This is a genomic window from Nocardia sp. NPDC050697, from assembly GCF_040654395.1.
Lineage (GTDB): Bacteria > Actinomycetota > Actinomycetes > Mycobacteriales > Mycobacteriaceae > Nocardia.
In genome coordinates this window covers 676,988-896,583 of the sequence record NZ_JBFAHY010000002.1, presented here as the reverse complement: position 1 = coordinate 896,583, position 219,596 = coordinate 676,988, and the positions used below count along the sequence as shown (strand labels likewise).

Below are 219,596 nucleotides of genomic sequence, written 5' to 3'. Positions count from 1 at the left end.
CCGGCTGATCCGGAGTCGGACGAATGCAATCGACCGGGCACTCGGAGACGCAGCTCGCGTCATTGCAACAACGCTGCGTGATTACGTAGGCCATGTGTGCTGATCCTCGGGGTGTGCGTGCGGAGTGGCGCCACCGTGAAGGCGGACACGATCATTCGCGGCCCCCGGCACTGTGATGCCGCTTTCAGTGTGCCTCGAGCGCGATCCGGGGCTCGCACCGGAGAGCGTCTACGGTGAACCCATGGCGCGCACGCTCATCCTCCTGCGGCACGGGAAATCGGCCTACCCGGACGGCGTCGCCGACCACGAGCGCCCGCTCGCACCGCGCGGCGAACGCGAGGCGGCGCTGGCCGGGGCGTGGATTCGCGCCACCCTCCCCCCGGTCGACGAGGTGCGCTGCTCCACCGCCGAGCGCACCCGCGGCACCCTCGCGGCCACCGGCATCACCGCGCCGGCGCACTACGAATCCGGCATCTACGACGCGGACGCGGACGAGCTGGTCGAGCTCGTCCGGCTGACCGGCGACGCGGTGCGGACCCTGCTGCTGGTCGGCCACTTCCCCGGCATGCCGGAGACGGCGCTGGAGCTGGCCGCCGACCGGACGAGCGCGGCCGCCATCGCGCTGGCGCGCAAGTTCCCGACCTCGGCGCTGGCGGTGCTGGAGTTCGCGCTGCCGTGGTCCGAGATCGGGCCGGGCAGCGGCGAGCTCACGCACTTCCACGTGCCGCGCTGAGCCTCAGCGCAGTTTCACCACGGCGACCACGCCGAACACGGCGAGCAGCACGAACGCGGCGAAGCCGCCGAACAGCCACCACACCACGCCGAGCGCGGCGACGAACGGCGCGACCGCGATGGCGGTGATCACCGGGCTCTCCTTGACCGTGGCGAGGGCGGAGCGCGCCCTGACCCGGTCGATGTCCTTTCCAGGCATGGCTCCAGGGTAGGTCGCGGTGCGCGCCGCCGCCGCAACCCGGCGAGAATCGTCCTTGCTTGGAGTGTGCTCCAGGTGGCTAGCGTCGTAGATGTTCCTCGGAAAGGGCGGCAGCGATGACCGAAGCGACGATCGAACGTCCGCGGTACTCCATCGGCGAGGCGGCGGAGCGGTCCGGGCTGAGCCGGGACACCCTGCGCTGGTACGAGCGGATCGGGCTGCTCAGCTCGGTCGGGCGCGACCACACCGGCAAGCGCCGGTTCACCGAGCGGGATCTGGACTGGCTGCAGCTGATCGGCAGGCTGCGCACCACCGGCATGTCGGTGGCGGACATGGTGCGCTACGCCGAGCTGGTGCGCGCGGGCGAGTCGACCATCCCGGAGCGGCTCGCGCTCTTCCGCGCCACCCGCGCCGACGCGCTCGCCCGGATCGAGGAGCTCAGCCAGACCGTCGCCGTTCTGGACTACAAGATCGGGCTCTACGAGGGCGCGGTCGGGACGCACTGTGAAGGGACGACAGTATGACCACCAGCGGAACCCTGCCCACCACCGCGCTCGGCGGAATCGAGGTGGGCGTGCAGGGCCTCGGTTGCATGGGGATGAGCGAGTTCTACGGCAGCTCGGACCTCACCGAATCGCGCGCGACGCTGGAGCGCGCGCTCGAACTCGGCGTCACGCTCTTCGACACCGCCGACGTCTACGGCTCCGGGCACAACGAGGAGTTCTTCGCCGATTTCGTCCGGGCCAACCGGGAGCGGGTGGTGCTCGCCACCAAGTTCGGCATCCGCCGCGACCCGGCCGACCCGGCCTTCCGCGGCATCGACAACTCCCCCGAGTACATCCGCTCGTCCGTGCGGGGCAGCCTGCGCAGGCTCGGCATCGACACCATCGACCTGTACTACATGCACCGGCGCGACCCCGCCGTCCCGATCGAGGAGTCGGTGGGCGTGCTGGCCGAGCTGGTGGAGGCGGGGCTGGTGCGCGCCATCGGGCTCTCCGAGGTCACCGGCGACGAGCTGCGGGCCGCGCACGCGGTGCACCCGATCGCCGCGGTGCAGTCGGAGTGGTCGCTGTTCTCCCGCGATGTCGAGCGCACCGCGGTGCCCGCCGCGGCCGAGCTCGGCGTCACCTTCGTGCCCTACTCGCCGCTCGGCCGCGGCTTCCTGACCGGCTCCTTCGCCGATGCCGGCGCGCTGCCGGACGCCGAGGACTTCCGCCGCGCCATGCCGCGCTTCTCGGGGGAGAACGCGGCGCACAATGCCGCGCTGCTCGCCCCGATCCGGGAGCTCGCCGAGCAGCGCGGAATCACCCCGGCCCAGGTGGCGTTGGCCTGGGTGCACTCCCGTGCCGAGGCGCACGGCCTGCCGGTGGTCCCGATCCCCGGCACCCGCAGCCGCACCCGGCTGGCCGAGAACGTGGCGGCCGCGGTGCTGCCGCTGAGCGCGGCCGAACTGGCGGCGCTCGAGCCGGTGGCGGCGCAGGTCGCCGGAGCACGCTACGCGGACATGTCGTTCACCTCGGCCGGACGGGAGTGACCGGGCGGCGAACCGTACCGCCCGGCATGATGTGAGGGTCGGCGCGAAAAGGAGGAACGGCAATGTCGCAGGAGTCCGTCGAGGTCGTGCGCGAGGACGAGAACCGGCGCTACGTGGTCCGGTACGAGGGTGAGCAGGCCGGGTTCGCGAAGTACGAGGAGCGCGGGGACGAGACCGTCTTCACGCACACCGAGATCGACGACAAGTTCGGCGGCAAGGGGCTCGGCAAGGCGCTCGCGAAGTTCGCCGTCGAGGACACCATCGCCAGGGACCGGGTGATCCGCCCGGTCTGCCCCTTCATCAAGGCGTTCCTGGACAAGAACGCGGAGTACGACGCCCACGTGATCGGCAAGGGCGTTACGCGATGAGCGACCTGGACCCGAACCCCGCCGCCGAGGTCTGCACCCCGGCGGCGGGGCCGGGTCCGCTGGCCGAGCTGTACCCGGCGCGCGAGGTGCCGCTCGGCGGGGTCCGCGGCGTCTTCGTGGAGCGGGTGCTGCCGCAGCGCGATCTGCCCACCGTCGGGGCCTGGTGCTTCCTAGATCGCTTCGGCTCGCCGACGGTGACCACCACCGGCGCGCCGCCGGATATCGAGCCGCACCCGCACATCGGGTTGCAGACCGTCACCTGGCCGCTGGAGGGCAATATCCGGCACCGGGATTCGGTGGGCTCCGACGTCCGGATCGAGCCGGGGCAGCTGAACCTGATGACCTCCGGGCGGGGGATCGCACACTCCGAGTACGCGGTGCCCGGCGCGCCCGCGGGCAACGGGCTGCAGCTGTGGATCGCGCTGCCGGGCGAAAGCACCGGGATCGAGCCGCACTTCGAGCAGCACCGCGAGCTGCCCGAGTACGTCGCACCCGGCGTGCGGGCCACCGTGCTGATCGGCACGCTGGGCGGGGTCACCTCGCCCGCCAGGGCTTACACCCCGATCGTCGGCGCGTACCTCTCGATCGAGCCCGGCGCCGAGGTGCGGCTGCCGCTGGACCCCGCGTTCGAGCACGCCCTGCTCGGGGTCGAGGGTGAGCTCACCGTCGCCGGAGTCGAGCTCGCGCCCGGGCCGCTGCTCTACCTCGGCACCGGCCGGAGCGAGGTGGTGCTGCGCAGCGCGGCGGGGGCGCGGGTCGCGCTCATCGGCGGCGAGCCGTTCGCCGAGGAGCTGGTCATGTGGTGGAACTTTGTGGGGCGGAGCCACGAGGAGATCGAGACGGCGCGCTCGCAGTGGGAGGCGCGGGACGGGAGCCGCTTCGGCCCGGTGCCCGGGCACCCCGCCGACCAGCGCATTCCAGCGCCCCCGCTACCCGGCCTGCGACTCACCCCGCGCAAGCGCCGGGTCGGCACGCCGCACCACTAGCGAGCTGCACGCCGCGGAAGCGGTCGCCGGCCGGGTGCGTGGCGACGGCGCGGCCTTTTTCCTCACCCCCGGGCGAGCAGCGCGTCCAGCGCGCGGTACCCCTCGTTGAGCCCACCCTCCATGCCGGACTGCAGCATCCCGTCCCGCTCGTCCGGCGTGTGGAACTGGCTGTGCGTCCGCACCCGCGTGCGCCCGTCACCGAGGTCGGTGAAGCTGATCTCGTCGATGCACACGTGCGCGGGCATCCCGTCCCACTCGAAGGACCAGACGATCCGCCGCTCCGGCTCGATCTCCCGGAACCGCCCCTCGAACCCGTGCGCCTCCCCCTCGGCGTGCTCCACGAACCGCCAGTGCCCGCCGCGGCGGAACTCCCAGCGCTCGACATCCAGCGGATTCCCCCGCCCCCACCACTGCACCAGCTGCTCGATCCGGCTGTGCGCGGCCCAGACCCTGGCGATCGGGGCGTCGAAGACGCGCTCGATATCGATGCCGCGATCGGTGTCGGCGGCGACCAGGGTGTCGTTGGTGGTCGTTGTCATGATTCCTGCTCCTTCGTTCGTTCCAGAAACGCGTCCAGATGGTCCATGCGCTCCTCGACCACCTCGCGGTAGCGCTGCAACCACGCCACCTCGCGATCGAAGACATCCGTTCCGAGCCGGCACCAGCGCACCCGGCCCTGCTTCTCGGTCGTCACCATGCCCGCCTCCTCCAGCAGCCCGACGTGCTTCTTCACGCCGGTCAGCGTCATCCCGAAGCGCTCGGCCAGCTCGCTGACCGTGGCGGGCCCCGCGCGCAGCCGCTCCAGGATCCCGCGCCTGGTCGGATCGGCCAGCGCGCCGAAGGAGGCATCCAAGAAGTCATACTGAACCATCTAGTTCAGTATTGCGCGCCGCCGCGGCGCGGTCAAGGGCGCATTACCCTGGAAACATGAGCAGTGCCGTCGCCGATCACGACAGTTCCGCCGACGGCGGTCCCGCTCTCTTCCGCCTGATCCGGTTCTGGTCCCGCCGCTGGATCAACCGCAGCAGCGCGCAGCTCCCCGACGAGCTCAGGCACACCCAGCACATCCAGGTCGTCGAGGCGGTCGCCGCCGCCACCGAGCACGGCGCAGAGGCCACCATCAGCACCGTCGCCCACCTGCTCGGCCTCGACCACTCCGGCGCCAGCCGCATGGTCCGCGACGCCGGCGCCGCCGGCTACGTCTCCCGCACCGAGTCCACCCTCGACCGCCGCCGCACCGCCCTGCACCTCACCCCCCGCGGCACCCGCCTGCTCACCGGCGCCCGCCAGTGGCAGCGCCGCATCTTCGCCGAGCTCACCGCCGCCTGGTCGGACGAGGACCGCGACCGCTTCGCCGGCTACCTGCACCGCCTCAGCGCCGAGATGGAGCGCTGAACCCCCGCTTCACCCCGGTTGTCGAAATCCGGTCGACTTCCGCCACGAAAAACGTCAAGGCGAAGGCGAGACGTACTCACACCGCAGGTCGGATACCTTTGCGATGTGCTCGTAGTCGTGGTCGGCGGCAAGCACGGTCGCATCGTTGACTATGGCGTAGCCAGCGATGAGGACATCGAGCGATCCGGCTGCTCGAACGAGCCCCGAGTTCCACAGCGCCGCCTGGATATCGAGCACGAGCGACTCCTCAGGTGCACGCTCGAGCGGGAACCCGAGTGAGATCTGCTCTCGGTAGCGGGTGTGCTCCTCGGGCGTCCGCGCACTGTGGCAGAACTCGAGCACTTGCGGCGGGCAAGTGACCAACAGGTCGGACGGCGCCCGCTCGATGCGGCGCAGCCGGGCGGTGATACCTGGATCCCCAGTGGCCAGCCTTGCCCAGACGGAGTTGTCGACCAGGTAGTCGGTCACGCCGGCCGGGACTCGTCCGGGGAGACCACCGGCGCGCCGAGTTCGTTCTCGAGGTCGCTCAACTCCGCGATACCGTCGATCATCGCGCCCTTCTGCTTCGAGGCGATGAGTCGGCGCAACGCGAGGTCGAGGACGGCTCGGTTCGATCGCTCACCCGTAAGCGCCCTGGCACGCTCGATCAACCGCGGGTCCAGATCGACGCTGGTGAGTGTCATGGCACCCTTCCTCTCACAGTTATATGAGTAATTATATACCGTTGACGGCGCGGGGCCATCGTGCCTGGAGCAGCGCTCCCACCCGGGCCGGATGGGACGCCGAAGTTCCTGAAATTGCGCCAGTCCATACAAGCAGTTCGGCCCCCGATCCTGAAGGAACGGGGGCCGAACGCCTTGCTACAGAGCCGATTACCGATAGTCGCTGAACCCGTAATCGTCCAGCGGAACCGCGGCACCGGTGCTCTGACCGAACCCGTCCGGGCTGTAGTAGGTGTCGTCGTAGGACGGCACCGCGTACGCCGCGGCACGAGCCTCCTCGGTCGGCTGCACCTGGATGTTCCGGTACCGGTTGATGCCGGTACCCGCCGGGATCAGCTTGCCGATGATCACGTTCTCCTTGAGCCCGATGAGCTTGTCGGAGCGGCAGTTGATGGCCGCGTCCGTCAGCACCCGGGTGGTCTCCTGGAAGGAGGCCGCGGAGAGCCACGAGTCGGTGGCGAGCGACGCCTTGGTGATACCCATCAGCACGGGACGGCCGGCCGCGGGCTCGGCGCCCTCGGCGACGACGCGGCGGTTGGCCGCCTCGAACTCGGCGCGCTCGGTGAGCGAGCCGGGCAGGAACTCGGTCGCGCCCGAATCGATGATCGTGACGCGCCGCAGCATCTGCCGCACGATGACCTCGATGTGCTTGTCGTGGATGGACACACCCTGCGAGCGGTAGACCTCCTGGACCTCGTGCACCAGGTGCACCTGGACCTGACGGGGGCCCATGATCCGCAGCACCTCGTGCGGGTCCGCCGCGCCCTCCAGCAGCTGCTGGCCGACCTCGACGTGGTCACCGTCGGAGAGCAGCCGCTCGCTGCCGTCGTCGTGCTTGAAGACGCGCAGCCGCTGCCGCTTCGACAGCTTGTCGTACACGACCTCTTCGCTCCCGTCGTCCGGGATGATCGTGATCTTGTAGAAGCGGTCGTCGTCCTCCAGCCGCACCCGGCCGGAGGTCTCGGCGATCGGCGCCTTGCCCTTCGGCACGCGCGCCTCGAAGAGCTCCTGCACGCGGGGCAGACCACCGGTGATGTCGTCACCGGCGACGCCACCCTGGTGGAAGGTGCGCATGGTGAGCTGGGTACCGGGCTCACCGATGGACTGCGCGGCCACGATGCCGACGGCCTCGCCGATGTCGACCAGCTTGCCGGTCGCCATGGAGCGGCCGTAGCAGGTGGCGCAGACGCCGGTGCCGGTGGTGCAGGTCAGCACGGAGCGGACCTTCACCTCGGTGATGCCGGCGTCGAGCAGCGCCTCCAGGGCCGGGTCGCCGAGGTCGGCGCCCTTGGCCACGACCACGTTGCCCTGCGCGTCCAGCGCGTCCGAGGCGAGCGTGCGCGCGTAGGTCGAGGTCTCGACGTGCGCGTCCCGGATCAGCGAGCCGTCCAGCTGCTTCTCCGCGATCGGCACCACGATGCCGCGCTCGGTGCCGCAGTCGTGCTCGCGCACGATGACGTCCTGCGAGACGTCGACCAGACGACGGGTCAGGTAGCCCGAGTCGGCGGTGCGGAGCGCGGTGTCGGCCAGACCCTTGCGCGCGCCGTGGGTGTTGATGAAGTACTCCAGCACCGTCAGCCCCTCGCGGAACGAGGACTTGATCGGGCGCGGGATGAACTCACCCTTCGGGTTGGTCACCAGCCCCTTCATGCCCGCCAGGGTCCTGGTCTGGGTGAAGTTACCGGTGGCGCCCGAGTCGACGATCGTGATGATCGGGTTGTCGGCCGGGTAGTGCGCACGCAGCGCGCGGCCCACCTCCTCGGTGGCCTCCTGCCAGATCTTCACCAGGGCGTTGTTGCGCTCCTGGTGATCGAGCGCACCGCGCTGGTACTTCTTCTCGATCTGGTCGGACTGCGCCTCGTAGCGCTCCATGATCTCCGCCTTCTCCGGCGGAACGAGCACGTCCGACATGGAGACGGTGACCCCGGAGCGGGTGGCCCAGTAGAACCCGGCGTCCTTGAGCTTGTCGACGGTCTGCGCCACCACGATCATCGGGTAGCGCTCGGCGAGATCGTTGATGATCGTCGCCTGCCGCTTCTTCGGCATCTGCTCGTTGATGAACGCGTAGTCCGCCGGGAGCAGGTCGTTGAAGATGACCCGGCCCAGCGTGGTCTCCAGGTTCCAGGCGTCGCCGCGGTTCCAGCCCTCCGGGAACAGCTCCGCCTCGATCTCGCGCGGCGGGCGCTGGTCGGTGAGGCGCACCTTGATCAGCGAACGCACGGTCAGCTCACCGCGGTCCACCGCCATCTGCGCCTCGGCCGGCGAGGAGTACACGCCGTACTCCGGCCCGTCGGCGGTGGCGGCCCGGTACTCGCCCTTCGCGCCCTCCTCCAGGCGGGTCAGGTAGAAGAGACCGGTCACCATGTCCAGACGCGGCATGGCGAGCGGACGGCCCGAGGCCGGCGACAGGATGTTGTTCGAGGAGAGCATCAGGATGCGCGCCTCGGCCTGCGCCTCCGCGGAGAGCGGCAGGTGCACGGCCATCTGGTCACCGTCGAAGTCGGCGTTGAACGCCTCACAGACCAGCGGGTGCAGCTGGATGGCCTTGCCCTCCACCAGCTGCGGCTCGAAGGCCTGGATGCCGAGGCGGTGCAGCGTCGGCGCGCGGTTCAGCAGCACCGGGTGCTCGGCGATGACCTCTTCGAGGACATCCCACACCTGCGGCCGCTGCCGCTCCACCATCCGCTTCGCGGACTTGATGTTCTGCGCGTGGTTCAGGTCGACCAGCCGCTTCATCACGAAGGGCTTGAACAGCTCCAGCGCCATCAGCTTGGGCAGGCCGCACTGGTGCAGCTTGAGCTGCGGGCCGACCACGATCACGGAACGACCCGAGTAGTCGACGCGCTTGCCGAGCAGGTTCTGGCGGAACCGGCCCTGCTTGCCCTTGAGCAGGTCGGAGAGCGACTTGAGCGGGCGGTTGCCCGGGCCGGTGACCGGCCTGCCGCGGCGGCCGTTGTCGAACAGCGCGTCGACCGACTCCTGCAGCATCCGCTTCTCGTTGTTGACGATGATCTCGGGCGCGCCGAGATCGATCAGCCGCTTGAGGCGGTTGTTGCGGTTGATGACGCGGCGGTACAGGTCGTTCAGGTCGGAGGTGGCGAACCGGCCACCGTCGAGCTGGACCATCGGGCGCAGCTCCGGCGGGATCACCGGCACCGCGTCCAGCACCATGCCCATCGGCGAGTTGCCGTTGGTCTGGAAGGCCGCGACGACCTTGAGCCGCTTCAGCGCGCGCAGCTTCTTCTGGCCCTTGCCGCTGCGGATGGTCTCCCGCAGGTTCTCGGCCTCGGCCGCGATGTCGAAGTTCTCCATCAGCTTCTGGATGGACTCCGCGCCCATCGCGCCGGTGAAGTACTCGCCGTAGCGGTCGGTGATCTCGCGGTAGAGCAGCTCGTCGACGATGAGCTGCTTGACCGAGAGCTTGGTGAAGGTGGTCCAGATCTCGTCCAGCCGGTCCAGCTCGCGCTGGGCCCGGTCGCGGAGCTGGCGCATCTCGCGCTCGCCGCCGTCCTTGACCTTGCGCCGGACGTCGGACTTGGCGCCCTCGGCCTCCAGCTCGGCCAGGTCGGCCTCGAGCTTCTGCGCGCGGGCCTCGAGATCGGCGTCGCGCTGGTCGGCGACGGTCTTCTTCTCGACCTCCATCTCGGCCTCGAGCGTGGAGAGCTCGTTGTGCCGCAGCTCCTCGTCGACCGCGACGATCACGTAGGCGGCGAAGTAGATGATCTTCTCGAGATCCTTCGGCGCCAGGTCGAGCAGGTAGCCGAGGCGCGACGGAACGCCCTTGAAGTACCAGATGTGGGTGACCGGGGCGGCCAGCTCGATGTGGCCCATGCGCTCGCGGCGCACCTTGGCGCGGGTGACCTCGACGCCACAGCGCTCACAGATGATGCCCTTGAAGCGCACGCGCTTGTACTTGCCGCAGTAGCACTCCCAGTCCCGGGTGGGACCGAAGATCTTCTCGCAGAACAAGCCGTCCTTCTCCGGCTTGAGCGTGCGGTAGTTGATGGTCTCCGGCTTCTTCACCTCGCCGTACGACCACTGGCGAATGTCGTCGGCGGTAGCGAGACCGATCCGGAGTTCATCGAAGAAGTTGACGTCTAGCACGTAACTTCCTTTCCCCTGTTCGGGTCGAAATGGAGCAAAGAGTTCACTAGTGATGGAACGCGGGGCCGGGCACCGGAAATCGGCGCCCGGCCGGACCGCCTAGTTCGCCAGATCGTCGACCGTGGCCGCTTCGTTCCTGGACAGGTTGATGCCCAGGTTCGCCGCGGCGCGCTCCAGATCCTCGTCCTCGCCCTCGCGCAGCTCGATCGCCGCGCCGTCGGAGGAGAGCACCTCGACATTCAGGCAGAGCGACTGCAGCTCCTTGAGCAACACCTTGAAGGACTCCGGAATGCCCGGCTCCGGGATGTTCTCGCCCTTGACGATGGCCTCGTAGACCTTCACGCGGCCGACCACGTCGTCGGACTTGATGGTGAGCAGCTCCTGCAGCGTGTACGCCGCACCGTAGGCCTGCATGGCCCAGCACTCCATCTCACCGAAGCGCTGGCCACCGAACTGGGCCTTACCGCCGAGCGGCTGCTGGGTGATCATCGAGTACGGCCCGGTGGAGCGGGCGTGGATCTTGTCGTCCACCAGGTGGTGCAGCTTCAGGATGTACATGTAGCCGACGGCCACCGGGTACGGGAACGGCTCGCCGGAGCGGCCGTCGAAGAGCACCGACTTGCCGTTGTCGTCGACCATGCGATCGCCGTCGCGGTTCGGCAGCGTCGAGGCCAGCAGACCGGTCAGCTCCTCCTCGCGGGCGCCGTCGAACACCGGGGTGGCGATGTTGGAGTCGGCGGGCGCCTCCCACATCTCCTCCGGCAGCGCCTTGGCCCAGTCGGGGTTGCCCTCGACCTTCCAGCCCGCCTTGCCGACCCAGCCGAGGTGGGTCTCCAGGATCTGGCCGATGTTCATACGACGGGGAACGCCGTGCGTGTTCAGGATGATGTCCACCGGGGTGCCGTCCGGCATGAACGGCATGTCCTCGGTCGCCAGGATCTTGCCGATGACGCCCTTGTTGCCGTGCCGACCGGCCAGCTTGTCGCCGTCCTGGATCTTGCGCTTCTGCGCCACGTACACCCGGACCAGCTCGTTCACGCCGGGGGGCAGGTCGTCGTCGTCCTCGCGGGAGAAGACCCGGATGCCGATGACCTTGCCGGACTCGCCGTGCGGCACCTTCAGCGAGGTGTCGCGCACCTCGCGCGCCTTCTCGCCGAAGATCGCGCGGAGCAGCCGCTCCTCCGGGGTCAGCTCGGTCTCGCCCTTCGGCGTGACCTTGCCGACCAGGATGTCGCCGTCGCGCACCTCGGCGCCGATCCGCACGATGCCGCGCTCGTCCAGGTCCGCCAGGACCTCGTCGGAGACGTTCGGGATGTCCCGCGTGATCTCCTCGGCACCGAGCTTGGTGTCGCGGGCGTCGATCTCGTGCTCCTCGATGTGGATCGAGGTCAGGACGTCCTGCTCCACGAGGCGCTGCGACAGGATGATCGCGTCCTCGTAGTTGTGGCCCTCCCACGGCATGATCGCGACGAGCAGGTTCTTGCCCAGCGCCATCTCGCCGTTCTCGGTGCACGGGCCGTCGGCCAGCACCTGGCCGTGCTCCACCCGCTGGCCCTCGTCCACGATCGGCCGCTGGTTCGAGCAGGTGCCCTGGTTCGACCGGTTGAACTTGCGCATCCGGTAGCTCTTGCGGGTGCCGTCGTCGGCCATCACGGTGACGTAATCCGCGGAGACCTCCTCGACCACGCCGGGCTTCTCGTTGACCACGACGTCACCGGCGTCGACCGCGGCGCGCAGCTCCATCCCGGTGCCCACCAGCGGGGCCTCGGAGCGGATCAGCGGCACGGCCTGGCGCTGCATGTTCGCGCCCATCAGCGCGCGGTTGGCGTCGTCGTGCTCGAGGAACGGGATCATCGCGGTCGCGACCGACACCATCTGGCGCGGCGAGACGTCGAGGAAGGTCACCTCGGACGGGGCGACGTACTCCATCTCCTCGTTGCCGCGCCGGGCGAGCACGCGGTCCTCGAGGAAGTTGCCGTCGGCGTCGACCGGCGAGTTCGCCTGGCCGCGGACCTCGCGGTCCTCCTCGTCGGCGGTCAGGTACTTGACCTCGTCGGTGACCCGGCCGTCGACGACCCGGCGGTACGGGGTCTCGATGAAGCCGAACGGGTTCACCCGCGCGTAGACCGAGAGCGAGCCGATCAGGCCGATGTTCGGGCCTTCCGGGGTCTCGATCGGGCACATCCGGCCGTAGTGCGAGGGGTGCACGTCGCGCACCTCCAGGCCGGCGCGCTCACGGGACAGACCGCCGGGGCCGAGCGCCGAGAGGCGGCGCTTGTGGGTCAGCCCGGAGAGCGGGTTGTTCTGGTCCATGAACTGCGACAGCTGGGAGGTCCCGAAGAACTCCTTGATCGCGGCGACGACCGGGCGGATGTTGATCAGGGTCTGCGGCGTGATCGCCTCGACGTCCTGGGTGGTCATCCGCTCGCGGACCACGCGCTCCATGCGGGAGAGGCCGACCCGGATCTGGTTCTGGATCAGCTCGCCGACGGTGCGCAGGCGACGGTTGCCGAAGTGGTCGATGTCGTCGACCTCGACCGGAACCTCGGCGCCGCCCGGCGCCGTCATCACCCGGTCACCCGAGTGCAGCCGCACCAGGTACTCGATGGTGGTGACGATGTCTTCCTTGGTCAGCACCGACGCGGTGATCGGCTCGCCGACGTGGATGCCGAGCTTCTTGTTGATCTTGTAGCGACCGACCCGCGCGAGGTCGTAGCGCTTCTCCTTGAAGAACAGGTTCTCCAGCAGGGTCTGCGCCGACTCCTTGGTCGGCGGCTCGCCCGGGCGCAGCTTGCGGTAGATGTCCAGCAGCGCCTCGTCCTGACCGGCGGTGTTGTCCTTCTCCAGGGTCGACATCATGATCTCGGAGAAACCGAAGCGCTCGGTGATCTCCTCGGTGCTCCAGCCGAGCGCCTTGAGCAGCACGGTGACCGGCTGGCGGCGCTTGCGGTCGATGCGGACGCCGACGGTATCGCGCTTGTCCACGTCGAACTCGAGCCACGCCCCGCGGCTCGGGATCACGCGCACGCTGTGCAGATCCTTCTCGGTGCCCTTGTCGACCGAGTGGTCGAAGTACACGCCCGGCGAGCGGACCAGCTGGGACACCACGACACGCTCGGTGCCGTTGATGATGAAGGTGCCCTTGTCGGTCATCATCGGGAAATCACCCATGAAGACCGTCTGGCTCTTGATCTCACCGGTGTTGTTGTTGATGAACTCCGCGGTCACGAAGAGTGGCGCCGCGTAGGTCATGTCCTTGTCCTTGCACTCGTCGATCGAGGCCTTGACCTCTTCGAAACGAGGGTCGGAGAAGGAGAGCGACATGGACCCGGAGAAGTCCTCGATCGGGGAGAGCTCCTCGAGCACCTCCTCGAGTCCACCGGTCAGGCCCCCGTCGCCGCGAGCGGCGGCGCGTTCCCGCCACTCCGGGGTACCGACCAGCCAGGCGAACGAATCCGTCTGTAGATCGAGAAGACCGGGCACCTCCAGGGGCTCACGGATCTTCGCGAATGACACCCGCCTCGGGGCACCGGGAATGGACCCCGCCAAAGCCTGATTCGAACCGGCGCTTGTCTGGGTGGAGACTGCCAAGATGCGTCCTTCCAGCACCTAACGCGGGCCGCGTGGTGGTCCGCGACCGTCGCTATTGTCTGCTACGAATTCCGCTGGTAGCGCCCCGAACGCGACTCGAACAGGCACCAACGGGAGCAACACCGGAAAGGTGGAACCCACGTGTGCGAATCGAGGTATGGACAGGAGGCAGCCAGCGCAACCTCCAAAGTTACACCCACGAATACGGAGAAGTCAAAGTACCACCCCTGTGATCGTCGACCCATCCGGCGCGCCGAGGCGCCGGGGTTCGACCGCATACCTTCCGGGCCGGCCGCGCTGGCTGCGCGAATGCCGTGACACCCGGCGGGGGGTGGTCAGCTGCCGCTGCTCAATCACTAGGGTGACGGCTGTTTCCGGCCTCGTCAAGTGGCAGGATCGGCGGCCCGGATGCCGAGATCGGCTGTCTTCCCGGCGTTCCGGCGCCGGTTACCTGTCGACGATCTCCGCGGCGAGCCAGCGGCCGTCCACCTTGGTCATGCGCAGCACCACGGGGCCGGCGACGCTCTGCTGCGCCGCGCCGTCCTTGGTGGCGCTCACCACGAGGTTCACCAGCAACTCGGCGTGGTCGTCGGTGAGCAGGGTCACGCCGATCGGGTCGGCGGCGGCGGTCGCGCTGGTCTGCGACTGTTTGATGGCGTCGATGGTGGTCGGGGCGAACTGGTCGAGGTCCTTGAGCATGTCGCCGGTGACCACCTGGCGAACGGCGTCCGGGTAGCCGTCGATGGCGGTCGCGTCGTAGCCGTAGATGGTCTTGAGCGCATTGTCCGCGGCGGCGCGGACCTCCTCCGTGGCGCCGGTGTCGACGAAGGCTTCGTCGCCGTCCGGGACGCCGGGGCGCAGTGCCGCGATGGCGGCGAAACCGGCCAGTACCGCCGCGGCGAGAACGCATGCCGCCGGCACCGCCCACCCGCGCAGGCCGCGCTTCTCGGCGGGTCCCGCCTCGGGCGCCGCGCTAGCGGGCTCGTCGCCTGCGGCGCCTGCACCCGCCGACGCGACCTTGTCCGCGGCTTTGTCGAGACTGGTTCCGCTGCCCGCAGAGCGGGCCTCGCTCGCCGCAGAGCCTGCCTTGCTCGCCACGGGCGCGGCCGCGCCGGCCTTGCTCGCAGCGGGCGTGGCCGCACCGGCCTCGCTCGCGACAGGCTTGCCGGCGACGGTCTCGCTGACGGCGGACTCACCGGGAGCGGCCTCACCGGTGACGGCCTCGCCCGCGGCGGACTCGCCTGCGGCTTTGGCCGGGCGGCGCTTGGACGTGACCCGGTTGACCGGGCGATTCGGCGTGCTCATGCGCGTTCCTCCTACGAGCCCGGCTGCGGGGCGGGGGCGGGCGTCTCGGCGGGGGCACCGGGGGCGCCGGGCGCCGCGGGGGCACCGCCGCTGTCCAGCTGCACGGGCTGCCCGAGCGAGGCCACCTGCTCCACCTTCCACACGTCGTCCACCTGGGTCATGTCCAGCGTCCAGGTGTAGCGGAACTGCGCGGCGGTGTTGTCCTTGCGCTGCTCGGTCACCTGCAGCACGACCAGCGCGGTGGCCTTGTCCTCCTCGCTGTTCAGCGTGGTGAGCGCGGCCCCGAGAACCTTGGCGTCCATCCCGACCCCGGCCTGGGTGGCCAGCTGCTCCGCCTGCTGCTGGTTCTTGGTGGCCGAATCCAGGATCCCGCCGGTCATCGAGGAGCGCGCGGTGGCCAGCGAGCCGGGCACGTCGTCGATGTTCATGGTCGTCATATTGAGCGCGGCCTGCCGCGCCCCGTCCAGCGCGGAGTCCCTGGCCTCGGCGCGCGGCCCGTCGGTGAAGAACGCCGCGCGGGCCCAGCCGACCCCGAACCACAGCGCCGCGCCCAGCGACACCACCAGCAGCACCGCCGCCACCGCGGTGACGGCGGTGCGCAACCGGGAACCGGCGGGCTCGGCCTGCGCGGAAGCGACCTGCTCGGTCGAGACCTTCGGCTGCTCGGCAGGGTCGGGACTCACAGCGACAACACCTCTACCTCGTCGGATGTGGTCACCGCTTCGGAGTGACCCCCAGAAGGGTGGCCATCTGAATGGCGACCGGGCTCAGATCCAGCCGGGCCGGATCAACTTTCGGATTCGCGTCCCACGGCTGCGGGACGCTCGGGTCGGCATACGGGGAACGCGCGCCGCCGCGCACATTGGTCGGGTTGCCGAAGGGCACGGTGCACTTGGCGTCGGTATTGAACGGGAAATCGTCGCGGGTGTCGTCGAAATCCGGGTTCTGCGCCTTCATCTGCTCGAGAATGCGCTGCGTGCCCTCGTACCCGACGGTACAGGCAGGCGGGTTGTTGGTCTCCAGCACCAGGCCGAAGTGCGTGGTCCCGTCGCCGGGCGCGGTGGCCGAGCCGCCGATGGAGAGCCCGGGCAGCATGGCCAGGATGGGCTGCAGCACGTAGTTCTTCGGCGCGAGCGTCTGCAGCAACTGCCGCAGGTTGGTCAGGTCGGTGGTGAGGTCCGGCCCGCTCTCGGAGATCAGCGCGCCGACCTGCTCGCCCGCGTCGGTGCCGGTGCCGATCAGCCTGCGCACGTCCGGGTCGCTGGAGCGCAGCTGCGCGGTGAGCTGCTCCAGGCCGTCGCTGAAGGCCAGGATGCTGTCCGACTGCTCGGCCTGGGTGCCGAGCACGGTCCTGCTGTCCTGGATCAGCTGCAGCGTCTGCGGCATGGTCTCGTGGAAGGTGGTGGTGAACTTGTTCAGCGAGTCCACGAAGACCTTGAGGTCGTCGCCCTTGCCGTCGAAGGCCTTGCCGAGCTCGGTGACGGTGGTGTTCAGCGCCTGCAGGTCCACCGTGCGGGTGAACTCGTCCACGCTGGTCACCAGCTGCTCCACCGAGACCGGGGTGCTCGCCCCCGCGATCACCGAGCCCTCCTTCAGGAAGGGCCCGCTCGCGCTCTCCGGCTGCAGGTCGACGTACTGCTCGCCGATGGCCGAGCGGTTCGCGACGACGGCCTTGGCCGAGGCCGGGATGTCCGGCGCGGAGCTGTCGATGTCGAGCCGCATGGTGACGCCGGAGTCGGCGAGGTCGATGGCGCCGACCCGGCCGACCGGGACGCCGCGGTAGGTCACCTCGGAGCCGGGGTAGGCCCCGCCGGTCTGGTCGGCGGTGACCTTCACCTCGTACTTGCCGAAGCCGAACATCTGGTCGAGCCGGATGTAGGTGGCGCCGACGTAGATCACGCCGACCACCGCGATCACCGCGAAGGCGATCAGCTGGTAACGGACCAGGCGGGTCATCGCGGAACTCCCACTCCGAGTTGTTCGAGGAACGAGCCGAGCGGGTTCGGGGCGCCCGCCGCGGCCGGCGCGCCGGGCGCGGGCACCGCGGCCAGCGTCGGCGGCAGCGGGATCAGCGAGACCGTCGGCCAGCCCGGGCGCGGGCCGTTGCCGTTGTAGTACGGGTTGCTCGGGTCGACGTTGATCGCCGGGCCGCGCGGCGGGATGTAGGTCGGCGCCGGCTTGCCGACGCCGAGGTTGCTCAGCGTGGTGCCGATCTGCAGGTCCACCGAGAGCCAGGTGTTCGCCGAGCCGCCGAAGGTGCTCTTCATGGCCTCGTCCGGGAACGGGTAGGTCGGGATCAGCGGCAGCGCGGTTATCAGATCCGGCGCCGCCTTGGCGAGCTCCTGCAGCGTGGGGCGCAGCGAGTTCAGGTCGCGGATCAGGTCGTCCTTGGAGGTGTCGACCACGTCGAAGCCGGCCTGGCCGAGCCGGTCCAGCTGCTGCAGCAGCCCGATCAGCTGCGGCCGCTGCTCCTCCAGGATCCGGATACCCTCCGGAAGTTCGTCCAGGATGCCGGCGATCTGGTCGTTCTGCGCGGCCACCCGCGAGCTCAGGGTGTCCAGCCCGTCCAGCGCCCGCGTGATGTCGTCGACCTGCTGGTCCAGCCCGGCGATCAGGGTGTTCGCCTCCTGCAGCAGCGAGCGCACGGTGTCCTCGCGGCCCTCCAGGGTCTTGTTCAGCTCGGTGATCACCGGCTGCAGCTGGGCCACGCCGCCGCCGTTGAGCAGCAGCGACATCGCGCCGAGCACCTGCTCGACCTCGGTGGCGTGCCTGGTGTTGGTGGCCGGGATGACCGAGCCGTTCTGCAGCTTGGCCGCGTCGGCCTCCTGCGGCTTGGTCAGCTCGATGAACTTCTCGCCGAGCAGGCTGGACTGCCTGACCTCGGCGCGCGCGTTGGCGGGCAGGTCGACGCCGGCGTTCACCAGGGTCCGCACATTGGCGGTCCAGCCGTCCTCGGCCAGCCCGATCTCCTCGACCCGGCCGACCGGCACGCCGTCCACCTTGACCGCGGACTGCGGCACCAGGTCGAGCACGTCGTCGAAGCGGATGTCCACGTGGTACGGGTTGTCGCCGACATCGGCGCCGCCGGGCAGCGGGACGCTGTAGATGCCGTCCGCGGCGCACGAACTCACCAGCAGCGCGGTCAGTCCGGCGGCCGCCGCGGCGGCCACTCCGCGAAGGCGGGTACGCGGGCTCATCGCTCGCCCTCCTGCGTGTTGGGCGGCACGGTGCCGGGGACGGGGGCCTGCTGCTGGTTCTCGTTGCTGAGGATGCCGAACGGCAGGATCAGCGTCGGGGTCTGCACGCCCGCGGTGATCTGGCTGGTGATGGCGGCGCAGTTCTCCAGCACCGGCCGCAGCTGCCTGCCGAGCGCCTCGAACTTGGGGTCGCCCGGCATCAGCTTGGAGAGGTCGAGCAGCTTGCAGACGGCGCCGAAGGGGTCCTGCAGCTCGGGAATATTGGCCCGCATGTCCAGGGTCCCGGACTCGCCGTTGTGGATGTTGATCAGGTTGCTCAGCGCCACCGGCAGCACCTCGACCGCCGCGGCCAGCTGGTCGCGCTGGTCGGCGAGGGTCTGGGTGAGCGTGGTGAGCTCGGCCGCGTTGTCCTGGATCAGGCCGCGGTTGGCGTCCACGAACCGGGCGACGTCGCCGAGCGCGATGGAGAGCAGGTGCAGCGCCTCGCCGAGGTTCTGCTTCTCGCCGGCCAGGAAGGTGGTGAGGTCGGCCAGCTGGCCGTTGAACTCGCGCACCTGCTGGTCGTTGCGGTTCAGCATGGCGACGAACTGCTGCAGGTTCTTCACGGTGTCGAAGATGTCGCCGCGGGAGTCGGAGAGGTAGCGCGCGGCGTGCGAGAGCTGGGTCAGGCTGTTCGCCAGCGCCTCGCCGTTGCCCGCCAGGTTGGCGGCGCCGGTGCGCACCAGGTCGTTGACCGCGCCGTCGGCGTTGGCGCCGTCCGGGCCGAGCGCCTTGGAGAGGTCGGTGATGCTGGAGTACAGCTCGTCCACCTCGACCGGGGTGACGGTGCGCTCGCGCGGGATGGTGGCGTCGCCGTCCATCTTGGGCCCGCCCCGGTAGACCGGGGTGAGCTGGATGTAGCGGTCGGCGACCACCGACGGGGTGATCTGCGCGGCCTTGGCGTCGGCGGGCACGTCGTACCCGCTGTCCACGTGCATGACGACCTTGACCTGGTCGCCCAGCGGCTCCACCGAGTCGACCTCGCCCACCGCGACGCCGAGGATGCGCACCTCGGAGCCCTCGTAGATGCCGACCGAGCGATCGAAGTACGCCGTGATCTCGGTCCGGCCGACGCGGTCGAGGACCCACCAGAGCACGCCCGCCGCGATCAGCGCGGCGACCACGACCAGCGCGATGACCGACTTCGATGCCTTGCTCGCCGACCCGAGCCGGCCTTGCGGTTCGGACACGTCAGTTCCCTCCCAGGGTGCGCACCGGCGGCCGGTCGCCGGGGATCTCCGGCAGGGCGGGCGGCAGGATGTTGACGATGACCGCGTCGAACCAGCGACCGGTGCCGAGCACGTTCGCGTAGAGGTTGTAGAAGGGCGCGGCCAGCTCCAGCGTCTTGGAGATGTTCTGCTGGTTGTCGTTGAGCAGCCCGATCGCGTCCCGCAGGTTGGTCAGCGCGGGGCCGATCTGCTGCTCGTTGTCCGCGACCAGGGCGCTGAGCTCGGTGGAGAGCCGCCGCGCGCTGCTCAGCAGCTGGGAGATCGCCTGCTGGCGCAGGTTCAGCTCGGCCAGCAGCTGGCCGCCGTTGCTCAGCAGCCGCTCGAACTCGGTGTTCCGGTCGGCCAGCACCTGCGTGGTCTGCTTGGTCGCGGCGAAGAGCTTCTTCAGCTCCTCGTCCCGCTTGGCCAGCGTCTCGGAGAGCCGCGCGACGCCGTCGATCGAGCCGCGGATCTCCGGCGGCGTGGTCTCGAAGGCATCCGAGAGCACCCGGAAGCTGGTGGCCAGCTGCGCGGTGTCGATCTGGTCGATGGTGCTCGCCGCGTCCGAGAACGCGTCGATCACGTCGTACGGCGCCACCGTGCGGGCCAGCGGGATGCGCTGGCCCGGGTCGGCGGGCTCGGCGCCCTTGGGGTCGAGCGCCAGGTACTTCTGGCCGAGCACGGTCTTGATCTGGATGGAGGCGGTGGTCTCGTTGCCGATCCAGGCGTTCTGGGTGCGGAACTCGACGAGCACCCGGTCCTCGTCCAGCGAGACCCCGGTGACCGCGCCGACCTTGACGCCGGCGATGCGCACCTCGTTGCCGGGCTTGAGCCCGGCCGCCTCGGTGAACTCCGCGGTGTAGCGGCTCGCCGCGCCGACGATCGGCAGCCGGTCGATGAAGAACACCGAGACCGTCACCAGCAGCACCAGCAGCAGGCCGAGCACGCCCATGAATGCCGGGCTGCGTTTGCCGAGCAGAATCCGGTCGTCCATCAGCGGGCCTCCCCCCGGCACCGGGGCGCCGTGTTGGTGTAGATGGGCTGATTGACCGTCGGCAGCCCGACCGGCAGGTTCAGCTGCGGCGCGTCCGCGACGCCAGGACCGATCACCAGGTCGATGCCGCAGAGGTAGAACTGGAACCAGGAGCCGTAGCTGCCGACCCGGCCCAGCTTCTCCATCTTGACCGGCAGGTTCTCCAGCGCGGTGTTGACGTCCGCGCTGCGGTCGTTGATCACCCCGGTGAGCTGGCTCAGCCCGGCGATCGAGCCCTGCAGCGACGGCCGGGTCGGCTCCAGCAGGTCGGCGGTGGCGTCGGTCAGCCCGGCCAGCGAGCTCACCGCCGAGCCGACCGTCGCCCGCTCCTGCGAGAGCCCGGAGACCAGCGCCTCGGTGTTCACGATGAGCTGGTCGAACTGGTCGTTGCGCTCGTTCACGGTCTGCAGCACGACGTTCAGGTTGCGCACCAGGTCGCCGATGACGGCGTCCTTGTCCGCGATCTTGTTGGTCAGGCTCGCGGTGCTCGCCACCAGGTCACGAATGGTGCCCTGCTCGCCCTGGAAGACCTGGATGATCTCGTAGGAGAGCTTGTTCACGTCCTCCGCGGTGAGCGTGCGGAACAGCGGCCGGAAGCCGTTGAAGAGCGTGGTCAGGTTGAGCGCCGCCCTGGTGTTCTCCACCGCGATGGTGTCGCCCGCGTTGAGCTTGCGCCCCTGCTGGCCGGGGCCCTGGTCGAGCGCGATGTAGCGCTGGCCGACCAGGTTCCGGTAGCGGATGGTCGCGATGGTGGAGGCGGGCAGCCAGTCCCGGTCCTGCAGCTCGAACTCGACCTCGGCCATCCGCCGGTCCACGATCGAGACCTTGGTGACCTTGCCGACCCGGACGCCGGCGATGCGCACCTCGTCCCCCGGGTTCAGCGAGGTGACGTCGGTGAAGCGGGCCTTGAAGCCCTCCCCGCCGCCGGTGTAGTTGGCGATCGAGAGCGCCAGGATCGTGGTGGCCACCAGGGTGACCACGACGAAGACGACGAGTTTGGTCAGCGCGCCACCGACGCCGCGCAGTGCCTTCATCGGATGCTCACCTCGCTGCCGCGGAATGCGGGCGCGCCCACCCTGGTCAGCCAGCCGGGCACCTGCTCGGGCGCCACCGCGTTCGCGGCGCCGTAGATCGCGCCGAGTTGCTGCTGCTCCAGCGGCGAGCCCGCCGTGGTCGGAATGTCGGTCGCCGGGTACGCGCTGTACTGCGGCTCCGCGTAGTACCCGCTGTCCTGGTCACCCGGGTTCCGGCTCGGGATCGGGTAGGAGCCGTCGTTGACCGGGCCGCCCGGGTACTGCCCCGGGTCGACGCCGAGCGGGAACTCCGGCACGCAGAACGGGCCGCGGTCGTCGAAGAAGCGCGGTTCGTCCTGATTCGGGAGGTACCGGCCGCGCGGGTTGGTCAGCTCGATGCTGACCCGCGAGCCGGGCCTGCCGGTGCCGGGGCCGAAGAGCTCGTCGATGCGCGGCTTCAGCTGCGCGAAGTTCGCCATCGCGCAGGTGAAGGTGGGCGAGTACTTGGCCAGCGATTCCAGCGTGTGCCTGGAGTCGGCGGCCACATCGATGATGTTGTCCCGGTTGGCCAGCAGGAAGTCGGTCGTGGTCGCCGAGGCCGGGGTCAGCACCTGGTAGAGCACGTCGATGTCGGTGCGGCGCTGGACGATGGTCGCGTTGGTCGTGCGCAGGTTGTCCAGCGCGCTCACCAGCTGCGGCGCCGCGTCCGAGTAGGTCGCGGCCACCTGCGCGAAGCTGCGCAGGTCCTGCTGGATGTCGGGCAGCACGCCGTTCAGGTCGCGGAAGATCGAGTCCAGCTTGTCCACCGACTCGCCGAGCGCGGTGCCCTGCCCGGAGAGCGCCTGGGAGAGCGCGCCGAGCGTGGCCGCCAGGTCCTGCGGCGGGATCGCCTGCAGCAGCGGGAGCAGGTCGTCGAGCAGCTTGCTGATCTCGACGGCGTGGCCGCCGGTGTCCTGCTGCAGCGTCATCCCCGAGGTGAGGCGCTGCCCGCTCGGGGTCTCCGGGACGACCAGGTCCACGTACCGCTCACCGAACAGCGTCTTGGGCAGCAGCCGCGCGGTGACATTGGCCGGGATCTGCTCGGCCTTCGCCGGGTCGAGCGCGAGCGCGAGGGTGACCTCGCTGCCCGAGGCGCTGCTCGACCGGACCGTGCCCACCTGCACACCGCGCATCTTCACGTCCGCGTTGCGGGTGAGCGCGTTGCCGACGCTGTCGGTCTTGAGGTCGACGTCGACGGTGTCGACGAAGGTCTTGTTGTAGATCGCGATCGTGGACCAGACGAACACCGCGCACAGCACGAAGAACACGATCCCGAGCACCCGCACCCGGAGTTTCGCGGTCGCCCGCCAGGTCTGCGTCCCGCTCATCCGGCCACCCGCACCGTCGTAGTAGTGCCCCAGATCGCGAGGCTGAGGAAGAAGTCGAGCACCATGACCAGCACGATCGCGGCACGCACCGCGCGGCCGACGGCGACGCCGACGCCGGCCGGGCCGCCGGTGGCGTGGAAGCCGTAGTAGCAGTGCACCAGGATGATGACGAACGCGAATATCAGCACCTTGAGGAACGAATAGAGCACGTCCTCGGGTGGCAGGAACAACCCGAAATAGTGGTCGTAGGAGCCACTGGATTGCCCGTTGAACCAGACGTTGATCAACCGCGAGGCGACGAAGGTGCCGAGCAGCCCGACCACGTACAGCGGGATCACCGCGAGGAAGCCCGCGATCACCCGGCTGGTGACCAGGAACGGCACACCGGGCACCGCCATCACCTCGAGCGCGTCGATCTCCTCGGAGATCCGCATGGCGCCGAGCTGGGCGGTGAAACCACAGCCCACCGTTGCCGAGAGCGCGAGCGCCGCGACCAGCGGGGCGATCTCACGGGTGTTGATGTAGGCGGTCAGGAAGCCGGTGAGCACCGAGCTGCCGAGCGCGTCCAGCGCCTTGAAGCCCTGCAGGCCGACGACGACGCCGACCGAGCCGGACATGAAGACGATGACGCCGATGGTGCCGCCGATCACCGCGAGCGCACCGCTGCCGAAGGTGACCTCGGCCAGCAGCCGCATCACTTCCTTGCGGTAGTGCACCGCGGTTCGCGGAATCCACGCGATGGCGCGTGAATAGAACGACATCTGTTCGCCGGCGCGGTCGACCACGTTCAGCGGGACGCGCGCGATCTCTCCCGCCCGGCGGCTGGCCTTGGCGAGAACCGGGGGGCGATAGTGAGTGGCCATCGATCAGGTGCCTTTGGCGGGAATGATCTGGAGGTAAACCAGGGTGAGAATCAAATTCACGAAGAACAGAACCAAGAACGTGATGACCACGGATTGATTCACCGCCTCACCGACTCCTTTCGGACCGCCCTTGGGATGCAGGCCCTTGTACGCCGCGATGACTCCGGCGAGCAGGCCGAATATCGCCGCCTTGATCTCGCCGATCCAGAGATCGGGTAGCTGAGCGAGCGCCGAGAACGACGCCAGGTAGGCACCGGGGGTGCCGCCCTGCAGCAGGACGTTGAAGAAGTAGCCGCCGGCGATACCGACGACCGAGACCAGACCGTTCAGCAGCAGCGCCACCAGCGTCATCCCGAGTACCCGGGGAACCACGAGCTTCTGGATCGGATCGACGCCGAGCACCTCGAGCGCGTCGATCTCCTCGCGGATGGTGCGCGAGCCGAGGTCGGCCGCGACCGCCGAGCCGGCGGCGCCCGCGATGATCAGCGCGGTCACCACCGGAGCGGCCTGCTGCACCGTTGCCAGCACGCTGGTGGCACCGGTGAAGGACTCGGCCCCCAGCTGCTTGATGAGGGAGCCGGTCTGCAGTGCCACCACCGCACCGAACGGAATCGCGACGAGGGCACTCGGCAGGATCGAAACGCTGGCGATGAACCAGGACTGTTCGATGAAATCCCGCCACTGGAAAGGCCGCCGGAACGTCTTGCGAAACACGTCCAGCATCAGGGCGAAGATATTGCCGGCCTGTGCAAAGCCGGACTCGACCGGAGTCCGCAGTCGCGCCAGGGAGGAATTCACGATGGCGTATGTTACCCGTTGGTTAGGTTCTGGCGAGCAGGGGCGTCATATGACTGAGCACGGAACTCCTCGGTGTCCGCTGTGCTATATGCCATAACCTGCGTGTCGTCGCTCTGATCGAACGACTGCCGGATCGCGGATTGGGCGGCATGTGGCAAGGTGTGCATGATCTCGCGCACCCGCTCCTGACGCCGCAGCACGCCCTGTCGCACCGGCATGCCCGGGGTGGCCCGCATCTGCGGAATGATCCCCTCGACCTCCTCCGCGCCGCCGTGGTGGTGCCCGGCGTCCACGAGCGCCTGCTCGCGCGCCATCTGGGTCTCGTCCTTCTCCTCCGACATGCCGATCGGCCCGATCATGCGGCCGTTGAGGAACTGCTTCACCACCGGCTCGTCGGAGGTCAGCAGCACCTCGCGCGGGCCGAACATCACCAGCTGCCGCCGGAACAGCATGCCGATATTGTCCGGAACCGTCCGCGCCAGGTTGATGTTGTGCGTGACGATCAGAATCGTCGCGTCGATCTGGGCGTTGATATCGATCAGCAGCTGCGACAGGTACGACGTACGCACCGGGTCGAGGCCGGAGTCCGGCTCGTCGACCAGGATGATCTGCGGGTCGAGCACCAGTGCCCGGGCCAGCCCGGCGCGCTTGCGCATACCACCGGAGATCTCACCCGGCAGCTTGCCCTCGGCCCCGACCAGACCGGTCAGCTCCAGCTTCTCCATGACGATCTGCCGGATCTCGGACTCGGTCTTCTTGGTGTGCTCGCGCAGCGGGAACGCCACATTGTCGAACAGGTTCATCGACCCGAAGAGCGCGCCGTCCTGGAACAGCACCCCGAACAGCTTGCGGATCTCGTACAGCTGCTTGTTCGAACACGTGGTGATATCCACCCCGTCGATGAAGATCGAGCCACGCTCCGGGCGGAGCAGCCCGATCAGCGACTTCAGGAACACCGACTTACCCGTACCCGAGGGGCCGAGCAGCGCGCTGACCTCACCGGACGGCAGCGTCAGCGAAACGTCCTGCCAAATCCGCTGCGAGCCGAAGGACTTGGTAACTCCCTCGGTCCTGACCTCGACGCCCACGCGTACCTCCACACAGTTTTCGGCGATCGGTCCACTGTGGGAGCCGGCGAAGAGCGGCCGGTGCGTCACATCACAGTGGGTCGGGCCACTGTATCCCATGGCTCCGAGCGGGCACACCCCTACCTGACTCGTGAGTAACCCGTCCGGGCGTCGATATCCGTGCAGGTGGGCGCTGGACGGGCCGAAAAAGCCGAACGGGCGGTTCCCTCCAGGGGAACCGCCCGTCCGCGTGTCCTCCGCCGATTGGGGGCGGAAAAAGACCGTCCTACTTGACCGACACCTTGGCGCCGGCGCCTTCCAGCTTCTCCTTGGCGGCATCGGCGGCGGCCTTGTCGACCTTCTCCAGGATGGCCTTGGGGGCGCTCTCGACGAGGTCCTTGGCCTCCTTCAGCCCCAGGCCGGAGACGATCTCGCGGACCACCTTGATGACCTGGATCTTCTTGTCGCCGGCGCCATCGAGGATGACGTCGAACTCGTCCTGCTCGGCCTCGGCCTCGGCCGGGGCGGCAGCGCCACCCGCGGCGGCGACGGCGACCGGCGCGGCGGCGGTGACCTCGAACTTCTCCTCGAACTTCTTCACGAAGTCGGAGAGCTCGAGCAGGGTCATGTTGCCGAAGGTCTCGAGCAGCTCGTCAACGTTGGCCATTGTGGTTCCTTTCGAAGTGGGTGGTTCGGGGGTGGGTGGCGGCGGCCACCCGGCGGATCACTCCGCGGTCTCGGCCTCGGCGGGCGCGGCAGCCTCGGCAGGCGCGCCTTCCTCGGAGCGCTTCTTCTCCTCCAGCGCGGCGGCCAGGCGGGCCACCTGCGAGGCGGGAGCGGCGAAGAGCCCGGCGGCCTTGGCCAGGTTGCCCTTGAGCGCGCCGGCCAGCTTGGCCAGCAGCACCTCGCGGGACTCCAGGTCGGCGATCCGCTCGACCTCGGACACGGACAGCGGCGCGCCGTCCATGTACCCGCCCTTGATGACGAGGGCCTTGTTGTCCTTCGCGAACGCCTTCAGCGCCTTCGCCGCCTCCACCGGTTCGCCGGTGACGAAGGTGATGGCGGTCGGGCCGACGAACAGCTCATCCAGGCCTTCCACGCCCGCCTCGGCGGCGGCGCGCTTGACCAGGGTGTTCTTGGCGACGGAGTAGGTGGCCTCGGAACCGAGGGCCCGGCGCAGCTCGGTCAGCTTGCCGACCGAAAGACCACGGTATTCCGTGATCACGGTGGCGGTCGAGTTCCGGAACTGCTCGGTGATCTCCGCGACCGCGGTGATCTTCTCGGCATTCGCCATACTTCGCCTCCTCTCTCGATGGTCGGTACGTGACGTACCACCGAACGAAAGGGCCGGCGAAAGAACAAGCGCCCCGGACGCGGGGCGTTCCGGGGCGCACAGGAGAAACCACGCCGGACGTGTCCGGCAGCGGATCCCGGCCTCGACTCTCCCTGCGTGGGCCGCCGGCACTCTGGCCGGACCTTCGACCGATCCCGTGCGGGATCGACGACCAACGGTCTTCGGTAGAACGAATGGGGGTGGGTGCGAACGCGTCGCACACCGTTCTCCAGTTTACATAGCCCCTGGGTAAAACCCAAAACGGCCGGGGAAGCACAGCGGCGGGAACGCGAATCGCGTTCCCGCCGCGGCGGTTTCGTGCTGGGCGAGGACTACGCCTCGTCCTCCAGGAGGTTGCGGGTGCGGTTCGGGTCCACCGGGATGCCCGGGCCGGTGTTCGTCGACACCGTCACCTTCTTGACGTAGCGCCCCTTCGCGGTCGACGGCTTGGCGCGCAGGATCTCGTCCAGCGCGGCGCCGTAGTTCTCCACCAGCTTGGCGTCGTCGAAGGACGCCTTGCCGATGACGAAGTGCAGGTTGGCCTGCTTGTCGACGCGGAAGTTGATCTTGCCGCCCTTGATGTCGGCCACGGCCTTGGTCACGTCGTTGGTGACCGTGCCGGTCTTCGGGTTCGGCATCAGGCCGCGCGGGCCGAGGACGCGCGCGATCCGGCCGACCTTGGCCATCTGGTCCGGGGTGGCGATCGCGGCGTCGAAGTCGAGCCAGCCGCCCTGGATCCGCTCGATCAGCTCCTCGGCGCCGACCGCGTCCGCACCGGCGGCCTCGGCCTCGGCGGCCTTCTCGCCCGCCGCGAACACGATGACGCGCGCGGTCTTACCGGTGCCGTGCGGCAGGTTCACGGTGCCGCGGACCATCTGGTCGGCCTTGCGGGGATCCACACCCAGCCGCACGGCGACCTCGACGGTCGCGTCGGTCTTGGTGGTGGCGGTCTCCTTGGCCAGCTTCGCGGCGGCCAGCGGGGAGTAGAGCGTGTTGCGATCGACCTTCTCGGCCGCGGCGGTGTACGCCTTGCTGCGCTTTGCCATGTTTCTCTGTCCTCTTTCGAAAAGTCAGCAGTGGTTATCGGGCCTGGCCGGCCCTCCCACGGGGAGCGAGCGGGGTGCGCTCAGCCCTCGACGGTGATCCCCATCGACCGCGCGGTGCCTGCGATGATCTTCGTCGCCTGCTCCAGGTCGTTGGCGTTCAGGTCTTCCTGCTTGGTCTTGGCGATCTCGCGCACCTGGTCCAGGGTCACCGTGGCGACCTTGTTGCGGTGCGGCTCGGCCGAGCCCTTCTGCACACCGGCGGCCTTGAGCAGCAGCCGCGCGGCCGGCGGGGTCTTCAGCTTGAAGTCGAAGGACCGGTCCTCGTACACCGAGATCTCGACCGGGATGACGTTGCCACGCTGCGACTCGGTCGCGGCGTTGTACGCCTTGCAGAACTCCATGATGTTGACGCCGTGCTGGCCGAGCGCCGGACCCACCGGGGGGGCGGGGTTCGCCGCGCCGGCCTGGATCTGCAGCTTGATGATCCCGGCGAGCTTCTTCTTCTTGGGGGGCATCTTTCTTTCCTCGGGTTGTCAGTCGTGCTTTCCTACAGAGCGGCTCTGCAAGTACTAGATCTTCGCGACCTGCGTGAAGGCCAGCTCGACCGGGGTCTCCCGGCCGAAGATCGAGACGAGCACCTTGAGCTTCTGCTGCTCGGCGTTCACCTCGGAGATGCTGGCGGGCAGCGTCGCGAACGGGCCGTCCATGACGGTGACCGACTCGCCGACCTCGAAGTCGACCTCGATGACCGGCTTCGGCGCGAGGTCGGTGCCGGAATCCTGGTTCTGCGCGGCAGCGGCGGCGGCCGGCTTCTTCTGCTGCTGCGCCGCCGGGACCAGGAACTTCACCACGTCGTCGAGGGACAGCGGGGAGGGCCGCGAGGTCGCGCCGACGAAGCCGGTGACACCGGGGGTGTTGCGCACCGCGCCCCAGGACTCGTCGTTCAGCTCCATCCGGACCAGGATGTAGCCGGGCAGCACCTTGCGGCTGACGTTCTTGCGCTGGCCGTTCTTGATCTCGGTGACGTCCTCCGTCGGCACCTCGACCTGGAAGATGTACTCCTCCAGGTCCAGGTTCTGCACGCGGGTCTGGAGGTTGGTCTTCACCTTGTTCTCGTAGCCGGCGTAGGAGTGGATGACGTACCAGTCACCGGGGGCGCGGCGCAGCGCGGCCTTCATCTCGGCGACCGGGTCCGCGGGCTCCTCGTCGACGGCGGGGGCCGGCTCCGGCTCGGCGTCGGGGGTCTGCTCGAGCTCGGCCGCTTCGTCCGATGCGGCGGCGTCCTGCTCGTCCGCACCGGCGACGACGGAATCCTCGACGGACTCCGCGGGGTCGGCCGGGAACTCGTCGCTGGTGTCGTTCTCCGGGGTGGTCACCGGTGCGCTCGCTTCCTGTGTCGTCACAAACATCTTCTGCCTGCCGGAGTGGCACGGCGGATCACGCCGCCCGGCTTCCGTGGGATCGGCTCCCGGTGTCGGCGTCGTCCCGCCCGGCCGGACGGCCGGTCAGCCGAACAGCCAGTCGACACCCTTGATGAACGCCAGATCGATCCCGGCGATGAACGCGACCATGAAGACCACGAACACCAGAACAACGATCGTGTAGGTGATCATCTGCTTCCGGTTGGGCCAGATCACCTTGCGCAGTTCCGCGACGACCTCGCGCAGGAACTTGATCAGGCGCTTGAACGGATTGCCCGTTCCCTCGCGCCGGGCCTTGCCGGCGGGCTTGGCGGCCGGACGCTCGATCGTGGCCACCGAGCCGGTGTCGGACGACGAGGCGGCACGGCTCCGCCGCGCGGACCGTTTGCCGCTCGGCCGAGTCGATGCGGCGGTGTCCTCACCGTCGTCGGACGCATGCGCGCCGTGGCGAGTATCCCGCTCGTCGCTCACGTCGATCCTCTCTCGTCGCCGGCATTCAGGGCAGGGGCGACAGGACTTGAACCTGCAACCTGCGGTTTTGGAGACCGCTGCTCTGCCAGTTGAGCTACGCCCCTTCGGTCGGACCGCTACTGCCCGAGAGCTCGGGCCCGACCACAGTTCCCATATGAAGTTATCGCTTCGGTCTCACACAACACGCGCGCCACTCCTCAGAGCAGCGCGCTACGACCGGTGATCCCAGATTCCCGAGTGTACGTTACCGTCCACCCGATAAGCCAATCCGGTACCGAGCCGCAGGTCAGGACAGCTGCACCGTCGCGGTCGCGCGGCCGAAGATCTTGCGGCCCGCCGACTTCGCCACGATGGCGACGACCGCGGTCCTGGTCTCCGGATCCACCGACTTCACCTTACCGGTGTACTCGATCTCGGCGGGCTCGTCGGCCCCGACGAAGACCGGGCTGGTGAACCGGACGTTGTACTCCTTGACCGCGCCGGGATCGCCGAGCCAGGAGGTGACGAAGCCGCCGCCGAGCCCCATGGTGAGCATGCCGTGGCCGACCACGTCGTCCAGCCCGACCAGCTTCACGACCTCGTCGCTCCAGTGGATCGGGTTGGCGTCGCCGGAGACGCCGGCGTAGTTCACCAGGTCGCCGCGGGTGAGCCGGACGGTGCGCGGCGGCAGCTCGGCACCGACCTCGACATCGGCGAGCGAGAGCGCGTGCTTGCTCGCGGTGATGCCGTCGGCGGGCGGCACCGGCGCGGCGGCGACGGTGGGCGCGCGGTGCGCGGGCTCGTCGTCGCCCATGCCGTGCATGAGCACCTTGCGCACGGCCTCGTTCAGGTTCGGGTCGATATCGCCGCCGCTGCGGCCGACCAGCGTGGTGTAGGTGGTGAGCACCAGCTCGCCCGCCGCGTCCGAGACGATGTTCTTGGTGACGATGATGTCGCCGCCGAACGCCTGCCGGAAGGAGTGCAGGTAGACGTCGCAGATCAGCTTGTCACCGACCGCGATCGGGCGGTGGAACTCCAGCACCTGGTCGGTCTGCATGATCTGGCTCAGGTCGTACCCGGTGACCACGTTCTCGAACAGCTTGCGCTGGGCCAGGATGCCGACCAGCGAGATGAAGGTGAGCGGAGCGAGCAGCCCGGGGTAGCCGTACTCGCGGGCGACATCCTCCTCCCAGTGCACCGGGTGGTAGTCCTGCACGGCCCGCGCGTACTCGCGCACCTTCTCGCGGCCGACCTCGTAGTAGTCGTCGACGCGGTAGTGATGACCGACCATCGCCGCCGCGTGCGCGGCTGGATCGAGTTCGGAGGCCACTTCGGTGGTGCCGGTGTTCGATGTCACGAGGGGGACTGTACCTATCTGACCCCGGACGCCGGGATCTCGTCGGACGGTTGCCGCCACGGTCCGGAAACGCGAGCGGGGCCGGACAAGATGTCCGACCCCGGCGGGCAGTTCACGCGGCAGTGGTCACGCGTGCCAGATCAGCGCGATTCGCGGTGCGCCCGGTGCGTGCCGCAGTTCGGGCAGAACTTCTTCAGCTCCAGCCGATCCGGGTCGTTGCGCCGGTTCTTCTTGGTGATGTAGTTGCGATGCTTGCACTGCTCGCAGGCCAGGGTGATCTTCGGCCGGACATCAGTGGACTTCGCGGCCACGGCTTTGCCTTCTTTCCGGTGTTCGGTGCGTTCCTCTAATGGTAGCGATGGCCGGACTTGAACCGGCGACACAACGATTATGAGTCGTTTGCTCTACCGACTGAGCTACACCGCCATGTGCACGGGAATTGCGAGCCCCCTAACGGAATCGAACCGTTGACCTTTTCCTTACCATGGAAACGCTCTGCCGACTGAGCTAAGGGGGCATGACTGCGCTGGCACCGAACCGGTTGTGCGTCCGAGTCGGTGGCTCGAAGTCTTGAACGAGGTTACACACTCCCCCGTCACCGCACCAAATCGCCTGGTGAGAGGCGGTAAACGCCGAAGTCCCCGCCGATCGGATCGGCGGGGACTTCGGGGGTGGCAGATGTAGGATTCGAACCTACGTAGGCTTTCGCCGACGGATTTACAGTCCGCTCCCATTGGCCGCTCGGGCAATCTGCCGTGCGCACCTGAGTGCGTTGAGCAGAATACAACCTGGGGCCCCCCGGATTGCAAACCGCCAGGTCACACGCGCTAACGTGAGGGCGCATACATACCTCGGGGACAGGAGCACAGCGTGGCCGATTCGTCGTTCGATGTCGTGAGCAAGGTCGACCGGCAGGAGGTCGACAACGCGCTGCAGCAGGCCGCGAAGGAGCTGGGCACCCGGTACGACTTCCGTGGCACCGGCGCGGCCATCGAGTGGTCCGGTGACGACAAGGTCGTGCTCAGCGCCGACGCCGAGGAGCGGGTCAAGGCGGCGCTGGAGGTCTTCAAGGAGAAGCTGATCCGGCGGGACATCTCGCTCAAGGCGTTCGAGGCGGGCGAGCCCGCGGTCTCCGGCAAGACCTACAAGATCACCGGGACGCTGGTGCAGGGCATCGACACCGAGCACGCCAAGAAGATCACCAAGAAGATCAGGGACGAGGGGCCGAAGGGCGTCAAGGCCCAGGTGCAGGGCGAGGAGCTGCGGGTGAGCAGCAAGAAGCGGGACGACCTGCAGGCCGTCATCGCGCTGCTCAAGGGCGAGGACTTCGGGATCGCGCTGCAGTTCGTGAACTACCGCTAGCGGCGGCCGGCCAGCTCCTCCAGCCGGGCGATCCGGTCGGCGATCGGCGGATGCGTGGCGAAGAGCCGCGCGCCGCGCTCGCCGGCCCGGAACGGGTTCGCGATCATCAGGTGCGACTGCGCGGTGAGCTGCGGCTCCGGCGGCAGCGGCGCCGCCTGGGTGCCGCGCTCCAGCTTGCGCAGGGCGGAGGCGAGCGCCAGCGGGTCGCCGGTGAGCTCGGCGCCGGACTGGTCGGCCTGGTACTCCCGGGACCGGGAGACGGCGAGGCGCACCAGCGACGCGGCGATCGGGCCGAGCAGCGAGAGCAGCAGCACCCCGATCAGGTTCGGCCCGCCGTCCCGGTTGCCGCCGAAGAACGAGGTGAAGTAGGCCAGGTTCGCCAGGCCGGAGATCACCGCGGCGAGCGCGCCCGCGACCGACGAGATCAGGATGTCGCGGTTGTAGACGTGCGAGAGCTCGTGGCCGAGCACCGCGCGCAGCTCCCGCTCGTCGAGCAGCTGCAGGATGCCGCTGGTGCAGCAGACCGCGGCGTGCCGGGGGTTGCGGCCGGTGGCGAAGGCGTTCGGGGCGTTGGTGGGGCTGATGTAGAGCCGCGGCATGGGCTGGCGGGCGATGGTGGCCAGCTCACGGACGATCCGGTAGATGACCGGCGCCTCCAGCTCGGATACCGGCTGGGCGTGCATGGCCTTCAACGCCAGCCGGTCGCTGTTGAAGTACGCGTAGGCATTGGTGCCGACGGCGATGAGCACCGCGATGACCAGGATCGTCGGATTCCGGAACAGGGCGCCGGCCAGCACGATCAGGGCGGAGAGCCCGACCATGAGGCCGAAGGTCTTCAGTCCGTTGGCATAACCGTGCCCGTGCATTCCGCTCCTCGCCCCCGCGATCCCCCTTCACATCCACGCTGTCGTAGACCACAACGAGCCGGACCCCGCGCGGAGTTCCGCGCGGGGTCCGATGATCCGGGTGATTCAGCCGACGCGCTCGATGGTATAGCGGACCAGCTGCTCCAGCGCGTCGTTGGCCGGGCCCGCGGGCAGCGCGGCCAGCTCGGCGTAGGCCAGCTCGGCGTACTCGCGCAGCTTCTCCCCCGCCTGCACCAGGCCGCGGGAGCCGGCGAGCAGGGCGAGCGCCTCGCTCACCTCCTCGTCGCTGGTCAGCGGGCGGGCGAGCAGGGCGCGCAGCCGGTCGCCGACCGGCCCCTCCTCGCGCAGCGCGTAGAGCACCGGCAGGGTGTGCACGCCCTCGCGCAGGTCGGTGCCCGGCGTCTTGCCGGACTGCTCGGCGGCCGAGGAGATGTCGATGATGTCGTCGGAGATCTGGAAGGCGGTGCCGACCGCGTCGCCGAGCCGGGCCAGCCGCTCGACGTGTTCGGGATCACCGCCGGAGAAGGTGCCGCCGAAGCGCCCGGCCGCGGCGATCAGCGAGCCGGTCTTCTCCCAGACCACGCGCAGGTAGTGCTCGACCGGGTCCTGCCGCTCGGTGGCGCCGATGGTCTCCCGCATCTGGCCGGTGACCAGCTCGGCGAAGGTCTCGGCGATGATCCGCACCGCGTCCGGGCCGAGCGTGGAGGTGAGCCGGGAGGCGTGCGCGAAGAGGTAGTCGCCGGCCAGGATGGCGAAGCTGTTGCCCCAGCGGGCGTTGACGCTGGGCGCGCCGCGGCGCATCTGCGCCTCGTCCATCACATCGTCGTGGTAGAGCGTCGCGAGGTGGACCAGCTCGACCACGGTGCCCGCGGTGATCAGGTCCGGGTCGGTGGGGCGCGGGCCGAGCTGACCGGTGAGGACGGTGAAGAGCGGGCGGAACCGCTTGCCGCCGGCCCGAGCCAGGTGCAGCGCGGCCTCCTGCAGGAAGTCCGCACCGTCGGAGAGCTCCTCGACCAGCAGGTTCTCCACGGCGGCGAGGCCGGCGCGGACGGTCTCGGCGAGTTTCTCGTCGCCGAGTTCGATCCCTCCCACCACCGTGTTCCCCGCGCTCACAGCCGATGTGCTCATCTCTTCTCCCAGCGACGCGTCCGACCCCACGGTAGAGAACCTAGCGTGTCGGGTCACGGCCGCCCATGAACACCGTCACTTGCGCCGGGGCGCGGCCCTGCGAGGATGGAGCCATGGAAGCACCGGACGTCATCCCCGCCGCGGTCGAGGTGCTCGTGGTCGGCGCGGGCCCCGCGGGCTCCGCGGCGGCCGCCTGGGCGGCCAGGGACGGCCGTGACGTGCTACTGATCGACGGCGCGGTCTTCCCGCGGGACAAGACCTGCGGCGACGGCCTCACCCCGCGCGCCACCGCCGAGCTGGAGCACCTCGGGCTGGGGCCGTGGCTGCGCGCGCACACCGTCAACCACGGTTTGCGGATGACCGGGTTCGGCCGGGAGGAGCTGCTGCCCTGGCCGGGCGGGTCGTTCCCGACCTACGGCAGCGCGGTGCCGCGCACCGAGCTGGACGACACGCTGCGGCAGACGGCGGTGAAATCGGGCGCGCGCATGCTCGACGGCACCAAGGCCGTCGAGGTGCTGCGCGACGGCGAGCGGGTGCGCGGGGTCACGGTGCGGTCCGGCTCCGGCACGCACACCATCACCTGCAAGACCCTGGTGGTGGCGGACGGGGTGCGCTCGCCGATCGGCAAGCAGCTGGGCCGCAGCTGGCACCGCCGCTTCGCCTACGGCACCGCGGCGCGGGCCTACATCCGCTCCGCGCGCAGCGACGACCAGTGGATCACCTCGCACCTGGAGCTGCGCAATGCCGACGGCGCGCTGGTGCCCGGGTACGGCTGGATCTTCCCGCTCGGCAACGGCGAGGTGAATATCGGCGTCGGCTCGCTGGCCACCGAGCGCAGGCCGGCGCACATCGCGCTGAAGCCGCTGCTGGAGCACTACACCGCGCAGCGCAGGGACGAGTGGGAGTTCTCCGGCGAGCTGCGCGCGGTGGCCTCGGCGCTGCTGCCGATGGGCGGCGCGGTGTCGAATGTGGCCGGGCCGAACTGGGTGCTGGTCGGCGACGCCGCCGGCTGCGTGAACCCGCTGAACGGCGAGGGCATCGACTACGGCCTGGAGGGCGGCCACATGCTGGCCGCGCTGCTCGACGAGCCCGACCTGAGCACGCTCTGGCCGGAGCTGCTGCGCGCCCGCTACGGCCGCACCTTCTCGGTGGCGCGGCGGATCGCGGGGCTGGCGACGCACCCGCGCATGGTGCCGCTCGGCGGGCCGCCGCTCATGCGCTCGGCGCTGCTGCGCCGCACCGCGGTGCGGGTGATGGGCAACCTGGTGACCGACGAGGACGCCGACCTCACCGCCCGGCTGTGGCGCACGGCGGGGCGCGGCTCGATGCGCGCCGACGACCTCGTCCCCTTCGCCTGACATGGCCGCCCGGCCGCCGCTGGAGCTGCTTCCGCACCTGCGGCGCGCCCGCGACCTGGCCGATCGGCACTACGCCGAGCCGCTCGACCTGACCGCGCTCGCCGCGGCCGCCGGCGTCTCCAAGTTCCACTTCCTGCGCGCCTTCGCCGCGGTCTACGGCCGGACCCCGGCCGCGTACCTCACCGAGCGCCGGATCGAGCGGGCGCAGGACCTGCTGCGCGCGACCAACCTGACCGTGACCGAGGTGTGCATGCTGGTCGGCTACAGCAGCCTCGGCTCGTTCAGCAGCCGGTTCCGCGCGCTGGTCGGGGTCTCGCCCTCGGACTACCAGGCCAAGTTCGCCGACGGGGCGCCGCGCATCCCGGGCTGCTACGTGTTCATGCACGGGCTCTCGGACAGATCCGCAATTCCGGAGAAGCGGGAGCGCCCGCCCGGCTCCTAGCCTCGGCGGTATGACGATCACCAATGTTTCCCTGGTCACCGTGTACGTCACCGACCAGGACGCCGCCAAGCAGTGGTACCTGGAGAAGCTCGGCTTCGTGGAGGGCACCGACATCAGCATGGGTGAGAACGGCTTCCGCTGGCTCACCATCGTGCACCCGGACCACCCGGAGCTGGAGATCACGCTCATGGTGCCGGGCCCGCCGCTCGACGCGGAGCTCGCCGACGCCATTCGCCGGGCGCTCGCCAACGGCACGCACGGGGCGCTCGGCCTGCGGACCGACGACTGCCAGAAGACCTTCGAGGAGCTCACCGCGAAGGGCGTGGAGTTCGTGCAGCCGCCGGCCGAGCGGCCCTACGGCATCGAGGCCGTCATGCGGGACAACTCGGGGAACTGGCTGGTGCTGGTGGAGCGGAAGGAATTCACCCCCGCCGACTTCGCCTGAGCGTCACCCCTCGGGGTGCTCGGCGAGCCAGGTCGCGAAGAACTCGCGCTCGTTCTGCACCACGCGCTGGTGCAGCTGCTCGACCATGCGCTCCAGCGCACCGCCGACGACGGGGACGTCGAACTTGGCCTCGCCGCTGATCTCCAGCACGGCGCCGTCGGCGGTGTCGCGGAGCAGGTAGTCGCCGGAGAGCTCGCCGCGCACCCCGGTGGTGGCGGCGGTGAACGAGCCGGTCGCGCGCGCGCCGACCAGCGGATTCCAGATATCGGTGCGCTCCAGGGTGAACTCGCGGCCGAGCACCGAGCGGACCACCTTGGGCACGGCGTCGCCGCCGACCCGCTCGGACATGTGAATGCGGATACTGCCCTCGCCCTCCGGGTGCGCGAGGTCGTAGTTCGCCGACTCGGCCGCGGCGAACCGGGCTCGCCAGGCGTCGGGGTTGGTGTATGCCCGGTGGAGCGAGGTCACCGGGGCGGAATAGGGCACGGTGAAGCTATAGGTGCGGGACATGGGCGCACACGCTAGCGGACCCGTCCATTAACCTGGCCCGGTGTCGGAAACCAGCCTCCGCGTGGCGCGTTCGGGTTCGCCGGGGCGGGGCGGGCGAACGGTGCTCGTCGTCGCCGCCGCGATCAGCGTGCTCATGGTGCTTCTCGTGCTCGCCGCCTTCCGCAACGACTACCTGATCAGCTCGGATCGCGGCGTGACCACGGCCGAGGTGCTCTCCGCCGGGCGGCTGCGCTCGGCCGTCATGTACGTGACGCCGGATGGGGTCACGCACAACCCCAAGGTCGGGGTGCTGTACCCGACCAACCTGACCGCGGGGCAGAACATCAATGTCGAGTACAACCGGGCCGACCCGGACCTGGTGCGGGTGGCAGGCCGCGACGCCAGGGTGGCGATCATCCCGGCCGGGTCGGTGATCGTGGTGGTCTGGCTGATCGCCCTGCCGTTGCTGTGGTACCTCCGCAGGCGCGGCGAGAACTGAGCGTTCGCCCGAACTTTCCGCGCCCTTCACGAAGCCGTGGCGCCTCCGGCCACCGGAATTGCGACGCTGGAGCGGTGCGCGTAGCCATCGTCGCGGAGTCGTTCACGCCGAATATGAACGGTGTCACGAACTCCGTCCTCCGGGTGCTGGACCATCTGGACCGGCTCGGCCACGACGCCCTCGTGGTCGCGCCGGACACCGTGCGCGGCCTGCCGCCCGCACCGGATCACCAGGGCCGATTCCCGGTGCACCGGGTGCCTGCGGTGATGGTGCCGAAGATCAGCTCACTGCCGGTGGGGCTGCCGCAGCCGGGCATCACCGCCGCCATCGCCGCCTTCGACGCCGATGTGGTGCACCTGGCCTCGCCCTTCCTGCTCGGCGCGGGCGGCCTCGGTGCGGCGCTGCGGCTGGACCTGCCGAGCATCGCCGTCTACCAGACCGATGTCGCCGGGTTCGCCAAGAGTTACGGGCTGAGCCTGGCCACCAGGGCCGCCTGGGGCTGGACCCGGCGCATCCACGAGGGCGCCACCCGCACCCTGGCGCCGTCCAGCGCGGCCGCCGCCGATCTGGCCGCGCACGGCATCCCGCGGGTGCACCGCTGGGGCCGTGGCGTCGACATCGCCCGCTTCGCGCCCTCGCGGCGCAGCCGGGAGCTGCGCGAACGCTGGCTCGGCGGCACCGAGCGGATGCTGGTGGGCTTCGTCGGCAGGCTGGCGCCGGAGAAGCACGTGGACCGGCTTGCGGTGCTCGCCGGGAACCCGGAGGTGCAGCTGGTGATCGTCGGCGACGGCCCGGAGCGCGCGCGGCTGGCCGAGCTGCTGCCCGGCGCGATCTTCACCGGCGAGCTGGGCGGGCTGGAGCTGGCCGAGGCGTACGCGAGCCTGGACGTCATGGTGCACCCGGGCGAGCACGAGACCTTCTGCCAGGGCGTGCAGGAGGCGCTGGCCGCGGGGGTCCCGGTGATCGGGCCGGACGCCGGCGGCCCGCGCGACCTCGTCGCGCACTGCCGCAACGGCTACCTGCTGCCGGTGCAGCGCTTCGCCGAGCTGCTGCCGAGCGCGGTCGCCGCGCTCCGCGACCGGACGCTGCGCGCCAGGTACGCCACCGCGGCGCGCAGGTCGGTGCTGCACCGCACCTGGCCCGCCGTCTGCGACCAGCTCATGGCGCACTACACCGCGGTCACCGGCTTTTCCGAGCGCACGTCACACACGGCCTGAAGGGTGAAACACCGGTGACCGGATAGGGTCGCGGTGTGGCGAAAACAGGACAGCGCGAATCCATCCGGGCATCGCTGGACAAGCGGCCGGACGAGGTCGCGTCGATGTTCGACGGGGTCGCGAAGCGGTACGACCTCACCAATACCGTGATCTCGGCCGGGCAGGACCGGTACTGGCGCTGGGCGACCAGGCGCGCGCTCGACCCGCGCCCCGGCGAGCGGGTGCTCGACCTGGCCGCGGGCACCGGCGTCTCCACGGTGGAGCTGCGCCGCTCCGGCGCCTGGTGCGTCGCCACCGACTTCTCCCAGGGCATGCTGGCCGCCGGGCGCGGCAGGCGGGTGCCGATGGTGGCGGGCGACGCCATGGCGCTGCCCTTCGCCGATGCCTCCTTCGACGCCGTCACCATCTCCTTCGGGCTACGCAATGTCGCCGATATCGACCTGGCCCTGCGCGAGATGCTGCGCGTCACCAAGCCCGGGGGGCGGCTGGTGATCTGCGAGTTCTCCACGCCGGTGTTCGGCCCCTTCCGCACGGTGTACATGGAGTACCTGATGAAGGCGCTACCCCGGGTGGCGCGCGCGGTGAGCAGCAACCCGGACGCGTACGTCTACCTGGCCGAGTCCATCCGGGCCTGGCCCGCGCAGCGGCAGCTGGCGCGGCGGATCACCGAGGCGGGGTGGTCCACGGTGAAGTGGCGCAACCTCACCGGCGGCGTAGTCGCTCTGCACCGCGGTTTCAACCTCGGCTGACCTGCGCCTTCGTGATCCCCGACACAGCTCACCGGGAAAATTCGGGCCGGTGAGGCGGAATGTCACCTGACGATAACGTCGGGTAAAAACCGCGCAACCGCGCCGCAGCACCATGGACTCCATGCGGGAAGCGGACACGGTACGCACACAGTGCTCGTACTGCGGTGTCGGCTGCGGCATCACCGTGGCGACCGGAGTCGAGCGCGGGGTGCCGGTGATCGCGAAGGTCGCCGGGGACAAGCTGCACCCGGCCAACGCGGGCAGGCTCTGCACCAAGGGCGCGACGCACGCCGAGCTCATGCGCGCGGACGGGCGGATGAGCACCGCGCTGCGGCGTCCGGCGCGGGACCGCGAGCCGGAGCCGGTGCCGGTGGACGAGGCCGTCGCCGAGGCCGCCGCCCGGCTGCGCGCCATCCTGGACGAGCACGGCCCGGACGCCGTCGCGCTGTACGTCTCCGGGCAGATGTCGCTGGAGGCGCAGTACCTCGCCACCAAGCTGGCCAAGGGGTACCTGCGCACGGTGCACATCGAGGCCAACTCCCGGCTCTGCATGGCCAGCGCGGGCACCGGCTACAAGCAGTCGCTCGGCGCCGACGGCCCGCCCGGCTCCTACGACGACATCGACGCCGCCGACCTGTTCTTCGTGATCGGCGCCAATACCGCCGACTGCCACCCCATCGTGCACCTCCGGATGGCGGACCGGCTCAAGGCCGGGGCCAAGCTGATCGTGGTCGACCCGCGGCGCACCGAGACCGCCGACCGCGCCGACCTCTTCCTGCAGATCGCCCCCGGCACCGACTTGGCGCTGCTGAACGGGCTGCTGCACCTGCTGGTCGCGGACGGCGCCATCGATACCGAGTTCATCGCCGCGCACACCGAGGGCTGGGAGGCCATGCCGGAGTTCCTGGCGGACTACCCGCCGGAGCGGGTCGCCGAGCTCACCGGGCTCGCCGAGCCGGACCTCCGCACCGCGGCGCGCTGGATCGCCGAGGCGGGCGAGTGGATGTCGCTGTGGACCATGGGACTGAACCAGTCCACGCACGGCACCTGGAACACCAACGCGGTCGTCAACCTGCACCTCGCCACCGGGGCCATCTGCCGCCCGGGCAGCGGGCCGTTCTCGCTCACCGGCCAGCCGAACGCCATGGGCGGGCGGGAGATGGGGTACATGGGCCCCGGGCTGCCCGGCCAGCGCAGCCTGCTCTCCCCCGCCGACCGCGCCTTCGTGGAGACGGCCTGGGAGCTGCCGCCCGGCACCATCAGGGACGAGGCCGGGCCGGGCACCATCGAGATGTTCCGGGAGCTGAGCGCGGGGCGGATCAGGGCGGCCTGGATCATCTGCACCAACCCGGTGGCGACGGTGGCCAACCGGACCACCGTGATCGCCGGGCTGGAGGCCGCCGACCTGGTGATCACCCAGGACGCCTACGCCGCGACCGCGACCAACACCTACGCCGACATCATGCTGCCCGCCACGCTCTGGGCCGAGGCCGAGGGCACCATGGTGAACTCCGAGCGCACGGTGACGCTGCTCCGGCAGGCGGTGCCGCCGCGCGGCGACGCCAGGCCGGACTGGCTGCTGATCGCGCAGGTGGCGCGGGCCATGGGGTTCCCCGGGTTCGAGTTCGAGAGCGCCGCGGAGGTGTTCGCCGAGATCACCGGCTTCGCCAACCCGGCCACCGGCTACGACCTGCGCGGCATGAGCCACGAGGCGCTGATCGGCGGGCCGATGCAGTGGCCGTGCCCGGACCCGGAGCGGCCGCGCAACCCGATCCGCTACGTCAACGACGGGGTCAGCCAGACGCTCTTCACCGACGCCGACGGCACCACCCCGCGGCTGGCCTTCGCCACCCCGAGCAAGCGCGCGGTGTTCCTCGCGCGCCCGCACATGCCACCGAAGGAGATGCCGGACGACGACCACCCGTTCCTGCTGAACACCGGCCGGTTGCAGCACCAGTGGCACACCATGACCAAGACCGGGCGGATCGGCAAGCTGACCAAGCTCACCGGCGAGCCGTTCCTCGAGCTCTGCCCGGCCGACGCCGAGCGGCTCGGCGTCCGGCCCGGCGACGGCGTCGAGATCACCTCGCGGCGCGGCCGGGCGGTGCTGCCCGCGCGGATCTCGGACCGGGTGCGGCCCGGCGACTGCTTCGCGCCCTTCCACTGGAACGACGAGCACGGCGAGTACCTGACCATCAATGCCGTCACCAGCGACGCCGTCGACCCGGAGTCGCTGCAGCCGGAGTTCAAGGCGTGCGCGGTGGCGCTGCGCCGGATCCCCGCCGCGCCGCGGCCCGCGCCGCAGCCCGCCCCCGAGGCGCACCCGCTCGCCACCGTGCTCGGGCTGGAGGGCACCACGCCCACGCTGAGCGAGGCCGAGCGGATCTACCTCTCCGGCTACCTCGCCGCGCTGCAGGCGCTCCCGGTGACCGGTCAGCCGGTGCTCCCGGTGACCGCGCCGATCTCGCCCGGCAGCCGGATCTGGATCGACGGGCTGCTCGCCGGGATGTACTCGCGGGCGGGCGCGAGCGCCGAGGCCGCGCCGGGGCGCGCGGTGACGGTGCTCTGGGCCTCGCAGACCGGCACCGCCGAGGAGCTGGCGGCCGACGCCGCCGCCCGGCTCAGCGCGGCCGGGTTCACCCCGCGGCTGCGCGATATGGACGCCTGCGACCCGGCCGAGCTCGGCGGCGACGTGCTCGTGGTGAGCAGCACCTTCGGCGACGGCGGGCCGCCGGACAACGGCCGCGACTTCTGGGAGCGGCTGGCCGAGCATCCGGGGCGGTTCAGCGGCATGCGGTACGCGGTCTTCGCGCTCGGCGACTCCTCCTACGACGACTTCTGCGGGCACGGGCGCAAGCTCGACGAGACCTTCGCCGCGCGCGGTGCGCAGCGGTTGCTGACCAGGGTCGACAGTGAACCGGAGTACGCCGAGGCGGCGGATGCCTGGTTCGAGGCGGTACTGGTGGCGCTCGGGACCGGCGGGGCCGATGCCGGTCCCGCGGGCGGAGGCTCGGCCCGCGGCCCCGCGAACGGTGGCCTTTCGGGCGCGAGCGACGCGGCAAACGCGCACGCCGCGTCGAACGGCTTCGCGGTGGGCGCCGGCACCCTCCCCACCCACCCGGTCAGCGGCGTACCCGTGGGTGCGAGCGGGTACGGCCCGGCGCGCGGCGGCACCGCGACGGCGGTGCGCCCCGCACCCCAGCGCGCCACCCGCTTCACCAGGAACGCGCCGGTCCACGCCCCCCTGGTACGCAACGACCTCCTCTCCGCGGGCAGCGCGAAGGAGGTCCGCCGCTTCGGCTTCGACCTGCGCGACCTCGACGTCCGCTACGAGGCGGGCGACGCGCTCGGCATCTGGCCGCGCAATGGCGACGCCCTGGTCGCCGAGTGGCTCGCCACCACCGGCCTGGACGGCACCCGCCCGGTCGAGGTGGACGGCGCCGACCTCCCGCTGGCCGAGGCGCTCGCCACCCGCTACGACATCACCCGGGTGAGCAATGATTTCCTCACCTTCGTCGCCGAGCACCACCCCGGCAACAACCAGCTGGCCAAGCTGCTGCGCCGGGACAACCGCAATGAACTCGACGGCTACCTCTGGGACAAGCAGGCGGTGGACGTGCTGCGCGACTTCCCGGTCCGGGCCGACCTGGTGGAGTGGCTCGGCGCGCTGAAGAAGCTGCAGCCGCGGCAGTACTCGATCTCCTCCAGCCCGCGGGTGAGCCCGCACGAGGTGGAGCTCACCGTCGGCGTGGTCCGCTACGCCGAGCGCGGTGGCGTCTGCTCCACCTTCCTCGCCGACCGGGCGGGCACCGAGGTGCCGATCTTCCTGCAGCGCGCGCCGCACTTCCGCCCCCCGCTGGACCGCACCGCCCCGATGATCATGGTCGGCCCCGGCACCGGCATCGCCCCCTTCCGCGGCTTCCTGCAGGAGCGCCGCGCGCTCGGCGCCACCGGCCGCAACTGGCTCTTCTTCGGCGACCAGCACGCCGCGCAGCACTTCTACTACCGCGCCGAGCTGGAGGACATGTTCCGCTCCGGCTTCCTCACCCGGCTCGACCTGGCTTTCTCCCGGGACCAGCGGGAGCGGGTCTACGTGCAGCACCGGATGATCGAGCACGGCGCCGAGCTGTGGTCCTGGCTGCGCGACGGCGCGCACTTCTACGTCTGCGGGGACGCGGCCCGGATGGCCACCGACGTCGACGAGGCGCTGCTCACCATCGCGCGGGTGCACGGCAAGCTCGACGACGAGGGGGCCCGCGCCTTCCGCAAGCAGCTGGTGGCGGAGAAGCGCTACGTCCGGGACGTCTACTGAGCGCCGGCCAGCGGCGGGTCGAGCCGGGCGAAGTCCGGGAGCCGGTGGTAGGGGTAGCGCGGGTACGGCGGGGTGGTCGCGCTCGCCGCGTCCAGCCGGGCGAGCTGCTCCGGCGTGAGCGTCACCGCCAGCGCGCCGAGATTCTGCCGGAGCTGCGCCTCGTTCCTGGCGCCGACGATCACGCCGGTCACGGTGGGCCGGGTGAGCAGCCAGGCCAGGGCCAGCTGCGGGACGGCGTGGCCGGTCTCGGCGGCGAGCTCGTCCAGCGCGTCGACCACGCGGTACAGCCGCTCGTCAGCCACCGGCGGGCCCGCGGCGGCGGTGGCGTGCAGCCGGCTGCCCGCGGGCAGCGGGGCGCCGCGGCGGATGTGCCCGGTGAGCCGCCCCCACCCCAGCGGTGACCAGACCAGCGCGCCGACGCCCTGATCGCGGGCGAGCGGCATGAGCTCCCACTCGTAGTCCCGGCCGACCAGCGAGTAGTACACCTGGTGCGCGACGTACCGGGTGCGCCCGTTGCGATCGGCGGCGGCGAGCGACTTCATGAGCTGCCAGCCCGCGAAGTTGGAGGCGCCGAGGTAGCGGATCTTGCCCGCGCGCACCAGGTCGTCCAGCGCGGCGAGCGTCTCCTCCACCGGGGTCTGCGCGTCGAAGGCGTGCAGCTGGAAGAGGTCGATGTGCTCGGTGCCGAGCCGGCGCAGCGCCGCCTCCACCGCGCGCACCAGCCGGGCCCGGCCGGTACCGGCCTCGTCCGGGCCGGGGCCGGTGGGCAGCCCGGCCTTGGTGCTGATGAGCACCCGGTCGCGGCGGCCGCGCAGCGCCGCGCCGAGCACCTCCTCGGAGGCGCCGTCGGAGTAGACGTCGGCGGTGTCGAAGAGCGTGACGCCCGCCTCCAGGCAGATATCGACCAGCCTGCGCGCGGCCGCCACATCGGTGTCGCCCCAGGCCGCGAAGAGCTCGCCGCGGCCGCCGAAGGTGCCCGCGCCGAAGCCGAGCGCGGGCAGGACGAGGCCGGAGGCGCCGGATCGCCGATACTCCATGACCACTCCTAAAGGGTCTATAGTTCCGTTAACTCGCTCGACAGTACGCCCTCGTGGCTACAAATGGAACTGGAGACCCGTTATGACCTCGGATCCGGGATCGGTCCGGCCCGGCGGACGCACCGCCCGGGTGCGCGCGGCGGTGCTGCGCGCCGCCGGCGACCTACTCGCGGAGCGCGGTTTCGGTGCGCTCGACCTCACCGAGGTGGCGGCGCTGGCCGGGGCCGGGAAGACCACGGTGTACCGGCGCTGGGGCACGCCCGCCGGGCTGGCGACCGATCTCCTCGTCGCCATGGCGGAGGAGTCGGTGCCACGGGCCGACACCGGCAGCCTGCGCGGCGACCTGCTGGCCAATGCCAGGCTGGTGCTCGGCACGCTCACCGATGCCAGGCAGGGGCGGCTCTTCCGCGCCGTGATCGCGGCCGGGACCGCCGATCCGGCGACCGAGGCCGCGCTGCGCCGCTTCTACGACGTCCGGCTCGCCGAGTGGGCGCCCTGCGTCACCGACGGGATCGCGCGCGCCGAGGCGCCGGTCGGCACCGACCCGCGCGCGGTGCTCTCCGCGGTCGCGGCGCCGCTCTACTACCGGCTCCTGATCAGCGGCGATCCGCTGGACGATGCCGCCGCCGCCCGAGCCGCCGAGGCAGCGATGGACGCGGTGACCGCGGGCCGCTTCGTCCCGTCGTGAATCGAACGGCTGCGCACTACGCGGACCACACCGCCCGGCGGCCCGTGTGGGCGAGCACCCGTCGCTACGCCGACCAATCCGCCCGGCGGCCCGTGCGGGCCAGCACCCGGTCGAAGCGGGATGCGTCGGCGGCGACCGGCTGGACCGGGCCGAAGAGCCCCGGTGTCCCCTCGGCGGGCATCTCGGCGAGGAAACCCTCCAGCACCTCGAGCTCGCCGGGCGTCACGTCGTAGGGCAGCCCGGTGGCCCTGGCCAGATCCCAGCCGTGGATGACGAGCTCGTCCAGCGCCACCGCCGCCATGGCCGGCGCGGGGGCGGTGACCCCGCCCGCCTCGGTCTCCCCGGCCCACGCGGCCTGCTCGCGCCAGGCGGCGACCAGGGCGTCCAGCCGGGCCGGGATGAGCGTGCGCCAGTCGGCGGGCAGCTCGCTCGCGGCCACCTCGGGCGGCTGCGAGCCGCTGACCTCCTTGGTCGCCGCCTGCCGGAAGGCCTCGGTGAGCCCGGCGACGTGGCCGAGCAGCGCGCCGACCGGCACGCCGGGGCACGGGGTCGGGCCGGTGAGCTGGTCGTCGCCGATTCCGGCGACCACGGTGGCCATCCGGTCGGCGGCGACGGCGAAATCGAAGGCGGGGGCGGCAGTGGTCACGGCGGATCTCCTGTCCTGGGAACGGCTCTCACCGATACCGACGGAGCGGGCGCGCTGGATTCATCGGCGCGGCGCGGGTATACCGGTGCCGAACGGAAACCCCCGCGGAGAGGAGCGCACGATGGTCGATCGCAGCACACCCGCCACGTTCGAGGTGTCCGAGGCCGATCTGGCCGAGCAGTCCCGCCCGGTCGATCCGGACGATGTCGCGCCGAGCCCCGAGATACCCGGCGACCTGTGGAGCGCCGACCCGGCCGACGTGGTGGAGCAGCGCATCGAGGTCCCGCTCGACGACGAGCGGGAGTAGCCCTCAGCTGATGGCGGCGCGCACCGACCCGTGCAGCTCGCGCAGCCCGGAGCGCTCGGTCGCGACCTCGAGCACCCGCACCCCGTGCGCGTGGCCGGTGAGCGCCGCCGCCAGCTCGGCGGTGTCCACCTGCCGGTGCGGGATGCGGTAGGCGGCGCAGAGCGCGGCCAGGTCCATGCCGTGCGGGGTGCCGAAGACCCGCTCGAAGACCCCGGCGTACTGCGGGTCGCCCTGTTCGAGCAGCTCGAAGATGCCGCCGCCGTCGTCGTTGGCGACCACGATGGTGAGATCCTCCGGGCGCGGCTCGCCGCGGCCGATCAGCAGCCCGGAGGCGTCGTGCAGGAAGGTCAGGTCGCCGATCAGGGCGAAGGTGCGGCCGGGGTGCCGCATGGCGGCGCCGAGCGCGGTGGAGACGGTGCCGTCGATCCCGGCGACGCCGCGGTTGGAGACCACGGTGACGCCCGGCCGCGGCGCCGAGACGAGCGCGGTGTCGCGCACCGGGTTGGAGGCGCCGAGCAGCAGCTGGTCGCCCTCGCGCAGCGCGTCCGCGACCACCGCGGCGACGTGCAGCCCGGTCGGCTTCGGGTGCCGGGCGAGCTCGCCCCGGACGGCGTGGTGCGCGCGCTCGTTCAGGTCGTGGCAGCGGGCCAGCCAGGCCGGGTCCGGTGCGCCGGAGACGACGGCCCTGGTGCCGGTCCCGACCACATTGCCGGAGACATCCGGCCAGCGCGGCCCGGTGGTCAGCGCGTAGACGGTGACCTCGGGGTCGGCGAGCAGCTTGGCGACCGGGCGGTGCAGGGTCGGGCGGCCGGTGATGATGGCCTGCGCGGGCTTCAGCAGCGGCAGCGCCAACGGGTGCAGGGCGGGGCCGTGCAGCGGCGCGGTCGGCTCGGCGACGGTGGGCAGCGCGGCCAGCTCGGGCCGCAGCCCGGCGCCGTGGCCGGAGATCACCACGGTGTCGGCGGTGAGGTCGATGGCGAGCGGGACGTCGAGGGTGGCGTGCTCGGTCCTGGTCCAGGGGGCATCGCCGGCCCTGCCGGGCGGGATCTCGGCGGCGTTCGGGTCCGGGACCAGCGGCTCGCGCAGCGGGATGTCGAAGTGCACCGGTCCGGCATTGCCGGAGCGGGTGCCGCGGGCGGCGGCGAGCACCCGGCAGACCGCCGAGCGCCACACGCTGTTCTGCCTGGTGTAGCCCGGGTCCCGCTCCAGCTCGGCCAGCCCGAGGCTGATGGTGGCGCGCACCTGGCTGCCGAAGAGCCCGAGCTGCTCGACCGTCTGGTTGGCGCCGGTGCCGAGCATCTCGTAGGGCCGGTTGGCGCTGAGCACCACCAGCGGCACCCTGGCGTAGTTGGCCTCCAGCACGGCGGGGCCGAGATTGGCGACGGCGGTGCCCGAGGTCATCACCACCGGCACCGGGGCGCGGCCGGAGAGGGTGAGCCCCACCGCGAGGAACCCCGCGGTGCGCTCATCGATGCGCATGTGCAGCCGGAGCCGCCCCGCGGCATCCGCGGCCTGCAGGGCGAAGGCCAGCGGGGCATTGCGGGAACCGGGGCACAGGACCACATCCAGCACCCCGCCGCGCACCAGTTCGTCGACGACGACCTGCGCCTGCGCTGTTGACGGATTCACGTCTCCAGACTTCCAGACGCGGGCCGCCGCCGCCGCGTCACCCTGCTCACAGCGGGGGAAACGGCTCGCGCCGCCGGCGACAGCGGCGGCGGCGCGACTGTGGAATCGGTCAGACCGCGTGCCGCTGGACCAGCGCACCCACCCGCGGCAGCGCCTCGACCACGTTCTTCTTGGCCGAGGAGCGCAGCGAGGAGTACACCTTCTGCAGCGCGGGGCGGGTCGAGGACTGCGCCCGCTCGTCGGTCACCGCGAGCAGCGCCTCGGCGACCTCGTCGGACTTGGCGACCAGCAGATCGGCGAAGCTGCCGGTGCTGCCGGACGCGGTGTATTCCTGCCAGTAGGGCTCCAGCTGGGCCACCAGGCGCGGGGCCAGGGACTCCAGGGCGTCGGGGACGATGGAGGGGCCGATCTTCTTGACCGCCGCGTAGCCACCCTTCACAGCCAGGCCGGACGCACCACCCTTGTCCGAGACCTCGGCATCCAGGACCTCGACAGCGTCGGCAAGGAAGGCCGGCCGCTTGGCATCGTCGAGCAGGGATTCAGACAGTGCTGCAACCACTTTCAGGTTCCTCCGGAATCGGTTCGTTGTACGAGCACGCGCCACTATACGCACCGCCGCCCGCATCCACCCGGCTACGGCTGCCCGGGCAGCAGTTGAATCATCAATCCTTTGGCATCCGCGAGCAATTCGCCCTGCTCGTCACGGAGTTCCGCGGTGACGAACGTCTTCCGTCCCGCGACCCGATCGACCTGTCCGCGAACGGCCAGCGTCCGCTCCAGCGGGGTTACCTTCCGGTAGTTGACGTGCAGGTAGGCGGTCCGGCTGAGCGGTCTGCCCGCGTAGTGCAGCACCGAGCCGAAGAGCTCGTCGAAGAGCAGCGGGAGCACCCCGCCGTGCGCGGCGCCGTTGCCGCCGAGGTGGAACCGGCGGAAAACGCCGGTCATGGCGACCCCGTCCGGCCCGGCCTCGGCCGTGCGCCACGGCGGCAGCAGCAGGCTGCCGCGGCCGGGCAGCTCCACCGCGCGCCCGGCCGGGCCCTGTAGCTCCGGCGCCCGGTGCGGCTCCAGCAGCGCGGCCAGCCGCTCGGCGAGCGCCGCCGCCTCGGCGTAGACCGCGTCCGGCGCGTCGACGCTCACCGCGAGATCCTGCACCCGGCGCAGCGCCTCGACGACCGGCCCGAAGGCAGCCCCGATCGGCGCCCGCGACACCCTCGGGAAGAACCGCGCGTGCTGCTCGTACCGCTCCGGATCGATCGCGCTCCGGTCGATAACAGGTTCTATTTTCTCGCTCATCCCTGCACGGTATACACCGTCCAACCGGGGGCGCCCCCGGCCGGTTCGCCGGTGCGCCGATAATCGCAGGGGTGACCTTCGACCCCGCACTGTGGCGCCCGGTACCCGGCTTCGAGAACCTGACCGACATCACCTACCACCGGCACCTGTCGCAGGGCACGGTGCGGGTGGCGTTCGACCGGCCGGAGGTGCGCAATGCCTTCCGGCCGCACACCGTGGACGAGCTGTACCGCGTGCTCGACCACGCCAGGATGACCTCCGACGTCGGCGCGGTGCTGCTCACCGGCAACGGCCCGAGCCCCAAGGACGGCGGCTGGGCCTTCTGCTCCGGCGGCGACCAGCGCATCCGCGGCCGCAGCGGCTACCAGTACGCGGCGGGCGAGACCGCGGAGACCGTCGACCCGGCGCGCGCGGGGCGGCTGCACATCCTGGAGGTGCAGCGGCTCATCCGGTTCATGCCGAAGGTGGTGATCGCGCTGGTGAACGGCTGGGCCGCGGGTGGAGGGCACAGCCTGCACGTGGTCTGCGACCTCACCCTCGCCAGCCGGGAGCACGGGAAGTTCAAGCAGACCGACGCCGACGTGGGCAGCTTCGACGGCGGCTACGGCAGCGCCTACCTGGCGAAGCTGGTCGGGCAGAAGTTCGCCAGGGAGATCTTCTTCCGCGGCCGCCCGTACAGCGCCGAGGAGATGCACCGGATGGGCGCGGTCAACGAGGTGGTGGACCACGCCGAGCTGGAGAACGTCGCACTGGAGTGGACCGCCGACATCCTCGGCAAGTCGCCGCAGGCGCAGCGCATGCTCAAGTACGCCTTCAACCTGGCGGACGACGGCCTGGTCGGCCAGCAGCTCTTCGCGGGCGAGGCGACCCGGCTCGCGTACATGACCGACGAGGCGGTCGAGGGGCGCGACTCCTTCCTGGAGAAGCGCGCGCCGGACTGGACCCCGTACCCCTGGTACTTCTGATGGAGATCCTGAGCAGCCGGGTCATCCTGCGCCCCGCCGACTACGACGCCACGCTCGCCTTCTACCGGGACGCGCTCGGGCTCGCGATCGCCAGGGAGTACCCCGGCGGGACGGTCTTCTACGCCGGGCAGTCCTTGATCGAAGTCGCCGCGCACGGCGGCTCCGGCGAGCCGTCGGCGTTCAGCGGCGCGCTCTGGCTCCAGGTGCGCGACCTGCCGGATGCCGCCGCCGAGCTCGCGCTCGCCGGCGTGCGCATCGACCGGGAAGCGAGGCGGGAGCCGTGGGGGTTGCTGGAGATGTGGATCGCCGACCCGGACGGGGTGCCGATCGTGCTGGTCGAGGTGCCCGCCGAGCACCCGCTGCGCCGGGATTCGCGCTGAGGCCGTCGCCTTCGAGTTGCCAGCAGGCAAACCGAAAGGGACGATAACGACTCGGGCGAGACCCGACCGCCGACGTCCGGGACCCGCTCGAGTCGTTCCCGTCGGACGAGAGAATCGCGGTTTCGATGCCTGTCGTACCTGAGCCGTTGTCGGCCCCCGCCCGCGCCCGCCACGCGGGTTCCCGGACCACCCGTTCCGTGTGCGCGCACGCGGCCATGACACGATCGCTGTCGTGAGCAAGCCCCTGCGGATCCTGCCGATGCCGACCGGGTCCGGCGTCGGCGATGTGCTCCCGCACCTGCGCGAGGCGCTGGAGGGCACCGGTCCGGCGTGGCTCCCGGTGCCGAACAGCGACCGCCGCGAGGCGCGCAGGCTCGGCGACGCGCTCGCCCCCGGCGAGCCGATCGACGAGGACGTGGCGCTGGTCGTCACCACCTCCGGGACCACCGGGGTGCCGAAGGGCGCCATGCTGAGCTCCGCCGCGCTGCGGGCGAGCGCGAGCGCGACGCACGAGCGGCTCGGCGGCCGGGGGCAGTGGTTGCTGGCGCTGCCGACGCACCACATCGCCGGCATCCAGGTGTTGCTGCGCAGTATCCAGGCCGGGACCGAGCCGGTGGTGCTCGACGTCGGCGGCGGCTTCCTGCCGGAGGCGCTGGCCGGCGCGATCCGGGCCATGCGCGGGGAGCGGCGGTACACCTCGCTGGTGCCGACGCAGCTGATCAAGGCGCTCGAATCGCCCGTGGCCGCGGCCGCGCTGGCCGGGCTGGACGCGGTGCTCGTCGGCGGGGCGGCGACGCCGGCCCGAGTGCTGGAGCGGGCGCGCGCCGCCGGCATCCGCGTGGTGCGCACCTACGGCATGAGCGAGACCTGCGGCGGGTGCGTCTACGACGGGGTCCCGCTGGACGGCGTGCGGCTGCGAATCGAGGACGGGCGGGTGCTGCTCGGCGGCGCGACCATCGCCGCCGGCTACCGCAACCACCCCGGCCACCCCGCCTTCGCCGAACCCGGCTGGTTCCGCACCGACGACGCGGGCGTGCTCGAGGACGGGGTGCTCCGGGTGACCGGGCGGCTGGACGAGGGGATCAGCACCGGCGGGCTGCTGGTCCTGCCGCAGGTCGTGGAGGCCGTGCTCGGCACGCACCCGGCCATCGCCGAGTGCGTGGTGCTCGGCCTGCCGGACGAGCGGCTCGGCCAGCGGGTCGCCGCCGTCATCGTCCCGGCGCCCGGCGCCGAGCCGCCGACCCTGGACGAGCTCCGCACGCACGTCACCGCCGAGCTCGACGCCATCGCCGCCCCCCGCGAACTCGCCGTCCTGGACGAGCTCCCGCTCCGCGGCCCCGGCAAACCGGACCGCACCGCCCTGCGCGACTACCTGCTGGCCGACAGCCCGCACTGACCCGCCGACAGCCGCACGCAAGAGCCGTGCAAGAGGTGTGCGGGCGGTGCAAGCCGGGGGGTGCAACCTCGGAGCCATGACAGATTCCGCACCCCTCGCGGTGGAAGCCATCGATCTGGTCAAGGTGTTCGGCACGCAGCGCGCCGTCGACGGCGTGAGCCTCGCCGTCCCGGAGGGCTCCGTGTACGCGGTGCTCGGCCCGAACGGCGCGGGCAAGACCACCACGATCCGCATGCTCGCCACCCTGCTGCGCCCGGACGGCGGCACCGGCCTGGTCTTCGGCCACGACGTGGTGGCCGAGCCGACCGCGGTCCGCTCGCTGATCGGCGTGACCGGGCAGTACGCCTCGGTGGACGAGGATCTCTCGGCCACCGAGAACCTGATCGTCTTCTCCCGCCTGCTCGGGCTGAGCCGCCAGGACGCCAGGCGCAGGGCCACCGACCTGCTCGAGGAGTTCGGCCTCACCGATGCCGCCACCAAGCCGCTGAAGAACTTCTCCGGCGGCATGCGCCGCCGCCTCGACCTGGCCGCGAGCCTCATCGCGACCCCGCCGCTGCTCTTCCTGGACGAGCCGACCACCGGCCTCGACCCGCGCACCCGCGCGCAGATGTGGGACACCATCCGCCGCCTGGTCCGGGAGGGCGCGACGGTCCTGCTCACCACCCAGTACCTGGACGAGGCGGACCAGCTCGCCGACCGGATCGCGGTGATCGACCACGGCAGGGTGATCGCCGACGGCACCGCCGACGAGCTCAAGGAGTCGGTCGGCGGCTCCTCGCTGCACCTGGTCCCGGCGGACCGGTCGCGGCTGGCGGAGGCGCGGCAGCTGGTCGCCACCTTCCTCGACGCCGAGGCCACCGTCACCCCGGAGGCGGGGCGGATCACCGCGCCGCTGCGCGACGCCGACGTCACCACCGACCTGCTGGTCCGGCTGCGCGAGGAGCGGATCGCCATCGCGGAGATCAACGTCAGCAAGCCGAGCCTGGACGAGGTCTTCCTCACCCTCACCGGCCGTCCCTCCGAGGACGGGACCGACACCGAAAAGGACGCAGCATGACCGACACCCTCGCCCGTCCGGCGCAGCGCGTCTCCGCGGTGCGGCCGGCGAGCAACAGCGTGAGCCTGGCCGCCACCGTCTCGGGCTCGCTCACCATGGCCTACCGCGGCCTGCTCAAGATCCGGCACAAGCCGGAGCAGCTCTTCGACGTCACCATCCAGCCGATCCTGTTCACCGCGCTCTTCGCCTACATCTTCGGCGGCGCCATCGGCGGCAGCGTGCAGAACTACCTGCCGGTCCTGATTCCCGGGATTCTGGTGCAGACCGTGGTGCTCACCTCGGTGGTCACCGGCACCCAGCTCCGCGAGGACATGGACAAGGGGGTCTTCGACCGCTTCAAGTCGCTGCCCATCGCCCGGATCGCGGCGCTGGCGGGCGCGCTCATCGCGGATATGTTCCGCTACACCCTGGCCACTGTGCTCACCGTCGTGGTCGGGCTCGCCATCGGCTACCGGCCCGCGGGCGGGGTCGTCGGCGTGGTCGCGGCCGGGGTCGTCATCGTGCTCTGCTCGTTCGCGGTGAGCTGGATCTGGGCGCTGGTCGGCGTCACCGGGCGCAGCGCGGCCGGGGTGCAGGGCATCTCGATGATGGTCATGTTCCCGCTCACCTTCATGTCCGGCGCCTTCGCGCTGACCAGCACCATGCCGGGCTGGATGCAGGCGATCAACCACGCCAACCCGGTGTACTACATGGTCAATGCCTGCCGTGACCTGATGAACGGCAACGGCTTCGGCAGCAGCACGGTGTATTCGCTGCTCGGCGCGGTCGTGGTGATCGTGATCTTCGCGCCGCTCGCGGTGCGGGCCTACATGCGCCGCGCGTGAGCCGCGCCGCCGTCGGGGGTGTCCGGTTCGCCGGGCGCCCCCGACGTCGTCTCGGCGATCAGCCCGAGCACCCGGCCGAGCAGCCGCATCCGGCGCGCGGGGCCGAGCGCCGCCTCGGCCTCGGCGATCGCCGCCGCGCCCAGCCTGGCCTCGGCCAGCGCCAGGTGCCTGCGCACCAGCATCGACGGGAAATCCTGCCGAGCCGGTAGCCGCGGCGCGGCGAGCAGCAGCCGCAGCCCGGTCTCCGGGTCGTCGCCGGATGCGATGAGCCTGCTGCCGAGCGCACAGGCGATGGCGCCGACCTGCGGGACGTCCTGGAAGGTGTGGAAGATCCGGCCCGCGGCCTCGGCCAGCTCGCGGGCGATCTTCCCGGCCGCGACCGGGTCGCCGTACAGCACCTCGGCGTCGAGCGTGGCCGCCACCAGCATGAGCACCCAGGCGCCGGGTCCGTGCGAGGCGCCCGGCCAGCCGGAGACGGCGAGCGCGCGCCGGTACCGGCGCACCCCCTCCTCGACCCGGCCGCGCGCGATGAGCAGCTCCGCCTGCGCCTGAAAGAGAATGCCGAGCAGCCCGCTGACGGTGCCGTCCGGCGCCTCCGGGTCGAGGTCGGCGAGCTGCATGGTGCGCTCCAGCTCGACGGCGGCGCGGTCCAGCTCGCCGCAGCCGACCAGCACGCCGACCAGCGCGGTCCGCGCCTCGATCAGCTCGTCGTAGGCGCCGATCCGCTCCAGCAGGCCGATGCCGCGGACGTAGTGCTCCACCGCCTCTCGGTACCGGCCCGCCTGGGCGTGCAGCTGGGCGATGTGCCGGTGCGCCGAGGCCAGGGTCCAGCCGTCGCCGGGGCGGAGCAGGGTGAGCGTGGTGACCCCGTCCCGCAGCGAGCCGTGCAGGTCGCCCAGGTTCTCCCGGATGTTCGCGCGCAGGATCAGCGCGTTCACCCTGGCATCCCGGTCCGGCGAGCGCACCGCCTCGGCGACCAGCCGCGGGATGCCGGTGCCGCGCGGCGGGCTCACCAGCATCCGGGCCACCAGCACCACCGACTCCGAGAGGTCGGTGCGCACGGCCAGCAGCCGCCGGGTGCGGATCCGGACCCGGGCCAGCGTGCGCAGCTCGGTCGGGTCGCGCATACCGGCGTGCAGGATCTGCAGCGCGGTGCCGATCACCTGCAGGTCGCCGGAGGGGTGCGCGGCCTCCGGCGCGGGCGGCGGGACGTGCAGCAGCCGCTCGGTCCAGGCGATCACCTCGCCGTGCGCGCCGCGCATCATCCAGAGCACGCCGAGCGTGGGGAACACGGTGTAGACGGTGCGGCCGTCGGCGCGCTCGGTGGCCCAGCGCAGCGCGGCCAGCAGGTTGTCCTGCTCGGCGTCGAGCTCGCCGCCGAGCATCAGCTGGTCCTCCCGGTAGGCCCTGGCGCCGAGATCCTCGCAGCAGCCGCGGGCCCAGGCCAGGGTGCGGGTGATGATCTCCTCGCCCTCACCGCTCGCGGCCAGCCGCTCCTCGCCGTACTCGCGCACCGTCTCCAGCATCCGGTAGCGCAGCCCGGCCGGGGTGTCCTGCACGGTGAGCAGCGACTGGTTCACCAGCCCGTCCACCGCGGCGGCGACCTCGCCCACCTCGGCGCCTGCCGCCACCACCTCGGCCGCGGCCAGGGTGAAGCCGGCCGGGAAGCGGCACAGCCTGCGCAGCGCCACCCGCTGCCCCGGCTCCAGCAGGTTCCAGCTCCAGTCGATCACCGCGTGCAGGGTGCGGTGCCGGGCCGGGGAGCTGCGGTCGCCGGTGCGGAGCAGCGCGAAGCGGTCGCGCAGCCGCTCGGCGATCTCCTCCACGCTCATGGTCCGCACCCGGGCGGCGGCGAGCTCGATGGCGAGCGGGAGGCCGTCCAGGGTGTGGCAGAGCCGGGCGACCACGGCCGGGTCGATCCGCACCGAGGGCCGGACCGCGCGGGCCCGCGCCGCGAAGAGCTCGGTGGCCGGGGAGCCGGCCGGGTCGATGCGCAGCGGGGGCAGCGGGTACACCGCCTCGGCGGTGATCATGAGCGGGGCGCGGCTGGTGGTGAGCACCCGGAGCCGGGGGACCTGCGCGATGAACTCGGCGACGAGCGTGGCGACGGCGTCGATCAGGTGCTCACAGTTGTCGAGGACCAGCAGCGTGGGCCGGGCCGAGACGGCGTCGAAGAGCCGCTGCCGCAGCTCCACCGGGCCGGTGCGCAGGGTGGAGCTGTCGAACGGCGCCTCGGAGACGCCGAGCACCGCCGCGATCGCGCTCTCGATCTCGCCGCGCGCCACCTCGGGCTCGGCGGCGCGGATGGAGGCCAGCTCGACCAGGGCCACCGCACCGGCTTCGCGGGCGCCGAGTTCGTGCGCGACGCGGGTCTTGCCGGTGCCGCCGGGGCCGAGCACGGTCGTCACCCGGGAGCGGCGCAGGAGTTCTTCGAGCGCGGCCAGGTCGGCATCGCGGCCGAGTAGCGGGTTGGGTGCGGCGCGGACGCCGAGCCCGAGGAAGTGGGCGCGACCGGCGGCCGCGAATCCGGCGGTTTCGGTGCCGGGAGGGCCGGAACGCGCTGCCGTCCGGGAAGCACCGGCGTCGTATTCGAGCCCGGAATCCCCGGCGCGCGGCACCCGGCGGGCAGCGCCGGCGATGGGGCCGTGCCCGGGCTCCTCGTCACGCGGCGACGGAGTAGCACCGGCGGTGGACCCGTGCGCACCGGCGCGCGGCACCGGGTGGCCGCCGGGAAGCGGGGCAATCCGCTCGCCGCGCAGGATGGCGGTGTTGAGCTCGGTGAGTTCTGGGCCGGGGTCGGCGCCGAGGCGGTCGGCGAGCCGATCGCGGAACGCGGCGACGGCCTCCAGCGCGGCAGCGGAGCGGCCGGTGACGGCGAGCAGCCGGACCAGCTCGAGGTGCGCCGGTTCGTCCAGCGGCAGCGCGGCGGCCCGGTGCCCGGCCAGCCGGAGCGCCCCGTCCGGGTCGCCGGTGCCCGCCCGGCCGGTGATCTCCAGCGCGTCGAGCTCGGCCGCGTGCCCGGCGGCCCGCTCGCGCAGCTCGTCGGCGAGCGGCCCCGGCGGCAGGTCGGCGCCGGGCTCCCCGCGCCAGAGCGCGCGGGCGGCGAGCACGGTGGCCAGGCAGGCGGCGTAGGCGCCGGAATCGCGCTGTGCGCGTGCCTGTTCCAGCAGCAGCGCGCAGCGGGATAGGTCGACCTGCTCGGCGCCGAGCTCCAGCCGGTACCCGGCCGGGCCCGCGCTCACCGCGCCGCCGGGCAGCACCGAGCGCAGCCGCGACACCTGGGTGTGCAGCGCGTTCATCGGCGCCCGCGGCGCCGCCGCACCCCAGACGTCCTCGATCAGCCCCGCCGCGCTCCGGCTCCGCCCCGGCCGCAGCGCCAGCGCCGCGAGCAGCGCCCGCGCCCGCGCGCCGGGCAGCGGGCACAGCGCGCCCTCCCGGCGCACCGCGACCGGTCCGAGCAGCCCGACCTCGAGCACCGCGACCCCGCCCGCGCCCGGCAGCGGCCCGCTCGGCGTCGGCAGCTCACCCGGCGCCCCGGCCGACCCCGGCGCCACCACCGGCTCCGCGGCGAGATCCACGGGCTCCACCCCCAGCGGCAGGACGACTCCCCGCGCGACCGCCCGCGGCGGCTCCCCGTCGCGCGGAGCCACCGTCCGGTCACGCCCGATCGGGCCACTGCTCTCCGGCACCATTCCGGAATCGATCCTAGGGTTCACGCGACCGATGCGGCGCGCGTCCCGCGCGGCCCCGGCGCTCGGCTTACAGTCGGCCCATGGCCGACTTCGAGGTTGCCCGGCGCACCGTGATCGCCGCCGAGCCCGCCCGCGTCCACGGGCTGATCGACGATTTCCACCAGTGGGTGCACTGGTCGCCGTGGGAGGACGTCGACCCCGAGCTGAACCGGCGGTACGCGGGCCCTGAGTCCGGTGTCGGCGCCTCCTACACCTGGAACGGTAACCGCAAGGCGGGCCACGGCACCATGACTATTACCTCCAGCACCGAGCACGAGATCGGCGTCCGGGTGGAGTTCCGCAAGCCGATCGCCGCCACCAACGACGTCCGCTTCGAGCTGGCAACGGTGGCGAGCGGCACCGAGGTGACCTGGCGGATGACCGGGAAGCGCTCCGGCTTCCTCGGGGTGGTCGGCCGGGTGATCCCGATGGACAGGTTCATCGGCAAGGACTTCGAGAAGGGGCTGGCCAGGCTCAAGGCCGCCGCCGAACAGCCCGCCTGAACTCCGGGCCGCACCGCGCCGGATTAGGCTGCGCGCATGGCAACTGCAGCGCAATGGCTCGAAGGCGCCCGGCCGCGGACCCTGCCCAACGCGATCGCCCCGGTGCTGGCCGGCACCGGCGCCGCCGCCGCGCTGGACGCCGCGGTGTGGTGGAAAGCACTGCTGGCGCTTGTGGTCTCGCTGGCCCTGATCGTCGGGGTGAACTACGCCAACGACTACTCCGACGGCATCCGCGGCACCGACGACGTGCGGGTCGGCCCGGTGCGGCTGGTCGGCCAGGGGCTGGCCGCGCCGAAGGCGGTGCGCACCGCCGCCATCGCGAGCCTGCTGGTCGCCGCGGTCGCGGGGCTGGTGCTCGCACTGCTCACCGCGTGGTGGCTGCTGCTCTTCGGCGCCGCCTGCCTGGCCGGCGCCTGGTTCTACACCGGTGGCCGGAACCCCTACGGCTACAGCGGCTTCGGCGAGATCGCGGTCTTCGTCTTCTTCGGGCTGGTCGCGGTGCTCGGCACCCAGTACGTGCAGGCCGAGCGGGTGGACTGGGCCGGGCTGGCCGCCGCGGTCGCGGTCGGCGCCTTCTCCAGCGCGGTGCTGGTCGCGAACAACCTGCGCGACATCCCCACCGACACCGAGTCCGGCAAGACCACGCTCGCGGTCAAGCTCGGCGACCCGCGGACGAGGACGCTGCACGCGGTGCTGCTGGTGCTGCCCTTCGTGATGACGCTGGCGCTCGCGCTGCGCACGCCCTTCGCGCTGCTGGCGCTGGTCGCGGTGCCGCTCGCGCTGCGCGCCAACGCGCCGGTGCGCGGCGGCCGCGGCGGCCGGGAACTGATTCCGGCGCTGCGTGATTCCGGCCTCGCCCTGCTGGCGTGGTCGGCGGTGACGGCCGCCGCGCTCGCGCTCGGCTGAGCTCAGATCTCGTCGCCGAGCAGCAGCCCGAGCCCCCAGTTCACGAGCGAGATGATGAGCCCGCCGACCAGCGCGGCCCAGAAGCCGTCCACCCGGAGGCCGTAGTCGGTGATCTCGGTGATGGCGGCGGTCAGCATGAGCATGAGTGCATTCACCACCAGCAGGAAGAGCCCGAGCGTGAGGATCACCAGGGGCAGCGACAGCAGCTTGACGATCGGCTTGACGAGGGCGTTCACCAGCGTGAAGACCCCGGCGACGGCGAGCAGGACGATGATCTTCCACCCCACCTCGTCCTCCGGGCTCACGAGCTCGATGGCGCCGACCAGGTAGGCCGCCAGCCAGAGGGCGAACGCGTTGATGATCAACCGGAGCACTAGCTGCATGCAGCCATGCTAAGCGGGCGGGGTGTCGCGCAGGGGGCACAACGCGGCGCTCAGGCCGCCCGGTCGAGCAGCGCCTGGATCCGGGGGCGCAGCGCGTCCCGCGCGGCGGCGCCGCCGAGCAGCTCGGTGCTGACCTCCTCGGCCCCGCGCACGATGCCGAGCAGCAGGTGCCCGGACTCGATCGACCGGTCCCGGCGCGCCACCGCCTCGCGCAGCGCGAGCTCCAGCGTCTTCTTGGCCTCCCGGGTGAACGGGATGTGCCCGCCGCTCCACCGGGCGAACCGCCCGCGCGGCTCCGGCGCCGCCTGCTCCAGCGCGTCCGCCCCGAACCCCGCCGCCAGGCTCGCCCGCACCGCATCCAGGTCGATGCCGATCGAGCGCAGCGCCGCCGCGTCCTCCGCCCCCAGCGGCTCGCCGCGCCCGCGCTCGGCCAGCGCCGCCGCCACCCCCGCCCTGGTCACCCCGGACTCCGCGAGCAGCGTCGTCAGCGCGGGCTCGGCGCTGCCGAGCAACCCGAGCAGCACGTGCGGCACCTCGATCACCGGGGACCGCAGCTCGCGGGCGTCCTCCTGAGCCAGCACGATCGCGACCCGTGCTTCCCTGCTGAACCGTTCGAACATCAGCGCCTCCTGGTGTGTTTCTGGTGGACCGCCTGCTTGCTGACCTCGAGCGCGTCGGCGATCGCCTGCCAGGACCAGCCCTGCGCCCTGGCATTCGCGACCTGGATGGCCTCCAGCCGCTCGAGCAGCCTGCGCAGCGCGAGCACCGCGCGCAGCCCGACCGTGGGGTCGGGGCTGCCCGCGGCTGCCGCCAGCGTGGTTGCCTCACTCATGACGTCAATTTTGATTGACATCCCGGGCGCTTGTCAACAAAAATTGACGAAGCGGATTCTCAGCCGGTCCAGACCCCGGTGGCCGCGAACTTCTCCAGCACCGCCTGCGCGGGCTCCAGGTCGAAGCCCTGCGCCGCGACCCAGGGGTCGTCGTAGTAGGTGGTGGCGTAGCGGTCGCCGCCGTCGCAGAGCAGCGTCACCACGCTGCCGGAGCGCCCGGCCGCCAGCAGCTCCGCGATCAGCGCGAAGGCGCCCCAGAGGTTGGTGCCGGTGGAGCCGCCGACCCGGCGGCCGAGCACCGCGCTCGCGTACCGCATGGCGGCGATGGAGGCGGCGTCCGGCACCTCCAGCATCCGGTCCACCACCTGCCCGACGAAGGAGGGCTCGACCCGGGGGCGCCCGATCCCTTCGATCCGGGACGACATGCCGGTGCCGTACCCGGCATCCCCGGTCTCGTAGCCGCCGAAGAAGGCGGAGTTCTCCGGGTCGACCACGGCGAGCCGGGTGTGGTGCCTGCGGTAGCGGATGTAGCGGCCGATGGTCGCGCTGGTGCCGCCGGTGCCCGCGCCGACCACGATCCACTCCGGAACCGGGTGCGCCTCCAGCCGCATCTGCTGGTAGATGCTCTCGGCGATATTGTTGTTGCCGCGCCAGTCGGTGGCCCGCTCGGCGTGCGTGAACTGGTCCATGTAGTGCCCGCCGCAGTCGGCGGCCAGCCGCGCGGCCTCGGTGTACATCTCCGGCGGCCGCTGCACGAAGTGGCAGCGCCCGCCCTGCGCCTCGATCAGCGCGATCTTGCGCGGCGAGGTGCTCGCCGGCATGACGGCCACGAAATCCAGCCCGAGCAGCTTGGCGAAGTACGCCTCGCTCACCGCGGTCGACCCGGACGACGCCTCGACCACGGTCGTCCCCTCGCCGACCCAGCCGTTGCAGATGGCGTACAGGAAGAGCGAGCGGGCCAGCCGGTGCTTCAGGCTGCCGGTGATGTGCGTCGACTCGTCCTTGAGGTACAGCTGCACCCGCCAGGCGGCGGGCAGCGGGTAGCGCAGCAGGTGGGTGTCGGCGCTGCGCTGGGCGTCGGCGTCGATCAGCCGCACCGCGTTGTCCACCCAGCCGCGGGGGGCGCTGCGATCGCAGATCTTCACGGCGTCACGCCGGATCGTCGTCCTCGCCGCGCAGCCGGGCGCGCAGCCTGGCCTTGTCCTGCCGACGTTTCTGGTCGACTGTCGCGATGTCCTCGTTCACCTTCGACCGCAGCGATTTGAACAGCGTCAGCGAGAGCGGCATCGCGACGATGATCGCGAACAGCGCCGCCACCACCACCGGGATCTGCACCCCCACCAGCCGCGCGACCCCGACGATCAGGGCCGTGATCAGCACGACGAGGGCGAGCCGGGCGAGCGTGTAGAGGCCGAGGTTCAGCGCGAGCCGCCTGCCCGGGGCGGGCTCGCCCGCGGCTGCCGCGTCGCGCGATGGGGTTGCGTCACTCACGTCCCCAAGCCTATGCCACGGGGTTGCGCGGTCCGTGTTGACCGCTTCGCACCAGGTGGGAGGTGTATCCGTTTTGTCTATTACCTCCCCTTTACCAACCGTAGATCAATCGAGTACCTAGGGGTCTTCGTGCCACCATGGCGCTGTCCGATGAGGGACTGTCGAAGACGGAGAGGTTTGCCATGACTGCTGCGACGACCGCCCAGGACACGCTGCTGACCCCGGGCCAGGTGGCCGCGCTCTTCCACGTCGATCCGAAGACCGTCACCCGGTGGGCGCACGCGGGTCGGCTCGGGTCGCTGCGCACCCCCGGGGGGCATCGGCGGTTCCGCGAGTCGGAGGTCATGCGGCTGCTCGCTTCGCTGACCACCGAGGCCACCACGCGCTGAGCTGTGCCGCTCCGCCCCGCCCGCCACCGCGCGGGCGGGGCGGAGCGGTGACGCAGCGGTGAACGCGGTCCGACACTGGGATTACCCGCTGACCGCCGCTACCCTCGTAGCCAGGAGGTGAGCGACGTGATGTACCTGTTGGCACTCATCGCGGTGGTGGCCGTCGCGGTGCTGTGCTGGAAGGCCTTCGGCCCGGCCGGGAGCAGTGCTCCCCAGCGCAAGCGGACCGTCGGCCCCGACGACGACCCGGAGTTCCTCTGGCGGCTCTCCCGCCAGCAGCAGCACCGGGACGGCGAATCCGGTACCGGAAGCGCCGCCGACCGCTAGGTGAGCCCCGCGTAGCTGTGCAGCCCGCTGATCACCAGGTTGATGATGAACAGGTTGAACAGCATGGCGACGAAGCCCGCGATGTTGATCCAGGCCGCCCTGGTGTCGCGCCAGCCCGAGGTCGCGCGGGCGTGCAGGTAGGCGGCGTAGAGCACCCAGGCGATGAAGGAGCAGGTCTCCTTGGGGTCCCAGCCCCAGAACCGGCCCCAGGCCGCCTCGGCCCAGATGGCGCCGAGGATGACGCCGGCGCCGAAGAGCGGGAAGCCGATAATCGTGGTGCGGTAGGCGACGCGGTCCAGGGTGCGGGCATCCGGCAGCCTGCGCGCGATGGCGCCGAGCACGCCGCCCGATTCACTGCCCTCCGGCTGCCGCAGCCGGAACAGGAAGAGCAGGCTGGCGATGCCGGAGACCAGGAAGACGCCGCTGCCGATGCTCACAATGGTCACGTGGATGGGCAGCCAGAACGAGCGCAGCGCGGGCACCACCGGCGCCGCGTCGGCGTAGAGCACGGTGCCGCCGAGGAACATCAGCACCAGCACCGGCACCAGCAGGAAGACCCACATCGAGCGGTACCGCTGCTCGCGCAGCAGCACCATGCCGACCAGCACCGCGGCCGCCGTGGCCATGGTGACGAACTCGTACATGTTGCCGAGCGGGAAGCGGTTCGTCGCGAAGCCGCGCAGCACGATCGAACCCAGGTGCAGCGCGAGGGCGACCACCAGCACCGAGAAGGCCATATTGCCGAACCGGTCGGCCAGCGGCCGGGCCGGCGGCGCCACGATCTTGCCCGGCAGCGCGGGGTCGGTGCCCGCACCGACCAGCGCGGGCTCGCGGGCCGCGATCTGCCTGGTGCGCGCCGCGGCGTACTGCACCAGGAGCAGCACCAGCACCAGCGTGTACACCACGATGGCGGACTTGAAGGCGAGGTCGCTGTACCCGGCGAGGGTCGCGTCGATCTCCATCACTGTTCTCCCGTGCTCGGGTCGATCAAGCGGCTGCGCAACCGGTCGAACTCGGAGCCCCAGCCCGCCTGGTCGGTACGGGCGAGCCCGCCCATCTCTACTACGGTGCGTCGTTGGTCCACGGTACCGGGCGCGCCCGGCTCCGGGTAGACCCGCACCCACACCCGCCGCCGCTTCACCAGCAGCGAGACCAGCAACCCGGCCATCATGGTCACCGCGCTGATCAGCACCCACTGCTGTGCGGGGTCGTGCGAGACCTGGATGTTCACGAACTCCTTCGCGCCGTCGAAGGTGACCGTGGTGCCGTTGGCGAGCTGGGTGGACTCGCCGGGGCGCAGGTTGACCCGCGCCTCCTTCGTCAACCGGCCCTGCCGGACCAGCTCCTGGTCCAGCGCGAAGAGGTTCTGCGGGCGGCCGGTGTCGAGCCCGGTGTCGCCGCGGTAGATGTCGACGGCGACCGCCGGGTCGTCCATCCGGGGGAAGGACGAGGTCAGCAGGGCGCCGTGCAGCAGCGCGGTGGGCGCGAAGAGCCCCTCGATGGCGATCTGGTTGCGCCTGCGCTCCTCCTCGTCCGCGAAGAGCCCGCCGGGCGGGTCGATCCGGAGCACGCCGCTGGAGAGGAAGGTGGTGGCGTCGTCCGGGCGCCACTGGATGGTCTCGGTGCGGGTCTCGCCGTTCGGGAAGCGCACCGTGAAGGTCGGGGCGTAGCCGTGGCCCTGCAGGTACACCCGGTCGCCCGCGACCCGGAGCGGGTGGTTCACCCGCAGCGTGGTGTCCCGCCAGGTGCCCGCGGCGAGGTCGGCGCCTGCCTGGTAGGCGATGTTCGAGGTGAACATCTCGGCCTGGCCGGTGTCCAGGTAGTCGGCCTTGAAGTCCTTCACCCGGACGCAGAGCGGGGTCATGCCGGTGCCGTCGTTCACATTGCCGGCCCGGAACGAGTCGAAGGCCGCCGGTGAGGTGCTGCAGAAGCCGGGGCCGTCGTCGGCGATCACGATGACGCTGCCCTCGTAGCCGAAGAGCTTGCCCACCGCGATCGCCACCAGCAGCCCGACCAGGGCGAGGTGGAAGACCAGGTTGCCGAGCTCCCGCGCGTAGCCCTTCTCGGCCGAGAGCGTGAGCTCGCCGGGGCGCTCGCCCGCCCGGCGCCGCACCCGCCAGCCCTTCAGCCCCGCCTCGGCGGTGGCGAGCACCTGCTCGGGAGTGCGCCCGTCGGTGCCGGACCAGTGGTGCGGCAGCCGGCCGAGGTTGCGCGGGGCGCGCACCGGCGGGGTGCGCAGCGCCCTGGCGTGGTCGACCGTGCGCGGCAGGATGCAGCCCACCAGCGAGATGAAGAGCAGCACGTAGACGGCGGTGAACCAGAAGCTGGAGAAGACGTCGAACAGCTCGAAGCGGTCCATCCACGGGCCCAGCGTCGGCCGGTCCGCGATGTACTGCGCGACCTTCTGCTCGTTCAGGTTCCGCTGCGGCAGCAGCGCGCCGGGGATGGCGGCCAGCGCGAGCAGGAAGAGCAGCACCAGCGCGGTGCGCATGCTGGTGAGGCCGCGCCAGGTATTGCGCGCCGCGGCGAGCCCGCGGCCGAGCGGGGACTGGCGTGGCGGGGGTGCGGGGGTGGCGGCGGGCGGGCTGTCGGTCACGGTCATATCGGCAGGGTCACCTCGGAGACGAAGGCATCGCGCACCCACGCGACGAACTGGTCCCAGGCCCCGGTCACCAGGGCGACCCCCACCGCGACCAGCAGGATTCCCCCGATGAGCTGAATGGTGCGGGAGTTGCGGCGCAGCCAGCCGACCCCGCGCAGCGCCCCCGCCGAGCCGAAGGCGAGGACCACGAAGGGCAGCCCGAGCCCGAGGCAGTAGGCCACGATCAGGGTGACGCCGCGCGCGGCGGTCGCGCCCTCGGTGCCCGCGGCCACCGCCATCACGCCGGAGAGCGTCGGGCCGAGGCACGGGGTCCAGCCCAGCGCGAAGACGCCGCCGAGCAGCGGGGCGCCGAGCAGCCCGGTGATTCGGCGCGGCTCCATCCTGGTGTCCCGCTGCAGCGCGGGGACCAGGCCGATGAAGACCAGCCCCATCAGGATGGTGAGCACGCCGCCGATCCGCTGCAGCAGCTCCCGGTTCACGTTCAGGGTCTGGATCAGCCCGAAGACGGTCGCGGTGGCCAGCACGAACACCACGGTGAAGCCGAGCACGAAGAGCCCGGCGGCCCCCGCGATCCGCAACTTGCCCGTCCGCGCGGCACGCCGGGTGTCGGGTTCGGCGGCGACCGAGGTGGCAGCGGTGGCACGCCCCCGCGCCTCGCTGGGTGTCACCGGCGGCGCCTCGGCGCCGACCAGCCCGGCCAGGTACGACAGGTACCCCGGCACCAGCGGCACCACGCACGGCGAGGCGAACGAGACCAACCCGGCCAGCAGGCAGGCCCCGAGCGCGAGCACCAGCGGGCCGCTCGCCGCCGTCTGCTGGAACGAATCCCCCACCCCGGCCAGCACCGCCACGGTGCTCACGACAGCTCCTCGCGGGCGATCCGCTCCACCACCGGCTGCAGGTCCTCGGCGAGCAGGGCGCGCAGGAAAACCGCGGCCACCCGGTGCTGCCGGTCCAGGACAAGCGTGGTCGGGATTACGCTGGTCGGGAAGTTGCCGCCGAGCGCGAGCAGGGTGCGCATGGACGGGTCGTAGATCGAGGGGTACCCGACCTTGTTGTCGACCACGAAGTCCTCGGCCTTGTCCCGCTGCGGATCCCGCACATTGATCCCGACGAAGGCCACGCCCTGATCCTTCGTCCGCTCGTAGACCTGCTCCAGCGCGGGCACCTCGGCCCGGCACGGCCCGCACCACTGCCCCCACAGGTTCAGCACCACGACCTGACCGGGGAAGTCGGCGACCGAGACGGTCTTCCCCTCGTTCATCAGGTCGGGGCCGGCGAGCGTGCCGATGGTGCCGCGGCTCGCGGGCGGGTCGTAGGTGATGTCCGTCTTCCCGCCCGGCGAGACGAAGTCGAAGGTGCCACCGGACGCCACCGCGTCGGTACCGGTGGCGCAGCCCGCGAGCGCGGCAACCAGGGCCACGCACGCGAGCAGCACCGACCCGGTACGCCGGGAGCGCGCGGTGGAACCGATCATGCCCCGGTCTTCCTCGGATCCGAACTGCCCGCGGGCTCGGAGTAGACGATGTCGACCAGGGTGTCGCCCTCGTACACCAGCGAGGTGAGCGAGGCGAGCGAGCACTGCCTGCTGCGCGGGTCGTGCCAGAGCCGCTGCCCCTGCAGGAAGCGGCGCAGCGTCCAGACCGGCAGCTGGTGCGAGACCAGCACCACCTCGCGGCCGCTCGCCTCCACCCGCGCCTTGTTCACCGCGGCCAGCATGCGGTGCGCGATCTGCAGGTAGGGCTCGCCCCAGGACGGGGTGAAGGGGTCGCGCAGCTTCCACCAGTGCCTCGGCTTGCGCAGCGCGCCGTCGCCGACCGAGACGCGCAGCCCCTCGAAGGTATTGCCCGCCTCGATCAGGTTCTCGTCGGTGCGGATCGCGATGCCGTGCGCATCGGCGATCGGCTGCGCCGTCTCCTGCGCGCGCTGCAGCGGCGAGGCGATGACCAGCGCGAGGTCGTGGTCGGCGAGCGCGCGGGCGACCGCGCCCGCCTGCGCCCGGCCGGTCACCGAGAGGCCGAAGCCAGGCAGCCTGCCGTAGAGGATGCCGTTCGGGTTGTGCACCTCGCCGTGGCGCAGCACGTGCACGATGGTCTCCACCGGCTCGGCCACCGCGGGCGGCTCGTGCTGGGTGACCGGCACGACCGCCGGGCGGTCGGCGGTGACGTCGGAGGGGGTGGGCTGATCGGAGCTCACGCGCGGGTTCCTTCGGGGGTGGCTGCGGCCGCCGCGCGGGCGGCGGCGGGCAGAGCGGCGGCGATGCGGGCGAATGCGTCCTCGTCGAGCGCCGCCGACACGAACCAGGCCTCGAACGCACTCGGCGGCGGGTACACCCCGGCGCTCAGCATGGCGTGGAAGAAGGCCGGGTAACGCCAGGTCGCACTGGCCTTGGCGGAGGTGTAGTCGGTGACCGGGCGGTCGGCGAAGAACACGCTCACCATATTGCCCGCGAACTGGACGCGGTGCTCGACCCCGGCCGCGCTCAGCGCGTCGGTGAGCAGCCCGCCGAGCCGCTCGGCATTGCGGTCCAGCGCCGCGTACACGGCGTCGTCGGCGGCGCGCAGGGTGGCCAGCCCGGCCGCCACCGCGACCGGGTTACCGGAGAGCGTGCCCGCCTGGTAGACCGGCCCGAGCGGGGCCAGCCGCTCCATGATGTCGGCGCGGCCGCCGAACGCCGCGGCGGGCAGCCCGCCGCTCATGACCTTGCCGAAGGTGTAGAGATCGCCCGCGACCCCCTCGCGGCCGTACCACCCGGCCCGGCTGACCCGGAACCCGGTCATCACCTCGTCCATGATCAGCAGCGCGCCATCGGCCTTGGTCAGCTTCCTGAGCCCGGCGTTGAAGCCGTCGGCCGGGGCGACCGCGCCCATATTGCCCGCGGCGGCCTCGGTGATCACGCAGGCGATCGCGCCGGGGTTCGCGGCGAAGGCCGCGGCGACGGCGTCCAGGTCGTTGTAGGGCAGCACGATGGTGTCGCTCGCCTGCGCGCCGGTGACGCCGGGCGAGGTCGGCAGCCCGAGCGTCGCGACGCCGGAGCCCGCCTCGGCCAGCAGCGCGTCCACGTGGCCGTGGTAGCACCCGGCGAATTTGATGATCTTGGTGCGGCCGGTGAAGCCGCGGGCCAGCCGGACCGCGCTCATGGTGGCCTCGGTGCCCGAGTTCACCAGCCGCACCCGCCGCACCGGCTCGACCCGCTCGGCGATCGCCTCGGCCAGCTCGATCTCGGCCTCGGTCGGGGCGCCGAAGGAGAGCCCGCCGGAGGCCGCCGCGCGCACCGCCTCGACCACCGCGGGGTGCGCGTGGCCCAGGATCATCGGGCCCCAGGAGCAGACCAGGTCGACGTAGTCGTTGCCGTCCGCGTCGGTCAGCGTGCAACCCCGCGCCGAGGCGATGAACCGCGGCGTTCCGCCCACCGAGTGGAAGGCCCGGACCGGGGAGTTGACACCACCGGGGATGATCCCGGCGGCCCGGTCGAAGAGCTGGGCGGAAACCGGGACCGATCCCTCGGCCGCGCGCGGAGAAGAACTCACGAACTCCAGTGTGTCAGCCGCCGCGCGCGGCTTCGACGACAGGGTGTAGTGGAGTGATCCACACCGCAGGTCGTCAGCTGTACATGCAGGGGAACTGCGGGGAGACCGTGTGCAGGAGGCACATGGCGTGGTTGTACGGCCCCGCCGACCCCGACTCCGGCACGAACCCGGCCTGCACCGGCTCGGCCGGCCGCACGGTCGCGGGCTCCAGCGGCAGCCCCGGCGCGGCGACCGCCTGCCCCGCGCCGAACCCCACCGCGGCGACCGCCATCGTCGCCATCCCGAACCGCACCACGAACCGCTTCACAGAAAACCTCTCGCCGATCGAACTGGGAAAACAGCGATCCGGCAGCTGGACCGTAATCGCCACGGACACACTACTGTTCGTGGCGCGCCGGGCTCGCATTCCGGGCCCGCGCGAGCTGTACCACCGCGTCGACCAGCAGTAACCCGGCCACCGTGAGCAGGGTGGCGGCGAGGAAGATCCAGGGCGCCGCGTACCGGGTGGCCTCGAAGGCGGGGATGTCGCCCGCGGGGGCGAACTCGGTGGTCCGGATGCCGTTGCGCCAGGCGAGGACGCCGGCGACGACGGCGGCGAGCGCGAGCACCGTCGCCAGTGCCGCCCGTACGTTCCCGTACCTCACCGCCGTACCCCGTCCTCCCGGTCGTCGTCAGCGGGGACGGTACCCGGTGCGGTCGCGCCGCGCGCCGCGGACTCCCCCGGTTCGGCCGGAACCGCCGGCTTCCCGGTGCTGTCCGGCGGCGCGGATTCCGCCGCCGCGTCGGCCACGGCCGTTTCGAGCGCGGCGCGCAGCCCGCGGTGGTTCCGGGCCCAGGCCTGGACCAGCGCGCCGTCACGCAACTTCAGCCCGATGCCGGTGCGCCGGCGCGGCACCCCGTGCAGCTCGCCGAGCGCGCGGGCGGACTCCCAGTCCAGATCGTCCCAGTCGTCCTCGTCGCGCTCCGGCAGCACCGCGGCGATGGTGGGCAGCGGCACGATCTCGGTGCCCTGGCGCAGGTGCTCGGGGGTCAGCTCGACGCTCACGTGCCGCTGCCCGGCGACCACCTGGAGCGCGACGAAGCCGCCGATGGCGGAGCCGCAGAAGATCAGCGCGAACCAGTGCGGCTGCGCGCCGGTCGCGAGTTCGAGGACGAGGACGATCGCGCAGAGCACGGGCCCGTAGGCGACGCTGCGCCAGCGCGCGCCCGGTTCGGCGAAGAGCACAATCGGATCAGCGGGTCAGACCCGGAAGCAACAGCACGGCTACCGTCAGTACGCCGAACAGGATCAGCAGACTCAGCACGAGCAGGTCCCGACGAATGCTCTGCGGCTGTTGGATCACCACGCGCATCGTTGCCTCCGATCTCCCGGAGCCGGCCGGACGAATCTCACCGCGGCAGTATCTCCGCTGGTGAGCACCCCTCGTCCTGGCAACTCACGGTCTTCACGTCCACTGTGACAACCCTCACGATACATGCCAGCGTGTCCGAGACAAACTCAGCACCCGGTTCGCACCGCGTTCACCGGCGATTCACCAGGAAGTAGGCGGTGGAGTCCGGCCGGTACGCCAGAAATACGGCGCCGGCCGCCAGCACGCCCTGCACCAGGGTGGCCGCGCCGGCCGCGAGCGTCGCGGCGCCTGAGACGGCGTCCAGCGCGAAGAGCGTGCCCGCCGCCATGAGCACCAGCCAGACCCCCGCGACGGTGAGCACCGTGCGCGCCCACAGCCTGCCCCGGCCGAGCAGGTGCGCGAGGAGCAGCCCCAGCCCGGCCAGCACGATGCCGATCAGCACGGCGAGCGCGAGCCCGAGCGTCACCATCAACTCCGACATGGCCTCGGTGGCAGGCTGGCCGGCGCGCTCCAGGTCACCCCGCATCTGCTCGGCCAGCGCGCCGCGCTGCTGCACCCCGGCGACCACCGAGGCGATCACCTGGATCAGCCCGAAACCCACGATCGCCCACCACAATTGCTGCGCGGTGCCGATATCGGTCGGTTTCGGCGCCGGCTCGGGCCGCACCGGCGGCTGGCCGTACGGCGGCGGCTGGACCGGCTGAGACGGTGGCACTACCGGAGCCAGTGCGACGCCTCGGTCGCCCAGTAGGTGAGCACGATATCGGCGCCGGCCCGGCGGATCCCGGTCAGCGACTCCAGGATCGCGCCGCGGCGGTCGATCCAGCCGCGCTCGGCGGCGGCGGTGATCATGGCGTACTCGCCGGAGATCTGGTACGCCGCGACCGGAACGGTGGAGCGGTCCGCGACGTCGCGCAGGATGTCCAGGTAGGACATGGCGGGTTTGACCATCACGATGTCGGCGCCCTCGGCCAGGTCCAGCTCCAGCTCGCGCAGCGATTCCCGGCGGTTCGCCGGATCCTGCTGGTAGGTGCGGCGGTCGCCCTGCAGCGAGGAGGCGACCGCCTCGCGGAACGGCCCGTAGAAGGCCGAGGCGTACTTGGCGGCGTAGGCGAGGATGCCGGTGTCCAGGTGCCCGGCGGCGTCCAGCCCCTCCCGAATCGCCCCGACCTGGCCGTCCATCATGCCGCTGGTCCCGAGCAGATCGGCCCCGGCCTCGGCCTGGGCCAGCGCCATCTCGACGTAGCGGTCGACGGTGGCGTCGTTGTCCACGCTGCCGTCGGCCGCGACCACGCCGCAGTGGCCGTGGTCGGTGAACTCGTCCAGGCAGGTGTCGGCCATGATGACGGTGTCGGCGCCGACCTCGGCGGCGAGCGCGCGCAGCCCGCGGTTCAGGATGCCGTTTGGATCGCTGGCCCGGCTGCCGACCGCGTCCTTGTCCTCGGCCAGCGGGACGCCGAAGAGCATGAGCCCGCCGACCCCCGCCTCGACCGCCTCCGCCGCCGCCTTGCGCAGCGAGTCCAGCGTGTGCTGGTACACGCCGGGCATGGAGCTGATCTCCCGCGCCTCGGCGAGCCCGTCGGCGACGAACATGGGCAGCACCAGATGCCGTGGCTCCAGCGTGGTTTCGGCGACGAGGCGGCGCAGGGCCGTGGTACGGCGCAACCGCCGCGGGCGGTCGATTCCGGTCATGTTTCGCACCTTACGCCTGCCGGGGAAACGGCTACCGGCTGCGGCGGCTCTTCTTGCGCGGCGGCGGGAGCAGCCCCTCGGCGCGCAGCCGGGCGGCGTGCTCGGCCAGCGCCTCGACCAGCGGGCCCACCTGCGCCACCTCGGGCTGCACATCCACCCGCAGCCCGAACTCCACCGCCGTCTCGGCGGTCTTCGGGCCGATGCAGGCGACGATGGTGCGCGCGTGCGGCTTGCCCGCGATGCCGACCAGGTTCCGCACGGTGGAGGACGAGGTGAAGAGCACCGCGTCGAAGCCGCCGGTCTTGATCATCTCGCGGGTCTCGGCCGGCGGCGGGGAGGCCCGCACGGTGCGGTACGCGGTGACGTCGTCGATCTCCCAGCCGCGGTCGCGCAGCCCCTCGGCCAGCGTCTCGGTGGCGATGTCGGCGCGGGGCAGCAGCACCCGGTTCACCGGGTCGAAGACGTCGTCGTAGGGCGGGAAGTCGGCGAGCAGCCCCTCGGAGGACTGCTCCCCGCTCGGCACCAGCTCCGGGTTGATGCCGAAGGCGCGCACCCGGTCCGCGGTGGCCTCGCCGACGCAGGCGATCTTGACGCCGGAGAAGGCGCGGGCGTCCAGCCCGAACTCGGCGAACTTCTCCCACACCGCGCGCACCGCGTTGGTGGAGGTGAAGACCACCCACTGGTAGCGGCCGTCGACCAGCCCCTTGACCGCGCGCTCCATCTGCGCCGGGCTGCGCGGCGGCTCCACCGCGATGGTCGGCACCTCGGCCGGGATGGCGCCGTGCGTGACCAGCCGCTCGCTCATCTCGGCGGCCTGGTCCTTGGTGCGCGGGACGAGCACGGTCCAGCCGTACAGCGCGCGCGACTCCCACCAGGACATCTTGCCGCGGCTGGAGACCACCTTGCCGATGGTCAGCACCAGCGGCCCGACCAGCTCGGAGGCGGCGCTGTTCAGCGTGGCCAGCGTCGCCTCGATGGTGCGCTGCTGGCGGGTGGTGCCGCGCACGGTGACCGCGACCGGGGTCTGCGGGGCCATGCCGTGCTCGACCAGCGCGCTCGCCGTCTCGGCCAGGTGACCGGAGGTGGCGTGCAGCACAAGCGGGCCGGGGGCGGCGGCCAGCGCCGCCCAGTCGACCTCGCCGCGCACATCGGCCTCGGTGTGCCCGGAGCCGAGCGCGATGCCGGCGTAACTGGGCACCGCGGAGCCGTTCGGCAGCCCGGGCAGCACCTCGAAGGCGACGTGCGAGCGGGTGACGGCGGTGACCTCGGCGATCACCGAGTCGGTGGTCAGCGGATCGCCCGCGACCACGCGCACCACGTCGTTCCCGGCCTTGGCCTCGGCGACCAGCGTCTTGGCGACCTCGGCGGGCTCGCCGAGCGCGGGCCGCACGTCCACCGGGCGCTCGCCGTCCTCGCCCTCCGGCACCGCGCAGCCGATGAGCGCGAGCACGCCCCGGTCCACGTCGGGGTCGGTGAAGGCGAGCGTGGCCCGGCCGATGACCTCCCTGGCGCGCACGGTGAGCAGCGCCGGGTCACCGGGGCCGGAGCCGACGAACAGGATGCGCCCGGGTTGCTTCTTGGTGGATCGGCTCATCGGGTGTTCTCCATCGGACTGGGGTGGGTGGCGTCAGGGGCGGACGGCGTCGCCGTCCGCGGGGTGGGGTCGCCGTCCCCCGCGGCGATCTCCGGGCGCGCCGCTCCGGCGGCCCCGAGCAGTTCGCGTGCGCCCAGGTCGAGCAGTTCCCTGGCGAGCGCTCTGCCGAGCTCGTCCGCCCGCTCCGGCGCGCCGACGATCGAGGCGCGGACCACGTCCGACCCGTCGATCGCGGCGGCGCACCCGCGCAGCGAGAGCTCCTCGACGATGCGGCCGTCGTCGTCGAGCGACTCGACGACCTCGGCCAGTGCGCCGACCGGCGCGGTGCAGCCCGCCTCCAGCTCGGCGAGCAGGCCGCGCTCGGCGACGACCGCGGCGTGCGACGCGGCGTCGTCCAGCCCGCGCAGGATCTCGATCAGCTCGGTGTCCTCGACTCGGCACTCCACCGCGAGCGCGCCCTGCGCGGGCGCAGGCAGCATCTGCACCGGCTCCAGCGCCTCGGTGACGGCGTCGGTGCGCTCGATCCGGGCCAGCCCGGCCCTGGCGACCACGACCGCGTCCAGCTCACCGTCGGTGACCTTGCGCAGCCGGGTGTCCAGGTTGCCGCGCAGCGGCACGATCTCCAGCCCGAGCCCGAGCGCGAGCAGCTGGGCCGCCCGGCGCGGCGCCGAGGTCCCGATCCGGGATCCGGCGGGCAGCTCGCCGAGGACCAGGCCGTCCCGTGCGACCAGCGCGTCCCTCGGGTCGGCGCGCGGCGGCACCGCGGCGATCACGAAGCGCGGGTCCTGCGCGGTCGGCAGGTCCTTGTAGGAGTGCACCGCGATGTCGACGGCGCCCGAGGCGAGCTCGTCGCGGAGCGCCGTGGTGAAGACCCCGACGCCGATCTCCTGCACCGGCGCCTGGGAGAGATCGCCCGCGGTCTTGACCACCACCAGCTCGGCCGGCTGCCCGGCCGCGACCAGCGCGTCCCGCACCGTGCCCGCCTGGGTCAGCGCGAGCAGGCTGCCCCTGGTCCCGATGCGCCACGGCGCGCGGGCACCGACACCGCTCACGTCGCCCTCTTCGTGCACCATGGTCATCAGGAAAGCCCCTGTTCGTCGCCGCGGTGGCCCGCGGTGAAGTCGTCGGCCAGACCGGCGGGGAGCTCCCCGCCGAGCGCGGTCACCTCCATGGGCGCCGCGACGGCCTGTGCCGCTCCCGGTTTGAGTTCGAACAATTCGCGCAGCGCCTCGGCGTAGCTGTCGCCGCCCGGCGTCGAGGCCAGCTGCTTGACCCGCACCGTCGGCGCGTGCAGCAGCTTGTCCACCACCCGGCGCACCGTGCGCGCGACCTCGTCGCGCTCCGGGTTCGCCAAGCCGGGGAGCCGCGAGTCCAGCCGCAGCAGCTCCGCCTCGACCACCTCGGCGGCGCGCTGCCGCAGCGCCGCCACGGTCGGCGTCACCTCGGCCATCCGCTGCCCGGCCAGGTACTTGGCCAGCTCGTCGGCGACGATGCCGCGCGCGGCGGTGGTGTCGTCGGCGGCGGCGCCCGCGGCCGGGTCGTGCTGCAGCGTCTCGATGTCGATCACCGAGACGCCGGGCAGCCCGGCGACGGCGTGCTCGACGTCGCGCGGCAGCCCGAGGTCGCAGAAGACCAGCGGCCGCTCCGCGGATTCCCGCCCGGCCAGCGCGCGGTGCACGTCGGCCAGCGTCACCACCGCGCCGACGGCCCCGGTACAGGTGACCACGACATCCGCCGCGGCCATCGCCTCCGGCAGCCGGGAGAACTCCAGCCCGTCGGCCTCGATGCCGTAGCCGCGGGCGATCTCGGCCAGCCGCTCGGCCCGGCCGAGGGTCCGGTTCACCACCACGATCCGCTCGATCCCGGCGCGCGCCAGGTGCGCGACCGCGAGCCCGCCCATGGCGCCCGCGCCGACCACCACCGCGGTGCGGCCGCCCAGCGTGCCGACGATCTCCTGCGCGCGGTCGAGCGCGACCGAGACCACCGAGGCGCCCGCCCGGTCGATGCCGGTCTCCGAGTGCACCCGCTTGCCCACCCGCAGCGCGTGCTGGGCCAGCTCGTGCAGGGTCCGGCCGACGGCCTGCTGGGCATCGGCGGAGGCGTAGGCGCCGCGGATCTGGCCGAGCACCTGCTGCTCGCCGACGACCATCGAGTCCAGCCCGCTGGCCACCGCGAAGAGGTGCTCGGCTGCGGCCTCGCTGTAGCGCACGTAGGCGTGCTTGGTGAGCTCGGTCATCGGCAGCCCGGAGTGCCTGGTCAGCAGCTCGCCGACCTCGGCGAGGCCGCCGTGGAAGGCGTCGACGACGGCGTAGACCTCGACCCGGTTGCAGGTGGAGAGGATCATCGCCTCGGCGACGTGGCTGGAGGCGAGCATCCGGTCGACCAGCTTGGGGCGGTCGGCGTCGGTGACGGCCACCTTCTCCAGCACCGCCACCGGCGCACTGCGGTGCGAGATACCGACGAGAAGAACGCTCATGGTGTTACCACCGATCCCTTGCTGCTTGGCTCCGTTGCCGAATGGGATGAAGGAGTCGATCGGGTGCGCCCGCCGCGCGCACCGGGTGCCCGGCGCGCGATCCGTCCGGAGACGGCGTGCGCGACCTCGGGCAGCGGCGCGTTGCGCGCCGTCGTGAAGGAGAGCATCTGCAGCTCGACCGCGAGGTCGACCCGGCGGATCTCCACCGCCTCCGGGGCGTGCAGCTCGCAGGGGGCGAAGCTGAGGATGGAGTGCAGCCCGGCGGCGACCAGCCGGTCGCAGACCTCCTGGGCCGCGGCGTCCGGCACCGCGATCACCGCGATGGTCGGGGCCAGCGCGCCGACCCGGTCGGCGAGCTGCGCGACATCGGTGACGGCGAGCCCGGCCACCTCGGCGCCGACCAGCAGCGGGTCGCTGTCGAAGATCCCGACCACGCTGAAGCCCCGGCGGCGGAACCCGCCGTAGCCGACCAGGGCGCGGCCCAGGTTGCCCGCCCCGACCAGCACCACCCGGTGCCCCTCGGCGAGCCCGAGCACGTCCTCGATCCGGGCGCGCAGCTTGGCCACGTCGTAGCCGACGCCGCGGACGCCGTTCGGGCCGAGGAAGGAGAGATCCTTGCGCAGCTTCGCGGAATTGACACCCGCCGCGACAGCCAGTTCCTCACTCGATACGATGGCAACACCCTCGTCGGCGATCCCGGCGAGAACGCGGAGATAGGTCGCCAACCGGGCGACCGTCGCCTGCGGAATGTCTTTTCTGTCGTCACCCGGTCTGGAACCGTCGGGCCTGCGCAGAGCCCCGCCGGAGACGCCACCGGGCGTCTCGTGCTGCTCTGTCACGTTCGTCGGCTCCTCGTTCCGGCCCGGCGGTCCGGCTTGCGTCGCTCGACCGCTGGGGCTGCGGCTCCCGGTTACGCCCGGGTGTGCCGTCGGGAGGCGGGTCGATTCGAGATGGTGTCGGGGTGCGCCCGGGGCCTCGGCGCGCAGCAGCGCGGCTCGGCGTGCGGGGTGCTGCCACCACCGTAACTGCTTGTGAAGCCCTGCACAAAGTCGGTGAACCGGGCCTCATTTTGCCCCGGCAAACCGCCGGCGAGCGAAACACCGGCGAACCGGGCGGGGGTCAGCGGCTCAGATCGGCGCGCAGCCGGGGCTCGTCGACGTCGAAGTAGGAGTGCTCGCGGCCGTCCAACAGCACCACAGGCAGGCGATCTCCGTACTCCGCGCGCAATTCCGGCCGCGTCGCCGCCGCCTCGTCGACATCGACGGTTTCCGGGGTGAGCCCGAAGTCGGCACAGATTTCGCGCAGGTGTTCGAGTGCTGTAGCACACAGCCCGCAGCCGGTACGTGTCAGCAAAGTCACCGAACGAGAGGGTCCGCTCATGGTCATCATCAAAACACTGCGCGGCACGGCCGATCCGGCGGACCGGGTCGCGGGAATCCGTCGGCTCCGGCGGTTAGTGTGGGATGTGGTTCGCGCGAACGGGCGGAGGTAGTCGGTGCCGGAACGATCGAGGATGGCTAGGGGCGGCTTCATCGCGGGCCGGTTCGGCGAGTTCCCGGTGCGGTGGAACGTGGGTTCGATCGGCCAGGGGCTGCAAGATCAGATCGCCCGCATCTCCCGCAGCCCCTTCGGCCCCAGCGAGGAGGAGGTGCGGGCGAACCTGGCCGGCGAGGCCAGCGCCGATGCCGCCCTCACCCTGCACGAGTCCGAGCTCGCCGAGGGCGTGGACAGCGGCACCCCCGAGGCCCCCCGCGACCTGACCGCGGCCGCCTTCTTCGACGTGGACAACACCATGGTCCAGGGCGCCTCCATCGTGCACTTCGCCCGCGGCCTGGCCGCGCGCAAGTACTTCAAGACGTCGGACCTGATGGACGTCGCCTGGAAGCAGGTCAAGTTCCGGGTGACCGGCAAGGAGAACAGCACCGACATGGCCACCGGCCGCGAGAAGGCGCTCGCCTTCATCGCGGGCCGCCCCACCGCCGAACTCGCCATGCTCGGCGAGGAGATCTACGACGAGATCATCGCCGACAAGATCTGGCCCGGCACCCGGGCACTGGCCCAGATGCACCTGGACGCCGGCCAGCAGGTCTGGCTGGTGACCGCCACCCCGGTGGAGCTGGCCCAGGTGATCGCCAAGCGCCTCGGCCTCACCGGCGCCCTGGGCACCGTCGCCGAAAGCGTGGACGGAAAGTTCACCGGCCGCCTGGTCGGCGACGTCCTGCACGGCCTCGGCAAAGCCCACGCCGTCCGAGCCCTGGCCATCCGCGAGGGCCTCAACCTCAAGCGCTGCACGGCCTACTCCGACAGCCACAACGACGTCCCCATGCTCTCCCTGGTGGGCACGTCGGTGGCCATCAACCCCGACTCCGACCTCCGCGAGGTAGCCCGCAACCGAGGCTGGGAAATCCGCGACTTCCGCACCGGCCGCAAAGCGGCCAAGATCGGCGTCCCCACCGCCCTGGCACTGGGCGCAGCCGGCGGCGCAGTAGCCGCCGCAGTAACCCACCGCAAGAACCACTGACCTGGGGTAACCCCCAAGTCCCTCACGTCCCCACCTTCTCAGCCACCCCGGGGGCGAGTCTTACGAGCCCCGTTCGCGGCGGAGCCGCGCCATCAAACTCAGCCCAGCACCGGGTTCCGCCGCTTCGCCAACTGCTTGTAAAGCGTCTGCTGAATAGTCTCCCGAACCTGATCGGTCACCTCGAACATGAGCATCGGATCGTCAGCAGCCTCGGGCGAGTACTCCGCCGTGTCGATCGGCTCCCCGAACTCGATGTACCACTTGCTCGGCAGCGGCACCGCCCCCAGCAGCCCGAGGTGCGGGAACGTAGGCGTCACCGGGAAGTACGGCAGCCCGAGCAACCGAGCCAGCGGCTTGATGTCGGCGAGCTTGGGATAGATCTCCTCCGACCCGACGATCGAGCACGGAATGATCGGCACCCCGGTCCGCACGGCGGCGGCGACGAACCCACCCCGCCCGAACCGCTGCAACTTGTAACGGTCGGCGTAGTTCTTCCCGACCCCCTTGAACCCCTCCGGGAACACCCCGGTCAGCTCCCCGGACCGCAACAGCCGCTCGGCATCGGGCGGGCAGGCGAGGGTGTGCCCCGCCTTCCGGGCGAGCGTCCCCAGCACCGGCGTCTCGAAGACCAGATCGGCGGCGAGCAGCCGCAGCGCCCGCTGCTTGGCGTGGTGATCGTGCACCGCGAGCTGCAACATCAGCCCGTCGATCGGGATGGTCCCGGCGTGGTTGGCGACGAGCAGCGCCCCACCCACCTCCGGCACGTGCTGCATGCCGTTGACCTGCACCCGGAACCAGTGCTCGGCGAGCGGCCGCAGCGCGGGCAGCAGCACCGACTCCAGCAGGTGCTCGTCGAACCCGAACTCGTCGACCTGGTAGTCACCGGAGAGCCGCCGCTTGGCGAACTCGGCGGTGCCCCTGATCCCCTTCCCGAGCAATCCACGGACCAGCCCGGAGACCGACTGCGGCGCCCGCGGCCCGGCATCCGGTAGTCGATCCGTGAGCGACGTGACCGACCCGGCCGGGCTCCGCCCCGCACTGTCCCAGCGCCGGGCGGTCGGACGCTGGCGCGTCTCGACAGCCCCCTCCGGCAGCCGGATGACCTTTGCAACATCGTTCATCTGTGTGCTCCCGTACCGGCCCCGACAAGGCCGAGCAGTTTGTTTTCTGCGGCATCGATCCACGCCGGGTCGATGACGGGTCGCAACGCTGCGCCCCCGATGAAGTCGTCGAAAGCCTGCACCGTTGTCCAGCGCGGCTGGAAGCCGAGCTCGGTGCGCATGCGGGTGGTGTCCAGCCCGCAGCCGAAGTGGAAGTAGTCGAGCTGTTCGCCGCTGAATTCGCGCATGACCCGGCCCATGAGGGTGCGCCCGACGGTGCGGAAGACCGAGAACGGCACCGGCACCTGGATCCGGCCCGCCCGCCGCACGCCCTGGGAGAGCGTGAGCGCGCCGTCACCCGCCACATTGAAGGTGCCGCTGGCGACGGTGTGCGCGGCGTGCACGAGCGCGGCGACCGCGTCCTCCTCGTGCAGCAGCTGCATTCTGGCGTCCCGGCCGAAGACGGTCGGCGTCACCGGCGACCGGAGGTATTCGATGCCGCGGGCGGCGAGCCGGGGGCCGACGATCGGGGCGAGCCGCAGGGTGGCGATGGCGATATCCGGCCTGCGCCGGGCGAGCCCGCGGACGAAGCCCTCGACCTCGATCATGTCGCGGGCGAAGGCGCCGCTCGGCGGCCTGCGGGCCCCCATCTCCTCGGTGAATTTGGCCGGGTCCTTGGCGCTGCCGCCGTAGACCGCCGAGGAGGAGCGCACCGCGACGCGGCGCATGGTCGGCGCCTTCTGGCACACGGCGAACAGCTGCATGGCGCCGAGCACATTGAGATCTTTCATGACCGCGCGCCCGCCGCCCGCGGGCGGATGGGTGAGCACGGCGGTGTGGACGAGGGTGTCGACCGCATTTCCGTCGACCACCTTGCGAATCAGCGGATTCCGAATATCGGCGCGCACGAATTCGGCCCGGCCCATGCGGCGGCGGAGTTCCGCGCTCGGCATCACGGAATCGACCGCGAGCACCCGCTCGATCGCGGGGTCGCGGGCGAGCCTGGCGACGACATCACCGCCGAAGAACCGGCTCGCACCGGTCACCATCACCACCGTGGGCTGGTGCCCGTCCTTCGTGTCTGCACCCATTCGCACCGGATCCCGCCTGATAGGCCCCCCAGGCATCTGTTTCCGCGTTCCAGCGTAGCGGCTGTGAACTGCGGCGCCGACAGTATTAACCAGGTTCTAACGATGACTTCAGTCACCGGAAACGCGGCGCCAGGAGACCAGGGATAAATCCGACCGCTCGCTCGAAATAACGCGGTTACAGCGGAAATTCGCGCTGGTGTTGCGACCTCAACAATTCAAAGCGGAAAGAAAACGAAAAGCCCGCCACCGCGATCGGTGACGGGCTCCACGCACGACGCGAGGGACTACTTGCCGAGTTTGCGCCGCTGCACCCGCGTGCGGCGAAGCAGCTTCCGGTGCTTCTTCTTCGACATGCGCTTGCGACGCTTCTTGATCACTGAACCCATAGGGTCGTCCTCGCGTTTCCTCTACTCGGCGCTCTGGGCGCGGTTGACACTGTTTCGCTCGCCCCGCCGGGCTCCGGACACACCGAAGCGGTGCCACCGGCGGGCGAACGCGAACCGACTGTTCATCCTACCGGGACACCGGAGCCACTCCGAATCCGCCTATCCGGCGTCGAAGTAGGAGGTCTCCAGGTATTCGTGCACCGCCTTGGCGTGCACCCGGAACGACCGCCCCACCCGCACCGCGGGCAGCTCACCCGAGTGAACCAGGCGATACACCGTCATCTTGGAGACCCGCATCAACTCCGCGACCTCGGCCACCGTGAGGAATTGCGTGCCACCGGCGAATACCGATTGCCCCTGCGCGGGGCCGCCAGGTGGTCGCGGACCACCGCGGTTGGACGGCGAGCCCGGCCCGCCGGTTCCGTTGTTCGCAGACATCTTGTTCGCAGACATCATCGCACCATCGACCTCCGGCACGTCCGCGCCGCCGGCTTCCCCACCGGCGGAACAGACACGCACGTGCTCCTTGAAGCTTAGCGGGACCAGTGGTGTTGCTGCGACGGGAGTGAGAAATCGGGTTTGCCCAGCGTGAACCGGCCGGTCACTCCGTCGACGACCCCTGTTCCGCCGAGCGTCGCGCTGCGGCGTGCAGCGCTTCCAGAAAAGCCGAGCGTACGCCGGAACGCTCGAGTTCGCGAAGGGCGGCGGCGGTGGTCCCGGCCGGCGAGGTGACCGCGGCGCGCAGGTCGACGGCGCTCTGCTCGGCGCCCTCCAGCAGCGCGGCGGCACCGAGCATGGTCTGGACGACGAGCGTGGTCGCGACATCGCGGGTCAGCCCGAGCCCGACGCCGGCGTCCACCATGGCCTCGACGACCAGGAAGAAGTAGGCGGGGCCGGAGCCGGAGACCGCGGTGACGGCGTCCATCTGCGCCTCGGCCACCGTCACGACCTTGCCGACCGCGCCGAGCAGCGCGGTGACCAGCGCCAGGTCCTCGGCCTTGGCGTGCCTGCCCGGGGCCAGCGCGCTCATGCCCTGGCCGACCAGCATGGGGGTGTTCGGCATGACCCGGACCACCGGCGAGCCGGCGGGCAGCTTGGCCTCCAGCCGCCCGGTCGGGACGCCCGCGGCCAGGGATACCACCACCTGGTCACCGTCGCCGCCGAGCATGGCCTTGCCGAGCGCGGTGAGCACGCCGTCGACGTCGTTCGGCTTGACCGCGATCACCAGCACGTCGGCGCCGACCGCGGCGTCCTCGATCGAGCCGGTGACCCGGATCCCGAAGCGCTCGGCGAGCAGCTCGGCCCGATCCTGGTGCGTCTCGACCACCACCAGGTCCTTCGCCACCCGCCCGGCTTCGAGTAGCCCGGCGACCAGCGCCTCCCCGATCCGGCCGCCGCCGATCACCGCGATTCTCGTCATGGACCCCAAGGCTAGCCTTACCGCCGCGGGCTACCGCTGCGGGATCAGCGCGAGCTGCCTGCTCTGCGCCACCACCGCCCCGGTGCTGTCCAGGACCAGCTGGTCCTCGTCGAACATGCGGCCGCCGATCTCGTGCGTCGTCGCGATGATCCGGAGCCACCCCGGCACCGGACGGCGGCGCAGGTAGGTGGTCATCTGCACGGTCGGCGCCCAGCCGAAGTGGCCGCGGTTCATCGCCACCGGCGGGCTCATGTCGGCGGCCATCATGGCGAAGTACGCCGCCACCGCCGGGTCGCCCGCGTCGCCGGCGCGCGGCCGCATCCAGAGCCGCAGCCGGGGCTCGGCGGTGTGGTCGCCGTCCAGGAAGCGGGCCCAGCTGCGGTCCATGAAGACGTCGGCGCCCTTGGCCACGTTCACGATCTTGCCCATGGGCGAGCCGGGCTCGTAGCCGATGGCGTCGGCGGTCGGCTCGGCGGGCATGTCGCCGTGCTGCGGCGCGTAGATCGGCTCGGCGTCGTCCAGCGCGCCGAAGGTGAAGGCGGTGCGCACCATGGTCCGGTCGCCCTGCGTCAGCTCCGCGTCGACCAGGCAGATCTGCCTGCCCACCTTGCGGATGCGCACGGCGTACTCGACCTGGCCCGCGTCCGGCGCGCCGAGGAAGTCGGAGCTGGCGGCGATCGGGGCCATGGCGGTGAGCTCCGGTTCGACGGTGTGCAGCCAGCGGGTGGCGGCGGCGGCGCTGCCCGCGACCATGGTGCCGCCGTGCACCTTCGCGCCGATGGTCCAGATCGGCTCGATCTCGCCCAGGTAGCGCCCGGCGCCCGCCGCCTCGGCCGGGATCTCGGTGACCGCGCAGACCCGGCTGAACGGGGCGTCGGTGGCGGTGGACCGATCGAGATCGGCGGTCGACTGCGACATCGTCACTCCTGTCCCGCCGCGACCGGGGCGGCGCGACGTTCGTACAGCGTAAACCAGGCCCCCGGCGGGCCGCGCGGATGGTGGGCGGTCGCCCTCAGTTCTGGTTGGCGCCCGCCACCGGGCGGCCGCCGCAGTGCGCCCGCGCGAAGGCGAGCGTGCGGCGCAGCATGGCCGCCCGCTCCTGCGTGGTCCTGGCGTTCTGGGTATTGATCTCGGCCACCACGTGGCCGCGGAAACCGCTCCGCAGCAGCTGGTCGCAGACCGCGGCGCAGGGCTGGGTGCCGTCGCCGGGCACCAGGTGCTCGTCGCTCGCCGCGCCGCGGCCGTCGGCCAGGTGCAGGTGCGCGAGGCCGGAGCCCATCCGCTCGGCCAGCGCCAGCGCGTCGGTGCCCGCGGTGGCGGTGTGCGAGAGGTCGAGGGTGTAGTTGCGGAAGCCGACGTCGGTGGGGTCGTAGGAGGGGCTGAAGGCGGTCAGCCCGCGGCCGGGGCCGCCGCGCCGCTCCAGCCGCCGCACCGCGCGCTCGCCGCGGCCGAAGAGGGTGTCCGCGCGCATCGGGAACATGTTCTCCACCGCGACGATCACCCGGCTCTCCTCCTCCAGCCGGGCCACCTGCGCGGCGAAGCCCTCGGCGTAGCGGCGCTGCCAGCGGAACGGCGGGTGCACCACCACGGTGTCGGCGCCCAGTTCCTCGGCGGCGCGCACGCTGCGGTCCAGCTTGGCCACCGGGTCGGCGCCCCAGACGCGCTGCGAGATGAGCAGGCAGGGGGCGTGCACCGCGAGCACCGGCAGGTCGTAGCGCCGGACGTAGCTGCGCACGGTGGCCATGCTCTGGCTCGCCGGCTCGGCCCAGACCATGAGCTCGACCCCGTCGTAGCCGATCTCGGCGGCGTACCGGAACGCCGACTCGGTGTTCTCCGGATACACCGAGGCGGTGGAGAGCCCGATCTTGATGGAAGTCACGGCAGCGAACCCCTCAGCCGGTACTGAGCAGGAACGCCAGCGGGCCGAGCGTCACGAAGGTGCCGACCACGACGGCGATCACCGTGCTCAGGATGTCGTCGGTGCGGCGCAGCACGCGGACCAGGGCGACCAGGCCGAGGATGACGATCATGGCGAGCGCGAGCGCCACCCAGGGCAGCATCTCCCACATGCGCTCGAAGCCCTTGAACAGCAGCATGCCCGCGACCGCGGCGGCGGCGCTCTGGCCGCCGAGGATCATCCACTGGCGGCGGTTGAGATCCTGCTCGGAGAGGCGGGAGCGGCTGCTCGCGGCGGTCGCCGCCGGCTGCGCGTCGCCGGTGCGGCCGGGCAGCTTGTCCGTCAGGGAGCGGGTGAGGCCGCCGAGGCCGGCCAGCACGGCCGCCTTCGGCTTCTTGTCCTTGCCCTTGGCTTTGCCCTTGCCGCGCTTGCCGCGGCCCGGTGCCTCGAACTCGCCGGATTCGTACTCGTCGTCGTAGTCCGGGCGGTACTCGCCGGACTCGTACTCGTCGTACTCCCCCGTCTCGAAGCGGTCGTTCTCGAATTCGGGGTCGTAGTCGTCGTCGTACTCGTCGTCGAAGTCGCGCCGGTCCTGCTCGCCCTTGCGGAGCAGGTCGCCCGCGACGGTCTGGCCGGAGATCAGCGGCTGCTCCTGCGGCGGTGGCCAGGCGGGCTGCGGCGGGCCGTCGGCCTCGGGGGCGGGCGGTGCGGGCTGGCGCCTGCGGGCGGACCAGGCGGGGAGGCCGCCGGCCGGCGGCGGGGTGCGCGGGACCGGGCCGGACTCGGGCTCGTCGCGCAGGGACCAGGCGGCGGTCGACGGCGCCTCGTCGTCGGGGGGTTTGGGGCCGTAGGGGCCGTTGGCCTCCGGGCCGGGGGGGCCGTTGAAGGCGGGGGCGCCGTTGCGGCCGGGGGCCGCGCCGAGGTCGGGGCCGTTCGGGCCGGGGAAGGGGGCGCCGAAGCGGTCGGGGGCGCCGTTCGGGCCGGGGGGACCGCCGAAACCCTTGGCGCCATTGCGGCCGGGTTCGGGTGGCCCGCCGAAACCGTTGCGACCGGGTTCGGGTGGGCCGCCGAAACCCTCGCGGCCGGGATCCGGAGCGCCGGCGAAACCCTTGGCGCCATTGCGGCCGGAGTCAGGTGGACCGCCGAAAGCGTTGGGGCCGTCTCGACCAGGGTCGGGAGCGCCACCGAAGCCGTTCGCGCCACTGCGTCCGGGGTCGCCGCCGAAGCCATTGCGGCCCGGGTCGGGGGCGGCACCGAAACCGTTGCGGCCCGGCTCGGGTGCACCACCGAGACCGTTGGCACCATTGCGGCCGGGGTCGGGAGCGCCGAGGCGACCGGGGGCGCCGAAGGGGCGCTCGTTCGGGGGCGCGCCGTTGCGATTCTCGGCGCCGCCGAAATCCGTGCGGGGCCCGAAGGCGCCACCGTCGGAATCCGCCTGCCCACCGCCGAATTCGGGGCGCGGGGCATCGCGGCGCCCACCGGCGAACGGGGTGATCCGGGTGACCTCGGTCGGCCGCCCGGCATGCGGCGCCTGCTCGCCGCCGCGGGCACCGCCGCGCGCGTTCTCCCGCGCCGCGCGCACCGCCTCCTCGGCCGCCCGCGCGGTTTCGGCCCGCGCCGCCTCCGCGGCCAGCGCCTCCTCGACGCGCGCCGACTCCGACTCCTGTTCGGCCTGAACCGCTTCCGCCGCCTCGGCGGCGCGCCTGCGCTCCGCCCGGCTCAGCCGCGGGCTCTCCGAGGTGTCGATCCCGATCCCGCTCGGCGGGGGGGCACCGGTCTCCGCCGGCTCGTCCTCGTCCGCCCTGCGGCGCCTGCGCCGCCCGGATCCGGTCTCCGGCATGGGGAACGACGGCCGCTCGTCCTCGTCCCTGACCCGGCGCCGCCGCCCCGGCTCCGGCGCGGCGGGCGCGCCGGCGAGCGGGTCGTAGTAGGCGATGGGGCCGGAGACCGGCGAGTAGCTCGGCAGGTCCGAGGCCGGGCCGGGCGGCGGGTAGGCGGGCGCGGCGGATTCCGGCGGCCCGTAGGCGGAACGGGCGGGCGGGGACGGGGTTCCGGCGTCCTGGCCGTACGGGGTCAGCCCGTACGCCGCGAGATCGAAGCCACCGCCCGCGGGCGGCTCCGGCGGCTCCGGCTCCGCCTCCGGCGCCGCGTGCGACGAACCGCCCGGCGTCACCGCGGGCTGATCACCGGTCAGGTCGGCCACCGAGATCCCGCGGCCGGCGCGCCTGCGCCTGCCACCCGACGATCCCGACGAACCGCCCTGGCCGTTGCGGGCCAGCAGTTCGGCGACCGAAAGCTGTTTGGGGTCCTCACTCATGACGGCACCGTTTCGATCGGACCCGCCGACGCCGCGGAGCCGGAGCGCGCGGCCTCGACGACCTCGCCTCCGGACAGCAGTGCGTCGACCTGTCCGCCATTCATGTCAGTATCCAGTTTGCGCAGGATCAGACCTTCGCGCAGCGCCCAGGGGCAGATCTCGAGCGTATCCAGCGACAGTGCTCGCATACTCGCCTCCGCGACCAGCGCGCCGGCCACCAGTTGCTGGGACCGGTCCGAACTCACGCCTTCCAATTCCGCCCGGTCCGCCGCCGTCATCCGGGAGATGAACGCGATCAGCTGACGCAGGCCCGAACTCGTGAGTGTACGGCGCACCCGGGGCCCCGCGCCGGACGGTGCCGCTCCGGTCAATCGCGCGAGCGAGCGGAAGGTCTTCGAGGTGCCCACCGAGAGGTCCGGTTTGCCGGGTTCGAGCAGTTGCTTTGCGGGCGCGACGAGTTCGGCGTCCAGCCAGTCGCGGAGCACCGCGATCCGGCGCTTACCCGGCGGATCCTCGTGCAGCCAGTCCCTGGTCAGCCTGCCCGCGCCGAGCTGCAGCGAGAGCGCGGCGTCCGGCGCCTCGTCGCAGCCGGTTGACATCTCCAGCGAGCCGCCGCCGATGTCAAGGTTGATGATCCGGCCCGCGCTCCAGCCGTACCAGCGGCGCACCGCGAGGAAGGTCAGCCTGGCCTCGTCGACGCCGGTGAGCACCTGCAGGTTCACCCCGGTCTCGGCGCGCACCCGGCCGAGCACCTCCTCCGAGTTCCCCGCCTCGCGCAGCGCCGAGGTGGCGAAGGGCATGAGCATCACGCAGCGCGAGGTCTCCGCGATGCTGGCGAATTCGCCGACGGTGTCGATCAGCCTGCGGGCGCCCGCCTCGGTGATGCAGCCGTTGTCGTCCATGTTCTCGGAGAGCCGCAGCGCCGCCTTCGTGGAGCTCATCGGCATGGGGTGCCCACCACGATGCGCGTCCACCACGAGCAGGTGGACGGTGTTGCTTCCGACGTCGAGTACTCCGAGCCGCACTCCGAATAGGGTACCGGTACCGTCCGGCCTGCGAGCGCCCCGGCGAAGCTGTTAGCGTCTGGCATCGTGACGGCAGGCGCATCCGCGAGTGACCCGGCCCCGCTCCCACCAGGGCGGAAACTGGATCCCGCGCCCGAGGTCGAGCTGGACTTCCCGCGCGAATGGATCGAGTTCCCGGACCCCGCTAACGACGAGCATCTCATAGTGGCCGATCTCACCTGGCTGCTTTCCCGCTGGACCTGCGTCTTCGGCACGCCGGCCTGCCAGGGCATACTCGGCGACCGCCCGGACGACGGTTGCTGCTCGCACGGCGCCTTCCTCGCCGACGACGACGATCGCAAGCGGCTGCAGCGCGCCGTGAAGCTGCTCACCCCGCAGGACTGGCAGCTCATGCCGGAGGCTATGGACGAGAGCGGCAAGGTCAGCAGGAAGCGGTACCTGGAGCAGGACGAGCTGGACGACGAGCCAGCACTGCGCACCAGGCGCCACGAGGGCGCCTGCATCTTCCTGAATCGCCCCGGGTTCGCCGGCGGCGTCGGCTGCGCGCTGCACACCATGGCGCTGCGCCGCGGCATCGAGCCGCTCGAGGTCAAACCGGATGTGTGCTGGCAGTTGCCCATCCGGCGCACCCAGGAGTGGGTCGACCGCCCCGACGGCGAGCAGATCCTGCGCACGGTGGTCACCGAGTACGACCGCCGCGGCTGGGGCCCCGGCGGGCTCGACCTGGACTGGTACTGCACCGGCTCCCCCGACGCGCACACCGGCGCGCGCCCCGTCTGGCAGTCCTACGGCCCGGAGCTCACCGAGTTGCTCGGCGCCGAGGCCTACGCCGAACTCGCCCGCCACTGCCGCCGCCGCGAGGGCCTCGGGCTGATCGCCGTGCACCCGGCGACCACGCATGCCGAGCGTTTGCCGAAGCCCGTGGAGTAGGCGTCACCGCCAGGACATGCGAACTTCACCTGGATAGGGTTCACTAGTTCTCCATGTTCGGAAACACCCAGTTCACAAAGGCTCGCTTCAGCAAGGCCGTCGCGGCCGCGGCCATCGGAGCGGGTGCCTGCCTGGCGCTCGCCGCCCCCGCGTCCGCCGACGATGTCGACCCCGCCAAGTTCGGCGACTACACCCACACCTTCGTCAACGGCACCAACCCCGCCGCGGCGGCGCGCGCTGCCCAGGACGGCAAGAATATCGTCGTCAGCCCCTACGGGACCTCGCACACCATCGCCTGCAAGGGCAACGGAACCACCGTCCCCCTCTACGAATGCCTGCAGGAGGACGACCTCGGCTGGATCACCCTGCAGAAGCTCGACCTGCCGGGCCTCGGCCCGGCCTGGGTCTACATTCCGTAATGTTCGGCGCGCCTTCGGCGCGCGTGTTCGCGGCCCCGAAGGCTCGCGTTCGAGCACTCGAGACTTGCGCCTGCGGCGCGTGCGCTTCGAGTGCTCGAACGCGAGCCGGCCGCGAACGGGGCTCGTAGGACTCGCCCCTTCGCATGTGTCCCACCGGGCGTCCGCGGTTGTGCGGGCGCCCGGTTTCGTGGGGTCAGGCTTCGAGCTTGTAGCCCAGGCCGCGCACCGTGACGAGGTGCTCCGGCTTGGCCGGGTCGGACTCGATCTTCGACCGCAACCGCTTCACGTGCACATCCAGCGTCTTGGTGTCGCCGACGTAATCCGCACCCCAGACCCGGTCGATGAGCTGACCGCGGGTGAGCACCCGGCCCGAATTGCGGAGGAGGTACTCGAGGAGGTCGAACTCCTTGAGGGGGAGGGTCACGGGTTTGCCGTTCACGAGGACGGTGTGGCGGTCGACGTCCATGCGGACGGGCCCGGCCTCGAGGACGCCGCTCTCGGTGCCGCCGTCGAGATCGTCACCGGCGCCGCGGCGGAGGACCGCGCGGATGCGGGCGATGAGCTCGCGGGCGGAGTAGGGCTTGGTGACGTAGTCGTCGGCGCCGAGCTCGAGGCCGACGACCTTGTCGATCTCGCTGTCCCGCGCGGTCACCATGATGACCGGGACCCCGCTGCGGGTGCGCAGCTGCTTGCAGACGTCGGTGCCGCTCATGCCGGGGAGCATGAGGTCGAGGAGCACGATGTCGGCGCCCGCCCGGTCGAACTCGGCGAGCGCGGAGGGGCCGTCGCCGACGACGGTGACCTCGAAGCCCTCCTTGCGCAGCAGGAACGCGAGCGGGTCGGCCAGCGACTCCTCGTCCTCCACGATCAACACACTGGTCATCGACGTGCCTCCACACCATTGACTCGACCCGGCGCGGGGCGCGGGCTCGTTTCCTTCTTGCCCGTCCCGGGTGGTACCGGACGCTGGTCGGCCTCCGCCTCGAGGTGGGCGGGTATCCGCAGGGTGAACGTGGAACCGGTCCCCAGCTTGCTCCACAGGGTGATCTCGCCGTTGTGGTTGGCGGCGACGTGCTTGACGATGGCCAGCCCGAGCCCGGTGCCGCCGGTGGCCCGGGAGCGCGCCTTGTCCGAGCGGAAGAACCGCTCGAAGACGCGCTCCTGATCTTCCTTGGCGATGCCGATGCCGCGGTCGGTGACGGCCATGGCCACGTGGTCGCCGCGCAGCGAGCGGCTCACCGAGACGTGCGAGCCGGTCGGCGAGTAGGCGATGGCGTTCTCCACCAGGTTGGAGAGCGCGGTGACCAGCAGCGTCTCGTCGCCGAGGACCTCGAGCCCGCTGGGCCGGTCGGTGCTGACGGTGATCCCGGCCGCCTCGGCGGCGGTGCGTGAGCGGTCGACCGCGGCGCTCACCACGGTGTCCACATCGACCACCTCCAGCTCCGGCAGCTTCTCGGCCCCCTGCAGCCGGGAGAGCGCGATCAGCTCGGTGACCATCTTGCCCAGCCTGCTCGATTCGGCCAGCACCCGCCTGCCGAAGTGCCGGACGGCCTCGGGGTCGTCGACCGACTCCAGCAGCGCCTCGGCGAGCAGGCTCATGGCGCCGACCGGGGTCTTGAGCTCGTGGCTCACATTGGCGACGAAGTCGCGCCGGGTGGCCTCCATCCGGGCCTGCTCGGAGTCGTCGTCGGCGAAGAGGACGGTGAAGTTGTTCTCCCGGGAGAGCGGCCGGGCGACGCCGCGCACGGCGATCCGGCTGCGGCCGGGCAGCGGGTTCTTGGCGGTGAGGTCGAACTCGGCGGGCTCGGTGTTCTCCAGGACCTTCTCCACGGCGGCCCAGGCGCGTTCGTCCAGCAACCGATTGCGGACCAGCCCGAGTTCCTCGGCGCGGGGATTCACCAGGACGACATCGCGGTACTCGTCCACCACCGCGATTCCGCTCTCCGAGGCGAGCACGATGAGGTCGAGCACCTGGGAGGTGGTGAGCCCCGCCTCGGCCTGCCGCTTCTCGGCCTGCCTGGCGTTCACGTAGGGAATGACCAGCCCGCCGACCGCCAGCCCGACGACGGCCGCGAGGACAGCCAGCAGGACGGCCTGGGGAACGCTCACACCGAGAATCGTACGGTCGCCGACGGTTCAGCCAATGGCCGGTACACGAAGTTTCCCGCAGGTCACAGCCACTTCCAGCCGTGTTGGCCGGGTGTTAACGCAATGTTGGCTATCCCCAGCCGGGTTCACCCTGCAGCGGAACGTTCAGGAAGCTCGGGCGTGTCGGATCGAGCTGCACGTGCTGCGGCAGCAGCCCGGTGTCGACCAGCATGGGCAGGATCGGCAAACCCTTGGGGAAGTTGCCCGCGTAGACGTCGACCCGCAGCCGGTGCCCCGGCTGCAACACCGCCTCGGTGGCGGGCAGCGCGATATCCAGGGTGGTCGGCTCGCCGGGTACGGTCGGCAGCCGGTTCTCCAGCGAGGCCAGCGGGCGCGGGTCGGTGTAGTCGCCATTGGCCGAGCGGCTGCTGCGGCTCTCGTCGATCGCCCGCAGCGAGGCCATGAGCTGGCCGGAGGAGAGCACCGCGGAGCGGCCGTCCGGGGCGACGTCGTTCACGGTGACCACCCAGTTGCCGTCCACCGCGTCCTGCACGGTGTTCAGCCGGACCGCGACCGGGCCGGAGAGCCTGGTCACAGCGGTGACCGGCGGGCTGGTGAAGGTCAGCGCGTTGGTCTCCTGGATGCGCGAGTCGGCGGCGCAGCCGTTGATCACCGCGAGCACGCCCGCGGTGGCCTGCGCGGCATCGTTGGAGCAGAGCCCGGTGAGCCCGGGCGCGACGGTGAGCCGCTGCGTGCTGCCGTCCGCACCCGGGAGCAGCGAGCCGTCGTAGACGCTCTGCGCGGTGCCGCTCGGCGCGCCGGAGAGGTACATCCGGCGGTGCTCGGCGGCCTGCTCCGGCGGGGCGGAGTCACCGAAGCCGTCCTGGGTGATCCAGCCGCCGCCCTGCTGCCGCAGCGTGACCGGGCCGTACCGGTCGATGCCGTTGTCGATGTCCTTGAGCCAGCGGTCGAACCAGGCGCGCTGCAGCACGTCGAGCCGCGGCGGCAGCCCCGGCTTGCTGTACTCGTTGCCCGAGTTCAGGTGGTACGTGTCGCCCATGAGCAGCTGCTTCTGCCCCGGCGGGGCCGACATCTGGTTGTAGATCTGCGACTCCGAGTAGGTGAACAGGTCGTGCCAGCCGCCGGTGACGAAGGTCGGGATGGTGATCTTCGAGGGATCGCCGAGCCACGCCTTCCGGTCCGAGCTGTTGTCGGTGAGCAGGTTGCGCACCCGCGGGTCCAGATCCTCCACCCTGGTCTTGGCGTAGGCGTCGAGGAAGACGTCCAGGTAGGTGAAGGGCGAGGCGATCCGGTCGGCCAGCCACTGCTGGTCGAAGTTCCCGGTGACGATCGACTCGACGTTCGGGATCCACTTGGTCCCGTTGATCAGCACCAGCCACAGCGGGATGAAGGCGAAGCCGAAGCCGCCGCCGGGGGCGAGCACGTCGGCGAGCAGGTCGCTGCCGGGCACCACCGGGAAGAGCGCCTGCAGCGCGGGCGGCGCCTTCTCCGCGGCCTGCAGCTGGTTGATGCCGGAGTAGGAGAGCCCGGTCATCCCGATCCGGCCGTTGGACCACGGCTGCCCGGCCGCCCAGTCGATCACCTCGACGGTGTCCCGCTGCTCGCGGTCGCGCAGCATGTCCCACTCGCCCTGCGAGAAGCCGGTGCCGCGGACGTCGACGACGAGCTGCGAGTAGCCGCTGCGCACGAGGTTCCGGTCCACCGCGAAGTTGCGCAGCTCGCCGCCGCCGAACGCCTTGGTCAGATCGGTCAGCCCGGAGAGCGGGGTGCCGCTCATGTCGAAGTCGCGCAGCAGCTGGAGCACGGCGTCCGAGAGCCCGGGGATGCTGCCCGCGTGGTCGGCCAGGTTCGAGACCAGCTTGGTGTAGGGCGTCATATTGATGACGGTCGGTGTCGCCACCGGGGCCGGGATCCCCGCGGCGTCGGCCGGGCGGTAGAGGTTGGCCCTGAGCACGGTGCCGTCGCTCATGGTGATCGGCACGTCCCAGGTGATGTTCACATTCGGGTACTGCTGCGGCCCGTCCTGGGTGGCCTGCCAGGCCGCGCCGGCGGCGCCGCCGTCCGGGCCGGTCGGCAGCGGCGCCGCGGACGCCCCCGCGCCGAGGAACGGAAGGAAGAGCGCGGCGGCCAGCGCCGCCACCGGAACCCGGAACACGTTTCGCATCGGCTGTGATCCACCTCTCATCGAGGGCATCTTCGCACACTTACTCAGCGGTAAGAAGAGCGCGGGCGAGCTCGGCCGAAAAGGGCGAAGCCCGGCTCCCCCTTGGGGAACCGGGCCTCGAGTTATGTCAGGGCTACTTGCCGCCCTGGTTCGCGACCGCGGCGGCGCCGGCGGCGGCGGCCTCCGGGTCGAGGTACTCGGCGGGGCGCACCGGCTTCAGGTTCTCGTCCAGCTCGTAGCGGAGCGGGATGCCGGTGGGGATGTTCAGCCCGGCGATATCGTCGTCGGAGATCCCGTCCAGGTGCTTGACCAGCGCGCGCAGCGAGTTGCCGTGCGCGGCGACCAGCACGGTCTTCCCGGCGACCAGCTCCGGCGCGATGGTGGACTCCCAGTACGGCAGGAAGCGCTTCACCACGTCGAGCAGGCACTCGGTCTTCGGCACGTCGATGCCGGTGTAGCGCGGGTCGCCCTCCTGGCTGTACTCGTTGGCCGCGTCGATCGGCGGCGGCGGGGTGTCGTAGCTGCGCCGCCAGAGCATGAACTGGTCCTCGCCGTACTGGTCGCGGACCTGGGCCTTGTTCTTGCCCTGCAGGTCGCCGTAGTGCCGCTCGTTGAGCCGCCAGTCCCTGACCACCGGGATCCAGTGCCGGTCGGCGGCGTCCAGCGCGATGTTGGCGGTGCTGATCGCGCGGCGCAGCAGCGAGGTGTAGACGACGTCGGGCAGGATCCCGTGCTCGGCGAGCAGCCGGCCCGCCCGCTTGCCCTCGGCGACACCCTTGTCGGTGAGGTGCACGTCCACCCAGCCGGTGAACAGGTTCAGGGCGTTCCATTCGCTCTCGCCGTGGCGCAGCAGCACGAGGGTGTACGTCATGCGGGCCATTCTGGCACGTCACCGGCGTCCGCTCCCGGCCCGGCGGCGAGCACCGCCGCGCCCGCGAGGGTGGCGCCCGCGGTGATCTCCGAGCGCAGCACCCGCAGCGGCCGCAGGAAGCCGAGCCTGGCGTGCCTGGTGACGGCGGCGCGCAGCGGTTTCCAGAGCGGCTCGCCGGACTCCGCGAAGCCGCCGCCGATCACCACCAGGTCGATATCGAGGGTGGCGGCGGCCGAGGAGACGGCCCGGCCCAGCGCGGTGCCCGCGCGCTCCAGCGCGGCCTGCGCGGTGGAGTTGCCCGCCGCCGCGGCGGCCGCCAGCTCGGCGCCGCTGCTGCCGCGCCACCCCCGCGACCTGGCCCAGCGCACCGACGACAGCCCGCTCGCCACCGCCTCCACGCAGCCGAAGCCGCCGCAGGCGCACGGCACCTCCTCGCCGGGGACCACGATGTGCCCGACGTGCCCGGCGTTCCCGGTGCGGCCGACGAGGACCCGGCCCCCGGCCAGGATGCCGCCGCCGATCCCGGAGGAGACGGTCATGGCGAGCGCCTCCCCGACCCCGCGCAGCGCGCCCGCGCGCTGTTCGGCCAGGGCCAGGCAGGCGCCGTCGATGGCGAAGCGCACGGTGGCGCCGGGGAAGAGCTCGCGCACCCGCGCCACGATCGGGAAGCCCGCGCGCCACTCCGGGATATTGAGCGGGCCGGTGACGCCCGCGGTGACGTCGACCGGCCCCGCGGCGCCGATCCCCACCGTCTCGATCTCGGCGCCGCCGGCGACGTCGAGCAGGAGGTCGCGGCAGACCTCCCAGACCCCGCTCGCCGGGACGTCCGCGCGGTGCTCCGGCCCGAGCCCGAAGGGCGCGGCCTCGGTCGCCGGGCCGACGCGGGCGGCCGCGAACTTGGTGGCACCGATGTCGAGCGCGATCCGCGTCATCGCGGGCACCGCGGAAAAGACTGCCTCACCGGGCGATTGTCCCCGGAGCGCTCAGCCCCTGTCGGCGGAATCCACCAGGTGCTCGAAGGCGCGCAGGTTCTGCAGCGACTCGCCGCGCGAGACCCGCCACCGCCACTCCTTGCGGATGGACTCGGCGAAGCCCAGCTCGAGCAGGGTGTTGAAGTCCTGGTCCACCGCCTCCAGGATCTGGCCGAAGAGGCGATCCAGCTCGTCCGCGGTGACGGCGTGCGCGGAGATCCGGCCGACGAGGTAGATGTCGCCGACCTTGTCCAGCGTGTACGCCACGGCGTAGAGCCTGCGGTTGCGGCGCAGCAGGAACTTGTAGACGCCCTCGAAGTTCTCGTCCGGCTTGCGGCAGACGAAGCTCTCCACCCGCAGCCCGTGCGTGCCGACGGTGAGCATGACATTGGTCTTGAGCTTGCGCTCGCCGGGCAGCACCACCACGAAGGTGCCGTCGCCGGGGCGGGTGTACTCGATCTCCCGCTCGCGCAGGGTCTCCTCGATGAGCTGGGCCGTGCCGGTCATCGGCGTACTCCCATCCGGCGCCGCCAGAGCGCCCGCGTCCTCGCCTGCCCCGGCTCGCCGAAGACGGGCTCGGGCCTTGCTGCCTCCTCGGCGCTTACCCGCGCCGGGGCGACGGAATCAGCGGCCCTGAGCTCCGGCCGCAGCCGCGGGCCGGAGCGGCGCCGCCCGCCGAACTCGTCGAGCGCGGCGTCGTAGCAGGTCAGCAGCCCGTCGGCGGTGTGCTCCCAGGAGAATCCGGCGGCGTGCGTGACCGCGGCGGCGCCCATGGCGCGCAGCCCCGGCTCGTCGTCGAGCAGCGCGCCGAGTGCGTCGGCCCAGTCCGGGGTGCGGTGGCCGGGGACGAGCAGCCCGGTCTCGCCGTGCCGCACCGCGGTGCTCAGCCCGCCGACGTCGGCGGCGAGCACCGGGGTGCCGCTGGCCTGCGCCTCGATGGCGACCAGGCCGAAGGACTCGTTGTGGCTGGGCACGGCGACCAGGTCGGCGGCCCGGTACACCTGCACCAGCCGCTCCGGCGGCTGCGGCGGCAGGAAGATCACCCGGTCGCCGATGCCGAGCGCCGCGGCCAGCTCGATCAGCGCGTCCGGGCGCTGCAGCCCGGTGCCGGACGGCCCGCCCACGATAAGCACCCGGAGCTTGCGCGCCGGGTCGCGGCGGAGCAGCTCGGCGGCGGCGCGGACCAGCACGTCCGGCGCCTTGAGCGGCTGGATCCGGCCGATGAAGGCGACGATCCGCTGGTCCTGCGGCAGCCCGAGCTCGCGCCGGGCGGCGGCCCGGTCACCCGGGTGGTAGCGGGTGAGGTCGGCGCCGGGCGGCACCACGTCGACCCGGTCCGGCGAGGCGCCGTACAGCTCGATGAGCTGCCGCGCCTCCTCGACGGTATTGGCGATCATCCGGTCGGCCTCGGCGATGACCTGCTTCTCGCCGATCTCCCGGCTGGCCGGCTCGGGGGTGTCGCCCTCGGCGAGCGCGGCGTTCTTCACCGCGGCCAGGGTGTGCGCGGTGTGCACCAGCGGCACCCGCCAGCGGTCCCTGGCCAGCCAGCCGACCTGCCCGGAGAGCCAGTAGTGCGAGTGCACCAGGTCGTAGTAGCCGGGCGGCTGCCGCGCCTCCTGGCGCAGCACCTCGGCGGTGAACGGGCACAGCTGGGTGGGCAGATCGTGCTTGTCCAGCCCCTCGAACGGGCCGGCGACCACATTGCGGACCAGCACGCCGGGCGCGGCCTCCTCGACCGCGGGCAGATTCGACGACGTCGCGCGGGTGAAGATCTCCACCTCGACCCCGCGCCGGGCCAGCTCCCGCGCCGTCTGCAGTACGTAGACGTTCATCCCGCCCGCATCGCCGGTACCGGGCTGGGCCAGCGGCGACGTGTGGACCGACAGCACGGCGATGCGACGCGGACAATGACTCACATCTCCATAGTGCACCGGTGACCGATACCCGCCACCACCGTCACCGGCGTTGGTGAGAGCGGTCACAGGGAGTCGGCGAACTCCGTCACCTCGGCCACCCAGCGGGCGCGATCCTCCAGGAAGAGCCCGTGCTTGGCGCCCTCCCAGTACGACGCGCGCGCTCGCGGCGCGGTCTCCGCGATGTACCGGCCATTGGCCACCGGCACCACCGGATCGTCGGTGCCGTGCAGCACCAGCACCGGGATATCCAGCGCGCGCAGCACGGCGGTGTTGTCCACGGTCCGGTAGAAGAGCGCCTTGCGCACCGCGGGCGGGGTGGCCAGGCTGGCGCCGAAGAGCCGCTGCGCGTCCACCCCGCGCTCCCGGCTCGGCCCGGTGTTCGCGTCGCCGAAGGCGCCGAAGGCACGCAGCGCCCGGCCCGGGCTCTCCTCGAAGACGCCGGGCATGGCGGCGGCCAGCGCCGGGCCCGGCTCGGCGCCGGGCACATCCCGGCCGATATTCGCCATGGATCCGGTGTAGATCGCGCCCGCCACCGCGCCGGTGCCGTGCGCGGCCAGGTAGTCGGTGAGCACGATGCCGCCGTAGGACCAGCCGAGCAGCACCGCGCCGCGCTCGATTCCGGCGTCGGCGAGCACCGCGGCGATATCGGCGGCCCAGGTGGCCGGGTCGTCGTAGCCGGTCGCGGGCGCGCCGGAGTAGCCGTGGCCGCGCGAATCGACCGCGAGTACTCGGAAGCGCCGCGCCAGATCGTCGGCCGCCCCGCCCCAGCAGCGCAGATCCGCCGACCAGCCGTGCAGCAGCACCAGCGGCCGCGCGCCGTCGGGGCCGCTGGACCGGTACACGATGCCGGTGCCGTCGGCGCTGATCACTTCCCGTATGCCCATGACCCGAGGCTAGCCCGGACCGCGGTCCGCCTACGATCGAGATCATGAGCAGCCTGAACGCCGTCGTCACCGGAGCCAGCTCGGGGATCGGGGAGGCCACCGCGCGCCGGCTCGCCGCCCAGGGCTACCACGTCTACGTGGGCGCCCGGCGGCTGGACCGGCTGCGCGCGCTGGCCGAGGAGATCGGCGGCACCGCGCTGGAGCTCGACGTCACCTCGGACGAGTCGGTGGCCGCCTTCACCGACGCCATCCCCGCCGCCTCGGTCCTGGTGAACAACGCGGGCGGCGCCAAGGGGCTGGCCCCGGTCACCGAGGCCGACCTGGACGACTGGCGCTGGATGTGGGAGACGAACGTGCTCGGCACGCTGCGCGTCACCAAGGCGCTGCTCCCCAAGCTCATCGACTCCGGCGACGGGCTGATCGTCACCATCACCTCGGTCGCCGCCTTCCACGCCTACGACAACGGCTCCGGCTACACCTCGGCCAAGCACGCCCAGGCGGTGCTGCACCGCACCCTGCGCGGCGAGCTGCTGGGCAAGCCGGTGCGGCTCACCGAGATCGCGCCCGGCGCGGTGGAGACCGAGTTCTCGCTGGTCCGCTTCGACGGCGACGCCGAGAAGGCGGCCAAGGTCTACGAGGGGATCGACCCGCTGGTGGCGCAGGACATCGCGGAGATCGTCGGCTTCGTCGCCTCCCGGCCGCCGCACGTGAACCTGGACCAGATCACCGTGGCGCCGCGCGACCAGGCCCCGCCGAGCCGGTTCGCCCGCCGCTCCTGAGCCGCGCGGGCCGGGGTGCCACCCGTTAGCATCGGACCGGTTCCGCAGTCGAGTTGGTGGGAGTGATCCGGTCGTGTTCAAGGGTTTCCGCGATTTCCTGTTGCGGGGCAACGTCATCGATCTCGCGGTCGCGGTGGTCATGGGCACCGCCTTCACCGCGGTCGTCACCTCGGTCTCGAACGGGCTGATCAGCCCGCTGCTCGCGGTCTTCGGCGGCACCGACGAGCTCGGGCTCGGGTTCCGGCTGGTCTCCAGCAAGCCGGCCACCTTCGTGGAGATCGGCCCGATCATCAGCGCGATCCTGAACTTCGCGATCGTCGCGGCGGTGCTCTACTTCGTGCTGATCATGCCGATGCGGCACCTCACCAACCGGTTCGGCACCAAGAAGGCGGCCGAGCCGACCGAGACCGAGCTGCTCATCGAGATCCGCGACCTGCTCGCCGAGCGCGATGCCGAGGTGGCGCGGCACGAGGCCGACCACCGCCGGGTCGAGGCCGAGGTGGAGGCGGACGCCGCCGCCGACAAGGGCGGCGCCGACCCGGAGCCGCCGCGCCGCTAACCGCTCAGCGCGGACATCGAGGACCAGGTGGGCCAGTCGATGGCCCAGTCGTAGATGTCGCCGTCGGCCGCGGAGAGCGCGATCGAGGTGTTGGTGACCTCGACCGGGTCGCCGTAGCGGGCGGTCGGGAAGTAGGCGGCGGCGTCCGCCGGGGACAGGTTGATGCACCCGTTGGTGACATTGGCCGAGCCCTGTGCCGCCAGCGACTCCGGGTTGGCGTGGATGAACTCGCCGTTGTTCGAGATCCGGACCGCCCAGCGCTCGCGCACGTTCTCGTAGAACGGCGGGTTGGACATCATGAAGTCCTCGTACTTCTCGGTGACCACGTGGATGCCGGAGCGGGTGACATTGCGCGCCTCGTTGCCCTCGCCGTAGCTGGCGGCGAAGTCGAAGACGGTGCCGCCGTCGCGCACCACCCGGATCCGGTGCGTGGTGGCGTCGGCCTGCACGATCTGGCTGCGGCCGATGCTGAAATCGGTGGTCAGGTCGCTGTCGCCGTACGCGCCGCCGCCCAGCGCCACCCCGTAGAGCTTGGCGTCGACGTGCACCCGCGTGCCCGGCTGCCAGTAGCCCTTGGGCCGCCAGTGCGCGCGGGCGCCGCCGTCGTCCGGCAGCCAGGCCCATGAGCCCTCGGTGGGCGGGTCGGTGGTGACGGTGAGCGCCTTCTCCGCCGCCGCCTTGTCCGGTACCGGGCCGGTGAACTTGAGGATGATCGGCGCCGCGATCCCGACCTCCTGGCCGTCGCCGATATTCAGCGTGGCCGGGGTGGTCCCGGTCGGCGCCAGCGTGCTGAACCCGCCCGCGATCGGCACCGGCTTGCCGTCGGTGCCGATGGCGGTGCCGCTCCAGGTGTAGGTGGCGTCGTAGCCGAGCGGCTCGGTGACGGTGTACTCGCGCCGGTCCGCGCTGAGCTCCCCGGTGACCTGCTTGCCCGCGGCATTGCTCAGCGCCACCTGGTCGATGGTGCCGTTCCGCACCGCCACCGAGGCCCCGGCGGTCGGGCTGACGCCGGTGGCGCCGGCGCCGGGGTCGAGCGTGACCTCGGCGACCGGCTCGGCGGCCTCCGGCTCCGACCCGGAGCCGCCGGAGCCGCAGCCCGCGAGCAACAGCGCGAGCACGGAGAACAGGATGGCCGCGAACACGGCCGCTGACCTTCGGGAAGCCTGGCGTATGCGCACTTCCTCGAATCTACGCGTGGCCGCGCGCTACCGCCGGTGCGATCGACGTCACACGGTGAGCCCGACCGTCACCGGCTCGGGGTGCAGCCGGACGCCGAACCGCTCGGCGACCCCGTCGCGCACGGTCTGCGCCAGCGTCACCAGGTCGGCGGCGGTGGCGGCGCCGCGGTTGGTGAGCGCCAGCGTGTGCTTGGTGGAGAGCCGGGCGGGGGCGCCGGCGCCGGGGAAGCCCTTGCCGAACCCGGCCCGCTCGATGAGCCAGCCCGCGGAGAACTTGACCCCGTCCGGCGCCGGGTAGACCGGCACCGGCACCTCGCCGACCCGGGCCGCGATGGCCGCCCGCACCCGCTCCACCTCGGGCTCCGGCACCACCGGGTTGGTGAAGAAGGAGCCGGCGCTCCAGGTGTCGTGGTCGGCCGGGTTCAGCACCATGCCCTTGCTCGCGCGCAGCCGCAGCACCGCGTCGCGGACCTCGGCGGCGGGCCTGGTCTCGCCCTCCTCGGCGCCGAAGGTCGCGGCCAGCTCCCGGTAGCGCAGCGGCGCGCTGGCGCCGGTGGGGTCGAGCGCGAACTCCACGGCGAGCACCACGGCGGCATCCGAGTGCTTGAGCAGGCTGGTCCGGTAGCCGAAGCCGAGTTCGGCGGGCGCGGCCCAGCGCACCGCGCCGCTCGCCCGGTCGAGCAGCCGGACCCGGCGCAGCAGCCCGGCCACCTCGACGCCGTACGCGCCGACGTTCTGCACCGGGGTCGCGCCCGCCGAGCCGGGGATTCCGGAGAGGCACTCCAGCCCGCCGAACCCGGCCGCGACGGTGCGCGCCACCACGTCGTCCCAGACCGCGCCCGCCTCGGCGAGCACCGAGTCGGCGGTCAGCTCCACCCCGGCATTCGCGATCCGCACCACGACGCCGGGGAAGCCCGCGTCGGCGATGAGCAGATTCGAGCCGCCCGCCAGCAGCAGCACCGGGATGCCTGCCGCGTCGAGCGCGCCGACGGTACGGACCAGGGCCGCCTCATCGGCACATTCGGCCACGGTCGCGGGGCCACCGACGCGGAGCGTCGTCAGCCCGGCCAGCGGCACGTCGGGGCGCACTTCGGCACCGGAATCGGCCAGCAGTTCGCGCACCTCGTCCGAGGTGACCACCCGAGTAGATCGCACGCTGGAGACGGTAGCGTGTCCGACCATGGCGACCCCCCTGGCGTACACCGCCCGCTACTCCCATCCGGCCGCGGCCGTGCGCGCGGCGATCGCCGACGAGCAGTACTGGAAGGACCGGGTCGCCGAGGTCGGCGGGCCGAACGCCAGGCTGGATCGGGTCACCATCGAGGGCGACCGGGTGCACGCGGAGCTGGTGCAGGCGATCGCCGCGGAGCTGCTTCCCGCCGCCATCACCGCGGTGCGGCCCGGCGATCTGATCATCCCGCGGATCGAGGAGTGGACCGGCGACACCGGCACCTTCACCGCGAAGGTCGAGGGCGCGCCCGCCGAGGTGCGCGGCAGTATCGCGCTGGCCGCGGAGGGCTCCGGCTCGGTGGCGACCATCACCGGCACCATCGAGGTGAAGGTCCCGCTCTTCGGCGGGAAGATCGAGGCGGCCATCGCGGAGCGGCTCACCGAGCTGCTCGGCAACGAGGCGGAGTTCACCGATACCTGGATCACCCAGCACTGACCTCGCCGAAGGACGATGAATCCGCAGATCGCGCGGCGGTCACGCCGAGCACGGCGGCTGGGGCGCGGCACCACGCCGCGGGCGGGCGGATTGTGGGCGTTCCCCACATCGCCCGCCGTGTGCCGTGCGCCGGGCGGGCACCGGTAACGTGTCGGCTCATGGCTCGCCGACTCGACTACTCCGCTCGCTACCCGCTGCACACCACCAAGGAGCTGTACGCGGCGCTGTCGACCCGCGACTACTGGGAGGCCAGGGTCGAGGAGATGCGGAAGTACTCGCCGAACCACGTGGTCAGCGTGGACGCGGCGGAGACCGGCATCGAGGTCGTGCTGGAGCACATCATCCCGCGCGAGATGCTGCCCGAGATGGCGCAGACGGTGATCCGCAAGGACATGGTGATCACCCGCAAGGAGAGCTGGGGCCCGTTCCGCGAGGACGAGGTGCACGGCAAGTACACCGCCTCCATCCCGGCCGGGCCGGGCAGCCTGAACGGCACCATCCGGCTCTTCCCGACCGAGACCGGCAGCACCATCCGCTTCTCCTCCGAGGCCAAGGTCTTCATCCCCATGGTCGGGCCGCGGCTGGAGCAGCTGATCCTGGTGAACCTGGTCGACCTGTTCCGCGGTGAGGCCGAAGAGACGCTGAAGTGGCTGGAAGCGGGCACCCCGGCGCGCTGAACCGGCGGCCGGTCGGCACCGTCACCCGCGGCACCACCGGGGTGAACCGGCTGCGCCGCAGCGACCGGCAGCTGGTGGCCGACCCGCTGGTCCGCGCCCGGCTACTGGCGGCCGCCGACCCGCTGGTGGTCGATCTCGGCTACGGCGCGCAGCCCTGGACCACGCTGGAGCTCGCCGCCCGGTTGCGCGCGGTGCGCCCCGACGTCCGGGTGACCGGGCTGGAGATCGATCCGGAGCGGGTGGTGCCCGGCCGCGACGGGGTGGAATTCGCGCGCGGCGGATTCGAGCTGGCCGGGCTGCGGCCGGTCCTGGTGCGCGCCTTCAATGTGCTGCGGCAGTACCCGGAGTCCGAGGTGCCCGCGGCCTGGGGCACCGTGCTCGGGAAGCTGGCGCCGGACGGGCTGCTGGTCGACGGCACCTGCGACGAGCTGGGGAGGCGCTGCGCCTGGATCCTGCTCGACCGCGCCGGGCCGCGCACGCTCACCCTGGCCTGGGATCCGTTCACCGTCGAGCGGCCCTCCGATATCGCGGAGCGGCTGCCCAAGGCGCTCATCCACCGCAATGTGCCCGGCGAGTCGATCCACGCGCTGCTCACGGCCGCCGACCGGGCCTGGGCGCAGGCCGCGCCGGTCGCCCCCTTCGGGCCGCGGTTCCGCTGGCGGGTCGCGGCCGAAGCGCTTGCCGCGCAGGGTGTCCCGCTGCGGATCTTTCGCCGCCGCATGCGCGACTGCGTGCTGACCGTCCCGTGGGGATACGTCGCGCCGGCTGATGCCCCGCCGGCATCCTGAGCACGCGCTGCGACCGGCGACGCCCGCGCCCCCGGCACGACGCGCGAACAGGTCCACGCGCTCCCGGCGAGTGGACGTGGACCCGGCCGAGGCGGACCCCGCGAGCCGGCATCGACGGCCGAGGCGGAACCTAGACCGCGGCCAGCGCCCGGTGCAGGCGCGCGGCGGCGCGCGGGGCGAGCCCGGTGCCCGCGGCCCTGATCTCCACCGCCGCGCACCGGCCGATGGCGACGGCATCCGCCACCACCTCGTCCAGCGCCGCCTGCGCGATATCGCCCTCGGCGAGGTCGAGCACGGTGCGCACCGGCGTCGTCACCAGGAACGGCCCGGCCGACTCCACCTCGTCCCCGGCGAGCGCCCGGCGCAGCACGACGACCCGCGGCGTCACCGGCGGCCGCCCGGCCGGCACCGAGAGGTGCAGGAAGCGCGGCCGCAGCCGCCCGAGCCCGTGCAGGTCGGCGGCGCTCTGGTGGGAGACCGCCACCTCGTCGTCGAACCACGCCGCCCACATGGCGTACTCGTCGAGCGGCCCGACCGGCGACCCGGCGATCCGCAGCATCCCCATCGCGGCCCGCGCTATCGAGCCGTCCGCCAGCCCGGCGCGCACCCGCGCCTCGCAGCCGGCGCGCATCACCTGCCGCGCCGTGAAGAACCCGGCGTGCCGCGCCGCCAGTTCCCGCAGTTCCGCCCAGCCGTGCAAGCGGCGGCTCGCATCGTTGCCCGCCATGATCCGAGATTACGCCGTAAGGCTGTGCCTCATGTCACATTTCGCCCGCTTCCATCCACGCGGGCCAGGCTTGGCCGAGCCTTCACCATGCCCACAGAACCGGCTCAGAATCGTGCGGAAGAATCGAGCGGCATGAGCACAGCACCGTCCCTCGCCCGGCGCACCGACCGGCGGCGTCCGCTGGTGATCGCCCTCGTCGTGGTCGTTCTACTGCTCGGCACCGCCCTCGTCGGCACCGAGGCCTACGCCAGGCACCAGGTCTCGCAATGCATCAGCTCCCAGTTCGAGCGGGAGATGGGCTCCACCATCGACGTCTCCTTCGGCCCGAAACCCCTGCTGCTCACCTACCTCGACGGCAAGGTGCCGGAGGTGACGGTGGACAGCAACGACAACCGCTTCGGCCCGGCCGAGGGCATGGTCGTGCACGCCAGATTCTCCGACGTCGTGCTGAACGACGACGGCGGCGGCAGCGTCGGCGCCTCCTCCGCCGACGTCACCTGGAGCAACGAGGGCATCGCGCAGACCCTCACCGGCATGGTGAGCGGGGTGAAGTCCTCGGCGGGCAGCGGCACCGTCACCATGGAGGTGCTCGGCGGGCTGGCCCAGCTCGAGGTGCGCCCGCAGGTGCGGAGCGACCGGGTGGTGGTCGACACCACCGGCGCCCAGTTCCTCGGCATCGGGCTCCCCACCGACCTGGTGCAGGGCATCGTCGACCTGTTCACGCAGAGCCTGCAGGCGTTCCCGGTCGGCATGCGCGCGGATCGGATCGCCGTCACCGACAGCGGCATCGACGTGCACCTCACCGGCGGCCACTTCGACCTGACCACGAACAACCAGAACGGCAACCAGGAGGTCCGCTGCTGAGCTCAGGCCGGGAAGCCCTCCAGCACCGCGCGGGAGGCGGAGAGCCCGAGCCGGGTGGCGCCCGCGGCGAGCAACTCCGCCGCGGCCGTCGCCGTGCGGATACCCCCGCTCGCCTTGACCCCGAGCCGCCCGCCGACGGTCTCGGCCATCAGCCGCACCGCGGCCACGCTCACCCCGCCCGCCGGGTGGAAGCCGGTGGAGGTCTTGACGAAGTTCGCGCCGGCCCGCTCGGCGGCCAGGCAGACCTCGACGATGGCCGCGTCGGTGAGCGCGGCGGACTCGATGATGACCTTGAGCACCGTCCGCTCGCCGACCGCCTCGCGCACCGTGACGATATCGGCGAGCACCGCCGCGTAGTCGCCCGCGACGGCGGCGCCGACATCGATCACCATGTCCACCTCGTCCGCGCCCTGCTCCACCGCCAGCCGCGCCTCGGCCCCCTTGACCAGCGAGTGGTGCTTGCCGGAGGGGAACCCCGCGACCGTCGCCACCACCAGCCCGGGTGCCCGCACCGGCAGCATGGCCGGGGAGACGCAGATCGCCAGCACCCCGAGCTCGCGCGCCTCGGCGACCAGCGCGGCGACCCGGGCGGCCGTGGCCTCGGGGGCGAGCAGCGTGTGGTCGATGACGGCGGCGACTTCGGCCCGGCTCGGCCACGCGGGTTCTGCCATGAGGTGAAAGTCTGGCACACGGGCGGCGAATTGCATTGCGTGCCTCCACGGCTCGAGGGGAGACTCGAAGGGTGCTGATCCGCCGCGAACGCGCCGCCGATATCGGCGGCATCGCCGCCGTGCACCGGAGCGCGTTCGCCGAACGCGCCGCGGTGCCCGCCGGCCCGAACACCGCCCCCGGTGCCGCCCCCGACCCGGTCGAGGTCGGGCTGGTCGGCGCGCTGCGCGGCGGCGACGCCTGGATCCCGACGCTCTCGCTGGTGGCCGAGGAGTACGGCGCCGTCGTCGGCCACACCTGCCTCACCAGGGCGGCGGTCGGCCCGTTCCCGGTGCTCGCGCTCGGCCCGCTCGGGGTGCTGCGGGAGCGGCAGCGCGACGGCATCGGCGCGGCGCTGGTGCACGCGGCGCTCGGCGCGGCCGACGCCCTGGACGAGCCGCTGGTCGGGCTGCTCGGCAGCCTGGACTACTACCCGCGCTTCGGCTTCGCCCCGGCCGCGCGGTACGGCATCGCCCCGGACCGGCCGGAGTGGGCGATGCACCTGCAGGTGCGCCCGCTCACCGCCTTCGAGGACCGGATCGCCGGGGAGTTCCGCTACGCGGACGCCTTCTACGAGCTCTGACCCCGGTTTGCGAGGATGGGCGGATGACCTCCGCCCCGAACGACCGGCGCTTCGTGCTGACCCTCGGCTGCCCGGACCGCCCCGGCATCATCGCCAGGATCACCTCGTTCATCGCCGAGTTCGGCGGCTCCATCGTGGAGGCCGGCTACTACTCCGACCCGGACAATGCCTGGTTCTTCACCCGGCAGGCCATCGCCGCGACGACCGTCCCCTTCGAGCTCGGTGAGCTGCGCGACCGCTTCGCCGGGGTGGCGGCCGACTTCGGGCCCGGCACCGAGTGGCAGCTGCACGACACCGGCGAGCGCCGCCGCGCGGTGCTGCTGGTGAGCAAGGACGCGCACTGCCTGCACGACCTGCTCGGCCGGGCCACCACCGGCGAACTCCCCGCCACCATCGAGGCGGTGATCGGCAACCACCCCGACCTCGCCGGGATCACCGAGGCGCACGGGGTGCGCTTCCACCACGTGCCGTTCCCCAAGGACCCGGCCGAGCGCGGCCCCGCCTTCGCCCGGGTGCGCGAGCTGGTCGACGCCCACGACCCGCACGCCGTGGTGCTCGCCCGCTTCATGCAGGTGCTCCCCGCGCACCTGTGCCAGCACTGGGCCGGGCGGGCGATCAATATCCACCACAGCTTCCTGCCGTCCTTCGTCGGCGCGCGGCCGTACCACCAGGCCTTCGCCCGCGGGGTGAAGCTGATCGGCGCGACCTGCCACTACGTCACCGCGGAGCTGGACGCCGGGCCGATCATCGAGCAGGACGTCACCCGGATCGACCACGCCGACGAGGTGCGCGACATGGTGCGCCAGGGCCGCGATATCGAGCGCGTGGTGCTGGCCCGCGGGCTGCGCTGGCACCTGGAGGGCCGGGTGCTGGTGCACGGCCGCCGGACCGTGGTCTTCTCCTAGGAGCTACCCCGCGGCCCGGATCCGCTCGTCCTCCGCGGCGGCCAGCACCCGGGCCAGCTCCGCGTTGAACTCCGGGTACGCCTCCACATTGCCGAGGTGGCCGGTGGGAAGCACGACGTGGCGCCGCAGATTGCCGGACTCGCGGAGCAGCTCGGCGATCCGGTCGGCGTGCACCCGCGGGGTCAGGTGGTCGTACTCCCCCGCCAGCACCGTGGTCGGCACCGAGAGGTGCCGCGCCGCGTCGCCCAGATCCATCTCGGCGAGCAGCAGCCCGAACTTGGCCCGCACCAGCGACGGGCAGGAGCGCACCACGCCCATGCTGTAGTCGAGCAGCTCCCTGGTGGAGCTCGGGTGCATGATGCCGCGGGCGAAGAGCCAGCGGATCGGGGCGACCGGCGGGAAGAGGATCGGCAGCCCGAGCCCGAACCGGCCGACCACCAGCGGCAGCGCCAGCTTGCGGCGCAGGAAGCGCACGGTGCGGTTGAACCAGGGCAGCACCGTGGTCTCGGCGACCAGCTGCCCGGAGGCGGTATTGGTCAACAGCACGGCCCGCGCCCGCTCGCGCACCCGCTCCGGGTAGCGCGCGGCCCAGGCCTGCACCGTCATCCCGCCGAGGCTGTGCCCGACCAGCACCGCGCGCTCACCGGGCGCGAGCGCGGCGTCCAGCACCGCGACCAGGTCGTCGGCGAGCACGTCCATGGTGAGCTTGCCGCGCCCGAGCTCGCTGCCGCCGTGGCCGCGCTGGTCGTAGGCGATCACCCGGTACTCGCCGGCGAAGGTGTTGATCTGCGCGTTCCAGTACTCGATGGCGCAGGTCCAGCCGTGGATCAGCACCACGGGGGTCGCGTTCTCCGGGCCGTAGGCGTACACCCGCAGCCGGGTGCCGTCCGCCGCCCGCACCTCGAGCGTGCGGCGCGGCGCGGTGGGGCGGTTCAGCAGGGCGGTGGCGTAGGTGCGGGACCGCAGCCCCGCCCGGTACCCGGCCATCCTGCGCGGCGTCTTCGCACGCATCGGACACTCCTTTGTGTTACTGCTACTTACAGTAACTCCGAAGGAGCGGCGGAGCCAGCCCCCGCGGGTGCTACCAGCGCGGCCCGCGCTGCACCTCGTCCACCTTCGGGCGGACGTCGGCCAGGTAGATGCCGGTGGCGATGATCGAGATGAAGGCGAGCAGCCCGAGGCCGCCGAAGGAGAGCAGCAGGAGCAGCAGCGCGACCGCCAGGATCCCGGACCAGATCGGCTTGGTGAGCTTGTCGACCGCCGTGAAGGCATCGGAACGCTGGCGCAGGGCGTGGATCAACGCGAATGCCGTGGCCCCGAACGCGAGCGCCCAGAGCACGAGCATGATGATCCCGGTCAGTCCGTTCACCGTGTTCACGCCACCCATGATAGGGGTGCGCCCCCGCGTCCAGGCAGGACGCGGGGGCGCACGGAACGGCGGCGGATCACACCTCGTCGGGGGTGACCTTCTTGGCCGGGGCCTTCTTGGCCGGAGCCTTCTTGGGCTCCTGCCCCTCGGTCGGCGCGACATCGGTGGCCACCGAGACCACCTCGGCCTCGACCACCGGCGCGGCGTCGACGACCTCGGCCGCCTTCTCCTCGGCGGCCTTGGCCTGGCGGCCCAGCAGGTCGCCGACCCGGCCGACGACGCCCTCGGCGCTCTTCACGGTGTCGTTGTAGATGGTCTCGACGCGCTGGATGCGCTCGTCGACGACCTGGTTCGTGCGCAGCCGGTCGACGGTCTCCTCGCCGCGCGAGGCGAGATCGGCGTAGATGTCCAGCGCCTGCCGGTAGTACTGCTCGGCGATCCGGCGCAGCTCCTCCGGGGTGAACTTCTCGCGCAGCGCGGCCAGGTCCTCCGGCAGCTCGGACGGCAGCCCGGAGAGCCGCGTGCGCAGCGTCTCGAACTGCGCCTGCACCTCGGCCCTGGTGAGCCGCTCGCGGGCCTCGTCGACCCGGGTCTGCACGTCGGCGGCGACGGCGCGCTCGCGCACCTGGCCGACCGCGTCCAACACGGCGGTGTAGACGGCGTCACCGGCGCCGACGGTGGCGAAAAGGGGCTTGGTCACGGTGGCGTTCTTCTCGGTCATGGTGTTTCGCTCTCCTGGCTCCGCGGGGCCTGTTCGATCAGGCCGTCGGTATTCGTGCGTGGAACGTCGTCGTCCCGGCCAGTCCCCGAGCCGTTCGTGCCGTTTTCCCGGCGGAACGACTCGTAGATGTCCAGGAGCACCTGCTTCTGCCGCTCACCGATCGTGGTGTCGGCCAGCAGGGCGTCCCGGATCGGACTGTGTGGCCGTTGCTCGAGAAAGCCGGCCCGTACGTACAACACCTCCGAGGACACCCGGAGCGCCTTCGCGATCTGGGCGAGTACCTCGGCGGAGGGGTTGCGCAGCCCGCGCTCGATCTGGCTGAGGTACGGGTTGCTCACCCCCGCCAGAGCGGCGAGCTGTCGTAGCGAGACCTGCGCGGCCTCCCGCTGCGAACGGATGAAACCTCCGATGTCCTGCGCCGCATGCACGACGCGTGCCGCTTTCTCGCCGGCTCCGGACACCTCGGGATCTTCTGCCATCACTCACCTTCCGGTGGGTTGTACGGGAACGAGTCTAGGGGAAAGTGCTAGCTCTTGCAAGCACCCTGCTAGCGAAAGTGCTAGCTAGCCGCCGAACATCAGATGCGAGACGGTGTAGATGGCGAGCCCGGCCAGCGAGCCGACCACGGTGCCGTTGATCCGGATGAACTGCAGGTCCCGGCCGACCTGCACCTCGATCTTCTTGCTCGCCTCGTCCGCGTCCCAGCGCGCGACGGTATCGGTGACCAGGGTGGAGATCTCCGCCGCGTAGTTGCCGACCAGGTAGCGCGCGCCGCGATCGATCCAGCCGTCCACCCGGCCGCGCATCCCCTCGTCGTCGCGCAGCCGCTCGCCCAGCCTGCGCACGTTCTCGTCCACCTTGCGGCGCAGCGTGCTGTTCGGGTCGTCGGCCGACTCCAGGATCAGCCGCTTGGCCGCGCGCCAGGTGGCCTCGGCCATGCCGGTGATCTCGGCCCGCCCCATGACCTGGCTCTTGATCCGCTCGGCCTTGGCGATCATGGCCTCGTCGTGCTGCAGGTCGTGCGCGAACTCCTCCAGGAACTTGTTCGCCGCGAGCCGCACCTCGTGCTGCGGATCGGAGCGCACCTTCCAGGTGAACTCGACCAGCTCGCGGTAGATGCGCTCGGAGAGCATGACGTTGACGAACTTCGGCGCCCACTGCGGCGCGTCCCGGTTCACGATCCGGTCGATCGTCTCCTGGCTGCCGAGCGCCCACTGGTGCGCGCGCTCGGCGAGCAGGTCGAGCAGCGCCAGCTGGCGGTTGTCGGCGAGCAGCTCGGCGAGCACCCGGCCGATCGGCGGGCCCCACTGCGGCTCGGCGATCCGCTTGACGATGGTGTTGTCGATGATCTGCTCGACATCCTCGTCGCGCAGCGCCCCGACCACCGCGCGCAGCAGCGTCGAGCTCTCCTGCGCGACCCGCGCGGCATTCTCCGGCTGCGCCATCCAGCGCCCGGCCCGCAGCGAGACCTGCGCCGAGGCGAGCCGGGCCGACACCACCTCGGGCGCGAGGAAGTTGGTGCCGACGAAGTTGCCGAGGCTGGCGCCGAGCTGGTCCTTCTTCTTCCGGATGATGGCGGTGTGCGGGATCGGCAGGCCGAGCGGGTGCCGGAAGAGCGCGGTCACCGCGAACCAGTCGGCCAGCGCGCCGACCATGCCCGCCTCGGACGCGGCGCGCACGTAGCCGACCCACGGGTCACCCTGGCCGCGCGACTCCAGCCAGCGGCAGAACAGATAGATGACGGTGGCCAGCCCGAGCAGCCCGGTCGCGAAGACCTTCATCCGGCGCAGGTCGCGCTTCTTGCCTTCCTCGTCCATCAGGCTGCCGAGTCCCGGCGGCGCGGACTTCCCGCCAGCCGGTACGAGCACCGCCGTGGTGCCGGGATCTGTGTGCATGGGTCCATTCTGTCCATCTCGGGGCGGAAGTGCCCGGATATGTGTTACCGGCCGCATCGGCGAGGATTCGCCCCTATCCCGCGCGGCGCGAACTAGGCTGGAGGCCGCACCGGCACCACGAGCATCCGACAACACGACCGAGGAGTCACGCTGTCCACCGAAGACCTCGTCGAACTCGGCGAAGTGACCGATCGACCGTCGGCGGTGCGGACCGGCCGGATGGACGGCCGGAAACGCCGCTGGCGCCAGCACAAGATCGACCGCCGCGAAGAACTCGTCGACGGCACGCTCGCCGCCGTCCGGGTGCGCGGCAGCACCGCCGGAATGGACGAGATCGCCGCCGAGATCGGCGTCTCCAAGACGGTGCTCTACCGCTACTTCTCGGACAAGAACGACCTGGTCCGGGCCACCATGCAGCGCTTCATCGAGACCACCCTGATGCCGAAGGTCTACGGCGCGATCAGCCTGGACGCGGACGAGTACCAGCTGGTCCGCTCCGCGCTCGCGGAGTACGTCGGCACCGTCGACGAGGACCCCGAGGTCTACCGCTTCATCATGGGCAACGGCTCGGCGGACCAGTCCTCGCTCGCCGAGTTCGAGCGGCTCTTCGCCGAGGTGGTCGCCGCGGTGATCACCGACCGCGCCACCGAGAAGGGCATCGACACCGAGGGCGCCATGCTCTGGTCGTATGTGCTGGTCGGCGGCATCCAGCTGGCCACGCACTGGTGGACCACGCACAAGACCATGGACCGCGAGCAGGTCATCGACTACCTGACCATGATGACCTGGAGCGCCATCGAGGGCATGGCGCGGGCCGGCGGCTCGCGGGCGGCCTTCGCCGCGCAGCCGCACGTCCTGCCGGACCCGCCGCAGTCGTAGAACCGACCGGTAACTTCGTTGGAGTGGCCCGGGTCACAGACATTCTCGACACGTCGGCGGCTCCGGTTAGGCTGATTCCGAGCGGGTGGCCCATGTCACCGCGCGGGCACCAACGGAGGTACTCGATGGCGAAGCACGTGCCGACGTCCCGGCTCGCGCGCGGCACCAAGCTCGGCGCGGTCGCCGCCGGTTCCATGATCCGCTCGCGGCGCACCCGGCTCTCCATGCGCGGCCGCTCCGAGGCGGTGCGCGCCAAGATGGCCGAGGAGTCGATGATCCGCACCACCGAGCAGGTGGTCATGGTGCTCGGCACCATGAAGGGCGTCGCCATGAAGCTGGGCCAGATGATGTCGGTGCTCGACCTCGACCTGGTGCCGGAGGAGCACCGGGAGCGGTTCCAGCAGCGCCTCGCCGTGCTGCGCAATGCCGCGCCGACCGTCTCCTTCGCCGCCATGCGCGCGGTGATCGAGGAGGATCTGGGCAGGCCGCTCGGCGAGATCTTCGCCGAGTTCGGCACCGAGCCGGTGGCGGCGGCCTCGATCGGTCAGGTGTACCTCGGCGTGCTGCACGACGGCCGCCGGGTCGCGGTGAAGGTGCAGTACCCCGGGATCGACGCCGCGGTCCGCGCCGACCTCAAGAACCTGGCCATGTTCCGCAAGGTGCTGCAGTCGGCCATGCCCTGGGTGACGCCCGCGGTCCTGGACGAGCTGCGGCTCAATATGGAGGGCGAACTCGACTACCGGGCCGAGGCGCGCACCCAGCAGCAGATCGCCGCGCTCTACGCCGACCACCCGTTCATCGTGGTGCCGCACGCCGTCCCGGAGCTGAGCACCACCCGGGTGCTGGTCAGCGAGTACATCGACGGCCGCGGCTTCGACGAGGTGCGCGGGCTACCGGAGGCCGAGCGGAACCGGATCGGCGAGATCATCTACCGCTTCTACATGGGGTCGCTCTTCACCTTCGGCGAGTTCTGCGGCGATCCGCATCCCGGCAATGTGCTGCTCGCGGCGGACGGCCGGGTCGGCTTCCTCGACTTCGGGCTGTACAACCGGATGGACGCCGACCACGTGCGGTTCGAGATCACCTGCCTGCGCGCCGCCGCCGAGGAGCGCGCCGAGGATCTCCGCGAGCTCATGATCCAGCGCGGCGTGATCGACTCTCCGGAGGAGATCGGCGCCGAGGAGTGTCTGGAGTACGTGCTCTCCGCCTCCGAGTGGTGTCTGATCGACGAGGAGCTCACCATCACCCCCGAGCTGGCCAGCGGCGCCTTCCTGCTCGCGGTGGATCCGCGGGCCGGCGAGTTCACCGGCATGAAGCAGCAGAACCTGCCGCCGGAGCACCTGTTCTCCCGGCGCGCCGACTTCCTCACCTTCGGCATGCTCGGCCAGCTCGGCTGCACCGCGAACTGGCACCGGGTGGCCCGCGAGTGGCTCTACGACGAGCCGCCGGTGACCGAGCTCGGCAAGGCACACCACGCCTGGCTGGCCGAGCGCCCGGCCGGGCGCCCGACCACCCCGCCCCCGCCCGCCGCGCGCCGCCGGGCCAAGCGCTCCTGACCTGTCCGAACCATCGAAGGGGAATCCGCACCCATGCCCGAAACCCGTGAACTCGACCTGGTGCTCTTCGGCGCTACCGGCTTCGTCGGCAAGATCATCGCCGAGTACCTCACCAAAGCCGCCCCCGCGGGCGCCCGGATCGGGCTGGCCGGGCGCACCAGGAGCAAGCTGGAGCAGGTGCGGAGCGGGCTCGGGCCGGTCGCGGCGGAGTGGGAGCTGATCGAGGCGGATGTGAACGACCCGTCCTCGCTGAACGCCATGGTCGCCAGGACCACCGCGGTGCTCACCACCGTCGGGCCGTACCTGCGCTACGGCATGCCGCTGGTGGCGGCCTGCGCGCACGCGGGCACCCACTATGGCGACCTGACCGGCGAGGTGTCCTTCGTCCGCGAGGCCATCGACCGGTACCAGGAGGTCGCGGTGGCCAGCGGCGCCAAGATCGTGAACTCCTGCGGCTACGACTCGGTGCCCTCCGATCTCAGCGTGTACCAGCTGTACAAGCGGACGGTCGCGGACAATGCCGGCGAGCTCACCGACGTCACCCTGATCGCCGCGGTGAAGGGCGGGGTCAGCGGCGGCACCGTGGACTCGCTGCGCGCCATGGTCGAGGAGGCCGCTACCGACCCGGCCAAGGCCAAGCTCCTCACGCACCCGTACGCGCTGAGCCCCGACACCGAGCGCGAGCCGAAGGTCGGCAGGCAGACCGACCAGACGCTGCAGCGCGCCAGCGCCATCCACCCCGGGCTGCCCGGCTGGGTCGGCACCTTCGTCATGGCGGCGCACAACACCAAGATCGTGCGCCGCAGCAATGGCCTGCTCGGCTGGGTGTACGGCAAGAACTTCCGATACCGCGAGGTGATGAGCGCGGGCCGCTCCCCGCTGGCCCCCGTCGCCGCGGCAGCGCTCGCGGGCGGCACCGTCGCCGGCGTGGCGACCACCGCGCTGCTGAGCCGCTCTGCGGTGGGCCGCAAGGTGCTCGACACCGTACTGCCCGCGCCAGGCACCGGCCCCAGCGAGAAGACCAGGGTGAACGGCTGGTTCCGGATGAAGACCTACGCCGACACCACCTCCGGCACCACCTACCTGGCCACCTTCGAGGGCAAGGGCGACCCCGGCTACCAGGCCACCGCCGTGATGTTCGCCGAGACCGGGCTGGCGCTGGCCTTCGACCGGAAGAAGCAGAGCGAGCTGACCGGCATCCTCACCCCCGCCGCCGCCGTCGGCGATGCCCTCACCGACCGGCTGCGCAGGGCCGGGATGACCATCGAGGTCGAGCCCGTCCGGTGAACCTCGCCCGCCGCACCATGAACGCGCCCGCGCTCGCCGCCGTCTACGAGCGAGCGTGGCGCCCCGCGCTGTTCTACCTGGCCAGCGGCCGCAGCATGGATACGGACCGCCGCGACGCGGTCCGCACCCTGCGGCTCTCCGGCCCCAAGCGGGTACTCGACCTGGCCTGCGGCCCCGGCAATTTCACCAGGCACCTGAGCCGGGAGCTGACCGGCGAAGGGGTCGTGGTCGGCCTCGACTACTCCGAACCCATGCTCGCCCAGGCCATCCGCGACAACGCCGCTCCCCGCGCCGGCTACGTCCGCGGCGACGCCCGCACCCTCCCCTTCGCCGACGGCACCTTCGACGCCGTCTGCTGCTTCGGCGCGCTCTACCTGATCCCCGACCCGATCCGCGCCACCCGCGAGATGATCCGGGTGCTCGCCCCTGGCGGCCGGATCGCGATCAGCACCAGCCACCGCACCCCCGGCTGGTTCGGCACCGTGAGCACGGCCGTCGGAGGCGCGGGCGGCCTGCGCGTCTTCGACACGGCAACCTTCCCCACCCTCTTCGCCGAAGCAGGCCTAACCGACATAGACCAGCAGATCCACCGCCTCCTCCAATACGTCAGCGCGACCCGCCCCGCCTAGCTCCCGCTCAAATTCAGCATGCGGCGCAGGATGCCGGGCGCGAAGGTGATCTCGACTTCGCCTGCCCCACCCTCGAACACGAACGTCACATACCCCGGCCTGACCTCCCGCCCGAGCCGCACCACGCACCGCTCGTCGACGATCAACCACCCGCCGCCGGTCAATGGATCGAACATGGCACCCCTCCCCACTCCCCTTGGACGGGCTGCGCCAGAGCCCATGTGGATTGTTCCAGCGGTGCCCCGGGTGGTGTCAATGCGGTAACGGCGTGTCGTCGGCGCGTCAGACCGCGAACCAGCGGTCCGGTTGCTGGACAACGTCATCCACCCGCACCAGCGCGCCGTCGGCGGTGTACCGGGCGGAGCGGCGCACGAGCACCGCGGCCGGCTCGGGCAGCCCGAGATGCTGCCGTTCGAAGGCGCCCGCCAGCCGCGCGGTGACCCGGTCGTGGCCGAATGCCACCCGCACGCCCGCCACCTCGGCCAGGTACCGCCCGGAGCCACCCGGCAGCGCCTCGTCGCGCGCGAGCAGCGGCGCCCGCTCCGCGAGGCCGGGCGCGAACCACGAGGTCACCAGCGCCGCGACCCCGGAATCGCCGCGTACCAGCCGAACTCGCGCCACCGGCGAGCCGGGGCCGGGGAACTCCGCGCGCAGCGAGTCCGGCGCGGGTTCGACGCCCGCCCGCAGCAGCCGCACGGCGGGGTCGGTGACGGCGCCGCCGGCCAGCCCGGGCTCGGCATCGGCCACCACATCCGGGGTGGCCCCGAGCGCGGGCCAGCGATACCCCTCCCCCGGGTAACCCAGGTGTAGCCCCGGGTCGTCGCGGGCGATGGCCGCCACCGCCCGCTCGACCACGAAACTCCCCGACTGCGGCCGGGTTTCGATCAGCCCCAGCCGGCGCAGCTCGCGCAGCGCCTTATTGGCGGTGAGCCGCGCGACGCCCCACTGCGCCGCCAGCTCGCGCTCCGACGGCACCTCGGCGCCCGGCGGCAGCTCACCCTCCTCGATGCGGGCGGCGAAGTGCCCGGCGATCTGCAGGTACTTGGGCAGCGCCGGATTTTCGGCAGCCTCGCTCACGATTCCCCTCCCCCTCGGCGATCGGCGCCAGTCTAGGCGACAGGCCCGGTGCGCCAGATCACCCGGCACCCGCGTGCTCCGCCGGCCACGGCTGCGTACCCGCCGGTACAGTGCGGATGAGCAGGGGTAACGCCAGAGGGGTGGGGCACATGGGAATTCCGGATACCGGGCAGTCGGCGGCGCGCGCGCTCTACGCCGCGGCGAAGGAGGGCGACCCCGGGGTGGTCGCGCTGGACGAGGATGTCGCGAGCGGGCTCGCCGCGGCCTGCGACGACCTCGTCGCCGAGCTGGGGCGGATCGCCGAGCGCGGGCAGGGGCTGGACACCGTGCGCGGTTTCCCCGCCCTCCCCACCGGCACCGGGCTCGCCCGCGGTTTCGGCGCGAAGGGGCAGGAGTTCCTGGCCACCGTGACCGCGTTCCAGCAGACGGCGCTGTTCTACAAGGCCGCCTACCTCGCGGCGGGCCGCCGCTTCGCCGATGCCGAGGCGGCCGCGGGCGCGGCCTTCGCCCTGGCGGGGGGCAGATCGTGAACCGCCGCGGTCGAAACGCGCCGGGCAGAGGCAAGTTACGCGGGCCCGTCGCGCGGCCCGGCGGTTCCACCGCGGCGGGGAACTGAGGCGGGACCATGGCCGACCACGCGGCCAGGGCCGCCGCCGACGCCATCGGGGTGCGCAGCCGCGCACTGAGCGGCGCCGGCGCCACCGACCCGCCCTACGCCCCGGTCCGGGAGCGCTTCGCCGGCTACCCGCACCGCGAGATCTGGGAGCGGGTGCACGAGCAGCTCGACCCGGCGGCGCTCGGCCGCACCGCCACCGGCTGGCAGGACGCCGCGGACGCGCTCGGCGCGGCCTTCCAGTCCTTCACCGACGCCACCGCACCGCTCTTCGCCCGCTGGTCCGGCCACTCCGCCGCCACCGCCGCCGCCGCGACCAGGGAGTTCACCGCCGCGGGCAGCGCGGCGAGCGACGTCTGCCGCACCATCCAGCGGCTGCTGGAGCTGAATGCCGAGGCGGCACAGACGGTCCGCGCCGCCATCGTCCCGCCCCCGGAGTACCTGGCGCTGCCGGACCCGGTGGCCGAGGCGGTACACGGCGGCCGCAGGCGCATGGAGTACGAGATGCTCGCCGCGACGGCGCTCGCCGACGCGCAGGACACCATGACCCACGTCTACACCCCCACCATGCCCGCCACCGGCGACGCGGTCCCCCGCTTCACCGCCCCGCCCCCCGGCCCGGACGGCGCGCGGTGAAGTGGGTGCTCGCCCCGGACGAGTTCAGCTACGTCTGGGAGAACGAGACCGGGCTGGACCGGCGGCCGTACCCCATCAACATGGCGCCGGCAGGCACCGCGCGCAGCGAACGCGAGCACGCCGCACTGCGGCTCCCGCAGCGCTTCCCGCGCCAGGCCGACCCCGACCTGGCCGCCGCGCTCATGGTCTGCGCCCGCCCGGACGCCACCACGGTCACCGTCTCCGGCGAGCGCACCGTGCGCGGCAGGAACAACGGGAGCGCCCCGCACACCGAGCGGATCCTGCTCTACGCCGCCGTGGTGCACCACCACGCCAGCATCGTCGCCGCCGACCCGAAGCGGGTCACGGTGGTCATGTGCCATGCCCGCACGCTCGGCGAGCAGCTGGTGCAGCTGATCGGCTCGGCGCGGGCGGGCCGCAACCCGGCGCTGCGCGAACCGCAGGACGCGGTGCTGCACGGCCACGCCGAGACCTTCGGCTCCGGCGCCCGCCCCGGCGCCGCCCCCACCGCCGAACCGGACCAGGGCGCGGCCCGCTTCCGGAAGATGCTGCGCCGCCCGGTGGACGGCCGCGGCTTCGTCACCGTCACGGTCGCGCCGGACGACCCCATGTCGCCGCCGACCAGGCACCGCAGCTGGCTCGATCTCAGCGGCGACGGCCGGTACCTGCTCACCACCGCGCACGACCTCACCCTGACCCCGGTCGACGACGCGGAATTCGCCGCGCAGCTGACCAGGCTGGCCCAGATCCGCTGACCGGGGCCGCGCGCGTGGTAGGTGTGGGGGATGTCGCCGAAATGGACAACACCCGCCGCCGAAGCGCTGCGCGCCGACGGCCTGCGCGTCGCCGATCTGGACACCTCGGCGACGCCGGGCTTCACCGGCGACAAGGTGGCCGGGCAGCAGCTGCTCGCCGAGCGCACCGAGGTGCTCTCCGCGCTGCAGGAGAAGCTCTACGCCAACGGCCGCTCCGGCGACCACCGCAATGTGCTGCTGGTGCTGCAGGGCATGGACACCGCGGGCAAGGGCGGCATCGTCCGGCACGTGATCGGCTCGGTGGACCCGCAGGGCGTCGACCACGCCTCCTTCGGCGTACCGACCCCCGAGGAGCAGCGCCACCACTACCTCTGGCGGATTCGCAAGGCGCTGCCGCGCGGCGGCCAGCTCGGCGTCTTCGACCGCTCGCACTACGAGGACGTCCTCGTGGTCCGGGTGCACGACCTGGTGCCGCCCACCGAGTGGGAGCCGCGCTACGACGAGATCAACGAGTTCGAGCGCGGGCTGGTGGACGAGGGGACCACGGTGGTCAAGGTCGCCATGTTCGTCTCCCTGGACGAGCAGAAGAAGCGGCTCCGCGAGCGGCTGCAGCGCCCGGAGAAGTACTGGAAGTTCAACCCCAGCGATATCGACGAGCGCGCCTACTGGCCGCAGTACCAGGACGCCTACCAGGCCATGCTCGACCGCACCAGCACCGAGCACGCGCCGTGGCACGTCATCCCCTCGGATCGCAAGTGGTACTCCCGCCTCGCCGTCACCGAGCTCCTCATCGACGCCCTCACCGCCCTCGACCTGCACTGGCCCGCCGCTCAGTTCGACGTCGCCGAGCAGTTGGAGAGGTTGGAGAAGGCGTAGGGGGCGTACCGACCGGTTCGCGGGCGTCGCCCGCATCGCGGGGCGAACGGGGGTGCCGGGCTCGCCCGGAATGCCACGATCGGGCGATGGGGACTCTGCGCGGGATCGGGATCGGGCTGGCCGGGTTCGCGGTGTTGACCGCGGTGGGGTGCGGGGGTGAGGAGGCGTCGCAGCGGGCGGTGAGTGGCACGCAGTCGTCGAGCACGACGGCGGTGGCGAGCAGCACGACGTCGGTGGTGCCGACGACCACCTCGGTCGCGCCGACGACCACCACCCCGGCTCCGACGACCACGCCGCCGGTGCCGACCACAACGACGCGGGTACCGGCCCCGCCGCCGATCGTGATCGTGCCGACGACCACCGTCGCCATCCCCGCACCGCCGCGGATCGAGGCCCCGCAGGTCCCGCAGGCACCTGCACCGGCCCCGAGCGCGTACTACAGGAACTGCGCGGCGGCACGCGCGGCGGGCGCGGCACCGCTGCACCGCGGCGAGCCCGGCTACCGCAGCGAACTCGACCGGGACGGCGACGGGACGGCCTGTGACACCTGATCGGTGACCAAGGGCACCCCGCCCACCCCCGTTCGACTACGGAAACTCTCAGCTCCCTGCGCCAGGATGGGTCGCGATGCCCCCGGCCCGCGTTCCCGACGCGGCACTACGATCGGTGCGGCAGCGATCGGAAGCCGGACGAAAGGCGTGGTGAACGCACGGTGAGCAAGGGAAGCAACAATCCGCTGGCGGCCGCGGAGCGCGCCGACCGCAGGCGCAAGCTCCTCATCCAGGTCGCGGTCGCCGTCGTGCTGGTCGGGCTGGTGGCCGCCATCGGCATCGGCATCGCGCTGAAGAACGCCGCGAACAACGACGAGGGGCCGACCCCCACCATCGCCGCCACCGCCCCGCAGAACCCGGCGGGCATCACCGGCACCATCACCGACAGCGGCTACATCCGCATCGGCAAGCCGGAGGCGAAGACCACCGTGCGGCTCGTCGCCGACCTGCAGTGCCCCGCCTGCAAGGCCTTCGAGGCCCAGTACGGGCAGGTCCTCGAGGACGCGGTGAGCAACGGCACCGCCGCGGTCGAGTACAACATCATCGCCTTCCTGGACCGCGCCTCCAGCACCGAGTACTCCTCGCGCGCCGCCAACGCCGCCTACTGCGTCGCCGGCACCGACCCGGCCAAGTTCCAGAGCTGGCTGAAGACCATGTACGCCCAGCAGCCGGCCGAGGGCACCGCCGGGCTGCCGGACGCCTCGCTGCTGCAGATCGCGCAGGCCGTCGGGTACACCGACCCGTCGATCGAGCAGTGCATCGCCGACCGCACCTACGACAAGTACGTCGCGGCCCGCACCGACGACACCCTGAACGGCGGCGTGCAGTCCACCCCGTCGGTGTTCGTGAACGGCACCCAGGTCACCCCGGACCAGCTGGCCGGCGCGATCACCGCCGCGCAGTGACCGCGGCCCCGCCCCGGTCGGCCTGGATCCTGCTGCTCGGCGGCCTGCTCGGCTGGCTGGCGGCGGTCGCGCTGACCGTGGAGCGCTTCAAGCTCTTCACCGACCCCGGCTACACGCCGTCGTGCAGCTTCAACCCGGTGCTCTCCTGCGGCTCGGTGATGGTCACCGACCAGGCGGCGATCTTCGGCTTCCCCAACCCGCTGATCGGCGTGGTCGGCTTCTCCGTCGTGGTGACGCTCGGATTGCTCTCGGTGGCGGGCGTCGGCTTCCCGCGCTGGGTCTGGGGCGGGCTCTGGCTCGGCACCCTGCTCGGCTCGAGCTTCGTCGGCTGGCTGATCTTCCAGAGCCTGTACCGGATCAATGCGCTCTGCCCGTACTGCCTGGTGGTGTGGGCGATCATCACACCGCTCCTCGCGGTCGTCACCGACCAGCTGTGGGGCCGCTCCACCGGGCCGCTGCGGATCCTGGCCGAGTGGCGCTGGACCTTCGTCGCGGTCTTCTACGCGACCGTGCTGGTCCTGGTCTTCCTGCGCTTCCAGGACTACTGGCTCTCGCTGGCCTGACCGCTCAGCGCGGCGGGCTCTCGGCCAGCACCACCTCGACCAGCCGGCGCCCGGCGCTCTCCTGCACCTCCAGCCGGACCACGTCGGCCGGGCGCCTGGCGTCGATCTCGGCGCGCAGCGCGTTCGCGCCCGCGACCGGGCGGCCGTCCACCGCCACCACCACGCTGCCGTCGGCGAGCCCGGCGTTCCAGGCCGGGGTGCCGTAGAGCACCACGTCCAGCCGGGCGCCGCCGGGCGCGTCGGAGATCAGCACGCCGAGCGTGGCGGTCGGGCCGACGTGCACCGTTCCCGTGGAGACCCCCGCGCGGATCTGCCGCACCACCGCCATGGCCTTGTCGATCGGCACCGCGTACCCGTTCGGCACCTGCCCGGCGGGCGGCGGCTCCTCGGCCCGCCCGGAGGCCGCGGTGATCACCCCGATCACCTCGCCATTGCGATCGGCCAGCGCCCCGCCGGACTGCCCCGCGGTCACCGCCGCCGCGACCTCGACCATGCCGCGCAGCGCGAGCCGGGTGTAGTCGGCGGAGTTCTGCGCGACGATCGTGCTGTTCAAGTCGGTGATCCGCCCCGCGACCGCGGTCGGCGTGCCGCCGACGCCGCCCGCGTTGCCGAGCGCGAGCACCTCGTCGCGCAGCCGCAGCCGGGCCGAGGAGCCGAGCCGCGCGGTGGGCAGCCCGCCCGCGCCGGTGAGCGCGAGCAGCGCGATATCCGCGGTGGCGTCGTAGCCGAGCACCTCCGCCGAGTACTCCACACCCGTCCCCACATCGGTGACCAGCACCGTCTCCGCGCCCTTGACCACGTGGTGGCTGGTGAGCACCTCGCCGTCGGCGCCGAGCACGATGCCGGAGCCCGCCGCGGCGGCGCCGAACGGCCGCAGCGTGACCGCGATGTTCACCAGCGCGGGGCCGACCGTCGCCGCCACCGACGCCGGGTCGAGCGGCGGCGCGGGCGGCGCGACCTCGGCAGGCACCCGATCCGGGCCACCGAAACTGTCGAGCAGGTCGGCCCGGAAGCCGAGGAAACCGGCGATGGCCAGCGCCACCACCAGGAAGAGCGCGGCGCCACGCCCGCCGCGCTCGGGTTCGCGCTGCTGCCATCCGTCGTCCATGGTCGTCCCATCTCCGGCCGGCTCGAAACCTCCATTGTGGCCGCTGGCGGCGGTCCGCACCCGGCGAGCGGAGCGGCCGGTTGGCAAACCCCGGCATGCGACGGTAGGCATGTACGCATGAGCACCGCTGCCGCCTACGCCGTGTCCGGCCCCGAAGGCCCGTTCGAGAAGGTCACCATCGAGCGCCGGGACCTGGGTCCGCACGACGTCCTGATCGACGTCAAGTACGCGGGCATCTGCCACTCCGACATCCACACCGCGCGCAACGAGTGGGGCGGCGCCAAGTACCCCTGCGTGCCCGGTCACGAGATCGCGGGCATCGTTGCCGCGGTCGGCTCGGCGGTCACCAGGCACGGCGTCGGCGACCGGGTCGGCGTCGGCTGCATGGTCGACTCCTGCGGCCGCTGCGCCCCCTGCCTGGACGGCAACGAGCAGTACTGCGAGCGCGGCGCCGTGATGACCTACAACACCCCCGTGGCCGAGACGGTGCAGGCGGGCGGGGTCACGCTCGGCGGGTACTCGACGCAGATCGTGGTCACCGAGAACTTCGTGCTGTCCATTCCCGAGGGGATCGGGCTGGATGTCGCGGCCCCGCTGCTCTGCGCGGGCATCACCACCTACTCGCCGCTGCGGCACTGGAACGCCGGACCGGGCAAACAGGTGGCGATTATCGGCATGGGCGGGCTCGGGCACGTCGGGGTGAAGATCGCCGCCGCGCTCGGCGCCGAGGTGACGGTGCTCAGCCAGTCGCTGCGCAAGCGCGACGACGGGCTCCGGCTCGGCGCCACCGGCTACTACGCCACCGCCGAGAAGCAGACCTTCAAGGATCTGCGCAACCGCTTCGACCTGATCATCAACACCGTCTCCGCCGACCTCCCGCTCGACAACTACCTCAAGCTGCTGAAGGTGGACGGCACGCTCGTCGCGCTCGGCCTCCCGGAGAACCCCGCCAGCATCCGCCCCTACCTGCTCGCCAGCTACCGCCGCTCGCTCTCCGGCTCGATGATCGGCGGCATCGCCGAGACCCAGGAGATGCTGAACTTCTGCGCCAAGCACGGGATCGGCGCGGAGATCGAGCTCATCTCCGCCGACGAGATCGACGCCGCCTACGACCGGGTCGTCGCCAGCGACGTGCAGTACCGCTTCGTCATCGACGCGGGCACCATCTGAGCGGTACCTTCGGCGCTGTGGCCGCTGAGCAGACGCCGGAGAGCGGCGACACCACCAAGCCCGACCCCGGCGAACCACCACCCTGGCTGCTGCGCGCGTTCCTGCTCGGCGCCGCCACCATCGCCGGGCTGATCGCCGGGTTCTGGGCGCTGCAGAAGCTGCAGGGGTTGCTGACGCTGCTGCTGGTCTCGCTGTTCCTGGCCTTCGCCATCGAACCGGCGGTGAATTGGCTTGCCGCGCGCGGGTTCCGGCGCGGCCCGGCGACCGGGCTGGTGTTCCTGGCGCTGCTCGCCATCGTGATCGGCTTCGGCTGGACGCTGGGCGCGCTGCTGGTCGCGCAGGCGACGACGCTGGTGCAGAACGCGCCGGACTACGCCGACCAGGTGGTGGACTGGGTGAACCGCACCTTCCACCAGAATCTCTCCGGCACCGATATCCAGAAGTACGCCACCGAGTGGAGCTCGACCGCCGAGGGGTACCTGGTCGGGCTGGCGGGCAATGTCTGGGGCATCGGCGCCACCGCCGTCGGCGTGGTCTTCCAGGGGCTCGGAATCCTGCTCTTCACTTTCTACTTCGCCGCCGACGGCCCGCGCTTCCGGCACGCCGTCTGCTCCCTGCTTCCCCCGGCCAAGCAGGCACATGTGTTGCGCGCGTGGGATATCGCGGTGGAGAAGACCGGCGGCTACATCTACTCCCGCGGCCTGCTCGCCCTGGCTTCGACGCTCGCGCACTACGTCGCCATGCGCGCCCTCGACGTGCCGTCGGCCTTCGCGCTCGCGCTCTGGGTCGGCGTGGTCTCGCAGTTCGTGCCGACCGTCGGCACGTACCTGGCGGGGGCGCTCCCGGTCGTCGTCGCGCTGGTGGACGGCCCGGGCACCGCGCTCTGGCTGCTCGGCTTCATCGTGCTCTACCAGCAGTTCGAGAACTACGTCCTGCAGCCGCGGATCACCGCGACCACCCTCGACATGCACCCCGCCGTCGCCTTCGGCGCCGTGCTCGCCGGTGCGGCGCTGCTCGGCCCCACCGGCGCCCTGCTCGCCATCCCGGTCACGGCGACCGTGCAGGGCTTCGCGGGCGCCTACATCCGCCGCTACGCGGTGCGCCCCGAAGCCGCCGTCACCCCCGGCCCGCCCGGACCGGCCCGCAAGCTCAGCGCCCGCCTCGCCGAACTGATGCGAGCGCGCGATCCGAAGCCGTGACCGTCAGCCCGCGGTGACCGGCTCGGCGAGCACCCGCCGCCGCACCCGCCGCGCCGCGGCGACCATGTTCCGCAGCGAGGGGTCGAGCTGCCAGTAGTGCCTGGTCTTCAGCCCGCCGTCGGGGTTGGCCCACAGCCGCTCGGCGCCGACGGCCTTCGCGGCGGCGGTGAGCTGCTCGTCGAGTTCGTCGATATCCGGGATGCGGGCGGAGCGGCTCTCGTAGACGCCGGGGCCGACGCCGTGGCTGAGGCCGTTGCCGGTGGCGTAGTCCTCGGCGAGGGCGTCGATCACCCATTCGATGGAGCGGGTGGCGATGATGGCGGTGACGTCGGCGTCGAGCTCCTCGATGGCCTGCACCACCTCGGCGCGGCCGGAGTAGCCGATGTGCGTGTGGATCTGGGTCTCCGGGCGGATGCCCGACGTGGCCAGGCGGAAGGCGGCGACGGCCCAGCGCAGGTACTCGGGGCGGCCCTCGGGGCGGGCCGGGAGCAGCTCACGGATGGCCGGCTCGTCCACCTGGATAATCTTGATGCCCGCGCGCTCCAGGTCGGTGAGTTCGTCGCGGATGGCGAGCGCCACCTGGTCGGCGGTCTCGTAGAGCGGCTGGTCCTGGCGCACGAAGGAGCGGGCCAGCATGGTCACCGGGCCGGTGACCATGCCCTTGACCGGGCGGTCGGTGAGCGACTGCGCGTAGCTGATCCACTCCACCGACATCGGCCCCGGCCGGGAGACGTCGCCGTACACGATCGGCGGCCGCACGCAGCGCGAGCCGTACACCTGGACCCAGCCGAAGCGGGTGGTCGCGAAGCCGTCGAGCAGCTCGGCGAAGTACTGGATCATGTCGTTGCGCTCGTGCTCACCGTGCACGAGCACATCGAGGCCGATGTCCTCCTGCAGCCGGATGGTGGCCTCGATCTCGGCCTCGACCTGCTTGCGGTACTCCTCGTAGGAGATCTTGCCGGCGCCGAGGTCGTGCCTGGCCTGGCGCAGCCGCGCGGTCTGCGGGAAGGAGCCGAGCGTGGTGGCGGGCACCGGCGGCAGGTTCAGCGCCTCCTGCTGGGCCTCGCGGCGCACCGCGTACGGCTCGCGGGTGCGCATCTCCGGGGTGATGGCGTAGACCCGCTGGCGCACCGCGTGCTTCTGCTTGAAGTGCACCTCGGTGGGGCGCTTGCGCCACCGGTCCGACGGGCCCTCGGTGAGCGCCTTCGCCAGCGAGACGACCTCGCCCACCTTCTGCTTCGCGAAGGCGAGCCGGTCGGCCACATTGCCCTCGATGTCGTACTCGGCGAGCACGTCGTAGGGCACGTGCAGCAGCGTGGTTCCGGTGGAGACCACCAGGTCGGGGCAGACCTTGGCGAGCTCCTGCAGATACGTCAGGGTGACGTAGCGGTCCGCGCGCCAGACATTGAGCCCGCTGATGACGCCCGCGTAGAGCCGCTTGCGCCGGATGCCGGGAATGGCGGCCAGCTCCTCGGGGGTGATCCGGTAGGTGGCCAGGTCCAGCCCGATGGCCTCGACCCCGGATTGCGCCAGGATCCGCAGCGCCTCACCGAAGTTGCCGTACTGCCCGGTCACCAGGATGCGCGGACGCAGCGGCGCCTTGGCCAGCCGCTGGTAGGCGAGTTCGAAGGCGGCCAGCTCGGCGGGGGTGCGCTCGCCGGTGAAGCACGGCTCGTCCAGCTGCACGCAGGTGGAGCCGCGCTTGGCCAGCAGCTCGAAGAGCTGCTCGTAGAACGGGAGCAGCCGGTCCAGCAGGCTCAGGGTGTCGAACTCCGGCTCGCCGGGGACGTGGCCCGCCTTGGAGAGCAGCAGCAGCGAGACCGGGCCGAGCACCACCGGGCGCAGCTCGATGCCGCGCGCCATGGCGCGGTCCCACTCGTCCAGCAGGTACTCGGGGTGCAGTGAGAACTCGGTGTCGGCGTCCAGCTCGGGCTGGCGGTAGTGGTAGTTGGTGCCGAAGTACCTGACCAGCTCCAGCGGGGGGAGGTCGGGGCGGCCGCGGGCCATCAGGAAGTAGAAGTCGAGCGGGTGCAGGTCCTTCCGCTCCTCCTCGAAGCGGCGCGGGACGGCGCCGAAGAGCAGCGCGTTGTCCAGCACGTGGTCGTAGAAGGAGAAGGTGTTGCCCGGCACCTGGGTGAGCCCGGTCGCGGCCAGCTCGGCGAACTGCCGCTCCTGGATGTCGCGGCCGGTCGCGATCAGCTCGTCGCGGGTGAGCGTGCCCCGCCAGTACGACTCCAGAGCCCGCTTGAGTTCCCGGTGGGCACCGATCCGGGGGTAGCCGAGAACGCTCGACCCGAAGCCTTCGGACACGTTGACCATGCGGAACTCCTGTGTCGAATTGCCGCGCACCGCGCGGCGGGTTCGCGGCCCCTCGGGCGGGGCCGCGAACCGGCGGGGCTGGTTATAGCTCTTGCTGGTGTTCACCCGCCGGCGGCGGCGAAAACATCAGTACTGGTAGAAGCCTGCGCCGGTCTTTTTACCGAGCAAGCCCGCTTCGACCATACGCATCAGGAGCGGGGGCGCGCTGTACAGCGGCTCCTTGAACTCGGCGTACATCGAGTCGGCGATGGACTTCACGGTGTCCAGCCCGACCAGATCGGTCAGGGCGAGCGGCCCCATCGGGTGCGCACACCCGAGCACCATGGCCTTGTCCACGTCCTCCTTGGTGGCGAACCCGGACTCCACCATGCGAATAGCCGAGAGCAGGTACGGCACCAGCAGCGCGTTGACGACGAAGCCGGAGCGATCGGAGGAGCGCACCACCTGCTTGCCGAGCACCTCGGCGGCGAACGCCTCGGCGCGGGCGGTGACCGGTGCGCTGGTCTTGAGCGTGGTCACCAGCTCCACCAGCGGCAGCACCGGGACCGGGTTGAAGAAGTGCATACCGACGACGCGCTCGGGGTTCGCGGTGGCGACGGCGATCTTCATGATCGGGATGGACGAGGTGTTGGAGGCCAGCACCGCGTCCGGGTCGGTGACGACCTTGTCCAGGTCGGCGAAGATGGCGGTCTTGACCTGCTCGTCCTCCAGGACGGCCTCGACCACCAGCTGGCGGTCGGCGAAGTCGCCGAGGTCGGAGGTGAAGCGCAGCCGCCACGCGGTCTGCTCGCGTTCCCGCTCGGTGATCTTGCCGCTGCTCACGCCGCGATCCAGCGAGCGCAGAATGCGCGCGCGACCGGCGGCGGCCAGCTCTCGGGTCTGCTCGTACACCAGCACGTCGACGTGCGCCCGCGCGCACACCTCGGCGATGCCGGCGCCCATCTGGCCCGCGCCGATGATTCCGACGCGTTGAATCTTCTCGCTGCTCACGTCCCGCTCCTGCCGGTTGGGTGGCATTTCTGCACGGTATAGGGATGCCCTCCCCGCCGGGGCTGTTCGGCGGGGAGGGCGGTACACCCCCTACCCGAGGTAGAGGACTATCTCGGGGTTCCGCGAACCCCGAACCCCAGCAAGGGATTATGTCGGGCGCGAGCCCGACGAGCGCCGGTTCGCGGCCGGCTCGTGGTTCCGTGCTCGAAGCGCAGACGCCGCAGGCGCGAGTCTCGAGCGCGGAACCGCGAGCCTCCCGGGGCCGCGAACCACGTCCCGCGGAGGCGGGACAATCCAACTCAGTGGAACTGGCCCTCTTCGGTGGAGCCCTTCAGCGCCGCCGTGGAGGTGTTCGGATCGACGGTGGTGGCGATGCTGTCGAAGTACCCGGCGCCGACCTCGCGCTGGTGCTTGATGGCGGTGAAGCCACGCTCCTCGGCGGCCTTGAACTCGCGCTCCTGCAGGTCGACGAAGGCGGTCATGCCCTCGCGGGCGTAGCCGTGCGCCAGGTCGAACATGCCGTAGTTGAGCGAGTGGAAGCCGGCCAGCGTGATGAACTGGAACTTGAAGCCCATCGCGCCGAGCTCCTTCTGGAACTTCGCGATGGTCGCGTCGTCCAGGTGCGCCTTCCAGTTGAAGGAGGGCGAGCAGTTGTAGGCGAGCAGCTGGTCCGGGAACTCGCTGCGCACCGACTCGGCGAACTTCTTGGCGACCTCGAGATCCGGCACGCCGGTCTCCATCCAGATCAGGTCGGAGTAGGGGGCGTACGCCTTGGCGCGGGCGATGCAGGGCTCGATGCCGTTCTTCACGCCGTAGAAGCCCTCGGCGGTGCGGGTGCCGTCCAGGAACTCGCGGTCGCGCTCGTCCACGTCGGAGGTCAGCAGGGTCGCGGCCTCGGCGTCGGTGCGGGCGATGACCACGGTCGGCACGCCGGCCACGTCGGCCGCGAGCCGGGCGGAGGTCAGGGTGCGGATGTGCTGCTGGGTCGGGATCAGCACCTTGCCGCCGAGGTGGCCGCACTTCTTCTCGGAGGCCAGCTGGTCCTCCCAGTGCGAGCCGGCGACGCCCGCCGCGATCATGGCCTTCTGCAGCTCGTAGACGTTCAGCGCGCCGCCGAAGCCGGCCTCGCCGTCGGCCACGATCGGGGCCAGCCAGTTGCCGACGGTGTTGTCGCCCTCGACCTTGGCGATCTCGTCGGCGCGCAGCAGCGCGTTGTTGATCCGGCGCACCACCTGCGGCACCGAGTTGGCCGGGTAGAGGCTCTGGTCCGGGTAGGTGTGGCCGGAGAGGTTCGCGTCACCGGCGACCTGCCAGCCGGAGAGGTAGATCGCCTTGAGGCCGGCGCGCACCTGCTGCACGGCCTGGTTGCCGGTGAGGGCGCCCAGCGAGTTGATGTAGTCCTCGTTGTTCACGAGATCCCAGAGGATCTCGGAGCCGCGGCGCGCGAGGGTGTGCTCCTCGACGACGGTGCCCTGCAGCTTCACCACCTGGTCCGCGGTGTAGTTACGGGTGATGCCCTTCCAGCGCGGGTTGGTGTCCCAGTCCTGCTGGATTTCCGCAGCGGTCTTCGGGGTGCCGGTGGTCGACATCTCTACTCCACTTTCTCGTCTGTTGGTACTCGCCGGTACGGGCTAACCACCCGATCTGCTGGCGAGTCGCTTTACAGGCTTGCTAGGCCCTGGGGGTGTACTTCCACACTTTTGCACATCCCAAAACAGTCGTCTACCTGTAGTTATTGTGAATTCGAGCTAGCTTTACCAGTTCTTCTGTTAACTCTGCGAAATTAGCCGCTCGATTGCAAAGGCCGAAGCTACCCGACGGTAGGTCTGACGTGGGGTTTCAGCGTAACGCCCGTACTGTTTGGCGCTGCGGGCGGTTCCGGCGATGCGCGGGCTCCCGCGCCCGCGCTGTGAGCACCTTCACAGCGCGGTGCGGACCCGGCGCCGGTGGGAAACCCCGCCGAGGACGACCCGCCGCGCCCGCGGTGCGGCAGACTCGGCAGGTATCCGCGGCGGATCTCCTCGCCGCGGCGAGATCCACCGGACAGGAGCACGATGCGCAACCCCTGGACCGCGCCGGTGCGCGCCTTCGCCGCGGGCGCGTGCGCGCTCGCCTGCGCCGCCACCCTCGCCACCGGCCCCGCCGCCGCGCAGCCCGACGCCGCGGGCACGCCGCTGGCCGTCGAACCACTGCCCGCGGCCGCGGCGATGCCGGGCGCCGCGAGCACGGCCCGGCTGCTCTACCGGAGCACCACCGTCGGCGAGCAGCCCGCGACGGCGAGCGCGGCGGTCTACTTCCCGGCCGGGCCCGCCCCCGACGGCGGCTGGCCGGTGATCGCCTGGGCGCACGGCACCGTCGGGCTCGGCGACGACTGCGCGTACAGCGTCGGCGGGCCGTCCGCGGTCGAGCGCGACCGCTCCTATCTCGGCACCTGGCTGGGCCAGGGCTACGCGGTGGTCGCCGCCGACTACGCCGGGCTCGGGGTGCCCGGCGAGCACCCGTACCTGAACGGCCGGGTCGCCGCGCACAACGTGGTGGACGCGGTGCGCGCCGCGCACGACCGCTACCCGGAGCTGTCGAACCGCTGGGCCGTGGTCGGTCAGTCGCAGGGCGGCGGGGCCGCGGTCTTCACCGCGCGCTATGCCACCGAGTTCGGCGGGCCGGCGCTCGACTACCGCGGCGCCGTCGCCACCGGGCTGCCCGCCTACCTGGAGGAGGTGTTCCTCGCGCTCGGCCCGAACGTGCCGCCGGTCGCGCTCGGCACCCACCTCACCGCCTACGTCCTCTACGTCCTCGACGGGCTGCGCCAGACCCACCCCGAACTGGATGTGCCGGGGCTGCTCACCGACGAGGGCAGGGACTGGCTCGCCCGCGCGGGCACCACCTGCATCGAGCCGTTCGCCGACGAGCTGCGCGGCGTGGCCATCGGCGACCTGTTCGCGAAGCCGCTGGCGAGCCTGCCGGACGCCTACGGGGTGCTCGCCCGCCAGTTCGGGCTGCCGGAGTCCGGCTACGACCGCCCGGTCTTCGTCGGCCAGGGGCTCTACGACACCGACGTGGTGACCCCGCAGGCGCTGCGCTGGGCCGCCGTCACCGCCGCGAAGGGCGAGCCGATCCGGCTGCACACCTACTTCGAGGACCACAGCGGAGCTGTGAACGCGTCGCTCCCGGATTCCACGCCGTTCGTCCGCGGGCTCTTCGGCCGCTGACCCGACCCATAGCCGCCCGCTACCGCCGAGCAACCGAGCAGCGCGGCCCGCGACGGTCCGGGGAAAGCCCCCGGATCACCGCCCGTAACCCGCGCGCAATCACGGCCGAATAGCGTCGCGAAGATGTATTACTCCGAACGCCGGACTGTGCTGGAACACAAAGCCGGGCGAGCGCCGCGCGTGCGGCCGGAAGGAGATTCCGGAGCACGCCCCTATTTGTCCCGTGGGGACGATATGGTGTGCGTCACGTGCGACGACTTGGGGACGGGTGTCGATCACGATTTCCCGCCCGCGGCCGCACGCTGATCGGAGCAAGCTGATGCGCGACATCGTCGACGACCTGCTGCGAGTCTGGCATTCGGGCCGGACCGGCGGCTTGGCCACCATCGTGCGCGCTGTCGGCTCCACCTCGTTGCCGGTGGGGGCCGCCACGCTGATCGATCCGGAGGGGGGTGTATTCGGGTCGATCGCCTCCGGCCGGTTGGAGGAGGCGGTTTTCGAGGGGGCGCTGCGCGCGACCAGGACCGGGCATCGGGCACTGCACCGGTTCGACGCCTTCTCCGGGGTGGAGACCGCCTCGGACGGCGACGACACCGTCGATATCTTCATCGAGCCGTTCTCCCGATGGACCTTCCCGGAATTCCCCACGGTGGCCGCGGAGATCGCCGCGCACCGCCGGGTCACCATTTTCACGGTGGTCTGGAATCCGGACCCGGACGTCATCGGGCAGCACCTGATCACCGATAAGAAGCACGCCACCGAGCTGGTCGCGCTGCCGGAGTCGGACGTCTTCGTCTCCTCGTTCTCCCCGCCGCCGCGGCTCATCGTCTTCGGCGCGAATGCCTACGCCGCCGCGCTCACCGCGCAGGCCAGGCTGATCGGCTGCCGGGTGACGATCTGCGATTCCCGGCCGGAGTTCGCGATTCCGGAGTCGTTCCCCGGCGCCGAGGTGGTCTGCGACTGGCCGCACCGCTACCTGAACACGCTGGCCGCGCAGGGCGAGATCGAGAGCGACACCGGCATCGTGGTGCTCGCGCACGAGCCCAAGTTCGAGATTCCGCTGCTCACCGTCGCGCTCCGGTTGCCGGAGCTCGGCTACCTGGCGGCGCTCGGCTCCGCGACCGCGCACGCCCGCAGGCTGGACGATCTGCGCGCGGGCGGGTTCGACGAGCGCACCCTGGCCAAGCTGCACATTCCGGCCGGGCTCACCATGGGCGCACGGAATCCGGCCGAGACCGCGGTCTTCATCACCGCCGAGCTGCTCGCGGCGCGCGGCGGGCAGGCGGAGCGGCGGGCGTCCTGGTCGGAGCGGGCCGCGGTGGGGTTGAGCGGGTAGACCCGGATTGTTCGGCCGCTCCGGGTGGTTGCACCCGGGGTGAATCCACTCAGCACGCTGCTGGAGGCCGAGCTGCACATCGGCGGCTCCGCGATCCTGTGGCGCGAGATCATCGGCAACGGCTTCGGGCTGGCCTCCGCGATCGGCGGCATGCGGCGCCGGGTGTGGGCGTGGCCGGTCGGGATCGTCGGCAACGCGCTGCTCTTCACGGTGTTCGTCGGCGGCGTGTTCAATACGCCGCAGCAGGTGAACATGGCCGGGCAGGCCGGGCGGCAGCTGGTGTTCCTCGCGGTCGGGGTGTACGGGTGGTGGCGCTGGTACCGGAGCCGCGGCGGTGGCGCGCCCGCGGTGCTGCCGCGCTGGGCGACCGGGCGGGAGCGAGCGCTGCTCGCGCTCGCCATGGTCGCCGGGACCGGGGTGTTCGCGGTGCTCTTCGCGCGGATCGGCTCGTACGGACCGCTCGCGGAGGCGTGGATCTTCACCGGGTCGGTGCTCGCCACCTACGGCATGGCGCGCGGGCTGGCGGAGTTCTGGTTGATCTGGATCGGGGTGGACCTCGTCGGGGTGCCGCTGCTGCTGAAGGCCGGGTACTACCCGTCGGCGGTGCTGTACCTGGTGTACGCCGGGTTCGTGGTGTGGGGTTTCGTGGTGTGGGTGCGCAGCATGCGGCCCGTGGTGACCCGGACCGCCAATGCCCCCGCCGGAGCGAGCTGATTCGCCGGTCCGCTTGCGCCGGATGCTCAGGCGAGGAGAGTGGATGACGTGATCCTCACCGTGACAATGAATCCCGCGTACGACACGACCTATCGGGTGGAGCGGCTGGAGCGCGGCGGGGCCCACCGGGTCAGCTCGGTGGAGCAGCGCATCGGGGGCAAGGGGGTCACGGTCACGCGGGTGCTGAACCAGCTCGGCCGGTACGCCAAGGCCACCGGCTTCGCCGACCACGCCTTCGCCGCCGCCGCCGAGCTGGAGCTGCCGAACGACTTCGTCCTCGCACTGCCCTGGGTTCGCCGCACCCTGATGATCGGCGAATCCGCCGACGGCACCGCCACCGAGTTCGCCGAACCCGGCGCGCGGGTCTCCAACCCGCACGCCGCCGACCAGCTCTCGGTCCGGATCCGCGGCCTGCTCCCCGGCATCACCGGGCTGGTGATCGCCGGAACCCTGCCGATCGGCATCGAGGACACCCTGCCCGCCGAGCTCGCCGCCGCCGCCATCGACGCAGGCATCCCCACCGTCTGCGACCTCAGCGGCGAACCCCTGCGCCTCGCCGCCCGCATCCCCGGCGTCGTGCTCTGCGGCTGCCCCCACGACCTCCTTTCCGTAGGCGGCGACTCCCTCCTTCCCGCCACCGAGAAGCTGATCGCCGGCGGGGCCGCGGCCGTAGTCGCCGTCCGCGGCCCCGCCGACCTGGTTGCCCGCACCCCCGACGGATGCTGGTGGGCCCGGCTTCCCGACCCACCCGCGGGCAACCCGACCGGAGCCGGCGATGCCGCGACCGCCGCCGTTATCGCCGCGCTCTCGCACACCCCTCCCCCGGCCTGGCCCACGCTCCTCACCGACGCCGTCGCCACCTCCGCCGCCGCGGTTGTCGTTCCGGCCGCCGGGGAGATCGATCGGGCGTTGCGGGAGCGGGTGCTTTCCGAGGTCGTTGTCACCGAATCGGAGCCGCTGCCGCTGCATGGCTGATCACGCGCTGAGGGCGATGTTCGATGCACTACGGCCGGTCTCCATGATGGAAGCTGTCGTTCTGGGTCAGGGCTCGGTGGGGTAGATCCGGTGGTTGCGGTCCCACCACACAATGTTGAAGACGGCGCCACTCAGATAGCCCCAGAGGCGAGGCAGGTTCCCGTGCCAGAGACGAAAGACCTCGTCGACGACGATCTCCAGGTCGCTCAACCTCCGCTGGGCATCCGCACAGATGCTGCTCACCGATTGGCTGTGATGGAGTGGCCGTGACCCACCCTTCGAATGCGTAGTGAGCGCCTTCACCTCACGCCAGTCGAGTTTCGACATTCGCGCGAGGAGGTCGAGGATATCCTTTGCTTCCTTGGGATTCAGGTTCCAGTCCCAGTCACCGCTGTAGTTGTGGTCGATCTCGTGAGCCGACCACTGGAACCGCTCGGCATCTATGGAGATCGGTACGGCATCGGGCAGTGATTTTCGCCGCCGCCGGGGTGCCTCGACCGTGCTGATCTTCTTCCGCGATGCACCTTCCGCGACATTGCTCAGATGATTTCCGAACGAGCGAGGCCTCCGAAGAACTCCTGCATCAGGTCGAGCGGAATCTCGGTGGCGGCACCGGCGCCGTCGGGCAGCTCCCCGCGAGTCTCGACCCACGGCCGCTCCGCGTGTGTCTTGTCGCTGAGCTGTTGACCGGTGAGCTTGCCGTACGAGGCGAGAACAGCATCGACCGTCTCTCGCTGCTCATAATTCAACCGATCGGCACTCCCCCACTGCCAATCCTGGACCTGGAAGCGCCCACGATGACAGTCGAACAGTTCATAGCAGACCGGCCCGTTCGCCCAGGCCCGGAAGGATTCGGGAAAGAGGGGAACACCGTCCCATGCCAGCGACCAGCCCTGACTGTAATAGCAGAGCTTCTGCAACTTCATGGTCGTCATCGGGCCCGACCGCTCGAGAATGTAGGCGGCAACGTCGTGAACATCGGTCATCGCTGCTCCTTCCGACGCGCCGACTTGCTCAGTGTAGGTGCCGTTCGGCGGGAGACCGCCCGCTGAGAGCGTCGCTACGCGCATAAAACCGCTACTCGAAAAGGCCAGGGATTCTTTTGACGCCGAGGGGAGCGGCGCGAGCGCATTTCAAGGGCCGTCACGGACGGAGGGGGGAGACTCCGATCAGCGCGAGAGCCGGGGAAAGGGGGAAGGCGGCGAGCACCGGCTTTGAGATCGATGGCGAGGTCCTCGTAGCCGAGGGCGAGGTCGGCGAGGTGCTCCCAGGCTTCGTGCATCTGCCATTTCGGGGCGAAGGCGAGGATGGCGTGGGCATAGGCGGAGTGCCGGGCGAGGCGATCGAGGACCGAGCCGAGGGTTTCGGTGTGCATATGCGCGCCGCCGCGTGCAACGGGGAGCCGGGTGGCGACCCAGTGGTCGATGGCGTACACAAGCCGCGCCCGACCGATGGCGATGTCATCGACCGCCGGGTCATTGCGGAAGTCACGCTCGTGCAGACCGGCGAGCAGGTGGACGCAGCGGAGGAGGGGATGGTCCTCGCGCGGCTCGGCTCGACACGCGTGCAGCAGGAGTTCCTTGGTGGGCAGAGCGGGATGGTTCATCTCGCGGCCCCCTGCAGGCACACCTCGCGCGCGGGTTTGCTGAGACGTCCTTTCTCCCAGGGCGATTCATTGATCGCGAGCGTGACCGCTTCCAGCGTGGTGAGCCCGAGCAGAGAGGTGAGGCCCTGCAGATTGGCGAGTTCCTCGACGGTACGCATGGCCGCCGTCGCCTGCTCGGTGGTGAGCGTGCGCCCGCGCAGATAGGAGACGACCCAGCCGTCCTCCGCCACCCGCCGGGCCTGATGCCTGCTTCGTTCGGTCACCATCCAGTGACCATCGATGACATGTACGGACATAGCCCCTAACCCCTTGTTTTCCCCCGGCCCCGACGGTGACGAGACCGTGTGACAGCAGCCAGGCTACTGTCGTAAACTATACAAGTCAACTTACGATAGGAAGACCCTCGGCAGGCGGCAGTAGGATCCCGCCATGCCCTTGTCACCCGCGGTCGCGCGTTGGGAGCTGGCACGGCGCTTGCGGCAGCGGCGCCTCGAGCTCGGTATCGGCGCCGCGGCACTCACCAGGCAGCTCGACGTCTCGGCCGCGTACTGGTCGCACATCGAGAACGAGCGGAATCTGGTGCCCGAGGACAAACTCGAACAGCTTCTCGACATCCTGGAGATCGACGAGAGCGAACAGCAGGAGCTGATTGCCCTGCGCGACGCCGCCCGGCAGCGCGGCTGGTGGGCCGCGCACCCCGGGCTCTTCGACGAGGAGCTCACCCGCTACTACGGCATGGAGTGGGGCGCGCACACCATCCGCAGCTACGAGAGCGTGATGATGCCCGGGCTGCTCCAGGGCGAGGAATTCGTTCGCGCGCTGATGAATTCGCGCGGTGCCACCGTCGCGCCGGTCGAGGCGGAGGAGCGGGTCGAGGCGCGGCTGACCCGGCAGCGAAGGCTCACCGACGCGGAGGATCCGCTGCACCTCACCGTCGTGCTCGGCGAGGCGGTGCTGCACCAGCAACTCGGTGGGCCGGAGGTGCTCGGCAGGCAGTTGCGGCATCTCGTCGCGATGGTCGAGGCGCATCCGGCGACGGTGGATATCCGCGTGATCCCGTTCGCCGATGCGGGTTTCGTGCCCGCCGGCTCCACCTTCCACCTGCTCGACTTCGATCGGCCCAGGTTGCCGACGCTCGCCTGGTACGAGTCGGCGGTCTTCGGCGAGACCGTGGTCGACGATCCCGCGCGCAACCAGAATCGGGTGCGTGACCTCACCTACCTCTTCGAGCGCATGCATCGCGAGGCGCTCGGGCGGGCCGATTCGCTTGCCCTGATTCAGGATCGGGCCGCGGCGCTGGAGGGTGGGCGATGAGCGAGTGGTTCGTCTCGTCGTACTCGAGTGATCGGCAAACCTGTGTCGAGGTCCGGTTTCGCGGCGGGCGGGTCGATGTGCGGGACAGCAAGTCGGCGCAGAGCCCGATTCTGAGCTGGTCGGCGGGCGAGTGGTCGGCATTCACCGCAGCCATTCGGGCAGGGGAGCTTCGCTGACGTCCGGCAATCGCACGGCTCGGTGGCCGAAGGCCGTGATCAGGTCGGTGTAACCGTCGGCCAGCGCGGCCAGTCGGTGCCAGGCGGAGTGAACACTCGGCGCCGCGAGATCATCCGCGGTCATGAGCAGGCGATAGGCACGGACCTGCGAGTAAGCGATGCGGTCGACGACGACGCCGAAAGATTCGGCGGATGGACGAGCGTTCGAGCGCGGCGGGGGCAGGTGCTGCGCTGCCCAAGCGTCGACCGAGGCCACGAGCCGGTCCCGGTGGCAATCGAACTCGAGTTTCCGATATAGCGCACCGAGTTCGGTCACGAATCGCGCCACCGGATGTTCGCCCACGTGGTGCCCTCTGATCGCAGCGCACAATTCGTCCGCCGATGGCGGTAGCCGGAACGCACCGTCGGTCGATCGTGGCACCGGGTCACCACGCCCGGCCTCTCCCCTTGCCATGAACGCCCCCTTCGCCTACTGGCTTGAGCCACTTGCGGCCCAGCAAGTAGATCAGTGGGCCGTCCAGCTCGTCAATAGGTGGCTCAAGCCAGTATTCTCGGATCGTATGAGCGACGTTGATCCCGCGGCGCGAGCTGTGCCCGCGAGCAGGCGGCTCGCAGAGGAACTCCGCAAGGCCATCGCCACCGGCGAACTCGGCCCCGGTGCGCGGCTTCCGTCCGAGCGGGCACTCGCCGAGAGCCATCAGGTGGCGCGCAATACCGCCAGGGAAGCCATGCGCCTCCTCGCGGATGAAGGTCTGGTGACGGCGGTGCACGGGAAGGGTGTGTTCGTTCGAGAGCCGCAGCGGCTCCTGCGATTCGGGAGCAGCCGGTATTCGAATCGCCTGCGGGAGCGGACCGGTCTCTCGCCGTACCGCGCGGAAGTGGCGGAGCAGGGCCGGGTGGCGCGGGTCGATTGCACCTCGATCACCCGGATCGAGCCACCGGAGCGGGTTGCGACGCGACTGGCGCTCGATCCGTACACCGACACCGTGATTCGCCGGGAGAATTGGTACTACGCCGACGACGAGCCGGTGCAGGTCGGCGTGACCTACATTCCGTGGGCGATCGCGGAGGGTTCCGTGCTGGCGAAGTCGGCGCAGCTCGGCAAGGGCAGCCTGTACGCGCGTTTCGAGGAGCGCGGCCATCGGATCACCCGGATCCGGGAGGAGGTGTCCGCGCGGATGCCGTCACCGGACGAGGTGCGAGGGCTGGCGATTCCCGACGGCGTCCCGGTCCTCGACCTGCTGCACACCGGGTTCGACCAGGACGACCTGCCGTTCGAGGTCACGCAGTTCGTCATGCGTGCCGATCTCAACGGCCTCGATTACAGCATGCCGGTGGAGGACGAATGACCATTCGCGTGCGCCCGCGGGCGGCGACAGATCTCGACGCCTGCGCACGGCTGCTGATCGAGGTGCACGGAACAGACGGCTACCCGGTCGAGGGTGTCGCCGATCCGGTTTCGTGGCTGACCCCGGCCACCGCAGCCGGTGCGTGGGTCGGTGAACTCGAAGGGGCGGTGGTCGGGCACGCTCTGGTCGGCACGCCAACCGCCACCGACGACGCCGCGCGGCTATGGAAAGAGCGGGAGCCGCTCGCGCAGATACTGGTGTTCGGACGCCTTTTCGTGGGCACCGCAGGCCGGAACCGTGGCGTCGGCGAGCGACTCGTGCGCACCGCAATGACCTTTGCAGCCGAGCAAGAACAGCGGCTCGTGCTCGACGTAATGGATAAGGACAAGGCCGCCATCCGCCTGTACGAGCGCCTCGGCTGGCAGCACATCGGCACCACGACCCATCACTTCGGCCAGGGCAACCGAACAGAAGCCCACTGCTACGTAGCTCCCAGCTGATTCACAGCCCGATACCCGGAATCTCGGAGTAACGCCGAGCAGGATGAACACCGTCGTCCTCGGACGACGGAATCACCGCCGGAGCGGATCAACTGCCCTGACCCTCCGGCGCGACGGCCGGTGACGCTGCCCCCTCGCAGGCGTCACCGGCCGATTCCCGTTCCGGGGCGGCCAGGGGCGCGGTCAGGGGCCAGCCGGCGGCGGCGAGGTGCGCGGCGACCCGGGCGATGTCGTCGGGGCCCGCCTTCTCCTTGGCCAGGTCGGAGATTGCCGCGGCGATTTCGGTGGCGGTGATGCCGACGAGGCCGCGGCGGTGCATCAACTCGCGGGCGACGAGGGCGATCTCGGTGTCGGTGAGGTCGCGGTGCAGGACGGCGAGCAGGGCGACGTGGTCGGCTTGCGGCACGCCCTGCGGGTATCCGGCGCGCAGCCAGTCGACGATGCGGTGCAGTAATCCGGTTCGGTCGCTCATCGAATCCCCTTAGGCGCCGAAGATGTGCACGCCCAGCTTGGCCGCCAGGAACGCCTTGGCGATCCACAGCACCCCGCAGACGACGGCGGCGCAGACGATGCCGAAGCAGGCGTAGGCGCCCGCGCGCGCGGGGCCGCCGCCGCTCGCGTGGAAGCGCACGCCGAAGGCGAAGAGGGCGGGGAGCCCGGCGCCGAAGAAGATCCCGGCGAGCACCACCTCGAGGAGCGCGTGCAGGTTGGTGGCGAGGGTGTTCACGCGGGCTCCCGGTCGGCGGCGGGCAGCGGGTCGCCCGGCCACTCGTTGACATTGGCTTCGGTGACCGGCGCGCGCCGGGAGCGCAGGTACATGAGCGTGGAGAGCGCGATCAGCATGGTGAACACCACGAGCACGCCGGGCAGCCCGCCGACGAAGTGCGCGATGGCCCAGCACGCGGCGCCGGCCAGCCCGGCCATGGGCAGGGTGAGCAGCCAGGCCACCACCATGTGCCCCATGACGCGCCAGCGCACCTCGGCGCCCTTGCCGAGCCCGCTGCCGAGGATCGAGCCGGTGGCGGTCTGGGTGGTGGACAGCGGCAGGCCGAAGTGCGCGGAGGTGAGGATGATGGCGGCGGCGGAGCTCTCGGCCGCGAGCCCCTGCGGCGGCTCGATCTCGACCAGCCCCCGCCCCAGTGTGCGGATGATTCGCCAGCCGCCCAGGTAGGTGCCCGCCGCGATGGCGACGGCGCAGGCCGCCATGACCCAGAGGGGCATTTCGTCGTTTGCTGTGAGTGAGCCATGCGCGACCAGGGCGAGGAAGATCACACCCATGGTCTTCTGCGCGTCATTGGTGCCGTGCGCCAGCGAGACCAGCGAGGCGGAGCCGATCTGGCCCCAGCGGAAGCCGCCGCGCACCGTCTCCGGGTTCGATCCGCTGGTGATCCGGTAGACGGCGCGGGTGCCGAGCGCGGCCACCAGGGCGGCGACGACGGGGGCGAGCAGCGCGGGCAGCACGATCTTGACGAGCACCCCGTCCGAGCCGGCCTGCCAGATCACCCCGCTCCAGCCGAGCGCGGCCAGCGTGGCGCCGATGAGCCCGCCGAAGAGCGCGTGCGAGGAACTCGATGGCAGGCCGAAAAGCCAGGTCAGCAGGTTCCAGAGGATGCCGCCGACGAGTCCGGCGAAGACGATGACGAGCAGCTCCTGCCCGCCGACGGCATCGAGCCGGACGATGCCCTTGGCGACCGTGGCGGCCACCGCCACCGAGAGGAAGGCGCCGATCAGGTTCAGCACGGCGGAGAGCGCCACCGCCACCCGGGGCCGCAGCGCCCCGGTCGCGATGGAGGTGGCCATCGCATTGGCGGTGTCGTGGAACCCGTTCGTGAAGTCGAAGGCGAGCGCGGTGATCACGACGATCACGAGAACGAGGAGTTCTACGGACACCTTCTCAGTGTGGCGGGTTCATCCGGCATTTACCACCAGTTTGCCCACCGTGGGGGATGGGTAGTGGGTCACAGCAGCAGCGCCCTGACCGCCTCGATGGTGTCGGCCTCGGCGGGCGTTTTGTCCGGCCGGTACCGCACCACCCTGGCGAAACGCAGCGCGACCCCGCCGGGGTAGCGGGTGCTGGTCTGGACGCCGTCGAGCGCGATCTCCACCACCAGCGCCGGATGCAGCAGCACGGTGTACTCGTCCCGGCCGCGCTCGTGCCGCGGGAACTCCGCGGTCTGCCACTGCAGCAGCGCGTCGGTGAGGCCCTTGAAGGTCTTGCCGACCATGATCGGCTCGCCGCCCTCCGGGTCGCGGGCGCCGAGGTGCAGGTTGGAGAGGTAGCCGGTGCGCCTGCCGTAGCCCCACTCGGCGCCGAGCACGACGAGGTCGATGGTGTGCGTCGGTTTGATCTTCTGCCAGGCCCGGCCGCGCCTGCCCGCGGCGTACGGCGCGGTCAGCGATTTGACCATGACGCCCTCGTGCCCGGCGGCCAGCGCGCCGTCGAAGTACTCGGCGGCGGTCTCGGCGTCGGGGCGCAGCAGCGCGGGGATGCAGTGCTCGGCGGCGACCCGCTCCAGCGCCTGCCTGCGCTCGGTGAGCGGGGCGTCGAGCAGGTCGCGGCCGTCCAGGTGCAGGCAGTCGAAGAAGTACGGGTGCAGCAGCAGCTCGCGGGTGGATGCGACCGGGCGGACGGCGGGGTCGTCGCTGCCCGCCGGCACCGGGCGGGCCGCGCCGCCTGCCGGTTCCAGGATGGCGAAGCGGCTCATGGTCTCCTGGAACGGGCGCGGGCGGCCGGCGTCGGTGAGCGCGAGGGTCTCGCCGTCCAGCACGACCGAGGTGCAGGGCAGGGCCCGGACCAGCCGGACCAGTTCCGGCACGCCCGCGGTGATGTCGCGCAGGGTGCGGGTGTAGACGCGGACCTCGTCGCCGTCGCGGTGCACCTGGATCCGGGCGCCGTCGAGCTTGTGCTCCAGGCTGACCTCGCCCTCGAACTCGCCGAGCGCCTCCTCCAGGCTGGCGCCGGGAGCGGCGAGCATGGGCTGCACCGGGCGCCCGACCTCCAGCCGGAACTCGGCCAGCGCGGCCGCTCCCCCGCGCCGCGCGGTGACGGCGGTGAGCGGGAGTTCGCCGCAGAGCATGTGCGCGCGGCGCACCGCGGCGACCGGGATGCCCTCGGCCTTGGCCACCGCCTCGGCGACCAGCGCGGTGAGCGCGCCCTGCCTGAGCTCGCCGGTGAGCAGCCGGATCAGGAACTCCCGCTCGGCCGGGGTCGCGCTGCCGAACAGCGTGGTGAGCAGAGCTTTGCGGCGGGCCGCCGAGCCGGTGCCGGAGATGCCGGCCAGCTCGGTGAAGGCGGCGTCGACCTCGGCCACGGTGAGCCGGGGCTCCCCGGCCGGGGCCACATCCAGCCCGGACAGCGTGCGCCACCCGGTCCCGATGCGCCCTTGCCGCAGCTCACCGGAGAGCCACGCGGTGACCGCGGCCAGCTCGGTATCGCCAGCAAGCCCAGCGGCGCCACTCCCCGGCTCCCCAGCGCCGGGCACGACGCTGCCCCCGGCCCCGCCGGACACCCCGGCGGCGCGCAGCACCTCAGCCAGCGCTTCGGTCTTCGTTTTTCGTGATCGGGTGGCCCGTACGCTCTCCGAGACCCGCACGACATCGGCGAACAGCACGTTCACGAAGGTAGCCCCCGGCACCGACAGCAAACGCGACCGCTGTGACCAGCATTGCTAATCTCGCCATGGCTCGGCTGCTAAGCAGTTCGTACACTCGACCGCATGGCCAAGACTTACGTCGGAGCGCGGCTTCGTCAGCTGCGCACCGAACGGGGGCTGAGCCAGGTCTCGCTCGCGCAGAAGCTGGAGATCTCGGCGAGCTACCTCAATCAGATCGAGCACGATGTACGCCCGCTGACCGTACCGGTGCTGCTCAAGATCAGCGAACTCTTCGGCGTCGACGCCACCTTCTTCTCCTCGCAGGACGACACCAGGCTGATCGCCGAGCTGCAGGAGGTGGTGCTGGACCAGGAGCTCGGCATCGAGGCCGACACCAAGGAGATCGCGGATATCGTCTCGGCGCACCCGAGCATGGCCCGCGCGCTCGTCGCCATGCACAACCGGTACCGCAATACCTCCGCCCAGCTGGCCGCGGCCACCGAGGACCGGTTCGCCGACGGCTCGGGCAGCGGCGCCATCAGCAAGCCGCACGAGGAGGTGCGCGACTACTTCTACCAGCGGCAGAACTACATCCACGAGCTGGACACCGCCGCCGAGGACCTGACCACCCGGATCCGCTTCCACGGCGCCGACGTGAACACCGAGGTCGCCAAGATGCTGCGCGGCCACGGGGTGCGGATAGCGGAGCGGATCGATCTCGGCGAGGGCGTGCTGCACCGCTACGACCCGGAGCAGAAGCTGCTGGAGATCGCGCCGCACCTCTCCGGCGGGCAGCGCAGCTTCAAGCTCGCGGCCGAGCTGGCCTACTTCGAGTGCGGCGGGCTGCTGGAGAAGCTGGTCGACGAGGGCAACTTCGCCTCCGACGACGCGCGCAGGCTGGCGCTGCTCGGGCTGGCGAACTACTACGCCGCCGCCATCGTGCTGCCGTACACGCACTTCCACGAGGTGGCCGAGGACTTCCGGTACGACATCGAGCGGCTCTCGGCGTTCTTCACGCAGAGCTACGAGACCGTCTGCCACCGGCTCTCCACGCTGCAGCGGCCGGAGCTGCGCGGGGTGCCCTTCTCCTTCGTCCGGGTGGACCGGGCGGGCAATATGTCGAAGCGGCAGTCCGCGACCGGGTTCCACTTCTCCGCCAGCGGCGGCACCTGCCCGCTCTGGAACGTCTACGAGACCTTCGCCTACCCGGGCAAGATCATGACCCAGATCGCGCAGATGCCGGACGGCCGCAAGTACCTGTGGGTGGCGCGCACCGTGGAACGCAGGGCGACGCGGTACGGCCAGCCGAGCAAGACCTTCGCCATCGGCCTCGGCTGCGAGCTGCGGCACGCGGGCCGGGTGGTCTACGCCGACGGCATCGACCTGCACGAGGTGCAGCCCACCCCGATCGGGGCGGGCTGCCGGGTGTGCGAGCGGGCCAACTGCCCGCAGCGCGCCTTCCCGCCGCTCGGCAAGAAGCTGGACATCAGCGAGCACCGCAGCTCGGTCTCGCCGTACGTCCTGCAGTGAGCCTCAGAAGGCGGCCTCGTCCAGCTCCATGATGTCGTTGTCCAGCTCGGCGATGACCGCGCGGACGGCGGTCAGCGGGGGCAGCACGTTGCGCGCGAAGAACTGCGCCGCGGCGATCTTGCCGGTGTAGAAATCGCGGTCGGTCGCGGGCGGCTCGGTGGCCAGCGCGGCGGCCGCGGTCTCCGCCTGCACCAGCAGCCGCCAGGCGATGAGCAGGTCGCCGACGGCGAGCAGGAAGCGCACCGAGCCGAGCCCGATCTTGTACAGCTCGGCCGGGTCCTGCTGGGAGGCGCCGAGGTAGCCGGTGAGGATGCCTGCCATGGCCTGCACGTCGGCGAGCGCGGTGGCGAGCAGCGCGCGCTCGCGCGCCAGCCGCCCGGTCTCCACCTCCAGGAAGGCCTGGATCTGCCCCGCGACGTGGCCGAGCGCGACCCCGCGGTCCCGGATGATCTTGCGGAAGAAGAAGTCCTGCGCCTGGATGGCGGTGGTGCCCTCGTAGAGGCTGTCGATCTTGGCGTCCCGGATGTACTGCTCGATCGGGTAGTCCTGCAGGTACCCGGAGCCGCCGAGGGTCTGCAGCGATTCGGTCAGGTACTCGTAGGCGCGCTCGGAGCCGACGCCCTTGACGATCGGCAGCAGCAGGTCGTTCACCCGGGCGGCGGTGTCCGGGTCGGCACCGGAGACCAGCTGGGCCACATCCTCGTTCTGGTGCGCCGCGGTGTAGAGGTAGACCGCGCGCAGCCCCTCGGCGTACGCCTTCTGCATGGCCAGGCTGCGCCGCACGTCCGGGTGGTGGGTGATGGTGACGCGGGGCGCGGCCTTGTCCGCCATCTTGGTCAGGTCGGCGCCCTGGACGCGCTGCTTGGCATAGTCCAGCGCGGTCAGGTACCCGGCGGAGAGCGTGCCGGTCGACTTGACGCCGACCATCATGCGCGCGTTCTCGATCACCTGGAACATCTGCGCGATGCCGTCGTGCACCTCGCCGACCAGCCAGCCGACCGCGGGCACGCCGTTCCCGCCGAAGGTGAGCTCGCAGGTGGGCGAGGACTTGAGCCCCATCTTGTGCTCGACGCCGGTGACGACGACGCCATTGCGCGCGCCGAGCTCCAGCGTCTCCGGGTCGAAGTGGTACTTGGGGACGTAGAAGAGCGAGAGCCCCTTGGTGCCCGGCCGCGCGCCCTCGGGGCGGGCGAGCACCAGGTGGAAGATGTTCTCGGTGAGGTCGCCGAGGTCGGCGCCGGAGATGAAGCGCTTGACGCCCTCGATGTGCCAGGTACCGTCCGGCTGCTGGACGGCCTTGGTCCGGCCGGAGCCGACGTCAGAGCCGGCATCCGGCTCGGTGAGCACCATGGTGCCCTGCCAGCCGCGCGCGAACCCCTCGCGCGCCCAGTGCTGCTGCTGCTCGGTGCCGACGGTGTAGAGCACCTTGGCCATGACCGCGCCCATGGTGAAGAAGGCGGCGGAGGAGTTGGCGCAGGTGATCATCTCGTTCACCGCCCAGGCCAGCACCGCGGGGGCGGGGGTGCCGCCCATCCCCTCGGGCAGCGCGAGCGCGCCCCAGCCCGCCTCGTAGACCGCGCGCACCGAGCGGGCCAGCGGCTCCGGCACCGAGATCTCGCCGGTGCCGGGGTCGAAGGTGGGCGGCTCCCGGTCGGCGGCGGCGAAGGACTCCGCCACCGGGCCCTCGGCCAGCCTGCGCACCTCGTCCAGGATCGCCCGCGCGGTCTCCGAGTCGAGGTCGCCGTAGGCGCCGGTGTCGAGCAGTTTGTCCAGTTCGAAGACCTCGAACAGGTTGAACTCGATGTCCCGCAGATTCGCTCTGTAGTGGCCCACCGCTCCTCCTGACCCGACCTCGATTGATATTTTCCGCAGCCTGCCGCAGGGCCTCCGGGCTACGCAACCGTAGGCACCAGGACGTTCTCACCGGCGGTCACGGCACGGCATCGGAAAGGTTTCACACAGGCGAAACATCGGCAACGAACTCGTCACCGACAGATATCCCTGGGCAACAACGGCGGCCTACCTTTTATCGCGGATACGGCCTCTGTATACATCCTGACGTGGGCGTATTCCGTTTGTTCGATGAGGAGAAGGGTTCGCCCCCATGTCAGATTCCCGCTCGAGAAAACTCCTGCGCGTCGCCGCGGTGCCGGCCGCGATCGCGCTCGCCGGACTCCTGGTGACCGCCTGCGGCGCCAAGGACGACGCCTCGACCGACGGCTCCGGTGCCGCGTCCTGCGTCGACACCTCGCAGCCGACCATCAAGGTCGGCTCGCTGCACTCGCTCTCCGGCACCATGGCGATCTCCGAGGTCACCGTGGCGAACTCGACCAAGCTGGCGGTGGACCAGATCAACGCGGCCGGCGGTGTGCTCGGCAAGCAGATCCAGATCGTCCTGGAGGACGGCGCCTCGGACCCGAAGACCTTCGCGGAGAAGGCCGAGAAGCTCATCAGCTCGGACTGCGTGGCCGCGGTCTTCGGCGGCTGGACCTCGTCCAGCCGCAAGGCCATGAAGCCCAAGTTCGAGAGCCTGAACTCGCTGCTCTACTACCCCGTGCAGTACGAGGGGCTGGAGGACAGCAAGAACATCTTCTACACCGGCGCCACCACCAACCAGCAGATCATCCCCGCGCTGGACTACCTGAAGCAGAAGGGCGTGAAGTCGCTCTACCTGGTCGGCTCGGACTACGTCTTCCCGCAGACCGCGAACCGCGAGATCAAGGCGTACGCGGCGGCGAACGGCATCGAGATCAAGGGTGAGGACTACACCCCGCTCGGCTCCACCGACTTCTCCACCATCGTCAACAAGGTCCGCACCGCCGACGCGGACGCCGTCTTCAACACCCTGAACGGCGACTCCAATGTCGCCTTCTTCCGCGAGTACACCAATGCCGGGCTGAAGGCCGCGGACATGCCGGTGGTCTCGGTGTCGATCGCCGAGGAGGAGGTCGCCGGCATCGGCGCGCAGAACATCGCGGGCCAGCTGACCGCCTGGAACTACTACCAGACCGTGGACTCGCCGGAGAACAAGGCGTTCGTGGCCGCGTACAAGGCCGCCTTCGGCGCGGACAAGCCCACCTCGGACCCGATGGAGGCGGCGTACGCCTCGGTCTTCCTGTGGAAGAACACGGTGGAGAAGGCGAACTCGTTCGCGGTCGCCGATGTGCAGGGCGCGGCCGACGGCGTGAGCTTCGCGGCGCCCGAGGGGCCGGTGACCATCGACGGCAAGAACCACCACATCACCAAGACCGCCCGGATCGGCGAGATCCGCCCCGACGGGCTGATCTACACGGTCTGGGATTCGGGCAGCCCGATCAAGCCGGACCCGTACCTGGAGTCCTACCCCTGGGCCGACGGCCTGAAGTAACTCCCCGACACCGGTGCGGGGCGGCGGCGCCGCCCCGCACCGGCTCGATCCCGAAGGGGGTACTCCTCGATGGACGTCATGATCGGCCAGCTCTTCACCGGGCTGAGCCTCGGATCGATTCTCCTGCTCGCCGCGCTCGGGCTCTCGCTGACCTTCGGTCAGATGGGCGTGATCAATATGGCGCACGGCGAGTTCATCATGGCCGGCTGCTACACCACCTTCGTCGTGCAGACGGTGGTCTCCTCGGCCGGTGTCTCGCTGCTCATCTCGCTGGTGATCGGCTTCCTGGTCGGCGGGTTGCTCGGCGCCGCACTGGAGATGGGGCTCATCCGCTGGATGTACGATCGGCCGCTGGACACCCTGCTGGTGACCTTCGGCGTCGGGCTGGTGCTGCAGCAGCTGGCCCGCGACATCTTCGGCGCCCCGGCCAAGAACGTGCTGGTGCCGGAGTTCCTCAGCGGCGGCATCACCATTCTCGGCGCGGTGGTGCCGAAGACCCGCATCTTCATTCTGGCGCTGGCGATTCTGGCGGTGACGGCGCTGGCCGTCGCGCTCAAGACCACCCCGCTCGGCAGGCGCATCCGGGCCGTGGTGCAGAACCGCAGCCTGGCCGAGACCAGCGGCGTCTCCAGCCGGTTCACCGATATCAGCACCTTCTTCATCGGGTCGGGGCTGGCCGGGGTGGCCGGCGTCGCGCTCACCCTGATCGGCTCGACCAGCCCGACCATCGGGCAGAGCTACCTGATCGACGCCTTCCTGGTGGTGGTGATCGGCGGGCTCGGGCAGATCAAGGGCACGGTGATCGCGGCCTTCGCGCTCGGGCTGCTCAACTCCTTCATCGAATACTCCACCACGGCCTCGATCGCCAAGGTGATCGTCTTCGTGCTCATCGTGATCTTCCTGCAGGTCCGGCCGCAGGGGCTGTTCACCGTCCGGACAAGGAGTCTGGCATGACCACGCTCACACAACGGTGGCGCGCGAACTCCAGGGTCACCACGCTGGCCGGCTTCGCGGTGGCGGCGGTGCTGCTCTTCGCGGTGGCCCCGGCGGTGCTCAGCGACTTCCGGCTGAACCTGCTCGCCAAGTTCCTCTGCTTCGCCATCGTGGCGGCCGGGATCGGGCTGGCCTGGGGCCGGGGTGGCATGCTCACCCTCGGCCAGGGCGTGTTCTTCGGGATCGGCGCCTACATCATGGCCATGCACCTGCAGCTGGCCGACGCCGCGCGGCTCGGCAACGACCTGCCGGAGTTCATGGATATCGCCGGGATCAGGGAGCTGCCCGCGATCTGGGTGCCGTTCGCCTCGGCGCCGGTCGCGGTGCTCGGCATTCTCGTGATACCGGCGCTGGTCGCGGCGGTACTCGGCTACGGGGTGTTCAAGCGCCGGGTGAAGGGCGCGTACTTCGCCATCCTGAGCCAGGCGCTGGCGGCCGCGCTGGCCATCCTGCTCACCGGGCAGCAGGCGCTCGGCGGGTTCACCGGGCTCTCGGATTTCCGCGCCTTCTTCGGGTTCAAGCTCTCCGACCCGGCCAACCGGCAGATGCTCTTCTTCATCGCCGCGGGCACGCTGCTCGTGGTGGTCGCCATCGTGCGGCAGCTCATGCGGAGCCGCTACGGCGAGCTGCTGGTGGCCGTGCGCGACCAGGAGGAGCGGGTGCGCTTCCTCGGCTACGACCCGGCCAATATCAAGATCGTGGCGTACGTGGTCGCGGCGTTCTTCGCCGGGATCGCCGGTGCGCTCTTCACCCCGATCGTCGGGATCATCTCGCCCGCGGATATCGGCGTCGTGCCCTCCATCGCCTTCCTGATCGGCGTCGCCATCGGCGGGCGCACCACGCTGCTCGGGCCGGTGCTCGGCGCGATCGGCGTGGCCTGGGCGCAGACCTCGCTCTCCGAGCAGTTCCCGTCCGGCTGGACCTACCTGCAGGGCGTGCTGTTCATCGTGGTGGTCGGCTTCATCCCGGCCGGGCTGGCCGGGATCTGGCCGATGCTCAAGGGCCGCGTGGACTTCGGGCGGTTCCGGCGCAGGCCGGAGCCGGAACCGGCGGCCCCCGAACGAGAGAAGGTGGCGGCGCCATGAGTGCACCGGCCAAGGCGGGGATGTCCGCCGAGTACCTGGAGGTGCGCGGCCTCTCGGTGAGCTTCGACGGCTTCAAAGCCGTCACCGACGTAGATCTCACCGTGCTCTCCGGCGACCTGCGCTTCCTGATCGGCCCGAACGGCGCGGGCAAGACCACCCTGATCGACGCCATCACCGGCCTGGTGCCCGGCACCGGGTCGGTGCAGAAGACCGGGGTGGAGCTGCTCGGCAAGAAGGTGCACCAGATCGCGCGCGCCGGGATCGGACGGACCTTCCAGACCGCGAGCGTGTTCGAGCAGCTCACGGTGTTGCAGAACCTCGATATCGCGGCGGGCGCCGGTCGCTCGGCGCTGACGCTGCTCCGCACCAGGAAGTCGGTGTTGCCCGCCATCGAGGAGGCGCTGGAGACCACCGGCCTCACCGCGCTGCGGGACAAACCGGCGGGCGTGCTCGCGCACGGCCAGAAGCAGTGGCTGGAGATCGGCATGCTGCTGGTGCAGAACGCCACCGTGCTGCTGCTGGACGAGCCGGTGGCGGGCATGAGCGCCGAGGAGCGCGAGGAGACCGGGAACCTGCTGCGCCGGATCGGCGGCGAGCGCGTCGTCGTGGTGGTCGAGCACGACATGGACTTCATGCGCTCGTTCGCCAACTCGGTGACGGTGCTGGCCGGCGGCAAGCTGCTCAGCGAGGGCACCGTCGAACAGGTGCAGGCCGATCCCAAGGTGCAGGAGGTGTACCTCGGCACGGCGGCCGAGATCGACAGCACCGGAGCCGATCTGAGCGATGTCACGGTGATCGCCGTGGAGGAGGAGACCGACGATGCTCGAGCTCGATGACGTGCGCTCCGGCTACGGCCGCACCGAGGTGATCCACGGCGCCACGCTGACCGTGCCGGACGACAGCGTGGTGGCGGTCATGGGCCACAACGGCGCGGGCAAGACCACGCTGCTGCGCACCGCGGTCGGGCTGATCGGGGTGAAGTCGGGGCGGATCGCCTTCGACGGCGAGACCATCACCAAGCTCGCGCCCTCCCGGCGGGTGCGCCGCGGCATCGCCTACGTGCCGCAGGGGCAGCAGAGCTTCGGCCAGCTCAGCACCATGGAGAACCTCCAGGTGGTGGCGGACGGGCGGAAACGCGGGAAGGCGCTGATCGACGAGGCGCTCGACCTCTTCCCCGCGCTGCGCGAGCTGCTCCCGCGCAAGGCCGGGCTGCTCTCCGGCGGCCAGCGCCAGCAGCTGGCCATCGCGCGGGCGCTGATCACCGAGCCGAAGCTGCTCATCCTGGACGAGCCGACCGAGGGGATCCAGCCCTCGGTGGTGGCGGAGATCGAACGCACCATCATCGACCTCACCCGGCGTGGTGGGTTGAGCGTGCTGCTGGTGGAGCAGCACATCGGCTTCGCGCTGCAGGCGGCGCAGCACTACTACGTGCTGCAGTCCGGGCGGATCAGCTCCAGCGGGGAGGGTGGGGCGGGCGCGGAGAGCGCGGTGCGCTCCGCCATGGCGATCTGAGCCTCGATGGCGCGGATTTCGCTGCGCGAGCAGGTCTACGACGCGCTGCGGCGGGACCTGGCGGGCGGGGTGCTGCCCGCCACCGAGCGGCTCCGCGAGGAGCGGCTGGCCGCCGGGTACGGCGTCTCCCGCACCCCCGTGCGGGAGGCGCTGGCCCGGTTGCTCGCCGACGGGCTGGTGCAGCGGCACGCGGACGGGCTGTACCCGTTCCGGCCCCGGCTCGATGAGCTGGACAACCTGTACGAGCTGCGGATCGTGCTGGAGGCGCGGGGGTTGCAGCGGGCCATGCCCGCCCCCGGTCTCGCCGGTGGGGGCGGGTTCACCGCCGCCATCAGGGCGGATAGCGAATCGGTGGGCACCATCGGGACCGGCGGGGGAACCGCGGCATTGTCGGGTGCGGGCGCCAACCTCCCCCGGCATGACCTCGCGGCGGTGCGCACCGAGCTGGCCGTCTGGCGGGCACTGCGGGACGACCCGCCCGAGCCGGGCCCGGCGTTGGTCGCGGCGGACGAGGGGTTCCACCTGACCCTGCTGCGCGCCGCCGGGAACCCGGCGCTGGCCGACGCGCTGCACACCGTCTACGAGCGGGTGCGCCCGGTGCGCACCATGGACCTGCCCAACCCGGAGCGCATCGCGGTGATGACCGCCGAGCACATCACGGTCGCCGAGCACCTGCTCGCCGGTGACCTGGACGCCGCGCTGCACGCGCTCACCACCCACATCGATACCTCGCGGGCCCATGTCCGGGCGCGCGCCGAGCAGGCACTGGAGTACACCAAACTCGCCCGCGCGGTGCGGGATTGACTATTCGTCGGTCTGCGGACACCAGTCCTCGGACCGCTGCTCGGGGTCGGGTGGTCCGCAATATCCGCGAAAATCGGGAACGACCTCGCCACTCATCACGTGCACGACGGTGATGGGCTTGTTCAGCGGAACGTTCCTGGCGATGTCACCGCCGTAGTCGATGGTTCCGGTCACGCCTTCCAGTGCTTTGCTCGGCTGGCCGTCGTCCTGGTGCGGTGTGTGGATAGCGGTGATCTCGCGCCAGACGGCACCTGTGCTGAGCGGAATCGGCGGCTGTGAGTCGTGCAGGTACGTGGCCGCGGTGATAAGCACCTGCGTGGCGTCGTAGGCCAATGGCCCATACGGGTCGGACGGCGGACCGCTGTCGGGCGGCTGGGAAGCGAACAGCGTGTTCCAGGGCTCGTAGTAGTCCTGGGCGGCACCGGCTCCGATGGCATCGTTGGCGAAGGACAGGTAGTAGTAAGGAATCGCGCGCGTCCGGGTGCGCATAGCGTCATCGGCGACATGGTTGGCGATATCGTCATCGCCGATCAGCAAGCTGTCGTTGCCGCCGCACCCTTCCGCGCCGGAGATGAACTCCTCGAAATCGGCGCCGCGAGCGGCGAAGAACGTCACCCCCCGATAATCACCACAGATGTCCCGTCCCGCGGCCCCGGCATTGAGCTGGCCGGCAATGCCGGGAGGGGCGAAGGCGACCGACTTGACGGCGAATCCGAGAGCCTCGAATTCCTCGCGAGCATCCTGATACAGATTCGAACTGTAGATATCGTCCGCATCGCTGGAGTAGTAGATGCGAACCGTTCTCGGCCGGTTCTCCTCGCGCACCACCCGATCGGCGAAGGCCGCGGCGACCTGGGCTTCACGCCGGTTGCTCGGGGCCACCTGGAAATACAGCGGTGACGATTGCGCGAGCGTGTCCGCGGACAGCGTGGAGCTCACCATGGGCACCCCCATCCTCGACAGCTCGTGGATCAGGGTCAAGACGGTTCCCCTGCTCTGGTCCAGCCCCACGACTCCGACCACGGTCGGATCGCGGCGCAGGAGGGCACGCAGCGGCTCGACGAGCCGGTGCCCCTGGTCCAATTGCTTGCCCGCGTTGGCGAGCAGCACCTTGACCAGTGGTGTCGAAGCCGGGCCGCTCAGTTGCCTGGCCTGTGCGACCGCGACTCCTTCGATGGACTTGCGCGGCCCGGCCGACACGCTCGCGTCTCCGGCCGGTGCGGTGAATCCCTCCAGCACGATGATCGTGATGAACGGCCGACCAGGGTTGATGCGGTGCTGCTCCTCGGCTCGACGGTTCTGGTCGGCGATCACGGCTTCGACCTTCCGGAAGGCGTCGTCGGAAGGCAGGAAGGAGAACGAGCCATCGCTGATCCCCGCGCATTCACTGCCGGTCCAGATCAGATCTCGGTTACGCGAGCCGCAATGCCTGTCCCATTGCGCATCCTGCCACCACAGCGCCGTTCCGGCCGCCAGGGCGACGACGATGGCAGGCACCCCGATCCGGATCCATCGGCTCAACCACCATGCCGGTCGCACCCGTCTGGCGAAAACGCCGACCGGTCGCCATTCGTCTTCGGTGCGCTCGGGGTCCTTCTCGGGTTCGGGTATCCGGATGGGCAGAAACCAAGCCGTCCCCCGACGTCTCCGCTGGTCGCTGAGGAGTGCTGTACGCCAGTGCCCGTAGGCGGTGCCGGCCGCGGCTGCGGCGTCGCGAGGCCTGGCCGGGTCGTTGGCTCCGGCATCCGGCGGTACCTTGACACCGGCGGCGATCACCAGCAGCGGGTCGAAAAGTCCGGTTTGATTTCGCACGGTATTGATGGATTCCAGCAATGCGAAACCGCCGTTGCCGGCATCGACATTGTCGATCAGCAGAACGGGGTACACCGTTTCGCGCCGCCGCCACACCTGCCAGAACCTCAGGCGGTAGGCCCGGCGGAGATCTTCGAGAAAGGCGTGGACGAGCAGGAGCCGTACGGAATCCTGATCCTCGTTCTCCCGTTCGTTCTCGGTCAGCCGGCTGGCGAACCGCACGAACGTCCCCGACAACCCCGGCGCGAGGTAGGGCTGGCGGAGAAACCAGCGATAGTGGCCGGACAGAACAGGCACCCGCCCGGTCACCGCCACCTGGAATGTCACGACGGTCAGCAAGCGCAGGAACCACAGCGCTGCCCGCCACCACCAGGTGTCGCTGCCACTTTCCTGGTCGGCACGCTGTAACCAATGGCCGAGCCGCTCCGTGAGGCCGTGCCGCTGTAGCCGCAGCCGCAGCGTACGGTCCGGGTGGCGTTCGTCAGTGTCGACGCTCTGCTCCATCAACCACAGCAACAGGTGGAGCCGCTCGAATCGCAACCGCGGACCCCGGACATCGGGATTGCGCACGAAGCCCGATGACGCCTTCTCCAGGATGCCGCGGACGCGAGCGACGGATTCCGTCGGCTCCAAGCTCGCGTTCGCCGGGTCGGCCGAGCAGGAGAGAACCTGGTAGCTGCGGCGCAGATCGCTCGGGTACCGTGCTCTGAGCTTCTCGCTGATAGTTTTGAGAACATCAGCGCGATCCTTGCCCCGAACCAGACACAACATCGGCAGCCCACGACCATTGGTGTCCCGTGGCTCCGACCAGCGATCGCCGACCCGCGGCCGTCGGCACAGCTCGACGATGACGTCGAAAAGCTCTGTAGCGCCCGCGAATTCCCGCATCTTCGCCCCCTAGGCAAACCTGACCGCCCCCGGCAGGCACCACCGAACGCGAACCGGCTTCGCTGATCCCCGACCCCGTCGATCCTACGGCCGAATTCCTTGTCGGCAGCTTGAACAGATCAAAACGATCGGGTTGCGACAGCGCCACGAGGTGGAGAAGCGAGCACGACCTCAGCAGTCGGGTTGCAGCGGGAAGCAGGCTGGCGGGCGGGTGCTGGCGGCGGGCGCCGGGGTGCTGGTCGCGCTCGGCGCGACCGGCTCGCCGGTGTCGCCGTCGTCGTGGATGAGCGCCGTCGCGACCACCCCGAACACCACGAAGAGCCCGAGCAGCGCCGCCAGGATGATGGCCCAGGTGGTGGTGCGGTGGTGCCGGTGCGGTTCGCGCGGGGCCGGCGCGACCCGCGGCACCACCGGCGGCGGGATCACCGAGGGCCGCGGCTGCTCCGGTGACTGGTCGAACCCGGCGGCGAGCAGCTCGGCGCGCGGCGGCACCGCCTCGCCCGCGCCGAGTTCCCGGCAGGCGCCGAGTACCCCGTCGGCGGTCCAGGTGCGCGGCCCCTTGGCGAAGTTCTCCAGGTAGATGCGGAGTTCGGTGGCGTCGGCGGCATTGCCGACCACCACGTCCAGCCCCGGCCGCAGCGTGGTGCGGGCCGGGCGCACCACCACCCCGCGGAACGGGACGAGCACCGCCGCCCCGCAGACGTGGCCCGGGTCGCGCAGCCCGCGCTCCAGCGCCGCTCGCACCGCGTACGCGCTCTGCTCCACCCGGTCCGCGAGGTCGCCCTGGCCGTGATCCTCCAGGTCCAGCGGGGAATCGCTGATGGCCCAGGGCTTTCCGGTTGCGGCCGTGAGGATGCCGCTCTGCCTGCGCCGGAAGCCGAATACCTCGAGCACGGTGAGCCCGGTCGGGGTGAAGAGCACCGCGCCGACCCGGCGGGTGCCGCCGTTCTCCCCGATCGGCACGTCCAGCAGCGCGAGCCCGGTACTCGGCAGCGTGCCGAGACATTCCGCGAATTCCCGCTCGGCGCCGGAGAGTTCCGCCCCGGGCCGTACCCGCACCAGCATGAGGTTGTTCCCCCCGACGATCCTAGTTTTTCAGTGCAGGCAAAGTATCCCGCCGAATGCGCAGGGTCGTGATGGTTGCGGCCAAACCCTCGTATTGATTGACCAGCAGGACGATTTCGATGAGTTCGCGCTCGCCGTAGTGCGCGGCCAGCGCCTGCCAGGTGGCGTCGTCCAGGTCGCGCTCGGCGACCAGCTGGTCCACCGCGGCCAGCAGCGCCCGGTGCTTCTCCGACCACCCCTCCGCGCTCGGCCCGGTGCGCAGCCGCTCCACGATCTCGGGTGTCACCCCGGCCCGGCGGCCGAGCCGCAGGTGGTGGTCGTATTCGTAGTCGCAGTCGCGCAATTGGGCGACCCGCAGGATCACCAGCTCGGACTCGTGCCGCGGCAGCCGCCCGCCCGGCATGAGCTTGCCGGAGTAGTGCAGCCAGCCGCGGAACAGCCCGCGGGTGCGGCCCAGCGTGCTGAACAGCTGCGCGTCCCTGGTGCCGGAGGCGCGGGAGAGTGCCTGCCAGACGAGCCAGTTGATCGGACCGAGTTCGCTCAGCCGTCCGGGGGCGATCCGCGGGGTGGTCATGAGGGTCGAGTTTAGTGCGGATCAGGGTTCGATGAGGTCGGCGAAACCGGCCAGGAGGCGGGCGAGCCCGAACTCGTAGGCGTGCTCGGCGCTGTAGGCGGCGTCGTGCGCCCGGCCCGCGGCGGCGCCGACGCGGGTGGCGAGGGGGTAGCGCTCCGGGTCGACGACCCGCTCCAGGACCGGGCCGACGCGGGACCACCACTGCGCGTCGTCCAGGCCGGTCGCGGCGGCATTGCGGGCGAGGTCGATGCCGATCCGCGCGGTGGCGGCGACGAAGCCGAGCAGGTGGGTGAGGGCCGCGTCCACGGTGACGTCGTCCAGGCCGAGGCCGTCGAAGGCGGCGAGCTCGTGCTCGTACTTGGCGAGCTGGCCGGGGCCGAGCGGCGGGCGGGTGGCGGGCAGGTCGGTCACCCAGGGGTGGCTGGTGAGGAGCGCGCGGTTGGCGGCGGCGACCGCGCGGACCCGGTCGCGCCAGGGCAGCCCGGCGAGGTCGGCGCGCTCCATGGCGGCGTAGACGCTGTCCAGCATGAGGTCGAGCAGCTCCGCCTTGCCCGGCACGTAGGTGTAGGTGGCCATCGGGGTGAGGCCGAGCCGGTCGGCGACCGCGCGCATGGTGAGCGCGCCGAGCCCGTCGGCATCGGCCAGCGCGATGGCCGCGGCCACCACCTCGTCCACGCTGCGGCGCTGCCTCGGCCCGCGGCCGCGCGGACGCTCGCCCGGCTCGCGCCAGAGCAGCTCCAGCGTGCGCGCCGGGTCGTTCTTCTCGCTTGCCATTCGCCGAGCTTACATGTACAACGTATAGAGTACTTAGTACAGAGTTATTCGGGAGGTCTCGTGCACATCACCGCATCGGCTGTTTCGCTCAATGTCCCCGACCCGCGCGCCTCGGCCGACTTCGCCATCCGGCACCTGGGCTTCACCGAGCACATGGTGGCCGACGGCTTCATCGCGCTGCGCCGGCCGGACGCGGGATTCGACCTGATCTACCTGCGGACCGGGCTCGGCACCTTCAAACCGGCTCGGATCGCGGGCAGCGCGGGCGAGGGGCTGCTGGTCGTGTTCGTGGTGGACGACATCGACGCCGAGTACGCCCGGCTGCGGGCCGAGGGCGCGCCGATCGAGACCCCGATCGAGACCGAGGAGTGGGGTGAGCGCTACTTCCAGCTCACCGACCCGAACGGCATCGTGCTGCAGCTGGTGCAGTGGGTCTCCGGCCCGGCGGCGGCCGGGCCGGAGCACTGAGTCAGAGCGCGGCGCGGAATACCGATTCGGCGGTGGCCGCCGGGCGGCCGATGAGCTTCACCAGGTCGCCGGAGGTCACGTCGAGCGCGCCGGTCTCCACGCCCGCGTCGGAGTCGGCGAACACCTCGGCCACCGGCTCCGGGAGCCCGGACTCGACGAGCGCGGCGGTGTAGCCGGCGCGGCCCAGGTTCTCGTACCGCACCGGGGTGCCGAGCGCGGCGGCCATGGCGTCCGCGAGCTCGGCGTGCGTGAGCCGCTGGTCACCGCCGAGTTCGTAGACCCGGCCGCCCTGGTTCTCGCTGGTCAGCACGGCGGCGGCGGCCTCGGCGTAGTCGGCGCGCGCGGCGCCTGCGACCCGGCCGCCGCCCGCGGCGCCGGTGAAGGCACCGGTGGCCTTGGCCTCCTGCAGGCTGCCGAGGTAGTTCTCCCAGTACCAGCCGTTGCGCAGCAGGACGAGCGGGATGTCGCCCGTGCGCAGCACCTGCTCGGTGGCGCGGTGCTCGGCGGCCAGGATCAGCGGGGTGTGGTCGGCGTCCGGGATGCTGGTGTACGCGAGCAGCTCTACCCCGGCCCGCTCGGCGGCGCGCAGCACGGTGGTGTGCTGGGCGACCCGCTGCCCGAACTCGGTGCCGGAGATCAGCAGCAGCCGGGTGACGCCGGTGAGCGCGGCATCGAGCTGGTCCGGGTCGTCGTACGCCGCCCGGCGCACCTCGATACCGCGCTCGGCGAGGTCGGCGATCTTCTCCGGGGTGCGGGCGATCGCGATCGGCGCGGCGCCCGCGCGCGCCAGTGCCTCGACGACGAGACGGCCGAGCTGGCCACTTGCTCCGGTGACGGCGACGGTCATGGGTGTCCTCCTCTGGTACGAACTATTCCTCAGCACTAACTTTCCGTAAGCACTATTCATTCCGCCGCTATGCTCGGGGCATGGAAATGGAGTCCGACCCGCGGCTGGAGTCGGATGTCTTCGCCCGCAACTGCACGTCCCGGCCGGTGCTGCAGAACCTCGCGGGCCGCTGGGGCATCCTCGCCCTGGTCGCGCTGCGCGAGGGGCCGTACCGGTTCAGCGCGCTGCGCCGCCGGGTGGATGGGGTCAGCGAGCGCATGCTGGCCCAGACCCTGCGGGCCCTGGAGCGCGACGGCATGGTGCACCGCGAGGTGCTGGAGGCCATTCCGCCGCGGGTCGAGTACACCCTCACCGAGCTCGGCGCCGAGATCGCCGACCAGCTGGAGACGCTGGTCCAGCTGGTGGAGCGGAACATGCCGCGGGTGCGCGCGGCCCAGGACGCCTACGACCGGGACTGACCCGCGCCCCACCGCGGTTGTTCCTGCCATGGAACTCGATCGCGCCCTCGAATTCGCCCGCACCACCACCCGCTCGGTGCTCACCACGCTGCGCCGGGACGGCCGCCCACAGCTCTCCAACGTCCTGCACGTGACCGGTGCCGACGGAAGGATCCGCATCTCGATCACCGCCGACCGGGCCAAGTACCCCAACCTGCGCAGGCAGCCGTGGGCCGCGCTGCACGTCACCGACGCGTCGTTCGGCTCCTACGCCGTGCTCGAGGCCGATGCCGAGCTCACGGCTATCGCCACCGACCCCGGCGACGCGGCCGTCGACGCCCTCGTCGACTACTACCGGGCCGGCTCCGGTGAGCATCCGGACTGGGACGACTACCGCCGGGTCATGGTCGCCGACCGCCGCGTCCTCCTCACCCTCTCGCCGACGCGGGCGTACGGGTTGCTGCGCTGAGGGGCAGCCGCTCCTTCGAATCGCGCCCTCGAAATGCATGCTAACGAAGCGCGAGACATGCTGTCCGGCAACAGCATTGAGTTTCGAAGTGGTAGCGCGGAGCCGCTAGGGTGTGCGGATACCATTCCAGCTGCCCGATTGGGCAGAGTCCCGGCTGCGCGGGGTGACGCCCGACGAGTGGGAGATCATCGCCGCGGGTGAACTCACCGGTGACCGGCTCGCGGTGTTCGAACGATGGGAGGAGACCACCGATGAGCCATACACAGGGTGAGCGCACCGACCCGGTGCAGGCCGCGCTCGTCGCCGCCCACGGTGCGGACTGGGATATCGACAGCTTCGACTTCGCCCCCGGCGCCGAGCCGGTCGAAGTCCCGCCGCACGAGCCCGGCACGCTGACCGTACGCCGCACCGTCCAGTTGGTGCTGCCGGTCGAACAGGATCGGGCGCTCACCGAGGCGGCGGCCGGTTCGTCGGTCGACGAGGTCGCGTCGCAGTGGATCGGCACCGAGGCCGAGCTGCACCGTCGCACCGCCTGACCGCGCGACGCGGGCGAAGCCGGGACGCGAGACCTCGACGTCCCGCGGATCAGCCCAGCTCCGACACCCGCACGAACCGATACCCCCGCCCCCGCAACTCCCCGACGATCCGCGGAACCGCGGCCAACGCCTCCCCGCTCCCGTACATGACGTGCAGCAGCACGATCGACCCAGGACGCACCGCCCGAACCGTCTCGGCGGCGATATCCGCGGCCGTCGCCGAGCGCGGCTCGACATCCCACATGACGGTGGTCCGCCCGTGCGCGGCCAGATACCGCGGCAGGGCGAGGAACTTCTTCCCGTAGGGCGGGCGGAAGGTGATGTCGCCGGTGTACCCGGCGGCGCGGAGGGCGGTGTCGGTGCGCTCGACCTCGTCGCGCACGGTCCCCGGCGTCACGAAGACCATGCGGCGGTGGCTGTAGGTGTGGTTGCCCACCTCGTGCCCGGCGGCGACGATGGCGCGGCCGAGGTCGGGGTTGGCGTCGAGGTCGCGGCCGTTGAGGTAGAAGGTGGCGGGGACGCCGAGGTCGGCGAGGACGCGGAGGACCTCGGGGGCGCGCGTGCTCGGTCCGTCGTCCAGGGTCAGGGCAACCACCTGTTCGCTGGTCTCGACCCGGTCGACCAGTTCCCCGCCGAGCTGAAAGGAGCGGGCGTTCACCAGGCGGTAGAAGCCGAAGCTCAGCAGCAGAATCGAGACGAGGACACCCGCTACCCAACGCACCCGCCCATACAAACAGCGGCGCCCCGGCCGGGAAAGGCCGGGGCGCCGAGCAGAGCGCGATCAGAAGTTGATCATGTGCCCCGCGAGCCCGTGGAACGCCTCCTGCAGCGCCTCGCTGAGCGTCGGGTGGGTGTGCACATTGCGGGTGAGCTCGTTGACCGTGAGATCCCACTTCTGTGCCAGCGTGAGCTCGGGCAGCAGCTCGGAGACGTCGGGGCCGATGAGGTGGCCGCCGATGAGCTCGCCGTACTTCTTGTCCGAGATCAGCTTGACGAAACCGGTCGGGTCGCCGAGGCCGTGCGCCTTGCCGTTCGCGGTGAACGGGAAGGTCGCGACCTGCACGTCGTACCCCTCGTCGCGGGCCTGCGCCTCGGTCAGCCCGAAGCTGGCGACCTGCGGCTGACAGAAGGTGGCGCGCGGCATCATGCGGTAGTCGCCGAGCGGGACGGTGGGGGCGCCGGCGATGGTCTCGGCGGCGACCACGCCCTGCGCCTCCGCGACGTGCGCCAGCTGCAGCTTGGCGGTGACGTCGCCGATGGCGTAGATGTGCGGCACGTTGGTGCGCATGTCGTCGTCGATGGCGATGGCGCCGCGCTCGGTCAGCTCGACGCCGGTGTTCTCCAGGCCGTAGCCCTCCACCCGGGGCGCGAAGCCGACGGCCTGCAGCACCTTGTCGACGGTGACGGTCTCCACCGCGCCGCTCTTGTTGTCCTTGATCGAGACGGTGACCTTCGAGCCGTCGTCGTCGATGGACTGCACGGCGGCACCGGCGCTGATGGTGATGCCGAGCTTCTTGTACGCCTTGGTGATCTCCTTGGAGACGTCGGCGTCCTCGTTCGGCAGCGCGCGGTCCAGGAACTCCACGATGCGCACGTCGACGCCGTAGTTCTTGAGGACGTAGCCGAACTCCATGCCGATGGCGCCCGCGCCGACGATGAGGATCGAACCCGGCAGATTCCTGGTGAGGATCTGCTCCTCGTAGGTCACCACGTTCTCGCTCAGCGAGGTGCCGGGGAGCAGCTTGGTGATGGTGCCGGTGGCGATGATGGCATTGTCGAACGTGACCGTCTCGGTGCCGCCCTTCGACAGCTCCACCGAGATCGTGTTCGCGTCGGTGAAGGTGCCCTTCCCGTCGAACTCGTCGATCTTGTTCTTCTTCATCAGGAAGTGGACGCCCTTGACCCGGCCGTCCGCGACCTTGCGGCTGCGGTCGTACGCCGCGCCGAAGTCGAACGAGACGTCCCCCGAGATGCCGAAGGTCTTGGCTTCCTTGGTGAAGATGTGGGCGAGTTCGGCGTTGCGCAGCAGCGCCTTCGACGGGATGCACCCGACGTTCAGGCACACCCCGCCCCAGTATTTCTGCTCGACGATCGCTGTTCGCAGGCCGAGTTGAGCGGCGCGGATCGCGGCGACGTAACCGCCGGGACCAGCGCCGAGAACGACGACATCGTAGTGGGAAGTCACGGCATCGAGCGTAGTCCTGTATGCGCGGTCCGGCCCAGCCACCCGGGAGCGAACCCGGCCCGACCGCCGCGCCGCCGCGCCGCGCGACCGCCACATCCGCCACAATATGGGGATGACCGGCAGCGTTGACCCCAGTGCAAGCGATCCCCACCTGTGGCTGGAGGAGGTCACCGCCGAGCCGGTGCTGGACTGGGCGCGCGCCCGCAACGAGATCACGGTCGAGCGTTTCGCCTCCTCGGACCGGTTCCACGCGCTGCAGCGCCGGATCCTGGACATGCTGGACACCGACACCAAGATCGCCTTCCCGAACCGGCGCGGGCGGTGGCTGTACAACTACTGGCGCGATGCCGGGCACCCGCGCGGGCTCTGGCGGCGCACCACCTTCGACGAGTACGCGGGCGGCGCGCCGGACTGGGACGTGCTGATCGACCTGGACGCGGTCGCCACCGCCGAGGACGAGAACTGGGTGTGGGGCGGCGCGGTGGTGCTGCGCCCGGAGCAGAGCCGGGCGCTGATCAGCCTCTCCCGCGGCGGCGCGGACGCCAAGGTGGTGCGCGAGTTCGACCTGGCGACCAGGCGCTTCGTCGACCCCGATGAGGGCGGCTTCTTCCTGCCGGAGGCCAAGTCCAGGCTGAGCTGGATCGACCGGGACACCGTCTACGTCGGCACCGACTTCGGCCCGGGCTCACTGACCGACTCCGGCTACCCGCGGGTCGTCCGGCGCTGGCGGCGCGGCACCCCGGTGGAGGCGGCGGTCACGGTGTTCGAGGGCGCGGCGGCGGATGTCGCGGTCTCCGCCGGGTACGACCGCACCCCCGGCTTCGAGCGGCACTACGTCGCCAGGGCCACCGACTTCTACCACGAGGAGGTGTCGCTGCTCGGCCCGGACGACACCCTGACCAGGCTGGAGCTGCCCACCGACGCCGACGTCTCCTGGTACCGGGACTGGCTTCTGGTCCGGCTCAAGTCGCCGTGGCAACCGGGCGATACCGAGTTCCCGGCCGGCTCGCTGCTGGTCGCCGACTTCCCGGCCTTCCTCGGCGGCGGCCGCGAGTTCGAGGTGCTCTTCGCCCCCGACCCGCACACCGCCCTGCACACCTACGGCTGGACCGAGCACCACCTGCTGCTGGTGACGCTGCACGACGTGCGCACCGAGCTGTCCGTGCTGACCCCCGGCCCCGGGGGCTGGCAGCGCAGGCCGCTGGCCGACACCCCGCCCATGTCGACCACCGGCATCCTCAATCTGGACCGGCTGGAGTCCGGCGACGATTTCATGCTCGCCACCAGCGGGTTCACCACCCCGACGACGCTGCTGGCGAGTTCGGTGGGCGGCGAGACCGTCGAGCTGGCCCGCGAGCCCGCGTTCTACGACGCCACCGGCATCGAGACCGAGCAGTTCTTCGCCACCTCGGACGACGGAACCGCGGTGCCCTACTTCGTGATCCGGCACCGCGACCGGCGCGGCACACCGGGGCCCACCGTCATGTACGGGTACGGCGGCTTCGAGTCCTCCAACACCCCCGCCTACGCGGCCAGCTCCGGCATGGGCTGGCTGGAGTCGGGCGGCACCTGGGTGGTGACCAATATCCGCGGCGGCGGCGAGTACGGGCCGGAGTGGCACACCTCGGTGCTGAAGGCGAACCGGCACAAGGTGTACGAGGATTTCGCGGCCGTGGCCAGGGACCTGGTCAGCCGCGGCATCACCACCGCCGACCAGCTCGGCGCGGTCGGCGGCAGCAATGGCGGGCTGCTCATGGGCGTCATGCTCACCCGCTACCCGGAGCTGTTCGGCGCCATCGTCTGCCGGGTGCCGCTGCTCGACATGAAGCGGTACCACCTGCTGCTCGCCGGGGCCTCCTGGGTGGCCGAGTACGGCGACCCGGACGACCCGGCGGAGTGGGAGTTCCTCGGCCGCTACTCGCCCTACCAGAACACCGACCCGGAGCGCGCCTACCCGCCGATCCTGCTCACCTCCTCCACCAGGGACGACCGGGTGCACCCCGGGCACGCGCGCAAGATGGCCGCGCTGCTGGAGTCGCAGGGCCACCCGGTCTGGTACCACGAGAACATCGAGGGCGGGCACGGCGGCGCGGCCGACAACAAGCAGTCGGCCTTCCAGGCCGCGCTGCTCTGGGAGTTCTTCGGCCGCATGCTGCGCGACGGCGAGAGCCCGGGGCGGGGCTGAGTCAGCGGTCGCGCAGCCACTTCTCGACCCGGTCGACGGTGCTGCCGCACTCCCGGATCCAGCCGTTGTGGCCGAGCAGCTCCGGCTGGGTCCAGGTGGTCACCTCGGCCGCGGGCAGCTTGCGCAGCAGGTGCGCGGCCGAGGAGGCGGGGGCGATCTCGTCGCCGGTCATGGTGATCGAGAGGACCGGGAGCTTCAGCCTGCCGATCCGCTCCTCGTAGTCGATATCCGCGCCCATCGGCACGAAGCGGCCGGTGCGGGCGAGCCGGGCCCAGTCCGAGATCAGCACCCGGCTCTGCCTCCCGAACCCGGCCGGGCCGCCGATCCGATCGCCCGGCCAGTACCCGGCCACGCCCGCGGTGAGCGCGACCGCGGCCGTGCCGAGCAGCATTCCGGGGCCGGAGAGGCCGCGGAAGCCGCGGTGGTACGGGGTGCCGGAGGCGACCAGGATCAGCCCGCCGAGCCTGCCCCTGACCCGCGCGGCGTAGAGCACCGAGAGCTGGCCGCCGAGGCTGTGCCCGAGCAGGTACGGGGTGCTCTGCGGGAAGCGGTCGCGGACCACCTGGAAGATCGCGGGGAAGTCGACCGAGACCAGTTCGTGGTAGCCGTAGCCGCTGTCCGCGTCGGGCTTGGGGCGGCTGTCGCCGTTGCCGCGCAATTCGCCGATGGCGGTGTCGAAACCGCGCGCGGCGAGGTCGCGGGCGACGGTCTCGTAGTAGCCCCCGGGGACGCCGAGGCCGGGCACGATCACCACGGCGGGGCGCGGGGCGTCCGGCGTCACCGGGTGCCGGTGCGTGCCGGAGGCGCCGAGCAGCCGCACCGGGACGGTGGACCCGTCGGGCATCTGGATCGGAACGGTCTCCATGCGCCGCAGGCTACCGCGCTGCTCAGGCGCGGACGGCTCCGAGGATCACCCGGCTCAGCACCGCGATGACCTCGTCCAGCGGGGGGCGCGGGTCGGCGCCGCTCCACGCGTCGACCACGTAGTTCACCGCGCCGATCACCGCGAGCACCCGCATGTCGTAATCCCCGGCCGGGACCTCGCCGTGGCTGGCCGCCGACTCCACCGCGTCCGCCAGCATGGCCCCCCAGACCCGGCGCAGCTCCAGCCGGAACTTCTCCACCTTCGGCCCGGCGCCGACCACCTCGACCAGCGCCACCCTGGCCCGGCGCGGGTCGGTGCCGACCGATTCGATGTAGGCGCGGGTGGCGGCGTCGATGCGCACCAGCGCGCTCGCATCCCCGGTCACCGCAAGCGCTTTGGCGACCGAATCGCGGCACTCCCGGTCGATTTGTTCGTAAAGTTCCAAGAGCAGCGACTCGCGGCCGCTGAACTCCTCGTAGAACTGCCGCGAGGAGAGCCCGGCGTCCTTACAGATCGCCCCCACCGAACTGTTGGCGTACCCGTCCCGGGCGAATACCGTCAGGCCCGATTCCAGAAAACGCGCACGCCGTTGACGTTGCCGGTCCTCGACGGGCTGTCCGGCATACATACGCCCCGTATTCGCATCCTGTGACATCGCCGCAGACAATACAGAAGGGCCCGATCCCCTCGTCATGGATCAGGCCCTTCGCCGGAACCTCCGGCGAACCGCGCGTTAGCCGGAAGTTGGCAGTGTGACGGCTAATCCATGTGCCTCCCGAACAGCGTGGGTACCAGGCGTTTGCCGATCAGACGTTACGCACTGACCCGGAATTCTGGGGCGGATTTTGACGGACTTTCTTAGATTTTTTTCGGAAGCAAGCGCGGTAATGCCGGAGCGGCGTTCGGCGGGCGCGAATGCGAGTGCGGCGAAATACGTCCGGCTGCCTAGGCTGAGCGCATGGGAACCGCACTGCTCTACGGCCTCGGCACCGCGGTGCCGTTGGTGATCGGGGCATTCGTCGGGCTGCGCTGGTCGTTGCCGAAACAGGTACTCGCGACGCTCATGGCGTTCGGCGCGGGCACCATGATCGCCGCGGTCTCCGAGGAACTCTTCGGCCCCGCTTTCGGCCAGGCCGGGGTGACCGTCGCCGGGCTCGCGCTCTTCGCGGGCGCCGGGCTCTACGTCGGGGCCAACCACCTGCTGGAGACGCGGCTCGGGGCGAGCGCGCTCGGCTGGGCGCTCATGCTCGGCACCGTGCTGGACGGGATCCCGGAGAACACCGCGCTCGGGGTGACGCTCACCGAGTCCGGCGGGCTGGTGCTGCTGGTCGCGATCGCGGTCGGCAATGTGCCGGAGGCGATCAGCGGCTCCGCCCTGCTGCGCCGGGACAAGCACTTCCCGCCGCGCCGCGCCCTCCTGCTCTGGACCGCGACCGGCGTCGTCCTGGTGGCGGTGACGGTCGCCGGAAACCTGCTCTCCGACAACCTCTCCGCCACCAGCATCAGCACCGTCCAGGCGTTCGCCGGCGGCGCCACCATCGCGGTGCTCGCCGACTCGCTCATGCCGGAGGCGTACCGCGAGGGCGGCTGGTGGGTCGGACTCGCCACCGCCGCGGGCTTCCTGGTCGCCTTCGTGCTCGGGGGATAGCTACCCTCGGGGACGACCGAGGGGAAGTCCGTGCTGGCTCGGGGCAGCGTGGTTCGGCGCGGCCGGAGGCGGCGGCCTTCGCGGCCGGAACCGGCCCGCCGCGAGGGGGAGCACTAGACGGTACCGCCCATAACTCAGGCATCCGAGTCGTGCAGTACTCGACCGATCAACTCCCGCGCAGCATCTCCGGTCACAGACGACTCGGCCAGCTCAGCGAACAGGCGGGCATATGTCTCTACTTCGCGCGGCTGAGTCACCGATACCTCTGCGGTGGGTGTCTCCACCAGCACCAATCGGGCATCGAACATCACGAAGTTGGTCGATTGCATCGGCATCGGCCGATTGGCTGGAATGATTCCCAGCAGCACCCGGGGAAGCCCCGATACAGTCAGCAGCCGGTCCAGCTGCCCCCGGTGGACACCGGGACCACCGACCGGGTTGCGGATGGCGTGTTCAGTCACCACGACGTGAAACCGCCGGTCTCCCCGGTACAACCACTGTTGCCGCTCGATCCGCTTCGACACTCCGGCGTCGACGTCGTCGGGGATGCCGTAGAACCGTATGGCGCGCCCGAGTATCTGTTCGGCGTACTCCGGTGTCTGGAAGATGCCCGGAACAATCTGGGGTTCGTAGATGCGCTGTAGCCGGGTTTCCCGGGCCAGCTTCACCGACCGCTCTTGCCGCCGCCGGGTACCGGTGGCAAGTGATCGCCGAAGTTCGACGTAGGCCGCTTCGATCCCGCGCAGGGTAGCCAACAGGTCGGCCAGCTGATCCTGAGTGCCGGTGTGGTTGGTGTAGGCGCGTAGGTCGGCCTCGCTGGGTGGTCTGCTACCGGATTCGATCTTGGAAACCTTGGACTCGTGCCACCCGGAAAGCTGGGCCAACCGGCGACCGGTCAGCCCAGCATCCCGACGCATCTCACGGAGGCGCCTACCCAGCGTCTCCCGAGCCTGCCGCGGTGAAGTCACCTCGATGAACCCGCGTACTCATCGAACCGAGTAGCCTGCGACCACAGTCGATCACGAGTCTCCACGCAGTACCGCACCAACCCAGGATCGGTGGTCACCACCAGCCCGAGGCCACGGTGGTCGGCATCCCTGACGTGGAACGCAACTCGGAGGTCGTCGAACAGCCAGAAGTCTTCTGTAGGCACCTCCCCGGCGAGATGTCGGGGCAGATACCGGATGTCCTCCCCGGCACCGATGTTCTCCGGCGTCAGTGTCAATAACCAACGGCGATAATCGGTCAACGGTTGGGTGACCACCCGAACCCGGCTCACGGACACACCCCGACCGGTGGAGTCCTCCATCACAGTTCGCCACGGGTCGAACCACCTCGTGTCGGCCGGCTCGCCGTTCAGGAACCGGCGCAACGGCTCGGATTCCGACGCTACGGCGTAGGCGTCCAGAGTCTCCAGGTGGAATGCCGACCGCTCGCACTCGGCGAACAACGAACCCCAGAGGTCCGGCTCATCGTTGAGGCGAAGCAGCATGTCCGTAGAACCTCCGTGCCTGCCTGGGAACCTCGATCACTGATTCGTCGTCCGCGAGGTTCATCTGCGCCAGCGTCTCAGGGTCGGTGACAGGCCGACCGGTGAGGGTGAAGGTCCCCCGGCCGGTGTCGGCCAGCTCAGCCCCTATGAACGTGTCAGGCTCGGCGAACCCGAGCAACAGATGCGGGATTTCCACCGTTTCGGCTCGGCCGGTTGTCCAGCCTTGCACCGCGTAGGTGCCCTGGTCCGTCGCGTACAGCGTCGGGCATTCGCCCGTGCCGCTTCCGCCGGTGCCAAGGATTTCAGTGTCAGCATCGCGTGATCCCCCGTCGAACGACTTGGCGTTGTTTGACATATCTAAGGACCATTATCGCGCGGCTGGGCACTCAATGAGGCAGCTAAGAATGAATCCGGGCAAGTTTGGTCAAGTCGGTGGACCGGTTGCCTGGCGCATTCGTAGCGTCGCACCCAGCGCTCGGCACCGGTGGTTGCTCCTGGTGTCGAGTGCAAACCAAGCATCGAAGGGGGCGCGGGTGAGTAAGCAACTGCCGCAGCGGGTTCGGTTTCCTCGGACACAGCACCAGCAGCGTGCGGTGTCGGTGAAGACGTTGGAAGCGTTCGTGCTCGCGCTCCGCACCTGGGACGGACCATCTGCCGGGCACCGAGAACATGCCGTGAAGTCGGTGACGCTGGATGAAGCTCTCAACTTGGCGGATGGCCGAGCCTGGTAGGCGATGGTGGCCGAGTCTCCGAGACCGGACGAGCCGGATGTCCATCTGAGCATTCAGCTCCGTGGGATACCGCTGGATTTCGTAGCCTGCCGCACGGCGGCGATGATCTTCGTGCAAGAGCACTCCGAACGCCGATACGTGGACGCGGTGAGCGTGGACACCGATTGCGCGCCGCTCTTCAGCCGCCTGCCGAACGAACGGCTGTATCTGACGGAATAGAAGAGCCACGAAACGCCGGAAGCCGGCCCACCCGAGGGCGGACCGGCTTCCGGTGTAGAACAGGCGGACTCAGAAGTCCATGCCGCCCATGCCACCGGTCGGGTCGCCGGCGGGAGCCGCGGCCTTCTCCGGCTTGTCGGCGACGACGGCCTCGGTGGTGAGGAACAGGGCCGCGATGGAGGCCGCGTTCTGCAGCGCCGAGCGGGTGACCTTGACCGGGTCGGCGACGCCGGCGGCCAGCAGGTCCTCGTACTCGCCCGAGTCGGCGTTCAGGCCGTGGCCGGCGGGCAGGTTCGAGACCTTCTCCGCGACGACACCGGGCTCGAGGCCGGCGTTGAAGGCGATCTGCTTCAGCGGAGCCGAGAGCGCGACGCGGACGATGTTCGCGCCGGTGGCCTCGTCACCGGTCAGGGACAGCGCCTCCAGCGCGGGGGCGGCCTGCAGCAGGGCGACGCCGCCACCGGCGACGATGCCCTCCTCGACGGCGGCCTTCGCGTTGCGGACGGCATCCTCGATGCGGTGCTTGCGCTCCTTGAGCTCGACCTCGGTGGCCGCACCCGCCTTGATCACCGCGACGCCGCCGGCCAGCTTGGCCAGCCGCTCCTGCAGCTTCTCACGGTCGTAGTCGGAGTCCGAGTTCTCGATCTCGGTGCGGATCTGCGCGACCCGGCCCTTGATCGCCTCGGCGTCGCCGGCGCCCTCGACGATGGTGGTCTCGTCCTTGGTCACCACGACCTTGCGGGCCTGGCCCAGCAGCTCGATGCCGGCGGTCTCCAGGGAGAGCCCGACCTCTTCGCTGACGACCTCGCCACCGGTCAGGATGGCGATGTCGGCGAGCTGCGCCTTGCGGCGGTCACCGAAGCCGGGTGCCTTCACGGCGACCGACTTGAAGGTGCCGCGGATCTTGTTCACGACCAGGGTCGACAGGGCCTCGCCCTCGACGTCCTCGGCGATGATCAGCAGCGGCTTGCCGGCCTGGATGACCTTCTCCAGCAGCGGAAGCAGGTCCTTCACGGTGGAGACCTTGGAGCCGACCAGCAGCAGGTACGGATCCTCGAGGACCGCTTCCTGACGCTCGGGGTCGGTCACGAAGTACCCGGAGATGTAGCCCTTGTCGAAGCGCATGCCCTCGGTGAGCTCCAGCTGGAGCCCGAAGGTGTTGCTCTCCTCGACGGTGATGACGCCTTCCTTGCCGACCTTGTCCATGGCCTCGGCGATGAGCTCACCGATGGACGCGTCGCCGGCCGAGATACCGGCGGTGGCGGCGATCTGCTCCTTGGTCTCGACCTCCTTGGCGGTGTCGAGCAGCTTGGCGGTGACGGCCTCGACGGCCTTCTCGATGCCGCGCTTCAGCCCGAGCGGGTTCGCGCCGGCCGCGACGTTGCGCAGCCCCTCGCGCACCAGCGCCTGGGCCAGGACGGTAGCGGTGGTGGTGCCGTCACCCGCGACGTCGTCCGTCTTCTTGGCGACTTCCTTGACCAGCTCGGCGCCGATCTTCTCGTACGGGTCCTCGAGCTCGATCTCCTTGGCGATGGAGACACCATCGTTGGTGATCGTGGGGGCGCCCCACTTCTTCTCCAGGACGACGTTGCGGCCCTTGGGGCCCAGCGTCACCTTGACCGCGTCGGCGAGGCTGTTGAGGCCACGCTCGAGACCACGACGGGCCTCTTCGTCGTACGCAATTGTCTTGGCCATTGCGTTGAGATCCTCCATGTGGATGGCTGACACACAGGACGATCCCATGTCGGGTCGCCCCATTTACGCTGGCCAGGTTCGGTGCCCGCGACGGACGACCGAGGGTGTCGAGGTACCCGGTCTCACCGTCCCGACCTGGCACTCGCCTGTGGTGAGTGCCAATGCCATTTCTAGCACTCGAACATGCCGAGTGCAAGGTCGACCCGGCTAGCCCGGGTAGCCGGGGATCCACTGCCGGTCGTCGATGCGCAGCAGCAGCGCCACGAAGGCGTCCACCCGGCGCTGCTCCGGATCGCGCGGCTCCTCGTTCTCCATGGTGACCAGCTCCGCGTCGTGCAGCAGCAGCTCGGCCTCCACCCGCATGATCGCCCGGATGAAGGGCGGGGCGACCTCGGGCGGCAGATCGCCGTTGACGATGTACTCGCCGTCCGGCCCGGATTCGGTGGAGACATAGGTCAGCGCGCGGACCAGATCCGCTCGCCGCTCCCCCGCCACCAGGTCGGAATCCGGTTCATCCGCCATTGCTATATCTTATCCGGCCGCGGCCGGAATGCCGGTTCGCCGCCGCGGCGGGGCGGTACCGGCGGTCCGCCTACAGTGGCGAGGTGAGTGAAACACCCGGCCGTCCCCACGTCACCGGGGCACTCGCGCGGCTCTACGCCGACGCGGTGCCGGTGTACTGGGCGGGCGATAACCCCTGGTCGACGGGGGGTACCGAGCCGCTGGACGGCATCTCGGCGTATCGCAGGAGCGCCCCGATGCCGCACTGGCACTACGTGACGCACGGCCTCTCCGATCTCTTCGAGCACGGGCAGCGCTTCGAGTTCACCATGCGGACGCTGGACACCACGGACAGCACCGAGCCGCCGCAGTGGCCGGTGGATTTCCTGCAGAACCTGAGCCGGTTCGTCTTCCAGTCCGGTGAGTGGTTCGAGCCGGGCGACGCGGTGAAGTCGGCGGTGCCGCTCGGCGGCGACGGCTCCGCGCTGCGCGCCGCCGGCTTCGTGCCGGACCCGGAGCTCGGCACCGTCGGCGGGCTGATGTTCCTGCAGATCGTCGGGTTGACCACGGCCGAGTACCGGACCGCGCGCGGCCGCGACCTGCTCGACCTGCTGGCCCGGCTGGAGCCGCAGCTGCCGCTGTACGTCACCGACGTCGCCCGCGATTCGCTGGTGCCGGAGCCGCCGCCGGCGGCGCGCTGGCCGCGCTGGGGCGGGGGTCTGGCGGGCAGGCCGTGACGGCGCCGGGAAAGATGAGCGCCATGACGCTGCCGTTCGACTCGCTGTACCGGCACGGTTTCGCGCGGGTGGCCGTCGCGGTGCCGACCCTGCGGGTGGCCGACCCCGCCTTCAATGCCGCGCGCACCATCGAGCTGGCCCGCGCGGCCGCGGCCGACGGCACCGTGCTGACCGTCTTCCCCGAGCTCGGCCTCTCCAGCTACACCGCCGACGACCTGTTCCACCAGGACGCGCTGGACCTGGCGGTGCGGCAGGCGCTGGCCGAGATCGTCGAGGCCAGCCGCGAGCTCGCCACCGTGCTGGTGGTCGGGGCGCCGGTGCGGGCCCAGGGCAGGCTGTTCAACTGCGGCATCGTGATCGCCGACGGCGCGGTGCTCGGCGCGGTGCCGAAGAGCTACCTGCCGAACTACCGCGAGTTCTACGAGAAGCGGCAGTTCGCGGCGGCCCGCGAGGTGCTCGCCGACACCGTCGAGATCGCCGGGCAGACCGTTCCCTTCGGCGCCGACCTGCTCTTCCCGACGAGCGTCGACGGCTTCACCTTCCACCTGGAGATCTGCGAGGACGGCTGGGTGCCGCTGCCGCCGAGCGGCTTCGCCGCGCTGGCCGGCGCCACCGTGCTGGTGAATCTCTCGGCGAGCAATATCGTCGTCGGCAAGGCCGACTACCGGCGCGCGCTCTGCACCGGGCACTCGGCGCGCTACCTGGCCGCCTACCTGTACTCGGCGGCGGGCACCGGCGAGTCCACCACCGACATGGCCTGGGACGGGCAGGCGCTGGTCTGTGAGAACGGCGACCTGCTCGCCGAGGGCGAGCGCTTCGCCGACCACCCCCGGCTGGTCACCGCCGACCTGGACCTGCAGCGGCTGGCCGCGGACCGGGTGCGCACCACCAGCTTCGCCGACAATGTGCACGACCACCGCGAGCGGCTGAGCCGGTTCCGGAAGGTGCCGGTCACGCTGCCGGTGCCGGAGGCCGCGGTGGCGCTGCGCCGGGAGATCCCGCGCTTCCCCTACGTCCCCGCCGACCCGGCCGCGCGCAACGAGCGCTGCGCCGAGGTGCACCACATCCAGGTCGAGGGGCTGAGCACCCGGCTGCGCGCGGCGGGCGCGCAGCGGCTGGTGATCGGGGTCTCCGGCGGGCTGGACTCCACCCAGGCGCTGATCGTCGCGGCCAAGACCATGGACCGGCTGGGGCTGCCGCGCACCAACGTGCTGGCCTACACCATGCCCGGCTTCGCCACCAGCACCAGGACCAGGACCGACGCGCACCGGCTGATGGCGGCGCTCGGCGTCACCGCGCACGAGATCGATATCCGGCCATCGGCCGAGCAGATGCTGCGCGACCTGGGGCACCCCGCCGCGGACGGGGCGCCGCACTACGACGTCACCTACGAGAACGTGCAGGCCGGCGAGCGCACCTCGCACCTGTTCCGGCTGGCGAACATGCACGACGCGCTGGTGGTCGGCACCGGCGACCTGAGCGAGCTGGCCCAGGGCTGGTGCACCTTCGGCGTCGGCGACCACATGGCGCACTACAGCGTGAACGCCTCGGTGCCGAAGACGCTCATCCGGTACCTCATCGCCTGGGCGGCGGAGACCGGGCAGTTCGGGGCCGAGGCGAACGCGGCGCTGACCTCCATCCTGGCCACCGAGATCTCGCCGGAGCTGGTGCCGTCGGCCGACGGCGACGAGGCGCCCGGTCAGAGCTCCGAAGCCACCGTCGGCCCCTACGAACTCCAGGATCTGCACCTCTACCAGCTGCTGCGCTTCGGCTACCGGCCGAGCCGGATCGCCTACCTGGCGCACGCCGCGTGGTCGGACCGGACCCGCGGGCGCTGGCCCGACCTGATCCCGGAGGACCAGCGCAACGAGTACGACCTGGCCACCATCAAGCACTGGCTCCGGCTCTTCCTCCGCCGCTTCGTGCAGACCAGCCAGTTCAAGCGCTCCACGCTGCCGAACGCGCCGAAGGTCGGCTCCGGCGGCTCGCTCTCGCCGCGCGGCGACTGGCGGGCGCCGAGCGACGCGGTGGCGACGGCCTGGCTGGACGAGCTGGAGCGCAACGTCCCGGATTAACCGCCGAGCCCGGCCAGGATCTCGACCAGGTGCGCCTCCACCCGCGCCTTCTGCAGCCCGAGGCCGCTGAGCACGCCGGTGCCGTTCTCCTGCTCCAGCAGCGCGAGCAGCACGTGCTCGGTGCCGACGTAGTTGTGGCCGAGCCGGACCGCCTCGCGGAAGGTCAGCTCCAGCGCCTTCTTGGCATCGGCGTCGAAGGGGATGAGCGCCGGGATCGGCTCGCCGCTCGGCTCGGGCAGCGCGGCCGCGGCCGCCGCGGCGACGGCGTCCAGGGTGACCCCCTGGGTCTCGAGCTCCTTCGCGGCCAGCGCCTCCGGCTGGGTGAGCAGCCCGAGCACCAGGTGCGGCAGCCCGATCACGGTGTGGCCGGAGTTGCGCGCCGCCTCCTGCGAGGCGGCGACGGCGCTGCGGGCGCGCGGGGTGAAGCGGCCGAACCCAGCGGCCGGGTCCAGCCCGGCGTCCGGGCCCTTGGGCACGAAGCGCTTCTGCGCGGCCTGCTTGCTGACGCCCATGCTGGCGCCGATATCGGTCCAGGAGGCGCCGGAGCGGCGGGCCTGGTCGACGAAGTGGCCGATCAGGTGATCGGCCACCTCGCCGAGCGTCCCCGCGGTCACCACGGCGTCGGAGAGCTGCTCCAGGACGTCGTCGGGGCGGGCCTTCTTGATGCCGTCGATCAGGTCGTCGAGTCGTACGTTCGTCATGCGTCAACCATAGGTTGACGAACTCGCTCCGTCAACCAAGAGTTGACGATCAGCTCGGCAGCCCGGCAGCCTTGGCGGCGAACCGCACGATCCGCTCCTTGACCCAGGCGCCCGCCCTTCCGGTGATCACGATGCGCGCGGGCGTGTCGTCGGCGCGCACCGCGTGCACCATGCCGTCGGTGCGGCCCAGGCTGTAGCACTGCAGGTGGTAGCGGAAGCGGAACTCGCGCGGCTCGGCGCCGCGCGCCCGCGCGCCGATCGCGGTCGCGGCGTAAGCGCCCTGCGGCAGCGCGGTGGCGCAGGCCATGCGCAGCACCCGGCCGTCCGGCCCGGCGATGGCGGCGGCATCGCCGACGGCGTAGACCTCCGGGTGCGAGACCGAGCGCAGCGTGGCGTCGGTGCGTACCCGGCCCGCGCCGTCCACCGCGAGCCCGGCGGCCGCGGCCAGCCGCGGCACCGAGAACCCCGCGGTCCAGAGCACGGCCTCGCCCGGCACCTCGGTGCCGTCGGCCAGCCGGACGCCGGCGGCGGTCACCGCGGTGACCTTGGCACCGGCCCGCACCTCGACGCCGAGCCGGTCGAGCACCTTCCGCACGTGCGCCCGGCCGCGGGCCGAGAGGTGCGCCACCGGCTCGTCCGCGCCGAGCAGGGTGACCCGCAGCTCGGGGCGGGACTCGGCGAGCTCGGCGGCCAGTTCCAGGCCGGTGGCGCCCGCGCCGACCACCAGTGCCCGGCCGGTCGGCGGCGCGGCGTCGGCGAGATCCTCCGGGGTGGCGACGGTTACCGCGTGCTCGGCGGCGCCGGGCACGTCGGCGGCGCCCCCGGCCGAGCCGAGCGCGTAGACCAGGGTGTCGTAGGGCAGCGCGGCGCCGTCGGCCAGCCGGACCTCGCGCGCGTCGAGATCCAGCGCGACGGCCTTGCCCTGGACGAACCGGATCCCCCTGCGGCCGAGCACCTCGGCGAGGTCCCACTCCGGAATGGCCTGCCCGGCGGCGCGCTGGTGCAGCCGGACCCGCTCGACGAAGCGGGCGCGGGCGTCGAGCACGGTGATCTCCGCGCCCGGCGCGGTGCGGACCAGCTTGGTGGCGGCGGCGAGGCCGGCGTAACCGGCGCCGAGGACGACGATGCGGCGGGTGGTCATGATGTGGCTCCTTCGGCGAAGCTGCTACCCGGGCGCGCCGGGCCTGACACCACTCAGACCGGGCAGCCGCCGCCGAGCTGACACCTTCCCGCTGTGAACCCGGTCACCGGAAGCGCCCGAGCTTCGCCGGGTTCAGCACGAAGGAGAGCGCGACCAGCCGCGGGCCGTCCTGGAAGTCGCCGAACTCGGGGACGACGACCACGTAGACCGCGCCGTCCACCCGGGCCAGCAACCCGGGCGCGCCATTGACCTCGGTGGCCTCCAGGGTGAAGCCCGCGGGCGCCTTCCGGACCAGGCCGAGCAGGAACGCCGAGACCCGGTCCGCGCCGGTGACCGGGCGCCGGGCCGCGCTCACCACGCCGCCGCCGTCCGAGGTGGCGACGACGTCGGCGGCGAGCAGCGCGCGCAGCCCCGCCACGTCGCCCTCGCCCGCCGCGGCGAGGAAGCGCTCCAGCAGCTCGCGGGCCCGCTCCACCGAGACCTCGAAGCGGCCGCGGCCCTCGCGCACCCGGACGCTCGCGCGCGAGTAGATCTGCTGCGAGTTCGCCTCGGAGAGCTCGAGCATGGCCGCGATCTCGCGGTGCGGGTAGCCGAAGGCCTCGCGCAGCACGAAGACCGCGCGCTCCACCGGGTTCAGCCGCTCCAGCGCGGCGAGCAGCGCCAGCGAGACCAGCTCGCGCTGCTGCGCCGTCTCGAGCGGGCCGAGGTCGGTGTCCGGGGTCGGCACCGGCTCCGGCAGCCAGGGCCCGACGTAGCTCTCCCGCCTGGCCCGCGCCGACACCAGCCAGCTGCGGCAGAGGTTCACCGTGACCGTGGTCAGCCAGGCCTCGGCGGAGCGGATCTCGGCGGTCTCGGCGGCGGCCCAGCGCAGGTAGGTCTCCTGCACCGCGTCCTCGGCCTCGCTCGCGCTGCCGAGCATGCGGTAGGCGAGCGCGAAGAGCCGCGGCCGCTGCCGCAGGAATTCGTCGAGGTCCGAGCTGCTCATCGGCTTCGGTCAGCGCCTGCGCTGGTCGTCGCGCGGCCGGTTGTTCCCGCCGGGCCTGCGCAGCCGGAGCCGCGCGGTGGAGATGGCCGGGCGCGGCAGGCTCGGCCTGCGCCGGGCCGCGCGGCGCTGCGCCCTGCGCTCGGCGGGCTTGTCCTGCCAGGTCTCCGGCCGGGCCGCGACCCAGCGCTGCGAGCGCCAGGCGAACGGGATGTGCGCCAGGTACAGCGCGATCAGCACCAGCAGCAGCACGATCGGGAAGGTCACCAGCGCGGCGGCCGCGATCGCGACCAGCACCAGCAGCGCCGCCGCGGCCTGCGGCGCCACCCGCACCGACTTCATGGCCAGCGTCGGGATGGTGCTCACGCAGAGCAGCGCGGAGAACACGGTCCAGGCGGCGACCTCGTAGAACCCGACCCACCAGCCGTCGCCGAACTGCACGAGCAGCGCGATCGGGGTCAGCGCGATGAGCGCGCCGGCCGGGGCCGGGACGCCGACGAAGTACTCGCGCGACCACTCCGGCCTGGTGTCGTCGTCCATCAGGGTGTTGAACCGGGCCAGCCGCAGCACCACGCTGACCGCGAAGAGCAGCGCCACGATCCAGCCCGCGCTGTACTCGTCGAGCAGCGCCACGTAGAGCACCAGCGCGGGGGCGACGCCGAAGGAGATGGCGTCGGAGAGCGAGTCCAGCTCGGCCCCGATCTTGGTGGTGGCGTCGAGCATGCGCGCCAGCCTGCCGTCCAGCGTGTCGAAGACCGCGGCCGCGCCGACCATGGCCAGCGCGGTCGACAGCTCGCCGTCCAGCCCGAACTTCACCGCCGAGAGCCCGGAGCAGAGCGCCAGGATGGTGACCATGCTCGGCAGCAGCCGGACGCTCCGCCTGCGGCGCCCCTCGGCGGGCCCCGCCTGCGCGATCACGACAGGACGGCGAGGACGGTCTCGCCGCCGATGGTGCGCTGACCAGGCAGCACCAGCAGGTCGGTGCCCGCGGGGAAGTAGGTGTCGACCCGGGAGCCGAAGCGGATCAGGCCGTAGGTGTCGCCGATGGTCAGCACATCGCCCGCGCGCGCCTCGTTGACGATCCGGCGGGCGATCAGCCCGGCGATCTGCACCACGACGACCTGCTTGCCGTCGGGCGTCTCCAGCACCATGCCGGTGCGCTCGTTCACCGAGCTGGCCTCGGCCAGGTCGGCGGAGCGGAACTGGCCGGGCTGGTGCACCACGGTGCGCACGGTCCCGGAGACCGGGGTGCGCTGCACGTGCACGTCGAGCACCGAGAGGAAGATGCTGACCCGGGGCAGCGGGGCGTCGCCGAGCCCGAGCTCCGGCGGCGGCACCGCGGAGTCGACCAGCGCGACCTCACCGTCCGCGGCGGCGACCACGGCGCCCCTGATGTTCGGCGGCACCCGGTGCGGGTGCCGGAAGAAGCCGGCGCAGGCCGCGGCCGTCAGCAGTCCGGCCCTGCGCACCCAGCGCCGCTTGCGGCCGAGCGCCGCCACCGCGAGCGGGGCGGCCACGAAGGGCAGCCCGGCGGGGTGCAGCGGGGGGATCGAGGACCGGATGAGGTCGGCGATGTGGCCGGCTCCGGTGGTCTCGGGGGTGCCGGACGGGGTCGGGCGGCGTGCCACAGGCTCCTCTTTCGATGTCGGGTACGAGCACCACACCTTACGCCGACGCGACCTCCCGATCGTGGTCGGCGTTGGGCATATCCCGGGCAACCCGCGGGCATGCGTAATCGGCACCGCCGGAAGTCCGGGCGGCGCCGATTACGCGCGCCGGGTCAGTGCACCGGACGGCGACCGGTGACGAGCTTGACCAGGAACAGCAGGATGACCGCGCCGGCGAGGCAGGTCAGGAAGCTGAAGATCAGGCCGCCGCCCTCGACGTCGACCCCGAACAGCTTCAGCAGGAACCCGCCGAGCAGGCCGCCGATGACACCGACGACGATATTGAGCAGGATGCCCTGCTGTGCGTCCGTCTTCATGAACTTGCTGGCGATCCAGCCGGCCAGGCCGCCGATGATGATCCAGCCGATAATCCCGAGACCGAGCATTGTGTCCTCGCATCACTAGTTGGGTGCGCGCCGCTTCGAGCCATCGCCGCGCTGTCCACCGGATACCCCCGCTCGAGGGGAATACGCGCGCGCACTCCGAAGGGCGGAGATAATATGAGGAAGCCTCATGTCCAACGTTCCGGCCAACACCCGGCAACGCTGGACCGCAATAACCGACGCCACCCGCCGGCTCGGCCGTGGGGACAGGAGACGCACATGGTCGCAATCGCACAGACGACCGGGGTTGAGCACACCGCCATCCTCGGGCTCGGGGTATACCGGCCCGCGCGCATCGTCACCAACGACGAGGTCGCGGGGCCGATCGACTCCAGCGACGAGTGGATCCGCACCCGCTCCGGCATCCGGACCCGCCGCTTCGCCGACGACACCGAGACGGTGCGCAGCATGAGCGTCGCGGCCGCGAAGGGCGCGCTGGAGTCGGCGGGGGTCGCCGTCGACCAGGTGGACACCGTCATCGTCGCGACCTCGACGCACCTCATGCTCACCCCGGCCGCGGCCCCGCAGATCGCCACCGAGCTCGGCATGAACGGCGCCGCCGCCTTCGACGTCTCGGCGGGCTGCGCGGGGTTCTGTCACGCGCTGGCGCTCGCCTCGGACCTGGTGCGGGCGGGCACCGCGGGGCACGTGCTCGTCATCGGCGTGGAGAAGCTGACCGACACCATCAACCCGGCGGACCGCTCCACCGCGTTCCTCTTCGCCGACGGCGCGGGCGCGGTGATCGTCGGCCCGGCCGAGGAGCAGGGCATCGGCCCGACGGTGTGGGGCTCGGACGGCACCCAGAGCCACGCCATCCGGCAGGACAAGGACTGGCTGGAGTTCTTCGCCGAGATCGAGGAGAAGGGGCTGGACGCGGTCCGCCCCTACCTGACCATGGAGGGCACCGCGGTCTTCCGCTGGGCCGCGCACTCGCTGGAGAAGGTCTGCCGGGACGCCATCGACCGGGCCGGGCTCGCCACCGACGACCTCGACGCCATGATCCCGCACCAGGCCAACGGCCGGATCATCGAGATCATGGCCAGGGTGCTCAAGCTGCCGGAGAACTGCGCGCTGGCCAATGACATCGAGGAGACCGGCAATACCTCGGCCGCCTCGATCCCGCTGGCCATGGAGCAGCTGCTGCGCACCGGGCAGTCCAAGCCGGGCGACACCGCGCTGCTCATCGCCTTCGGCGCCGGGCTCTCGTACGCCGCCCAGGTGGTCACGCTGCCGAACTGGGCCTGACGCACCCGCGGCCCCGCGCGCCGGGGCCGCGGGCCGTGCTCAGGCCGGGGTCTCGACCGCGGCCTTGATCCCGGCCAGCGTCTGCTTCATGCCGTCGACCAGCTTGACCTCGAACGACTCCTCGCCGCCGAGCACCGCCCTGATGGCGTTGCGGGAGAAGGCCGTGGTGCCGTCGGACATGTCCCTGGTCTGGGTGAGCCGGGTGCCGGTGGCGGTTGGCTCCAGGCTGAAGCGCCAGGTGCTGCGGTTCTCGGTGACCCGGAAGGCGAACTCCCGGTTCGGCTCGAAGGCCACGATGCGCGCGGTGGTCGGCCAGTACTTCCAGCCGTCCCGGTTCAGGTTGACGGTCCAGGTGCCCGGCTTCAGCGGGCCGAGCGGCTGCATCCGCACGCACTGCGGGCTGAACTCCGGGATCCGCTTGGGATCGGCCACCACGGCCCAGACGCGCTCCGGCGGGGCGATGATGTCGACGGTCGCTTCCAGATTCTTCGGCAACGCTGCCTCCTGTTCGCGGTACTGACGGATACAGTAATTCTAGTCGGGCCGCTTCACCCTGTTCGCCCTGGGCAGAGCAATGCGACAGGTCGGTTCGCGGCGCGCATACTCGGTGGGTGACTTCCCCCGCCGCCGATAAACCGCTCATTCTCAGCGTCGACGACGATCCCGGCGTCTCCCGCGCGGTCGTGCGCGACCTGCGCCGCCGCTACGGCGCCGATTACCGGATCCTGCGGGCCGAGTCCGGGCCGTCCGCGCTGGAGGCGCTGCGCGAGGTGAAGCTGCGCGGCCAGCAGGTCGCGGTGCTGATCGCCGACTTCCGGATGCCCGGCATGGACGGCATCGAGTTCCTGGAGCAGGCCATGGACCTGCACCCGTACGCGCGCCGGGTGCTGCTCACCGCCTACGCCGACACCAATGCCGCGATCGACGCGATCAACGTCGTCGACCTGGACCACTACCTGCTCAAGCCGTGGGACCCGCCGGAGGAGAAGCTCTACCCGGTGCTGGACGGGCTGCTGGAGGCGTGGCGCGGCAGCGAGCAGCGCCCGGTGTACGGCACCAAGGTGATCGGCACCCGCTGGTCGCCGCGGTGCTCGGAGGTGCGCGAGTTCCTGGCCCGCAACCAGCTGCCCTACCGCTGGTACCCGGCGGACGAGCCGGAGGGCGCCAAGCTGCTCGCCGCTGCGGGCCGGGACATCAGCTGCTGCCCGGTGGTGATCACCGCCGAAGGCGAGCCGCTGGTGCAGCCGACCGACGGCGAGCTGGCCGAGCGGGTCGGGCTGAACACCACCCCCACCGGCGAGTTCTACGACCTGATCGTGGTCGGCGGCGGCCCGGCCGGGCTCGGCGCCGCGGTCTACGGCGCCTCCGAGGGGCTGCGCACGGTGCTGGTGGAGCGCACCGCGACCGGCGGCCAGGCCGGGCAGAGCTCGCGGATCGAGAACTACCTCGGCTTCCCGGACGGCGTCTCCGGCGGGCAGCTGGCCGACCGGGCCAGGCGGCAGGCCGGGAAGTTCGGCGCCGAGCTGGTGACCACCCGCGAGGTGGTCGGGCTGGAGGTGAACGGCTCGGCGCGCACCGTGCGCTTCGCCGACGGCGGCACGCTCTGCGCGCACACCGTGATCATCGCGACCGGCGTCGACTACCGCAGGCACCCGGCACCGGGAGTGGACGAGTTCACCGGCCGCGGCGTCTACTACGGCTCGGCCATGACCGAGGCGGCGGAGTGCGCGGGCCACGAGGTCTACATCGTCGGCGGCGCCAACTCGGCCGGGCAGGCGGCGGTCTTCCTCTCCCGCAACGCCGGGCGGGTGCACCTGGTGGTACGCGGCGACTCGCTGGAGAAGTCCATGTCGCACTACCTGGTGCAGCAGATCGCCGCCATCGAGAACATCGAGGTGCACACCTGCACCGAGGTGATCGGGGCCGACGGCGACGACCACCTGCGCGGCATCGTGCTGCGGAACAACGAGACCGGGCGCGAGGAGAAGGCCGAGACCGAGCGGCTCTTCCTCTTCATCGGCGCCGCGCCGCAGACCGGCTGGCTGGACGGCACGGTGGCCCGCGATGCCGCCGGGTTCGTGCTGGCCGGGCCGGACCTCACCCCCGAGGGCGGCAGGCCGTCCGGCTGGGAGCTGACCCGCTCCCCGCACCACCTGGAGACCAATGTGCCCGGCGTCTTCGTCGCCGGCGACGTGCACGCGGAGTCGGCCAAGCGGGTGGCCTCCGCGGTCGGCGAGGGGGCCATGGCCGTCATGTTCGTGCACCGTTACCTCGCCTAGGAAGGAATCCATCGTGAGCGAGCTTGTCTGCGATCCGGCCGAGCTGCGTGAGCTCTTCCTGTTCGAGAAGCTGAACGACGAGCAGCTGGCCTGGCTGTGCCGGGACGGGCGGATCGAGGAGCTGGAGCCCGGGATTGCCTTCCGCGAGGGCGAGCCGGCGACCTGCTTCTACGTGCTCATGGACGGTGAGCTGCGGCTCACCAAGCTCTCCGCGGGCACCGAGATCGAGCTGACCCGCACCGACCACCGCGGCTCCTACGTCGGGGCGTGGACCGCCTACCTCGGCGATCGGGCCGACCAGAGCTACGTGTCGTCCATGGTCATCACCCGGCCGTCGCGCTTCTTCGTGCTCGACGCCGCGACCTTCTCGGCGATGATGCGCGAGTGGTTCCCGATGGCGGTGCACCTGCTGGAGGGCGCCTTCTTCGGCAACCGGGACAAGCACGAGCGGGTGGCCGAGCGGGAGCGGCTGCTCGCGCTCGGCTCGCTCTCCGCCGGGCTCACGCACGAGCTGAACAACCCCGCCGCGGCCGCGGTGCGCGCCACCTCCGGGCTGCGCGAGCGGGTCGCCGGGATGCGGCACAAGCTCGGCATGATGGCACAGGGCAAGTTCCCGCCCGAGGTGCTGGTGACCCTGGTCCGGCTGCAGGAGGACGCCGCCGAGCTGGTGGCCAAGGCCCCCGAGCTCACCCCGCTGGAGGCCGCCGACCGCGAGGACGCGCTCGGCGACTGGCTGGCGGAGCACGAGATCGCCGACGGCTGGAACCTGGCGCCCAACTTCGTGCAGGCCGGGATCGACGTGGACTGGCTGGAGCGGGTGGCCGGCACGCTGGAGGGCTGCACCGAGCAGGTCTTCGAGGGCGCGATCCGGTGGCTGAACTACACCATCGAGACCGAGCTGCTGATGAACGAGATCGCCGACTCCACCACCCGGATCTCCACCCTGGTCGGCGCGGCCAAGCAGTACTCGCAGATGGACCGGGCCCCGTTCCAGGTGGTCGACGTGCACGAGCTGCTCGACAGCACCCTGGTGATGCTGAACCGCAAGCTCGGCGACGGCATCGCCCTGGTCAAGGAGTACGACCGCACGCTGCCGCCGATCCCCTGCTACGCCGCCGAGCTGAACCAGGTGTGGACCAACCTGATCGACAACGCGGTCTACGCCATGAACGGCTCCGGCACGCTCACCGTCCGCACCTACCGGGACGACGTCTGCCTGGCGGTGGCGATCGGCGACACCGGCCCCGGCATCCCCGCCGATATCCGGCGCCGGATCTTCGAGCCGTTCTTCACCACCAAGCCGGTCGGCGACGGCACCGGGCTCGGCCTCGACATCAGCTTCCGGATCGTGGTGAACAAGCACCACGGCGATATCGAGGTGGCCTCCGAGCCGGGGTCGACGGTCTTCACCGTGCGGATCCCGCTGGAGCGCCCGGCCGAGGCCGAATAGGCCAATAGCTGCAACGCGTTCCACTACACTCCCGACATGGAACGCCTCACCGGACTCGATGCCAGCTTCCTGTATCTGGAGACCGGGACGCAGCACCTGCACGTGTGCGCGCTGCTGGTACTCGATCCCGGTGCGGAGGGCGGCGACTACTCGTTCGACGCCTTCAAGGCCGAGCTCGGGCGCAGGCTGGCCTACGTGCCGCAGATGCGCCGGAAGCTGCGGGCGGTCCCGCTCGACCTGGACTACCCGTACTGGGTCGAGGCGGGCGACTACGACCTGGACTACCACGTCCGGCGGTACGGGCTGCCCGCGCCGGGCGGCCGCGCGGAGCTGGCCGCGCTGGTCGGCGATATCGCGAGCACCCCGATGGACCGCAACCACCCGCTCTGGCAGGTGCGGGTGGTGGAGGGGGTGGACGGCGACAAGGTCGCGGTGATCCTCAAGTACCACCACGCCGCGGTGGACGGCGTCACCGGCTCCGAGCTGCTGATGGCGCTCTGCGATACCGAGCCGGGGCAGCACCGGGACCAGGAGCCGCCCGCCGCGCTCGGCCGGGAGCCCGAGCCGAGCGACCTGCGGCTGCTCGCCGAGGCGGCGCTGCGCTTTCCGACCAGGGCCGGGGTGGTGCGCATGGTGCCGAAGACCGTCGGCAAGCTGGCCGGGATGGTGCGCAGGCGCCAGGGCAACCGCTCCGGCATGGCGCTCCCGCTGACCGCGCCGCGCACCCCGTTCAACCGGACCATCACGCCGCACCGCGCGGTCGCCTTCACCGAGGTCGAGCTGGCCGAGGTCAAGCGGATCAAGAACGCCTTCGGGGTGAAGATCAACGACGTGGTGCTCACGGTGGTCGGCGGCGCGCTCCGCGACTACCTGATCGAGCGCGGCGAGCTGCCGGAGGACAAGTCGCTGCTCGCCACCATCCCGGTCTCGGTGCACGAGTCGTCGCGGCACACGCGCGGGATCAACAAGGTCTCCTCGCTCTTCTGCGATCTCGGCACCGACATCGCCGACCCGGTGGAGCGGCTGAAGCGGGTGGCCGAGGCGAACCGGGCCGCCAAGGAGGAGCACGAGGAGCTCATCGGCGCCGACTTCCTGCAGGACTGGACGCAGTACGCGCCGCCGAACACCTTCCGGATCGCGATGCGGCTCTACTCCTCGCTGAAATTGGCGGAGCGGCACCCGGTGGTGCACAACCTGGTGGTCTCCAATGTCGCGGGGCCGCCGCTGCCGCTGTACTTCCTCGGGGTGCGGCTGCTCAGCTCGTATCCGTTCGGCCCGATCTTCCACGGCTCCGGGCTGAACATCACCGCGCTCTCCTACGACGGGAAACTCGACTTCGGGCTGATCGCCTGCCGGGAGCTGGTGCCCGACCTGGCCGAGCTGACCGACCGGATCCCCGGCGTGGTCGAGGCGCTGCGCGCGGCCGCCGAGCAGACGGCCTGAGCGGTGCCGGGTACAGTGCTGCCGACGCGCCGGAGCCGCCGGTGCCGCGAACGACCAACGGGGGATCCACCATGGCCCGACTCTCCGCCGCCGTGCTCGCCGCCGGTGTGCTCGCCCTGGTCGTGAGTGGTTGCGGGCCGGACGAATCGGCCGATGCGAACGGCTTGCGCAAGGGGAGCACCGGTGCCGCGGCCAGTACTACCGCCGTCGCGTCCAGCAGCACCGCCGCGAGCAGCGCTCCGGCCGCGCCGGGCAGCAGCGCCGCGGAGCCGACGCCGCCCGCCGCGGCGCCGAGCGGGACCGGGGCCGACATCAGCTGCGCCGACTTCCGGAAACTCGACACCGATCAGGAGAAAGCGGTGATCGAGCTGATCCTCGCCGAGAATCCGGACAGCCCCTTCGCGGGCAGCCCGAACGTCGCGCTCGGCACCGCGAAGCTGGTCTGCCTCTCGCCCAGCGTGGCCGACGAGCCCGTGGCCACGGCGGCGGGGCTCGTCGCCGGGTAAGAATGGGGCGGTGGCCGACCTTTCACTGACCGCCCGTCTCAACCCCTCCGCGGCGGATGCCCGCAGGGGGGTGGTGCGGCTGCATCCGGAGGCACTCGCCGCGCTCGGGCTGCGGGAGTGGGACGGGATCGCGCTCACCGGGTCGCGGCGCACCGCGGCGGTGGCCGGGCTGGCCCCGGCGGGCACCCCGGCCGGGGTCGCGCTGCTGGACGACGTCACGCTCTCCAATGCCGGGCTGCGCGAGGACGCGACCGTGGTGATCGCGCCTGCGACGGTGTTCGGCGCCAGGCAGATCCGGGTCAGCGGGTCGCTGCACGCCACCCGCTCGATCCCGGCGAGCACCCTGCGCCAGGCGCTGCTCGGCAAGGTGGTGACGGTGGGCGACGCCGTCTCGCTGCTCCCCCGCGACCTCGGGCCGGACATCAGCTCGGCCGCCACCACCCAGGCGCTCTCCCGCACCTTCGGCATCGCCTGGACCACCGAGCTGCTCACCGTCACCGGCACCGAACCGGCGGGCCCGGTCAGCGTGCAGCCCAACTCGTCCGTCGACTGGGGGCCGGGTGTCGTCACGGCGGCCCTGCCGGGCGCGCCCGGCGCGGAGCAACAGCCCGGCGGCTTCGGGCAGGGATCGCAGGCCGGCGGTTCCGGGACGGAGGCACAGCCGAGCGGTCCAGGGACGGGGTCTTCACCCGCCGAGGCCGGGGGCGACCGGATTCCGCTGCCCGCCTCGGTGACCAGGGGCAAACCCGCCCCCGCCGCCGCCGACCTGATCGGCGTGCAGGGCCAGTCGGCCAAGCTCGCCGAGTGGCTCGCCCTCGCCCTGGACGAGCCGGAGCTGCTCCGCACCCTCGGCGCCTCGCCGCACCTCGGGGTGCTGATCACCGGCCCGCACGGGGTCGGGAAGGCCACGCTGGCCAGGGCGGTCGCCGCCCCGCGCCGGGTGGTCGAGCTGGACGGCCCGTCCATCGGCGCCGCCGAGAGCGGCGCCCGGCTGCGCGCGGTCGCCGCCGCCGTGGCCGAGGTGAGCTCGGGGCAGGGCGGAATCCTGCTGGTCACCGATATCGATGCCCTGCTCCCCGCAACCGCGGAGCCGGTCGCCACGCTCATCCTCGACCAGCTCCGCGCCGCCGTCGCGACCCCGCTCGTCGCCTTCCTGGCCACGACCGCGCACCCCGGCGAGATCGACGCCCGGCTGCGCGCCCCCGACCTCTGCGACCGCGAGATCGCGCTGCCGCTGCCCACCGCCGCAGTCCGCGAGGCGCTGCTCGACTTCCTGCTCCGCGCGGTGCCGACCGGCGAGCTCCAGCTGGCCGAGATCGCCGCCCGCACCCCCGGTTTCGTCGTCTCCGACCTGGCGGCGCTGTGCCGCGAGGCCGCGCTGCGCGCCGCCTCCCGCACCGGCCGCGAGCACACCGATCCCCGGCTCACCCAGGCCGACCTGACCGGCGCGCTGGCGGTGATCCGCCCGCTCTCCCGCTCCGGCAGCGAGGAGCTGGCGATCGGCAGCCTCGGGCTGGACGACGTCGGCGACATGGTGCAGACCAAGCAGGCGCTCACCGAGGCGGTGCTCTGGCCGCTGCGCCACCCCGACTCCTTCGCCCGGCTCGGCATCGAGCCGCCGCGCGGCGTGCTGCTCTACGGCCCGCCCGGCTGCGGCAAGACCTTCCTGGTGCGCGCGCTCGCCAGCAGCGGGCAGCTCAGCGTGCACGCGGTGAAGGGCGCCGAGCTCATGGACAAGTGGGTCGGCGCCTCGGAGCGCGCGGTGCGCGAGCTCTTCCAGCGGGCCAGGGACTCCGCGCCCTCGCTGATCTTCCTGGACGAGGTGGACGCGCTCGCCCCACGCCGCGGCCAGAGCGGCGACTCCGGCGTCGGCGACCGGGTGGTGGCGGCGCTCCTCACCGAGCTGGACGGGGTCGAGCCGCTGCGCGACGTGGTGGTGCTCGGCGCCACCAACCGCCCCGAGCTGATCGACCCGGCGCTGCTCCGCCCCGGGCGGCTGGAGCGGCTGGTCTTCGTCCCGCCGCCGGACGCCGAGGCGCGGGTGGCGATCCTGCGCACCGCGGGGCGGGCGGTGCCCTTGGCCGCCGACGTCGACCTGGCCGCGCTGGCGAAGGAGCTGGACGGCTACTCCGCCGCCGACTGCGCCGCGCTGCTGCGCGAGGCCGCGCTGACCGCCATGCGCCGGGATATCGACGCCGCCGACGTGACCGCCGCCGATATCGGCGCCGCCCGCACAGCGGTGCGCCCCTCACTCGACCCGGCCCAGGTGGAGTCGCTGCGGCGGTACGCGGAGAACCGCGGCTGAGCCGAGGTGTGCCCGGAGATTGCCGGAGTACCGCCGGAGTGACGAACGCCGCTCCACCCCGCACCGGCAACGGTCCTGGCCACCCGCCCAAGTAGGATCGACCCGGACGACCGCCCGCCCGAGACGACGGAGCGTAGTTTGCTCGTAATCCTGCTCGCACATGCCCTTGCCGCCGTGGTGGCCCCGCTGTGCGTCCGGATCGCGGGTCGAAAAGCCTTCTATCCGCTCGCGGCGGTCCCGCTCGCCTGCCTCGGCTGGGTGGTGGCCCACTGGGGTACCACCCAGGTGGTGAGCGTGGCGTGGGCCCCCGCGATCGGGATGGACATCGACCTCCGATTCGATTCCCTGGCCGCCGTCATGGCGGTGCTCGTGCTCGGCATCGGCACCCTCATCCTCTGCTACTGCGCCCGCTACTTCGACGACGACGAGCCGCGGCTGGGTGCCTTCGCGGCCCAGCTGGTCGGCTTCTCCGGCGCCATGTTCGGCGTGGTGACCAGCGACAACATGCTGCTGCTCTACGTCTTCTGGGAGATCACGACGGTGCTGTCGTTCCTCCTGGTCGGGCACAACGCGGACCGCGCGGCGAGCAGGCGCGCGGCCATCCAGGCGCTGCTGGTGACCGGCGCGGGCGGGCTCACCATGCTCACCGGCATCGTGCTGCTCGGCCAGCTCTCCGGCAGCTTCCTGCTCTCCGACCTGCTCGGCGGCGGCGCCCCGGGCGGGGTCGCGGCGAGCGTCGCGGTGGCGCTCATCCTGGTCGGCGCGCTGAGCAAGTCGGCGATCGTGCCGCTGCACTTCTGGCTGCCCGGCGCCATGGCCGCCCCGACCCCGGTCAGCGCCTACCTGCACGCGGCCGCCATGGTGAAGGCCGGGGTCTACCTGATCGCGCGGCTCGCGCCCGCCTTCGCCGAGTCGCCGGTCTGGCATCCGATGGTGCTCACGCTCGGCGCGGTCTCGATGGTGCTGGCCGGCTGGCGCGCGCTGCAGGTGACCGATCTCAAGCTGGTGCTCGCCTTCGGCACCGTCAGCCAGCTCGGCTTCCTGGTCATGCTGGTCGGCATCGGCACCCCGGAGGCCGCGCTGGCCGGGCTCGCCATGGTGGTGGCGCACGCGCTCTTCAAGGCCTGCCTGTTCATGGTGGTCGGCATCGTCGACCACGGCGCGGGCACCCGCGAGCTGGGCAAACTCTCCGGGCTTGGCCGCCGCGAGCCGGTGCTGCTCGGCGCCGCCGCGCTGGCCGCGCTGAGCATGGCAGGCATTCCGCCGCTGCTCGGCTTCGTCGGCAAGGAGAGCGCGCTGGCCGCGGCGCAGCACGCCGAGGTGCTGGCCGGGCCGGTCCGCATCGTGCTGCTCGCGGTCTTCGTCGTCGGCTCCATGCTGACCGTGGCCTACAGCGCCCGGTTCGTCTGGGGCGCCTTCGCCGACAAGGCGGGCGTCGAGCCGCCCAAGCACTGGCACCGCCCCGACGCGGCCTTCCTGGCGCCGCCGGTGCTGCTCGCCCTGGCCGGGCTCGCCGCCGGGCTCGCCGCGCCCTGGGTGGACACGCTGCTCGCGCCGTACGCCCGCACCCTGCCCGGCCCGGCCCCGCAGCACCTCGCGCTCTGGCACGGCTTCACGCTGCCGCTGCTGCTCACCGCGGTCGTGGTGGCGGGCGGGCTCGCGCTCTTCGCGCTACAGGGGCGGATCCACGAGTCCGCGCACCCGCGGCTCGGCAATGCCGACCGGGTCTACGACGCCACGCTCAAGCAGATGGACCGGCTCTCGCTGCGGATGACCGCTGCCACCCAGCGCGGCTCGCTGCCGCTGAACCAGGCCACCATCCTCGGCACCATGACGCTGCTGCCCGCGATCGCGCTGGCCATCGCCGGGCCGAGCCAGTTCCGGATGCGCCTCTGGGACACCCCGATGCAGCTGGTGATCGCGCTGGTCATGATCGCCTCCGCGCTGGCGGCGACGGTGCTGCGAAACCGGCTGGCCGCGGTGCTCGTCGTCGGCGTCACCGGCTACGGCTGCGGCGTCATCTTCGCGCTGCACGGCGCCCCCGACCTGGCGCTCACCCAGTTCCTGGTGGAGACGCTGCTGCTGGTGGTCTTCGTGCTGGTGCTGCGGGCCTTCCCGGCGGAGCTGGAGGAGAGCAGGCTGGCCGCCTCGAAGGGGAGCAGGGCGGTGCTCGGCATCGCGGTCGGCTCGGTGGTCGCGGTGCTCGGCGCGGTGGCCGTGGCCGCGCGCGGCTCGACCCCGATCTGGCAGCTCGTCCCGGAGGCCGCCTACACCCTCGGCGGCGGCAAGAACGCGGTCAACGTGCTGCTCGTCGATATCCGCGCCTGGGACACCATGGGCGAGATCTCGGTGCTGGTGGTAGCCGCGACCGGGGTGGCGTCGCTGGTCTTCCGGGTGCGCCGGTTCGGCAGCGCGCCGCGCGCCGCGGACGCCCCGAACTACGACCCGGACCGGGTGGGGTGGCTCTCCGCGGGCCGGCTCATCTCCCGGGAGAACCGCTCGATGATCCTGCAGATCGCCACCAGGCTGGTGTTCCCGACCATCATGGTGCTCTCGGTCTACTTCTTCTTCTCCGGGCACAACGCGCCCGGCGGCGGCTTCGCCGGCGGGCTCACCGCCGGGCTGGCGCTCACCCTGCGCTACCTGGCGGGCGGGCGGTACGAGCTGGGCGAGGCGCTGCCGGTGGACGCCGGGCACCTGCTCGGCGCCGGGCTCACCCTCGCGGCCGGCACCGCGGCGGCCTCGCTGCTGGTCGGGGCGCCGCCGCTCTCCTCGGCGATCGTCGAGCTGACGCTGCCGCTCTTCGGCGAGGTCAAGCTGGTGACGGCGCTCTTCTTCGACCTCGGCGTCTACCTCATCGTGGTCGGGCTGGTGCTGGACGTGCTGCGCTCGCTCGGCGCCCGGCTGGACAGCGAGCTCGACTCCGACCAGCCGGTCTCCGCGAAGGGGGGCGCAGCGTGACCGCCAACCTGACCCTGCTCGTCGTGATCGGCGCCCTTGTCGCCTGCGGCGTCTACCTGATCCTGGAGCGCGCCGTCACCAAGATGCTGCTCGGCATGATCCTCTTCGGCAATGCGGTGAACCTGCTCATCCTCACCGTCGGCGGCGCGGACGGGCACCCGCCGCTGCGCAGCGCGGAGGTGGCCGATACCGACATGGCCGATCCGCTGGCCCAGGCCATGGTGCTCACCGCCATCGTGATCACGATGGGGCTCACCGCCTTCGTGCTCGCGCTCGCCTACCGCGCCCGCATGCTCACCACCACCGACGACGTGCCCGACGACGCCGAGGACGCCGATGTGGCGGGGCGGCGCGAGCGAGAGGACCCGGAGGATTGACCGACCTGCTCGCCATCCTGGCCCCCCTGCCCGTCCTCATCCCGCTGCTCGCCGCCGCCACCACGCTGATCTTCGGCCGCAGGCCGCGGCTACAGAGCCTGGTGACGCTGATCGCGCTGACCGCGGTGGTCGCGGTCTGCGCGGCGCTGCTCTACCTGGCCGACCGCGACGGCACCACCGCCGTCCAGGTGGGCGGCTGGGATACCCCGATCGGCATCACGCTGGTGGTGGACCGGCTCTCCGCGGTGATGCTGCTGGTCTCCTCGATCGTGCTGCTCGTCGTCTCGATCTACGGCGCCGGGCAGAACATCCGCGACGGCGACGAGCGCCAGCCCACCTCGATCTACCGCCCCACCTACCTGGTGCTGACCGCGGGTGTCGGCACCACCTTCCTCGCCGGTGACCTGTTCAACCTCTTCGTCGGCTTCGAGATCCTGCTCGCCGCCTCCTTCGTGCTGCTCACCGTCGGCGCGACCGCCGAGCGGGTGCGCGCGGGCGTCGCCTACGTCATGGTCTCCATGCTCAGCTCGCTGATCTTCCTGGTCGGCATCGCGCTGGCCTATGCCGCCACCGGGACGCTGAACCTGGCCCAGCTGGCGCTGCGGATCGGGGCGGCGCCGGAGGGCGTGCGCAATGCGGTGTACGCGGTGCTGCTGGTGGCCTTCGGCATCAAGGCGGCGATCTTCCCGCTCTCCAACTGGCTGCCGGACTCCTACCCGACCGCGCCGGCGCCGGTCACCGCGGTCTTCGCCGGGCTGCTCACCAAGGTCGGGGTCTACGCCATCATCCGGACGCACGCGCTCTTCTTCCCGGAGCAGGGGTTCGACACCCTGCTGCTGGTGGCCGGGTTGCTGACCATGCTGGTCGGCATCTTCGGCGCCATCGCGCAGAGCGATATCCGGCGGCTGCTCTCCTTCACGCTGGTCAGTCATATCGGTTACATGCTCTTCGGCATCGGGCTGGCCAGCGAGGCCGGGCTCGGCGGCGCGGTGTACTACGTGGCGCACCACATCCTGGTGCAGACCGCGCTCTTCCTGGTCGTCGGGTTGATCGAGCGGCAGGCCGGGTCGGTCTCGCTGCGCAGGCTCGGCGGGCTGGCCGGGGCGAGCCCGCTGCTCGGGCTGCTCTTCCTGATCCCGGCGCTGAACCTGGGCGGTATCCCGCCGTTCTCGGGATTCATCGGCAAGGTCGCGCTGTTGCAGGCGGGCGCCGCCGACGGCGGCTGGCTGGCCTGGGTGCTGGTCGCGGGCGCGGTGACGACCAGCCTGCTGACGCTGTACGTGGTGGCGCTGGTGTGGAGCAAGGCGTTCTGGCGGCCGCGCTCCGAGGCGCCGGAGGGGCACCTGGCCATGGCCCGCCCCGCGAACCTGGTGGAGGAGACCACCGACGTGCTCTACGACGAGCGCACCGACCCGGGCCGGATGCCCGCGCTCATGGTCGCCGCGACCGCGGCGCTGGTGCTCGTCGGCTTCGCGCTGACCGTGCTGGCCGGGCCGATCCTCGGCATCACCGACCGGGCCGCCGCCGAGCTGGACAACCCCGGCGTCTATGTGAGCGCGGTGCTCGGCGACGACCCGGAGGGGTACCGGTGAGCCGGGAGAGCCTCGGCCGGGTCGGCGTGGTGCTCTGGCTCGCCGGCGTCTACACGCTGCTCTGGGGCACGCTGACGCTCGGCAACCTGGTCGCCGGGCTGCTGATCGGGATCGTGATCGTGGTGGTGCTCCCGCTGCCCGCCATGCCGGTGACCGGGCGGTTCAACCCGATCGCCTTCGCCGAGCTGGTCGCGGTGAGCACCTACTACGCGCTGCAGTCCAGCCTGCAGGTGGCCTGGCTCGGGCTCCGGCCGGGGTCGCAGCCGGTCTCCGGGGTGCTGCGGGTGCGGCTGGACATCCGGTCCGAGCTGGTGCTCGCGCTCTGCGTCGACCTGCTCAACCTGATTCCGGGGACCATGGTGCTGGAGATCGACCGGGACCGGCGGGTGGTCTACGTGCACGTGCTCGACGTGGGCAGCGAGGCCGCGGTCGCGCAGTTCTACCGCACCACGCGGCGGCTGGAGCGGCTGCTGGTCTCGTCGTTCGAGCGGCGGCCGGGAAACCCCGTCGAGGAGGCGAAGTCATGACCGTCGTTGCCGGTATCGCCGCGGTGCTGCTCTCGGTGGCCGCGCTGCTCACGCTCTTCCGGGTGCTGCACGGACCGAGCACGCTGGACCGGGTGGTCGGGGTGGACTCGCTCACCGCCATGGCGGCGGGCGGGCTCGCGGTGTACGCGGCCTGGAGCAAGGACACCTCGGTGGTGCCCGCCATCGTGGCGCTGGCGCTGGTCGGGTTCCTCGGGTCGGCCGCGGTCTCCCGCTTCCGGGTCAGGGACGACCGGTGAGCGCGCTGGAGTGGGTCTCCGCGATCCTCATCCTCTTCGGCTCCACGCTGGCGCTCACCGCGGCCATCGCGCTGGTCCGCTTCCGGGACACGCTCGCCCGCATGCACGCCGCGACCAAGCCGCAGGTGGTCGGGTTGGTGCTGATCCTGCTCGGCGCGGCGATTCAGGTGCGCGGCGATGTGAACGCCTGGATGCTCGTGCTCATGATGCTGTTCGTGCTGCTCACCGCGCCGGTGATCGCGCACCTCATCGGGCGCACCGCCTACCGCGAGCAGCGCTACCGGGACGGATTGCTCCAGGTCAACGAACTGGGCGACAACGACGTTGGGTAGTTCTCGCCCGGTTCAGCGGACGGGGGCGGGGATGGGGGGCTGCACCCCGGCGAGCTTCGGGGCCGCGAACCAGGTGGCGTGGAAGGCGGCGGCGACGGCGGCGAGCAGGGCCAGGATCGCCGGTCCGGCGAAGAGCGGGTACTCCGCCATCGGGACGGCGAGGAAGCGGTAGGCGAGCAGCAGCGCCACCAGCACGCCGGCGGCGAAGAGCACCAGCCGCCAGCGGAACCAGCCGTACCCGCGCTCCGGGTCGCGCAGCGCCGACTCGACGGCGAGGCAGAGCACCGCGCCCGCGACCAGGTCGACGCCGTAGTGGTAGCCGAAGCCGAGCGTCGCGGTGAGCGTCGCGCAGAGCCAGAAGGCGCCACCCCAGCGCAGCCAGCGCGGTGCGGGCGAGCCGTCGGCATCCCGCCTGGTGTGCAGGAAGACGGCGAGCGCCCAGGCGGTGTGCATGGACGGCATGCAGTTGCGCGGCGTCACCTGGTCGAAGGGGAGCACGCCGGGGCTGCGGTCGATCGGCGGCACGAACTGCGGCCAGTAGTTCCCCACCTGCCACCCCGCGCCGTCCGCGCCGAAGGCGAACATCGGCCCGACCACCGGGAAGATCAGGTACACCACCGGCCCGGCCAGCCCGAGCAGCAGGAAGGTGCGCACCAGGTAGTGCCCCGGCCAGCGCCCGGAGGCGACCACCCGCCGCAGCTGCCACACCGCGACCACGATGGCGGCCAGCGGCAGCTCGATGTAGACCCAGTGCAGCACCGCGTAGGCCACCGGCCCGAGCGCCTCGACCACCCGGCCCAGCACCCAGGACGGGTCACCGAGCGCGTGATCGGCAAGCAGCACGTACTCGTCGAGCACCCCCGGGTGGGCGAGGATGGTGACGTGCAGCCAGACGTCGCCGACCTTGGTGGCCAGGATGAGCAGCGCGCCGAGCGCGACCGCGTGCAGCGCGCTCCGGCGCCGCAGCCCGCGCCAGCGCCAGAGCGCGACCACGGTGATCCCGGTGAGCACCCAGACCGGCCCGTTCCCGACGGTCGGCAGATCACCGGCCAGCAGCCGGGCGCCCGCGCCGATCAGGTCGATGCCGATCGCCGCCCCCGCCGCCACGAACCGGTCCCGCGGGCGCAGCCCGACCAGCGCGAGCACCAGCCCGGCCCACGGCACCGTCATGGACTTGGGGGTCCCCGCGAAGTCCTTCCACAGGCTGGTCAGCGGCCCCTCGAAGCCCTGCCGCAGCGCCGCGGCCTGGAGCCCTGCCAGCAGCAGGCCGACCGCCGCGACGAGCACGATCGAGAGCTGCGCCCGGCGGCTGCGCCGGACAGGGTCCTCCACAAGCATCCGCCCATAGTAAACGGCGTGTGAACAACACCGTCCCCGGTGCTTGAACGGAAGACCGCCGTCAGGGATTCAGCTCGCGGACCAGCGAATCCACCACCGCGATCAGATCGCCCTGGCTCGCCGCCGCCACCCGGCGCTGCCGCTGGTAGTTGGCGCCGCCGCGCGGGATCTCGGCGACCGCGCGCAGCTCGTCGGCGCAGCCCAGCTTGGCCGCGGTCGGCTCCAGCCGGTTCAGCAGGTCGTCCAGGTCGTCGGTGACCAGCCGCTCGTTGCTGTCCGCATCGGTGATGACGATGGCGTCCAGCCCGTACCTGGCCGCCCGCCACTTGTTCTCCTGCACATGCCAGACCGGCAGCGTGGGCAGCGTCTCACCGGCCTCCACCCGATCGTCCAGGTCGACGATCAGGCAGTGGATGAACGCGGCCAGCGCGGCGAGCTCCCGGTGCGTGGAGACGCCGTCGCAGATCCGCACCTCGATCGTGCCCCACTTGGGCGCGGGCCGAATGTCCCAGTGCATGCCGCCGAGCTGCTCGAAGACCCCGGTCTTGAACTGGTCGTGCACGAAACCCTCGAACTGTGACCACTTCTCGAACTGGAACGGCAGCCCGGCGGTGGGCAGCTGCTGGAACATGAGCGCCCGGTTCGAGGCGTACCCGGTATCCGAGCCGGACCACATGGGCGAGGAGGCGGAGAGCGCCAGCAGGTGCGGGTACGAGGGCAGCATGGCGTTCAGGATCGGGAAGACCTTCTCCCGGTGCGACACCCCCACGTGCACGTGCACGCCCCAGATGAGCATCTGCCTGCCCCACCACTGGGTGCGCTCGATCAGCTCGTCGTAGTGCTCGGAGCGGGTGAGCTGCTGCGCCGACCACTGCGCGAACGGGTGCGTGCCCGCGCAGAACAGGTCGACCCCGAGCGGGTCGGCGGCCCGGCGCAGCACGTTCATGGTGCCGGTGAGGTCGTCCAGCGCGGCGCCGACGGTGTCGTGCACCCCGGTGACCAGCTCGACGGTATTGCGCAGCAGCTCCTTCGAGAGCTGCGGGGTGCCGTCGTGCGCGCGCACCTCGCCGACCTCGTCGAAGACGGCGGCCGCGGTATTGGAGAGATCGCGGGTCACCTTGTCGACCAGCGCGATCTCCCACTCGATGCCGATGGTCGGCCGGGGCGAACCGTGGAACTCGACGTGCGTTCCGCTGCCCCTGCGATCAGCCCCGGGCATACTGCTCCCCCTAGTGGATGACGCCACAGGCGACGCGGCCCCCCGCGTCACCGGTGGCGAGGGTGGCCTCGTCCGGCCCGGCGACGCCGTCGGCGCGCTGGTACCGGTTCGGGATATTGCCGAAGTTGTCGGCGTCGGCGTGCACCACGATCGCCTTGTCCTTGATGTCGGCCAGCGTCACGGTGTCGGAGCTGGTGACCAGCGAGGCGCTGCCGTCACCGCGCACCTGCAGCGAGGTCAGGTCGCCGCTGGCCGGGTGGCTGTTCGCGCTGCCGACCTGCAGGTGCCCGCCCGCGGAGAGGAAGTCGCCCGCCGGGCCGCCGGTCGGGGCGACCGAGTTCGCCTCGCACTTGCCCACCTGGTGGATGTGCAGCCCGTGGAAGCCGGGGCGCAGCCCGCGCGCCTCGACGGTGACCTGCAGGTGGCCACTGACCTCGGCGAAGCTCACGGTGCCGACGGTCTGCCCGGACGGGTCCTTGAGCTCCGCGGTCGCGCCCGACGCCGAACCGGAGTGCTCGCCGCCGCCGTGCCCGGACTCGCTCGCCGGGGCCGGGGAGGCGGTGAAGACCGGCGGCGTTGTACCCACCGCGTCGGTCGACTCCTGGCTGTTGGAGCAGCCGGCCAGGCCGAACGCCGCGATCGCGAGCACCGGGGTCACGATCCGCCAGGACGGGCGACGGGACGGGGACGAGGCCATCGGAATGACTCCTTCACGGATGTGGACAGGCGTACCGCGCACGATCTTGCCACGCGAGAGCAGCCTGATCGTGAGAGGGTGACCCGCGTCTATGCCGCTCAGTTACCCGTCACGATGACGATCACACCCGGCTCGGAGCCGGAGATTCCGGCGAACCGCGGTTCGGCGACCGCGCCGATCTCCGCTGCGATGGCCTCGGCCGCCGCCTGCTCGGCGGGCGAATCGCCGTAGAAGACGGTGGTTTTCGGGAGCGTGCCGCCGGCGTAGTTGCCGGTGGCGACATTGCTCCAGCCGTTCGCGCCCAGCTCGCTCGCGGTGCGCCCGGCCAACCCGGCCACCAGGCTGTTGTTCAGCACCCGCACCGGGACCGCCCGGTTCACCGACGGCGCCGCGGGCGGCGGGGGCGGTGGCGGCGCGGCCGCGGTCGTGCTCTCGACCGCGCTCGGGGTCTCCGGCACCGTGGCGGTGGTGCTCGCCGCCGCGCTCGCGGTGGTGGTGGCGCGCGGGGTGGTGGCCGCGGTGGTCGTCGGGGCGGCGGTGCTGGTCTCCGCGCCCTGCCCCTCCGACGCGCTGGAATCGGAGTCCGACAGCGACATCGCCCCCAGCCCGGCGAACACGATGGCCAGCGCGATCAACACCATCGCCAGCGCGCGCAGCGGCGGCCCGCCGGAGGTGGGATTCGGGTTGCTCACCCCCTCGACCCTAGTCGTTCCGACCGGCGTTCGAGGCCGCTGCCGCCGACACGCGACACCGCGGGCTCAGACCTGAAAACCGAGGCGCCGCGCGGCCCTTGCCTTCTGCCTGCTCGCGCGCAGCCTGCGCAGCCGCTTCACCAGCATCGGGTCGGCGGCGAGCGCCTCAGGGCGGTCGACGACGGCGTTCAGCACCTGGTAGTAGCGGGTGGGGGACATACCGAACAGTTCGCGGATCGCCTCCTCCTTGGCACCCGCGTACTTCCACCACTGGCGCTCGAAGGCGAGGATCTCCTGATCGCGCCGGGAGAGGCCGCTCGCATCCTCGATCACCGGCTCGTCGGCATCCTCCGGGGTGCCGGATGGATTCCGAGCAGCTGCGCTGTCCATCTCGCTCCCTCGCCGAGTTCCCATCACGTGCTGGTCCGACCGGTTCATTGAACCACGGCCCCCGGACGGATTCCGGCCGAGCACCCGGCGTGTTCCCTACCTTCCGGTAACGGCAATAATTACCGCATGGCAATCCTCCCGATCGTGATCGTCGGCGACCCGGTGCTGCACAACCCGACCGAAAAGGTCACCGAGGCGCCGGAGGAGCTGGCGCCGCTGATCGCCGACATGTACGAGACCCTGGACGCCGCCAACGGCGTCGGGCTCGCGGCCAACCAGGTGGGGGTGGCCAAGCGGCTCTTCGTCTACGACTGCCCGGACCGCGACGCCGACGGCGGCACCGTGCGGCGCAGGGGCGCCGTGGTGAACCCGATCCTGGAGACCTCCGCGCTGCCCGAGACCATGCCCGATCCGGACGATGACGACGAGGGCTGCCTCTCCGTCCCCGGCGAGCAGTACCCCACCGGCCGCGCCGACTGGGCCAGGGTCACCGGGACCGACGAGAAGGGCGAGCCGGTCGAGCTGGAGGGCACCGGGTTCTTCGCCCGCATGCTGCAGCACGAGGTCGGCCACCTGGACGGCTTCCTCTACGTGGACGTGCTGATCGGCAGGCACGCCCGCGCCGCCAAGAAGGCGATCAAGCGGAACGGCTGGGGCACACCGGGGTTGAGCTGGCTGCCGGGCGCGGGGCCGGACCCGTTCGGGCACGACTGATGAGCATCGAACCGCAGCGGCCGCCCGCACTCGGCGACCGGGTGGTCATGCGGTACCGGCTGCCGGAGGGGTACCCGCAGCCGCTCACCGACGTGCTCGGCGAGCTGGTCGCGGTGGATCCGCCGACCGTGCGCACCGGTGACGGCGCGCTGGTGGAGGTGGCGCCGGACAAGATCGTGGCGCTGCGCGCGATCCCGGCGCGGCCCATCCGCACCTCGGAGATCAGGGCGCTGGAGTACGCCGGCGCCGCGGGCTGGCCCGGGGTCGAGCAGACCTGGCTGGACGGCTGGCTGCTGCGCGCGGGCCACGGCTACACGCACCGCGCCAACTCCGCGCTGCCGCTCGGTGACGCGAGCGGCCCGGCGATCGTCGGCAAGGACACGCTGTACCGGATCGGTGCCTGGTACACCGAGCACGGCCTTCCGGTGCAGCTCTGCCTGCCGGACCGGCTGGCCGCGACCCCGCCCGGCTGGCACACCTGGAACGAGACGGTCGTGCTCGGCATCGATATCGCCACCATGGTGCTGCCGCAGGGGCCGTCCATGGTGCGCATCTCGCCCGCGCCCTCGCAGGCCTGGCTGGAGCTGTACCGGTACCGCGGCGGCATCCCGGACCCGGTCGCGTCCCCGCCGCCGCGGCCCGCGCCGGATGTGCTCAATGCCGTCCGGGACGGTTCGCTCGGCTTCGCCGTGCTCGGCGTCCCGCAGCCGATCGCGGTGGCCCGCGCCGCGGTCACCACCGCGCCGGACGGGCGGCACTGGGTGGGGCTCTCCTGCGTCGCGGTCGCCACCGAGCACCGGCGGCACGGCCTCGGCGCGCTGATCTGCGCGGAGCTGCTGCGCTGGGGGCAGGAGCGCGGGGCCGGGTACGCCTACGTCCAGGTGGCCGCGGACAACCCGGACGGGCTCGGGCTGTTCCGGGAGATGGGGTTCGTGGAGCACCACCGCTACCGATACGCCGCGCCGCGGCAGAGCTGAAAGGTCCCCCGTGCGCCTCGCCACCTGGAACGTCAACTCCATCCGCTCCCGGATCGACCGGGTGATCGATTTCCTGGATCGGCAGGACGTCGACGTCCTGGCCATCCAGGAGACCAAGTGCCGGGACGACCAGTTCCCGCATCAGCGGTTCGAGGCGGCCGGGTACGAGGTGGCGCACCTCGGGGTGAACCAGTGGAACGGGGTCGCCATCGCCTCCCGGGTCGGGCTCGCGGATGTCGAGGCGGCCTTCCCCGGGCAGCCCGGCTTCGACAAGGACGCCGGGGAATCGCTGCTCGGCGCGCCGGTGGTGGAGGCGCGGGCGCTCGGGGCGACCTGCGGCGGGGTCCGGGTGTGGAGCCTGTACGTGCCGAACGGCCGGGCGCTGGACGACCCGCACTACCGCTACAAGCTGGAGTGGCTCGCGGCGCTGCGGCAGACCGGTGAGCACTGGCTGAGCGCCGACCCGGCGGCGAAGATCGCGCTGGTCGGGGATTGGAATATCGCGCCGACCGACGACGACGTCTGGTCGCCGGAGTACTTCGAGAACAAGACGCACACCTCGCAGCCGGAGCGGGACGCCTTCGCCGCCATCGTGGCCACCGGGTACGCCGACGTCATGCGGCCCTTCGCCCCCGGGCCCGGCGTCTACACCTACTGGGACTACACGCAGCTGCGCTTCGCCAGGAAGGAGGGCATGCGGATCGATTTCGTGCTGGCCTCCCCCGCGCTCGCGGCCACGGTCACCGACGCGGTGGTGGATCGGCAGGAGCGCAAGGGCAAGGGTGCGAGCGACCATGCGCCGGTCCTCGCGGAGTTCACCGACTGAGACGGATCAACGCTGGTAGGAGCGTTTTCCGGTAAAACCATCCGTCTGGTCTTGTTACCCCACTCGACGGGTCCGCGCTGCTAGGGTTACCGGCCATGGGTAGTGAGTCGGCCGTCCGGCCGCGGCAGCGGGCACAGCATCTCGGCCCGCAGCGCAGGCGGCCGCAGGTGCTCGACACCGCGCTCACCCTCGCGGTCTCCGAGGGGCTCTCCGCCGTCACCATGGCCTCGATCGCGGACCGCATGCGGGTCACCCGCCCGGTCGTCTACGCCTGCTTCGCGGACCGGGTGCAGCTGATCGACGCGCTGCGCAGGCGCGAGGAGAACTACCTCATCCACGACCTGCTCTCCACGCTCCCCACCCGCGACCTCGGCGAGGACGAGTCCGCGGTGGTCGACAGCTTCCGCACGCTGCTCACACTCACCGCCGCGCGCCCGGAGTCCTGGCGCTTCCTGGCCGAGACCCCGGACCCGGTGATCTCCGAGGAGTTCGGCCGGGGCAGGCGGCTCGCGGTGAACCGCTGCACCACGCTGCTGCGCGGCTCCATGGCCGGCTGGGGCACCACCGGCGCCGAGCGCAAACTGCCGGTGCTGGTGGACCAGTGGCTGGCCGCGGGCGAGGGCGCGGTGCAGACGCTGATGGCGGGCACCGCCGACTGGACGCCGCAGGATCTCGGCGATTTCGTCGGCGGCCAGGTGTTCCGGATGCTGCGCGACGCGTAGCGGGTAGGGTCGGCCGCGCACAACTTCATCGTCGATGACGGGGGCTCGCACCAGCGGGCTGAGAGGACGGCTAGGGCCGTCGACCGTAGGAACCTGACCGGGTAATGCCGGCGTAGGGAGTGACATCGTGAAATCTGTCGTGACCACCGGGCCCATCGAGGGCAGCGCGAAGCACTATCTCGAGGTGGACGAGCTGCGGGTGCCGGTGCGCCGCATTTCGCTCAGCAATGGGGAGCGGTTCGACGTGTACGACACGTCGGGGCCGTACACCGACCACCGTTCGACCATCGATCTCGCGGCCGGGCTGCCCGCGCTGCGGGACAGCTGGGAGCAGCCCACGGCCGAGGGGCCGCGCACCCAGCCGGCCTGGGCGCGGGCGGGGATCGTGACCCCGGAGATGCGGTTCGTCGCCGCGCGCGAGGGGGTGGAGCCGGAGCTGGTCCGCGCCGAGGTCGCCGCGGGGCGCGCGGTGATCCCGGCCAACCGCAACCATCCGGAGCTGGAGCCGGCCATCATCGGCAAGAGGTTCCTGGTGAAGATCAATGCCAATATCGGGAATTCGGCGGTCTCCTCGTCCATCGCGGAGGAGGTGGAGAAGATGGTCTGGGCCACCCGCTGGGGCGCCGACACCATCATGGACCTCTCCACCGGGAAGAACATCCACGAGACCCGCGAGTGGATCCTGCGCAATTCGCCGGTCCCGGTCGGCACCGTGCCGATCTACCAGGCGCTGGAGCAGGTGAACGGCGATCCGACCGCGTTGAGCTGGGAGCTGTACCGGGACACCGTGATCGAGCAGGCCGAGCAGGGCGTGGACTACATGACCGTGCACGCCGGCGTGCTGCTGCGCTACATCCCGCTCACCGCGAAGCGGGTCACCGGCATCGTCTCCCGCGGCGGCTCGATCATGGCGGCGTGGTGCCTGGCGCACCACCGGGAGTCGTTCCTGTACACGCACTTCGAGGAGCTCTGCGCCATCCTGGCGCGCTACGACGTCACCTTCTCGCTCGGCGACGGGCTGCGCCCGGGTTCCATCGCCGACGCCAACGACGCCGCGCAATTCGCCGAGCTGCGCACCCTCGGCGAGCTCACCGCGATCGCCAAGTCGCACGGCGTGCAGGTGATGATCGAGGGCCCCGGCCACGTGCCCATGCACAAGATCGTGGAGAACGTGCGGCTGGAGGAGGAGCTCTGCGCCGAGGCGCCCTTCTATACCCTGGGCCCGCTCGCCACCGATATCGCGCCCGCCTACGACCACATCACCTCCGCCATCGGCGCCGCCGTGATCGCCCAGGCCGGGACCGCCATGCTCTGCTACGTCACCCCCAAGGAGCACCTCGGGCTGCCCGACCGGGACGACGTCAAGGTCGGGGTGATCGCCTACAAGATCGCCGCGCACAGCGCCGACCTGGCCAAGGGGCACCCGCGCGCGCAGCAGCGCGACGACGCGCTCTCGAGGGCGCGCTTCGAATTCCGCTGGCGGGATCAGTTCGCGCTCTCGCTCGATCCCGACACCGCGCGGGAGTACCACGACGAGACGCTGCCCGCCGAGCCCGCCAAGACCGCGCACTTCTGCTCCATGTGCGGGCCCAAGTTCTGCTCCATGCGGATCTCCGCCGATGTGCGGGAGTACGCGGAGAAGAACGGTCTCACCGATGTGGAGGCCATCGAGGCGGGGATGGTCGAGAAGTCGGCGGAGTTCGCCGGGAAGGGGTCGCAGGTCTACCTGCCCGTCGTCTCCTGAGACGCCCGGTGCCCCGCGCCTGCCGGTACGGCGCGGGGCAGAATCGGGGTCATGACCGACGCCTTCTACCTACCCGACCCGGACGACGAGCAGCGCTACCACTCGACCGAGCTGACCCGCGGCCCGTGGTCCCCGGACGCGCAGCACGCCGGACCACCATCGGCCCTGCTCGGGCACGTGCTGGAGCGGTGCGAGCCGAAGCCGGGGTTCCAGATCGGGCGGGTGGCGGTGGAGATCCTCGGCCCGGTGCCGCTGGCGCCGCTCACCGCGAAGGCGCGGCTGGTGCGGCCGGGCCGCAGCGTGGAGCTGCTGGAGGCCACGCTGGAGTCGGAGCGCGGGCCGGTGATGCGGGCGAACGCCTGGCGGTTCAAGCTGGCCGAGCCGGAGCTGGAGCTGCCCGCCGAGTTCCTGCCGACCGGCACCCGGCCCGGGCCGGAGCAGGCACCGGAGCCGGAGCCCTTCCCCTCGACGCAGCCGGTCGGGTTCCACACCGGTATCGAGTACCGGTTCGCGGCGGGTTCGTTCGCGAAGCCGGGGCCCGCGGTCTGCTGGATCCGGCTCAAGTACCCGATCGTGGCGGGCAGCACGCCGAGCCCGCTGGAGCGCACGCTGGCCGCCGCCGACTCCGGCAATGGGGTGAGCGCCGTCCTGGACTGGAACGCCTACCTGTTCATCAACACCGATCTCACCGTCACGCTGCACCGCCACCCGGTGGGCGAGTGGGTCTGCCTGGACGCCGTCACCCTCCCGCAGCGCCACGGAATCGGCCTCGCCGAATCGGCCCTCTTCGACGAGAAGGGCCCGCTGGGCCGCAGCACCCAGACCCTCTACCTCGGCCGCCGCTGAGGCCACTCCCACCGCCCCGCGAACTCACCGGGCGCGGGCGGCGGGCCGGGCAGCTCCGGTCCATCGGCCTGCATCCCGGCGAGCAGCAGAGCTAGGGTGCGCCTGCGTAATTCGAGCGTCCGGGCGGGATCGGGCACCCCGACCGCTGAGCACGCCTCCAGCACCAGACTCAGGTCGGCTGCCTCGATATCGGCGCGCAGTCGCCCGCTCGCGTGCGCCCGCCGCACCAGCTCGGTGGCGATCTCCCCGGCCCGCCGCAGGTCGGGCAGGATCGATTCGTCCGGCGCGAAACCCCCCGCCAGCCGCACGGTCAGCGAGTGCACATCGGCCTCGACCACGGACTCCAGGAACCCGGCCAGCCCCGCCCACCCGTCGGGAACCTCCAGCGCGGCCGCGCCGAGCGCGCAGTACTTCCGCAGCCCCTCGTAGCAGAGCGTGCGCAGCAGCACCTCCTTGCTCGGGTAGCGCCGGTAGAGCGCGCTGATCCCGACCCCGGCCCGCTCGGCGACGGCCGAGATCGGCGCACCGGGATCGGCGAGAAACACCGCCCGCGCGGCATCCAGAATGAGCCCGTCATTGCGCGCGGCCTGCGCCTTGCGCCCGGGAAGCGTGTCGCCCATGCCCCGAGATTACCACTTGAACGGAATGATCCGTTCCGCTACTGTCTGAACGGAACAAACTATTCCGTTCCAGAATCGAGGCACCCGATGATCCGCCCCTTCCGCATCGAGATTCCCCAGGCCGACCTGGACGACCTGCACGACCGCCTGGCCCGCACCCGCTGGGCCGACCAGCTCCCCGGCTCCGGCGACGCCTACGGCGTCACCACCGACCGCGTCCGCCACCTGGTCGAGCAGTGGCAGCAGCTGGACTGGCGCGCACTGGAGGCGAAGCTCAACGAGCACCCGCAGTTCCGCACCGAGATCGACGGCCAGGACATCCACTTCCTGCACCTGCGGAGCGAGCGCGACAGCGCCTTCCCGCTGCTCCTGCTGCACGGCTGGCCGGGCACCTTCGCCGAGTACCTCGCGGTGGCGAAACCGCTCACCGCGGCCGGGTACGACCTGGTGATCCCCTCGCTCCCCGGCTACGCCTTCTCCGGCCCGACCACCTCGACCGGCTGGGACGATCGGCGCACCGCCCGCGCGCTCGCCGAGCTCATGGAGCGGCTCGGGTACGCCCGCTTCGGCGTGGTCGGCAATGACCACGGCGCGCAGATCGCGCCGGAGCTGGGCCGGGTGGCGCCGGTCTCGGGGGTGCACGTGTCGCAGGTGTACTCGTTCCCCTCCGGCGACCCGGCCGAGTTCGCCGACCTCACCGCGGACGAGCAGGCCGCGCTCGCCACCCTCACCTGGTTCGCGGAGCACAAGATGAGCTTCAACACCCTGCACTCGCAGCAGCCGCAGACCCTGGCGCACGCCATCGTGGATTCACCCGCCGGGCTCGCGGGCTGGAACAGCCAGCTGCTCGGCCCCGACCTCGACGACGAATTCGTCCTCACCCACCTCGCGCTGCACTGGTTCTCCGGCAGCGCGGGCTCGGCCATCCGGCAGTACTACGAGAACGCCAGGGCGGAGCGGGCTGCCGAGCCGACGACGGTGCCGCTCGCCCTCTCCGGCTCGGCCGGCGATTTCCACGGCATCCGCCGCTTCGCCGACCGCGATCACCGCGCCATCGTCTCCTGGCGGGTGCACGACGTGCCCACCCACTACCTGCACCACGCCGCGCCGGAGCTCGCGGCCCGCGAGATCGGCGAGTTCTTCGCCGAGTACCGCTAACCGCGGGCGGAGATCTGCTGCACCGCCCAGCTGTTGCCGTCCGGGTCGTCGAAGAAGAAGAACCCGACATTGTCCAGTGGGTCCGGCACCTCGCGCGGATTCACCCCGACCACCTGGACCTCGGAGACCGCGACCCCGCGCCCCGCCAGCTCGGCGTGCGCCGCCCTGACATCCGGCACCACCAGCTGCAGCCCCTTGAGCGAGCCGGGCACCATCTCCGGCACCGCCCCGCTGCCGATCACGATCGAGCACCCCGACCCGGGCGGGGTGAGCTGCACGATCCGGATCGCGGCGCCGTCCGGCGCCTGCCCGACGGTGTCGTGGTCGATATCGAAGCCGACCCCTTCGGAGTAGAAACGCTTGGCCCGGTCGATATCGGACACCGGGACGACGACGACCTCGAGGGTCCACTTCACCGGCGGCACTCCCTTCACGCGATTGGTGCCGCCGACGGTACTGGAGCACCACGCATGTTTCCGAGACGCCAGGCCATGTTCCGCCCGCGCTCCCGCCGGTGTACTGGAAACACCTCCCGCTCAACCCCTTCCGAGCGGGACCGGAGGAGGAGAAGGACATGCGAATCGCGGTTTTCGGAGCGACCGGAACGGTGGGCAGGCTCGTGGTCGAGCAGGGGCTGGAGCGCGGCCACGAGATCACCGCCTGCACCCGCAATGCGGCGGGCATCGCTTCGCACCCGAACCTGCGGGTGGTCACCGGCGACGTGCTCGAGGTGACCGCGGCCGAGCGCGCGGTGGCCGGGCAGGACGCGGTGATCGTCGCGCTCGGCAACGGCCGCAAGGGCACTGTCCGCGCCGAGGGCACCCGCTCGGTCATCGAGGCCATGCGCAGCACGGGGGTGCAGCGGCTGGTCTGCCAGACCACGCTGGGGGCGGGCGACAGCAGGGCGAACCTGAACTTCCTCTGGAAGTACGTCATGTTCGGGCTGCTGCTCCGCCCCGCCTACGCCGACCACCAGCTCCAGGAGCGGTACGTCCGGGAGGCGACCGACCTGCGCTGGACCCTGGTGCGGCCGAGCGCCTTCACCGACGGCCCCGCCACCGGCACCTTCCAGCGCGGTTTCGGGGCCGAGGTCTCGGGGCTGGCGCTGAAGATCTCCAGGGCCGATATCGCCGGGTTCCTGCTGGACCAGGTCACCGACGAGACCTACCTGAACCGGGCCGTCGGCATCTCGGACTAGCCGAGCGCGTGGTTCGCCACGAAGGCCGCGCCCGGCGCGACCGCGTCCCGCACCCGGCAGAGCCGCGCCCAGTCCTCGCCGTCGTAGAGCCTGCCGGACTCCACCCGGTTCTCCGCGAAGGTCGGGATCAGACTCGGCCGCGACCACGCGGACATCGCCCTGACCACGCTGAACGCCGCCGCCCGGCCCGCGACCGCGGCCTGCGGGGTCGGCGCCACCGCCATCGCGAGCAGCGCGAACTCGCCGGGCACGTGGGCGAGCGCGCCGCCGTCGACGGCCGGCCTGCCGAGCGCGCCGCCCAGGTGCCGCAGCTCGGCGAACATGAGCCCGTGGTCAACGCCGTCGCCGACCCGGTCCAGGAACGCCCCGACGGCGTCGGCGTCGAGCGGGCCGAGCACGCTGTGGTCGCCGACGCAGGGGGTCGGGGCGGGCGGGTCCATGTGCGTGTAGAGCAGCTGGGCGGCGGGAATGCGGGCGAAGGTGTCCAGCTCGGGGGCGAGTGCGCGGAGCGGGGCGAGCACGGCGGCGGCGGTGTCGTCGTCGGCCAGGATCGCGCCGTCGACGATCACCAGGTCGCGCCCGGCGAGGAAGGGCGGCAGCTCGGGCAGCGGCGGGAAGCTCATGATCCGCAGCGCGGTGGTCGCGGACTCCGGCGCGGTGCGGCTCCACTCGGCGTAGGCGCCGACCACCTCGGCGGCCCGCGCCCGATCCCAGAGCAGCATGCCCGCGAAGACGTCGGCGTAGGGCAGCAGCTCGAACTCGACGGCCACCACCACGCCGAAGTTGCCGCCGCCGCCGCGGATCGCCCAGAAGAGCTCGGGGTGCTCGGTCGCGCTCGCCCGGACCAGGGTGCCGTCGTGCAGCACCACCTCGGCGGCGCGCACCGAGGTGGCCGCGACGCCGTGCCTGCGGGCGTAGAAGGAGAGCCCGCCGCCGAGCAGGTAGCCGATCACCCCGACATCGGGGGCGCTGCCGTGCAGCGCCGTCAGCCCGTGCGCGGCCGCCGCCTCGATGACCTGCTGCCACCGCGTGCCGCCGAGCACCCGCGCCACCCGCGCGGCCGGGTCGATGGTGACGCCGGTGAACTCGGTGAGCCGGAGCAACAGCACGTCGTCGAGCGGGCGCTCGCCGAGCGGGTTGGCGCCGTGCCCGGTGCTCTGCGGAGCCACCCGCAGCCCGGCCGCCGCGGCGGCGCGGACCAGCCCGGTCACCTCCTCGACGCTGCGCGGCAGCGCCACCGCCGCCGGCCGCAGGTCGACGGCGAGGTTCCACGGGGTGCGGGCCGCGTCGTACCCGGGTGCACCGGGCAGGTGCAGCTCGCCGTGGCCGTGGAGCGAGTCGAGCGGGCGGGTGCTGGTCATGGTCGGGCCTTTCGATCGGTGCGATACGACCGACTCTGCGAGCCGCGGGCGGCCCGGAACATCCCGCGTGACCGGGGAGAACCGACCCGTGGGTTCTGGTGGGTGCCGGTCCCCAGAGATCTGGGATGGCGCAGGTAGGGGCGGTACCGCACACTGATTTCATGGCCAGAGGACTCACCGCCGCCCGCGTTCGACAGGATGTGGATGTCGTCGCGCGCGCCGGCCTCGACCTGGACACCTTCCTCGCGGAGGCCACCGCCTCGGTGGCGCGGGCGGTGCCGTGGGTGAGCGCCTGCATCGCCACCCACGACCCGGTGACGCACATGCTCACCAGCGCCCGCAAATTCGGTGACCTGCACAACCGCAACAGCCACGACGTGGAATTCGGGCTGATCGAGTACGGCACGGTCGAGCCCACCGCCTTCACCGAGCTGGCCAGGGCCGAGGTGCCCGCGGCCGGCGTGCACCTGATGACCGATGGCGAGGTCGAGCGCTCGGGCCGGATGAGCAGCTTCATGAAGCCGCGCTTCGGCTACGCCGACGAGGCCAGGCTGGCTTTCCGCGACGGCACCGAGGTGTGGGGCGCGATGGCGATCTTCCGGGGCGACGAGGACGCCCCCTTCGACGCCGCCGAGATCGACTTCCTCGCCTCACTGGCCGCGCCCTTCGCGCACGGGGTGCGCACCGGCATGCTGGCCCAGCTGGCCGAGGCGCGCCCGCCCGCCGCCGTCACCGGCCCGGCCGTCGTCATCGTCGGCGCCGACGATCAGATCGTGCAGATGAGCCTCGGCGCGGAGCAGCGCATCGGCGAGCTGGATCACGGCGCGAACGGCGGCGACCCGCTCTCCCCGATCGGCGCGCTGATCGGCGCGGCCCGCCGCTACGGCCGCGGCGAGACCACCGTGCCGCCGCGCTGCCGGCTGCGCACCGCCTCCGGCATGTGGCTGGTGCTGCACGCGGGCCCGCTGACCACCCGCGACGGCAGGCAGGGCGAGGTGGTGATCACCATCGAGGAGGCCCGCCCGCCGGAGATCGTCGCCATCGTGGTCGCCGCCTACGGCCTGACCCCGCGCGAGCGCGACGTGGTGCAGCTGGTGCTGCAGGGCGTCGACACCAAGGAGATCGCGGGCACACTGCACCTCTCCACCTACACCGTGCAGGACCACCTGAAGTCGGTCTTCGACAAGGCGAATGTGCGGTCGCGCCGGGAGCTCATCTCCACGGTGTACTTCGACCAGTACGTGCCGCGGATGGGCGCGGAGCTCTCGCCCACCGGGTGGTTCGTCGCCTAGTGCGCGTGCGCCACGTCCCACGCCGGGAACGGGTCGGGGTAGCGCCGCCACGCCTCCGGGCCCGCCGCGAACTCGGCGGCGGTGAGCAGCGCGCCGTCCAGTAGCCCGCGCAGCCGTCCGCGGTCGAGCCGGATGCCGATCAGCACCAGCTCCTGCCCGCTCGGCTCGGTTCCGGCCGGTTCGAAGACCAGGTTCGGCCCGGCCTGCGACCAGTACGCGGCCAGCTCGGGGCGGCTCGCGATCCAGCAGAAGCCCTTGCTGCGCAGGATGCCCGTCAGCTGCTCCAGCGCGGCGGCGAGCCGGCCGGGGTGGAAGGGGCGATCGGCGCGGTAGGTGAGGCTGCCGATGCCGTACTCCTCGGTCTCCGGGGTGTGCCCGCCCGCGAGCTCGTCGGCCCAGCCGTCGGTCTCGGCGGCGGCGAGCGGGTCGTAGCGGCCGGTGTCGAGCACCTCGGCCAGGTCGATGCCGCCGTGCGTGGCGCGGACCAGCCGGGCGCGCGGGTTCAGCCGGCACAGGGTGGCCTCGACCGCGCCCGCCAGCGCCGGGCTCACCAGGTCGGTCTTGCTGAGCACCAGGACGTCGGCGAACTCCACCTGGTCGATCAGCAGGTCGGCGATGCCGCGTTCGTCGCCGTCGGCGGCCTGCAGCTCGCGCGCGGCGAGCGAATCGCCGCGGGTGACCTCGGGCAGGAAGGTGGCGGCGTCCACCACGGTGACCATGGTGTCGAGCCGGGCCAGCTCGCCGAGGCGGAAGCCGTCCTCGAACTCCCACTCGAAGCTCGCCGCCACCGGCATGGGCTCGGAGATGCCGGTGGACTCGATCACCACCTGGTCGAAGCGGCCCGCCCGCGCCAGCTCGCCGACCGCCTCGACCAGATCCTCGCGCAGGGTGCAGCAGATGCAGCCGTTGGTCAGCTCGACCAGCTGCTCGTCGGTGCGCACGAGGGCGGCGTCGATATTGATCTCGCTCATGTCGTTCACCACGACGGCGACCCGGCGGCCCTCGCGATTGGCCAGGATGTGGTTGAGCAGGGTCGTCTTGCCCGCGCCGAGGAAGCCGGAGAGGACGGTGACGGGAATGGTCATGCACTAATGGTAACCGTTTTCATTAGTCTCCATCCCGTAGGGTTCCCTTCCGTGAAGCTGCTGCCCTTGCCCGGTGACGGGCAGACCCCGGTCCGCGTTCTCACCATCGCGGGCACCGACTCCGGCGGCGGCGCCGGAATCCAGGCCGACTCCCGCACCATGGCGCTGTGCGGCGTGCACGCCTGCGTGGCGGTGGCCGCGGTGACGGTGCAGAACACGCTGGGAGTCAGCGGGTTCCACGAGATTCCGGCGGAGGTGGTGGCGGCGCAGGTGCGCACCGTGGTCACCGATATCGGGGTGGGCGCGGCCAAGACCGGCATGCTCGCCTCCACCGCCATCATCGAGGCGGTGGCCGCGGTCTGCCGCGAGGTCGGGATCGGCCGGGACGGCGCGGTGCCGCTGGTGGTGGACCCGGTCGCCGCCTCCATGCACGGCGATCCGCTGCTGCACGCCGAGGCGCTGGATGCCGTGCGGCACACGCTGATCCCGCTCGCCACCCTGGTCACCCCGAACCTGGACGAGGTGCGGCTGCTCACCGGCATCGACGTGGCCGACGATGCCACCGCCCGCGCGGCCGCCGAGGCGCTGCACGCGCTCGGGCCGCGCTGGGCCATCGTCAAAGGCGGGCACCTGCGGTCGTCGGCGATCAGCAAGGACCTGCTCTTCGACGGGGAGCGGTTCCACGAGTTCAGCGCGGTACGGATTCCGACCGGGAACGATCACGGGGGCGGGGACACGCTCGCGGCGGCGGTCGCCTGCGCGCTGGCGCACGGGTATTCGGTGCCGGAGGCGGTGGAGTTCGCCAAGGAGTGGACTCGGCGCTCCCTCGAAGCGGCGTACGACCTCGGCGCCGGGCACGGGCCGGTGTCGCCGCTCTGGCGGCTGGGAGTCACGCCCGGCGGGTGACCTCGCGGCAGTCGCCTCGGCCACTTCTCAGCCGGGTTGCACGGCACCGCCCAGCGGGGCGTCCAGATCCAGCGCGATGCCGTGCAAGCGCGACCCCGCCTCGACCAGCGCGGTGACGATCGCCCCGAGGTAGGCGACGAACCGCTCGACCGGCATCGGCGCCGGCTCGGAGCGATCCGGCCCCAGCCACCAGTCGGTGGCCGAGGCGACCGCCCCGAAGACCGAGTAGTTGACCAGCTCGAGCCCGGAGACGTCGATCCCGGGGTCCCCGACCACGGCGGCCACCAGCTCCGCCGCCCAGCGCGCGGAGCGCCGTGCCGAGCGCAGCGCCCGCTCGGACTCCCCCGCGTTCCGGGTGAAGTGGCTGTGCAGCAGGAACCGGAAGACGTTCGGATGGTGCTCCACCACCAGCACGTACTCGGTGACGGCCCGCCCGATCAGCCCGCGCACCGGGTCGCCGGTGAGATCGGCGACCTCCGCGATCCTGGTCCAGAGCAGCTCGCGCATGCGGTCGACGACGGCGTCGTAGAGATCGGTCTTGTCCTCGAAGTGCCGGTACAGCTTGGGTTTGGCGGCCCCCGCCTCGCGGGCGATATCGCCCATGCTGACGCCGGGGCCGAGCGCGTCGAGCGCCCGGATCGCCGCGTCGACGAACTCCTCGCGCATGCGCACCCGATGCGCCCGCCAGCGTTCGGTGCGGGCGTCGACCCGGGTGCTGCGCGTCATCCCCGCAGCCTACTTTTTTGCTGGTTCGGCACGGAAAGTGGCGGGACCGGAGCGGGCGGCGGCACCATGCGACCATGCACGATCACCACGCGGCCCCGCCCGCCGATATCTCCACCCGGGAGCACTGGGACACCTTCTACCGCGATCGTGACCAGGTCTGGAGCGGAAACCCGAACCCGATCCTGGTCCGCGAGGCGGGCGGGCTCACGCCCGGCACCGCGCTCGACCTCGGCTCCGGCGAGGGCGGCGACGCCATCTGGCTGGCCGGGCTCGGCTGGCGGGTGACCGCGGTCGACGTCTCCCAGGTCGCGCTCGACCGCGCCGCCGGGCACGCCGCCGCCGCGGGGGTCGGCGAGCGCATCACCTGGGCCCAGCACGACCTGCACACCGACTTCCCCGCCGGGCGGTTCGACCTGGTCTCCGCCCAGTTCCTGCACTCGCAGACGGCGCAGCCCGGCGAGCGCGACGGCATCCTGCGCAAGGCCGCCGCCGCGGTCACCGTCGGCGGCGCGCTGGTGATCGGCTCCCACCAGGGCTGGCCCAGCTGGATGGACGAGCCGCCCTTCGCGCACGAGTTCCCCACGCTGGAGCAGGTGCAGGAGGGCCTCGCCCTCGGCGACGACTGGCAGATCGTGACCGCCGACCTCATCGAGCGCGACGCCCCCGGCCCGGACGGTCAGCCCGGCACCCGCGCCGACAGCGTCCTGCACCTGCGCCGCCTGCGGTAGCGCTCGCAGGAACCTCACAGCCGGACCCCAGCCGGGTGGCAGCGGCGGCCACGAGTCTCATACCTATGACCGAGACCGTGACCGTCGCGCTGCCGGCGGAGAGAAGCGCGACCACGGAGCACCCACCCGTGCTGGACGTGGTCATCCCCGTCTACAACGAGGAGACCGACCTCGGCCGCTGCGTCCGCGGCCTGCACGCCTACCTGCGCACCGGTTTCCCCTTCCCGGCCCGCATCACCATCGCCGACAATGCCAGCACCGACGCCACCCTCGCGGTGGCCGAGGCGCTCGCGGGCGACCTGGACGGCGTGCGCGTCGTGCACCTCGACCGCAAGGGCCGCGGCCGTGCCCTGCGCACGGTCTGGGAGAACTCCGACGCCCGCGTGGTCGCCTACATGGACGTCGACCTCTCGACCGACCTGAACGCCCTGCTCCCCCTGGTCGCCCCGCTGGTCTCCGGCCACTCCGACCTGGCCATCGGCACCCGCCTCGCGGGTTCGTCGCGGGTGGTGCGCGGGCCCAAGCGGGAGATCATCTCCCGCTGCTACAACCTGATCCTGCGCGCCTCGCTGCGCGCCCGCTTCACCGACGCCCAGTGCGGCTTCAAGGCCATGCGCACCGAGGTGGCGCGCAGGCTGCTGCCGCTGGTGGAGGATGGCGAGTGGTTCTTCGACACCGAGCTGCTGGTGCTCGCCGAGCGCGCCGGGCTGCGCATCCACGAGGTGCCGGTGGACTGGATCGACGACCCGGATTCCCGGGTCGACATCATCGACACCGCCCGCAAGGACCTGCTCGGCGTCTGGCGGGTCGGCCGCGGCCTCGCCTCCGGCGCGCTGCCGATCGAGGAGCTGCGCCGCGCCATCGGGCGCGAACCGCTGGTGCCGGGGGTACCGCTCGGGATGGTCGGCCAGCTGGTGCGGTTCGCCGTGATCGGCGTCCTCAGCACCGCCGCCTACCTGGTGCTCTACCTGCTGCTGCAACCCGCCGTCGGGCCGCAGGGCGCCAACTTCGCCGCGCTGCTGCTCACCGCCGTCGGCAATACCGCCGCCAACCGCGCCTGGACCTTCGGCGTGCGCGGCTCGACCGGCATGGCCGCGCACCAGTTCCAGGGGCTGCTGATCTTCGCCTTCGGCCTCGCGCTGACCAGCGGCTCGCTCTTCGCCCTGCACCACTGGGCGCCCGGCGCCCCGATCGCGCTCGAACTCTTCGTCCTCGTGCTGGCCAATCTGCTCGCGACGCTCAGCAGGTTCGTCGGCCTGCGCTGGGTGTTCCGCAATGCCGGCGCCCGCCCGACCACCACCGGAGGATCCCGTTGACCGCCACGCTCGCCCCGCCCGCCGCCGCGGCGCCACCCGCGCCGACGCGCGAATACCGCTGGGAGCGGCCCGCACTCGGCACGCTGCTGCTCGGCACGCTCGTCGCCTACCTGATCAACCTCAGCGCCAACGGCTGGGCCAACAGCTTCTACTCCGCGGCCGTGCAGGCCGGTTCGGAGTCCTGGACCGCGTTCTTCTTCGGCTCCTCGGACGCCGCCAACTCGATCACCGTGGACAAGCCGCCCGCCTCGCTGTGGTTGATGGAGCTCTCGGTGCGGCTCTTCGGGCTGAACAGCTGGAGCATTCTGGTGCCGCAGGTGCTGCTCGGCGTGGCCACCGTCGCGGTGGTGTACGCGGCGGTGCGCAGGCCGTTCGGGCCGGGGGCCGGGCTGATCGCCGGGCTCGTGCTCGCGGTGACGCCGGTGGCCGTGCTCATGTTCCGGTTCAACAATCCGGATGCGCTGCTGGTCTTCCTGCTGGCAGCGGCGGCGTACGCCCTGGTGCGGGCGGTCGAGGACGGGCGGACGCGCTGGCTGGTGCTGTGCGGTGCGCTCATCGGGTTCGGATTCCTGGCGAAGCAGTTGCAGGTGTTGCTGGTGGTGCCCGGGCTGGCGCTGGTGTACCTGTTCGCGGGGCCGCCGCGGCTCGGCAAGCGGGTGCTCCAGCTCTTCGCGGCGGGTGCGGCGCTGGTCGTCGCCGCCGGGTGGTGGCTGCTCGCGGTCGAGCTGTGGCCCGCGGACTCGCGGCCGTGGATCGGTGGGTCGCAGAACAATTCGATTCTGGAGTTGACGCTCGGGTACAACGGGCTCGGACGGTTGAACGGGGAGGAGACCGGAAGTGTCGGCCCCGGTGGGGAGTTGCCCGCCGGCGGGAACGGGATGTGGGGCAGCACCGGTCTCACCCGGATGTTCGAGGCGGCGCAGGGTGGGCAGATCGCCTGGCTCATTCCGGCCGCCCTGGTCGCCCTGGTCTGCGGGGTGCTGCTGCGCGGCAGGGCGCCGCTCGCGGATCGGCAGCGCGCCTCGCTGCTGCTGTGGGGAAGCTGGCTGCTGGTCACCGGGCTGGTGTTCAGCTTCATGGCGGGGATCTTCCACCAGTACTACACGGTGGCGCTGGCGCCCGCGGTCGCCGCGCTGGCCGGGATCGGGGCGGTGCTCGCCTGGCGGAATCGCTCGCGGATGTGGGTCCGGCTGGCGACCGCCCTCGGTCTCGCGCTGACCACCGCGACGGCGTGGCTACTGCTCTCCCGCAGTGCGGAGTTCCTGCCCTGGCTGCGCTGGGCCGTGCTCGGCGCCGGTGCGCTCGCGACCGTCCTCGCGCTCTTCGCCCTCCCCCGGCGCGCCGCCATCGGCGCCGCCCTGATCGCCGCCGTCGTCGCGCTCTCCGGGCCGATCGCCTACAGCGTGCAGACGATCGGGACCGGGCACTCGGGTTCGATCCCGTCGGCCGGGCCGAACGTGGGCCGCGGCATGGGCGGGCCCGGCGGAATGCGCGACGGGCGTGATGGTGGCGGTATGCCGGGCGGCATGCCCGGCGGAACGAACCCCGGCACCGCGCCGGGCGGCACCTTCCCCGGCGGCACCGCGCCCGGTGCGACCGGCACCGGCGGAACCGTGACCGGCGGCCCCGCGACCACCGGCACCGACGGTGCCCGGATGGACGGCGGCATGATGGGCGGCCTCCTTGGCAGCTCCGCCCCCACTCAGCAGGTCGTCGCCCTCCTGGAGAGCAACGCCGGCAACTACACCTGGGTCGCGGCGGCGATCGGCTCGAACAGCGCCGCCGGCTTCCAGCTCGCCACCGAACTCCCGGTCATGCCCATCGGCGGCTTCAACGGCAGCGACCCCTCCCCGACGCTGGAGCAGTTCCAGCAGTACGTCCGGGACGGAGAGATCCACTACTTCATCGGCGGCAGCCGCGGCGGCCCCGGCGGCTCGAGCACCTCGACCAGCTCCGAGATCACCACCTGGGTGCAGCAGAACTTCACCGCCACCGAGGTCGACGGCGTCACCCTGTACGACCTCACCACGAGCAAGTAGCACCCGAGCACCGATCGGCGCGAGCGGCCCCACCGCTCGCGCCGATCGCGCGTCACCGGACGATGGAGCTGCACGCCCGTCCCCATCCGTCCCCAGGAGAGCCAGTGACCCCGTACCTCTTCCTCGCCGGCGCGATCCTCGCCGAGGTCTTCGCCACCAGCCTCCTCGGCAGCACCCAGGGCTTCTCCCGGCTGTGGCCGACGGTGGCGGTGCTGACCGGCTACGGGATCGCCTTCGCCATGCTCTCCCAGGCGATCGCCAGGAACATGCAGGTGGGGATCGCATACGCGCTGTGGTCGGGGGTGGGGACGATCCTGATCGTCGGTATCGGCGTCCTGTTCCTGAAGGAGCCGCTCACGGCGGCGAAGGTGGCCGGGGTGGCGCTGGTGGTGGCGGGCGTGGTGATCCTCAATCTGGCCGGGACGCACTGAGGTAGTCGGCCCCGCCGATGTAGACGGTGTGCCCGTCGGGGTGCTCGGCGTCGAGCGCGGCCGCGACGGCGGCGCCGAACTCCTCGATGGTGGGGAGCGGGCCGCCCGCGCGCCGGGTGGCGACGGCGTCCGGCTCGCGGCGTTCGAGGAGCCGCACGATGATGGTGCCGTCGATCATGTCCCCGGACACCACGGTGAACCCGACCCCGCGCGCGGCGAACTCGGAAATCAGCGAACGCAGCGCGTCCTCCCCGGCCCGCTTGCTCGCCGCCACCGGCGCGTAGTCGTCCGGCAGCGGACGCCCGCCGCGCGAGAAGTGCGCCTGGTGACTGGTCACGAAGACGATCCGCGCCCCGCGCGGCATGAGCGGCAGCGCCGAGGTCGCCAGGTGCAGCTGCGCATCCCGGTTCAACCGCATGGCATAGCCCGGATCGGCTCCGCGCTCCATTCCGCCGGAGGCATTCAGCACCAGCCCGTCCAACCGCCCGGCCCGCGCCAGCAGCGCCTCGACCGCCGCCGGATCGGCGAGATCGGCGCACTCGGCCGCCGCGCTCCCGCCAGCGGCGCGGATCTCCTCGACCACGCTCTCCGCGCGTTTCCGCTTCTCCCGGTAGTTGACCAGTACGTGCGCCCCGGTCCGGCCGAGCTGCCTGGCGGTCTCCGCCCCGATCCCCCTGGACGCCCCGGTCACCAGCACCACGCGCTTCGCCATCACTACCCTCCGCTTCTGATTTCGAAGCAACTATGGTGCTTCGAAATGCGAAGCGCAAACCACGCCGCCATCCTGGCCGCCATCGACCTGCTCGGTCAGCGCTGGATGCTGCGCGTGCTCTGGGAACTGGAGCCGGGCCCGCTCGGCTTCCTCGAGCTGCGCAGGCGCATGGGGAACTGCTCGTCGAGCGTGCTCTCCACCCGGCTGCAGCAGCTGCAGGCCGCGGGGCTGGTGGAGAAGCACTGGACGCGCGGCAGCTACGAGCTCACGCCCGCTACCGGGCGGCGGCTCGCCGAGGCGCTGCAGCCGGTGTGGGACTGGGCCGAGAGCGAGGGCTGATCAGCCCACGACCCACTGCGGCTCGGCGGCGGGCTCGAACCGGCCGCTGACATCGCCGAGCAGCCCGGGCTCGACGGTCAGCTTGCGGCACTCGGTGAAGTCCAGCTCGGAGAGGCGGGTCCAGACGATGCCGGGGCTGAACGAGGATTCGTAGGCGTACACCCCGCGGCCCAGGTCGGCGATGGTGCGCCAGATCGTCGCCGCAATATTGGGCCGCTCCGGGTCCGGCGCGCCGAACGGCTGCGCGGCATTGCGCATGACGCTGAGCAGCGCGGCGTAGGCGCGGCCGGGGGTATCGGCGGCGGGCAGCCGGTCCAGGTAGTACCCGGCCCGAACGAAGCGGTCGGCCGCCTCGGTGGTGCCGGGCAGCGGCAGCGCGCCGCCGAACCCGGCGTACCGGCTACGCAGCTCGAGCTGCTGGTCGAAGGGCGGCGAGTTGGTCATCACGGTGTAGGCGCGGCCGTGGTGCAGCCGGGCCACGCCGTCCAGGTGCTCGATGACGAGCGAATCGCCGCTCGCGTCGTCCAG

General features: G+C 71.5%; 231 protein-coding genes, 4 tRNA genes, 1 pseudogene and 1 riboswitch (1 of these 237 cut by a window edge). Of the genes and pseudogenes, 101 read left to right on the top strand and 135 right to left on the bottom strand.

What is annotated here, in order from left to right:
• Positions 1–241: 241 nt before the first annotated feature.
• Entirely contained in the window at positions 242–733 is a 492-nt protein-coding gene (locus AB0H71_RS11915; protein ID WP_357018381.1) for a histidine phosphatase family protein, read from the top strand.
• Between the two features lie 3 nt (positions 734–736).
• On the opposite strand, the gene AB0H71_RS11910 is transcribed toward AB0H71_RS11915, so the two are convergent.
• Entirely contained in the window at positions 737–931 is a 195-nt protein-coding gene (locus tag AB0H71_RS11910) for a hypothetical protein (RefSeq protein ID WP_357018378.1), read from the bottom strand.
• Positions 932–1,047: 116 nt separating this feature from the next.
• On the opposite strand from AB0H71_RS11910, the gene AB0H71_RS11905 reads away from it, so the two are divergent.
• The 4 genes from AB0H71_RS11905 (at position 1,048) to AB0H71_RS11890 (ending at position 3,819) form a co-directional block, all read left to right on the top strand.
• On the top strand, positions 1,048–1,455 hold the full coding sequence (locus tag AB0H71_RS11905) for a MerR family transcriptional regulator (protein WP_357018375.1): 408 nt from the start codon (positions 1,048–1,050) through the stop codon (positions 1,453–1,455).
• The gene (locus AB0H71_RS11900) at positions 1,452–2,465 is read left to right on the top strand and encodes an aldo/keto reductase (RefSeq protein ID WP_357018372.1); all 1,014 of its coding nucleotides are present in this window, start codon (positions 1,452–1,454) and stop codon (positions 2,463–2,465) included. Before AB0H71_RS11905 ends, AB0H71_RS11900 begins: the two co-directional genes overlap by 4 nt.
• 62 nt (positions 2,466–2,527) lie before the next feature.
• Entirely contained in the window at positions 2,528–2,833 is a 306-nt protein-coding gene (locus AB0H71_RS11895) for a GNAT family N-acetyltransferase (RefSeq protein ID WP_357018369.1), read from the top strand.
• Positions 2,830–3,819 (top strand): pirin family protein, encoded by a 990-nt coding sequence (locus tag AB0H71_RS11890; protein WP_357018365.1) that lies wholly within the window; start codon positions 2,830–2,832, stop codon positions 3,817–3,819. The genes AB0H71_RS11895 and AB0H71_RS11890 overlap by 4 nt, the downstream gene beginning before the upstream one ends.
• A gap of 62 nt (positions 3,820–3,881) precedes the next feature.
• On the opposite strand, the gene AB0H71_RS11885 is transcribed toward AB0H71_RS11890, so the two are convergent.
• On the bottom strand, positions 3,882–4,358 hold the full coding sequence (locus AB0H71_RS11885) for an SRPBCC family protein (RefSeq protein WP_357018362.1): 477 nt from the start codon (positions 4,356–4,358) through the stop codon (positions 3,882–3,884).
• Positions 4,355–4,690 carry a metalloregulator ArsR/SmtB family transcription factor gene (locus AB0H71_RS11880; protein ID WP_357018359.1) on the bottom strand — a complete coding sequence of 112 codons (336 nt, stop codon included), beginning with the start codon at positions 4,688–4,690 and terminating at the stop codon, positions 4,355–4,357. The genes AB0H71_RS11885 and AB0H71_RS11880 overlap by 4 nt, the downstream gene beginning before the upstream one ends.
• A 56-nt stretch (positions 4,691–4,746) precedes the next feature.
• Here AB0H71_RS11880 and AB0H71_RS11875 point away from each other — a divergent pair, with 56 nt between their 5' ends.
• Positions 4,747–5,214 carry a MarR family winged helix-turn-helix transcriptional regulator gene (locus tag AB0H71_RS11875; RefSeq protein ID WP_357018356.1) on the top strand — a complete coding sequence of 156 codons (468 nt, stop codon included), beginning with the start codon at positions 4,747–4,749 and terminating at the stop codon, positions 5,212–5,214.
• Positions 5,215–5,268: 54 nt separating this feature from the next.
• Here AB0H71_RS11875 and AB0H71_RS11870 read toward each other — a convergent pair whose 3' ends face one another.
• From AB0H71_RS11870 to AB0H71_RS11740, 27 genes are all read right to left on the bottom strand, one after another.
• A complete protein-coding gene (locus AB0H71_RS11870) occupies positions 5,269–5,682 on the bottom strand; it encodes a PIN domain-containing protein (RefSeq protein ID WP_357018353.1) in 414 nt (137 codons plus the stop codon).
• Complete coding sequence (locus AB0H71_RS11865) at positions 5,679–5,897, bottom strand: type II toxin-antitoxin system VapB family antitoxin (RefSeq protein ID WP_357018351.1); 219 nt, start codon at positions 5,895–5,897, stop codon at positions 5,679–5,681. The genes AB0H71_RS11870 and AB0H71_RS11865 overlap by 4 nt, the downstream gene beginning before the upstream one ends.
• A gap of 189 nt (positions 5,898–6,086) precedes the next feature.
• Positions 6,087–10,040 (bottom strand): DNA-directed RNA polymerase subunit beta', encoded by a 3,954-nt coding sequence (locus AB0H71_RS11860; RefSeq protein ID WP_357018348.1) that lies wholly within the window; start codon positions 10,038–10,040, stop codon positions 6,087–6,089.
• Between the two features lie 99 nt (positions 10,041–10,139).
• Positions 10,140–13,649: a DNA-directed RNA polymerase subunit beta gene (locus tag AB0H71_RS11855; RefSeq protein WP_357018345.1), complete on the bottom strand. Its 3,510-nt coding sequence runs from the start codon at positions 13,647–13,649 to the stop codon at positions 10,140–10,142.
• Positions 13,650–14,078: 429 nt separating this feature from the next.
• Positions 14,079–14,936: a hypothetical protein gene (locus tag AB0H71_RS11850; RefSeq protein ID WP_357018342.1), complete on the bottom strand. Its 858-nt coding sequence runs from the start codon at positions 14,934–14,936 to the stop codon at positions 14,079–14,081.
• Between the two features lie 11 nt (positions 14,937–14,947).
• Positions 14,948–15,619 (bottom strand): hypothetical protein, encoded by a 672-nt coding sequence (locus tag AB0H71_RS11845; RefSeq protein ID WP_357018340.1) that lies wholly within the window; start codon positions 15,617–15,619, stop codon positions 14,948–14,950.
• 31 nt (positions 15,620–15,650) lie between these two features.
• On the bottom strand, positions 15,651–16,892 hold the full coding sequence (locus AB0H71_RS11840) for an MlaD family protein (RefSeq protein WP_357018337.1): 1,242 nt from the start codon (positions 16,890–16,892) through the stop codon (positions 15,651–15,653).
• Positions 16,889–18,133 carry an MCE family protein gene (locus tag AB0H71_RS11835; protein WP_357018335.1) on the bottom strand — a complete coding sequence of 415 codons (1,245 nt, stop codon included), beginning with the start codon at positions 18,131–18,133 and terminating at the stop codon, positions 16,889–16,891. The genes AB0H71_RS11840 and AB0H71_RS11835 overlap by 4 nt, the downstream gene beginning before the upstream one ends.
• Entirely contained in the window at positions 18,130–19,362 is a 1,233-nt protein-coding gene (locus tag AB0H71_RS11830) for an MCE family protein (RefSeq protein WP_357018332.1), read from the bottom strand. The genes AB0H71_RS11835 and AB0H71_RS11830 overlap by 4 nt, the downstream gene beginning before the upstream one ends.
• 1 nt (position 19,363) lies before the next feature.
• A complete protein-coding gene (locus AB0H71_RS11825) occupies positions 19,364–20,374 on the bottom strand; it encodes an MCE family protein (protein ID WP_357018329.1) in 1,011 nt (336 codons plus the stop codon).
• Complete coding sequence (locus AB0H71_RS11820) at positions 20,374–21,447, bottom strand: MCE family protein (RefSeq protein ID WP_357018327.1); 1,074 nt, start codon at positions 21,445–21,447, stop codon at positions 20,374–20,376. The genes AB0H71_RS11825 and AB0H71_RS11820 overlap by 1 nt, the downstream gene beginning before the upstream one ends.
• Positions 21,444–22,793, bottom strand: a complete 1,350-nt coding sequence (locus tag AB0H71_RS11815; protein WP_357018324.1) for an MCE family protein — start codon at positions 22,791–22,793, stop codon at positions 21,444–21,446. The genes AB0H71_RS11820 and AB0H71_RS11815 overlap by 4 nt, the downstream gene beginning before the upstream one ends.
• Positions 22,790–23,656, bottom strand: a complete 867-nt coding sequence (locus AB0H71_RS11810; protein ID WP_357018322.1) for an ABC transporter permease — start codon at positions 23,654–23,656, stop codon at positions 22,790–22,792. Before AB0H71_RS11810 ends, AB0H71_RS11815 begins: the two co-directional genes overlap by 4 nt.
• Positions 23,657–23,659: 3 nt before the next feature.
• Positions 23,660–24,379, bottom strand: coding sequence for an ABC transporter permease (locus AB0H71_RS11805; RefSeq protein ID WP_357018537.1), 720 nt, complete (start codon positions 24,377–24,379; stop codon positions 23,660–23,662).
• Between the two features lie 86 nt (positions 24,380–24,465).
• Complete coding sequence (locus tag AB0H71_RS11800) at positions 24,466–25,542, bottom strand: ATP-binding cassette domain-containing protein (protein ID WP_357018319.1); 1,077 nt, start codon at positions 25,540–25,542, stop codon at positions 24,466–24,468.
• A 265-nt stretch (positions 25,543–25,807) separates the two neighbouring features.
• Positions 25,808–26,188 (bottom strand): 50S ribosomal protein L7/L12, encoded by a 381-nt coding sequence (gene rplL / locus AB0H71_RS11795; protein WP_357018317.1) that lies wholly within the window; start codon positions 26,186–26,188, stop codon positions 25,808–25,810.
• 57 nt (positions 26,189–26,245) lie between these two features.
• Complete coding sequence (gene rplJ, locus AB0H71_RS11790) at positions 26,246–26,815, bottom strand: 50S ribosomal protein L10 (protein WP_357018314.1); 570 nt, start codon at positions 26,813–26,815, stop codon at positions 26,246–26,248.
• A 371-nt stretch (positions 26,816–27,186) separates the two neighbouring features.
• Complete coding sequence (rplA, locus tag AB0H71_RS11785; protein ID WP_357018311.1) at positions 27,187–27,900, bottom strand: 50S ribosomal protein L1; 714 nt, start codon at positions 27,898–27,900, stop codon at positions 27,187–27,189.
• Between the two features lie 80 nt (positions 27,901–27,980).
• Positions 27,981–28,415 (bottom strand): 50S ribosomal protein L11, encoded by a 435-nt coding sequence (rplK, locus tag AB0H71_RS11780; RefSeq protein WP_357018309.1) that lies wholly within the window; start codon positions 28,413–28,415, stop codon positions 27,981–27,983.
• A 54-nt stretch (positions 28,416–28,469) separates the two neighbouring features.
• The gene (gene nusG / locus AB0H71_RS11775) at positions 28,470–29,276 is read right to left on the bottom strand and encodes a transcription termination/antitermination protein NusG (protein ID WP_357018535.1); all 807 of its coding nucleotides are present in this window, start codon (positions 29,274–29,276) and stop codon (positions 28,470–28,472) included.
• Positions 29,277–29,405: 129 nt separating this feature from the next.
• Positions 29,406–29,792 (bottom strand): preprotein translocase subunit SecE, encoded by a 387-nt coding sequence (gene secE, locus AB0H71_RS11770; RefSeq protein WP_357018306.1) that lies wholly within the window; start codon positions 29,790–29,792, stop codon positions 29,406–29,408.
• Between the two features lie 31 nt (positions 29,793–29,823).
• Positions 29,824–29,896: transfer RNA gene (locus AB0H71_RS11765), tRNA-Trp, on the bottom strand.
• A 182-nt stretch (positions 29,897–30,078) separates the two neighbouring features.
• Entirely contained in the window at positions 30,079–31,128 is a 1,050-nt protein-coding gene (locus AB0H71_RS11760; RefSeq protein ID WP_357018303.1) for a fused (3R)-hydroxyacyl-ACP dehydratase subunits HadA/HadB, read from the bottom strand.
• Between the two features lie 140 nt (positions 31,129–31,268).
• Positions 31,269–31,439 carry a 50S ribosomal protein L33 gene (gene rpmG, locus AB0H71_RS11755; protein ID WP_011211653.1) on the bottom strand — a complete coding sequence of 57 codons (171 nt, stop codon included), beginning with the start codon at positions 31,437–31,439 and terminating at the stop codon, positions 31,269–31,271.
• A gap of 39 nt (positions 31,440–31,478) precedes the next feature.
• Positions 31,479–31,554 (bottom strand) — tRNA-Met (locus AB0H71_RS11750).
• An 18-nt stretch (positions 31,555–31,572) separates the two neighbouring features.
• Positions 31,573–31,645: transfer RNA gene (locus AB0H71_RS11745), tRNA-Thr, on the bottom strand.
• Between the two features lie 155 nt (positions 31,646–31,800).
• Positions 31,801–31,883: transfer RNA gene (locus AB0H71_RS11740), tRNA-Tyr, on the bottom strand.
• 115 nt (positions 31,884–31,998) lie between these two features.
• Between AB0H71_RS11740 and AB0H71_RS11735 the strand changes: the two genes are divergently transcribed.
• Entirely contained in the window at positions 31,999–32,490 is a 492-nt protein-coding gene (locus AB0H71_RS11735; RefSeq protein ID WP_357018301.1) for a YajQ family cyclic di-GMP-binding protein, read from the top strand.
• On the opposite strand, the gene htpX is transcribed toward AB0H71_RS11735, so the two are convergent.
• Both htpX and AB0H71_RS11725 read right to left on the bottom strand, forming a co-directional pair.
• Complete coding sequence (htpX, locus tag AB0H71_RS11730) at positions 32,487–33,356, bottom strand: zinc metalloprotease HtpX (RefSeq protein WP_357018299.1); 870 nt, start codon at positions 33,354–33,356, stop codon at positions 32,487–32,489. The two genes, AB0H71_RS11735 and htpX, sit on opposite strands and share 4 nt — an antisense overlap.
• A gap of 105 nt (positions 33,357–33,461) precedes the next feature.
• Positions 33,462–34,484: a polyprenyl synthetase family protein gene (locus tag AB0H71_RS11725; protein WP_357018296.1), complete on the bottom strand. Its 1,023-nt coding sequence runs from the start codon at positions 34,482–34,484 to the stop codon at positions 33,462–33,464.
• Positions 34,485–34,597: 113 nt separating this feature from the next.
• Between AB0H71_RS11725 and AB0H71_RS11720 the strand changes: the two genes are divergently transcribed.
• Genes AB0H71_RS11720 through AB0H71_RS11710 form a run of 3 tightly spaced genes read left to right on the top strand, consistent with a single transcriptional unit; the run spans position 34,598 to position 36,729 of the window.
• Positions 34,598–35,842: a geranylgeranyl reductase family protein gene (locus AB0H71_RS11720; protein WP_357018293.1), complete on the top strand. Its 1,245-nt coding sequence runs from the start codon at positions 34,598–34,600 to the stop codon at positions 35,840–35,842.
• Position 35,843: 1 nt separating this feature from the next.
• Positions 35,844–36,284, top strand: a complete 441-nt coding sequence (locus AB0H71_RS11715) for an AraC family transcriptional regulator (protein ID WP_357018291.1) — start codon at positions 35,844–35,846, stop codon at positions 36,282–36,284.
• 10 nt (positions 36,285–36,294) lie between these two features.
• On the top strand, positions 36,295–36,729 hold the full coding sequence (locus tag AB0H71_RS11710) for a VOC family protein (RefSeq protein WP_357018288.1): 435 nt from the start codon (positions 36,295–36,297) through the stop codon (positions 36,727–36,729).
• Between the two features lie 3 nt (positions 36,730–36,732).
• Here the strand turns inward: AB0H71_RS11710 and AB0H71_RS11705 are convergent, their stop codons facing one another.
• Positions 36,733–37,239: a DUF2505 domain-containing protein gene (locus AB0H71_RS11705; RefSeq protein WP_357018285.1), complete on the bottom strand. Its 507-nt coding sequence runs from the start codon at positions 37,237–37,239 to the stop codon at positions 36,733–36,735.
• A 61-nt stretch (positions 37,240–37,300) separates the two neighbouring features.
• On the opposite strand from AB0H71_RS11705, the gene AB0H71_RS11700 reads away from it, so the two are divergent.
• The 4 genes from AB0H71_RS11700 to AB0H71_RS11685 all read left to right on the top strand — a co-directional run bounded on the left by AB0H71_RS11700 (position 37,301) and on the right by AB0H71_RS11685 (position 43,995).
• Positions 37,301–37,717: a DUF3592 domain-containing protein gene (locus tag AB0H71_RS11700; RefSeq protein WP_357018532.1), complete on the top strand. Its 417-nt coding sequence runs from the start codon at positions 37,301–37,303 to the stop codon at positions 37,715–37,717.
• Between the two features lie 74 nt (positions 37,718–37,791).
• A complete protein-coding gene (locus tag AB0H71_RS11695; RefSeq protein ID WP_357018282.1) occupies positions 37,792–38,934 on the top strand; it encodes a glycosyltransferase family 1 protein in 1,143 nt (380 codons plus the stop codon).
• A 35-nt stretch (positions 38,935–38,969) separates the two neighbouring features.
• Positions 38,970–39,683: a demethylmenaquinone methyltransferase gene (locus AB0H71_RS11690; protein ID WP_357018278.1), complete on the top strand. Its 714-nt coding sequence runs from the start codon at positions 38,970–38,972 to the stop codon at positions 39,681–39,683.
• A gap of 121 nt (positions 39,684–39,804) precedes the next feature.
• Positions 39,805–43,995 (top strand): bifunctional nitrate reductase/sulfite reductase flavoprotein subunit alpha, encoded by a 4,191-nt coding sequence (locus tag AB0H71_RS11685; protein ID WP_357018275.1) that lies wholly within the window; start codon positions 39,805–39,807, stop codon positions 43,993–43,995.
• On the opposite strand, the gene AB0H71_RS11680 is transcribed toward AB0H71_RS11685, so the two are convergent.
• Positions 43,989–45,032 (bottom strand): aldo/keto reductase, encoded by a 1,044-nt coding sequence (locus tag AB0H71_RS11680; RefSeq protein ID WP_357018272.1) that lies wholly within the window; start codon positions 45,030–45,032, stop codon positions 43,989–43,991. The two genes, AB0H71_RS11685 and AB0H71_RS11680, sit on opposite strands and share 7 nt — an antisense overlap.
• A gap of 82 nt (positions 45,033–45,114) precedes the next feature.
• Here AB0H71_RS11680 and AB0H71_RS11675 point away from each other — a divergent pair, with 82 nt between their 5' ends.
• Positions 45,115–45,720: a TetR/AcrR family transcriptional regulator C-terminal ligand-binding domain-containing protein gene (locus tag AB0H71_RS11675; RefSeq protein ID WP_357018269.1), complete on the top strand. Its 606-nt coding sequence runs from the start codon at positions 45,115–45,117 to the stop codon at positions 45,718–45,720.
• A gap of 64 nt (positions 45,721–45,784) precedes the next feature.
• Here the strand turns inward: AB0H71_RS11675 and AB0H71_RS11670 are convergent, their stop codons facing one another.
• Positions 45,785–46,366 (bottom strand): TIGR03086 family metal-binding protein, encoded by a 582-nt coding sequence (locus AB0H71_RS11670; RefSeq protein ID WP_357018266.1) that lies wholly within the window; start codon positions 46,364–46,366, stop codon positions 45,785–45,787.
• A gap of 121 nt (positions 46,367–46,487) precedes the next feature.
• On the opposite strand from AB0H71_RS11670, the gene AB0H71_RS11665 reads away from it, so the two are divergent.
• On the top strand, positions 46,488–46,673 hold the full coding sequence (locus AB0H71_RS11665; protein WP_357018263.1) for a hypothetical protein: 186 nt from the start codon (positions 46,488–46,490) through the stop codon (positions 46,671–46,673).
• A gap of 3 nt (positions 46,674–46,676) precedes the next feature.
• Here the strand turns inward: AB0H71_RS11665 and menD are convergent, their stop codons facing one another.
• The 3 genes from menD to AB0H71_RS11650 form a co-directional block, all read right to left on the bottom strand.
• Complete coding sequence (gene menD / locus AB0H71_RS11660; protein ID WP_357018260.1) at positions 46,677–48,302, bottom strand: 2-succinyl-5-enolpyruvyl-6-hydroxy-3-cyclohexene-1-carboxylic-acid synthase; 1,626 nt, start codon at positions 48,300–48,302, stop codon at positions 46,677–46,679.
• A gap of 109 nt (positions 48,303–48,411) precedes the next feature.
• On the bottom strand, positions 48,412–48,861 hold the full coding sequence (locus AB0H71_RS11655) for a hypothetical protein (protein WP_357018257.1): 450 nt from the start codon (positions 48,859–48,861) through the stop codon (positions 48,412–48,414).
• 74 nt (positions 48,862–48,935) lie between these two features.
• Positions 48,936–49,595: a PaaI family thioesterase gene (locus AB0H71_RS11650; RefSeq protein WP_357018254.1), complete on the bottom strand. Its 660-nt coding sequence runs from the start codon at positions 49,593–49,595 to the stop codon at positions 48,936–48,938.
• A 71-nt stretch (positions 49,596–49,666) separates the two neighbouring features.
• Between AB0H71_RS11650 and AB0H71_RS11645 the strand changes: the two genes are divergently transcribed.
• From AB0H71_RS11645 to AB0H71_RS11625, 5 genes are all read left to right on the top strand, one after another.
• Positions 49,667–50,560, top strand: a complete 894-nt coding sequence (locus tag AB0H71_RS11645; RefSeq protein ID WP_357018251.1) for a 1,4-dihydroxy-2-naphthoyl-CoA synthase — start codon at positions 49,667–49,669, stop codon at positions 50,558–50,560.
• Positions 50,560–50,940: a VOC family protein gene (locus AB0H71_RS11640; RefSeq protein ID WP_357018248.1), complete on the top strand. Its 381-nt coding sequence runs from the start codon at positions 50,560–50,562 to the stop codon at positions 50,938–50,940. Before AB0H71_RS11645 ends, AB0H71_RS11640 begins: the two co-directional genes overlap by 1 nt.
• A gap of 259 nt (positions 50,941–51,199) precedes the next feature.
• Complete coding sequence (menE, locus tag AB0H71_RS11635) at positions 51,200–52,336, top strand: o-succinylbenzoate--CoA ligase (RefSeq protein ID WP_357018529.1); 1,137 nt, start codon at positions 51,200–51,202, stop codon at positions 52,334–52,336.
• Between the two features lie 76 nt (positions 52,337–52,412).
• Entirely contained in the window at positions 52,413–53,393 is a 981-nt protein-coding gene (locus AB0H71_RS11630; protein ID WP_357018245.1) for an ATP-binding cassette domain-containing protein, read from the top strand.
• A complete protein-coding gene (locus tag AB0H71_RS11625) occupies positions 53,390–54,217 on the top strand; it encodes an ABC transporter permease (protein WP_357018242.1) in 828 nt (275 codons plus the stop codon). The genes AB0H71_RS11630 and AB0H71_RS11625 overlap by 4 nt, the downstream gene beginning before the upstream one ends.
• On the opposite strand, the gene AB0H71_RS11620 is transcribed toward AB0H71_RS11625, so the two are convergent.
• Positions 54,199–57,795 (bottom strand): BTAD domain-containing putative transcriptional regulator, encoded by a 3,597-nt coding sequence (locus AB0H71_RS11620; RefSeq protein ID WP_357018239.1) that lies wholly within the window; start codon positions 57,793–57,795, stop codon positions 54,199–54,201. The genes AB0H71_RS11625 and AB0H71_RS11620 overlap by 19 nt on opposite strands.
• Positions 57,796–57,989: 194 nt before the next feature.
• Here AB0H71_RS11620 and AB0H71_RS11615 point away from each other — a divergent pair, with 194 nt between their 5' ends.
• Both AB0H71_RS11615 and AB0H71_RS11610 read left to right on the top strand, forming a co-directional pair.
• Positions 57,990–58,451: an SRPBCC family protein gene (locus AB0H71_RS11615; RefSeq protein WP_357018236.1), complete on the top strand. Its 462-nt coding sequence runs from the start codon at positions 57,990–57,992 to the stop codon at positions 58,449–58,451.
• A 36-nt stretch (positions 58,452–58,487) separates the two neighbouring features.
• Entirely contained in the window at positions 58,488–59,357 is an 870-nt protein-coding gene (locus AB0H71_RS11610; protein ID WP_357018233.1) for a 1,4-dihydroxy-2-naphthoate polyprenyltransferase, read from the top strand.
• Between the two features lie 2 nt (positions 59,358–59,359).
• Here the strand turns inward: AB0H71_RS11610 and AB0H71_RS11605 are convergent, their stop codons facing one another.
• Genes AB0H71_RS11605 through AB0H71_RS11585 form a run of 5 tightly spaced genes read right to left on the bottom strand, consistent with a single transcriptional unit; the run spans position 59,360 to position 62,063 of the window.
• A complete protein-coding gene (locus AB0H71_RS11605; protein ID WP_357018230.1) occupies positions 59,360–59,740 on the bottom strand; it encodes a phage holin family protein in 381 nt (126 codons plus the stop codon).
• 50 nt (positions 59,741–59,790) lie between these two features.
• Positions 59,791–60,360: a Clp protease N-terminal domain-containing protein gene (locus AB0H71_RS11600; protein WP_357018226.1), complete on the bottom strand. Its 570-nt coding sequence runs from the start codon at positions 60,358–60,360 to the stop codon at positions 59,791–59,793.
• A complete protein-coding gene (locus AB0H71_RS11595; protein ID WP_067653721.1) occupies positions 60,360–60,572 on the bottom strand; it encodes a hypothetical protein in 213 nt (70 codons plus the stop codon). Before AB0H71_RS11595 ends, AB0H71_RS11600 begins: the two co-directional genes overlap by 1 nt.
• Positions 60,573–60,631: 59 nt before the next feature.
• Complete coding sequence (locus tag AB0H71_RS11590) at positions 60,632–61,717, bottom strand: PLP-dependent cysteine synthase family protein (RefSeq protein ID WP_357018223.1); 1,086 nt, start codon at positions 61,715–61,717, stop codon at positions 60,632–60,634.
• 4 nt (positions 61,718–61,721) lie between these two features.
• On the bottom strand, positions 61,722–62,063 hold the full coding sequence (locus tag AB0H71_RS11585) for a DUF4229 domain-containing protein (protein WP_357018220.1): 342 nt from the start codon (positions 62,061–62,063) through the stop codon (positions 61,722–61,724).
• A 182-nt stretch (positions 62,064–62,245) separates the two neighbouring features.
• Here AB0H71_RS11585 and AB0H71_RS11580 point away from each other — a divergent pair, with 182 nt between their 5' ends.
• Both AB0H71_RS11580 and AB0H71_RS11575 read left to right on the top strand, forming a co-directional pair.
• Positions 62,246–62,452, top strand: a complete 207-nt coding sequence (locus AB0H71_RS11580; RefSeq protein WP_357018218.1) for a BldC family transcriptional regulator — start codon at positions 62,246–62,248, stop codon at positions 62,450–62,452.
• 126 nt (positions 62,453–62,578) lie between these two features.
• Positions 62,579–62,779, top strand: coding sequence for a hypothetical protein (locus AB0H71_RS11575; RefSeq protein ID WP_357018216.1), 201 nt, complete (start codon positions 62,579–62,581; stop codon positions 62,777–62,779).
• On the opposite strand, the gene ccsB is transcribed toward AB0H71_RS11575, so the two are convergent.
• The 16 genes from ccsB to AB0H71_RS11495 all read right to left on the bottom strand — a co-directional run bounded on the left by ccsB (position 62,776) and on the right by AB0H71_RS11495 (position 77,405).
• Positions 62,776–63,741, bottom strand: a complete 966-nt coding sequence (ccsB, locus tag AB0H71_RS11570; RefSeq protein ID WP_357018213.1) for a c-type cytochrome biogenesis protein CcsB — start codon at positions 63,739–63,741, stop codon at positions 62,776–62,778. The genes AB0H71_RS11575 and ccsB overlap by 4 nt on opposite strands.
• Complete coding sequence (locus AB0H71_RS11565) at positions 63,741–65,381, bottom strand: cytochrome c biogenesis protein ResB (RefSeq protein WP_357018210.1); 1,641 nt, start codon at positions 65,379–65,381, stop codon at positions 63,741–63,743. The genes ccsB and AB0H71_RS11565 overlap by 1 nt, the downstream gene beginning before the upstream one ends.
• Entirely contained in the window at positions 65,378–66,232 is an 855-nt protein-coding gene (locus AB0H71_RS11560) for a cytochrome c biogenesis CcdA family protein (RefSeq protein ID WP_357018526.1), read from the bottom strand. Before AB0H71_RS11560 ends, AB0H71_RS11565 begins: the two co-directional genes overlap by 4 nt.
• Before the next feature lie 5 nt (positions 66,233–66,237).
• Positions 66,238–66,858 carry a TlpA disulfide reductase family protein gene (locus tag AB0H71_RS11555; protein ID WP_357018208.1) on the bottom strand — a complete coding sequence of 207 codons (621 nt, stop codon included), beginning with the start codon at positions 66,856–66,858 and terminating at the stop codon, positions 66,238–66,240.
• Complete coding sequence (locus tag AB0H71_RS11550; protein WP_357018523.1) at positions 66,855–67,493, bottom strand: histidine phosphatase family protein; 639 nt, start codon at positions 67,491–67,493, stop codon at positions 66,855–66,857. Before AB0H71_RS11550 ends, AB0H71_RS11555 begins: the two co-directional genes overlap by 4 nt.
• 80 nt (positions 67,494–67,573) lie before the next feature.
• Complete coding sequence (gene hemL / locus AB0H71_RS11545; RefSeq protein ID WP_357018206.1) at positions 67,574–68,911, bottom strand: glutamate-1-semialdehyde 2,1-aminomutase; 1,338 nt, start codon at positions 68,909–68,911, stop codon at positions 67,574–67,576.
• Between the two features lie 73 nt (positions 68,912–68,984).
• On the bottom strand, positions 68,985–69,218 hold the full coding sequence (locus tag AB0H71_RS11540) for a hypothetical protein (protein WP_357018203.1): 234 nt from the start codon (positions 69,216–69,218) through the stop codon (positions 68,985–68,987).
• A 70-nt stretch (positions 69,219–69,288) separates the two neighbouring features.
• A complete protein-coding gene (locus AB0H71_RS11535) occupies positions 69,289–69,555 on the bottom strand; it encodes a hypothetical protein (protein ID WP_357018200.1) in 267 nt (88 codons plus the stop codon).
• The gene (locus tag AB0H71_RS11530) at positions 69,552–70,136 is read right to left on the bottom strand and encodes a hypothetical protein (protein ID WP_357018197.1); all 585 of its coding nucleotides are present in this window, start codon (positions 70,134–70,136) and stop codon (positions 69,552–69,554) included. Before AB0H71_RS11530 ends, AB0H71_RS11535 begins: the two co-directional genes overlap by 4 nt.
• A gap of 296 nt (positions 70,137–70,432) precedes the next feature.
• Positions 70,433–70,978, bottom strand: a complete 546-nt coding sequence (locus tag AB0H71_RS11525; RefSeq protein WP_357018194.1) for a hypothetical protein — start codon at positions 70,976–70,978, stop codon at positions 70,433–70,435.
• On the bottom strand, positions 70,978–71,955 hold the full coding sequence (gene hemB / locus AB0H71_RS11520) for a porphobilinogen synthase (RefSeq protein WP_357018192.1): 978 nt from the start codon (positions 71,953–71,955) through the stop codon (positions 70,978–70,980). The genes AB0H71_RS11525 and hemB overlap by 1 nt, the downstream gene beginning before the upstream one ends.
• A gap of 31 nt (positions 71,956–71,986) precedes the next feature.
• On the bottom strand, positions 71,987–73,549 hold the full coding sequence (locus AB0H71_RS11515) for a bifunctional uroporphyrinogen-III C-methyltransferase/uroporphyrinogen-III synthase (RefSeq protein ID WP_357018189.1): 1,563 nt from the start codon (positions 73,547–73,549) through the stop codon (positions 71,987–71,989).
• The gene (gene hemC, locus AB0H71_RS11510; RefSeq protein ID WP_357018186.1) at positions 73,546–74,628 is read right to left on the bottom strand and encodes a hydroxymethylbilane synthase; all 1,083 of its coding nucleotides are present in this window, start codon (positions 74,626–74,628) and stop codon (positions 73,546–73,548) included. Before hemC ends, AB0H71_RS11515 begins: the two co-directional genes overlap by 4 nt.
• Positions 74,628–76,025 carry a glutamyl-tRNA reductase gene (locus AB0H71_RS11505; protein ID WP_357018183.1) on the bottom strand — a complete coding sequence of 466 codons (1,398 nt, stop codon included), beginning with the start codon at positions 76,023–76,025 and terminating at the stop codon, positions 74,628–74,630. Before AB0H71_RS11505 ends, hemC begins: the two co-directional genes overlap by 1 nt.
• Positions 76,022–76,864 (bottom strand): redox-sensing transcriptional repressor Rex, encoded by an 843-nt coding sequence (locus AB0H71_RS11500; protein ID WP_357018180.1) that lies wholly within the window; start codon positions 76,862–76,864, stop codon positions 76,022–76,024. The genes AB0H71_RS11505 and AB0H71_RS11500 overlap by 4 nt, the downstream gene beginning before the upstream one ends.
• A gap of 280 nt (positions 76,865–77,144) precedes the next feature.
• Positions 77,145–77,405: a glutaredoxin family protein gene (locus AB0H71_RS11495; RefSeq protein WP_357018521.1), complete on the bottom strand. Its 261-nt coding sequence runs from the start codon at positions 77,403–77,405 to the stop codon at positions 77,145–77,147.
• Positions 77,406–77,538: 133 nt separating this feature from the next.
• Between AB0H71_RS11495 and AB0H71_RS11490 the strand changes: the two genes are divergently transcribed.
• Complete coding sequence (locus AB0H71_RS11490) at positions 77,539–78,546, top strand: HAD-IB family hydrolase (RefSeq protein WP_357018178.1); 1,008 nt, start codon at positions 77,539–77,541, stop codon at positions 78,544–78,546.
• Between the two features lie 98 nt (positions 78,547–78,644).
• On the opposite strand, the gene AB0H71_RS11485 is transcribed toward AB0H71_RS11490, so the two are convergent.
• The 9 genes and pseudogenes from AB0H71_RS11485 to AB0H71_RS11445 all read right to left on the bottom strand — a co-directional run bounded on the left by AB0H71_RS11485 (position 78,645) and on the right by AB0H71_RS11445 (position 87,782).
• Positions 78,645–79,667 carry a lysophospholipid acyltransferase family protein gene (locus tag AB0H71_RS11485; protein WP_357018175.1) on the bottom strand — a complete coding sequence of 341 codons (1,023 nt, stop codon included), beginning with the start codon at positions 79,665–79,667 and terminating at the stop codon, positions 78,645–78,647.
• On the bottom strand, positions 79,664–80,737 hold the full coding sequence (locus tag AB0H71_RS11480) for an NAD-dependent epimerase/dehydratase family protein (RefSeq protein WP_357018172.1): 1,074 nt from the start codon (positions 80,735–80,737) through the stop codon (positions 79,664–79,666). The genes AB0H71_RS11485 and AB0H71_RS11480 overlap by 4 nt, the downstream gene beginning before the upstream one ends.
• Before the next feature lie 284 nt (positions 80,738–81,021).
• Positions 81,022–81,123 carry an AURKAIP1/COX24 domain-containing protein gene (locus AB0H71_RS11475; RefSeq protein WP_003402602.1) on the bottom strand — a complete coding sequence of 34 codons (102 nt, stop codon included), beginning with the start codon at positions 81,121–81,123 and terminating at the stop codon, positions 81,022–81,024.
• Positions 81,124–81,282: 159 nt separating this feature from the next.
• Positions 81,283–81,441, bottom strand: a complete 159-nt coding sequence (locus tag AB0H71_RS11470; protein WP_067653755.1) for a helix-turn-helix domain-containing protein — start codon at positions 81,439–81,441, stop codon at positions 81,283–81,285.
• A gap of 283 nt (positions 81,442–81,724) precedes the next feature.
• Complete coding sequence (proC, locus tag AB0H71_RS11465; RefSeq protein WP_357018169.1) at positions 81,725–82,543, bottom strand: pyrroline-5-carboxylate reductase; 819 nt, start codon at positions 82,541–82,543, stop codon at positions 81,725–81,727.
• A 30-nt stretch (positions 82,544–82,573) separates the two neighbouring features.
• A complete protein-coding gene (locus tag AB0H71_RS11460; protein WP_357018166.1) occupies positions 82,574–83,461 on the bottom strand; it encodes a thioesterase family protein in 888 nt (295 codons plus the stop codon).
• Between the two features lie 94 nt (positions 83,462–83,555).
• On the bottom strand, positions 83,556–84,422 hold the full coding sequence (locus tag AB0H71_RS11455) for a sugar phosphate isomerase/epimerase (protein ID WP_357018163.1): 867 nt from the start codon (positions 84,420–84,422) through the stop codon (positions 83,556–83,558).
• A 13-nt stretch (positions 84,423–84,435) separates the two neighbouring features.
• A pseudogene (locus AB0H71_RS11450) lies at positions 84,436–84,690 on the bottom strand (hypothetical protein); the annotation flags it as partial.
• 2,063 nt (positions 84,691–86,753) lie between these two features.
• The gene (locus tag AB0H71_RS11445; protein ID WP_357018161.1) at positions 86,754–87,782 is read right to left on the bottom strand and encodes a Ppx/GppA phosphatase family protein; all 1,029 of its coding nucleotides are present in this window, start codon (positions 87,780–87,782) and stop codon (positions 86,754–86,756) included.
• Positions 87,783–87,902: 120 nt separating this feature from the next.
• Here AB0H71_RS11445 and AB0H71_RS11440 point away from each other — a divergent pair, with 120 nt between their 5' ends.
• Both AB0H71_RS11440 and AB0H71_RS11435 read left to right on the top strand, forming a co-directional pair.
• Positions 87,903–88,712, top strand: a complete 810-nt coding sequence (locus AB0H71_RS11440; RefSeq protein ID WP_357018518.1) for a hypothetical protein — start codon at positions 87,903–87,905, stop codon at positions 88,710–88,712.
• Positions 88,713–88,765: 53 nt separating this feature from the next.
• Complete coding sequence (locus AB0H71_RS11435; RefSeq protein WP_357018158.1) at positions 88,766–89,131, top strand: hypothetical protein; 366 nt, start codon at positions 88,766–88,768, stop codon at positions 89,129–89,131.
• Positions 89,132–89,324: 193 nt separating this feature from the next.
• Here AB0H71_RS11435 and AB0H71_RS11430 read toward each other — a convergent pair whose 3' ends face one another.
• The 8 genes from AB0H71_RS11430 to AB0H71_RS11395 all read right to left on the bottom strand — a co-directional run bounded on the left by AB0H71_RS11430 (position 89,325) and on the right by AB0H71_RS11395 (position 98,046).
• The gene (locus AB0H71_RS11430; protein WP_233020729.1) at positions 89,325–90,014 is read right to left on the bottom strand and encodes a response regulator transcription factor; all 690 of its coding nucleotides are present in this window, start codon (positions 90,012–90,014) and stop codon (positions 89,325–89,327) included.
• Complete coding sequence (locus AB0H71_RS11425; RefSeq protein ID WP_357018156.1) at positions 90,011–91,240, bottom strand: ATP-binding protein; 1,230 nt, start codon at positions 91,238–91,240, stop codon at positions 90,011–90,013. Before AB0H71_RS11425 ends, AB0H71_RS11430 begins: the two co-directional genes overlap by 4 nt.
• Positions 91,241–91,349: 109 nt before the next feature.
• The gene (locus tag AB0H71_RS11420; protein WP_357018153.1) at positions 91,350–93,404 is read right to left on the bottom strand and encodes a CocE/NonD family hydrolase; all 2,055 of its coding nucleotides are present in this window, start codon (positions 93,402–93,404) and stop codon (positions 91,350–91,352) included.
• 133 nt (positions 93,405–93,537) lie between these two features.
• Positions 93,538–94,275 (bottom strand): phosphoglyceromutase, encoded by a 738-nt coding sequence (locus tag AB0H71_RS11415; RefSeq protein WP_357018150.1) that lies wholly within the window; start codon positions 94,273–94,275, stop codon positions 93,538–93,540.
• On the bottom strand, positions 94,272–95,207 hold the full coding sequence (locus tag AB0H71_RS11410) for an ROK family protein (RefSeq protein WP_357018148.1): 936 nt from the start codon (positions 95,205–95,207) through the stop codon (positions 94,272–94,274). The genes AB0H71_RS11415 and AB0H71_RS11410 overlap by 4 nt, the downstream gene beginning before the upstream one ends.
• Positions 95,208–95,258: 51 nt before the next feature.
• Positions 95,259–95,753 carry a YbjN domain-containing protein gene (locus AB0H71_RS11405; protein WP_357018145.1) on the bottom strand — a complete coding sequence of 165 codons (495 nt, stop codon included), beginning with the start codon at positions 95,751–95,753 and terminating at the stop codon, positions 95,259–95,261.
• On the bottom strand, positions 95,750–97,177 hold the full coding sequence (mshA, locus tag AB0H71_RS11400) for a D-inositol-3-phosphate glycosyltransferase (RefSeq protein ID WP_357018515.1): 1,428 nt from the start codon (positions 97,175–97,177) through the stop codon (positions 95,750–95,752). The genes AB0H71_RS11405 and mshA overlap by 4 nt, the downstream gene beginning before the upstream one ends.
• Positions 97,178–97,224: 47 nt before the next feature.
• Positions 97,225–98,046: an alpha/beta hydrolase gene (locus AB0H71_RS11395; RefSeq protein ID WP_357018142.1), complete on the bottom strand. Its 822-nt coding sequence runs from the start codon at positions 98,044–98,046 to the stop codon at positions 97,225–97,227.
• 44 nt (positions 98,047–98,090) lie between these two features.
• Between AB0H71_RS11395 and AB0H71_RS11390 the strand changes: the two genes are divergently transcribed.
• Entirely contained in the window at positions 98,091–98,825 is a 735-nt protein-coding gene (locus AB0H71_RS11390) for an SDR family oxidoreductase (RefSeq protein WP_357018139.1), read from the top strand.
• A 73-nt stretch (positions 98,826–98,898) separates the two neighbouring features.
• A complete protein-coding gene (mscL, locus tag AB0H71_RS11385; protein WP_357018137.1) occupies positions 98,899–99,384 on the top strand; it encodes a large conductance mechanosensitive channel protein MscL in 486 nt (161 codons plus the stop codon).
• On the opposite strand, the gene AB0H71_RS11380 is transcribed toward mscL, so the two are convergent.
• Complete coding sequence (locus AB0H71_RS11380) at positions 99,381–100,526, bottom strand: Ig-like domain-containing protein (RefSeq protein WP_357018134.1); 1,146 nt, start codon at positions 100,524–100,526, stop codon at positions 99,381–99,383. The genes mscL and AB0H71_RS11380 overlap by 4 nt on opposite strands.
• Before the next feature lie 84 nt (positions 100,527–100,610).
• Complete coding sequence (locus AB0H71_RS11375; protein ID WP_357018512.1) at positions 100,611–101,702, bottom strand: UDP-N-acetylmuramate dehydrogenase; 1,092 nt, start codon at positions 101,700–101,702, stop codon at positions 100,611–100,613.
• Positions 101,703–101,742: 40 nt separating this feature from the next.
• Between AB0H71_RS11375 and AB0H71_RS11370 the strand changes: the two genes are divergently transcribed.
• The 3 genes from AB0H71_RS11370 (at position 101,743) to AB0H71_RS11360 (ending at position 103,693) form a co-directional block, all read left to right on the top strand.
• The gene (locus tag AB0H71_RS11370; RefSeq protein ID WP_357018131.1) at positions 101,743–102,228 is read left to right on the top strand and encodes a DUF2505 domain-containing protein; all 486 of its coding nucleotides are present in this window, start codon (positions 101,743–101,745) and stop codon (positions 102,226–102,228) included.
• 158 nt (positions 102,229–102,386) lie between these two features.
• Positions 102,387–102,905: a DUF2505 domain-containing protein gene (locus tag AB0H71_RS11365; RefSeq protein ID WP_357018129.1), complete on the top strand. Its 519-nt coding sequence runs from the start codon at positions 102,387–102,389 to the stop codon at positions 102,903–102,905.
• Complete coding sequence (locus AB0H71_RS11360; RefSeq protein ID WP_357018126.1) at positions 102,875–103,693, top strand: class I SAM-dependent methyltransferase; 819 nt, start codon at positions 102,875–102,877, stop codon at positions 103,691–103,693. Before AB0H71_RS11365 ends, AB0H71_RS11360 begins: the two co-directional genes overlap by 31 nt.
• 130 nt (positions 103,694–103,823) lie before the next feature.
• Here AB0H71_RS11360 and AB0H71_RS11355 read toward each other — a convergent pair whose 3' ends face one another.
• Positions 103,824–104,420, bottom strand: coding sequence for a type IV toxin-antitoxin system AbiEi family antitoxin domain-containing protein (locus AB0H71_RS11355; protein WP_357018124.1), 597 nt, complete (start codon positions 104,418–104,420; stop codon positions 103,824–103,826).
• 132 nt (positions 104,421–104,552) lie between these two features.
• Between AB0H71_RS11355 and AB0H71_RS11350 the strand changes: the two genes are divergently transcribed.
• Positions 104,553–105,284, top strand: coding sequence for a DUF2993 domain-containing protein (locus tag AB0H71_RS11350; RefSeq protein WP_357018121.1), 732 nt, complete (start codon positions 104,553–104,555; stop codon positions 105,282–105,284).
• Positions 105,285–105,286: 2 nt separating this feature from the next.
• Here the strand turns inward: AB0H71_RS11350 and deoC are convergent, their stop codons facing one another.
• Complete coding sequence (deoC, locus tag AB0H71_RS11345) at positions 105,287–105,955, bottom strand: deoxyribose-phosphate aldolase (RefSeq protein ID WP_357018119.1); 669 nt, start codon at positions 105,953–105,955, stop codon at positions 105,287–105,289.
• 71 nt (positions 105,956–106,026) lie between these two features.
• Here deoC and AB0H71_RS11340 point away from each other — a divergent pair, with 71 nt between their 5' ends.
• Together AB0H71_RS11340 and purU are read left to right on the top strand one after the other, a co-directional pair.
• Positions 106,027–106,575, top strand: a complete 549-nt coding sequence (locus AB0H71_RS11340) for an N-acetyltransferase (protein ID WP_357018116.1) — start codon at positions 106,027–106,029, stop codon at positions 106,573–106,575.
• A gap of 23 nt (positions 106,576–106,598) precedes the next feature.
• Positions 106,599–107,480 carry a formyltetrahydrofolate deformylase gene (gene purU / locus AB0H71_RS11335; RefSeq protein WP_357018114.1) on the top strand — a complete coding sequence of 294 codons (882 nt, stop codon included), beginning with the start codon at positions 106,599–106,601 and terminating at the stop codon, positions 107,478–107,480.
• Between the two features lie 3 nt (positions 107,481–107,483).
• On the opposite strand, the gene AB0H71_RS11330 is transcribed toward purU, so the two are convergent.
• From AB0H71_RS11330 to AB0H71_RS11310, 5 genes are all read right to left on the bottom strand, one after another.
• Entirely contained in the window at positions 107,484–108,491 is a 1,008-nt protein-coding gene (locus AB0H71_RS11330; protein WP_357018111.1) for an alpha/beta hydrolase, read from the bottom strand.
• Positions 108,492–108,561: 70 nt separating this feature from the next.
• Entirely contained in the window at positions 108,562–108,867 is a 306-nt protein-coding gene (locus AB0H71_RS11325; protein ID WP_067653804.1) for a DUF2516 family protein, read from the bottom strand.
• A gap of 58 nt (positions 108,868–108,925) precedes the next feature.
• On the bottom strand, positions 108,926–109,570 hold the full coding sequence (locus AB0H71_RS11320; protein WP_357018108.1) for a heparin-binding hemagglutinin: 645 nt from the start codon (positions 109,568–109,570) through the stop codon (positions 108,926–108,928).
• Entirely contained in the window at positions 109,567–110,049 is a 483-nt protein-coding gene (locus AB0H71_RS11315; protein ID WP_357018106.1) for a helix-turn-helix transcriptional regulator, read from the bottom strand. Before AB0H71_RS11315 ends, AB0H71_RS11320 begins: the two co-directional genes overlap by 4 nt.
• A gap of 84 nt (positions 110,050–110,133) precedes the next feature.
• Positions 110,134–111,387: a DUF445 family protein gene (locus AB0H71_RS11310; RefSeq protein WP_357018510.1), complete on the bottom strand. Its 1,254-nt coding sequence runs from the start codon at positions 111,385–111,387 to the stop codon at positions 110,134–110,136.
• A gap of 261 nt (positions 111,388–111,648) precedes the next feature.
• On the opposite strand from AB0H71_RS11310, the gene AB0H71_RS11305 reads away from it, so the two are divergent.
• The 4 genes from AB0H71_RS11305 (at position 111,649) to AB0H71_RS11290 (ending at position 115,816) form a co-directional block, all read left to right on the top strand.
• On the top strand, positions 111,649–112,344 hold the full coding sequence (locus AB0H71_RS11305; RefSeq protein ID WP_357018103.1) for a TetR/AcrR family transcriptional regulator: 696 nt from the start codon (positions 111,649–111,651) through the stop codon (positions 112,342–112,344).
• Between the two features lie 125 nt (positions 112,345–112,469).
• A complete protein-coding gene (locus AB0H71_RS11300) occupies positions 112,470–113,900 on the top strand; it encodes an AarF/ABC1/UbiB kinase family protein (protein WP_357018100.1) in 1,431 nt (476 codons plus the stop codon).
• 33 nt (positions 113,901–113,933) lie between these two features.
• Positions 113,934–115,187, top strand: a complete 1,254-nt coding sequence (locus AB0H71_RS11295) for a saccharopine dehydrogenase NADP-binding domain-containing protein (RefSeq protein ID WP_357018097.1) — start codon at positions 113,934–113,936, stop codon at positions 115,185–115,187.
• The gene (locus tag AB0H71_RS11290) at positions 115,184–115,816 is read left to right on the top strand and encodes a class I SAM-dependent methyltransferase (protein WP_357018094.1); all 633 of its coding nucleotides are present in this window, start codon (positions 115,184–115,186) and stop codon (positions 115,814–115,816) included. The genes AB0H71_RS11295 and AB0H71_RS11290 overlap by 4 nt, the downstream gene beginning before the upstream one ends.
• On the opposite strand, the gene AB0H71_RS11285 is transcribed toward AB0H71_RS11290, so the two are convergent.
• Entirely contained in the window at positions 115,813–115,992 is a 180-nt protein-coding gene (locus AB0H71_RS11285) for a hypothetical protein (RefSeq protein WP_357018091.1), read from the bottom strand. The genes AB0H71_RS11290 and AB0H71_RS11285 overlap by 4 nt on opposite strands.
• A 106-nt stretch (positions 115,993–116,098) precedes the next feature.
• The gene (locus tag AB0H71_RS11280) at positions 116,099–116,893 is read right to left on the bottom strand and encodes a GntR family transcriptional regulator (protein WP_357018089.1); all 795 of its coding nucleotides are present in this window, start codon (positions 116,891–116,893) and stop codon (positions 116,099–116,101) included.
• 149 nt (positions 116,894–117,042) lie between these two features.
• On the opposite strand from AB0H71_RS11280, the gene AB0H71_RS11275 reads away from it, so the two are divergent.
• The 7 genes from AB0H71_RS11275 to AB0H71_RS11245 all read left to right on the top strand — a co-directional run bounded on the left by AB0H71_RS11275 (position 117,043) and on the right by AB0H71_RS11245 (position 121,792).
• Positions 117,043–117,423, top strand: a complete 381-nt coding sequence (locus AB0H71_RS11275; protein WP_357018086.1) for a hypothetical protein — start codon at positions 117,043–117,045, stop codon at positions 117,421–117,423.
• Between the two features lie 95 nt (positions 117,424–117,518).
• Positions 117,519–118,142, top strand: a complete 624-nt coding sequence (locus AB0H71_RS11270; protein WP_357018083.1) for a hypothetical protein — start codon at positions 117,519–117,521, stop codon at positions 118,140–118,142.
• On the top strand, positions 118,139–118,897 hold the full coding sequence (locus AB0H71_RS11265; protein WP_357018080.1) for an ESX secretion-associated protein EspG: 759 nt from the start codon (positions 118,139–118,141) through the stop codon (positions 118,895–118,897). The genes AB0H71_RS11270 and AB0H71_RS11265 overlap by 4 nt, the downstream gene beginning before the upstream one ends.
• Positions 118,898–118,927: 30 nt before the next feature.
• Positions 118,928–119,773, top strand: a complete 846-nt coding sequence (locus tag AB0H71_RS11260) for a polyphosphate kinase 2 family protein (protein WP_357018078.1) — start codon at positions 118,928–118,930, stop codon at positions 119,771–119,773.
• An 86-nt stretch (positions 119,774–119,859) separates the two neighbouring features.
• Entirely contained in the window at positions 119,860–120,324 is a 465-nt protein-coding gene (locus AB0H71_RS11255; protein ID WP_357018075.1) for an excalibur calcium-binding domain-containing protein, read from the top strand.
• 161 nt (positions 120,325–120,485) lie between these two features.
• Positions 120,486–121,229 carry a thioredoxin domain-containing protein gene (locus AB0H71_RS11250; RefSeq protein ID WP_357018073.1) on the top strand — a complete coding sequence of 248 codons (744 nt, stop codon included), beginning with the start codon at positions 120,486–120,488 and terminating at the stop codon, positions 121,227–121,229.
• A complete protein-coding gene (locus AB0H71_RS11245; RefSeq protein WP_357018070.1) occupies positions 121,226–121,792 on the top strand; it encodes a vitamin K epoxide reductase family protein in 567 nt (188 codons plus the stop codon). The genes AB0H71_RS11250 and AB0H71_RS11245 overlap by 4 nt, the downstream gene beginning before the upstream one ends.
• 4 nt (positions 121,793–121,796) lie before the next feature.
• Here the strand turns inward: AB0H71_RS11245 and AB0H71_RS11240 are convergent, their stop codons facing one another.
• Entirely contained in the window at positions 121,797–122,900 is a 1,104-nt protein-coding gene (locus AB0H71_RS11240; protein ID WP_357018067.1) for a trypsin-like peptidase domain-containing protein, read from the bottom strand.
• A 117-nt stretch (positions 122,901–123,017) separates the two neighbouring features.
• Between AB0H71_RS11240 and AB0H71_RS11235 the strand changes: the two genes are divergently transcribed.
• Both AB0H71_RS11235 and AB0H71_RS11230 read left to right on the top strand, forming a co-directional pair.
• Entirely contained in the window at positions 123,018–124,070 is a 1,053-nt protein-coding gene (locus AB0H71_RS11235; protein ID WP_357018064.1) for an NAD(P)-dependent alcohol dehydrogenase, read from the top strand.
• A 17-nt stretch (positions 124,071–124,087) separates the two neighbouring features.
• Positions 124,088–125,269, top strand: a complete 1,182-nt coding sequence (locus AB0H71_RS11230) for an AI-2E family transporter (RefSeq protein WP_357018062.1) — start codon at positions 124,088–124,090, stop codon at positions 125,267–125,269.
• 3 nt (positions 125,270–125,272) lie between these two features.
• On the opposite strand, the gene metE is transcribed toward AB0H71_RS11230, so the two are convergent.
• From metE to aceA, 3 genes are all read right to left on the bottom strand, one after another.
• Positions 125,273–127,588 (bottom strand): 5-methyltetrahydropteroyltriglutamate--homocysteine S-methyltransferase, encoded by a 2,316-nt coding sequence (metE, locus tag AB0H71_RS11225; protein ID WP_357018060.1) that lies wholly within the window; start codon positions 127,586–127,588, stop codon positions 125,273–125,275.
• A gap of 126 nt (positions 127,589–127,714) precedes the next feature.
• Complete coding sequence (locus AB0H71_RS11220; protein ID WP_357018057.1) at positions 127,715–128,578, bottom strand: 3-hydroxybutyryl-CoA dehydrogenase; 864 nt, start codon at positions 128,576–128,578, stop codon at positions 127,715–127,717.
• Between the two features lie 299 nt (positions 128,579–128,877).
• Positions 128,878–130,167 carry an isocitrate lyase gene (gene aceA, locus AB0H71_RS11215; protein WP_357018054.1) on the bottom strand — a complete coding sequence of 430 codons (1,290 nt, stop codon included), beginning with the start codon at positions 130,165–130,167 and terminating at the stop codon, positions 128,878–128,880.
• 465 nt (positions 130,168–130,632) lie between these two features.
• Here aceA and AB0H71_RS11210 point away from each other — a divergent pair, with 465 nt between their 5' ends.
• The 4 genes from AB0H71_RS11210 to AB0H71_RS11195 all read left to right on the top strand — a co-directional run bounded on the left by AB0H71_RS11210 (position 130,633) and on the right by AB0H71_RS11195 (position 134,812).
• Complete coding sequence (locus AB0H71_RS11210; protein ID WP_357018051.1) at positions 130,633–131,787, top strand: lipase family protein; 1,155 nt, start codon at positions 130,633–130,635, stop codon at positions 131,785–131,787.
• Positions 131,788–132,106: 319 nt separating this feature from the next.
• A complete protein-coding gene (locus AB0H71_RS11205) occupies positions 132,107–133,123 on the top strand; it encodes an XdhC family protein (RefSeq protein WP_357018048.1) in 1,017 nt (338 codons plus the stop codon).
• Between the two features lie 39 nt (positions 133,124–133,162).
• On the top strand, positions 133,163–133,837 hold the full coding sequence (locus AB0H71_RS11200) for a nicotinamide mononucleotide transporter family protein (RefSeq protein ID WP_357018045.1): 675 nt from the start codon (positions 133,163–133,165) through the stop codon (positions 133,835–133,837).
• A gap of 39 nt (positions 133,838–133,876) precedes the next feature.
• Complete coding sequence (locus AB0H71_RS11195) at positions 133,877–134,812, top strand: PfkB family carbohydrate kinase (RefSeq protein ID WP_357018042.1); 936 nt, start codon at positions 133,877–133,879, stop codon at positions 134,810–134,812.
• 66 nt (positions 134,813–134,878) lie between these two features.
• Here AB0H71_RS11195 and AB0H71_RS11190 read toward each other — a convergent pair whose 3' ends face one another.
• The 4 genes from AB0H71_RS11190 to AB0H71_RS11175 form a co-directional block, all read right to left on the bottom strand.
• A complete protein-coding gene (locus AB0H71_RS11190; RefSeq protein WP_357018040.1) occupies positions 134,879–135,139 on the bottom strand; it encodes a hypothetical protein in 261 nt (86 codons plus the stop codon).
• A gap of 212 nt (positions 135,140–135,351) precedes the next feature.
• A complete protein-coding gene (locus tag AB0H71_RS11185; RefSeq protein ID WP_357018037.1) occupies positions 135,352–135,798 on the bottom strand; it encodes a type II toxin-antitoxin system antitoxin SocA domain-containing protein in 447 nt (148 codons plus the stop codon).
• A gap of 74 nt (positions 135,799–135,872) precedes the next feature.
• Positions 135,873–136,418, bottom strand: a complete 546-nt coding sequence (locus AB0H71_RS11180; protein WP_357018034.1) for a DUF4254 domain-containing protein — start codon at positions 136,416–136,418, stop codon at positions 135,873–135,875.
• Positions 136,415–136,684, bottom strand: a complete 270-nt coding sequence (locus tag AB0H71_RS11175) for a hypothetical protein (protein ID WP_357018031.1) — start codon at positions 136,682–136,684, stop codon at positions 136,415–136,417. The genes AB0H71_RS11180 and AB0H71_RS11175 overlap by 4 nt, the downstream gene beginning before the upstream one ends.
• A 163-nt stretch (positions 136,685–136,847) precedes the next feature.
• On the opposite strand from AB0H71_RS11175, the gene AB0H71_RS11170 reads away from it, so the two are divergent.
• Together AB0H71_RS11170 and AB0H71_RS11165 are read left to right on the top strand one after the other, a co-directional pair.
• On the top strand, positions 136,848–137,732 hold the full coding sequence (locus AB0H71_RS11170) for a helix-turn-helix transcriptional regulator (RefSeq protein WP_357018028.1): 885 nt from the start codon (positions 136,848–136,850) through the stop codon (positions 137,730–137,732).
• Positions 137,729–137,908: a DUF397 domain-containing protein gene (locus tag AB0H71_RS11165; RefSeq protein WP_357018025.1), complete on the top strand. Its 180-nt coding sequence runs from the start codon at positions 137,729–137,731 to the stop codon at positions 137,906–137,908. Before AB0H71_RS11170 ends, AB0H71_RS11165 begins: the two co-directional genes overlap by 4 nt.
• On the opposite strand, the gene AB0H71_RS11160 is transcribed toward AB0H71_RS11165, so the two are convergent.
• Positions 137,874–138,224: a DUF4254 domain-containing protein gene (locus tag AB0H71_RS11160; RefSeq protein ID WP_357018022.1), complete on the bottom strand. Its 351-nt coding sequence runs from the start codon at positions 138,222–138,224 to the stop codon at positions 137,874–137,876. The genes AB0H71_RS11165 and AB0H71_RS11160 overlap by 35 nt on opposite strands.
• A 136-nt stretch (positions 138,225–138,360) precedes the next feature.
• Between AB0H71_RS11160 and AB0H71_RS11155 the strand changes: the two genes are divergently transcribed.
• Together AB0H71_RS11155 and AB0H71_RS11150 are read left to right on the top strand one after the other, a co-directional pair.
• Positions 138,361–139,257, top strand: coding sequence for a GntR family transcriptional regulator (locus AB0H71_RS11155; protein ID WP_357018019.1), 897 nt, complete (start codon positions 138,361–138,363; stop codon positions 139,255–139,257).
• Complete coding sequence (locus AB0H71_RS11150) at positions 139,254–139,757, top strand: GNAT family N-acetyltransferase (protein ID WP_357018016.1); 504 nt, start codon at positions 139,254–139,256, stop codon at positions 139,755–139,757. Before AB0H71_RS11155 ends, AB0H71_RS11150 begins: the two co-directional genes overlap by 4 nt.
• A gap of 88 nt (positions 139,758–139,845) precedes the next feature.
• Here AB0H71_RS11150 and AB0H71_RS11145 read toward each other — a convergent pair whose 3' ends face one another.
• The 4 genes from AB0H71_RS11145 to AB0H71_RS11130 form a co-directional block, all read right to left on the bottom strand.
• Complete coding sequence (locus AB0H71_RS11145) at positions 139,846–140,229, bottom strand: DUF3349 domain-containing protein (protein WP_357018013.1); 384 nt, start codon at positions 140,227–140,229, stop codon at positions 139,846–139,848.
• Positions 140,230–140,238: 9 nt separating this feature from the next.
• Positions 140,239–140,484, bottom strand: coding sequence for a hypothetical protein (locus AB0H71_RS11140; protein WP_357018011.1), 246 nt, complete (start codon positions 140,482–140,484; stop codon positions 140,239–140,241).
• Entirely contained in the window at positions 140,481–141,647 is a 1,167-nt protein-coding gene (locus tag AB0H71_RS11135) for an inorganic phosphate transporter (RefSeq protein WP_357018008.1), read from the bottom strand. Before AB0H71_RS11135 ends, AB0H71_RS11140 begins: the two co-directional genes overlap by 4 nt.
• Before the next feature lie 68 nt (positions 141,648–141,715).
• A complete protein-coding gene (locus AB0H71_RS11130; RefSeq protein ID WP_357018508.1) occupies positions 141,716–143,368 on the bottom strand; it encodes an ATP-dependent DNA ligase in 1,653 nt (550 codons plus the stop codon).
• Positions 143,369–143,473: 105 nt separating this feature from the next.
• Between AB0H71_RS11130 and ramB the strand changes: the two genes are divergently transcribed.
• Positions 143,474–144,880, top strand: a complete 1,407-nt coding sequence (gene ramB / locus AB0H71_RS11125) for an acetate metabolism transcriptional regulator RamB (RefSeq protein WP_357018006.1) — start codon at positions 143,474–143,476, stop codon at positions 144,878–144,880.
• A 3-nt stretch (positions 144,881–144,883) separates the two neighbouring features.
• Here ramB and AB0H71_RS11120 read toward each other — a convergent pair whose 3' ends face one another.
• Entirely contained in the window at positions 144,884–146,713 is a 1,830-nt protein-coding gene (locus AB0H71_RS11120) for an acyl-CoA dehydrogenase (protein ID WP_357018003.1), read from the bottom strand.
• A gap of 271 nt (positions 146,714–146,984) precedes the next feature.
• On the opposite strand from AB0H71_RS11120, the gene urtA reads away from it, so the two are divergent.
• The 6 genes from urtA to AB0H71_RS11090 all read left to right on the top strand — a co-directional run bounded on the left by urtA (position 146,985) and on the right by AB0H71_RS11090 (position 152,641).
• Positions 146,985–148,247, top strand: coding sequence for an urea ABC transporter substrate-binding protein (gene urtA / locus AB0H71_RS11115; RefSeq protein WP_357018000.1), 1,263 nt, complete (start codon positions 146,985–146,987; stop codon positions 148,245–148,247).
• 69 nt (positions 148,248–148,316) lie between these two features.
• Positions 148,317–149,201: an urea ABC transporter permease subunit UrtB gene (gene urtB, locus AB0H71_RS11110; protein ID WP_357017997.1), complete on the top strand. Its 885-nt coding sequence runs from the start codon at positions 148,317–148,319 to the stop codon at positions 149,199–149,201.
• Positions 149,198–150,325, top strand: a complete 1,128-nt coding sequence (gene urtC, locus AB0H71_RS11105) for an urea ABC transporter permease subunit UrtC (protein WP_357017994.1) — start codon at positions 149,198–149,200, stop codon at positions 150,323–150,325. Before urtB ends, urtC begins: the two co-directional genes overlap by 4 nt.
• Complete coding sequence (gene urtD / locus AB0H71_RS11100; protein ID WP_357017991.1) at positions 150,322–151,161, top strand: urea ABC transporter ATP-binding protein UrtD; 840 nt, start codon at positions 150,322–150,324, stop codon at positions 151,159–151,161. Before urtC ends, urtD begins: the two co-directional genes overlap by 4 nt.
• Complete coding sequence (urtE, locus tag AB0H71_RS11095; RefSeq protein ID WP_357017988.1) at positions 151,145–151,837, top strand: urea ABC transporter ATP-binding subunit UrtE; 693 nt, start codon at positions 151,145–151,147, stop codon at positions 151,835–151,837. Before urtD ends, urtE begins: the two co-directional genes overlap by 17 nt.
• Positions 151,838–151,843: 6 nt before the next feature.
• Entirely contained in the window at positions 151,844–152,641 is a 798-nt protein-coding gene (locus AB0H71_RS11090) for a GntR family transcriptional regulator (RefSeq protein ID WP_357017985.1), read from the top strand.
• Here the strand turns inward: AB0H71_RS11090 and AB0H71_RS11085 are convergent, their stop codons facing one another.
• From AB0H71_RS11085 to AB0H71_RS11070, 4 genes are all read right to left on the bottom strand, one after another.
• Positions 152,642–155,341, bottom strand: coding sequence for a hypothetical protein (locus AB0H71_RS11085; RefSeq protein ID WP_357017983.1), 2,700 nt, complete (start codon positions 155,339–155,341; stop codon positions 152,642–152,644).
• Between the two features lie 171 nt (positions 155,342–155,512).
• Entirely contained in the window at positions 155,513–156,406 is an 894-nt protein-coding gene (locus tag AB0H71_RS11080; RefSeq protein WP_357017980.1) for an NERD domain-containing protein, read from the bottom strand.
• A gap of 22 nt (positions 156,407–156,428) precedes the next feature.
• Positions 156,429–156,980 carry a carboxymuconolactone decarboxylase family protein gene (locus tag AB0H71_RS11075; protein ID WP_357017977.1) on the bottom strand — a complete coding sequence of 184 codons (552 nt, stop codon included), beginning with the start codon at positions 156,978–156,980 and terminating at the stop codon, positions 156,429–156,431.
• 21 nt (positions 156,981–157,001) lie between these two features.
• Positions 157,002–157,754 (bottom strand): TetR/AcrR family transcriptional regulator C-terminal domain-containing protein, encoded by a 753-nt coding sequence (locus AB0H71_RS11070; protein WP_357017974.1) that lies wholly within the window; start codon positions 157,752–157,754, stop codon positions 157,002–157,004.
• Between the two features lie 60 nt (positions 157,755–157,814).
• Here AB0H71_RS11070 and AB0H71_RS11065 point away from each other — a divergent pair, with 60 nt between their 5' ends.
• Positions 157,815–158,222, top strand: a complete 408-nt coding sequence (locus tag AB0H71_RS11065) for a VOC family protein (protein WP_357017971.1) — start codon at positions 157,815–157,817, stop codon at positions 158,220–158,222.
• Between the two features lies 1 nt (position 158,223).
• On the opposite strand, the gene AB0H71_RS11060 is transcribed toward AB0H71_RS11065, so the two are convergent.
• The gene (locus AB0H71_RS11060; RefSeq protein WP_357017969.1) at positions 158,224–159,069 is read right to left on the bottom strand and encodes an NmrA family NAD(P)-binding protein; all 846 of its coding nucleotides are present in this window, start codon (positions 159,067–159,069) and stop codon (positions 158,224–158,226) included.
• Positions 159,070–159,149: 80 nt separating this feature from the next.
• On the opposite strand from AB0H71_RS11060, the gene AB0H71_RS11055 reads away from it, so the two are divergent.
• The 3 genes from AB0H71_RS11055 to AB0H71_RS11045 all read left to right on the top strand — a co-directional run bounded on the left by AB0H71_RS11055 (position 159,150) and on the right by AB0H71_RS11045 (position 160,511).
• Positions 159,150–159,527 carry a helix-turn-helix domain-containing protein gene (locus AB0H71_RS11055; RefSeq protein ID WP_357017966.1) on the top strand — a complete coding sequence of 126 codons (378 nt, stop codon included), beginning with the start codon at positions 159,150–159,152 and terminating at the stop codon, positions 159,525–159,527.
• Positions 159,528–159,555: 28 nt separating this feature from the next.
• On the top strand, positions 159,556–159,975 hold the full coding sequence (locus AB0H71_RS11050) for a PPOX class F420-dependent oxidoreductase (RefSeq protein WP_357017963.1): 420 nt from the start codon (positions 159,556–159,558) through the stop codon (positions 159,973–159,975).
• Between the two features lie 251 nt (positions 159,976–160,226).
• Complete coding sequence (locus AB0H71_RS11045) at positions 160,227–160,511, top strand: hypothetical protein (protein WP_357017960.1); 285 nt, start codon at positions 160,227–160,229, stop codon at positions 160,509–160,511.
• 49 nt (positions 160,512–160,560) lie between these two features.
• Here AB0H71_RS11045 and AB0H71_RS11040 read toward each other — a convergent pair whose 3' ends face one another.
• Positions 160,561–161,232: a polysaccharide deacetylase family protein gene (locus AB0H71_RS11040; protein ID WP_357017957.1), complete on the bottom strand. Its 672-nt coding sequence runs from the start codon at positions 161,230–161,232 to the stop codon at positions 160,561–160,563.
• A gap of 60 nt (positions 161,233–161,292) precedes the next feature.
• Positions 161,293–162,696, bottom strand: a complete 1,404-nt coding sequence (gene lpdA, locus AB0H71_RS11035) for a dihydrolipoyl dehydrogenase (RefSeq protein ID WP_357017955.1) — start codon at positions 162,694–162,696, stop codon at positions 161,293–161,295.
• Positions 162,697–162,712: 16 nt separating this feature from the next.
• On the opposite strand from lpdA, the gene AB0H71_RS11030 reads away from it, so the two are divergent.
• Positions 162,713–164,881 (top strand): prolyl oligopeptidase family serine peptidase, encoded by a 2,169-nt coding sequence (locus AB0H71_RS11030; RefSeq protein WP_357018505.1) that lies wholly within the window; start codon positions 162,713–162,715, stop codon positions 164,879–164,881.
• Between the two features lies 1 nt (position 164,882).
• Here the strand turns inward: AB0H71_RS11030 and AB0H71_RS11025 are convergent, their stop codons facing one another.
• Together AB0H71_RS11025 and AB0H71_RS11020 are read right to left on the bottom strand one after the other, a co-directional pair.
• The gene (locus AB0H71_RS11025; protein WP_357017953.1) at positions 164,883–165,746 is read right to left on the bottom strand and encodes an alpha/beta fold hydrolase; all 864 of its coding nucleotides are present in this window, start codon (positions 165,744–165,746) and stop codon (positions 164,883–164,885) included.
• Positions 165,747–165,768: 22 nt separating this feature from the next.
• Positions 165,769–166,374 carry a TetR/AcrR family transcriptional regulator gene (locus tag AB0H71_RS11020; protein WP_357017951.1) on the bottom strand — a complete coding sequence of 202 codons (606 nt, stop codon included), beginning with the start codon at positions 166,372–166,374 and terminating at the stop codon, positions 165,769–165,771.
• A 330-nt stretch (positions 166,375–166,704) separates the two neighbouring features.
• On the opposite strand from AB0H71_RS11020, the gene AB0H71_RS11015 reads away from it, so the two are divergent.
• Positions 166,705–167,394 carry a ZIP family metal transporter gene (locus tag AB0H71_RS11015; RefSeq protein WP_357017948.1) on the top strand — a complete coding sequence of 230 codons (690 nt, stop codon included), beginning with the start codon at positions 166,705–166,707 and terminating at the stop codon, positions 167,392–167,394.
• A 134-nt stretch (positions 167,395–167,528) separates the two neighbouring features.
• Here the strand turns inward: AB0H71_RS11015 and AB0H71_RS11010 are convergent, their stop codons facing one another.
• Genes AB0H71_RS11010 through AB0H71_RS11000 form a run of 3 tightly spaced genes read right to left on the bottom strand, consistent with a single transcriptional unit; the run spans position 167,529 to position 169,241 of the window.
• On the bottom strand, positions 167,529–168,362 hold the full coding sequence (locus tag AB0H71_RS11010) for a helix-turn-helix transcriptional regulator (protein WP_357017945.1): 834 nt from the start codon (positions 168,360–168,362) through the stop codon (positions 167,529–167,531).
• Positions 168,359–168,886 (bottom strand): DUF6879 family protein, encoded by a 528-nt coding sequence (locus AB0H71_RS11005; RefSeq protein ID WP_357017942.1) that lies wholly within the window; start codon positions 168,884–168,886, stop codon positions 168,359–168,361. Before AB0H71_RS11005 ends, AB0H71_RS11010 begins: the two co-directional genes overlap by 4 nt.
• Entirely contained in the window at positions 168,864–169,241 is a 378-nt protein-coding gene (locus AB0H71_RS11000) for a hypothetical protein (RefSeq protein WP_357017939.1), read from the bottom strand. Before AB0H71_RS11000 ends, AB0H71_RS11005 begins: the two co-directional genes overlap by 23 nt.
• A 178-nt stretch (positions 169,242–169,419) precedes the next feature.
• Here AB0H71_RS11000 and AB0H71_RS10995 point away from each other — a divergent pair, with 178 nt between their 5' ends.
• The gene (locus AB0H71_RS10995; RefSeq protein ID WP_357017936.1) at positions 169,420–169,617 is read left to right on the top strand and encodes a hypothetical protein; all 198 of its coding nucleotides are present in this window, start codon (positions 169,420–169,422) and stop codon (positions 169,615–169,617) included.
• Between the two features lie 3 nt (positions 169,618–169,620).
• Entirely contained in the window at positions 169,621–169,836 is a 216-nt protein-coding gene (locus AB0H71_RS10990; protein WP_357017933.1) for a hypothetical protein, read from the top strand.
• Positions 169,837–169,905: 69 nt separating this feature from the next.
• On the opposite strand, the gene groL is transcribed toward AB0H71_RS10990, so the two are convergent.
• Both groL and AB0H71_RS10980 read right to left on the bottom strand, forming a co-directional pair.
• Positions 169,906–171,531: a chaperonin GroEL gene (gene groL, locus AB0H71_RS10985; protein WP_067653902.1), complete on the bottom strand. Its 1,626-nt coding sequence runs from the start codon at positions 171,529–171,531 to the stop codon at positions 169,906–169,908.
• A gap of 207 nt (positions 171,532–171,738) precedes the next feature.
• Positions 171,739–172,053, bottom strand: a complete 315-nt coding sequence (locus AB0H71_RS10980) for a hypothetical protein (RefSeq protein ID WP_357017929.1) — start codon at positions 172,051–172,053, stop codon at positions 171,739–171,741.
• Positions 172,054–172,136: 83 nt separating this feature from the next.
• Here AB0H71_RS10980 and AB0H71_RS10975 point away from each other — a divergent pair, with 83 nt between their 5' ends.
• The gene (locus tag AB0H71_RS10975) at positions 172,137–172,769 is read left to right on the top strand and encodes a suppressor of fused domain protein (RefSeq protein WP_357017927.1); all 633 of its coding nucleotides are present in this window, start codon (positions 172,137–172,139) and stop codon (positions 172,767–172,769) included.
• 23 nt (positions 172,770–172,792) lie between these two features.
• The gene (locus AB0H71_RS10970; protein ID WP_357017924.1) at positions 172,793–174,844 is read left to right on the top strand and encodes an NAD(+) synthase; all 2,052 of its coding nucleotides are present in this window, start codon (positions 172,793–172,795) and stop codon (positions 174,842–174,844) included.
• Here the strand turns inward: AB0H71_RS10970 and AB0H71_RS10965 are convergent.
• The 6 genes from AB0H71_RS10965 to AB0H71_RS10940 form a co-directional block, all read right to left on the bottom strand.
• A complete protein-coding gene (locus AB0H71_RS10965; protein WP_357017921.1) occupies positions 174,841–175,545 on the bottom strand; it encodes a Clp protease N-terminal domain-containing protein in 705 nt (234 codons plus the stop codon). The genes AB0H71_RS10970 and AB0H71_RS10965 overlap by 4 nt on opposite strands.
• Positions 175,546–175,594: 49 nt before the next feature.
• Positions 175,595–176,686: an FAD-dependent oxidoreductase gene (locus tag AB0H71_RS10960; RefSeq protein WP_357017918.1), complete on the bottom strand. Its 1,092-nt coding sequence runs from the start codon at positions 176,684–176,686 to the stop codon at positions 175,595–175,597.
• A 103-nt stretch (positions 176,687–176,789) separates the two neighbouring features.
• A complete protein-coding gene (locus tag AB0H71_RS10955) occupies positions 176,790–177,671 on the bottom strand; it encodes an RNA polymerase sigma-70 factor (RefSeq protein ID WP_357017915.1) in 882 nt (293 codons plus the stop codon).
• 9 nt (positions 177,672–177,680) lie between these two features.
• Positions 177,681–178,523 (bottom strand): phosphatidylcholine/phosphatidylserine synthase, encoded by an 843-nt coding sequence (locus AB0H71_RS10950; RefSeq protein ID WP_357018502.1) that lies wholly within the window; start codon positions 178,521–178,523, stop codon positions 177,681–177,683.
• 59 nt (positions 178,524–178,582) lie between these two features.
• Complete coding sequence (locus AB0H71_RS10945) at positions 178,583–179,296, bottom strand: phosphatidylserine decarboxylase (RefSeq protein ID WP_357017912.1); 714 nt, start codon at positions 179,294–179,296, stop codon at positions 178,583–178,585.
• Positions 179,297–179,448: 152 nt separating this feature from the next.
• Complete coding sequence (locus tag AB0H71_RS10940) at positions 179,449–179,721, bottom strand: GlsB/YeaQ/YmgE family stress response membrane protein (protein WP_357017909.1); 273 nt, start codon at positions 179,719–179,721, stop codon at positions 179,449–179,451.
• 216 nt (positions 179,722–179,937) lie between these two features.
• On the opposite strand from AB0H71_RS10940, the gene AB0H71_RS10935 reads away from it, so the two are divergent.
• On the top strand, positions 179,938–180,963 hold the full coding sequence (locus AB0H71_RS10935) for a beta-ketoacyl-ACP synthase III (protein ID WP_357017906.1): 1,026 nt from the start codon (positions 179,938–179,940) through the stop codon (positions 180,961–180,963).
• A gap of 39 nt (positions 180,964–181,002) precedes the next feature.
• Here the strand turns inward: AB0H71_RS10935 and AB0H71_RS10930 are convergent, their stop codons facing one another.
• Positions 181,003–181,458, bottom strand: a complete 456-nt coding sequence (locus tag AB0H71_RS10930) for an SRPBCC family protein (RefSeq protein WP_357017904.1) — start codon at positions 181,456–181,458, stop codon at positions 181,003–181,005.
• Between the two features lie 116 nt (positions 181,459–181,574).
• Here AB0H71_RS10930 and AB0H71_RS10925 point away from each other — a divergent pair, with 116 nt between their 5' ends.
• The 11 genes from AB0H71_RS10925 (at position 181,575) to mnhG (ending at position 194,992) form a co-directional block, all read left to right on the top strand.
• Complete coding sequence (locus AB0H71_RS10925) at positions 181,575–183,242, top strand: FAD-dependent oxidoreductase (protein WP_357017902.1); 1,668 nt, start codon at positions 181,575–181,577, stop codon at positions 183,240–183,242.
• A 13-nt stretch (positions 183,243–183,255) separates the two neighbouring features.
• Positions 183,256–184,692, top strand: a complete 1,437-nt coding sequence (locus AB0H71_RS10920) for an ATP-binding protein (RefSeq protein ID WP_357017899.1) — start codon at positions 183,256–183,258, stop codon at positions 184,690–184,692.
• A gap of 36 nt (positions 184,693–184,728) precedes the next feature.
• The gene (locus AB0H71_RS10915; protein WP_357017896.1) at positions 184,729–186,135 is read left to right on the top strand and encodes a wax ester/triacylglycerol synthase family O-acyltransferase; all 1,407 of its coding nucleotides are present in this window, start codon (positions 184,729–184,731) and stop codon (positions 186,133–186,135) included.
• A 71-nt stretch (positions 186,136–186,206) separates the two neighbouring features.
• The gene (locus tag AB0H71_RS10910) at positions 186,207–186,641 is read left to right on the top strand and encodes a hypothetical protein (protein WP_357017893.1); all 435 of its coding nucleotides are present in this window, start codon (positions 186,207–186,209) and stop codon (positions 186,639–186,641) included.
• 10 nt (positions 186,642–186,651) lie between these two features.
• Positions 186,652–188,946 (top strand): AAA family ATPase, encoded by a 2,295-nt coding sequence (locus AB0H71_RS10905; RefSeq protein WP_357017891.1) that lies wholly within the window; start codon positions 186,652–186,654, stop codon positions 188,944–188,946.
• A 138-nt stretch (positions 188,947–189,084) separates the two neighbouring features.
• Positions 189,085–191,907 carry a Na+/H+ antiporter subunit A gene (locus tag AB0H71_RS10900; protein WP_357017888.1) on the top strand — a complete coding sequence of 941 codons (2,823 nt, stop codon included), beginning with the start codon at positions 189,085–189,087 and terminating at the stop codon, positions 191,905–191,907.
• Positions 191,904–192,284 carry a Na(+)/H(+) antiporter subunit C gene (locus AB0H71_RS10895; RefSeq protein ID WP_357017884.1) on the top strand — a complete coding sequence of 127 codons (381 nt, stop codon included), beginning with the start codon at positions 191,904–191,906 and terminating at the stop codon, positions 192,282–192,284. Before AB0H71_RS10900 ends, AB0H71_RS10895 begins: the two co-directional genes overlap by 4 nt.
• Entirely contained in the window at positions 192,281–193,876 is a 1,596-nt protein-coding gene (locus AB0H71_RS10890; protein ID WP_357017881.1) for a Na+/H+ antiporter subunit D, read from the top strand. Before AB0H71_RS10895 ends, AB0H71_RS10890 begins: the two co-directional genes overlap by 4 nt.
• Positions 193,873–194,403, top strand: coding sequence for a Na+/H+ antiporter subunit E (locus AB0H71_RS10885; RefSeq protein WP_357017878.1), 531 nt, complete (start codon positions 193,873–193,875; stop codon positions 194,401–194,403). The genes AB0H71_RS10890 and AB0H71_RS10885 overlap by 4 nt, the downstream gene beginning before the upstream one ends.
• Positions 194,400–194,660: a monovalent cation/H+ antiporter complex subunit F gene (locus AB0H71_RS10880; RefSeq protein WP_357017875.1), complete on the top strand. Its 261-nt coding sequence runs from the start codon at positions 194,400–194,402 to the stop codon at positions 194,658–194,660. The genes AB0H71_RS10885 and AB0H71_RS10880 overlap by 4 nt, the downstream gene beginning before the upstream one ends.
• Positions 194,657–194,992, top strand: a complete 336-nt coding sequence (gene mnhG, locus AB0H71_RS10875) for a monovalent cation/H(+) antiporter subunit G (RefSeq protein WP_357017872.1) — start codon at positions 194,657–194,659, stop codon at positions 194,990–194,992. The genes AB0H71_RS10880 and mnhG overlap by 4 nt, the downstream gene beginning before the upstream one ends.
• 12 nt (positions 194,993–195,004) lie before the next feature.
• Here mnhG and AB0H71_RS10870 read toward each other — a convergent pair whose 3' ends face one another.
• From AB0H71_RS10870 to AB0H71_RS10850, 5 genes are all read right to left on the bottom strand, one after another.
• Positions 195,005–196,330: a DUF5933 domain-containing protein gene (locus tag AB0H71_RS10870; protein WP_357017871.1), complete on the bottom strand. Its 1,326-nt coding sequence runs from the start codon at positions 196,328–196,330 to the stop codon at positions 195,005–195,007.
• 61 nt (positions 196,331–196,391) lie between these two features.
• Entirely contained in the window at positions 196,392–197,549 is a 1,158-nt protein-coding gene (locus AB0H71_RS10865) for a glutamate--cysteine ligase (RefSeq protein ID WP_357017868.1), read from the bottom strand.
• 10 nt (positions 197,550–197,559) lie between these two features.
• Entirely contained in the window at positions 197,560–198,246 is a 687-nt protein-coding gene (locus AB0H71_RS10860; RefSeq protein ID WP_357017866.1) for a superoxide dismutase family protein, read from the bottom strand.
• Positions 198,247–198,344: 98 nt separating this feature from the next.
• Positions 198,345–198,938 (bottom strand): LytR C-terminal domain-containing protein, encoded by a 594-nt coding sequence (locus AB0H71_RS10855; protein WP_357017864.1) that lies wholly within the window; start codon positions 198,936–198,938, stop codon positions 198,345–198,347.
• 66 nt (positions 198,939–199,004) lie between these two features.
• Positions 199,005–199,328: a DUF3263 domain-containing protein gene (locus tag AB0H71_RS10850; protein WP_357017862.1), complete on the bottom strand. Its 324-nt coding sequence runs from the start codon at positions 199,326–199,328 to the stop codon at positions 199,005–199,007.
• 126 nt (positions 199,329–199,454) lie between these two features.
• On the opposite strand from AB0H71_RS10850, the gene AB0H71_RS10845 reads away from it, so the two are divergent.
• The 6 genes from AB0H71_RS10845 (at position 199,455) to AB0H71_RS10820 (ending at position 205,157) form a co-directional block, all read left to right on the top strand.
• Positions 199,455–200,042 (top strand): peptide deformylase, encoded by a 588-nt coding sequence (locus tag AB0H71_RS10845; protein WP_357017859.1) that lies wholly within the window; start codon positions 199,455–199,457, stop codon positions 200,040–200,042.
• Entirely contained in the window at positions 200,042–201,019 is a 978-nt protein-coding gene (locus AB0H71_RS10840; RefSeq protein ID WP_357017857.1) for a GNAT family N-acetyltransferase, read from the top strand. The genes AB0H71_RS10845 and AB0H71_RS10840 overlap by 1 nt, the downstream gene beginning before the upstream one ends.
• A 10-nt stretch (positions 201,020–201,029) precedes the next feature.
• Complete coding sequence (locus AB0H71_RS10835) at positions 201,030–201,845, top strand: exodeoxyribonuclease III (protein WP_357017854.1); 816 nt, start codon at positions 201,030–201,032, stop codon at positions 201,843–201,845.
• Positions 201,846–201,940: 95 nt separating this feature from the next.
• Positions 201,941–202,567 (top strand): TetR family transcriptional regulator, encoded by a 627-nt coding sequence (locus tag AB0H71_RS10830; RefSeq protein WP_357017852.1) that lies wholly within the window; start codon positions 201,941–201,943, stop codon positions 202,565–202,567.
• Between the two features lie 27 nt (positions 202,568–202,594).
• Positions 202,595–202,707, top strand: a riboswitch (TPP riboswitch).
• Positions 202,695–204,311 (top strand): phosphomethylpyrimidine synthase ThiC, encoded by a 1,617-nt coding sequence (gene thiC, locus AB0H71_RS10825; protein WP_357017850.1) that lies wholly within the window; start codon positions 202,695–202,697, stop codon positions 204,309–204,311. (Overlaps the previous riboswitch by 13 nt.)
• A gap of 51 nt (positions 204,312–204,362) precedes the next feature.
• A complete protein-coding gene (locus AB0H71_RS10820) occupies positions 204,363–205,157 on the top strand; it encodes a thioesterase family protein (RefSeq protein ID WP_357017847.1) in 795 nt (264 codons plus the stop codon).
• Here AB0H71_RS10820 and AB0H71_RS10815 read toward each other — a convergent pair.
• A complete protein-coding gene (locus tag AB0H71_RS10815) occupies positions 205,139–205,777 on the bottom strand; it encodes a helix-turn-helix domain-containing protein (RefSeq protein ID WP_357017844.1) in 639 nt (212 codons plus the stop codon). The two genes, AB0H71_RS10820 and AB0H71_RS10815, sit on opposite strands and share 19 nt — an antisense overlap.
• A gap of 87 nt (positions 205,778–205,864) precedes the next feature.
• Here AB0H71_RS10815 and AB0H71_RS10810 point away from each other — a divergent pair, with 87 nt between their 5' ends.
• Complete coding sequence (locus AB0H71_RS10810) at positions 205,865–206,935, top strand: alpha/beta fold hydrolase (protein ID WP_357017841.1); 1,071 nt, start codon at positions 205,865–205,867, stop codon at positions 206,933–206,935.
• Here AB0H71_RS10810 and AB0H71_RS10805 read toward each other — a convergent pair.
• Entirely contained in the window at positions 206,932–207,351 is a 420-nt protein-coding gene (locus AB0H71_RS10805) for a VOC family protein (RefSeq protein ID WP_357017839.1), read from the bottom strand. The genes AB0H71_RS10810 and AB0H71_RS10805 overlap by 4 nt on opposite strands.
• Positions 207,352–207,509: 158 nt before the next feature.
• Here AB0H71_RS10805 and AB0H71_RS10800 point away from each other — a divergent pair, with 158 nt between their 5' ends.
• Entirely contained in the window at positions 207,510–208,133 is a 624-nt protein-coding gene (locus tag AB0H71_RS10800) for an SDR family oxidoreductase (protein ID WP_357017836.1), read from the top strand.
• Here the strand turns inward: AB0H71_RS10800 and AB0H71_RS10795 are convergent.
• Complete coding sequence (locus AB0H71_RS10795; protein ID WP_357017833.1) at positions 208,130–209,494, bottom strand: FAD-dependent oxidoreductase; 1,365 nt, start codon at positions 209,492–209,494, stop codon at positions 208,130–208,132. The two genes, AB0H71_RS10800 and AB0H71_RS10795, sit on opposite strands and share 4 nt — an antisense overlap.
• A 161-nt stretch (positions 209,495–209,655) precedes the next feature.
• On the opposite strand from AB0H71_RS10795, the gene AB0H71_RS10790 reads away from it, so the two are divergent.
• Positions 209,656–210,786, top strand: a complete 1,131-nt coding sequence (locus AB0H71_RS10790) for a LuxR C-terminal-related transcriptional regulator (RefSeq protein WP_357017831.1) — start codon at positions 209,656–209,658, stop codon at positions 210,784–210,786.
• Here the strand turns inward: AB0H71_RS10790 and AB0H71_RS10785 are convergent.
• The gene (locus AB0H71_RS10785) at positions 210,783–211,871 is read right to left on the bottom strand and encodes a GTP-binding protein (protein WP_357017828.1); all 1,089 of its coding nucleotides are present in this window, start codon (positions 211,869–211,871) and stop codon (positions 210,783–210,785) included. The genes AB0H71_RS10790 and AB0H71_RS10785 overlap by 4 nt on opposite strands.
• Before the next feature lie 51 nt (positions 211,872–211,922).
• On the opposite strand from AB0H71_RS10785, the gene thiD reads away from it, so the two are divergent.
• Positions 211,923–212,777: a bifunctional hydroxymethylpyrimidine kinase/phosphomethylpyrimidine kinase gene (gene thiD, locus AB0H71_RS10780; RefSeq protein ID WP_357017826.1), complete on the top strand. Its 855-nt coding sequence runs from the start codon at positions 211,923–211,925 to the stop codon at positions 212,775–212,777.
• 27 nt (positions 212,778–212,804) lie between these two features.
• Here thiD and AB0H71_RS10775 read toward each other — a convergent pair whose 3' ends face one another.
• A complete protein-coding gene (locus AB0H71_RS10775) occupies positions 212,805–213,503 on the bottom strand; it encodes a TetR/AcrR family transcriptional regulator (RefSeq protein WP_357017824.1) in 699 nt (232 codons plus the stop codon).
• 74 nt (positions 213,504–213,577) lie between these two features.
• On the opposite strand from AB0H71_RS10775, the gene AB0H71_RS10770 reads away from it, so the two are divergent.
• The 4 genes from AB0H71_RS10770 to AB0H71_RS10755 all read left to right on the top strand — a co-directional run bounded on the left by AB0H71_RS10770 (position 213,578) and on the right by AB0H71_RS10755 (position 218,017).
• Positions 213,578–214,231 carry a class I SAM-dependent methyltransferase gene (locus AB0H71_RS10770; protein WP_357017821.1) on the top strand — a complete coding sequence of 218 codons (654 nt, stop codon included), beginning with the start codon at positions 213,578–213,580 and terminating at the stop codon, positions 214,229–214,231.
• 65 nt (positions 214,232–214,296) lie between these two features.
• Positions 214,297–215,547: a bifunctional glycosyltransferase family 2/GtrA family protein gene (locus AB0H71_RS10765; RefSeq protein ID WP_357017818.1), complete on the top strand. Its 1,251-nt coding sequence runs from the start codon at positions 214,297–214,299 to the stop codon at positions 215,545–215,547.
• Positions 215,544–217,586, top strand: coding sequence for a glycosyltransferase family 39 protein (locus AB0H71_RS10760; protein ID WP_357017815.1), 2,043 nt, complete (start codon positions 215,544–215,546; stop codon positions 217,584–217,586). The genes AB0H71_RS10765 and AB0H71_RS10760 overlap by 4 nt, the downstream gene beginning before the upstream one ends.
• A gap of 104 nt (positions 217,587–217,690) precedes the next feature.
• Entirely contained in the window at positions 217,691–218,017 is a 327-nt protein-coding gene (locus AB0H71_RS10755) for a multidrug efflux SMR transporter (protein WP_357017812.1), read from the top strand.
• On the opposite strand, the gene AB0H71_RS10750 is transcribed toward AB0H71_RS10755, so the two are convergent.
• Positions 217,995–218,729 carry an SDR family oxidoreductase gene (locus AB0H71_RS10750; RefSeq protein ID WP_357017810.1) on the bottom strand — a complete coding sequence of 245 codons (735 nt, stop codon included), beginning with the start codon at positions 218,727–218,729 and terminating at the stop codon, positions 217,995–217,997. The two genes, AB0H71_RS10755 and AB0H71_RS10750, sit on opposite strands and share 23 nt — an antisense overlap.
• A gap of 45 nt (positions 218,730–218,774) precedes the next feature.
• Between AB0H71_RS10750 and AB0H71_RS10745 the strand changes: the two genes are divergently transcribed.
• Positions 218,775–219,068 carry a helix-turn-helix domain-containing protein gene (locus AB0H71_RS10745; protein WP_357017807.1) on the top strand — a complete coding sequence of 98 codons (294 nt, stop codon included), beginning with the start codon at positions 218,775–218,777 and terminating at the stop codon, positions 219,066–219,068.
• Here AB0H71_RS10745 and AB0H71_RS10740 read toward each other — a convergent pair whose 3' ends face one another.
• Positions 219,069–219,596 carry the 3' portion of a linear amide C-N hydrolase gene (locus AB0H71_RS10740; protein WP_357017804.1) on the bottom strand. It continues 435 nt past the right edge of the window, so 528 of the gene's 963 nt are visible here — the last part of the coding sequence; its start codon lies off the right edge, out of view; the stop codon is at positions 219,069–219,071.

Excerpts from the sequence above, each read along its gene's own strand:
- AB0H71_RS11915 (WP_357018381.1), top strand. The coding sequence starts at position 242 with ATGGCGCGCACGCTCATCCTCCTGCGGCACGGGAAATCGGCCTACCCG.
- AB0H71_RS11910 (WP_357018378.1), bottom strand. The coding sequence starts at position 931 with ATGCCTGGAAAGGACATCGACCGGGTCAGGGCGCGCTCCGCCCTCGCC.
- AB0H71_RS11905 (WP_357018375.1), top strand. The coding sequence starts at position 1,048 with ATGACCGAAGCGACGATCGAACGTCCGCGGTACTCCATCGGCGAGGCG.
- AB0H71_RS11900 (WP_357018372.1), top strand. The coding sequence starts at position 1,452 with ATGACCACCAGCGGAACCCTGCCCACCACCGCGCTCGGCGGAATCGAG.
- AB0H71_RS11895 (WP_357018369.1), top strand. The coding sequence starts at position 2,528 with ATGTCGCAGGAGTCCGTCGAGGTCGTGCGCGAGGACGAGAACCGGCGC.
- AB0H71_RS11890 (WP_357018365.1), top strand. The coding sequence starts at position 2,830 with ATGAGCGACCTGGACCCGAACCCCGCCGCCGAGGTCTGCACCCCGGCG.
- AB0H71_RS11885 (WP_357018362.1), bottom strand. The coding sequence starts at position 4,358 with ATGACAACGACCACCAACGACACCCTGGTCGCCGCCGACACCGATCGC.
- AB0H71_RS11880 (WP_357018359.1), bottom strand. The coding sequence starts at position 4,690 with ATGGTTCAGTATGACTTCTTGGATGCCTCCTTCGGCGCGCTGGCCGAT.
- AB0H71_RS11875 (WP_357018356.1), top strand. The coding sequence starts at position 4,747 with ATGAGCAGTGCCGTCGCCGATCACGACAGTTCCGCCGACGGCGGTCCC.
- AB0H71_RS11865 (WP_357018351.1), bottom strand. The coding sequence starts at position 5,897 with ATGACACTCACCAGCGTCGATCTGGACCCGCGGTTGATCGAGCGTGCC.
- AB0H71_RS11850 (WP_357018342.1), bottom strand. The coding sequence starts at position 14,936 with ATGAGCACGCCGAATCGCCCGGTCAACCGGGTCACGTCCAAGCGCCGC.
- AB0H71_RS11840 (WP_357018337.1), bottom strand. The coding sequence starts at position 16,892 with ATGACCCGCCTGGTCCGTTACCAGCTGATCGCCTTCGCGGTGATCGCG.
- AB0H71_RS11835 (WP_357018335.1), bottom strand. The coding sequence starts at position 18,133 with ATGAGCCCGCGTACCCGCCTTCGCGGAGTGGCCGCCGCGGCGGCCGCC.
- AB0H71_RS11825 (WP_357018329.1), bottom strand. The coding sequence starts at position 20,374 with ATGGACGACCGGATTCTGCTCGGCAAACGCAGCCCGGCATTCATGGGC.
- AB0H71_RS11820 (WP_357018327.1), bottom strand. The coding sequence starts at position 21,447 with ATGAAGGCACTGCGCGGCGTCGGTGGCGCGCTGACCAAACTCGTCGTC.
- AB0H71_RS11815 (WP_357018324.1), bottom strand. The coding sequence starts at position 22,793 with ATGAGCGGGACGCAGACCTGGCGGGCGACCGCGAAACTCCGGGTGCGG.
- AB0H71_RS11810 (WP_357018322.1), bottom strand. The coding sequence starts at position 23,656 with ATGGCCACTCACTATCGCCCCCCGGTTCTCGCCAAGGCCAGCCGCCGG.
- AB0H71_RS11805 (WP_357018537.1), bottom strand. The coding sequence starts at position 24,379 with ATGCTGGACGTGTTTCGCAAGACGTTCCGGCGGCCTTTCCAGTGGCGG.
- rplL (WP_357018317.1), bottom strand. The coding sequence starts at position 26,188 with ATGGCCAACGTTGACGAGCTGCTCGAGACCTTCGGCAACATGACCCTG.
- rplJ (WP_357018314.1), bottom strand. The coding sequence starts at position 26,815 with ATGGCGAATGCCGAGAAGATCACCGCGGTCGCGGAGATCACCGAGCAG.
- rplA (WP_357018311.1), bottom strand. The coding sequence starts at position 27,900 with ATGGCAAAGCGCAGCAAGGCGTACACCGCCGCGGCCGAGAAGGTCGAT.
- rplK (WP_357018309.1), bottom strand. The coding sequence starts at position 28,415 with ATGCCCCCCAAGAAGAAGAAGCTCGCCGGGATCATCAAGCTGCAGATC.
- htpX (WP_357018299.1), bottom strand. The coding sequence starts at position 33,356 with ATGCACGGGCACGGTTATGCCAACGGACTGAAGACCTTCGGCCTCATG.
- AB0H71_RS11725 (WP_357018296.1), bottom strand. The coding sequence starts at position 34,484 with ATGAGCACATCGGCTGTGAGCGCGGGGAACACGGTGGTGGGAGGGATC.
- AB0H71_RS11720 (WP_357018293.1), top strand. The coding sequence starts at position 34,598 with ATGGAAGCACCGGACGTCATCCCCGCCGCGGTCGAGGTGCTCGTGGTC.
- AB0H71_RS11715 (WP_357018291.1), top strand. The coding sequence starts at position 35,844 with ATGGCCGCCCGGCCGCCGCTGGAGCTGCTTCCGCACCTGCGGCGCGCC.
- AB0H71_RS11710 (WP_357018288.1), top strand. The coding sequence starts at position 36,295 with ATGACGATCACCAATGTTTCCCTGGTCACCGTGTACGTCACCGACCAG.
- AB0H71_RS11705 (WP_357018285.1), bottom strand. The coding sequence starts at position 37,239 with ATGTCCCGCACCTATAGCTTCACCGTGCCCTATTCCGCCCCGGTGACC.
- AB0H71_RS11685 (WP_357018275.1), top strand. The coding sequence starts at position 39,805 with ATGCGGGAAGCGGACACGGTACGCACACAGTGCTCGTACTGCGGTGTC.
- AB0H71_RS11680 (WP_357018272.1), bottom strand. The coding sequence starts at position 45,032 with ATGGAGTATCGGCGATCCGGCGCCTCCGGCCTCGTCCTGCCCGCGCTC.
- AB0H71_RS11675 (WP_357018269.1), top strand. The coding sequence starts at position 45,115 with ATGACCTCGGATCCGGGATCGGTCCGGCCCGGCGGACGCACCGCCCGG.
- AB0H71_RS11665 (WP_357018263.1), top strand. The coding sequence starts at position 46,488 with ATGGTCGATCGCAGCACACCCGCCACGTTCGAGGTGTCCGAGGCCGAT.
- AB0H71_RS11650 (WP_357018254.1), bottom strand. The coding sequence starts at position 49,595 with ATGAGCGAGAAAATAGAACCTGTTATCGACCGGAGCGCGATCGATCCG.
- AB0H71_RS11640 (WP_357018248.1), top strand. The coding sequence starts at position 50,560 with ATGGAGATCCTGAGCAGCCGGGTCATCCTGCGCCCCGCCGACTACGAC.
- menE (WP_357018529.1), top strand. The coding sequence starts at position 51,200 with ATGCCGACCGGGTCCGGCGTCGGCGATGTGCTCCCGCACCTGCGCGAG.
- AB0H71_RS11630 (WP_357018245.1), top strand. The coding sequence starts at position 52,413 with ATGACAGATTCCGCACCCCTCGCGGTGGAAGCCATCGATCTGGTCAAG.
- AB0H71_RS11625 (WP_357018242.1), top strand. The coding sequence starts at position 53,390 with ATGACCGACACCCTCGCCCGTCCGGCGCAGCGCGTCTCCGCGGTGCGG.
- AB0H71_RS11615 (WP_357018236.1), top strand. The coding sequence starts at position 57,990 with ATGGCCGACTTCGAGGTTGCCCGGCGCACCGTGATCGCCGCCGAGCCC.
- AB0H71_RS11610 (WP_357018233.1), top strand. The coding sequence starts at position 58,488 with ATGGCAACTGCAGCGCAATGGCTCGAAGGCGCCCGGCCGCGGACCCTG.
- AB0H71_RS11605 (WP_357018230.1), bottom strand. The coding sequence starts at position 59,740 with ATGCAGCTAGTGCTCCGGTTGATCATCAACGCGTTCGCCCTCTGGCTG.
- AB0H71_RS11600 (WP_357018226.1), bottom strand. The coding sequence starts at position 60,360 with ATGTTCGAACGGTTCAGCAGGGAAGCACGGGTCGCGATCGTGCTGGCT.
- AB0H71_RS11595 (WP_067653721.1), bottom strand. The coding sequence starts at position 60,572 with ATGAGTGAGGCAACCACGCTGGCGGCAGCCGCGGGCAGCCCCGACCCC.
- AB0H71_RS11580 (WP_357018218.1), top strand. The coding sequence starts at position 62,246 with ATGACTGCTGCGACGACCGCCCAGGACACGCTGCTGACCCCGGGCCAG.
- ccsB (WP_357018213.1), bottom strand. The coding sequence starts at position 63,741 with ATGGAGATCGACGCGACCCTCGCCGGGTACAGCGACCTCGCCTTCAAG.
- AB0H71_RS11565 (WP_357018210.1), bottom strand. The coding sequence starts at position 65,381 with ATGACCGTGACCGACAGCCCGCCCGCCGCCACCCCCGCACCCCCGCCA.
- AB0H71_RS11555 (WP_357018208.1), bottom strand. The coding sequence starts at position 66,858 with ATGATCGGTTCCACCGCGCGCTCCCGGCGTACCGGGTCGGTGCTGCTC.
- hemB (WP_357018192.1), bottom strand. The coding sequence starts at position 71,955 with ATGACCGGAATCGACCGCCCGCGGCGGTTGCGCCGTACCACGGCCCTG.
- AB0H71_RS11515 (WP_357018189.1), bottom strand. The coding sequence starts at position 73,549 with ATGAGCCGATCCACCAAGAAGCAACCCGGGCGCATCCTGTTCGTCGGC.
- hemC (WP_357018186.1), bottom strand. The coding sequence starts at position 74,628 with ATGACCATGGTGCACGAAGAGGGCGACGTGAGCGGTGTCGGTGCCCGC.
- AB0H71_RS11505 (WP_357018183.1), bottom strand. The coding sequence starts at position 76,025 with ATGAGCGTTCTTCTCGTCGGTATCTCGCACCGCAGTGCGCCGGTGGCG.
- AB0H71_RS11495 (WP_357018521.1), bottom strand. The coding sequence starts at position 77,405 with ATGAGCGGACCCTCTCGTTCGGTGACTTTGCTGACACGTACCGGCTGC.
- AB0H71_RS11490 (WP_357018178.1), top strand. The coding sequence starts at position 77,539 with ATGGCTAGGGGCGGCTTCATCGCGGGCCGGTTCGGCGAGTTCCCGGTG.
- AB0H71_RS11485 (WP_357018175.1), bottom strand. The coding sequence starts at position 79,667 with ATGAACGATGTTGCAAAGGTCATCCGGCTGCCGGAGGGGGCTGTCGAG.
- AB0H71_RS11480 (WP_357018172.1), bottom strand. The coding sequence starts at position 80,737 with ATGGGTGCAGACACGAAGGACGGGCACCAGCCCACGGTGGTGATGGTG.
- AB0H71_RS11475 (WP_003402602.1), bottom strand. The coding sequence starts at position 81,123 with ATGGGTTCAGTGATCAAGAAGCGTCGCAAGCGCATGTCGAAGAAGAAG.
- proC (WP_357018169.1), bottom strand. The coding sequence starts at position 82,543 with ATGACGAGAATCGCGGTGATCGGCGGCGGCCGGATCGGGGAGGCGCTG.
- AB0H71_RS11460 (WP_357018166.1), bottom strand. The coding sequence starts at position 83,461 with ATGTCGCAGTCGACCGCCGATCTCGATCGGTCCACCGCCACCGACGCC.
- AB0H71_RS11435 (WP_357018158.1), top strand. The coding sequence starts at position 88,766 with ATGTTCGGAAACACCCAGTTCACAAAGGCTCGCTTCAGCAAGGCCGTC.
- AB0H71_RS11430 (WP_233020729.1), bottom strand. The coding sequence starts at position 90,014 with ATGACCAGTGTGTTGATCGTGGAGGACGAGGAGTCGCTGGCCGACCCG.
- AB0H71_RS11420 (WP_357018153.1), bottom strand. The coding sequence starts at position 93,404 with ATGCGAAACGTGTTCCGGGTTCCGGTGGCGGCGCTGGCCGCCGCGCTC.
- AB0H71_RS11415 (WP_357018150.1), bottom strand. The coding sequence starts at position 94,275 with ATGACGTACACCCTCGTGCTGCTGCGCCACGGCGAGAGCGAATGGAAC.
- AB0H71_RS11410 (WP_357018148.1), bottom strand. The coding sequence starts at position 95,207 with ATGACGCGGATCGCGCTCGACATCGGTGCCACCAAGTTCGCGGCCGCC.
- AB0H71_RS11405 (WP_357018145.1), bottom strand. The coding sequence starts at position 95,753 with ATGACCGGCACGGCCCAGCTCATCGAGGAGACCCTGCGCGAGCGGGAG.
- AB0H71_RS11395 (WP_357018142.1), bottom strand. The coding sequence starts at position 98,046 with ATGGGCATACGGGAAGTGATCAGCGCCGACGGCACCGGCATCGTGTAC.
- AB0H71_RS11390 (WP_357018139.1), top strand. The coding sequence starts at position 98,091 with ATGAGCAGCCTGAACGCCGTCGTCACCGGAGCCAGCTCGGGGATCGGG.
- AB0H71_RS11370 (WP_357018131.1), top strand. The coding sequence starts at position 101,743 with ATGGCGACCCCCCTGGCGTACACCGCCCGCTACTCCCATCCGGCCGCG.
- AB0H71_RS11365 (WP_357018129.1), top strand. The coding sequence starts at position 102,387 with ATGGCTCGCCGACTCGACTACTCCGCTCGCTACCCGCTGCACACCACC.
- AB0H71_RS11355 (WP_357018124.1), bottom strand. The coding sequence starts at position 104,420 with ATGGCGGGCAACGATGCGAGCCGCCGCTTGCACGGCTGGGCGGAACTG.
- AB0H71_RS11350 (WP_357018121.1), top strand. The coding sequence starts at position 104,553 with ATGAGCACAGCACCGTCCCTCGCCCGGCGCACCGACCGGCGGCGTCCG.
- deoC (WP_357018119.1), bottom strand. The coding sequence starts at position 105,955 with ATGGCAGAACCCGCGTGGCCGAGCCGGGCCGAAGTCGCCGCCGTCATC.
- purU (WP_357018114.1), top strand. The coding sequence starts at position 106,599 with ATGACCTCCGCCCCGAACGACCGGCGCTTCGTGCTGACCCTCGGCTGC.
- AB0H71_RS11330 (WP_357018111.1), bottom strand. The coding sequence starts at position 108,491 with ATGCGTGCGAAGACGCCGCGCAGGATGGCCGGGTACCGGGCGGGGCTG.
- AB0H71_RS11325 (WP_067653804.1), bottom strand. The coding sequence starts at position 108,867 with ATGGGTGGCGTGAACACGGTGAACGGACTGACCGGGATCATCATGCTC.
- AB0H71_RS11320 (WP_357018108.1), bottom strand. The coding sequence starts at position 109,570 with ATGACCGAGAAGAACGCCACCGTGACCAAGCCCCTTTTCGCCACCGTC.
- AB0H71_RS11315 (WP_357018106.1), bottom strand. The coding sequence starts at position 110,049 with ATGGCAGAAGATCCCGAGGTGTCCGGAGCCGGCGAGAAAGCGGCACGC.
- AB0H71_RS11310 (WP_357018510.1), bottom strand. The coding sequence starts at position 111,387 with ATGGACGAGGAAGGCAAGAAGCGCGACCTGCGCCGGATGAAGGTCTTC.
- AB0H71_RS11300 (WP_357018100.1), top strand. The coding sequence starts at position 112,470 with ATGGCGAAGCACGTGCCGACGTCCCGGCTCGCGCGCGGCACCAAGCTC.
- AB0H71_RS11295 (WP_357018097.1), top strand. The coding sequence starts at position 113,934 with ATGCCCGAAACCCGTGAACTCGACCTGGTGCTCTTCGGCGCTACCGGC.
- AB0H71_RS11285 (WP_357018091.1), bottom strand. The coding sequence starts at position 115,992 with ATGTTCGATCCATTGACCGGCGGCGGGTGGTTGATCGTCGACGAGCGG.
- AB0H71_RS11275 (WP_357018086.1), top strand. The coding sequence starts at position 117,043 with ATGGGAATTCCGGATACCGGGCAGTCGGCGGCGCGCGCGCTCTACGCC.
- AB0H71_RS11270 (WP_357018083.1), top strand. The coding sequence starts at position 117,519 with ATGGCCGACCACGCGGCCAGGGCCGCCGCCGACGCCATCGGGGTGCGC.
- AB0H71_RS11260 (WP_357018078.1), top strand. The coding sequence starts at position 118,928 with ATGTCGCCGAAATGGACAACACCCGCCGCCGAAGCGCTGCGCGCCGAC.
- AB0H71_RS11255 (WP_357018075.1), top strand. The coding sequence starts at position 119,860 with ATGGGGACTCTGCGCGGGATCGGGATCGGGCTGGCCGGGTTCGCGGTG.
- AB0H71_RS11240 (WP_357018067.1), bottom strand. The coding sequence starts at position 122,900 with ATGGACGACGGATGGCAGCAGCGCGAACCCGAGCGCGGCGGGCGTGGC.
- AB0H71_RS11235 (WP_357018064.1), top strand. The coding sequence starts at position 123,018 with ATGAGCACCGCTGCCGCCTACGCCGTGTCCGGCCCCGAAGGCCCGTTC.
- metE (WP_357018060.1), bottom strand. The coding sequence starts at position 127,588 with ATGGTCAACGTGTCCGAAGGCTTCGGGTCGAGCGTTCTCGGCTACCCC.
- aceA (WP_357018054.1), bottom strand. The coding sequence starts at position 130,167 with ATGTCGACCACCGGCACCCCGAAGACCGCTGCGGAAATCCAGCAGGAC.
- AB0H71_RS11210 (WP_357018051.1), top strand. The coding sequence starts at position 130,633 with ATGCGCAACCCCTGGACCGCGCCGGTGCGCGCCTTCGCCGCGGGCGCG.
- AB0H71_RS11205 (WP_357018048.1), top strand. The coding sequence starts at position 132,107 with ATGCGCGACATCGTCGACGACCTGCTGCGAGTCTGGCATTCGGGCCGG.
- AB0H71_RS11190 (WP_357018040.1), bottom strand. The coding sequence starts at position 135,139 with ATGTCGAAACTCGACTGGCGTGAGGTGAAGGCGCTCACTACGCATTCG.
- AB0H71_RS11185 (WP_357018037.1), bottom strand. The coding sequence starts at position 135,798 with ATGACCGATGTTCACGACGTTGCCGCCTACATTCTCGAGCGGTCGGGC.
- AB0H71_RS11180 (WP_357018034.1), bottom strand. The coding sequence starts at position 136,418 with ATGAACCATCCCGCTCTGCCCACCAAGGAACTCCTGCTGCACGCGTGT.
- AB0H71_RS11175 (WP_357018031.1), bottom strand. The coding sequence starts at position 136,684 with ATGGTGACCGAACGAAGCAGGCATCAGGCCCGGCGGGTGGCGGAGGAC.
- AB0H71_RS11170 (WP_357018028.1), top strand. The coding sequence starts at position 136,848 with ATGCCCTTGTCACCCGCGGTCGCGCGTTGGGAGCTGGCACGGCGCTTG.
- AB0H71_RS11165 (WP_357018025.1), top strand. The coding sequence starts at position 137,729 with ATGAGCGAGTGGTTCGTCTCGTCGTACTCGAGTGATCGGCAAACCTGT.
- AB0H71_RS11155 (WP_357018019.1), top strand. The coding sequence starts at position 138,361 with ATGAACGCCCCCTTCGCCTACTGGCTTGAGCCACTTGCGGCCCAGCAA.
- AB0H71_RS11150 (WP_357018016.1), top strand. The coding sequence starts at position 139,254 with ATGACCATTCGCGTGCGCCCGCGGGCGGCGACAGATCTCGACGCCTGC.
- AB0H71_RS11145 (WP_357018013.1), bottom strand. The coding sequence starts at position 140,229 with ATGAGCGACCGAACCGGATTACTGCACCGCATCGTCGACTGGCTGCGC.
- ramB (WP_357018006.1), top strand. The coding sequence starts at position 143,474 with ATGGCCAAGACTTACGTCGGAGCGCGGCTTCGTCAGCTGCGCACCGAA.
- urtA (WP_357018000.1), top strand. The coding sequence starts at position 146,985 with ATGTCAGATTCCCGCTCGAGAAAACTCCTGCGCGTCGCCGCGGTGCCG.
- urtB (WP_357017997.1), top strand. The coding sequence starts at position 148,317 with ATGGACGTCATGATCGGCCAGCTCTTCACCGGGCTGAGCCTCGGATCG.
- urtC (WP_357017994.1), top strand. The coding sequence starts at position 149,198 with ATGACCACGCTCACACAACGGTGGCGCGCGAACTCCAGGGTCACCACG.
- urtD (WP_357017991.1), top strand. The coding sequence starts at position 150,322 with ATGAGTGCACCGGCCAAGGCGGGGATGTCCGCCGAGTACCTGGAGGTG.
- urtE (WP_357017988.1), top strand. The coding sequence starts at position 151,145 with ATGCTCGAGCTCGATGACGTGCGCTCCGGCTACGGCCGCACCGAGGTG.
- AB0H71_RS11090 (WP_357017985.1), top strand. The coding sequence starts at position 151,844 with ATGGCGCGGATTTCGCTGCGCGAGCAGGTCTACGACGCGCTGCGGCGG.
- AB0H71_RS11085 (WP_357017983.1), bottom strand. The coding sequence starts at position 155,341 with ATGCGGGAATTCGCGGGCGCTACAGAGCTTTTCGACGTCATCGTCGAG.
- AB0H71_RS11080 (WP_357017980.1), bottom strand. The coding sequence starts at position 156,406 with ATGCTGGTGCGGGTACGGCCCGGGGCGGAACTCTCCGGCGCCGAGCGG.
- AB0H71_RS11075 (WP_357017977.1), bottom strand. The coding sequence starts at position 156,980 with ATGACCACCCCGCGGATCGCCCCCGGACGGCTGAGCGAACTCGGTCCG.
- AB0H71_RS11070 (WP_357017974.1), bottom strand. The coding sequence starts at position 157,754 with ATGGCAAGCGAGAAGAACGACCCGGCGCGCACGCTGGAGCTGCTCTGG.
- AB0H71_RS11060 (WP_357017969.1), bottom strand. The coding sequence starts at position 159,069 with ATGACCGTCGCCGTCACCGGAGCAAGTGGCCAGCTCGGCCGTCTCGTC.
- AB0H71_RS11055 (WP_357017966.1), top strand. The coding sequence starts at position 159,150 with ATGGAAATGGAGTCCGACCCGCGGCTGGAGTCGGATGTCTTCGCCCGC.
- AB0H71_RS11050 (WP_357017963.1), top strand. The coding sequence starts at position 159,556 with ATGGAACTCGATCGCGCCCTCGAATTCGCCCGCACCACCACCCGCTCG.
- AB0H71_RS11045 (WP_357017960.1), top strand. The coding sequence starts at position 160,227 with ATGAGCCATACACAGGGTGAGCGCACCGACCCGGTGCAGGCCGCGCTC.
- AB0H71_RS11025 (WP_357017953.1), bottom strand. The coding sequence starts at position 165,746 with ATGGAGACCGTTCCGATCCAGATGCCCGACGGGTCCACCGTCCCGGTG.
- AB0H71_RS11020 (WP_357017951.1), bottom strand. The coding sequence starts at position 166,374 with ATGTATGCCGGACAGCCCGTCGAGGACCGGCAACGTCAACGGCGTGCG.
- AB0H71_RS11015 (WP_357017948.1), top strand. The coding sequence starts at position 166,705 with ATGGGAACCGCACTGCTCTACGGCCTCGGCACCGCGGTGCCGTTGGTG.
- AB0H71_RS11005 (WP_357017942.1), bottom strand. The coding sequence starts at position 168,886 with ATGCTGCTTCGCCTCAACGATGAGCCGGACCTCTGGGGTTCGTTGTTC.
- AB0H71_RS11000 (WP_357017939.1), bottom strand. The coding sequence starts at position 169,241 with ATGTCAAACAACGCCAAGTCGTTCGACGGGGGATCACGCGATGCTGAC.
- AB0H71_RS10990 (WP_357017933.1), top strand. The coding sequence starts at position 169,621 with ATGGTGGCCGAGTCTCCGAGACCGGACGAGCCGGATGTCCATCTGAGC.
- groL (WP_067653902.1), bottom strand. The coding sequence starts at position 171,531 with ATGGCCAAGACAATTGCGTACGACGAAGAGGCCCGTCGTGGTCTCGAG.
- AB0H71_RS10980 (WP_357017929.1), bottom strand. The coding sequence starts at position 172,053 with ATGGCGGATGAACCGGATTCCGACCTGGTGGCGGGGGAGCGGCGAGCG.
- AB0H71_RS10970 (WP_357017924.1), top strand. The coding sequence starts at position 172,793 with ATGACGCTGCCGTTCGACTCGCTGTACCGGCACGGTTTCGCGCGGGTG.
- AB0H71_RS10965 (WP_357017921.1), bottom strand. The coding sequence starts at position 175,545 with ATGACGAACGTACGACTCGACGACCTGATCGACGGCATCAAGAAGGCC.
- AB0H71_RS10960 (WP_357017918.1), bottom strand. The coding sequence starts at position 176,686 with ATGACCACCCGCCGCATCGTCGTCCTCGGCGCCGGTTACGCCGGCCTC.
- AB0H71_RS10955 (WP_357017915.1), bottom strand. The coding sequence starts at position 177,671 with ATGAGCAGCTCGGACCTCGACGAATTCCTGCGGCAGCGGCCGCGGCTC.
- AB0H71_RS10950 (WP_357018502.1), bottom strand. The coding sequence starts at position 178,523 with ATGGTCACCATCCTGGCGCTCTGCTCCGGGCTCTCGGCGGTGAAGTTC.
- AB0H71_RS10940 (WP_357017909.1), bottom strand. The coding sequence starts at position 179,721 with ATGCTCGGTCTCGGGATTATCGGCTGGATCATCATCGGCGGCCTGGCC.
- AB0H71_RS10935 (WP_357017906.1), top strand. The coding sequence starts at position 179,938 with ATGGTCGCAATCGCACAGACGACCGGGGTTGAGCACACCGCCATCCTC.
- AB0H71_RS10915 (WP_357017896.1), top strand. The coding sequence starts at position 184,729 with ATGGAACGCCTCACCGGACTCGATGCCAGCTTCCTGTATCTGGAGACC.
- AB0H71_RS10910 (WP_357017893.1), top strand. The coding sequence starts at position 186,207 with ATGGCCCGACTCTCCGCCGCCGTGCTCGCCGCCGGTGTGCTCGCCCTG.
- AB0H71_RS10880 (WP_357017875.1), top strand. The coding sequence starts at position 194,400 with ATGACCGTCGTTGCCGGTATCGCCGCGGTGCTGCTCTCGGTGGCCGCG.
- AB0H71_RS10870 (WP_357017871.1), bottom strand. The coding sequence starts at position 196,330 with ATGCTTGTGGAGGACCCTGTCCGGCGCAGCCGCCGGGCGCAGCTCTCG.
- AB0H71_RS10865 (WP_357017868.1), bottom strand. The coding sequence starts at position 197,549 with ATGCCCGGGGCTGATCGCAGGGGCAGCGGAACGCACGTCGAGTTCCAC.
- AB0H71_RS10860 (WP_357017866.1), bottom strand. The coding sequence starts at position 198,246 with ATGGCCTCGTCCCCGTCCCGTCGCCCGTCCTGGCGGATCGTGACCCCG.
- AB0H71_RS10850 (WP_357017862.1), bottom strand. The coding sequence starts at position 199,328 with ATGGACAGCGCAGCTGCTCGGAATCCATCCGGCACCCCGGAGGATGCC.
- AB0H71_RS10845 (WP_357017859.1), top strand. The coding sequence starts at position 199,455 with ATGGCAATCCTCCCGATCGTGATCGTCGGCGACCCGGTGCTGCACAAC.
- AB0H71_RS10840 (WP_357017857.1), top strand. The coding sequence starts at position 200,042 with ATGAGCATCGAACCGCAGCGGCCGCCCGCACTCGGCGACCGGGTGGTC.
- AB0H71_RS10830 (WP_357017852.1), top strand. The coding sequence starts at position 201,941 with ATGGGTAGTGAGTCGGCCGTCCGGCCGCGGCAGCGGGCACAGCATCTC.
- AB0H71_RS10820 (WP_357017847.1), top strand. The coding sequence starts at position 204,363 with ATGACCGACGCCTTCTACCTACCCGACCCGGACGACGAGCAGCGCTAC.
- AB0H71_RS10815 (WP_357017844.1), bottom strand. The coding sequence starts at position 205,777 with ATGGGCGACACGCTTCCCGGGCGCAAGGCGCAGGCCGCGCGCAATGAC.
- AB0H71_RS10810 (WP_357017841.1), top strand. The coding sequence starts at position 205,865 with ATGATCCGCCCCTTCCGCATCGAGATTCCCCAGGCCGACCTGGACGAC.
- AB0H71_RS10800 (WP_357017836.1), top strand. The coding sequence starts at position 207,510 with ATGCGAATCGCGGTTTTCGGAGCGACCGGAACGGTGGGCAGGCTCGTG.
- AB0H71_RS10795 (WP_357017833.1), bottom strand. The coding sequence starts at position 209,494 with ATGACCAGCACCCGCCCGCTCGACTCGCTCCACGGCCACGGCGAGCTG.
- AB0H71_RS10790 (WP_357017831.1), top strand. The coding sequence starts at position 209,656 with ATGGCCAGAGGACTCACCGCCGCCCGCGTTCGACAGGATGTGGATGTC.
- AB0H71_RS10785 (WP_357017828.1), bottom strand. The coding sequence starts at position 211,871 with ATGACCATTCCCGTCACCGTCCTCTCCGGCTTCCTCGGCGCGGGCAAG.
- AB0H71_RS10775 (WP_357017824.1), bottom strand. The coding sequence starts at position 213,503 with ATGACGCGCAGCACCCGGGTCGACGCCCGCACCGAACGCTGGCGGGCG.
- AB0H71_RS10770 (WP_357017821.1), top strand. The coding sequence starts at position 213,578 with ATGCACGATCACCACGCGGCCCCGCCCGCCGATATCTCCACCCGGGAG.
- AB0H71_RS10765 (WP_357017818.1), top strand. The coding sequence starts at position 214,297 with ATGACCGAGACCGTGACCGTCGCGCTGCCGGCGGAGAGAAGCGCGACC.
- AB0H71_RS10750 (WP_357017810.1), bottom strand. The coding sequence starts at position 218,729 with ATGGCGAAGCGCGTGGTGCTGGTGACCGGGGCGTCCAGGGGGATCGGG.
- AB0H71_RS10745 (WP_357017807.1), top strand. The coding sequence starts at position 218,775 with ATGCGAAGCGCAAACCACGCCGCCATCCTGGCCGCCATCGACCTGCTC.